This window comes from Caulobacter hibisci (assembly GCF_016135805.1).
GTDB classification, from domain to species: Bacteria; Pseudomonadota; Alphaproteobacteria; order Caulobacterales; family Caulobacteraceae; genus Caulobacter; species Caulobacter hibisci.
Window position 1 is genome coordinate 113,180 of sequence record NZ_JADWOX010000004.1, and the last position, 186,587, is coordinate 299,766.

At 69.3% G+C, this 186,587-nt stretch carries 149 protein-coding genes and 2 pseudogenes (1 of these 151 cut by a window edge); 71 read left to right on the forward strand and 80 right to left on the reverse strand.

Features of this window, described 5'->3' with window-relative positions:
• The 6 genes from I4Q42_RS08215 to I4Q42_RS08240 form a co-directional block, all read right to left on the reverse strand.
• Window positions 1-323, reverse strand: partial view of an acetyl-CoA C-acetyltransferase gene (locus I4Q42_RS08215; protein ID WP_198575585.1) — the beginning only. The gene continues 964 nt to the left of window position 1, outside the view; the window shows 323 of its 1,287 coding nt (coding positions 1-323); its start codon is at window positions 321-323; the stop codon falls past the left edge of the window.
• Window positions 317-1,180, reverse strand: a complete 864-nt coding sequence (locus tag I4Q42_RS08220) for a MaoC family dehydratase (RefSeq protein WP_198575586.1) — start codon at window positions 1,178-1,180, stop codon at window positions 317-319. The genes I4Q42_RS08215 and I4Q42_RS08220 overlap by 7 nt, the downstream gene beginning before the upstream one ends.
• A 3-nt stretch (window positions 1,181-1,183) precedes the next feature.
• Entirely contained in the window at window positions 1,184-2,512 is a 1,329-nt protein-coding gene (locus tag I4Q42_RS08225) for a 3-oxoacyl-ACP reductase (RefSeq protein WP_198575587.1), read from the reverse strand.
• Window positions 2,512-5,004 (reverse strand): acyl-CoA dehydrogenase, encoded by a 2,493-nt coding sequence (locus tag I4Q42_RS08230; RefSeq protein WP_198575588.1) that lies wholly within the window; start codon window positions 5,002-5,004, stop codon window positions 2,512-2,514. Before I4Q42_RS08230 ends, I4Q42_RS08225 begins: the two co-directional genes overlap by 1 nt.
• Window positions 5,005-5,085: 81 nt before the next feature.
• The gene (locus I4Q42_RS08235) at window positions 5,086-5,508 is read right to left on the reverse strand and encodes a DUF2147 domain-containing protein (RefSeq protein ID WP_198575589.1); all 423 of its coding nucleotides are present in this window, start codon (window positions 5,506-5,508) and stop codon (window positions 5,086-5,088) included.
• Window positions 5,505-6,296, reverse strand: a complete 792-nt coding sequence (locus I4Q42_RS08240) for a Coq4 family protein (RefSeq protein ID WP_332873045.1) — start codon at window positions 6,294-6,296, stop codon at window positions 5,505-5,507. Before I4Q42_RS08240 ends, I4Q42_RS08235 begins: the two co-directional genes overlap by 4 nt.
• Before the next feature lie 63 nt (window positions 6,297-6,359).
• Between I4Q42_RS08240 and I4Q42_RS08245 the strand changes: the two genes are divergently transcribed.
• From I4Q42_RS08245 to I4Q42_RS08260, 4 genes are all read left to right on the forward strand, one after another.
• Window positions 6,360-6,980: a TetR/AcrR family transcriptional regulator gene (locus tag I4Q42_RS08245; RefSeq protein ID WP_198575590.1), complete on the forward strand. Its 621-nt coding sequence runs from the start codon at window positions 6,360-6,362 to the stop codon at window positions 6,978-6,980.
• Window positions 6,981-7,067: 87 nt separating this feature from the next.
• Entirely contained in the window at window positions 7,068-7,442 is a 375-nt protein-coding gene (locus I4Q42_RS08250; protein WP_198575591.1) for a YciI family protein, read from the forward strand.
• A 57-nt stretch (window positions 7,443-7,499) separates the two neighbouring features.
• A complete protein-coding gene (locus I4Q42_RS08255) occupies window positions 7,500-7,829 on the forward strand; it encodes a hypothetical protein (RefSeq protein WP_198575592.1) in 330 nt (109 codons plus the stop codon).
• Between the two features lie 108 nt (window positions 7,830-7,937).
• Window positions 7,938-8,375 carry a hypothetical protein gene (locus I4Q42_RS08260; RefSeq protein ID WP_198575593.1) on the forward strand — a complete coding sequence of 146 codons (438 nt, stop codon included), beginning with the start codon at window positions 7,938-7,940 and terminating at the stop codon, window positions 8,373-8,375.
• Window positions 8,376-8,391: 16 nt separating this feature from the next.
• On the opposite strand, the gene I4Q42_RS08265 is transcribed toward I4Q42_RS08260, so the two are convergent.
• From I4Q42_RS08265 to I4Q42_RS08275, 3 genes are all read right to left on the reverse strand, one after another.
• Window positions 8,392-9,120 (reverse strand): SDR family oxidoreductase, encoded by a 729-nt coding sequence (locus tag I4Q42_RS08265; RefSeq protein WP_198575594.1) that lies wholly within the window; start codon window positions 9,118-9,120, stop codon window positions 8,392-8,394.
• 56 nt (window positions 9,121-9,176) lie between these two features.
• Entirely contained in the window at window positions 9,177-11,621 is a 2,445-nt protein-coding gene (locus tag I4Q42_RS08270) for a TonB-dependent receptor (protein WP_198575595.1), read from the reverse strand.
• 96 nt (window positions 11,622-11,717) lie between these two features.
• A complete protein-coding gene (locus I4Q42_RS08275) occupies window positions 11,718-12,890 on the reverse strand; it encodes an acyl-CoA dehydrogenase family protein (RefSeq protein WP_198575596.1) in 1,173 nt (390 codons plus the stop codon).
• A 94-nt stretch (window positions 12,891-12,984) separates the two neighbouring features.
• Here I4Q42_RS08275 and I4Q42_RS08280 point away from each other — a divergent pair, with 94 nt between their 5' ends.
• The 5 genes from I4Q42_RS08280 (at window position 12,985) to I4Q42_RS08300 (ending at window position 17,162) form a co-directional block, all read left to right on the forward strand.
• A complete protein-coding gene (locus tag I4Q42_RS08280; RefSeq protein WP_198575597.1) occupies window positions 12,985-13,737 on the forward strand; it encodes a helix-turn-helix transcriptional regulator in 753 nt (250 codons plus the stop codon).
• 166 nt (window positions 13,738-13,903) lie between these two features.
• Entirely contained in the window at window positions 13,904-14,551 is a 648-nt protein-coding gene (locus I4Q42_RS08285; protein ID WP_198575598.1) for a hypothetical protein, read from the forward strand.
• Between the two features lie 27 nt (window positions 14,552-14,578).
• Entirely contained in the window at window positions 14,579-14,884 is a 306-nt protein-coding gene (locus I4Q42_RS08290; protein ID WP_198575599.1) for a hypothetical protein, read from the forward strand.
• A 188-nt stretch (window positions 14,885-15,072) separates the two neighbouring features.
• Window positions 15,073-15,843 (forward strand): response regulator, encoded by a 771-nt coding sequence (locus I4Q42_RS08295; RefSeq protein ID WP_232792973.1) that lies wholly within the window; start codon window positions 15,073-15,075, stop codon window positions 15,841-15,843.
• The gene (locus I4Q42_RS08300; RefSeq protein WP_198575600.1) at window positions 15,840-17,162 is read left to right on the forward strand and encodes an ATP-binding protein; all 1,323 of its coding nucleotides are present in this window, start codon (window positions 15,840-15,842) and stop codon (window positions 17,160-17,162) included. Before I4Q42_RS08295 ends, I4Q42_RS08300 begins: the two co-directional genes overlap by 4 nt.
• Before the next feature lie 7 nt (window positions 17,163-17,169).
• Here I4Q42_RS08300 and I4Q42_RS25935 read toward each other — a convergent pair.
• Window positions 17,170-17,259 (reverse strand): annotated as a pseudogene (locus I4Q42_RS25935) (hypothetical protein); the annotation flags it as partial.
• Between the two features lie 897 nt (window positions 17,260-18,156).
• Between I4Q42_RS25935 and I4Q42_RS08305 the strand changes: the two are divergent.
• From I4Q42_RS08305 to I4Q42_RS08315, 3 genes are all read left to right on the forward strand, one after another.
• Window positions 18,157-18,852 (forward strand): carbonic anhydrase, encoded by a 696-nt coding sequence (locus I4Q42_RS08305; RefSeq protein ID WP_198575601.1) that lies wholly within the window; start codon window positions 18,157-18,159, stop codon window positions 18,850-18,852.
• Window positions 18,849-20,399, forward strand: coding sequence for a SulP family inorganic anion transporter (locus tag I4Q42_RS08310; RefSeq protein WP_198575602.1), 1,551 nt, complete (start codon window positions 18,849-18,851; stop codon window positions 20,397-20,399). Before I4Q42_RS08305 ends, I4Q42_RS08310 begins: the two co-directional genes overlap by 4 nt.
• A 76-nt stretch (window positions 20,400-20,475) precedes the next feature.
• Window positions 20,476-20,865 (forward strand): MucR family transcriptional regulator, encoded by a 390-nt coding sequence (locus tag I4Q42_RS08315; RefSeq protein ID WP_198575603.1) that lies wholly within the window; start codon window positions 20,476-20,478, stop codon window positions 20,863-20,865.
• Between the two features lie 43 nt (window positions 20,866-20,908).
• Here I4Q42_RS08315 and I4Q42_RS08320 read toward each other — a convergent pair whose 3' ends face one another.
• Genes I4Q42_RS08320 through I4Q42_RS08330 form a run of 3 tightly spaced genes read right to left on the reverse strand, consistent with a single transcriptional unit; the run spans window position 20,909 to window position 24,060 of the window.
• On the reverse strand, window positions 20,909-21,346 hold the full coding sequence (locus I4Q42_RS08320) for a VOC family protein (RefSeq protein WP_198575604.1): 438 nt from the start codon (window positions 21,344-21,346) through the stop codon (window positions 20,909-20,911).
• Window positions 21,347-21,388: 42 nt separating this feature from the next.
• On the reverse strand, window positions 21,389-23,188 hold the full coding sequence (locus I4Q42_RS08325) for an ABCB family ABC transporter ATP-binding protein/permease (protein WP_408611060.1): 1,800 nt from the start codon (window positions 23,186-23,188) through the stop codon (window positions 21,389-21,391).
• A 50-nt stretch (window positions 23,189-23,238) separates the two neighbouring features.
• Window positions 23,239-24,060: a hypothetical protein gene (locus I4Q42_RS08330; RefSeq protein ID WP_198575605.1), complete on the reverse strand. Its 822-nt coding sequence runs from the start codon at window positions 24,058-24,060 to the stop codon at window positions 23,239-23,241.
• Window positions 24,061-24,166: 106 nt separating this feature from the next.
• Here I4Q42_RS08330 and I4Q42_RS08335 point away from each other — a divergent pair, with 106 nt between their 5' ends.
• Window positions 24,167-24,772 (forward strand): TIGR00730 family Rossman fold protein, encoded by a 606-nt coding sequence (locus I4Q42_RS08335; protein ID WP_198575606.1) that lies wholly within the window; start codon window positions 24,167-24,169, stop codon window positions 24,770-24,772.
• 68 nt (window positions 24,773-24,840) lie between these two features.
• The gene (locus I4Q42_RS08340; RefSeq protein ID WP_198575607.1) at window positions 24,841-25,146 is read left to right on the forward strand and encodes a CC_3452 family protein; all 306 of its coding nucleotides are present in this window, start codon (window positions 24,841-24,843) and stop codon (window positions 25,144-25,146) included.
• A 78-nt stretch (window positions 25,147-25,224) separates the two neighbouring features.
• Here I4Q42_RS08340 and I4Q42_RS08345 read toward each other — a convergent pair whose 3' ends face one another.
• The 6 genes from I4Q42_RS08345 to I4Q42_RS08370 all read right to left on the reverse strand — a co-directional run bounded on the left by I4Q42_RS08345 (window position 25,225) and on the right by I4Q42_RS08370 (window position 30,083).
• A complete protein-coding gene (locus tag I4Q42_RS08345) occupies window positions 25,225-25,350 on the reverse strand; it encodes a hypothetical protein (RefSeq protein WP_198575608.1) in 126 nt (41 codons plus the stop codon).
• A 264-nt stretch (window positions 25,351-25,614) separates the two neighbouring features.
• Window positions 25,615-26,013, reverse strand: a complete 399-nt coding sequence (locus I4Q42_RS08350) for a hypothetical protein (protein WP_198575609.1) — start codon at window positions 26,011-26,013, stop codon at window positions 25,615-25,617.
• A 157-nt stretch (window positions 26,014-26,170) separates the two neighbouring features.
• The gene (locus I4Q42_RS08355) at window positions 26,171-27,316 is read right to left on the reverse strand and encodes an acyl-CoA dehydrogenase family protein (RefSeq protein WP_198575610.1); all 1,146 of its coding nucleotides are present in this window, start codon (window positions 27,314-27,316) and stop codon (window positions 26,171-26,173) included.
• A 110-nt stretch (window positions 27,317-27,426) separates the two neighbouring features.
• On the reverse strand, window positions 27,427-28,641 hold the full coding sequence (locus tag I4Q42_RS08360; protein ID WP_198575611.1) for an acyl-CoA dehydrogenase family protein: 1,215 nt from the start codon (window positions 28,639-28,641) through the stop codon (window positions 27,427-27,429).
• Between the two features lie 135 nt (window positions 28,642-28,776).
• Entirely contained in the window at window positions 28,777-29,667 is an 891-nt protein-coding gene (locus I4Q42_RS08365) for a nicotinate-nucleotide--dimethylbenzimidazole phosphoribosyltransferase (RefSeq protein ID WP_198575612.1), read from the reverse strand.
• Window positions 29,668-29,753: 86 nt separating this feature from the next.
• The gene (locus I4Q42_RS08370; protein WP_198575613.1) at window positions 29,754-30,083 is read right to left on the reverse strand and encodes a hypothetical protein; all 330 of its coding nucleotides are present in this window, start codon (window positions 30,081-30,083) and stop codon (window positions 29,754-29,756) included.
• A 91-nt stretch (window positions 30,084-30,174) separates the two neighbouring features.
• On the opposite strand from I4Q42_RS08370, the gene I4Q42_RS08375 reads away from it, so the two are divergent.
• The 3 genes from I4Q42_RS08375 to I4Q42_RS08385 all read left to right on the forward strand — a co-directional run bounded on the left by I4Q42_RS08375 (window position 30,175) and on the right by I4Q42_RS08385 (window position 32,255).
• A complete protein-coding gene (locus I4Q42_RS08375; protein ID WP_198575614.1) occupies window positions 30,175-30,402 on the forward strand; it encodes a DUF1289 domain-containing protein in 228 nt (75 codons plus the stop codon).
• A gap of 289 nt (window positions 30,403-30,691) precedes the next feature.
• Window positions 30,692-31,210, forward strand: coding sequence for a TIGR02281 family clan AA aspartic protease (locus I4Q42_RS08380; protein WP_198575615.1), 519 nt, complete (start codon window positions 30,692-30,694; stop codon window positions 31,208-31,210).
• Window positions 31,211-31,322: 112 nt separating this feature from the next.
• Window positions 31,323-32,255, forward strand: coding sequence for an AraC family transcriptional regulator (locus I4Q42_RS08385; RefSeq protein ID WP_198575616.1), 933 nt, complete (start codon window positions 31,323-31,325; stop codon window positions 32,253-32,255).
• Here I4Q42_RS08385 and I4Q42_RS08390 read toward each other — a convergent pair.
• On the reverse strand, window positions 32,242-33,585 hold the full coding sequence (locus tag I4Q42_RS08390) for a dicarboxylate/amino acid:cation symporter (protein ID WP_198575617.1): 1,344 nt from the start codon (window positions 33,583-33,585) through the stop codon (window positions 32,242-32,244). The two genes, I4Q42_RS08385 and I4Q42_RS08390, sit on opposite strands and share 14 nt — an antisense overlap.
• Window positions 33,586-34,130: 545 nt before the next feature.
• On the opposite strand from I4Q42_RS08390, the gene I4Q42_RS08395 reads away from it, so the two are divergent.
• Window positions 34,131-34,388 carry a GlsB/YeaQ/YmgE family stress response membrane protein gene (locus I4Q42_RS08395; protein WP_101713103.1) on the forward strand — a complete coding sequence of 86 codons (258 nt, stop codon included), beginning with the start codon at window positions 34,131-34,133 and terminating at the stop codon, window positions 34,386-34,388.
• Between the two features lie 120 nt (window positions 34,389-34,508).
• Here the strand turns inward: I4Q42_RS08395 and I4Q42_RS08400 are convergent, their stop codons facing one another.
• Entirely contained in the window at window positions 34,509-35,048 is a 540-nt protein-coding gene (locus I4Q42_RS08400) for a hemerythrin domain-containing protein (RefSeq protein WP_198575618.1), read from the reverse strand.
• 182 nt (window positions 35,049-35,230) lie between these two features.
• On the opposite strand from I4Q42_RS08400, the gene I4Q42_RS08405 reads away from it, so the two are divergent.
• On the forward strand, window positions 35,231-36,217 hold the full coding sequence (locus I4Q42_RS08405) for a pectinesterase family protein (RefSeq protein ID WP_198575619.1): 987 nt from the start codon (window positions 35,231-35,233) through the stop codon (window positions 36,215-36,217).
• A gap of 1 nt (window position 36,218) precedes the next feature.
• On the opposite strand, the gene I4Q42_RS08410 is transcribed toward I4Q42_RS08405, so the two are convergent.
• Both I4Q42_RS08410 and I4Q42_RS08415 read right to left on the reverse strand, forming a co-directional pair.
• Window positions 36,219-37,538, reverse strand: a complete 1,320-nt coding sequence (locus I4Q42_RS08410; RefSeq protein ID WP_198575620.1) for a sugar MFS transporter — start codon at window positions 37,536-37,538, stop codon at window positions 36,219-36,221.
• A 1,088-nt stretch (window positions 37,539-38,626) separates the two neighbouring features.
• Window positions 38,627-39,859, reverse strand: a complete 1,233-nt coding sequence (locus I4Q42_RS08415; protein WP_198575621.1) for an FAD-dependent oxidoreductase — start codon at window positions 39,857-39,859, stop codon at window positions 38,627-38,629.
• Between the two features lie 316 nt (window positions 39,860-40,175).
• Between I4Q42_RS08415 and I4Q42_RS08420 the strand changes: the two genes are divergently transcribed.
• The 7 genes from I4Q42_RS08420 (at window position 40,176) to I4Q42_RS08450 (ending at window position 46,584) form a co-directional block, all read left to right on the forward strand.
• The gene (locus tag I4Q42_RS08420; protein WP_198575622.1) at window positions 40,176-40,820 is read left to right on the forward strand and encodes a DUF47 domain-containing protein; all 645 of its coding nucleotides are present in this window, start codon (window positions 40,176-40,178) and stop codon (window positions 40,818-40,820) included.
• A gap of 10 nt (window positions 40,821-40,830) precedes the next feature.
• Entirely contained in the window at window positions 40,831-41,832 is a 1,002-nt protein-coding gene (locus tag I4Q42_RS08425; protein WP_198575623.1) for an inorganic phosphate transporter, read from the forward strand.
• On the forward strand, window positions 41,829-42,398 hold the full coding sequence (locus tag I4Q42_RS08430) for an NUDIX hydrolase (RefSeq protein ID WP_198575624.1): 570 nt from the start codon (window positions 41,829-41,831) through the stop codon (window positions 42,396-42,398). Before I4Q42_RS08425 ends, I4Q42_RS08430 begins: the two co-directional genes overlap by 4 nt.
• A 60-nt stretch (window positions 42,399-42,458) precedes the next feature.
• Window positions 42,459-43,181, forward strand: a complete 723-nt coding sequence (locus I4Q42_RS08435) for an endonuclease III domain-containing protein (protein WP_198575625.1) — start codon at window positions 42,459-42,461, stop codon at window positions 43,179-43,181.
• Window positions 43,182-43,223: 42 nt separating this feature from the next.
• The gene (locus tag I4Q42_RS08440) at window positions 43,224-43,943 is read left to right on the forward strand and encodes a DUF72 domain-containing protein (RefSeq protein WP_198575626.1); all 720 of its coding nucleotides are present in this window, start codon (window positions 43,224-43,226) and stop codon (window positions 43,941-43,943) included.
• A gap of 76 nt (window positions 43,944-44,019) precedes the next feature.
• Complete coding sequence (locus I4Q42_RS08445; RefSeq protein WP_198575627.1) at window positions 44,020-44,448, forward strand: hypothetical protein; 429 nt, start codon at window positions 44,020-44,022, stop codon at window positions 44,446-44,448.
• Window positions 44,449-44,478: 30 nt separating this feature from the next.
• Window positions 44,479-46,584: a hypothetical protein gene (locus I4Q42_RS08450; protein ID WP_198575628.1), complete on the forward strand. Its 2,106-nt coding sequence runs from the start codon at window positions 44,479-44,481 to the stop codon at window positions 46,582-46,584.
• Here I4Q42_RS08450 and I4Q42_RS08455 read toward each other — a convergent pair.
• The 8 genes from I4Q42_RS08455 to I4Q42_RS08490 form a co-directional block, all read right to left on the reverse strand.
• The gene (locus I4Q42_RS08455) at window positions 46,565-48,061 is read right to left on the reverse strand and encodes a CoA-acylating methylmalonate-semialdehyde dehydrogenase (protein WP_198575629.1); all 1,497 of its coding nucleotides are present in this window, start codon (window positions 48,059-48,061) and stop codon (window positions 46,565-46,567) included. The genes I4Q42_RS08450 and I4Q42_RS08455 overlap by 20 nt on opposite strands.
• Window positions 48,062-48,151: 90 nt before the next feature.
• The gene (locus I4Q42_RS08460) at window positions 48,152-48,676 is read right to left on the reverse strand and encodes a flavin reductase family protein (RefSeq protein ID WP_198575630.1); all 525 of its coding nucleotides are present in this window, start codon (window positions 48,674-48,676) and stop codon (window positions 48,152-48,154) included.
• A 214-nt stretch (window positions 48,677-48,890) separates the two neighbouring features.
• Window positions 48,891-51,509, reverse strand: a complete 2,619-nt coding sequence (locus I4Q42_RS08465; RefSeq protein WP_198575631.1) for a TonB-dependent receptor plug domain-containing protein — start codon at window positions 51,507-51,509, stop codon at window positions 48,891-48,893.
• Window positions 51,510-51,912: 403 nt separating this feature from the next.
• A complete protein-coding gene (locus tag I4Q42_RS08470) occupies window positions 51,913-52,830 on the reverse strand; it encodes a hypothetical protein (protein WP_198575632.1) in 918 nt (305 codons plus the stop codon).
• A gap of 10 nt (window positions 52,831-52,840) precedes the next feature.
• Window positions 52,841-53,761 carry a glycosyltransferase family 2 protein gene (locus I4Q42_RS08475; RefSeq protein ID WP_198575633.1) on the reverse strand — a complete coding sequence of 307 codons (921 nt, stop codon included), beginning with the start codon at window positions 53,759-53,761 and terminating at the stop codon, window positions 52,841-52,843.
• Window positions 53,761-54,900: a GNAT family N-acetyltransferase gene (locus I4Q42_RS08480; protein ID WP_198575634.1), complete on the reverse strand. Its 1,140-nt coding sequence runs from the start codon at window positions 54,898-54,900 to the stop codon at window positions 53,761-53,763. The genes I4Q42_RS08475 and I4Q42_RS08480 overlap by 1 nt, the downstream gene beginning before the upstream one ends.
• A 67-nt stretch (window positions 54,901-54,967) precedes the next feature.
• Window positions 54,968-55,465, reverse strand: a complete 498-nt coding sequence (locus tag I4Q42_RS08485; RefSeq protein ID WP_198575635.1) for a GAF domain-containing protein — start codon at window positions 55,463-55,465, stop codon at window positions 54,968-54,970.
• A 103-nt stretch (window positions 55,466-55,568) separates the two neighbouring features.
• Entirely contained in the window at window positions 55,569-57,896 is a 2,328-nt protein-coding gene (locus I4Q42_RS08490) for a methyl-accepting chemotaxis protein (protein ID WP_198575636.1), read from the reverse strand.
• A 171-nt stretch (window positions 57,897-58,067) separates the two neighbouring features.
• Here I4Q42_RS08490 and I4Q42_RS08495 point away from each other — a divergent pair, with 171 nt between their 5' ends.
• Window positions 58,068-58,637, forward strand: a complete 570-nt coding sequence (locus I4Q42_RS08495) for a hypothetical protein (RefSeq protein ID WP_198575637.1) — start codon at window positions 58,068-58,070, stop codon at window positions 58,635-58,637.
• A 27-nt stretch (window positions 58,638-58,664) separates the two neighbouring features.
• On the opposite strand, the gene mfd is transcribed toward I4Q42_RS08495, so the two are convergent.
• The gene (mfd, locus tag I4Q42_RS08500; protein ID WP_198575638.1) at window positions 58,665-62,129 is read right to left on the reverse strand and encodes a transcription-repair coupling factor; all 3,465 of its coding nucleotides are present in this window, start codon (window positions 62,127-62,129) and stop codon (window positions 58,665-58,667) included.
• Between the two features lie 66 nt (window positions 62,130-62,195).
• On the reverse strand, window positions 62,196-62,489 hold the full coding sequence (locus I4Q42_RS08505) for an FAD assembly factor SdhE (RefSeq protein ID WP_198575639.1): 294 nt from the start codon (window positions 62,487-62,489) through the stop codon (window positions 62,196-62,198).
• A gap of 90 nt (window positions 62,490-62,579) precedes the next feature.
• Between I4Q42_RS08505 and I4Q42_RS08510 the strand changes: the two genes are divergently transcribed.
• From I4Q42_RS08510 to mazG, 5 genes are all read left to right on the forward strand, one after another.
• On the forward strand, window positions 62,580-64,040 hold the full coding sequence (locus I4Q42_RS08510) for a cobyric acid synthase (protein ID WP_198575640.1): 1,461 nt from the start codon (window positions 62,580-62,582) through the stop codon (window positions 64,038-64,040).
• A 68-nt stretch (window positions 64,041-64,108) separates the two neighbouring features.
• Window positions 64,109-65,275, forward strand: a complete 1,167-nt coding sequence (gene nhaA, locus I4Q42_RS08515; RefSeq protein ID WP_198575641.1) for a Na+/H+ antiporter NhaA — start codon at window positions 64,109-64,111, stop codon at window positions 65,273-65,275.
• A 22-nt stretch (window positions 65,276-65,297) separates the two neighbouring features.
• A complete protein-coding gene (locus tag I4Q42_RS08520; protein WP_198575642.1) occupies window positions 65,298-65,792 on the forward strand; it encodes a hypothetical protein in 495 nt (164 codons plus the stop codon).
• Between the two features lie 89 nt (window positions 65,793-65,881).
• On the forward strand, window positions 65,882-67,288 hold the full coding sequence (locus tag I4Q42_RS08525) for an MFS transporter (RefSeq protein ID WP_198575643.1): 1,407 nt from the start codon (window positions 65,882-65,884) through the stop codon (window positions 67,286-67,288).
• Window positions 67,242-68,072 carry a nucleoside triphosphate pyrophosphohydrolase gene (mazG, locus tag I4Q42_RS08530; protein ID WP_198575644.1) on the forward strand — a complete coding sequence of 277 codons (831 nt, stop codon included), beginning with the start codon at window positions 67,242-67,244 and terminating at the stop codon, window positions 68,070-68,072. The genes I4Q42_RS08525 and mazG overlap by 47 nt, the downstream gene beginning before the upstream one ends.
• A gap of 153 nt (window positions 68,073-68,225) precedes the next feature.
• Here the strand turns inward: mazG and hflX are convergent, their stop codons facing one another.
• The 8 genes from hflX to dusB form a co-directional block, all read right to left on the reverse strand.
• The gene (hflX, locus tag I4Q42_RS08535; protein WP_198575645.1) at window positions 68,226-69,578 is read right to left on the reverse strand and encodes a GTPase HflX; all 1,353 of its coding nucleotides are present in this window, start codon (window positions 69,576-69,578) and stop codon (window positions 68,226-68,228) included.
• Between the two features lie 13 nt (window positions 69,579-69,591).
• Window positions 69,592-69,840: an RNA chaperone Hfq gene (hfq, locus tag I4Q42_RS08540; RefSeq protein ID WP_058348899.1), complete on the reverse strand. Its 249-nt coding sequence runs from the start codon at window positions 69,838-69,840 to the stop codon at window positions 69,592-69,594.
• Between the two features lie 128 nt (window positions 69,841-69,968).
• Window positions 69,969-70,832 carry a D-amino-acid transaminase gene (locus I4Q42_RS08545; protein WP_198575646.1) on the reverse strand — a complete coding sequence of 288 codons (864 nt, stop codon included), beginning with the start codon at window positions 70,830-70,832 and terminating at the stop codon, window positions 69,969-69,971.
• Window positions 70,833-70,840: 8 nt separating this feature from the next.
• Entirely contained in the window at window positions 70,841-72,229 is a 1,389-nt protein-coding gene (gene ntrX, locus I4Q42_RS08550; protein ID WP_198575647.1) for a nitrogen assimilation response regulator NtrX, read from the reverse strand.
• Window positions 72,226-74,469, reverse strand: coding sequence for a sensor histidine kinase NtrY-like (locus I4Q42_RS08555; RefSeq protein WP_198575648.1), 2,244 nt, complete (start codon window positions 74,467-74,469; stop codon window positions 72,226-72,228). The genes ntrX and I4Q42_RS08555 overlap by 4 nt, the downstream gene beginning before the upstream one ends.
• Window positions 74,470-74,550: 81 nt before the next feature.
• A complete protein-coding gene (locus tag I4Q42_RS08560; protein ID WP_110122062.1) occupies window positions 74,551-75,972 on the reverse strand; it encodes a sigma 54-interacting transcriptional regulator in 1,422 nt (473 codons plus the stop codon).
• A gap of 4 nt (window positions 75,973-75,976) precedes the next feature.
• Window positions 75,977-77,092 (reverse strand): two-component system sensor histidine kinase NtrB, encoded by a 1,116-nt coding sequence (locus I4Q42_RS08565; protein ID WP_198575649.1) that lies wholly within the window; start codon window positions 77,090-77,092, stop codon window positions 75,977-75,979.
• A complete protein-coding gene (gene dusB / locus I4Q42_RS08570) occupies window positions 77,089-78,096 on the reverse strand; it encodes a tRNA dihydrouridine synthase DusB (RefSeq protein WP_198575650.1) in 1,008 nt (335 codons plus the stop codon). Before dusB ends, I4Q42_RS08565 begins: the two co-directional genes overlap by 4 nt.
• 100 nt (window positions 78,097-78,196) lie before the next feature.
• On the opposite strand from dusB, the gene I4Q42_RS08575 reads away from it, so the two are divergent.
• Genes I4Q42_RS08575 through I4Q42_RS08585 form a run of 3 tightly spaced genes read left to right on the forward strand, consistent with a single transcriptional unit; the run spans window position 78,197 to window position 80,976 of the window.
• Window positions 78,197-79,345 (forward strand): bifunctional 2-C-methyl-D-erythritol 4-phosphate cytidylyltransferase/2-C-methyl-D-erythritol 2,4-cyclodiphosphate synthase, encoded by a 1,149-nt coding sequence (locus I4Q42_RS08575; RefSeq protein WP_198575651.1) that lies wholly within the window; start codon window positions 78,197-78,199, stop codon window positions 79,343-79,345.
• A gap of 24 nt (window positions 79,346-79,369) precedes the next feature.
• Window positions 79,370-79,861 (forward strand): CinA family protein, encoded by a 492-nt coding sequence (locus I4Q42_RS08580; protein ID WP_198575652.1) that lies wholly within the window; start codon window positions 79,370-79,372, stop codon window positions 79,859-79,861.
• Window positions 79,861-80,976 (forward strand): FUSC family protein, encoded by a 1,116-nt coding sequence (locus tag I4Q42_RS08585; protein WP_198575653.1) that lies wholly within the window; start codon window positions 79,861-79,863, stop codon window positions 80,974-80,976. Before I4Q42_RS08580 ends, I4Q42_RS08585 begins: the two co-directional genes overlap by 1 nt.
• A gap of 131 nt (window positions 80,977-81,107) precedes the next feature.
• Here the strand turns inward: I4Q42_RS08585 and I4Q42_RS08590 are convergent, their stop codons facing one another.
• A complete protein-coding gene (locus tag I4Q42_RS08590) occupies window positions 81,108-81,560 on the reverse strand; it encodes a type II toxin-antitoxin system RatA family toxin (protein ID WP_198575654.1) in 453 nt (150 codons plus the stop codon).
• Between the two features lie 3 nt (window positions 81,561-81,563).
• Entirely contained in the window at window positions 81,564-82,592 is a 1,029-nt protein-coding gene (gene lipA / locus I4Q42_RS08595; RefSeq protein ID WP_198575655.1) for a lipoyl synthase, read from the reverse strand.
• 31 nt (window positions 82,593-82,623) lie between these two features.
• On the opposite strand from lipA, the gene I4Q42_RS08600 reads away from it, so the two are divergent.
• From I4Q42_RS08600 to I4Q42_RS08610, 3 genes are all read left to right on the forward strand, one after another.
• Entirely contained in the window at window positions 82,624-83,667 is a 1,044-nt protein-coding gene (locus tag I4Q42_RS08600; RefSeq protein WP_198575656.1) for an alpha/beta fold hydrolase, read from the forward strand.
• A 143-nt stretch (window positions 83,668-83,810) separates the two neighbouring features.
• Window positions 83,811-85,364: an AMP-binding protein gene (locus I4Q42_RS08605; RefSeq protein ID WP_198575657.1), complete on the forward strand. Its 1,554-nt coding sequence runs from the start codon at window positions 83,811-83,813 to the stop codon at window positions 85,362-85,364.
• Between the two features lie 118 nt (window positions 85,365-85,482).
• Complete coding sequence (locus I4Q42_RS08610; RefSeq protein ID WP_198575658.1) at window positions 85,483-85,878, forward strand: DoxX family protein; 396 nt, start codon at window positions 85,483-85,485, stop codon at window positions 85,876-85,878.
• Window positions 85,879-86,032: 154 nt separating this feature from the next.
• On the opposite strand, the gene I4Q42_RS08615 is transcribed toward I4Q42_RS08610, so the two are convergent.
• The 7 genes from I4Q42_RS08615 to I4Q42_RS08645 form a co-directional block, all read right to left on the reverse strand.
• The gene (locus I4Q42_RS08615; RefSeq protein WP_332873047.1) at window positions 86,033-87,433 is read right to left on the reverse strand and encodes an OprO/OprP family phosphate-selective porin; all 1,401 of its coding nucleotides are present in this window, start codon (window positions 87,431-87,433) and stop codon (window positions 86,033-86,035) included.
• A 158-nt stretch (window positions 87,434-87,591) separates the two neighbouring features.
• Window positions 87,592-88,992, reverse strand: coding sequence for a dihydrolipoyl dehydrogenase (gene lpdA / locus I4Q42_RS08620; RefSeq protein ID WP_198575660.1), 1,401 nt, complete (start codon window positions 88,990-88,992; stop codon window positions 87,592-87,594).
• A 79-nt stretch (window positions 88,993-89,071) separates the two neighbouring features.
• The gene (locus I4Q42_RS08625) at window positions 89,072-89,548 is read right to left on the reverse strand and encodes a glutathione peroxidase (protein WP_198575661.1); all 477 of its coding nucleotides are present in this window, start codon (window positions 89,546-89,548) and stop codon (window positions 89,072-89,074) included.
• Window positions 89,549-89,665: 117 nt separating this feature from the next.
• A complete protein-coding gene (locus tag I4Q42_RS08630) occupies window positions 89,666-90,970 on the reverse strand; it encodes a pyruvate dehydrogenase complex dihydrolipoamide acetyltransferase (protein ID WP_198575662.1) in 1,305 nt (434 codons plus the stop codon).
• Window positions 90,971-91,115: 145 nt separating this feature from the next.
• Complete coding sequence (locus tag I4Q42_RS08635) at window positions 91,116-92,474, reverse strand: pyruvate dehydrogenase complex E1 component subunit beta (protein ID WP_198575663.1); 1,359 nt, start codon at window positions 92,472-92,474, stop codon at window positions 91,116-91,118.
• Entirely contained in the window at window positions 92,471-93,502 is a 1,032-nt protein-coding gene (gene pdhA / locus I4Q42_RS08640; RefSeq protein ID WP_198575664.1) for a pyruvate dehydrogenase (acetyl-transferring) E1 component subunit alpha, read from the reverse strand. The genes I4Q42_RS08635 and pdhA overlap by 4 nt, the downstream gene beginning before the upstream one ends.
• Window positions 93,503-93,677: 175 nt before the next feature.
• Window positions 93,678-93,974: an FtsB family cell division protein gene (locus I4Q42_RS08645; RefSeq protein WP_058348879.1), complete on the reverse strand. Its 297-nt coding sequence runs from the start codon at window positions 93,972-93,974 to the stop codon at window positions 93,678-93,680.
• Window positions 93,975-94,360: 386 nt separating this feature from the next.
• Between I4Q42_RS08645 and I4Q42_RS08650 the strand changes: the two genes are divergently transcribed.
• The gene (locus tag I4Q42_RS08650; protein WP_198575665.1) at window positions 94,361-94,942 is read left to right on the forward strand and encodes a hypothetical protein; all 582 of its coding nucleotides are present in this window, start codon (window positions 94,361-94,363) and stop codon (window positions 94,940-94,942) included.
• Here the strand turns inward: I4Q42_RS08650 and I4Q42_RS08655 are convergent.
• From I4Q42_RS08655 to secG, 6 genes are all read right to left on the reverse strand, one after another.
• The gene (locus I4Q42_RS08655; RefSeq protein ID WP_198575666.1) at window positions 94,939-95,499 is read right to left on the reverse strand and encodes a cysteine hydrolase family protein; all 561 of its coding nucleotides are present in this window, start codon (window positions 95,497-95,499) and stop codon (window positions 94,939-94,941) included. The genes I4Q42_RS08650 and I4Q42_RS08655 overlap by 4 nt on opposite strands.
• Entirely contained in the window at window positions 95,496-96,776 is a 1,281-nt protein-coding gene (gene eno / locus I4Q42_RS08660) for a phosphopyruvate hydratase (RefSeq protein WP_110122082.1), read from the reverse strand. Before eno ends, I4Q42_RS08655 begins: the two co-directional genes overlap by 4 nt.
• A gap of 95 nt (window positions 96,777-96,871) precedes the next feature.
• The gene (locus I4Q42_RS08665; protein WP_198575667.1) at window positions 96,872-97,864 is read right to left on the reverse strand and encodes a retroviral-like aspartic protease family protein; all 993 of its coding nucleotides are present in this window, start codon (window positions 97,862-97,864) and stop codon (window positions 96,872-96,874) included.
• Between the two features lie 258 nt (window positions 97,865-98,122).
• Window positions 98,123-98,305 carry a 50S ribosomal protein L32 gene (rpmF, locus tag I4Q42_RS08670; protein ID WP_110122084.1) on the reverse strand — a complete coding sequence of 61 codons (183 nt, stop codon included), beginning with the start codon at window positions 98,303-98,305 and terminating at the stop codon, window positions 98,123-98,125.
• 115 nt (window positions 98,306-98,420) lie between these two features.
• Window positions 98,421-100,073, reverse strand: coding sequence for a CTP synthase (locus tag I4Q42_RS08675; protein WP_198575668.1), 1,653 nt, complete (start codon window positions 100,071-100,073; stop codon window positions 98,421-98,423).
• A 132-nt stretch (window positions 100,074-100,205) separates the two neighbouring features.
• The gene (gene secG, locus I4Q42_RS08680) at window positions 100,206-100,622 is read right to left on the reverse strand and encodes a preprotein translocase subunit SecG (protein ID WP_198575669.1); all 417 of its coding nucleotides are present in this window, start codon (window positions 100,620-100,622) and stop codon (window positions 100,206-100,208) included.
• Between the two features lie 143 nt (window positions 100,623-100,765).
• Here secG and I4Q42_RS08685 point away from each other — a divergent pair, with 143 nt between their 5' ends.
• On the forward strand, window positions 100,766-101,281 hold the full coding sequence (locus tag I4Q42_RS08685) for a GNAT family N-acetyltransferase (RefSeq protein ID WP_198575670.1): 516 nt from the start codon (window positions 100,766-100,768) through the stop codon (window positions 101,279-101,281).
• Between the two features lie 64 nt (window positions 101,282-101,345).
• Here the strand turns inward: I4Q42_RS08685 and I4Q42_RS08690 are convergent, their stop codons facing one another.
• A complete protein-coding gene (locus tag I4Q42_RS08690) occupies window positions 101,346-102,422 on the reverse strand; it encodes an ISAs1 family transposase (protein WP_198575671.1) in 1,077 nt (358 codons plus the stop codon).
• 914 nt (window positions 102,423-103,336) lie between these two features.
• Window positions 103,337-104,098, reverse strand: coding sequence for a triose-phosphate isomerase (tpiA, locus tag I4Q42_RS08695; RefSeq protein WP_198575672.1), 762 nt, complete (start codon window positions 104,096-104,098; stop codon window positions 103,337-103,339).
• A 152-nt stretch (window positions 104,099-104,250) separates the two neighbouring features.
• Here tpiA and I4Q42_RS08700 point away from each other — a divergent pair, with 152 nt between their 5' ends.
• Window positions 104,251-106,215, forward strand: coding sequence for a peptidylprolyl isomerase (locus tag I4Q42_RS08700; protein ID WP_198575673.1), 1,965 nt, complete (start codon window positions 104,251-104,253; stop codon window positions 106,213-106,215).
• Window positions 106,212-107,747 carry an anthranilate synthase component I gene (trpE, locus tag I4Q42_RS08705; protein ID WP_198575674.1) on the forward strand — a complete coding sequence of 512 codons (1,536 nt, stop codon included), beginning with the start codon at window positions 106,212-106,214 and terminating at the stop codon, window positions 107,745-107,747. The genes I4Q42_RS08700 and trpE overlap by 4 nt, the downstream gene beginning before the upstream one ends.
• Before the next feature lie 60 nt (window positions 107,748-107,807).
• Here the strand turns inward: trpE and I4Q42_RS08710 are convergent, their stop codons facing one another.
• From I4Q42_RS08710 to I4Q42_RS08730, 5 genes are all read right to left on the reverse strand, one after another.
• Window positions 107,808-109,370 carry a flavin monoamine oxidase family protein gene (locus I4Q42_RS08710; protein ID WP_198575675.1) on the reverse strand — a complete coding sequence of 521 codons (1,563 nt, stop codon included), beginning with the start codon at window positions 109,368-109,370 and terminating at the stop codon, window positions 107,808-107,810.
• Window positions 109,371-109,488: 118 nt separating this feature from the next.
• Entirely contained in the window at window positions 109,489-109,695 is a 207-nt protein-coding gene (locus I4Q42_RS08715) for a hypothetical protein (protein ID WP_198575676.1), read from the reverse strand.
• Between the two features lie 38 nt (window positions 109,696-109,733).
• Window positions 109,734-110,183 (reverse strand): DUF488 domain-containing protein, encoded by a 450-nt coding sequence (locus I4Q42_RS08720; protein ID WP_198575677.1) that lies wholly within the window; start codon window positions 110,181-110,183, stop codon window positions 109,734-109,736.
• A complete protein-coding gene (locus I4Q42_RS08725; protein ID WP_198575678.1) occupies window positions 110,180-110,809 on the reverse strand; it encodes a DUF488 domain-containing protein in 630 nt (209 codons plus the stop codon). Before I4Q42_RS08725 ends, I4Q42_RS08720 begins: the two co-directional genes overlap by 4 nt.
• Window positions 110,790-111,461 (reverse strand): hypothetical protein, encoded by a 672-nt coding sequence (locus I4Q42_RS08730; protein WP_198575679.1) that lies wholly within the window; start codon window positions 111,459-111,461, stop codon window positions 110,790-110,792. The genes I4Q42_RS08725 and I4Q42_RS08730 overlap by 20 nt, the downstream gene beginning before the upstream one ends.
• A 125-nt stretch (window positions 111,462-111,586) precedes the next feature.
• On the opposite strand from I4Q42_RS08730, the gene I4Q42_RS08735 reads away from it, so the two are divergent.
• The 6 genes from I4Q42_RS08735 (at window position 111,587) to I4Q42_RS08760 (ending at window position 116,980) form a co-directional block, all read left to right on the forward strand.
• A complete protein-coding gene (locus tag I4Q42_RS08735) occupies window positions 111,587-112,183 on the forward strand; it encodes an anthranilate synthase component II (RefSeq protein ID WP_198575680.1) in 597 nt (198 codons plus the stop codon).
• Between the two features lie 15 nt (window positions 112,184-112,198).
• Window positions 112,199-113,227, forward strand: a complete 1,029-nt coding sequence (trpD, locus tag I4Q42_RS08740) for an anthranilate phosphoribosyltransferase (protein WP_198575681.1) — start codon at window positions 112,199-112,201, stop codon at window positions 113,225-113,227.
• A complete protein-coding gene (gene trpC, locus I4Q42_RS08745) occupies window positions 113,224-114,012 on the forward strand; it encodes an indole-3-glycerol phosphate synthase TrpC (protein ID WP_198575682.1) in 789 nt (262 codons plus the stop codon). The genes trpD and trpC overlap by 4 nt, the downstream gene beginning before the upstream one ends.
• Window positions 114,013-114,095: 83 nt before the next feature.
• Window positions 114,096-114,875 (forward strand): signal peptidase I, encoded by a 780-nt coding sequence (gene lepB / locus I4Q42_RS08750; protein WP_198575683.1) that lies wholly within the window; start codon window positions 114,096-114,098, stop codon window positions 114,873-114,875.
• A 305-nt stretch (window positions 114,876-115,180) separates the two neighbouring features.
• A complete protein-coding gene (gene lexA / locus I4Q42_RS08755; protein WP_198575684.1) occupies window positions 115,181-115,888 on the forward strand; it encodes a transcriptional repressor LexA in 708 nt (235 codons plus the stop codon).
• 171 nt (window positions 115,889-116,059) lie between these two features.
• Window positions 116,060-116,980 carry a bifunctional helix-turn-helix transcriptional regulator/GNAT family N-acetyltransferase gene (locus I4Q42_RS08760; protein ID WP_198575685.1) on the forward strand — a complete coding sequence of 307 codons (921 nt, stop codon included), beginning with the start codon at window positions 116,060-116,062 and terminating at the stop codon, window positions 116,978-116,980.
• Here I4Q42_RS08760 and I4Q42_RS08765 read toward each other — a convergent pair.
• Together I4Q42_RS08765 and I4Q42_RS08770 are read right to left on the reverse strand one after the other, a co-directional pair.
• The gene (locus tag I4Q42_RS08765) at window positions 116,977-117,720 is read right to left on the reverse strand and encodes an isocitrate lyase/PEP mutase family protein (RefSeq protein WP_198575686.1); all 744 of its coding nucleotides are present in this window, start codon (window positions 117,718-117,720) and stop codon (window positions 116,977-116,979) included. The genes I4Q42_RS08760 and I4Q42_RS08765 overlap by 4 nt on opposite strands.
• A gap of 46 nt (window positions 117,721-117,766) precedes the next feature.
• Window positions 117,767-119,827 (reverse strand): ComEC/Rec2 family competence protein, encoded by a 2,061-nt coding sequence (locus I4Q42_RS08770; RefSeq protein WP_198575687.1) that lies wholly within the window; start codon window positions 119,825-119,827, stop codon window positions 117,767-117,769.
• 178 nt (window positions 119,828-120,005) lie between these two features.
• On the opposite strand from I4Q42_RS08770, the gene gltX reads away from it, so the two are divergent.
• The 3 genes from gltX (at window position 120,006) to I4Q42_RS08785 (ending at window position 123,262) form a co-directional block, all read left to right on the forward strand.
• Window positions 120,006-121,427: a glutamate--tRNA ligase gene (gltX, locus tag I4Q42_RS08775; RefSeq protein WP_198575688.1), complete on the forward strand. Its 1,422-nt coding sequence runs from the start codon at window positions 120,006-120,008 to the stop codon at window positions 121,425-121,427.
• A gap of 67 nt (window positions 121,428-121,494) precedes the next feature.
• Window positions 121,495-122,775, forward strand: coding sequence for a citrate synthase (gene gltA, locus I4Q42_RS08780; protein ID WP_198575689.1), 1,281 nt, complete (start codon window positions 121,495-121,497; stop codon window positions 122,773-122,775).
• Between the two features lie 133 nt (window positions 122,776-122,908).
• Window positions 122,909-123,262, forward strand: coding sequence for a hypothetical protein (locus I4Q42_RS08785; protein ID WP_198575690.1), 354 nt, complete (start codon window positions 122,909-122,911; stop codon window positions 123,260-123,262).
• Window positions 123,263-123,266: 4 nt separating this feature from the next.
• Here I4Q42_RS08785 and I4Q42_RS08790 read toward each other — a convergent pair whose 3' ends face one another.
• Genes I4Q42_RS08790 through I4Q42_RS08800 form a run of 3 tightly spaced genes read right to left on the reverse strand, consistent with a single transcriptional unit; the run spans window position 123,267 to window position 127,322 of the window.
• Complete coding sequence (locus I4Q42_RS08790; RefSeq protein ID WP_198575691.1) at window positions 123,267-124,721, reverse strand: efflux transporter outer membrane subunit; 1,455 nt, start codon at window positions 124,719-124,721, stop codon at window positions 123,267-123,269.
• Window positions 124,705-126,246, reverse strand: coding sequence for an MDR family MFS transporter (locus tag I4Q42_RS08795; RefSeq protein ID WP_198575692.1), 1,542 nt, complete (start codon window positions 126,244-126,246; stop codon window positions 124,705-124,707). Before I4Q42_RS08795 ends, I4Q42_RS08790 begins: the two co-directional genes overlap by 17 nt.
• Window positions 126,243-127,322 (reverse strand): HlyD family secretion protein, encoded by a 1,080-nt coding sequence (locus I4Q42_RS08800; RefSeq protein ID WP_198575693.1) that lies wholly within the window; start codon window positions 127,320-127,322, stop codon window positions 126,243-126,245. The genes I4Q42_RS08795 and I4Q42_RS08800 overlap by 4 nt, the downstream gene beginning before the upstream one ends.
• A gap of 121 nt (window positions 127,323-127,443) precedes the next feature.
• Here I4Q42_RS08800 and I4Q42_RS08805 point away from each other — a divergent pair, with 121 nt between their 5' ends.
• From I4Q42_RS08805 to atzF, 5 genes are all read left to right on the forward strand, one after another.
• On the forward strand, window positions 127,444-128,403 hold the full coding sequence (locus I4Q42_RS08805; protein ID WP_198575694.1) for a LysR family transcriptional regulator: 960 nt from the start codon (window positions 127,444-127,446) through the stop codon (window positions 128,401-128,403).
• 107 nt (window positions 128,404-128,510) lie between these two features.
• Window positions 128,511-129,149 (forward strand): cysteine hydrolase family protein, encoded by a 639-nt coding sequence (locus I4Q42_RS08810; RefSeq protein ID WP_198575695.1) that lies wholly within the window; start codon window positions 128,511-128,513, stop codon window positions 129,147-129,149.
• A complete protein-coding gene (locus tag I4Q42_RS08815; RefSeq protein WP_232792977.1) occupies window positions 129,146-129,967 on the forward strand; it encodes an urea amidolyase associated protein UAAP1 in 822 nt (273 codons plus the stop codon). The genes I4Q42_RS08810 and I4Q42_RS08815 overlap by 4 nt, the downstream gene beginning before the upstream one ends.
• A 9-nt stretch (window positions 129,968-129,976) precedes the next feature.
• Window positions 129,977-130,597 carry an urea amidolyase associated protein UAAP2 gene (locus tag I4Q42_RS08820; RefSeq protein ID WP_198575696.1) on the forward strand — a complete coding sequence of 207 codons (621 nt, stop codon included), beginning with the start codon at window positions 129,977-129,979 and terminating at the stop codon, window positions 130,595-130,597.
• Window positions 130,594-132,342, forward strand: a complete 1,749-nt coding sequence (gene atzF, locus I4Q42_RS08825) for an allophanate hydrolase (RefSeq protein WP_198575697.1) — start codon at window positions 130,594-130,596, stop codon at window positions 132,340-132,342. Before I4Q42_RS08820 ends, atzF begins: the two co-directional genes overlap by 4 nt.
• Window positions 132,343-132,521: 179 nt before the next feature.
• On the opposite strand, the gene I4Q42_RS08830 is transcribed toward atzF, so the two are convergent.
• Window positions 132,522-133,757 carry a lipase family protein gene (locus I4Q42_RS08830; RefSeq protein WP_198575698.1) on the reverse strand — a complete coding sequence of 412 codons (1,236 nt, stop codon included), beginning with the start codon at window positions 133,755-133,757 and terminating at the stop codon, window positions 132,522-132,524.
• Between the two features lie 401 nt (window positions 133,758-134,158).
• On the opposite strand from I4Q42_RS08830, the gene I4Q42_RS08835 reads away from it, so the two are divergent.
• Window positions 134,159-135,094, forward strand: coding sequence for a LysR family transcriptional regulator (locus I4Q42_RS08835; RefSeq protein WP_198575699.1), 936 nt, complete (start codon window positions 134,159-134,161; stop codon window positions 135,092-135,094).
• A 200-nt stretch (window positions 135,095-135,294) separates the two neighbouring features.
• Here the strand turns inward: I4Q42_RS08835 and I4Q42_RS08840 are convergent, their stop codons facing one another.
• Window positions 135,295-137,610 (reverse strand): TonB-dependent receptor, encoded by a 2,316-nt coding sequence (locus I4Q42_RS08840; RefSeq protein WP_198575700.1) that lies wholly within the window; start codon window positions 137,608-137,610, stop codon window positions 135,295-135,297.
• A gap of 332 nt (window positions 137,611-137,942) precedes the next feature.
• Here I4Q42_RS08840 and I4Q42_RS08845 point away from each other — a divergent pair, with 332 nt between their 5' ends.
• From I4Q42_RS08845 to I4Q42_RS08870, 6 genes are all read left to right on the forward strand, one after another.
• Window positions 137,943-139,238 (forward strand): spinster family MFS transporter, encoded by a 1,296-nt coding sequence (locus I4Q42_RS08845; RefSeq protein ID WP_198575701.1) that lies wholly within the window; start codon window positions 137,943-137,945, stop codon window positions 139,236-139,238.
• 322 nt (window positions 139,239-139,560) lie between these two features.
• The gene (locus I4Q42_RS08850; protein ID WP_198575702.1) at window positions 139,561-142,995 is read left to right on the forward strand and encodes a response regulator; all 3,435 of its coding nucleotides are present in this window, start codon (window positions 139,561-139,563) and stop codon (window positions 142,993-142,995) included.
• A gap of 5 nt (window positions 142,996-143,000) precedes the next feature.
• Window positions 143,001-143,825: a CheR family methyltransferase gene (locus tag I4Q42_RS08855; protein ID WP_198575703.1), complete on the forward strand. Its 825-nt coding sequence runs from the start codon at window positions 143,001-143,003 to the stop codon at window positions 143,823-143,825.
• A complete protein-coding gene (locus I4Q42_RS08860; RefSeq protein WP_198575704.1) occupies window positions 143,822-144,412 on the forward strand; it encodes a chemotaxis protein CheB in 591 nt (196 codons plus the stop codon). Before I4Q42_RS08855 ends, I4Q42_RS08860 begins: the two co-directional genes overlap by 4 nt.
• Window positions 144,409-145,566 carry a hybrid sensor histidine kinase/response regulator gene (locus I4Q42_RS08865; protein WP_198575705.1) on the forward strand — a complete coding sequence of 386 codons (1,158 nt, stop codon included), beginning with the start codon at window positions 144,409-144,411 and terminating at the stop codon, window positions 145,564-145,566. The genes I4Q42_RS08860 and I4Q42_RS08865 overlap by 4 nt, the downstream gene beginning before the upstream one ends.
• Window positions 145,567-145,769: 203 nt before the next feature.
• Entirely contained in the window at window positions 145,770-148,487 is a 2,718-nt protein-coding gene (locus tag I4Q42_RS08870; protein WP_232792978.1) for a TonB-dependent receptor, read from the forward strand.
• Window positions 148,488-148,676: 189 nt separating this feature from the next.
• On the opposite strand, the gene I4Q42_RS08875 is transcribed toward I4Q42_RS08870, so the two are convergent.
• The 4 genes from I4Q42_RS08875 to I4Q42_RS08890 form a co-directional block, all read right to left on the reverse strand.
• Window positions 148,677-150,194, reverse strand: a complete 1,518-nt coding sequence (locus tag I4Q42_RS08875; RefSeq protein WP_198575707.1) for a glycoside hydrolase family 27 protein — start codon at window positions 150,192-150,194, stop codon at window positions 148,677-148,679.
• A 130-nt stretch (window positions 150,195-150,324) separates the two neighbouring features.
• Window positions 150,325-151,896: a family 43 glycosylhydrolase gene (locus tag I4Q42_RS08880; RefSeq protein WP_198575708.1), complete on the reverse strand. Its 1,572-nt coding sequence runs from the start codon at window positions 151,894-151,896 to the stop codon at window positions 150,325-150,327.
• On the reverse strand, window positions 151,886-153,643 hold the full coding sequence (locus I4Q42_RS08885) for a DUF885 domain-containing protein (protein ID WP_232792979.1): 1,758 nt from the start codon (window positions 153,641-153,643) through the stop codon (window positions 151,886-151,888). The genes I4Q42_RS08880 and I4Q42_RS08885 overlap by 11 nt, the downstream gene beginning before the upstream one ends.
• Window positions 153,640-156,015, reverse strand: a complete 2,376-nt coding sequence (locus I4Q42_RS08890; RefSeq protein ID WP_198575709.1) for a beta-L-arabinofuranosidase domain-containing protein — start codon at window positions 156,013-156,015, stop codon at window positions 153,640-153,642. The genes I4Q42_RS08885 and I4Q42_RS08890 overlap by 4 nt, the downstream gene beginning before the upstream one ends.
• A 420-nt stretch (window positions 156,016-156,435) precedes the next feature.
• Between I4Q42_RS08890 and I4Q42_RS08895 the strand changes: the two genes are divergently transcribed.
• Together I4Q42_RS08895 and I4Q42_RS08900 are read left to right on the forward strand one after the other, a co-directional pair.
• The gene (locus I4Q42_RS08895; protein WP_198575710.1) at window positions 156,436-158,763 is read left to right on the forward strand and encodes a S9 family peptidase; all 2,328 of its coding nucleotides are present in this window, start codon (window positions 156,436-156,438) and stop codon (window positions 158,761-158,763) included.
• Between the two features lie 8 nt (window positions 158,764-158,771).
• A complete protein-coding gene (locus tag I4Q42_RS08900) occupies window positions 158,772-161,531 on the forward strand; it encodes a DUF5695 domain-containing protein (protein WP_198575711.1) in 2,760 nt (919 codons plus the stop codon).
• A 279-nt stretch (window positions 161,532-161,810) separates the two neighbouring features.
• On the opposite strand, the gene I4Q42_RS08905 is transcribed toward I4Q42_RS08900, so the two are convergent.
• The 3 genes from I4Q42_RS08905 to I4Q42_RS08915 all read right to left on the reverse strand — a co-directional run bounded on the left by I4Q42_RS08905 (window position 161,811) and on the right by I4Q42_RS08915 (window position 165,808).
• Window positions 161,811-163,250 (reverse strand): amino acid permease, encoded by a 1,440-nt coding sequence (locus tag I4Q42_RS08905; RefSeq protein WP_198575712.1) that lies wholly within the window; start codon window positions 163,248-163,250, stop codon window positions 161,811-161,813.
• An 87-nt stretch (window positions 163,251-163,337) separates the two neighbouring features.
• Window positions 163,338-164,546 carry a M24 family metallopeptidase gene (locus I4Q42_RS08910; protein ID WP_198575713.1) on the reverse strand — a complete coding sequence of 403 codons (1,209 nt, stop codon included), beginning with the start codon at window positions 164,544-164,546 and terminating at the stop codon, window positions 163,338-163,340.
• Window positions 164,543-165,808, reverse strand: a complete 1,266-nt coding sequence (locus I4Q42_RS08915) for an NAD(P)/FAD-dependent oxidoreductase (protein WP_198575714.1) — start codon at window positions 165,806-165,808, stop codon at window positions 164,543-164,545. Before I4Q42_RS08915 ends, I4Q42_RS08910 begins: the two co-directional genes overlap by 4 nt.
• 66 nt (window positions 165,809-165,874) lie before the next feature.
• On the opposite strand from I4Q42_RS08915, the gene I4Q42_RS08920 reads away from it, so the two are divergent.
• The 3 genes from I4Q42_RS08920 (at window position 165,875) to I4Q42_RS08930 (ending at window position 168,617) form a co-directional block, all read left to right on the forward strand.
• Entirely contained in the window at window positions 165,875-166,792 is a 918-nt protein-coding gene (locus I4Q42_RS08920; RefSeq protein WP_198575715.1) for a dihydrodipicolinate synthase family protein, read from the forward strand.
• 96 nt (window positions 166,793-166,888) lie between these two features.
• Window positions 166,889-167,887, forward strand: a complete 999-nt coding sequence (locus I4Q42_RS08925; protein WP_198575716.1) for a 4-hydroxyproline epimerase — start codon at window positions 166,889-166,891, stop codon at window positions 167,885-167,887.
• An 88-nt stretch (window positions 167,888-167,975) separates the two neighbouring features.
• Window positions 167,976-168,617 (forward strand): GntR family transcriptional regulator, encoded by a 642-nt coding sequence (locus tag I4Q42_RS08930; RefSeq protein WP_198575717.1) that lies wholly within the window; start codon window positions 167,976-167,978, stop codon window positions 168,615-168,617.
• 15 nt (window positions 168,618-168,632) lie between these two features.
• On the opposite strand, the gene I4Q42_RS08935 is transcribed toward I4Q42_RS08930, so the two are convergent.
• Window positions 168,633-169,316 carry a TetR/AcrR family transcriptional regulator gene (locus tag I4Q42_RS08935; protein WP_198575718.1) on the reverse strand — a complete coding sequence of 228 codons (684 nt, stop codon included), beginning with the start codon at window positions 169,314-169,316 and terminating at the stop codon, window positions 168,633-168,635.
• A 101-nt stretch (window positions 169,317-169,417) separates the two neighbouring features.
• Here I4Q42_RS08935 and I4Q42_RS08940 point away from each other — a divergent pair, with 101 nt between their 5' ends.
• Genes I4Q42_RS08940 through I4Q42_RS08950 form a run of 3 tightly spaced genes read left to right on the forward strand, consistent with a single transcriptional unit; the run spans window position 169,418 to window position 173,510 of the window.
• Window positions 169,418-170,512 carry an HlyD family secretion protein gene (locus I4Q42_RS08940; RefSeq protein ID WP_198575719.1) on the forward strand — a complete coding sequence of 365 codons (1,095 nt, stop codon included), beginning with the start codon at window positions 169,418-169,420 and terminating at the stop codon, window positions 170,510-170,512.
• Complete coding sequence (locus I4Q42_RS08945) at window positions 170,509-172,107, forward strand: DHA2 family efflux MFS transporter permease subunit (protein ID WP_198575720.1); 1,599 nt, start codon at window positions 170,509-170,511, stop codon at window positions 172,105-172,107. Before I4Q42_RS08940 ends, I4Q42_RS08945 begins: the two co-directional genes overlap by 4 nt.
• Window positions 172,104-173,510, forward strand: a complete 1,407-nt coding sequence (locus I4Q42_RS08950) for an efflux transporter outer membrane subunit (protein WP_198575721.1) — start codon at window positions 172,104-172,106, stop codon at window positions 173,508-173,510. The genes I4Q42_RS08945 and I4Q42_RS08950 overlap by 4 nt, the downstream gene beginning before the upstream one ends.
• Before the next feature lie 47 nt (window positions 173,511-173,557).
• Here the strand turns inward: I4Q42_RS08950 and I4Q42_RS08955 are convergent, their stop codons facing one another.
• Window positions 173,558-185,779, reverse strand: a complete 12,222-nt coding sequence (locus I4Q42_RS08955; protein ID WP_198575722.1) for an autotransporter outer membrane beta-barrel domain-containing protein — start codon at window positions 185,777-185,779, stop codon at window positions 173,558-173,560.
• Between the two features lie 221 nt (window positions 185,780-186,000).
• Window positions 186,001-186,587: pseudogene (locus tag I4Q42_RS08960) on the reverse strand (hypothetical protein); the annotation flags it as partial.

Sequence of the window (186,587 nt, forward strand, 5' to 3'; positions counted from 1 at the left end):
ATCTTGTTGGCCACCAGGATCGCCGCCTCCAGCCCCGTGCCGCAGGCCTGGCTGACGTCATAGGCGGGGGTGTCGTGGCCGAGGGTCGTCGACAGCAGGCTTTCCCGCGTCAGGGCGATGTCGCGCGAGTGCTTCAGCACCGCCCCTGCCGCAACCTCGCCCAAGCGCAGGCCGTGCAGGTCGAAACGGTCGGCCAGGCCCTGGAGGGCGGCGGTCAGCATCTCCTGGTTGGAGGCGTCGGCATAGGCGGTGTTGGAGCGCGCGAAGGGTATGCGGCAGCCGCCGATCACGGCGACGCGCCGGGGCGCGGGCAAGGTCAGCATGGAGAAGGATCCTGGAGTTGGGGCGACAGCGTCAGCCGCCCGCGCAGATGGGTTCGGCGGCCCGCGCCGTCCGTCAGTTCGAAGGCGCCGTCCGGCCCGCCGGCCAGCCGGGCCTCGCCGGGCAGCAGCAGCGGCGCGCGGAAGGCCGTCTCGACCTCGATGGCCTCGACCGCCCGTCCCCGGGTCAGGGCCGCCACGGCCCGCGCCTTGGCCCACATGCCGTGGGCGATCGGCCGCTTGAAGCCGAACAATCGCGCGCCCAGGGCCCAGGTGTGGATCGGATTGGCGTCGCCCGACACCCGGGCGTAGCGGCGGCCGATGTCGGCCGGCACCTTCCATGTCTCGATTGGCGCCTCGGCCGTCTCGCCGTCGAGCTTGGGCGCCGGCGCGCCGTGGCCGGCCTTGCCCAGGCGCAGATAGACGCTCTCGCCCCGCCAGATCGTCTCGCCGCCGCGCAGCACCTTGGCGACCAGCGAGAAGGCCTGGCCCCTGTCGTGGGCCAGCAGCCGCCCGGTCCGCGCCGTCACGGTCACCGCCTCGCCGATCCGCAGGGGCGCCGATTGGCGGATGTGGTTGTGGATATGCACCAGGCCGACGGCCGGGAACGGAAAGTCCGCCGCCAGCAGGATCCGCATCTGCAACGGAAAGGCCAGGATGTGGGCGTAGGTCGGCGGGACGCCGTGCTCGGGAGCGAAGCCGCACAGTTCCGCATAGGCCATGACGGCCTCGGCCCGGATCCAGACCTGGTCGGCCCGCAGGGCGGTCGGCGGCAGGTCGCGGTCTTGGCGTCCGCGCAGCAGGCCGCGCGCCGCGCCCCAGGCCAGGCCCAGGGGCGACAGAGGCTCGGCGTCGCCCATGGTTCAGGCCCCCAGCAGGCTCTGGCCGCAGACGCGGACCACCTGGCCATTGACGCCGCCGCTGGCCGGATGCGCCAGCCAGGCGATGGTCTCGGCCACGTCGACCGGGCTGCCGCCCTGCCCCATGCTGTTCATCCGCCGCCCGGCCTCGCGGACGGCGAAGGGGATGGCCGCGGTCATCCGGGTCTCGATGAAGCCGGGAGCCACGGCGTTGACCGTGATCCCGTGCGTCAGGCCGTCGCGCGCCAGCCGGTCGACCGCCCCTATCCAGCCGGCCTTGGATAGGGCGTAGTTGGTCTGGCCCATGTTGCCGGCCACGCCGCTCAGCGACGAGACCGCCACGATCCGGCCGTTGCGGCGCACGAGCCCGGCCTCCAGCAGCACCCGGGTCAGGGCCAGGGGCGCGCCGAGATTGACGGCCATCACGCTGTCCCACTCCCGGGCGTCCATCCGGCCCAGGGTGCGATCGCGGGTGATGCCGGCGTTGTGCACCACCACGTCGAAGCCGCCCCGCGCCCGCGCCGTCTGCAACAGCACGCCGGCCGCCTCGGGCGCGGTGATGTCCAGCGCCAGGGGGTCCGCGCCGATCTCGCGGGCCAGGGCCTGGAGCTCGTCGTGGGCGCTGGGCACGTCCAGCGCCGTGACCCGCGCGCCCTCGGCGGCGAACAGCCGGACGATGGCCTCGCCGATGCCCCGCGCCGCGCCTGTGACCAGCACGTGCCGGCCGGCGTGGCCGAGGCTTGGATCGGCCGCCACGCCCGCCGCCTCGACCCGGATCACCTGGCCCGAGACATAGGCCGAGCGCGGCGACAACAGGAAAGCCAGGGTGCTCTGCGCGGCGTCCTCGCGGCCGGGCGCCACATAGAGCAGTTGCACAGCGATGCTGCGCCGCGCCTCCTTGGCCAGCGACCGCACGAAGCCTTCCAGCCCGCGCTGGATCGCCTCGCCCTCGGCGGTCCGCGCCGTCTGCGGCGGCGCGCCGACCACGACGATTCGGCCGTGCTCGGCGACAGAACGGATCGCCTGGTGGAAGAAGCGGTAGAGCCCCTGCGTCGCGGCCACGCTCAGGCAGTCCGAGGCGTCATATACCAGCGCGCCGTAGCGCACGTCCGGCGTCCACTCGGCGTGGACCGCCACGCCCGAGGCCGCCGTCACCCGTCCCACGACGTCCGCCATCCGCCCGTCGGCCGACGGTCCCAGCAGCAGCGGCAAGGCTGGCCCAGCGTCCGCCTCGGCCCGGCGCAACAGCGGCGCGGGCTTGGGCAGGCCCAGGGCCTCGACCACCCAGCCGCCCAGGCCGCTGCTGGCGAACTCCAGATAGCGGTCGGCCATCAGGCGGCCCTCCCCTTGCGGGCGACCGGCTTGGCCTTCGAGGCCTCCTCGCGCCGCGCCAGACCCTCGGCGAGACCGAAGTCCTGCGGGAAGTCGTCGACCTGGATCGCCTGGTCGGCCAGCTCTGCGAAGCGGGCAATCAGGGCGCGCTCGGCGGCGTCGATCAGGCCCAGGCCTTCCGCATCGGCCGCCCAGGCGTCCAGCAGGGTCAGGTTCTGCGGGGCGCGGGGGATCGTTCCGGCGACGATGGCCGGCTTCAGGCGGCGCTCGATGGCCTCGACCTGCGGATGGAGATCGAAGGCCACGGCGGTGGCGGCGATCGGATCGACCTCGATGCGCGGCGTCCACGATCCGGCCAGCAGGCGGTCGCGGGCCGGGCCATGGCGCTGGATCAGGCCGGCCACGGCGGCGGCGAGACGATCGTCCGGACCGGCGCGGCCGACGCCCGCCCCGACCAGGCCCAGCAGGCCGGCGACGACGCGGCTGGGATGGTTGGCCAGCAGCGCTCGCCAGGCCTCGCTGGCCCGGGCCAAGGCGTCCTGCGCCGCCCAGTGGACCAGCGGCAGGTCCTCGGCCGCCCGTCCCTCGTCCTCGAAGCGCTTGAGCACGCTCGACAGGATCAGCAGTTGCGACAGCAGGTCGCCCAGCCGCCCGGTCAGCGCGCCCTTGCGCTTGAGCGCGCCGCCCACCGTCGCCATCGACAGGTCCGAGGCCAGGGCCAGCAGGGTCGAGAACCGGGTCGCGGCGCGATAGTAGCGGGCCAGCTGCGGCGCGGCGCCGGCCGGGGCCGGGATCAGCGCCCCGCCGGTCAGGGCGAAGGCGGCCGCGCGGGCCAGGTTCCTGAACAGGAAGCCGACATAGCCGAACAGCGCCGCGTCGAAGGCCTTCAGCTCGCGCCCCTGTGTCGTCCGCATCAAGGTCAGGACATAGGGGTGGCAGCGGATCGCGCCCTGGCCGTAGATGATCAGGGTGCGGGTCATGATGTTGGCCCCCTCCACCGTGATGGCGATGGGGATCTGCTGGTAGGCGCGGGCCAGGAAGTTGCCGGGGCCCATGCACACGCCCTTGCCGCCGACCACGTCCATGGCGTCGTTGACGACGATCCGGGCCCGCTCGGTGACGTGATACTTGGCGATGGCCGAGACCACCGAGGGCTTCTCGCCCTGGTCCAGGGCCGCCGCCGCCAGCCGCCGCACGCTGTCGGCCGCGTAGAGGTGGCCGGCCATCCTGGCCAGCGGTTCCTGCACGCCCTCGAAGGCCCCGATCGGCATGTTGAACTGCCGGCGGATGGCGACATAGGCCCCGACCATGCCGACCGCCAGCTTGGACATGCCGACATTGGACGACGGCAGCGAGATCGCCCGCCCCGCCGCCAGGCACTCCATCAGCATCCGCCAGCCGGCCCCGACCTGGGCCTGGCCGCCGATCACCATCTCCATCGGCACGAAGACGTCGTCGCCGCGGATCGGGCCGTTCTGGAACACCGCGTTCAGCGGCCAGTGGCGTCGGCCGATCTCGACCCCCGGATGCTCGCGCGGGATCAGCACGCAGGTGATGCCGGGCTCGGCCCCCTGCCCCAGCAGCCCGTCGGGATCGACGGCGCGGAAGGCCAGGCCGATCACCGTCGCGATCGGGGCCAGGGTGATGTAGCGCTTTCGCCAGCTGATCCGGAAACCCAGGGTCTCGCGGCCCTGCCAGGTCCCCCGGCAGACCACGCCGGTGTCGGTGATCGAGGCCGCGTCCGAGCCGGCATAGGGGTTGGTCAGGGCGAAGCACGGGATCTCGACGCCCCGCGCCAGGCGCGGCAGGTAGTGATCCTTCTGCGCGTCGGTCCCGTAGTGCAGCAGCAGCTCGGCCGGGCCCAGCGAGTTGGGCACCATCACCGACACCGCCGCCGCCGAGCAGCGGGTCGACAGCTTCTGCACCACTTGGCTGTGGGCGTAGGCCGAGAATCCCAGGCCCCCGTATTGCTTGGGAATGATCATCCCCAGGAAGCCCTTGTCGCGGGCATAGGCCCAGGCGGCCGGCGGCAGGTCCTGCCAGACGGCGGTGCTTTCCCAGTCGTTGGACAGGTCGGCCAGGTGCTCGGTCTCGACGTCGAGGAAGCGTTGCTCCTCGGGGCTGAGCCTGGGCGCGGGCGTCGCCAGCAGCTTCTTCCAGTCGGGCCGGCCGGCGAACAGTTCGGCGTCCCACCAGACGTTGCCGGCCTCGACGGCGGCCTGCTCGGTCGGGCTCATCCTGGGCATGATCGCGCCGAACGCCTTCATGGCCGGCGCCGACAGGATCGCGGCCCGCAGCGGCCGCACGGCCAGCAGCAGGGTCGAGACCGCCACCACGGCCGCCAAGGCGAGTGCGACGCCCTGTCCCACCACGCCAAGCGCCAGTCCCGCCGCGATCCAGGCGGCGAAGGCGGCGCTCCAGACCAGCGCCCGGGCCTGGACGAAGGCCAGCAGGAAAACCACAGGCGCCAGGGCGCCGATCCAGATCAGCATGGTCGCAATCCCCCGTCCGGCGCGCGCCTGGGCGGCCGGTGTCTAGAAAGCCTCGAATGCACTAAGGGCCGCGCCCGATACTCAGCGCGCGCGTTTCCAGGTCTGGGTCCGGCAAAGCAGCGGCGCGATGCAGCCCTTCACCGCCAGGGTGTCGTCGTCGACCAGGGTCAGGGTTCCGGTCGCCGCCCGGTCGCCGCTGTCGGGGTCGTAGAGCGGCCCGCCCTTCCAGGCCGTCGGGCCGCCGGTGAAGTTCTCGAGCACCAGCAGGTTCTTCACCCGCCGCGTCCGCAGGGCGGCCTTCCTGTTGTGGATGTCGCGCTGGTCGGGATCGGCGCGCAGCGGCGCGGCGTCCAGCACCCGCCCGCACAGAACCGCGCCGCAGCGCTCGATGCCGACGACGCCGTCGCGGGCCGAGGTGCGCCAGCGACCGACCAAGGGCTCGTCCTGGGCGAGAGCCGGGCCAGCCGCCAGCAGCGCCAGGACCACCGGCAAGGCCGGGTTCACCCCGGGGCTCCCTGATAGGCGTTGCGCACGGCGGGCGGCACGGCGTCGTAGACGGTCGGCCGCGCGATCTTCAGACGAAGACGGGCCGCCTCCAGCGGCTGCGCCATCAGCGCCTCGTAGTCCTGACCCGGCAGCCAGGCGGCGCGGCGGCCGCTGCGCCAGGCCTGCAACACCGCGCGGCCGCAGGGATGGCCCGTCCGGGCGCGCATGAACTGCACCGCCGCGCCCGCCGCGATCAGGCCGAAGCCGGCGCTGCGGGTCTGGGGCAGCGAGAAGGCCACCACGCAGGCCTCGCCCAGCGCGTCGGTCTGGTAGCCGGTCAGAACGTGCCAGATGTCGTGCACGTCGCGGATCCGTCGCGCGTACCAGGCGCGGGGGTGAGCGGCCTCGATCTCGCTGTCGGCGACCTTGCGGCTCTCGTCGGCCAGGCCGTAGGCCGACAGGCTGCGGGCGTCGATGAAGTCGCGATAGGCCGCGCCCACCGTCCCGGCCACGAACCCGTCCAGCCAGGCCCGGTCCTGCAGGCGGTCCGACAGCTCGACCTGGCCATAGGCCTGGGCGCCGCCCTCCGGCGTCTGCAGAAGCCGCTGATAGCCCCAGTCGATCGACCGCCCCGCCAGGGCGTTCATGATCTCGAACACCTGGCGGGTGTCTTCCTTGTCGGCCACCAGCCGACCGAAGGCGCGGGCCGCGCGGACGGGCTGCACCCGGCGCGGCGCGGTCAGCGACGGCCGTCGCTCATGGCTCTGAAGCGGGCGCAACACGGGCGTCGAAGGCGCAGCTTGCACTTGCGGTTCCCCTTGTCTGGGCCTAAGGATTTGGCCTTATCTACATGAATGTCATTTACATCGATGTCAATTGAAAAGACCGCCCCGCGTCGGCGCCGACGCCTGCCCGAGGAGGCGCGCCGCGAAGCGCTGACCTCGGCGCGCGCCCTGCTGCTGTCGGGCGGTCCCGACGCGGTGACGCTGTCGGCGGTCGCCGGCGAGATCGGCGTCACCCACGCCAACCTGATCCACCACTTCGGATCGGCCGCCGGCCTGCAATCGGCCCTGATGGCCTCGATGGTCGCCGACCTGACCCAGGCCCTGGACGTTGCCGTCGCCCGCCTGCGCACCGACGAGGGCGCGCCGCTGGAGCTGGTCAATGCGGTGTTCGACGCCTTCTCCACCGGCGGCGCCGGCCGTCTGGCCGCCTGGATAGCGCTGTCGGGCGATCTCTCGCACCTCGAGCCCGTCCGCGCGGCGGTGCAGAACCTGGTCGAGGCGATCAGCGACAAGATGGGCGTGCAGGACGACCAGGCCCGCCAGGGCATGGGGGCGGCGGTGCTGTTCATCGCGCTCAGCGCTTTCGGCGAGGCCCTGATCGGCCCGCCCCTGCGCGACATGCTCGACCAGCCCGACGACGCCGCCCGCCGCGTCGTCGCCAGCCTGCTGCCGCGGTTCCTGATCACCAAGCCGGCGGCTGGCTGAAATCGCGAGGTCGGGTGTCGGCGACCGAGCGCTCCGTTCGTCGTTCCGATGCTAGGCCGGCAAGCGGCTCGATCGAGGAGACAGGCGATGCGCGTGATGGTGCTGGTCAAGGCGACCGAGGACAGCGAGCGGGGCTTCGATCCCACGCCCGAGACCATGGCCATGATGGAGGCGATGGGCCGGTTCAACGACGAGCTGGAAAATGCCGGCGTGCTGGTCATGGCCGACGGCCTACAGCCTTCGTCGGCGGCCCGACGCGTGGCCTTCGACGGCCCCGACCGGACGGTGATCGACGGGCCCTTCCCTCACCCTCGCGAGCTGGTCGCCGGCTTCTGGCTGTGGGAGGTCAAGGACATGGACGAGGCCGTCGCCTGGGTGAAGCGCTGCCCCAACCCCATGCCCGGCCCCAGCGAGATCGAGATCCGGCCGGTGTACGCGCTGTCCGATCTGACGCCCGACTGACCCCTCCGGTCACGGATGGGGTGGCGAGGACGCGCCTGACAGGCTAACTCCCCTGGAATGGCACGCACCAAGCTGAACCCTGAATTCGATATCGAGGTCGACGGAGACCCCTATGCCTGGCGGCTGCATCGTCAGCCCCAGTGGTCCCGCGACCCCGCCGAGCGGCACGGCATGGCCATCGCCGTGCGCCACAAGGAAGGGCAGCGCGAGGCCGTGGTCGAGTTCCCGCCGGGGCCTCAGCCCAAATACGGCGCGCCGATGCTGAAGCCCTCGCATATCGCGCCGGCCCTGGTGGCCAAGGCCATCACCTCCGCCATCGCGGCGGGGTGGGAGCCCCTGTCGCGCGGCAAGACCGTCGCGATCATGGTGGACGCCACCGGCGCCTGACGCCCGCCCCCTGCGGGAATAAGGGCTTGCCCCTTGATATTGTCAGCGACTTGAAATTCTCGCCAAGGTAGCGTTCCGACGCTTGGAGCGGCAAAGGGGAGCGTGATCATGAGTGGAGGCGTCGACGCGGAGACGCACGAACTGCAGTGCGTCGCCGACTGCGGCATCGTCATGCCGCTGCCCATCGAAGCCTATGCGTCGATCCCCCTGCTCGCCCTGGTCATCGCCGTCGCCTGGATCGCGCTGCGCCGGCTGGCCCGCCGCAAGCGGGCGCCTTCGAAGGCTGATCGAACCGGCCGGAACAGCCGATCCCCGCCCGCTGGCGTCTCGCGCAACTACTGGCGGGTCGACGAGCCGGGAAAGCTCCACGTCTATCTCAATGCCGAAGAGGCCGAGGTCCGGGAATATTGCGAGGGGACCGACAGAACCTTCGCGCGCCTGTCCGAGGAGAAGGTTCGGGAGATCGGCGAGGAGTGGCTGTACGACCGGCTGTCGCGGTCCCTGCGCCGGCAGCCGGACGGATCGCTGAAGGCCGTTCCGGGCTAGCGGGTCGCGCGCCTGTTCAGCGGCCGCCGCCGACGTCGAGCGTCGCGCCGGTGACGTAGGAGGCCGCATCGCTCAGAAGCCAGACGATGGCCTCGCCGACTTCCTCGGGAAGGCCGGCCCGCCCCATCGGGGTCTGGACGCCCAGGCGGCGGGCGCGGTCCGGATGGCCGCCGCTCGCATAGATCTCGGTTTCGATCAGCCCCGGACGCACCGAATTCACCCGCACGCCGTCCGGCGCCAGCTCCTTGGCGAGGCCGACCGCGAGGGCGTCGAGCGCGGCCTTCGAGCCGGCATAGTCGACATATTCGCCGGGCGAGCCCAGCCGCGCCGCAAGCGACGACACCAGCACGATGGAGCCGCCGGACGTCAGGGTCCGCGCGGCCTCACGCGCCGTCAGATAGGCGCCCAGGACATTGACCTCGAACATCCGCCGCAGCCGATCGGCCGACATCTCCGCCAGGCGCTGCGACGGCCCGACGATCCCGGCGTTGACGACCACGCCCGACAGCGGGCCGAGCGCGGCCGTCGCCGCCTGGAACATCTCGACCACGTCGGCCTCGCGGCTGACGTCGCCGGGGACGAGCACCGCCTCGACGCCGCGCTCGCGCACGGCCGCCGCGGCGGCCTGCGCCGCGTCGCGATCGGTCCTGTAGTTCACGGCCACCGACCAGCCCGCCTCTGCGGCGCGAAGGGCGGCGGCCCGCCCGATTCCTCGACCGGCGCCGGTGATGAGAATGGCCTTCATGCCGCCGCTATAGCGCCGGGATAACGGCGATCAAAGGCTTGTCGCGGCGGCGCGCCCTAGAACTTCCAGCTTAGCGCCGCGCCCCAGGTCCGCGCCTTGCCGGGGAAGCGGACCACGGTGTTGGCGTTGCTGCTGACGGCCGTCCAGTAATATTCGTCCGTCAGGTTGCGGCCCCACAGCGAGACCTCCCAGCCCTTGTCGGGCGACGAGAGGCCCAGGCTGGCGTTCAGCAGGCCATAGCTGTCGATGGCGAACAGCGGATTGCCCTCCAGGTCGGCGCTCGACTTGTCCTGCCAGCGACCGTTCAGGGCGGCCTGAAGCTTCAGGCCGCTGGATAGGTCGTGGTCGAACAGGGCCGTCAGGCCGCCCTGGAACTTGGGGCTGTATAGAAAGGGCCGCCCATCGAAGGTCTGGGCCTGACCGGCGGCGTTGATGCCGGTGTAGCCCTTCACTTCGGTGTGCAGCCAAGTCGCCGAGGCGAGGAAGGTGAGCGACCGCGTGGCCCGCCAGGTGATGTCGCCGTCCAGGCCCCTCGCCTCGCCTTCCGGCACGTTGGCCAGGCGCGACAGGGCCGTATAGATCGGGTCGGCGAAATACACGCTGAGCTGCTTGTCGGTATAGTCGTAGTAGAAGACGCCCAGATTGGCCTGCACCCGCCGCTCCAGCAGCGAGGCCTTCACCCCCAGTTCGTAGGCGGTCAGCAGTTCCTGGCGCGCGGGCGCGTTCTGGGTCGAGATGTTGGCGGCGTTGATCGGCGTGGCCCCGGCCTTGGCCCCGCGCGAGATCGAGCCGTAGACCAGCACGTCGTCCGAAGCCTGCCAGTCCAGCGCCACGCGCCAGGCGAAATTGTCCTCGTCCAGGGTCGAGCGCACGAAGCCGAAGCTGGCCGTGGCCGGGTTGAAGGTGTTGCACGAGCCCTGGGTGATCGGCGCCACCAGGCCATAGACCCCGAAGAACAGCGCCCGGTTCACGACATTGACGTTGGGCAGCATGTTGCCGTTGAAGTCGCGCGAACAGCCGACGTAGTCCTGCTTGTCCTGGCTGTAGCGCAGGCCGACGGTCAGCTTGAGGGCTTCAGTCAGTTGGCGGTCGGCGTTGGCGAAGACGCTGACCGTGTCGGTCTCGATATTGCCGACGTCCTCATAGGTGCGGAACGCCTGGCTCATCTGCAGGGCGGTGTAGCCGCCGCTGTTGAACGGCGTCGCCAGCAGGGTCGAGCCGTAGAACCGGATCAGCCCGACATTGGCGTTCTGGCCCAGGATCGTGCGGTTGCTGTCGAGGATCTTGTCGTGGGCCACATAGGTCCCGATCAGCCACGAGCCCTTCTCGGTGCGCCCCTCCAGCCGCAGCTCCTCGGCCGCCGACTCGATGTCGCCATGAGCCTTCTGGACCAGGATCTCGTAGGGCGCGCCGCTCCAGTCGAACACCGCGTCGCGCTTGAGCTTGTTGTAGCTGGTCAGCGAGATCAGGCTGACGTCGTCCGACAGGTGCCAGGCGAAGCGCAGCTTGGCCGCGTCGAAGCGATCGTCCTCCTGCGCCGGATCGTTGATGCCCAGGCCCGTGCCGGCGTCGACGCCGCGCACCGACAGCGGCGCCCAGTCGGCCTGGGTCGCCTTGGTCGGTTTGTTGTTGGCCACATAGGCGACCAGGCCCGCGGCGTTGAACGGACTGGCCGCCGTGGCCGGGGTGAAGCCGATGGCCTGGGCGGCCACGGTGTCCGACGTGTTGCGCCAGCCGGCGTAGGAGAAGTCCAGATCGACCTTCTCGCTCGGCAGGGCCGCCAGCGACAGCCGCCAGCCCTGGCGATGCACCTCGCCCTGGCGCTCGCCGCGGCTGTTGCTGACCTGCCAGCCCTCGCCGCTGTGCTCGGCGCGGAAGGCCAGACGGGCCTGGACCTTGTCGCCCAGCGGACCGCTGAAATAGCCCTCGATGTTGCGGGTCTGGTAGTTGCCGGCCTCGGCGGTGAGGCCCGCCTCGAACTGCTCGGTCGGCTTGTTGGTCACGAAGTCGACTAGGCCCGCCGTGGTGTTGCGGCCGTACAGCGTGCCCTGCGGGCCTTTCAGCACCTCGACCCGCTCCAGGTCGAACATCGGGCCGGTGTTCATGAACGGATAGGCGTAGGCGACCTCGTCGACATAGGTGCCAACGGTTGAGGTGGCCGACAGGTTGATGGTGTTGAAGCCGATGCCGCGCAGCGTATAGGTCGGCACGCCCTGGTAGCTCTGGCTGACCGTGAAGCTGGGCGCGACGGTCGACAGGTCCTTGGGGTCGGTAACCCGCAACTGCTTCAGGGCGTCGCCGCTGAAGGCCTGGATCGGCATGCCGATGTCATTGGCCGCTTCCTCGCGGCGCTGTGCCGTGACCACGACGGTCTCGATGGCGAAGCTGTCCTTATTGTCCTGGGCGGGCTTGGCCGCCGGGGCCTGGGCCCAGGCCGACGCCGCCATCGTCATAGCCAGCGCGGACACCCCCAGCGTCAGCGCGACACGCAGTCCTCGCATGCGAAACCTCCCTCAGGCCGCGCCTTCATTGGACGCTGGCTCGACTGGAGCGTGCGGTGGCCGGGAGACTCTAACAAGCTATCGGAACTGATAGGGTCAGAGGCCCAGCACCAGCTTGGCGATGATGTCGCGCTGGATCTCGTTGGAGCCGCCATAGATCGAGGCGGCGCGGTTGTTCAGGTAACGGGCCGTCGTGGTCAGGCCGCTCTCGGGGCCGACGAAGGCCGCGTTCGAGCCCGCCTCCCGCGCCGTCGGCTGGTGCACGGCCGCATAGCCGCCCAGGGCGTCGATCGCCAGCTCGTCCTGCCGCTGCAAGGCTTCCGAGCCCTGGGCCTTGAGGATCGACGAGGCCGGCCCGGGATTGGCCCCGCCGGCGATGGCGCTCAGCACCCGCCGCTCGGTGACGTCGATGGCCAGGGCGGCGATCTCCGCCTCCGCCAGCCGTCGGCGCTGATCCTGGTCCTCAGGCTCGACCTGCCCGCGCAGCCGCTCCAGCCCCGCCTCCAGCCCGGCCGCATAGCCCCCGCCCCGCTCGAACTCGAGCAGGTGCTTGGCCACCGTCCACCCCTGGTTCTCCTCGCCCAGCCGATCGGCGCGGGGCGTGCGGACGTCGTCGAAGAACACCTGGTTGACCTCGTGCTCGCCGGCCATCGTGATGATCGGATCGACGCGGATGCCCGGCCGGTCCATCTCGACCAGCAGGAAGGTGATGCCCGCCTGCGGCTTACCCTCGCTCGATGTGCGCACCAGGCAGAACATGTGCGTGGCCCAGTGGGCGTGGGTGGTCCAGATCTTCGAGCCGTTCAGCACGTAGTCGTCGCCGTCGGCGACCGCTTTCATCTGCAGCGAGGCCAGGTCCGACCCCGCCCCGGGCTCCGAATAGCCCTGGCACCAGTAGTCCTGCCCCGACAGGATGCGCGGCAGGTAGCGGGCCTTCTGCTCGGGCGTGCCGAACCGCATGATCGCCGGCGCAACCATCCGCAGGCCCATCGGCGCCAGGCCCGGCGCCCCGGCCCGGGCGCATTCGGCGAAGAACACGTGCCGCTGGATCTCGCTCCAGCCCGGCCCGCCGTGCTCCACCGGCCAGGTCGGGGCGGCCCAGCCCTTCTCGTGCAGGATCCTCTGCCAGGCCAGGCTTTGGGCCTTGTCGCAGAACACGCTGGTCATCCGCCGCCCGGCCTCGCGCAGCCGCGGCGTCAGGTTGGCGTCGATGAAGGCGCGCACCGCGTCGCGGAAGGCCAGGTCCTCGGCCGACAGTTCCAGATCCACGCGCGCCTGCTCCAATCGCCCATCGTCGGGGAAACTTGCGAAACCAGACCCCCGGTGCGCAAGCTATCGGAACCGATAGGGAAAGACCGCCCGCATGACGGCGACCACCGGGGAGGATCGCGAGCGCCTGGCGCGGGTCATGGACCTGGCCTTGCGGGTCCGCGACCTCGGCGCCGAGATCGGCCTGCCCTACATCGCCGCCAGCGCCGACATTTCGAGTCCCGAGCCGATGCTCGGCCCGGATGGGCTGCCCCTGGCCGAGACCACCTTCGAATGGCTGGACGCGGGCCTACGCTACTGGCGCGACCGCTCTTTCGCCCTGCGCGCCCCGTTCATCCTCGCCGCCCGCTACGCCGCCGACCCGTTCTTCTACCACGAGGGCCGGTTTTCCAGCTGGCGGCCCCTGCCCCGGTTGGAGGCCATCGCCGTGCGCGAGGCGGCCGAGGACTTCGGCGTCGCCGCCGCCATCATCGCCCCGGCCTATCTGACGGGCGGGGTGATCGGGGCCGTGGTCTGGGCCTCGGCCAGGCCCTTGCCCGACCTGCCGGTGCTCTACGAGGCTCGCGCCGACCAGCTGCACGGCGCGGCCCTGCGCCTGGTGTCGGCCTATCGCGACGGGATCGGCGACGACGGCCCGCTGGCCCGGCTGACCAAGCGCGAGATTCAGTGCCTGAAATGGGCGGCGGCCGGCAAGACCGACGCCGACATCGGCCAGATCATCGGCATCTCGGGTCCCACCGTGCGCTTCCACGTCCAGAACGCGGCCCTGAAACTGCGCGTCGCCGGCCGCGCCCAGGCGATCCATCGCGCCACGGGCCTTGGCTACATCGGCTCCATGGCCTCCTGAGGCTTTCGGCGAACGCCGTCGCGCCAATCGGCCCCTTGCGACACGCCCCCCCCGGACACGCTTTGTCACGAACGCGATGCAAAGCCGCAAGGCGCTCTCTGCACTTTGAAACCGTTCAGAGCGCCCGCCGAACGAGGGATCGGCGAGCGCCGCTCGGGAGAAGACCATGACCAAGACCCACCTGCTGGCCCTCACCACGATTGCCGGCCTCGCACTCGCCGGCGCCGCCGTCGCCGAAACGGTGAAGCTGCCCGCCAAGCAGACCGCGCTGGGCGTCGACCATTTCCACGCCCAGACCCAGGTGCTGGACGACCCGCTCGACATCGAGACCGTCGTCAGCACCGAGCGCGGCTTCCAGACCGGCAAGGGCATGTTCCGCATGCCCTCCAACGACAACCACCTGCGCGCCGTCGTCGACAAGCGCACGGGCGCCGTCCGCTACGAAGTCCGCCAGACCCTGACCTACCAGGGCTCGCTGCGCGGCTACGGCCAGGGCGCCGTGGCCTACCAGACCAGCGCCTTCCCGGTGCAGGCTCCGGTGACCAAGATCCGCGACAACGAAGGCCAGTGCTTCCTGTTCGAGGCGCCCGAGCTGTGCCGCGAGGAGCTGTCGTTCAGCGTCAGCGAGACCGAGCTGCGCAAGTTGGCCGTCCAGCCCGCGGCCTGGGGCTTCAAGTTCAAGTCCGACAAGGGCTTCGAGCACCGCACGGCCATCACCCCGGCCGAGATCGCGGGCCTGCTGAAGGCCGTCGACGGCTACCGCGCCACCCTGCCGGCCGTCCAGGCCGAGGCCGACACCGCCGCTGGCGGCTGAGTGAAGTATCCGGAGTTGCCTAGTCCCATGAAAGTCTTTGCGTTCCTTGGCCTGGCCGCGTGCCTGGCCGCCGCTCCCGCCATGGCCGGCCCTGCCGGCCATGGCCTGACCCACACCGAAGCCGTCGCCAAGCAGAACCTCGCCAAGCGCACGGTGAAGATCCAGACCACCTGCGCCCAGTCGGCCGCCAGCGCCGCCGCCAGCCGGCAGGGCGTGGCCAAGGCCAAACCCCAGGACGGCCTGGTCCACGTGGTGTTCAACAGCGCCGCCGACGCCGCCGCCCACGAAGGCGCGGTGCGGGCCGCCGTGTCCGAAGCCTGCCGGGCCGCCTAAGGCCCGGCCACAAGACGGCCGCTCCGGCGGCCTGCCCTCGCGCGAGTTCCTCTTCCCCCGAAGTGCGCGCGAGGGCGCCCTACCTTTAAGCGAACGACGAAGGTCCGCCGACCTGCAGTGGAAACGGGTGAAGAATTGCCGCTTTCGACCTTGTCCATGGCCTCGTCGTTCCTAGATAGCCCGGACGCATGGAATCTTCAGGCCACGGAATGATCGCCCTGCAGCGCGAGATCGCTGCCGCCCCCGTCGCGCCGGTCGTGCTGATCGTCGAGGACGATCCGGCCCTGCGCACCCTCTTGATGCGCCTGCTGCGCGAAGAGGGCTTCCAGCCGCTCAGCGCCGCCCACGGCGCCGAAATGGCCCGCGTTCTCGAGACCAACAGCGTCGACATCATCCTGCTCGACGTCATGCTGCCCGGCAGCAACGGCTTTGACCTGTGCCGCAGCGTGCGCCGCGAAAGCGACGTGCCGATCGTCATGCTCAGCGCCCGCGACGACGAGACCGACCGCCTGATCGGGCTGGAGCTCGGCGCCGACGACTATATCGGCAAGCCCTTCAGCCAGAAGGAGCTGATCGCCCGCATCCGCGCCATCCTGCGCCGGGCCCAGGGCGCCACCCAGTCCAGCCAGCCGCGCGGCCACCAGCAGATGGTCTTCGCCGGCTGGAACCTCGATCCCGGCCGCCGCGAGCTGCTGTCGCCCGATGGCGCCTTCGTGGATCTGTCGGGCGCGGAGTTCGACCTGCTGCTGGCCTTCCTGTCCTCGCCCCAGCGGGTGATCGGCCGCGAGCGCCTTCTGGAGATGTCGCGCGCCCGGATCTCCGACGCTTCGGACCGCAGCATCGACGTGCTGGTCAGCCGGCTGCGCCGCAAGCTGGCCGTCAGCGGCCAGGCCGAGGCCCTGCTGCGCACCGTGCGCGGCGTCGGCTACATCTTCACGGCCGCGGTCGAGCGGCGATGAAGCCCTTGCGGCTATGGCCGCAGCGTCTGGTCGGCCAGGTCACCCTGGTCCTGATGCTGGCCGTGGCCCTGGAATTCGTCGGCAGCTCGATCCTGTTCGAGAACAGCCGCATCTACCCCAATCGCGACAACCAGGTCCGGCGCGCCGCCGAGCAACTGGTTGTCGCCGAGGCCATCCTCGAGGCCCAGCCCCAGCATGATCGCGCGGCCCGGGCCGCAGGCCTTGCGGCGCGTCCCGGCGAGATGGGCTGGACCGCCCTGCCCACCCTGGTCGATCGCGAGCGCGCCGCCGAGCGCAAGCTGAAGGACCAGTTCCGCGAGGCCGAACCGAGTCTGGCCCGCCGCGACCTGCGGATGAACGCCGAGATCGACCGCGCCCTGCCCCGTGACACCCACCTGAAGGTGGCGCTGAAGATGCGCGACGGCTCGTGGGTGTGGATGAAGACCCGCATCCGCGCCGCGCCGTGGGCCGTGGTGCTCAGCAGCTTCGGTTCGGCCTTCATCCTGGGCCTGGGCGTCATCGCCGCCGCCGCCCTGGTTCTGCGCAATCTCAGCCGTCCCCTCCGCGCCCTGGCCGAGGCCGCCGACAAGGTCGGCCAGGGCGCCCGTATCCGCGTCGCCGAGACGGGAGCCGGCGACCTCAAGCTCGTCGCCAAGGCCTTCAACGCCATGCAGGACCGCATCGCCGGCCTGTTGCAGACCCGCACCGAAGCCCTGGCCGCCGTCGGCCACGACCTGCGCACCCCCCTGGCCCGGCTGAGTCTCCGCGCCGGCTTCGTCCAGGACCCCGCCGCCCGCGAAGCCTTGGAGGCCGACGTCAACGAGATGACGGCCATGCTCGATTCGCTGCTGGCCTATCTGGGCGGCCAGGAAGACCCCGAGCCGCCGCGCCGCACCGACATCGCCGCCATCGCCATGACCTTGGTCGACGACGCCGTCGACGCCGAGCGCGACGCCGCCTATGACGGCCCCGAACACCTGCCCGTCCACGCCCGCCCCCTATCGCTGAAGCGCGCGATCAGCAACCTGGTCGAAAACGCCCTGCACTATGGCGGCCAGGCCCGGCTGTCCCTGGTTCGCGACGGCCGCACGGTGATCCTGGCCGTGGAGGACGACGGCCCCGGCATCCCCGACGCCGAACTGGCCCACGTCCTTGAACCCTTCCACCGCCTCGACAGCGCCCGCGCCCGCAACACCGCCGGCCTGGGCCTGGGCCTCACCATCGTCCAGCAGATCCTCAAGCGCGAGGGCGGCGAGCTGGTGCTCAAGAACCGCCCCGAGGGCGGATTGCGCGCCGAAGTCAGGCTGGCTGCGCTGTAACTTGCGCCCCTCTCCCAGAGGGAGAGGGAGGGGCCCGCCGCGCAGCGGTGGGAGGGTGAGGGGTTACGCCGTTGGCCGTCGTGCCGGCACGCCGTCTTCAGTCCCTAACCCCTCATCCGGCGCTTCGCGCCACCTTCTCCCTATGGGAGAAGGAAACAAGAGGTCGGAAGGGGATAGAGCACCGTCGATCCCCAGCGAACTCGCAAAAGAGCCCTTCCAAATCAACGCCCTATAACTTTCTCACCCGAACTTATCCGACGCGCCAAAACCACCCCCATACTCAAACCCATCCCAGCCATGGGGAGGGCTCTTGGTACCGGCCCAAGTTGCGGCTGTGATCGCATCGAGCGGGGCCGCTTGGGGCGTTGCGGGAAGGGCGGGTTTGCAGGATCGCTCAGAAGGCGTGATTGGGCCGTCAGCCGTTCCGTGACGCGACAAGCGGGTCGACAGGCCGGGAACGTTCAAACCGGTTCAACAGGATCAGCCGAGGCCGCGCCGGATTACCGCGGGGCTGTCGATCCTGCCCGTCCGAGGGCTAGCCGGGCCAATGGCTGAAATAGCGCCTACGCCCCCGGTCCTTCGAGCCAACGATGCGGCGGAGCGGTCTGACGAAGCCGAAACGCAAACAAACCCTACGGTCTCCGGGCTCCGCCCGGCCGCTCCGCGCCTTCCCATCAGCTTTCGTGACTTTTCACGGGAGTGCGAGAGCCCATGCCTGCGCTAACCCCCTCAGTCGCTCCGCGACAGCTCCCCCAGAGGGGGAGCATTTCGAAGAGCGCCGCGCCGACCAGATCCTCCCCCTCTGGGGGAGGTGGCCCAGAGGGCTGGAGGGGGCCGCCGCCAGGCGGTCCAGACACCCTTTGACACAAACCCGCTGCATCGCAGCAAAGGCCGCAACCCACCTTCCGTATTGCGCGGCGCCGTCCGCCGCGCCGCGCCGCGACGTCCGTTTCCCCCTTTCCCCGGACGTCGCGGCCATCGCACGGAGGTTCCCTTGGAACAGTTTCTCGAACGCGCCGCCCTCTTCCGCGGCCAGGTCTTTCCCGCCCAGAGCGCCCTCTATGAGCGCCTGGCCAGCCACGGCCAGAGCCCCAAGGCCCTGATGATCTCCTGCGCCGACAGCCGCGTCGTGCCCGAGCTGATCACCCAGGCCGCGCCCGGCGACCTCTTCGTCTGCCGCAACGCCGGCAACATCGTCCCGCCGTTCAGCCAGGCCAACGGCGGGGTCTCCTCGGCAGTCGAATACGCCGTCGTGGCGCTGGGCGTGCGCGACATCGTCGTCTGCGGCCACTCCGACTGCGGGGCCATGAAGGCCTTCTCGCATCCGGAAGCCCTGGACAAGATGCCCAACGTCGCCGCCTGGCTGCGCCACGCCCACGCCGCCCACAGCGTCGTCTGCAACGCCTATCACGGCCTCGACGAACACGGTCGCACTCGCGCCCTGTCGCTGGAAAACGTCGTCGTCCAGATCAACCACCTGCGCACCCACCCGTCGGTGGCCTCGGGCCTGGCCAAGGGCGAGCTGACCCTGCACGGCTGGTTCTTCGAGATCGAGACCGGCCAGATCCAGGCCTATAACGGCGACACCGGCCAGTTCGAGCAGGTCTTCGAAGGCGCGCCCCTCCCCGTCGCCCAGCGCCCGAGCCGCCGCATGGTCGCCGCCGACCACCTGGGCATCGCCGCAGAATGACCCGCCCCGCCGTTTCCTCCCCCAACGGCGCGAAGGCGGGTCTGACGGCGTTCCTGTCGCGTGACCTGACCGCTTCGATCGTCGTCTTCCTCGTGGCGATGCCCCTCTGCATGGGCATCGCCGTCGCCTCCGGCGTGCCGGCCGAGCGCGGCCTGATCACCGGCATCATCGGCGGCATCGTCGTCGGCGCCCTGGCCGGCTCGCCCCTGCAGGTCAGCGGCCCCGCCGCCGGCCTCGCCGTCATCGTCTTCGAGATCGTCGCCAAGCACGGCCTGTCGACCCTCGGGCCGATCCTGGTCCTGGCCGGTCTGGTCCAGCTGATCGCCGGCGCCCTCAAGATGGGCCAGTGGTTCCGCGCCATCTCTCCGGCCGTCGTCCACGGCATGCTGGCCGGCATCGGCGTGCTGATCGTCGCGGGCCAGCTGCACGTGCTGTTCGGCGACAAGCCGCGCGCCAACGGGCTTGAGAACCTCCTGGCCATCCCGGGCGCGCTCGGCGGCCTTTCGGCCTCGACCTTCGGCGGCGCGGAAGCGGCCCTGCTGGTCGGCGTCGTCACCATCGGTTCGATCCTGCTGTGGGAAAAGATCCGCCCGGCCAAGCTGAAGCTGGTTCCCGGCGCCCTGCTGGGCGTGCTGGCCGGCACCTTCGTGGCCATGGGCTTTGGCCTCGACGTCCAGAAGATCGCCGTGCCGGAATCGATCGCCGCGGCCATCGCCGTCCCCGGCCTGGGCGACTTCGCCAAGCTGATGGATCCGATGATCGTGCTGACCGCCGTGGCGGTGGCCTTCATCGCCTCGGCCGAGACCCTGCTGTCGGCGGCCGCCGTCGACCGCATGCACGATGGTCCCCGCACCAAGTACAACAAGGAGCTGTTCGCCCAGGGCGTCGGCAACATGATGTGCGGCGCGGTCGGCGCCCTGCCGATGACCGGCGTGATCGTGCGCAGCTCGGCCAACGTCCAGGCCGGCGCGGTCACCCGCCTGTCGGCGATCATGCACGGCGTCTGGATCCTGGCCTTCGTGGCCTTGCTGCCCTTCGTCCTGCGCCAGGTGCCCAGCGCCGCCCTCGCCGGCGTTCTGGTGGTCACCGGCTGGAAGCTGGTCAGCCTCGACCACGTGCGTCACCTGTTTGCCCGCTACGGCCTGCTGCCGGCGCTGATCTGGGCCGCGACCTTCGTCATGGTCGTCGCCACTGATCTGCTCACCGGCGTTCTGGTCGGCATGGCCCTGACCATCGTCGAGCTGCTGCCGAACCTGAAGCGCATGCGCCTCAAGGTCGCCCAGCGCGACCTCGGCGACCAGGACCAGGAGATCCGCCTGGAAGGCGCGGCGACCTTCGTGCAGCTGCCGAAGATCACCAAGGCCCTCGACGCGGCTCCGGACGGCGGCGTCGTCCGCCTCGACACCCGGGCGCTGACCTGCCTCGACCACACCTGCACCGAGGTGCTCAGCGAGTGGGTCAAGAGCAAGGAACGCACCGGATCGAAGGTCGAACTGCCGGCCGCCTGCGTGTTCGGCGAACGCCTGCGCCCCGTCGGCGCCCACTGACACTGCCCCGCCCCCGGGGACGCCGCGAGGCGTCCCCGGGTTCTTTTTTGAACGGAAGACCCCAGAGACACGACCGATGAACAAGGCCCAGGAACGCGCCGCCGACATGGCGGCTCAAGTGCTTTGCGCTTACCTGAACCACAACGCCGTCTCGGCCGACGACCTGCCGGACCTCGCGGCCCGCACCTATGCGGCGCTGGAGGCCGTGCTCTCGACGCCCGCCGCGCCGGTCGAGCGCCCCAGCCCCGAGGCGATCGCCGCCAGCGTCAGCGACGACGCCATCGTCAGCTTCGAGAACGGCCGGCGGTACCGCTCGCTGAAGCGCCACCTCAACAGCCTGGGGCTCTCGGAAGAGGAATATCGCGCCAAGTGGGGCCTGCCCGAAGACTATCCGCTGATCGCCGCCAGCTTCTCGGACCTGCGCTCCACCGCCGCCCGCGCCGCCCGGTTCGGCGCGCGGGGCTGACCCAGTGAAAAAGGCCCGCCGATCTGGCGGGCCTTTTTCGCGTCTACCAGGCGCCGGTGTTGGGCATCGAGGCCCAGGGCTCGGCGGGCGGCAGGCTGCCGTCCTGCAGCAGCTCCACCGAGATGCCGTCGGGCGAGCGGACGAAGGCCATGTGACCGTCGCGCGGCGGACGGTTGATGACCACGCCCAGGTCGGCCAGCCGCTGGCAGGTCTCGTAGATGTCGTCGACCCGGTAGGCCAGGTGACCGAAGTTGCGGCCGCCCTGATAGTCTTCCGGGTCCCAGTTGAAGGTCAGCTCGACCAGCGGCGCCTTGCGCTCCCTGGCCAGTTCCACGTCCTCCGGCGCGGCGAGGAAGACCAGGGTGAACCGGCCCTTGTCGTTCTCCATCCGGTACATTTCCTGAAGGCCCAGGCCTTCGCAGTAGAAGCGCAGCGAGGCGTCGAGATCCCTCACGCGGACCATGGTGTGCAGATAGCGCAAGGGGGCCTCCTGGTGTTGCGAAGCGCCGATATAGCCGATCGACTAAGCCGTCGCGACCTTGCCGCGCGTCTGGCGACGCCACAGGGCCGCGTACTCGCCGTCCGCCGCCAGCAGGGCCGCGTGCGGACCGCGCTCGACCACCTTGCCCCGGCGCAGGACGATGATCTCGTCGGCGTCGGCGATGGTCGACAGCCGGTGGGCCACGACCAGGGTCGTGCGCCCTTCCCGGGCCTTGCGCAGCGTCGCCTGGATCGCCGCCTCGGTGCGGCTGTCCAGGGCGCTGGTGGCCTCGTCGAGGATCAGCACGCGCGGATCGGCCAGCAGCGCCCGGGCGATGCCCACCCGCTGGCGCTCGCCGCCCGACAGCTTCAGGCCCCGCTCGCCGACCTTGGTGGCCATGCCTTCCGGCAGATTGCCGATGAAGTCGCCAAGTTCCGCCCACCGCGCGGCGCCCCAGACCTCGTCCTCGGTCGCATCGGGACGACCGAAGGCGATGTTGGCCGCGATCGTGTCGTTGAACAGAGCCACGTCCTGCGGCACCAGCGCCACCGCCCGCCGCAGCGAGGCCTGGGTCAGGGCCTTCAGGTCATGGCCGTCCAGCGTCACCCGGCCGGCCTGCGGGTCGATCATCCGCAGGGCCAGGCGCACCAGCGTGGTCTTGCCGGCGCCCGACGGGCCGACGATGGCCACGGTCTGGCCGGGCTGGGCCGCGAAACTTACCTCCGCCAGGCCGTCCGAACGCGCGCCGTGACGGAACGAGACGCCTTCGAAGGTCACCGCCCCGCCGCGCCGGTCGCCGGTCGGGGGCAGGTCGAGGGCGTCGGGCGCATCGACCACGTCGCCGCTGTGCTGGCGCAGCTCCATCATCGATTCCATGTCGATGAACGACTGGCGGATCTCGCGATAGGCAAAGCCCAGGAAGTTCAGCGGCTGGTACAGATTGACCAGGATCAGCACCACGGCGGTGATGTCGCCAGGCCCGATGCGGCCGGCAGCGGCCTCCGAGCCGGCCAGCACGGCCATCACCGCCAGGCCCAGGCTCATGATCAGCGACTGGACGACGTTGAGCAGCGACAGCGAGTTGGTCGCCTTGATCTGCGCTGCGCCATAGGTCGTCAGGGCCTGCTCATAGGCGCCGACGGCCCGAGCCTCGGCCCCGAAGGTCTTGACGGTCTCGTAGTTCAGCAGGGCGTCGACGGCGCGGCCGGCGGCTTCCGCGTCGGCCTCGTTCAGCTCGCGGCGATGGCCGATCCGCCAGTTGGAGATCGAGAAGGTCAGCACGCCGTAGATCACGACGGTGACGATCGCCGTCGCCGCGAACCGCCAGTCATAGGCCCGGGCCAGCACGGCGGCCGCCAGAACCAGCTCGACCAGGGTCGGGGCGATGTTGAACACCAGGCCCCGGATCAGGAAGTCCATGGCCCGCGCCCCGCGGTCGATGGTCCGCGACAGAGCGCCCGTACGTTTCGTCTGGTGGAAGTCGATCGACAGCGACAGGGCGTGGGCGAAGGTCTCGGTCGCCGCCCGGTTCTGGGCGGCCTGGGCGACGGGCGTGAACACCGCGTCACGGGCCTGGGGCGCAGCGGCGGCGATGAAGCGCACGCCGGCCCAGCCGAGCGCCAAGGCGCCGAACGACAAGGTCACCTGCGTCGCCGCGCCCTGTCCGGCGGTCAGCCGGTTGACGGCCGCGCCCAGCAGCAGCGGCGCGGCTACACCCAGGGCCTTGCCGACGAAGGTCAGGGTCAGGGCGGCGATCAGGCGCCAGGTCAGGCCCGGGGCCTTGGAGCGCAGGACCAGGCGCAGGAGCTCGGCCAGGGCGGCCCAGCCGGATACCGGCTTCACGGGCTCCGGCGCGGTCCGGGCCTGGTCGCGGCCCGCCGATGAGAAACCCCTCACGAGGCCGCTCCGGGCGCGAACAGCATCGTGGTCTGCAGGCCGCCCCCCGGCGTCATCCAGTCGGCTCGCCAGCCGCCCTCGAAAGGCGCGGCGCGCAAGGGGCCGGCGGTCAGGGCCGGCGGCGGCGACACGTCCAGGCGCACGAGATGCTCGCCGCCCTCCCCCGCCACCTGCACGGTGTGCGAGCCCGCGCCCAGCGGCTGGGTCAGCGACAGGCTGAAGCGTCCCTGGGCGTCGACCTTGCCCTCGGCCTGGGTGGCGCGATCGACACGGACGCCGAAGCCGGCGCCGGGCCGGCCGACGCCGGAAATCACCGCGCCGCCCTCGCGGTCATAGTCGATGGCCAGGACGCGCGGAGAATCGGACGGTCCCGACAGCGGCTCCGAACCGCCTCCGGCCCGCAGCAGGGCGACCGAGCCTTCGGGGGCGACGAACAGGTAGCCCTCGGCCTGGACGGTGCGTCCCTCGCGGGTCATCGACAGGCCAAACAGCCGAGGCTCTGCCGCGCCGGGCACGACGACGCGCCACAGGCCCGCGGCGTCAGCCTCGACGCTGACCGCCTGGCCGGTGGGCGAGCCCAAGCGAACGGAAGCGCCGGGAGCAGCCGAGCCGGACAGGGCCAGGCCGCCGGCCTGGATCGCGGCGGTGACCACCTTGGGCGCCGCCAGATAGGCCGCTTCCGGGTCGCGCGCCGGTTGGGCCGCCGGCGCTTCCTGGCCCCAATTGCGCCGGCCGGCGTCGCCGCAGCCGGCCAGGGTCGCAACGACGGCCAGGGCCAGGGGCCATGCCTTGAAACCAGCCTCGCGAATCCCGATCATGCGCCTTCCAAATCCTGGCGCCGATCGCTACGACCGACGCCTGAAACACGATGGCGCGCCGTTCCCGACGGGAGCCGCGCCTTTTCTTTTGCTGGAGTGGACGACGATGCCCGACCTGTCTAGCCGCCTGGGATCGGTCTGCGTCTATTGCGGCTCTTCCAACGCGGCCGATCCGAGCTATCTGCAGGCCGCCTACGACATCGGCGGCGACTTCGCGCGGGCCGGGCTGAAGCTGGTCTATGGCGGCGGCGGCGTCGGCCTGATGGGCGCGGCCGCCCGTGGCGCGCACGAGGCCGGGGGCAAGGTGCTGGGCATCATCCCGGAATTCCTGCGCGGCCGCGAGCAGCCCTTCGACGACGTCGAGACGGTGATCGTTACCTCGATGCACGAACGCAAGATGCTGATGTTCGAGCGCTCGGACGCCTTCGTCGTGCTGCCCGGCGGCATCGGCACCCTGGAGGAGATCATCGAGCTGCTGTCCTGGCGGCGCCTGGACCTGCACCGCAAGCCGATCGTCTTCCACAACCCGGAAGGCTTCTGGGACCCGCTGTTCGCCCTGCTTCACCACACGATCGAGCGCGGCCTGACGCCTCCGGCTCTGGCCAACGCCTGGGTGTCGGTCGTCGACGCCGCCGACGTCACGCCGGCCTTGCTGGCCTGGGGGTTGGACGTCGATCGCGACCACGAGATCGACGTTCGCCGGTTGACTTAGTTTTCAATCACAACGAACAATGTGATCAGCGTCCACCTACAACTAGGACGCGGGGATAGGAGATGTCCATGCGTATGCTTCTGCTCGGCGGTTTCGCCGCAGCTTCGCTTGTCGGCGCGGCCCAGGCCGCGACTTCGGAAGGCGCCATGCTCGTGCTGAAGGCGCCGCCGGCCAAGGCCGAGGTCATTCAGGACGGCGCCATGTGGCGCTGCACCGGCACGGTCTGCAAGGCGCCGGCGGTCAAGGCCATGCCGGCCGGCCGCAGCTGCCGCAAGATCGTCGCCGAACTGGGGGCCGTGTCGGCCTTCACCTGGCGCGGCGAGGCGCTCGACGCCGCCGGCATCGACGACTGCAACACGGCCGCCAAGCCGTAAGCGTCTTCGACACCGTCGAATTTCACGCCATCCCGGTTCGGCCGGGATGGCGTTTTTCTTGGGATGACGCTGTAAGCGCTACTTCCTGTCCGAGGTCTTGGAGGGCCGCTGGGGCGGCTTGGAGGTTCCGGACCGGGGCCCGACCAGCATCCCGCCCATCAGGGCGAAGGACAGCATGGCGTGGTTCATCTTCGTCACATTCATGGCGGCGTCTCCTTGACCAGCCCGGAGCACCGGAGGGCGCTCCACTTGTTACGGGACCGGTCGGCAGACCGGCCCAGCCAGAAAGAGACGCGCGCGGCTTACAGGGGCTCGCACCCTCCTAGTCGTCAGCGCGTCACGGGCGAGCATGCGCCAGAGCTCGCCCATGACAAGCAAAATATTCCGGGTTCGGATGATATCCGTATGCGGAAAAGCAGCGGGCGGGCCCCTTATCCATGCCTGCGAATATTATCCGCCGACGAATGATTAGTGCAAAGTCGCGCCTTCTCGGTCGGCCATTTCGTGGGTGACGGCTTGGCTCACGGCGTCCGGCTTGCCGGCGGCGGCGATGATGTTGGCCGCGGCCCGCAGCATGACCGGTTCGATGCGGTCGGCCTCGCAGCCGACTAGTTCGGCGGCCAGTTCCGGCAGGTCGGCGCACAGGCGCAACTGGCCCGCGATCCGTTGCAGGGCGTAGTTTTCCTCGAGGCCCGGGTCGTTGGCGACCACGCCGACCAGCAGCGACAGGGCGGTTTCCAGCTTGTCGGCGCGCGCCTTGGCCTCGCGGGCCTGGTCGAGCAGCAGGCGGGCGCTGGAGTCCATGGCCTCCAGCGTGTCGGCCAGCTTTTCCGGGGAGAGACCTTGAAGGGCTTCGGGGCGGAGCATCACATTCACCGTGCAGTCAATCGGGTGTTCTGCTGCGTTGAACGGTCGCACCCTGCCCGACGGGGCGGTGAAAATGGCGGCTTCAGCAAAAAGGCCGCCCGCGTCGGCATGACGCAGGCGGTCTCCTCGGGAAAACCGCGTCGTGCCGTAGGTGGCGTCAGGCCGCCGCGCCGAACGACAGGCCTTCATAGCGGCGCAGGTGATGGTCGACCGAGCCGAACAGCCCCTCGATGATCGTGCCGCGCTTGAAGTAGTGGCCTATGGCCAGCTCGTCGGTCATGCCCATGCCGCCATGGATCTGGATGGCGTTCTGGCCGACGAACTTGAGGGCCCGGCCGATGCGAACCTTGGCGGCCGAGACGGCCTTGGCGCGCTCGGCGTCGCTCTCGTCGAGCTTGATGGTGGCCATGTAGGTCATCGACACCGACTGCTCGAGCTCGATGAACATGTCGACCATGCGGTGCTGCAGCACCTGGAAGTCGGCGATGGCGCGGCCGAACTGCTTGCGTTGCTTGGCGTAGTCCAGCGTGCCCTCGTGCAGCTTGCGCAGCACGCCCACGCCCTCGGCCAGGCTGGCGGCGGTGGCCTCGTCGATCACCTTCTCAACCAGCGGCAGGCCGCCGCCTTCATGGCCGATCAGGGCGTCGGCGGGAATCGAAACGTTCTCGAAATAGACTTCCGAGGCGCGGCCGCCATCGACGGTCGGGTAGTCGCGGGTTACGACGCCCGGCAGGCTCTTGTCGATCAGGAACACCGACACGCCCGAGGCCTCGCGCTGGCTTCCGCCGGTGCGGGCGGTGACGATCAGGTGGCTGGCGAACGGCGCGCCGACCACCACGGCCTTGTGGCCGTTCAGGACCCAGCCCGAACCGTCCTTCTTGGCGGTCGTCTTCAGGTCGCTCCAGGTGTAGCGGCCCTGCGGCTCGGCATAGGCAAAGGCGATGGTCGTGGTTCCGGCCACGATTCCTTCGATTACCGTGGCGGCATTGGCGTGGCCGGAGTGCTTGAGGAAGCCGCCGCCGATCACGACCGTGCCCAGATAGGGCTCGATGACCAGCGCTTTGCCGAACTCTTCCATGATGATCATGTTGTCGATCGCGCCACCGCCCAGGCCGCCCAGCTCTTCGCTGAACGAAGCGCCCAGGATGCCCAGCTCCTCGGCGAAGGCCTGCCAGTAGTCGGCGCGCCAGCCGCTGTCGGAACCGACGATCTTGCGACGGGTCTCGAAGTCATACTTGTCCTGCAGGAAGCTCGCGACCGTGTCGCGGACCATCGACTGCTCTTCGGTGAAGTTGAAATCCATCCCTGAAGTCCCTTGTTCTTAAAGCTCCGAGGCCGCGTTCCGCCGGGCCTGCCAGGAGCGTCGTTGATCGAATTGCGAAGCCCCTCCCCGTTTCCGGGGAGGGAAAGACATCAGAGCCCGAGCACCATCTTGGCGATGATGTTGCGCTGAATCTCGTTGGAGCCGCCATAGATCGAGGTCTTGCGGACGTTGAAATAGGTCGGGGCGGCGCGGTGGGCGAAGTCGGGGCCGATCGGATGGGCGTTGTCGCCGTCCTTCGGGAAGCCGCGGAAGTAAGGCGCGCCATAATGGCCGGCGGCCTCCAGGGCCAGTTCGGTGATCCGTTGCTGGATTTCCGTACCCTTGATCTTGAGCACGCTGGATTCCGGACCCGGACCCTTGCCCGCGGCCTCGCCGGCCAGGGTGCGCAGTTCGGTATATTCCAGCGCCGTCAGGTCGATCTCCAGTTCGGCGATCTTGCGCTTGAACATCGGGTCCTGGATCAGGGCGTCGCCGTCGTCCGACAGCTCGATCGAGGCGATCTGGCGGATGCGTTCGATGCCGCGCTTGGAGCGGGCGACGCCAGCGATGCCGGAGCGCTCGTGCGCCAGCAGGAACTTGGCGCAGGTCCAGCCCTTGTTCTCGTCGAAGATGCGGTTCTCAACCGGCACCTTGACGTTCTCGAGCCAGACCTCGTTGACCTCGTGCTCGCCGCCCAGGGTGATGATCGGGCGCACGGTCACGCCGGGCGACTTCATGTCGATCAGGAGGAACGAGATGCCTTCCTGGATCTTGGCGGTCGGGTCGGTGCGGACCAGGCAGAAGATCCAGTCGCCGTGCTGGGCCAGGGTGGTCCAGGTCTTCTGGCCGTTGACCAGGTAGTATTCCTTGCCGTCGTCGCCGGTGAAGCGCTCGGCCTTGGTCTTCAGGCTGGCCAGGTCGGAACCCGCGCCCGGCTCGCTGTAGCCCTGGGCCCACCAGATCTCGCCCGACAGGGTCGGCGGCAGGAAGCGCTCCTTCTGCTCGGGCGTGGCGAAGGTGTAGATCACCGGGCCGACCATGTTGATGCCGAACGGCAGGATCGGCACGCAGTCGGCGCGGGCGGTCTCTTCCGACCAGATGTAGCGCTGCACCGAGGTCCAGCCGGGGCCGCCGTACTTTTCCGGCCAGGCCGGGGCGACCCAGCCCTTCTTGGCCAGGGTGCGGTGCCAGGAGAGGAAGTCCTCCTTGGCCATCTCCTCGCCCTCTTCCTGGCGAGCGCGCAGGCCCTCCGGGTAATTCTCCGCGATGAAGGCGCGAACCTCGTCGCGGAAGGCCAGGTCTTCAGGCGAAAAGTCGAGGTTCATGGCGGGCTCCCGAACATGGCCGACTGGGGCGGCCTCTTGTTGTTTCGGGAGGATGATAGGAGCCAAACGAGCGTTTGGAAAGATGACGCTTGGGTCAACGTAAACGCGGTTTACCTATCCAGGCCGAAAAGGCGCTTACCTAACCTCGCAGGCCAGTCGCACCAGGGTGAGAGCCGAAGCGCCGCCGACGCCTTCTTCGCCCTCGATCTCCAGGGCCAGCAGCGGCGACTTGCCGAGCTTTTCCAGCAGGCGGGCATGACCTGGGCCGCCGACATGGGCGGCGACGGCGTGGGCGATCAGGTCGGGATCGATGGCGTGCAGCACGGCTGCGGCGGCGGTCGCCGCATAGCCGTCGAGCAGGACCGGGATCTTCTGGACGCGGGCCGCCAGGATCGCGCCGGCGACGGCGGCGGTCTCGCGGCCGCCCAGCTGGCGCAGGACTTCCAGAGGATCGGAAAGGTCGCCCTCGCCGCGCGCGCGTTCGACGGCGGCGGAAACGTCTTCAGCCGCATCGGTCCAGTCCGAAGCCTCGCCGCCGTACAGGGCCAGGGCGATGGCCGCGGCGTCGCGGTGGGCCTCGGCGGCGATGACGCCGGGGATCAGCAAGTCGGGCTGCTTGGCCAGGGCTTCCATGCCGAAAGCCATGGTGGCCGCGCATTCCTTTTCGCTCATCGAGGCCTTCTGGCGCGCGTCGGGCGTCGGGCGGTCGATGGCGAGATCGAAGGCCTCCAGGCCCGCGCCCTGGGCGCCGGCCAGACGGCAGACGGTCGCGCCGCCGGAGGCGACGGCTTCCAGTCGGTCGCGGGCATAGCCGCGCGGACCCACGCCTTGGCGGGCGCCGGCATAGAGGGCGATCACCGGCCGGTTCACAGACGGCGGGTTGCGGCCGGTCCAGGCCGTCAGCCAGGCCGAGATCTCGGCCAGCCGGCCGCCCTCGGCCGGCGCTACGAAGACGCCGGGCGCTGGCAGGTCGGCGGCCAGGCGGCGGATGTCGGCGAAGGGCGAAGCGGCGGTGGAAGCGGTCATGGGCGCGGACTTAAACCCGTCCGCGTCCGATGCAAGCGCATCGCGCCAGATTGTTGGCGCGATGCGAAGAAATCAGCCTGCGGGAATCAGCTTTGCGTCAGCGACTTGCAGGCGCCGTCACGCTCATCGATCAGGGCGGCCTTGGCGTCGCCCTCGGCGCGGGTGGCCTGGCGCTTGGCGTCCGTGCGGGCGTTGTCCGCGCGTTCATCGGTGGAGATGTGGCGTCCCTGGCGCTGGATCTTGATCAGCGACTTGAGCGCGGCGGTGTCGGCCTCGCCCAGGGCCTTGGCCTCGGTCAGGCCCAGGCAGCGGTTGGCGCGGACGAACTGGGCGTCGTTCAGGCGATCGGCGGCCAGGGCCGGAGCCGCGACGGCGGCGAGCGAGGCGGCGGCGAGCAGGATGACGGTGGTGCGCATGGTTCTAGTCCCCAATGGTTTGCGGTCAGGTCGCGCGACCCCGGCGCGTCGAGCGGCTTGCGCGCGACGCCTCGGGCGGCGACATTCAGTCATGACTTCCGAGAACCGCCCTCCCCGTCCGATCGTCACGCCTTGCGTAAAGGTGTGCGCGGTGGACGGCGCCAGCGGGTTTTGCCTCGGTTGCCGGCGGACCCTGCAGGAGATCGCCGGCTGGTCGCGCTACAGCGACGAAGAGCGCGCGGCGATCATGGCCGCCCTGCCCCATCGTCCCGACCCGATGGAAAGCCTGATGGCCGCCCAGACGGGGTCGCGCGGCTGAAGCATCCCCAGGTTCTTGAAAGCATCGCAAGGCTTTGCATCAAGGTTGTTCCCGAAGCGTCGCTTCAACGACGATGAACATGAGCCTTCGAGGCGCGGTTCTGAAGTTAAATCCAATACATGAACTTTATTACATATTGAGCTGAGAATATTACGACGATTTAACTCGTCGCGGCGATGGTGTTTTGTTAACCAAGTAAATTCGCATCCCGATTTACCGCTTGAAAACGCCTTCACCGCTACTGTGCGAGTAAGGGTCGTAGAAACGGCCGCAAAGCCTTCGAGGCGGGGTGCTTTCGATGCTCAAGTTCACGGCGATTGCGATTGTCGGTGCGTTGTCGGCGGTTGGCGCGGCCAAGGCCGTGACGTCGCTGGACAGCACGCTGCGCCAATCGGTTCAGCCGGGCCCCGCCTCCGCGGCGGCCGCCACGCTGGGCGACGCCGGCGCCGCGCAGTTGACCAAGGGGCCCGACGGCCACTTCTGGGCCGAGGCCAAGGTCGATGGCCGCGCCGTGCGCTTCCTCGTCGATACTGGCGCCACCGCCGTCTCGCTCAGCAAGACCGACGCCCAGCGCCTGGGCATCGACGTCGCCAAGCTGAACTACGAATACGACGTCGTCACCGCCGACGGCCGCACCCGCGCGGCGTCAGTGAAGCTGGCCAGCGTGTCGATCGCCGGCGCCCGGGTGACCAATGTCGACGCCCTGGTGATCGAAAGCGGCCTGGAAACCTCGCTGCTGGGCATGAGCTATCTGGGCCGGCTGTCGCGCTTCGAGGCGACCCCGCGATCGCTCATCCTGCACCCCTGATCGCGCATTGCAGAAGCCTCTGGGCGCATGATCGCCCGGATTTCTTGCACGATCCTGCGTAACCGCGCTCGCCGCCATTGGCCTTCGCGTGCAAGCGCGCTAAATTCGTTTCATGCAAACCTCTCCAGCGTCGACGCCCGTCGACCGCCCTCGCCACCCGGCCCTGGCCGAGGCGATTGAACGATCCGTTTCGTCGGACGGCGTGCACCCCACCGTCATCCCGGGCCTATGGCTGGCGCGGATGTCCGAGCCCAGCCAGCCGGTCCATGGCGTGCACGAGGCCGCCGTCTGCATCATCGCCCAGGGCCGCAAGCAGGTCATGCTGGGCGAAGAGGTGTTCATCTACGACCACGCGCGTTTCCTGGTCGTGTCGGTCGACGTGCCCGTGGTCGGCCAGGTGATCGAGGCCAGCCCCGATGAGCCCTATCTGTGCGTGCGGCTCGACATCGACCCGCGACGCCTCAACGAATTGATCCTCGAGATCGACCCCGGCCCGGTGCGCAACGCCCCCGCGCCCGGCCTGTCGCTCAGCCCGACCTCGCCGGAACTGTTCGACGCCACCGTGCGGCTGGTGCGGCTGCTGGAGACGCCGGCCGACATTCCGGTGCTGGCGCCGCTGATCCAGCGCGAGATCCTCTATCGCCTGCTGCGCACCGACCAGGGGCCGCGGCTGCGCGAGATCGCCGCCTGCGAAAGCCGGTTGGGCCAGGTTTCGCGGGCCATCCTGTGGCTGCGGACCAACTATCACCAGCCGTTCCGGATGGAGACCCTGGCGGCCGAGGCGCGGATGAGCGCGTCGGCCCTGCACCAGCATTTCAAGGCGGTCACGGCCATGAGCCCGCTGCAGTACCAGAAGCAGTTGCGCCTTCAGGAAGCGCGGCGGCTGATCCTGGCCCAGGGCCTGGATGCAGCCACGGCCGGGCACAATGTCGGCTACGACAGCCCCTCGCAGTTCAGCCGCGAATACGCCCGGCTGTTCGGCGCCCCGCCGCTGCGCGACGCCACCCGGCTGCGGGCGCGGCCGGAACTGGTCAGGACTGCGTGACAGCGCCTTCCGGAGCGACGCCCGCGGCAGCGTCGTAGGCTGCCTGATCGAGAATGCCTTCCTGCTTGGCCACCAGGGTCGGCACCAGGGCCTGGCCGGCGACGTTCACGGCGGTGCGGCCCATGTCCAGGATCGGGTCGATGGCCAGCAGTAGGCCCGCGCCTTCCAGCGGCAGGCCCAGGGTCGACAGGGTCAGGGTCAGCATCACCGTCGCGCCGGTCAGGCCGGCCGTGGCGGCCGAGCCCAGCACCGAGACGGCGACGATCAGGGCGTAGTCGGCCACGCCCAGCGGCAGGTGGTAGAACTGGGCGATGAAGATCGCCGACAGGGCCGGATAGATGGCCGCGCAGCCGTCCATCTTGGTGGTCGCGCCCAGCGGCACGGCAAAGGCGGCATAGGCGCGCGGCACGCCCAGGCCCGCTTCGGTCACCGTCTCGGTCACCGGCAGAGTGCCGATCGACGAACGAGAGACGAAGGCCAGCTGGATGGCCGGCCAGGCGCTGGCGAAGAACTTCAGCGGATTGAGACCGTGCGCCGTCAGCAGGATCGGATAGACCACGAACAGCACCAGCCCGAGGCCCAGATAGATCGCGCCGGTGAAGGCGCCGAGCTGGCCCAGGGTCGTCCAACCGTACTGCGCCACGGCGTTGCCGAGCAGGCCGACCGTGCCGATCGGGGTCAGGCGGATCACCCAGCCCAGCACCTTGCGCACGACCGCCAGGGCCGAGGCGTTGAAGGCCAGGAAGCCCTCGCCGGCCTGGCCGACCCGCAGGGCGGCGATGCCGGTGGCCAGCGAGATCACCAGGATCTGCAGCACGTTGAACGACAGCGAGGTCGAGGCCCCAACCTCGCCGACCTTGGTCGAGGCGTTGAGGCCCAGGATGTTGGACGGCACCAAGCCGGTCAGGAAGTCGAGCCACGAGCCGTTGGTGCGCGGGGCGGCGGCGGTCGCCGCGTCGAGCGCGGCATGGGCGCCGGGTTGCAGGGTCACGCCGAGAGCGATGCCGATGGCAACAGCGATCAGGGCAGTGATCGCGAACCACAGCAGGGTCTTCCAGACCAGGCGGGCGGCGTTCTGCAGTTCGCGCAGGTTGGCGATGCTGGCGACGATGGCGGTGAAGACCAGCGGCGGCACCAGCACGCGCAGCAGCTGGATGAAGATCGCGCCGACCTGATGCAGGGTCTCGGCCAGGGCGTGGCCGGCCTGGCCTTCCTCGACGCCGAGGCGGCGGGCCAGCAGGCCCAAGGCCAGGCCCGCGACCATGCCGACCAGCACCTGGACGCCGAAGCCGCTGATGAAGCGGCTGGAGGGGGCGGTCGCCTGCGCCATGGGTCGGTTCCTGCTCATAAGGGCCGGCCGAAGCCGCCCCAAAACTCATAAAGCACCGGATGCCGGGCCACGGCTCGCACCGAAGGCCCGAAACTCTGGAATTTTCCTGCTCGCGCATATGAGGCGCGCGGTCGAACCAGTTTTTGTGCGATCCGGCGCCAGCCAAGCTGCAAGGGCTTGCGCAGGGCCATCAAAGCGCCGCGGCGGCGGCGTGTCACATGGTCAACAAGATGCTGGGCGCCTTAGTCTGACGATGCTTCCTCCCCTCAGTCGCTTTCCCGGAGCCGCCATGAGCACCTCCTTCCTGATCGGCGCGATCATCGGCTCGGCCCTGTTCATCGTCCTTGGCCGCGCGCCGGCCGAAAAGCTGCTGGCGGTGATCCAGGCCCGTATCGGCAAGCGCTGAGCCTTTCGCAAGCTTCGCGCCGCCGGCCTCCCGTCTTCGCGGCCCTGACACGCGTTCGTGTCGGAACGAAGTCTTGCTCAGCGCCTTTCCTCTGCATCGGACGCGCTGCTGCGCGCCAGTCAATGTTCAGGAGGCGCTCATGTCCATTCTCGCCTGGATCGTTCTGGGTCTTGTGGCCGGCTTCATCGCCAGCAAGCTCGTAAGCCGCAGCGGCGGCAGTCTGCTCGTGGATCTGGTGCTCGGCATCGTCGGCGCCCTGGTCGGCGGTTTCGTGTTCAACCAGTTCGGCGCTTCGGGCGTCTCGGGCTTCAACCTCTACAGCCTGCTGGTGGCGACCGTCGGCGCGGTGATCGTGCTGGCCATCTACCACCTGCTGGCCGGTCGACGGGCTTTGTAATCCCGACCAGGACATCGAAAGAACCCAAGACGCCCCCGGTCGACGACCGGGGGCGTTTTCTTTGTCTGGCGTGCTCGTGGCCATGGCCGGCCCGAGCGAGGCCGGCCATGAGCTCACGCATCAGTGGGTCTTGTCGCCGCCCAGTTCGGCCATCAGTTCAGCCTTGCGGGCTTCCATCCGCTCGCCCATCGCTTCGAGGTCCTCGTCGCCCTTCTTGGCCTGGGCGAACACGCCGCCGGGCTGCTCCTCTTCCTTGACGTGGTGCTTGATATACTCGCCGAGCACCTTGACCTTGGCGTCGTAGAATTCCTCGCTGGGCGTCATCGCCTCGATTTCGGCGATCAGCTTCTTGGCGCCGTCGTGCTCGACATAGGCCTCGTCGAGCAGGTCGTCCTCGACCTCGCCGCGGCTCTCCGGATAGAGGATCTCCTCCTCGATCTGGGTGTGGACCTTCAGCGCCAGGGCGATCTTGTTGAAGAGGGCCACCTTCTCGGCGTCCTTCTCGAGCTGCTCGTACTCGTCGAACATGGCCTCGACCTCGCGGTGATCGGCCTTCAGCAGGCGGATGGCCAGCGGATCGCGACGGCCGGTGCGACGCGTGCGACGGGCGGAAGCGGACTTGGTCTTGGCTTTCGAGGTGGACTTGGCGGCTGCGGCCATGGTGCGTCTCCCTGAGTGATCTTAAGTTCCCCGACCGGACCTCAAACCCTTCCGCCAACACCGATGTTCCTTGCGAACATCTCTCAATATTATCCGTCGGATAGCCGACGTCGCGTGATCATGCTGGCCAATTGTCTACCGGTGTCATATCCCTGGCGAAAACGCGCCGGGAGGATACGGCCATGACGATCTCCAGCTTCGCCAGGCGCTTGGCCCTGGCGGCCACGGCCCTGACCGCATTGACGGGCGCGGCGCCCTTGCGCCTGACGGTGGCCGTCGAAGGCAAGGCCGATCACCGCACGCTGCAGGCCGCCATCGACGCCCTGCCCGACGCCGGCGGCGAGATCGACATCGCGCCGGGGACCTATCGCGAGAAGCTGGCCATTGCCCGCAACGGCGTGCGCCTGGTCGGCAAGGGCAAGCGTCCGCAGGACGTGGTGCTGGTCTGGGGCGACGCCTCGGCCACCGTCGGCGGGACGCTGAAATCCGCCTCGGTGACGGTGTCGGGCGACGATTTCCTGGCCCGCAACCTGACCATCCAGAACGACTATCACCTGAATAGCGCCCAGCCCTCCCAGGCCGTGGCCCTGGCGCTGATGGGCGACCGGGCCCAGCTCTACAAGGTGCGCCTCCTGGGCGCGCAGGACACGCTGTACGCCGCCAGCCGCAAGGGCAGGCCGCCGAGCCGGCAGTACTTCCGAGACTGCTACGTCGAGGGCCACGTGGACTTCATCTTCGGCGACAGCAAGGCGGTGTTCGACCGCTGCACGATCCACGGCGTCGCCAACGCTACGGTGATGATCACCGCCCAGAGCAAGGACGCACCCGACCAGGACAGCGGCTACGTCTTCGACCGCTGCACCATCACCGCCGACCCGAAGGTGGGCGAGCTGTGGCTGGGCCGGGCCTGGCGGCCCTACGCGACGGTGGTGTTCCTGCGCACCCGGATCGACGCTGATGTGCAGCCCAAGGGCTGGCGGGAATGGACGCCGGGCAAGACCGAGACCTTCAAGACGGCCTACTACGCCGAATACGCCTCGACCGGACGTGGGGCGAACCCGGCGGCGCGGGAGCCCAGCGCTCACGCCCTGGACGCGAAAACGGCGGAGCGCTGGACGCCCCGCCGCTTCCTTGCAGGTCCGGACGGGTGGAAGCCCGGCCAGTTTTAGATCACTCGGCCGGCGCTGCGGCCAGATCGTCCTGGACGAACAGCGCCGGGGCCGGCTTGCGGGCCGACCAGCCGAAGGCGGCGATGACCAGGTAGCAGGCGGCCGGCAGCAGGAAGGCCAGGCCCAGGCCGAAATGGTCGCCCAGGAAGCCGGTGGCCGGCGGGATCAGGGCGCCGCCGACGATGGCCATGCACAGCAGGCCCGAGGCCTGCGGCGTGCGGTGGCCCATGCCCTCGATGCCGAGGGTGAAGATGGTCGGGAACATGATCGAGTTGAAGAAGCCGATGGCGATCAGAGCATAGCCGGCCTGCGGGCCGACGCTGAAGGCCGAGACCAGGATCAGCACGATGGCCGCCAGCGAGGCGACGGTCAGCACCTTGCCCGGCGACACCTTGGCCAGAATGAACGAGCCGAAGAACCGGCCGATGGTGGCGCCGCCCCAGTACCAGGCGACCATGCTGCCGGCCTTGGTCAGGGTCAGGCCCAGGGTGTCGGACTGGGTCAGGTAAGTGGTCATGTAGGTGCCGATCGCCACCTCGGCGCCGACATAGACGAAGATGCAGAGCACGGCGAAGGCCAGGCGCTTGTACTTCAGCATGCCCAGCATCTCGCCGACGCCGACGGCCTTTTCAGCCTGCGGGGCGGCGCTGTTCTTGCGCAGCAGCCAGAACAGCAAGGCCAGGGCCAGCAGCACGCCGGCGATGATCAGGTAAGGGGTCTGGACGGCGTGGGCCTGGGTGTGGCGCAGGGCGGTCAGCTCGGCGGCCGACAGGGTGGCCGCGTCCGGCGCCTTCTCGATGTGGCTGAGGATCAGGGCCGAGCCGACGAAGGGCGCCAGGAAGGTGCCGACCGAGTTCAGGAACTGGGCGAAGGTCAGGCGGGCCGAGGCCGTCTCGCTCTTGCCGAGGATGGCGACCAGCGGATTGGCGGCGACCTGCAGGATGGTGATGCCCGAGGCCAGCACGAACAGGGCGGCCAGGAAGCCGCCATAGACGCCGGCGTTGGCGGCGGGGGCGAACATCAGGCAGCCGACCATCATGACCAGCAGGCCGACGACGACGGTGCGCAGATAGCCGACCTTGGCCAGCAGGAAGCTCGCCGGCAGCGAGACGACGGCATAGCCGATGAAGAAGGCGAACTGGGTCAGGCCGGCTTCGAAGTTAGACAGCGAGAACAGCGACTTCAGCGCCGGCGCCACCAGGTCGACCAGGCAGGTCGAGAAGCCCCAGGCGAAGAAGAGAAGAATCACGAAGGGCAGCAGCGCCGCCCCCTTACCGCTTGCGCCGCCCGTCGTCGGCGTCGCGCCAGCCATGCCTGCCATCTGTTTTCACTCCCCTGTCCGTCTTCGCGGGACGGCGTAGTCGCCCCGAACGTGACAACGTTGTCAAGCATGTGGCCTGATTTCTCCACGTTGGGAACGGTATCAAGCGGGGGCTGGGCGGCTGGAGTGAACCCTTCTCCCCTTGCGGGAGAAGGTGGCGGCCGGTAGCGAGGAACCTCCCCCTGTGGGGGAGGCGATCGCGCAGCAATCGGAGGGGGGAGTTGGTGCGAGATCTGCCGACGCCTCGGAAGCTGAGAACGTCCCCCCACCGGCCTTCGGCCGCCTCCCCACGGGGGGAGGTTCCTTGTCGCTGAACACGCGCTTTCGCGCTCACGCGGAAAACCGCTGAGTTGATTGGAGAGGGCGCGGGGCGTCCGGGCATCGCCCGGATGTGTGAGTTTGAATACCGTTTCGACGAAGCTCTGACGCCCCGCGCGATCGTTGAACCTCAGGCCGGGGCGCGCGGGCCTCTTCCGCCCTGTGCCCCTTCCCCATGCAATGCGCCCCGTTTCTTGGCGGCCAGGCGTGCATGCGGCGCGGACCCTCGGACGGGCGGAAGGCCAATGTCGGCAGCCTCCCGATGGATGGGTTTACGTCCCCCATCCTCATTTAAGCCTGGCCCGGCCCTGCTCACGCAGCTCCGGCGGCCCCGCTCGATCGCATCGCCGTCGCACGCTTCGGGCCGGATCCTTGCGCCCTCTCCCTGCGACGGGACGGGGTCTATTGTGCGGGGGATTTGAGTGCGTCTGATAAGTTCGGGTGAGAAAGTTGCAGGGCGTTGATTTCGCTGGGGTTCGGCTGACGTGCGACGGGGATCGACGGGGCTCTATCCCCGTCAACCACACCCAAAGTTCGCCTTCCTGGGCTTTGTGCCCAGGATCCATCGTTCCGCTGCTCAGACCTTGGCAGGACGGTCGAGGTTTGAGCGGTCGCCGGCTCGCCACGAGGGCGGGGGAGGCGGGAATTTGTTGGCTTGGACGGTGGGGTTTTAGACGCCGTGCCGGCACGCCGGTTGGCGGCGTAACCCCTCACCCTCCCAGGCTTCGCCTAGGCCCCTCCCTCTCCCTTTGGGAGAGGGTCAAACCAACCTAAGCCGCGACGCGGACCGGGGCGGTGACGCGGGCCAGGACGGCGGCGGCGGCGGTGAGGCCGGTGCGGATGGATTGGTCCTCGGCGCTGTCGCCATGGGTTCCGGCGCGGCCGGCCAGGTGCAGGCCGGAAAAGTGCAGGCGCAGGTCCAGGCCGATCATCTTCAGGTGCTCGTCGCAGGCCTCGTCGTGGATCGGGTGGACCTTGCGCTGGCGCACCACCTGGGCGTCGCGGATCGAGCCCGGCGCAACCAGGCCCAGGCGCTGGGCCTCGGCGACGGCCTGCGCCACGAGGGACGCGTCATCGGCGGTCCACAGGGCGTCGCCTTCGAAGCAGTAGTAGTCGAGCGCCAGGGCGCCCTCTTCCAGCGCGCGGGCGCGGGCGGCCTTGATGGCCGGGTCGTGGATCTCGGCCAGGGCGGGCGCGCGGCGGCGGCCCGGCGCGGCGGCGAAGGCCACCGTGACCTGGTCGCGGTACATCAGCTCGCAGGCGTGGAACAGGCTGATCGGCGTGGGCGACAGCGCGCCCATCAGCTCGCGCAGCGGCATGGTCGAGATCACCTGATCGGCGGTGAGGATCTCGACGACGCCGTCCTGGCGTTCGGCGGTCACGGTCCAGACGCCGCTGGCGCGGTCGCGACGCAGGCTGGTCGCTGTCAGGCCAAGGCGCGTCTCGCCGCCGGCGGCATGGATGGCGCGAGCGCAGGCGTCCCACAGCTGGCCCGTGCCCAGGCGCGGACGCCAAGCGGCTTCGGACTGGAAGCTGGGACAGGCCGGCTGGGCCGGGGTCTCGTCGGGGCGCAGGGCCCACAGCTTGTGGGCGTAGTCGCCCAGTCGACGGGCGACGCGGCGACCAAAGCGCCGGGTCAGCCATTCGCCGAGGGTCTTGGAATTGGCGATCGGGCGCAGCCTGGCGCTCAGCAGCGCCCCGATGGCGGCGCCGGGACGGCCGCGCGCGGCGCCCTCCCCCGCCAGGCGCATGGCGCCGGGGGCCTCGACAACGTCGTCGGACAGCAGGGCCGTCCAGAAGGCGCGGATGGCCGGATCGGCCGAGCTCAGCCGGCGGCCGGAGATGTCGAGGGAAAAGCTGTCGAAGCGCACGGTGCGCGCCGCGCCGCCGATCGCTTCGGCTTCGATCACGGTGACCGCGCGGCCGGCGCAGGCCAGGGCGTGGGCGGCCGACAGACCGGCGGGCCCGGCCCCGATCACCAGCGTCTCGACATGTTCGCCCATCTTGGCCTCCCCGAATTCAGGCTTCGAGGATCAGCCGGCAAGGTTAAGAACATCGTTCAGATTTGGGCCGACCAAGGGCTTTGCGGCGGCTTGGGACGCTATGTCGCGGCGCCGACCCTTCACGCCGCGGATGGCCCGCCGACCGATACCCCTCGCGATCGCCGCGCTCGCCAAGGCTCGAACTGTCACAAAACTTTCACAGAAGGACTTGAACGCCGCCCTCTTCCGTGGTTCCGCTCCGGCCAATGGCGCGGATGATCCCGATACGGACGTCCGCGTTTTTCGTTACCGCGCTTCGAACAGAGGATGAAGCGACATGCTGGGTTTGTTCCGGGCGATCATGCCCAAGGAAGACCGCTTCTTCGACCTTTTCGCCCAGCACGCCCAGACCCTGGTGGCGGGCGCCAAGGCGCTGAGCGACCTGATGAGCGGCGCCGACACCATCGAGGCGGCCACCAACCGGGTGAACCAGCATGAGGAAGAGGCCGACGAGATCACCCGCCAGGTGATGCAGGCCGTGCGCCGCAGCTTCATCACGCCCTTCGACCGCAGCGACATCCAGGACCTGACGACGTCGCTGGACGACGCCATCGACCAGATGCGCAAGACCGCCAAGGTGGTCAGCCTGTTCGAGGTCAAGAGCTTCGAGCCGCAGATGAAGGCGATGGCGGAGATCATCGTCCAGGCCGCCGACCTGACGGCCGAGGCCGTGTCGCTGCTGCCGAAGATGCGCCACAACGCCCAGCGCCTGAGCGACCTGGCCGTCAAGATCACCCAGATCGAGGAACAGGCCGACCAGATGTACGACATCGGCCGCAAGGAACTGTTCCTGGCCCACCGCGAGGCCGACCCGATGGCCTTCATCGTCGGCATCGACATCTACAGCCACCTGGAAAAGGTGGTCGACCGCTTCGAGGACGTGGCCAACCGCATCAGCGGCATCGTCGTCGAGCAGGTCTGAGACCCGCGCCGTGGATCCCACGTTCCTCATCCTGGTGTTCCTGGTCGTCGTCGCCCTGGCGTTCGACTTCCTGAACGGCCTGCACGACGCGGCCAACTCGATCGCCACCATCGTCTCCACCCGCGTGCTGTCGGCGAAGTGGGCGGTGATCTGGGCGGCGTTCTTCAACTTCATCGCCTTCCTGTTCTTCGGCCTGCACGTGGCCAAGATGGTCGGCTCGGGGATCGTCGATCCGCACATCATCAGCGACCGGCTGATCTTCGCCGCCCTGATGGGGGCGATCAGCTGGAACCTGCTGACCTGGTGGCTGGGCATTCCGTCGTCGAGCTCGCACGCCCTGATCGGCGGCCTGGTCGGCGCGGCCATCGCCAAGGTCGGGGGCCTCTCCGCCATCCAGTGGGCGGGCCTGGGCAAGACCGCGGCCGGCATCGTGGTGTCGCCGACGGTCGGCTTCGTGCTGGCGCTGGTGCTGGTGCTGATCGTCTCCTGGACGTTCCTGAAGAGCTCGCCGTTCTTCGCCGACCGGGTGTTTCGCAAGCTGCAGTTCGTCTCGGCCGCGATGTACAGCCTGGGCCACGGGGGCAACGACGCCCAGAAGACCATGGGCATCATCGCCGCCCTGCTGTTCGCCCACGGGGCCACAGACGCTCCGGGACACATTCCGTTCTGGGTGGTGATCGCCTGTCAGACGGCCATGGGCCTGGGGACCTTGTTCGGCGGCTGGCGCATCGTCCACACCATGGGCAGCAAGATCACCCGCCTCACGCCTATGCAGGGTTTCTGCGCGGAGACCGGCGGAGCGATCACTTTGTTCCTCGCCACGCATATCGGCGTTCCTGTCTCGACGACTCACACGATCACGGGCGCTATTGTCGGCGTCGGCGCTTCGCGCCGAGTCTCGGCGGTGCGCTGGGGCGTGGCCAAGAACATCGTCGTGGCCTGGGTCGTGACGCTTCCGGCGGCGGCCCTGACGGCGGCGCTGTTCTACTATCTCGGGTTCTGGATGACGTGACGGACGGGACGGTCAAGCAGACTGGCGGCGCGAAGGGCGGCGGCAAGCGTCGCCAGGTCGCCGCCCTGCCCTGGCGCGGCGACGGCGCCGGGCTGGAGATCCTGCTCGTCTCGTCGCGCGAGACCCGCCGCTGGGTGATCCCCAAGGGCTGGCCGATGAAGGACAAGGCCGACCACCAGGCCGCCGCCCAGGAAGCCTATGAAGAGGCGGGCCTCGACGGCAAGATCGTCGAGGCGGCCTTCGGCGAGTACGAATATCTCAAGCGGCTGAAGAGCGGCGCGGCGCGGCTGGTCAAGGTGGACGTCTATCCGCTGAAGGTGACCGGAGAGCATGCGACCTGGCCCGAGAAGGGTCAGCGAACCCTGAAATGGATGTGTCCGGTCGAGGCGGCGCTCGCGGTGCAGGAGCCCGACTTGCGCGACCTGATCGCCCGCTTCGCCGGCATCGCCGTGCCGGTCGAGGAGCGTCCAGCCCCGGACCAGGCGCCGACGCCGGTGCGGGTGGCGTTCCAGCGGCTGCGGCGGCGGGTCACCGCCCTGTGGGGACGGGCGCGGCGACAGCGCTAGATTGTGGACAACCGCGCGATCGGCGCATAATGTTCGCATTATGTTCCAGATGGTCGCGCCATGCAGCTTTCCCTGAACCTCGCCCGCTCGCCGCTCGAAGGCGTGCGCGACGCTTTGCTCGAGGCCTTCGGTCCGCAGCGGCCCAAGGCGCGGATGGATCCGGTGTCGCAGCTGGTGAAGTCGTCGATCAGCCACCGGACTCTGGATGCAACGTCGTGGGCGGCGTTCCTGCGACTGCAATCGGAGTTCCAGACCTGGGAAGACCTGGCGCGGGCCGAGCCGGAAACGGTGCTGGCGCTCATCGCCGACGTCACCCATGCCGAGGACAAGGCGCGGCGGCTGCCGCTAGCCTTGCGGATGGTCGAGGCGCGGGTCGGCTGGCTGTCGCTGAGCCACCTGCGCAACCAGACGGTGGAACAGGCCCGGCACGAGCTGCGCGCCCTGCCCGGCGTCGGCCAGAAGGTGGCCGCCAGCGTGCTCAACTTCAGCACCCTGGCGATGCGTGACCTCGTGGTCGACAGCCATGTGCACCGCACGGCCCAGCGGCTGGGCCTGGTCGGTTCTGGCGATCCGACCCACAGCTATCACGGCTTGATGGCCCTGGTTCCCGACAGCTGGACCGCCGACGACCTGTTCGAGCTGCACTGCCTGATGAAGCACGGCCTGGGCCAGATGCTGTGCCAGCACGACGCGCCGAGATGCGGGGCCTGTCCGCTGAAGGCCCAGTGCCGGCGGGTCGGCGTCGAGGGCGCGCGGGTGCTGGAATGGCGGCCGCGCACCTGAGGCGGGGTTTGAACGGAAGGTCGTTTCGCGCACTGGCCCAGGATGGATATTCGCATCGGCACGGCCGGCTGGAGCTTTCCGCGCGCGCTTGAGGCCTTCCCGAAGGACGGCACGGGCCTGGGGCGCTACGCCGCCGTCTTCGATTGCGTCGAGATCAACTCGTCCTTCTATCGGCCGCATCAGCGCAAGACCTATGAGCGCTGGGCGGCGAGCACGCCGGAGCGGTTCCGGTTCGCGGTGAAGGTCCCGAGGACGATTACCCACGAGCGGCGGCTGGTCGGGGCCGGCGACCTCGTGGCGCGGTTCCTCGACGAGACCGACGGCCTGGGCGGCAAGCGCGGGCCGCTGCTGATCCAGCTGCCGCCCAGCCTGAGGTTCGAGGCGGGCGTGGTGGACAGGTTCCTGGCCGACTGGCGCGAGCGCACCGACGCGCCGACCGTGCTGGAACCGCGCCATGCCGGTTGGTTCGCGGCCGAGCCGGAGGCGCTGCTGGCGTCGTTCGGGATCGCTCGGGTCGCCGCCGATCCGGCCCTGGTTCCGCAGGCGGCCGAGCCTGGCGGCTCGCCCGCCCTCGCCTACCGCCGTTGGCACGGCGCGCCGGTCATCTATGAGAGCGCCTATTCGCCGGAGGCTCTCGACCGCTTGGCCGAACGACTGCGGACCGAGGCCAGCGGGGCCGACACCTGGTGCGTGTTCGACAACACCAAGTTCGGCGCGGCGACCACGGATGCCCTGGGCGTGATGGCGCGGCTGAATCGGTGAGCCCTCGCAGAGTCGCCTCCCCTCAAGCTAAGAGCTGAAGACCACCCCGGTCACGGCCACGAAGGAGAAGCGGTCCATGGACGAGCACACGGAAGCCCGGCGGCCGGGCGCTGCCCTGATGGCCGCCCCGACGGCGCTCGCCAGGTTTCTGGAGACGGCCGACACGCGCCTTCTGGAAGGGATCTTCTCGTCGGGCGACGTCACGATCCTGGAGAACTTCCCGCCTCATGTTTTTCTCGGCCAAGCGGGATTGGCGCGCTGGCGCGAGCTGATGACCGGGCACGTGAGCGCCATAAGCGACCTAGCGCACCGCTTCGGAGCGCCGCAGGACTTCGTGGAAACCGGCGACACCGTCCATTTCACCTTGCCCACCCAGTGGAGCGGCGTGCGGGACGACCATGCCTTCACCGAACAGGGTGGCTGGACATTCGTGCAGACTTGGGAAGACGACGCGTGGCGTATCCGCTCCTATGGCTGGGCGGTGATCCGTTTCGAGCGGACCTGACGGCCGCGTCTCGGCGGATGGGAGGCCAGCTTGGACGGCGGAACCGAAGCTCCCGAAGACAAACCGGCTGGAGCCAAGGGTGATCCGCGCGCCACGACGGCCCAGCTGATCGAGGACGCTCAGCATCGCTTCGAGCAGTCATCGATTCGGATCGCGGAAGTGCTCGCCGCGAGCGATCCGCCCGCGGTGCTGGCGCGCCTGGCGACGCACCTGATCGTACTGTTGAGTGAGGCGGGAGGAGCCACGACGTCCGCGTCCGTCATCCACCACCATCATCTGGAGCTGCTCCAGGCGTTCGCGCTTCGGGGGAGCCGGCGGGGACGCGGAGAGCGCGGCGTCGACGAGACGGCCGTGGCGTTGATCCCGCTATTGCAGGAGAACGCCAAGGCCTTCAACGACCGGTTGGCGGGCGCCCTCGCTGAAACCGAAGACCGGCATCTGGCGCTGGCCCTGCACCAGATCCGAGCCGACACCCAGACGGTGCGCGGTGAATTCCATCCAGCCCAGATGGACCGCTATCTGCGAGCGCTGCTGTCGCGGTTCGACGACAGGTTTCGCGCCGTTCACGGCGTTTCCGGGCTTCACCTCGCCGACGTGCTGACGGCGCTGCTCGACCGTTTCGAGACCAACATCAACACGTGGTCCAGGAGGACCGCCATCCTGTTCCCGGCGGCGAAGCGACCGCTCGTCGAGGTCTATGGCTTCACTGCCGCCGACGTTCGCGACATCTTGCCCGCAGGCGCCGACGAGGCGGCGGTGATGGCGATCCTGGAGCGATGGTCGCTGGGCTATGGCGACCTGTCCGCCCTGCCCGCCCATCGGGTCCTCCTGAACAATCCGGTCTGGACCAAACCTTTCATCCGGGTCGCCGAAGGCGTCTTCGAGTGGCCAAATCCCGGCTCGACGATCGCTTTCTTCCTGGCGATGTTCGAAACGCTGTTCGACGCCGACGCGGCGCTGAAGAAGGCTTATGAGAAGGCTCGCGGCCCCTTCCTGGAAGATGAGCTGGGCCGGCTGCTGAAAGAGCAGTTCGGCGCCGATCGGGTCTTCACCCGGATGAAGTGGCGCGACGATCTCGATGGCGTTGGATACGAAACCGACGCCTTCGTCCTGATCGATGGCGTGGCGATCATCTTCGAGGCCAAGGGCGGCCGCGTTGCCCCCGAAGCCAAGCGCGGCGCCGACGACCGGCTGCAACGCGAGATCGTCAAATTGCTGGAAGAGCCTGCGATCCAATCGGCGCGCCTGGAGGCGCTTCTGACCCGGCGCCGCGAGACGCATTGCTTCTCGGCGCATGAGGGTGCGGTGGAGATCGACAGCCGCGGGATCGACAGGTTCCTGCGCTACAACATCACCCTCAATATCCTGGGTCCCTTGAACACGCACTGGCCGTCACTGGTGAAGGCCGGCCTGATCAGCGCGGAGACACCACACACGCCGACCATGTGCATCGGCGACCTGGATGTCGTCTGCGAGATCCTCGAGGCCCCGGGCGAGATCGTCCATTACCTGCGTCGCCGAGCCGCATTCGAGCGCGAGGTGACCTTCATCGCCGACGAGCACGACCTGCTCGCCGCCTATCTCGATTGCGGCCTCGATATCAATCAGTTCGCGCCGGGCGCCATTCTGCACAGCCTCTACGGCAGGTCGCGCGCTCTCGACTCCTATCTGTCGCTGTCGATGCACCCGGAGGCCAGGCCGGCAAAACCGGGGCGACGGCGAACGGCCTTGTGGCGGCGCATGCTGTCGGACCTCGACGAACGCCGCGTGCCGGAATGGCTGGAGCTTTCGCATCGGCTTCTGAACATCGAGCCCGACCTTCAGGCGATGCTGGCAGCGCGACTTCCCAAGATGCGGCGGCGGATGCTGTGGTCCTGGCGACGCACCAACGCCGAGTGGGTTCTGATCCTGAACTCGAAGGGAGATCCTCGCCCGCCCGCGGTTTTCGTCGCCTACAAGGCAGCGACGCCGGAGGACCGCACCAGGATCATGCGAACCGCCGGAGGCGCGCTTCTGAAGGAAAGCGGCGCCCCCGACGGACTGGTCATAGCGTTTGATGCCCGGCGCAGATCGGGCTCTTGCAGCGAGCTGGCGATCGTAACCGCCGCCCCGCCCCCTACTTCATCGTCGGGATGACGAAGGCGCTGTCCTCGACGTCGCCTTCTGGCCAGCGGGCCGTGACCGTCTTCACCTTAGTGTAGAACTTCACGCCCTCGACGCCGTGCTGGTTGGTGTCGCCGAAGGCGCTGCGCTTCCAGCCGCCGAAGGTGTGATAGGCCACCGGCACCGGGATCGGCACGTTGATGCCGACCATGCCGACGTTCACGCGCGCGGCGAACTCGCGGGCGGCGCGGCCGTTGCGGGTGAAGATGGCGACGCCGTTGCCGTATTGGTGCTCGGACGGCAGGGCCAGGGCTTCTTCGAAGCTCTCGGCGCGGACCATCTGCAGGACCGGGCCGAAGATCTCTTCCTGATAGGTCTTCATACCCTTGGTGACGCCGTCGAACAGCGACGGGCCGATGAAGAAGCCCTTCTCGAAGCCTTGCAGCTGGAAGTCGCGGCCGTCGACCACCAGCTCGGCGCCCTCGTCGACGCCGATCTGGATATAGTCGGCGATCTTGGCGCGGTGCTGGCTGGAGACGACGGGACCGTAGTGGGCGGCGGTGTCGGTGGAGATCCCGACCTGCAAGGTCTCGATCTCGGCGACCAGGCGCTCACGCAGTTCGTCGCCGGTGGCCTTGCCGACCGGGACCACGACCGGCAGGGCCATGCACCGCTCGCCGGCCGAGCCGAAGGCCGCGCCGGACAGGTCCTTCACGACCTGGTCGAGGTCGGCGTCGGGCAGGACGATGCCGTGGTTCTTGGCGCCGCCCATGGCCTGGACGCGTTTTCCGTGCGCCGTACCGGTCTGGTAGACGTAATGGGCGATGTCGGAACTGCCCACGAAGCTGACCGCGCGGATCAGCGGATGGGTCAGGATGGCGTCGACGGCGCTCTTGTCGCCGTGGATGACGTTGAGCACGCCCTCGGGCGCGCCGGCCTCCATCATCAGCTCGGCCAGCTTGACCGGAACCGTGGGATCCTTCTCCGACGGCTTGAGGATGAAGCTGTTGCCCACAGCGATGGCGACGCCGAACATCCACATCGGGATCATGGCCGGGAAGTTGAACGGGGTGATGCCCGCGACCACGCCCAGGGGCTGGCGCATCGAATAGACGTCGATGCCGGGGCCCGCGCCCTCGGTATATTCGCCCTTGAGGATGTGGGGGATGCCGCAGGCGAACTCGATGACCTCGAGGCCGCGCTGGATGTCGCCCTTCGAGTCGGCGATGACCTTGCCGTGCTCGGACGACAGGATCTCGGCCAGCGAATTCATGTCGCGCTCGATCAGGCGCTTGAACTCGAACATCACCCGGGCGCGGCGCTGGGGATTGGTCGCCGCCCAGCCGATCTGGGCCTTGGCGGCCGCCTGCACGGCCGCGTCGACCTCGGCGTCGCTGGCCAGCTGGACGCGGGCCTGGACCTCGCCGGTATTGGGATTGAAGACGTCGCCATAGCGCCCCGAGGCGCCGATAAGGGCTTGGCCGTTCACGAAATGGGCGATGTCTCGCATGATGCACTCCCTAACGCTGTTTTTCGGCGTCAATAGCATCCGAGAAACGGCGCGTATCCTGGAAAATCTAACCTCGCCTATGCGGCCCGGCTATTCGGCGTCGACGTGCACCCGGCGGAACCGGCCCTGCAGATAGACCAGCGGTTCGTGGTCGGGGTCGTAGCGCAGCTTGACCACGCGGCCGACATAGACCCGGTGGTCGCCGGCGTCGAAGACGTGGTGGGTCTCGCACTCGAAATTGGCCATGCAGCCGGGAAGGATCGGCACGCCGGTGCGCCAGGTCTCGGTGTCGATCCCGGCGAAGCGGTCGGTGTCCTTCTGGACGAACTGCTTGGCCAGGGCCTGGTGGTCGGCATGCAGCACGTTGACGGCGAAGCGGCCCGCCGCGTCGAGGGCCGACAGGCTGGACGACTTCAGGTCGACGCAGACCAGGGCCAGCGGCGGGTCCAGCGACACCGAGGTGAAGGAATTGGCGGTCAGGCCGACGCGGCGACCGTCCTCCCCCACCGTGGTGATGACCGTGACCCCCGTGGTGAAACACCCGAAAGCATCGCGCAGGGCGCGGGCGTCATGCGCGCCGCCTTCCCCAAGTTCAATCGTGACTGCCTGACTCATCGTGACCCAGCTGTGAGGCAAAGGCGGGCCTCCGGCAAGGGCGCGATCCCACGCGCAAGACGTCACGACACTCTAATGAAGTTTTTGCTTACTTGCTGATCAGCGCGTCCGCATCCCGGCGAGCGGAGGGTATAAAAGAAGACGGCCAGGAAACTCCTGGCCGCCTCCCCTATCGTCGCCGCCATCCGGTGGAGGCGGCCAGTGCTAGAAGCGCCTAGTATTTCACCTTCAGGCGCGCGTACCAGAACCCGCCGTTCATGCCGAACGGACCGCCAGAGCGCGGATAGATCTGGCCGTCGGCCGTGCTGCCGGTGATGGCGTAGATCGGGTTGGCGACAGTCGGGGCCAGCTTGTCCGGATATTCGTCGAACAGGTTATTGGCCCCGACGGTGACGGTGTACTTCTCCGCGACCGTATAGCTGATGTCGAGATCGGCGGTGACCTTCGCGCCGAACGTCTGGCCCGGATAGTCCTGGTTGGTGCTCCACTTGCTGTAGTAGTTGCCGCGGGCGTTGATCATGAAGCCGGCGATCTCGTAGCTCGCCGAGAGGTTGGCGCGATGCTTGGGCGTGATGTGCTCGATGTCGTAGATCCGATCGGGGCCGATCGCCACTGGGTCGGACTTGGTGACTTCGCTCTTGTTGTAGCTGTAGGCGAGCGTGAGGATCAGCGGGTTGTCCAGCAGCTCGGTGCGATAGCTGGCGACGGCGTCGATGCCCTTGGTCTCGGTATCGAAGCCATTGGTGAAATAGGCTACGGCGCCGCCCTCCCCGACCGCGGCGAGCGCGGGCTGGGCGATGATGTTGGCCGCGGTGACATCGAAGGTGCTGGTGATGCTGATGCGGTCCTTCACCTTGATGAAGTAGCCGTCGACGGTGAGGGTGAGGTTGCTGATCGGATTGAAGATGAACCCGACGCCGTAGTTGGTGGACTCTTCAGGCGTCAGGGTCTTGGCGCCGAAATACTGGGCGATGGCGCTGGTCACCGGATAGGTGCCGGTCTGGACCTGATCACCGCCAGGCGAGAAGGCGGTCGTCAGGATTTCAGTGGCGCTCTGCCCGGGAGACGGGGCGTGGAAGCCGGTGCCGACGGTGCCGCGCACCGAGAACATGTCCGACACCTTGTAGAGAGCGTTCACCTTGCCCACCACGGTGTCGCCGAAGGTGTCGTAGTCCTCGTAGCGTCCGGCGACGCCGACCGTGAAGGCCTCGGTGACGTCGGTCTCGGCGCCCACATAGATGCCGTAGTTGCTCTGAGTGGTCGTCTTCGCCGACGCCGGGCTGGTGCCGCCGTAGCCGCTGGCGCCGGGCGACTGCGACGCCGACTCCGCCACGGGGTTGGCGCCCGTGGTGAGCGAGCGGGTGTAGACGCCGGGCGAGACCTGCACGTACAGCGGCTGTACGGCGTAGGGACCCGCGGCGTAGGACTGCAGGTCGCCAGCGGTCTGCTCGTACTCTTCGTGTCGGAACTCGGCGCCGCCCGAAAGGGTGATCGGGCTCGCGAAACCGACTTCCAGGGGATAGGTCAGGTCGAGGTTCAGGTTGGTTTCACGTTGGATCAGCTTGCCGAACTTGAACGACGTCTGGCTGTTCGGGCCGAAGGACGCGTTGAGCGACTGGGTCATCGCCAGATCGAGCGAGTTCTTGGCCACCGTCGCCGACAGGTCGTAGGTCAGGCCGCTGTCGGCCTTACCCTTGACGCCCATCGTGCCGTAGAACTGTTCGACCTCGCCCTGGAAGCGCGGGGTGAAACCCGCCGGATAGATGGATGTGAAGCTGAAGGTGTTGCCGTCCTTGACGAAGCCGCCCGCGGGGCAGGTGGCGTTGCCGACCGGACAGGGCGTCAGGTAGATCGGGGCGAAGGACCCGTTGCGACCGGGCGAGCCCGTGGCGGGCGTGCCGGTGCCGTTGTCGATCGCCAGCGGCGTGGGGGCCGAGATCGGCGAGCGATAGTTGAAGCTCTGGTCGGCTTCGCGATGCCCGACGTTGGCCGTCAGGTAGATGCTGGTGTTGTCGCTGACGTCGTAGGCGGAGTTGAGGAACAGCTTGTAGCCGTTGGTCGGCGACGAGCCCCAGATCTGCGCCGGGCCGGGATAGTTGGGCAGTTGGTTGGCCAGGGCGGGGTTGTTCGCCGCGAAGACGGCCGCGATGGGCCGGGTGGCGCCGCGGCTGGTCTCGCCGTCGTCGAAATACTCGCCCGACACGTTGACGAAGCCGGAGTCGAACAGCTTGAAGCCGGCGTTGACGGCGAACTGATAGCTCTCGCCGTCGCCGGCATAGGTCTGGCCATAGCGCGCCTGGGCCTCGAAGCCGCTGTCGCTGTCGCGCAGGCCGTAGTTGATGACGCCGCCGATGGCGTCGGAGCCGTATTGGGCGGTGGCGCCGTCACGCAGGATCTGCAGGTTCTTGACGGCGATCGACGGGATCATCGACAGGTCGACGGCCTGGGCGCCCAGCGACAGGGCCGTGTCGCCGCCGGTGACCACCTGGACCAGCGCCGAGCGGTTGTAGCGCTTGCCGTTGATCATCACGAGCACCTGGTCGGCGCCGAGGCCGCGCAGGGACGGCGCGCGCACGAAGGTCGAGGCGTCGGAGATGGTGTTCTGCGGCACGTAGAACGACGGGACGAGGTTCTTGACCACGTCCAGCATGTCGGCGGCCGGCTGGCGGGCGAGTTCTTCACCGCCGAAGACATCGATCGGGGACGGCGAGTCGACCACCGACCGGTCGGTTCTGCGCGTGCCGAGAACGATGACGGTGTCGACCTCGGTCGCGGATGGTTCGGCCGGCGCGGCTGGTGCATCGGCCGCGCTAGCCAGGCTGGCATAGGCCAAGGTCAGAGAAAGAGCTGAGATACCCGAAAGCAAAATAGTCCGTGAGCACTTAGTCATGCATATCCCCTCGTGGCGCTATGCGCGCGCGTTTGCTTTCTCCGTGGTGCTTCCCGGTTTCAGTGTTCTTATTGGGTAATAAAGATCGGGCGATACATTCGAAGAATGTCGCTATTGAAACAGTTCTTCAGACCCGAAACTTCCGCAATAGCCGCGGCCGTCATCGGGGCGTAACGGAGCCCTCAGGCGCGCGGGCGCCCCTTTACACGGCGCCCGCCATGACTTTTTCGCAGAACAATGATCATGATTGCGGCGCCGAAGACGGGCCGAGGCCGAGATGGACTCTCAGCGCAGCCGGACGGGACCGCGAGCGCGGGGCGTCCCGGCGTCGATAGGCCGGTTGGACCTAGGCCTGATCCACCAGCACGCCCGGTCGGGCGGCGTCGAGCCCGAAGGTCACCGGCAGATGGCGCACGTGCGGGGTCTGCAGGTTCAGGGCCTTGGCGCCGCGGGCGATGGCCAGCTTGCCCAGCGCCGTGGGGCCGAAGCCGGCCTGGACCTTGGGATTGGCGCCCAGCCGGCGGCGCAGCACGCCGTTGGCGTAGATGACATTGGCGCGCATCAGGGCAGGCGGGGTCATGAATTCGATTGAGACCGAGACGTTCAGCATCGGGCCGTTCTCGATCCGGTGCGGGGCGTTCTGCTTCCAGGTGACCATGGTCCCCGGCGTCATCTCGACGGCCTGGGCGCCGGCGTCCCACGACGGCTCGAAGGCGAACTGCTCGGCGGTCTCGCGCAGCACGATTTTCTCGAGCGCCAGGTCGCCGACATAGGGATCGGCCACGGGATAGACCCAGACCTTCTTGACGCCGCGGATCTGCCACAGCGACACCAGCGGCACGTCGAGATGGTAGAAGACCTGGGCGTTGGCGCTGCTGATCAGCATGCCCAGATCGCGCTTGAAGGTCTTCAGGCCCGGAACCTCCCTCTCCTTCTCGGCGAAGATCTCGTCGCAGAGGGCGGCGTATTCGGGGACGTGGTCGTTGGTGTGGCGCAGGTTCAGCCAGATGCGGCCGGCCTTGGCGGCTTCCAGCAGTTGGTCGCCCGACAGATTGCCCGGCGAGCCCTTGCGCCAGGTGGTCCAGGCCTTGGGATCCTCGCCCATGGTGAAGACGCCGAGCAGCTCGCGCGGATAGAGGTCGAGCAGACGCGCCAAGCCCTCGTCGTCGAACATCGGCCGCTCATGCAGGCCGTGCTTGAAGACGAGGTTCTCGCGGCCGAAGGCCTTGGCCTTCTCGGGGGTCCAGTCGTGGATGATGGTCATGACGCCAGCCTCACGCCGATTGTCCGTAGAAGTGGATCTTGAAGGGACCCCACCACAGGGTTTTGCCCAGGCCGCGGGCGGCGCGGTCGAGCCATTCGGCCCGGTCGCCGGCGCGGGTTAGCCACTTGAAGCCGGCCACGACCCCGAACAGGGCGGCCTGGACGACGCCGACCGCCATCCAGCGGGCGACCCCTGCCCTGTCCGGCGGCACGGCGGCGGCGCAGTGGGCCGAGGGACCCTGGCCGTAGGCGAAGGCGCGGCGGATCGTGTAGTCGAGGGTCAGGCGCGCGGGCAGCGGGTCTTCCCAGACCCACGCTTGCGGCTCCCAGGCGAAGACCGCGCCGGCCGCCTGCATGTGGCCAAACAGCATGTCGTCCTCGCCGCCGATCTGGTTGCGCTCGGCCGCGAAGGGGGCGAGCGGATCGGGCAGGCTGGCGCGTCGCAGCAGGCTGTCGCCGCAGCCGTAATAGTGGTCGATGACGCCGGCCTCGTCGGGACCGACGCGCGAGAAGAACCGCTCCAGATAGTCGCGGTGCGCGGTGACGCTCTCCGGCGCGCGGCCGCGGACGGGACCGAAGACGACGTCGGCGGCGTAGCGAGCTTGCGCGGCCAGCAGCGCGGCCAGCCAGCCGGCCGGCGCCTCCTCGTCGTCGTCGAGGAAGGCGATGAATTCGCCCGAGGCCTTGGCCATGCCGGCGTTGCGGGCGTTGGCGACCCCGGCGCGGGGCTCGTGCACGTAGTGGACGGGGAACGGCGCATCGGCCGCCAGGGTCTCGGCGACGGGCTTGGCGGAGGGCGACTGGTCGTTGTCGACGATCACGAGCTCGAGCTCGGCGTGATCCACCCCGGCCTGGGCCAGGACCGAGCGGGCCGCGACGGCCAGGCCGCCGAGCCGACGCTGGGTCGGGATCATGATCGTCACGCGGGCCATCAGACCTCCACTATCGCGTTTCGCCGACGGCCCTGGGAGGCGACGGCGTCGACCAGGCCCTTCACCCGTCCGCCCATGGTGAGTTCGGTCGAGGTGATGATGTCCATGCGTCGCCGCAGGCGGGCCACCGGACCTTCGCCATTGGCCCCGGCCAGGGCCCAGACGCCTTCGACCGAATGGGCCACGCGACCGGCCATGCTCGATGCCGTGGCCGCGCCGTCGGCGATCAGGGTCTGGGTCAGGCCGTAGGAGTGCTTGTAGTGGTCCGAGCCAGGCCCCAGGTCGTAGCGCGTCAGACCCAGTCCCGGCATGGCCGCGATGGCCCGCATGAAGAAGATCTGGCCCGGCGACCAGGCCGCGAAGGCCGGATTATTGGAGGCGATCCACGGGTGATAGACCGCGCCCTGGCGCACGCCGAAATGGCCCGCCACCAGCTGGCCGCCGGCATAGAGGTTGATCATCAGGCCACGGAAGTCGCCCTGGCGAGTCTCGAACAGCGACTGGAAAAGGCCGCGCGTCCATTCCGGACGCAGAAAGTCGTGGATGCCGGTGCGCTCGATCTGCTCGCGCTTCCAGGCGATCAGCTGGTCGAAGGCCTCCTGCGAGACGTCGTCGGCGGTCAGCACCAGTTCGCCCATCTCGCGGGCCAGCTTGTTGTCGAGGCGGCGGTAGTTCTTGATCTTCTTGGGGCTGCCCGAGCGGATGGCCTCCAGATAGGCGTCGACGTCGTCGCCGATGTCGATGACGTAGGCCGGAATGGTCGCCTGGGCGGCGAAGGCGTCGGCCGGATCGACGAGGCCGGTGTAGCGGAACACGGCCAGGTCGGCGGCGCGCAGCACCTGGCCCGCGTCGATCTCGACGCCCGGCTTGGCGACAAGGCCGTGATAGTCCGACAGCGGCGCGCCGATCGGCCGGGCGACGCCGCCGGGCCGGCGATGGTGCGGCAGGAAGCCGACGATCTCGCCGCCGCGACGGATCACGGCGACCCGCGCATCCTCGCGCACCTTGCCGACGGCCAGGGTGAAGTCGGGACCCAGCAGCGGGCTGGCCAAGGCCGGATCGGCCTCGGCGAAGGCTCGCCAGAGCGCCAGATCGGCCGGGGCCAGATCGGCGGGTTGCAGGGTCTCGACGTCCAACATGTCCACCTGTCCTAATCCGGCTAGGCTAAGGAATGATGGAAACAATCCTGCAATCTAGAGGCCAGGATCACGCCGCAAAGGTCGCGCCCAAGATGCGTTCCAGCCAGGTCTGGTCGACCTCGTCGAAGGCCGCCGGACGGTCGGAATCCACGTCCAGAACGGCCAGCAGCGCGCCTTCGCGGTCGAATACCGGGACGACGATCTCGCTGGCAGAGCGGCTGTCGCAGGCGATGTGGCCGGGGAAGGCGTGCACGTCCGGGACAAGCTGGGTCTGGCCCGTGGCGGCGGCCACGCCGCAGACCCCGCGCCCGAAGGCGATGCGCAGGCAGCCGAGCGAGCCCTGGTAGGGACCGACGACCAGCTCGCGTTCCTTGGCCGGATCGACGACGTAGAAGCCGGTCCAGAAATAGTGATCGAAGCTGTTGGCCAGCATCGAGGCCACCGTCGCCATGCGGGCGGTCAGGTTGGCCTCGCCGTCGAGCACCGAGGCGATCTCGTCGGCCACCTCGGCGTAGCGGGCGGCCTTGTCGGCGGAGAGGGTCTTGTCGTTGAAAGCTTCAGCCATGGGCCGGATATAGCGCGATCGTGCGCGGAAGCGAGCCCCCGCGCACGACCTTTTGTCCAAGCTTCACCTTATCATTTCGGGCGCGGCCCGAAACGGGACAAGATCAGAATTCTTCCCAGTCGCCCGGACGCGATTGCGGGGCGACCTTCAAGGCGTTGGCGCCCTGGACGTAGCGGTCGCGGAAGGCTTCGCGGCGCGGCGCGGCGGGTTGGCGGGGCGCCTCGCGCGGACGCAGGTCGCGAACCTCGGCGCCGACCTGGAAACGGCCGATGAGGCGTTCGAGCTCGGCGGCCTCGCTGGACAGGGCGTGGCTGGCGGCGGTCGACTGCTCGACCATGGCCGCGTTCTGCTGGGTCACCTGATCCATCTGGTTGACGGCGACATTGACCTCGGCCAGGCCCACGGCCTGCTCCTTGGCCGACGAGGCGATCTCGCCGACCAGGGCGTTGATCTCCGAGACCTGCTCCATGATCTGCTGCAGGGTCTCGCCGGTCTCGCCGACCAGGCGCACGCCCTTGCCGACCTCGTCAGTGGAGGCGCGGATCAGGCCCTTGATTTCCTTGGCGGCGTCGGCGCTGCGCTGGGCGAGCGCGCGAACTTCCTGGGCGACGACCGCGAAACCACGTCCAGCCTCGCCGGCCCGCGCGGCTTCGACGCCGGCATTGAGGGCCAGGAGGTTGGTCTGGAAGGCGATCTCGTCGATGACGCCGATGATCTGGGTGATCGACTGCGACGACTTCTCGATGCCGCCCATGGCCTGGACAGCCTCGCGGACGACGCGGCCGCTCTTCTCGGCGTTGGCCTTGGCGCTTTCGGTGACCTGACGGGCGCGCTCGGCGCCGTCCGAGCTCTTGCGCACGGTGGCGGTGATCTGGTCGAGGGCGGCGGCGGTCTGCTCCAGGCCCGCGGCCTGGCGCTCGGTGCGCTGGGCCAGGTCGTCCGAAGCGTGGCTGATCTCGGCGCAGCCGGTGCGGATGCTCTGGGCGGCCGACAGGATGCCGGCCATGGTCTGCTGCAGGCTCTCGACGGCGGCGTTGAAGTCGCGCGGCATCTTGCGGGCGTCGCCGGCGAAGCCGTCTTCGCGCATGCGCCAGATCAGGTCGCCGTCGGCCAGCTTCTCCATGCCTTCGCCGAGGGTGGCGACGGCGGCGGCCTGGGCCTTGGCGAAGGCCTCGGCCTCTTCGGCGTGGCGCTGGCGCTCGATCTCGGCGGCGGCGCGTTCGGCCTCCTGCTCGGCGCGGCGGCGCTGGCCATCGGCCAGGTCGTGGCGGAAGCCGTCGAGGGCGCGGGCGATGGCGCCGATCTCGTCGCCGCCGGTCACGCCGGGCACTTCCTGGTCGTAACGGCCGGCGCTGAGGGCGTCGACCGACTGGGTCAGACCCGACAGCGGCTTGCGCACCAGGCTGGCGCTGGCGAGGAATAGGGACAGCAGCACGGCGGCGGTGATCACCAGGCCGCCGATGAACAGGATCATGGCCAGGCGATTGGCAGGGCCGGTGATGGCCGAGCGCGGCACGTCCATGACCAGAACCCAGGTGGTGTTGAGCTCCGGCATGGCGATGGGGCGGATCATGCGCTCCATCTCCTCGTCGCCGACCTTGACCCCGCCGAACAGCGCGGCCTCGCCGCCGCTCAGGGCGGCCTTGACCTTGTCGGCGCCGGCGTCGGCATAGGCCGTGGTGCGCTTGTCGGCGTCGGGGTGGGCCACCCACTTGCCGGCCGCCGACAGCAGCATGACGCGGCCGCCGCCCAGAGGCTTCAGTTGTTCGAGGCGCTTGGAGACGCCGTCCAGCGACAGGTCGACGCCGGTCGCGCCGAGGAACTGGCCGCCGACCATGGCCGGATAGACCACCGAGGTCATCAGCTCGGTCTTGCCGGCCACCACGTAGGGATAGGGCTCCAGCAGGGCCGCCTTATGGGTGTCGCGCGGGATCGTGTAGTAGGGCTGGGTGTATTCGTTGCCTTCGTTGAGCGGCTGGAACACCACCTTGCCGTCGGCGTGCACCCAGTACGGGGTGAAGCTGCCGTCGGGGTTGGCGCCCATGTCGGTCTGGCCGGCGAACTCGGCGTCGCGGCCGTCCAGGGCGTTGGGGGCGGCCATGAACCAGCTGCCCATGACGATGGGCGTGGCGTCGGCCTGGGGCCGCAGCATCTCGATATAGGTCTTGCGGTCGCGCAGGCCGGCCTGATGGGCGGCGGCGATCGAGCCGGCGGTCGAGCGCGAGGTCGCCTCGACGCGGCCGATCTCGGTGCGGATCTGCTCGATGGCGTCGTCGGCCACGGCGTCGGCATAGCGGTGCGTCAGGCCCGCGACGATGCCGGAGGTGTGCATCGACACCGCCAAGGCGGCCGCGATCAACAGCAGGCCAATGGCGAGACCCGCCACCGTCACCAGCTTCCACGCGATGGTCAGCCGACCGAACGCCTTCATAAGAGAATCTCCGCAGCCCGAGCCCTAGCTTGGTTGTGGAGGTCGATTCCTAACGGCGCTTTAACCGAGGTTAACCTGCGACAATCTGGCGCCCCGGCGCTTGCATCGCGCACGCGGCCGTGAAAAATCCGGGGTATCTGGAAACCAGCGCCTCAGCCGCGCAATCAAATCATGTGGGACTTCCATAGCCGCCGGGAATGGTGGCGCCGTCACCGATACGACGGGACCCAGCTTTCCAGCTGGACGGGACCTATCAAGCTCGATTTCCGCATCCGCCGCCATTTTGGGATGGCCACCGGGACGACCTACCAGTTCGCGGTCGGCGCATGGCCCGACACGCTAAGCGAGAGTCTGGTCGTCAGCGAAGGCGCCTTCGACTTCCTGGAGCCGCCTTTGCGCCGAGCCTGGCCGCAGATGCATCCTTACGCCCGCTATGGGGCAAGCCTCATACCGGCCGAAGCCCGTGTCGCCTTCATCGAGGCGCTGCGGCGGGAGAAGGCCCGCCTGCGCAGGCTTCGCTACGCGGCCGCTCTCGCGAGCCCTCGTCGCCTGCTGTCGCGGCGGTTCGATACGTTCTCGCCACCGTTCATCAACGGTTCTTGCGGGTATGAAGCCGGCGAGATCAGGCAGGAATTCGCACGCAATCCCCTGCTCTATTTCCAGCTGGCGGACCTCTTCGAAAGCCTGGCGACCTGGCTGGACAGCACGCTCGACCAAGAGGTCAGCCTGCTGGGCATTTGAGCCCTGGGGCGACGCCGATGCGCCGCCCTAGGCCTTCGCCAACTTCACCAGCTGCGCCAGGATCTTCTCGGCCGCGTCGAGACGCTGCGCCGGCTTGTCCCATTCGCCTTTGACGACGACCTTCTGGTCGGGACGGGCCTTCCAGATCAGGCTGTTCTTGCCGATGAACTGCATCAGGGCCAGCGGGTTGGCGAACTCGTCGTTGCGGAAGCTGAGCACCGCGCCCTTGGGGCCGACGTCGATCTTGCCGACATTGGCCTCGCGGCACATGCCCTTGATGCCGACGACCTTGAGCAAGGAGTCGGTTTCGGCCGGCAGCGGGCCGAAGCGGTCGATCATCTCGGCGGCCAGGGCCTCGCGGTCTGCTGCCTTCTCGGCTTCCGACAGGCGGCGGTACAGCGACAGGCGCACATTGAGGTCGGGCACGTAGTCGTCGGGGATCATCACGGCCGCGCCGGTATTGATCTGCGGCGACCAGGCGCGGTCCTCCAGCAGGGCCTCGGCGCCCTGGCGTTCGCGCAGGGCCGCCACGGCGTCCTCCAGCATCTGCTGGTACAGCTCGACGCCGATCTCCTTGATGTGGCCGCTCTGCTCGTCGCCGAGCAGGTTGCCGCCGCCGCGCTGGTCGAGGTCGTGGCTGGCCAGTTGGAAGCCGGCGCCCAGGCTGTCGAGCGATTGCAGCACCTTCAGGCGCTTCTCGGCCGACAGGGTGATCTGCTTCTCGGCCGGCGTCGTCAGATAGGCGTAGGCGCGGGCCTTGGAGCGGCCGACGCGGCCGCGGATCTGGTAGAGCTGGGCCAGGCCGAACATGTCGGCGCGGTGCACGACCAGGGTGTTGGCCGACGGGATATCGAGCCCGCTCTCGACGATCGTCGTGGCGAGCAGCACGTCATACTGCCCCTCGTAGAAGGCGGTCATCACCTCTTCCAGCTGGGTGGCGCTCATCTGGCCGTGGCCGACGACGTACTTGATCTCCGGCGCCTGGGTGCGGAGGAACTTCTCGATGTCCTCAAGGTCCTTCAGGCGCGGCACGACGTAATAGGCCTGGCCGCCGCGATACTTCTCGCGCAGCAGGGCCTCGCGCACGGTGACGGCGTCGAAGGGGGTGATGTAGGTGCGCACCGCCAGGCGATCGACCGGCGGGGTGGCGATGATCGACATCTCCCGGATGCCCGACAGCGCCATTTGCAGAGTGCGCGGGATCGGCGTCGCGGTCAGGGTCAGCATGTGCACGTCGGCGCGAAGCTCCTTGAGCTTCTCCTTGTGCTTGACCCCGAAGTGCTGCTCCTCGTCGACGATCACGAGGCCCAGGTCCTTGAAGGCGACCTGCTTCGACAGCACCGCGTGCGTGCCGACGACGATTTCCAGCTGACCGTTGGCCAGGCCCTCGCGGGTGTCGGCGGCCTCCTTGCCGGTGACCAGTCGCGACAGGCGGGTGACCTTGATCGGCCAGCCCTGGAAGCGCTCCTTGAAGGTCTTGTAGTGCTGGCGGGCCAGCAGGGTCGTCGGGCAGACGATGGCCACCTGCTTGCCGCTCATGGCCACGACGAAGGCGGCCCGCAGGGCGACTTCCGTCTTGCCGAAGCCGACATCGCCGCAGATCAGGCGGTCCATCGGCTTGCCCGACGACAGGTCTTCCAGCACGTCGTGGATGGCGTTGAGCTGGTCGTCCGTCTCCTCGTAGGGGAAGCGGGCGCAGAACTCGTCGAACACGCCCGACGGCGGATCGGTCTCCTCCACCGACTTCAGCGAGCGGGCGGCGGCGATCTGGATCAGGCCCTCGGCCATGATCCGCAGGCGCTCCTTCGCCTTGGCCTTGCGGCCCTGCCAGGCCGCGCCGCCCAGCTTGTCGAGCTGGACGTTCTCGCCGTCGGCGCCGTAGCGGGTGAGCAGGTCGATGTTCTCGACCGGCAGGTAGAGCTTGGCCTCGCCGCCATACATCAGGTCTAGGCAGTCGTGCGGCGCGCCCTGGACGTCGAGGGTCTTCAGGCCTTCGTAGCGGCCGATGCCGTGATCGATGTGAACGACGAGGTCGCCTGGGGTAAGGGCCGAGGCCTCGGCCAGGAAGTTGGCGGCGCGGCGCTTCTTGCGCGGACGGGCCAGGCGATCCCCGAGGATATCGGTCTCGGAGATGACCGCCAGGCTCTCGGTCTCGAAGCCGCTGTCGAGCGGCAGGACGACGCGTTGCGGGACCTTCGGATCGTTGGCCTTGGCCGCCTGCCAGTAGCCGGCGAACGGCACCTTCTTCAGGCCGTGGTCCGACAGCATGGTCCCGAGGCGCTCGGACGAGCCTTCCGACCACGAGGCGAAGAGGACGCGTTTCCCCTCCCCCGCCAGCTTCTTGGCGTGGTCGGCGGTGGCCTCGAACAGGTTGACGCTGTCCTGGGCGCGCTCGGCGGCGAAGGTGCGGCCCAGCTTCGCGCCCATGTCGACGACGTCGAGGCCCTGGGGCTGGAACGGCGTGAACTGGCGGTGCGGACGGTCGGACAGCGCCTCGTCCCACTCCTGGGCCGTCAGGTAGAGGGCGCGCGGCTCCAGCGGGCGATAGGCCGACTTGCGATCGGCGGCGGCGCGGGCGTCGTAGGCGTCGGCGATCATCGCCAGGCGCTCGTCGCGGGCCTCGGCGGCCTGGTGGTCGACGCCGACCAGGGCGCCGGCCGGCAGGTAGTCGAAGATCGTCGCCATCCGCTCGTAGAACAGCGGCAGCCAGTGCTCCATGCCGGCGCGGCGGCCGCCGTCGCTGACCGCCGCGTAGAGCGGATCATCGCCCGGCGCGCCGAACAGGCGAACGTAGGAGCCGCGGAAGCGCGACACGGCGTCGGCGTCGAGCAGGGCCTCGCTGACCGGCAAGAGCTCGATCGACTTCAGCTGCTTGGTCGAGCGCTGGGTCTCAGGATCGAAGGCGCGGATGCTTTCCAGCGTGTCGCCAAACAGGTCCAGCCGCACCGGCTCCTCGGCCGAGGACGGATAGACGTCGATGACGCCGCCGCGGATGGCGAACTCGCCGCGCTCGGAGACGGTGGAGGCGCGGGCGTAGCCGTTGACGGCGAAATAGCGCTCCAGGTCCTTGATATCGACCGATTGGCCGACCTTGGCGCTGTAGCTGGCGCGGAGCAGGACCTCCTTGGTCGGCACGCGCTGCAGCAGGGCCGGCGCAGCGACGACCAGCATGGCCGGCTTGCCCTGGCCCAGGCCATTGGCCAGGCGGTGCAGGGTGCACATGCGGGTGGCGGCGACGCCGGCCGAAGGGCCGATGCGGTCGTAGGGAAGGCAGTCCCACGAGGGCAGCAGCACCGCCTCGATCTCGGGAGCAAAGAACTTCAGGGCGTCGATGAAGGCGCTGGCCCGGGCGGTGTCGCGGGCGACGAACGCCGTCAGGCCGCCGCGGGCGCGGGCGACGTCGGCCATCACCAGGGCGTCGAAGCCCTCCGGGGCCCCGGCCAGGGTCAGGCCGCCGGCGGCCTTGGCGATCTGTTTGGCGTCGTAGGCCATGCTGCTCTTCAACTATGGGCGACGGATAAGTCGCCAGGACGCAATTGGTTCAGGCGCCGTCGCCGCCTAAGCGCCGTCACCGATGGGCCGCGAGTCGCGGGCCTCGAAGCGGAACTTGCGGATCATGGCCATGATCTCGGTCTCGAAAGCCTCGGGCGTGGCCTCCTGGCCGACGATCCAGGCGTAGATCTCGCGATCCGACTGTTCGAGCAGGGCTTCCAGCACGTCGAGCTGGTCGGGGGTCAGGTTCGGGCCATGCGTATCCGCGAACGGCCCCAGAATGAGGTCCGCTTCACGAAAGCCGCGGTGCCAGGCCCGAAACTTCAGCCGCCGGAGGCGGGCGTCGTGATCGATGGTCATGCGGTCGCCGATATAGAGCGCGCCGGGGCCGCGCGCCAGCGCCGCCGCATCGATTGACCGAAGCTGCTGACGGCTTTAGGCGCGGAGACCATGGCTTCCTTGATGATCCAGGGCTGCGGCTCCGACGTCGGCAAATCGACCCTGGTCGCGGGGCTGTGCCGACTTTTCGCCAATCGCGGGCTCGTGGTGCGGCCGTTCAAGCCGCAGAACATGTCCAACAATGCGGCCGTCACCGCCGACGGCGGCGAAATCGGCCGGGCCCAGGCGCTGCAGGCCGTGGCCTGCCGCACGCCGGCCAGCGTCCACATGAACCCGGTGCTGCTGAAGCCGCAGAGCGACATCGGCGCCCAGGTGGTGGTCCAGGGCCGCGTGGTGGGCGCCTACAAGGCCCGGGCGTTCCAGGACCTGAAGCCGGACCTCTTGGCCACGACGCTGGACAGCTATCGCCGCCTGGCCGCCGAGGCCGATCTTGTGCTGATCGAAGGCGCCGGCAGCCCGGCCGAGACCAACCTGCGCAAGGGCGATATCGCAAACATGGGCTTCGCCCATGCCGCCGACGTGCCCGTGGCCCTGGTCGGCGACATCGACCGGGGGCATGTGATCGCGGCCCTGGCTGGCGCCCACCTGGTGCTCGACGAGGCCGATCGGGCGCGGATCAAGGGCTTCATCATCAACAAGTTCCGGGGCGATCCGGCGCTGTTCGACGACGGCCGGCGCGATGTGGTCGAGCGGACCGGCTGGCCGGACCTGGGCCTCGTGCCGTGGCTGCCGCCGGTGCGCTTCCTGCCAGCGGAAGACGCCGTGGTGCTGGAGCGGCCGGCGGCGGCTTCGGAAGGTCGCCGCGCCAAGCTGGTCGTGCCGATGCTGTCGCGGATCGCCAATTTCGACGACTTCGACCCGCTGCGGAACGATCCGGCCATCGATCTGACGTTCTTGCCGCCCGGCGGCGTGCTGCCGGCCGACGCCGACCTGGTGATCCTGCCGGGGACCAAGGCGACGCTGGCGGACCTGGCCTTCCTGCGCGCCCAGGGCTGGGACGTCGATATCCTCGCCCACGCCCGGCGCGGCGGGCGGGTGCTAGGCGTCTGCGGCGGCTACCAGATGCTGGGGCGGACGGTGAGCGATCCGGGCGGCGTCGAGGGCCCGCCGGGTTCGGCGCCGGGCCTTGGCCTGCTCGACGTCGATACGGTGCTGGCCGGCGACAAGACGGTGCGGCCCGTCAACGGGCGACTGGCCGAGGGCGCGGCGTTCGAAGGTTACGAGATCCATGTCGGCCGCACGACCGGCGCCGGCACGCAGCGGCCGTTGCTGACGATCGACGGCCACGGTCCCGACGGCGCCGTATCGGCCGACGGCCGGATCGCCGGCGGCTACGTGCACGGCCTGTTCGACAAGGCTTCGGCGCGAACCGCCCTGCTCGCCCCGCTCGGCGTCGCCGCCGACGGCCAGGACCAGTCGGCGCGGGTCGATGCGGCGCTCGACGAGATCGCGCAGTTCCTGGAGCGGTCGCTCGACATCGCCGCCATCGCCCGCATCGCTGGGCTGCCCTGACCGGTTTCCCTGGCCCCGGCCGTCACCGGCGGCCAGACTGCGCGGGACGAATCCAGCCGGGAGCCGCCATGCCCTCCGTATCCGCCCTGCGCGCCTTCCTTCGCAGCGAAGCCGCCGGCGGGGTGCTGCTGATGATCGCGGCGGCCGCGGCCCTGGTCGTGGCCAACTCGCCGTTGGCCGACGGCTATTTCCACGCCCTGCACGCCTATCTCGGCCCGCTGTCGGTCGAGCACTGGATCAACGACGGCCTGATGGCGGTGTTCTTCCTGCTGGTCGGGCTGGAGATCAAGCGCGAGGTCGTGGCCGGCGAGCTGTCGACCTGGTCTCGCCGCGCCCTGCCCGGCGTCGCGGCCCTAGGCGGGATGATCGTGCCGGCCCTGGTCTACCTGCTGGTCGCCCGCGATGCGCCGGACGTCCGGGCCGGCTGGGCGATCCCGGCGGCGACCGACATCGCCTTCGCCCTGGGAGTGCTGTCGCTGCTGGGCCCGCGCGTGCCGGGGACGCTGAAGATCTTCCTGGCGGCCCTGGCGATCATCGACGACCTGGGCGCCATCCTGATCATCGCCTTCTTCTATACCGACCACCTGACGCTGTGGGCGCTGGGCGGCGCGGCCGTCGTGCTGGCGGCTCTGGTCGCGCTGAACCGACTGAAGGTGACGGCGCTGTGGCCCTACCTGCTGCTGGGCGCTGTGCTGTGGGTGCTGTTCCTGAAGTCCGGGATCCACGCCACCCTGGCCGGGGTGCTGCTGGCCATGACCATTCCGCTGTCGCCCGACCACGGCCGCTCGCCGCTGCACCGGCTGGAGCATGGTCTGAACCCTTGGGTCGCCTATCTGATCGTGCCGGTGTTCGGCTTCGCCAACGCCGGGGTGGCGCTGGGCGGGCTGGACGCCTCCGCGCTGGCAGCGCCGGCGACACTCGGAGCGGCGCTGGGCCTCTTCATCGGCAAGCAGGCGGGCGTCTTCGCCTTCAGCGCGGCGGCCATCGCTCTCGGCCTGGCGCGCAAGCCTTCCGGCGCGACCTGGGCTCACCTCTACGGCGTGGCGGTGCTATGCGGCGTCGGCTTCACCATGAGCCTGTTCATCAACACCCTGGCCTTCGACGCAGAGATCCTACGCGAAGAGACCAAGATCGGCGTGCTGGCGGGCTCTCTGCTATCGGCCCTGCTGGCCTGGCTGGTTTTCGTTCTGGCGCGCCCCAGGACTGGCGCTGGAGTGACGGCGGCTCCACATTAGATCGACGTTCAGGAGCTTCCCCATGCTGCGTCTCGTGTTCGCCGTCGCCGCGCTCGCCCTGCCCGCCGCTGCTTCGGCCGCGCCGCCGACGGTCTCCGTGGTGGAGGTGAGCATCGGCCCGGACCTCGCCGCCAAGGCCGACGTGCTCGGCGCGCGCGAGTTCGACTTCCTGAGCGCCGATCTCAAGCGCACGGTCGAGCGCCGACTGGCGCACAAGGGCGCCCTTGCGGCAGAAGGCGGGCGCCTGACCCTGGTCATCGAAGACGCCGAGCCCAACCGCCCGACCTTCCGTCAACTCGGCGCCAAGCCGGGCCTGTCGCTGGAGAGCTTCGGCGTGGGCGGCGCGCGGATCTCCGGCGACTATGTCGGCCCCGACGGCGTGCGCACGCCGATCCGCTACAGCTGGTATCAGACCGACATCGCCCAATCGGCCGGCAAGGTCACCTGGACCGACGCCCAGATCGCTTTCGCACGCCTGGCCCGCCGCATCGGCGACGGCAGCCTGAGCCGCGACTGACCCGCCGCCCACGCGGCGCCCGGCTTGCCAGATCTCTCGACGCAGCGTCTGATCGCGCAAGCGCCCACAGATGCGCCAGGGGAGTACGCATGACCGCCGAGCCGCGACGATCCAACGCCGTCCTGGCCGCCTATGCGTCGCCGACCTTGCCGCTGGCGGGCCTTGGCCTGCCGCTGGTGGTCTATCTGCCCGAATATTACGTCAGCGAGCTGGGCCTTTCGCTGTCGGTCGTCGGGACCGCCTTCCTGCTGGTGCGGCTGGCCGACATCATCCTGGATCCGATCCTCGGCGGCCTGATGGACCGCACCCGCACCCGCTGGGGCCGCTTCCGCCCCTGGCTGATCGCCAGCGCCCCGCTGCTGATGGCCGCGTCCTACGCCCTGTTCATGGCCAAGCCCGGGATCGGGCCGATCTTCCTGTGGTCGTGGCTGATCGTCGTCTATGTCGGCTACTCGATGGCGGTGCTGGCGCAGACGGCGTGGGGCGCGGTGCTGTCGCCAGACTACCAGCAACGCTCGCGGATCTACGGGTTCTGGAGCGCCGGCAACGTGATCGGCATGATCCTGGTCCTGCTGCTGCCGCCGCTGGTCGCCTTCGCCTTCAAGGGCGACCACGCCGCGGGCATCGCGGCCATGGGCTGGTTCATCATCGTGCTGACGCCGCTGACGGCGCTGCTGGCCAGCGTGGTCGTCGGCGAGCCGGCCGCCCCGCCCCAGCGCCACGAGGCCGGCCTCAAGCAGTATCTGGGCCTGCTCAAGCGCCCGAGCGTGCAGAAGCTGCTGGCGGCCGACCTGCTGATGGGCCTGGCGCCGGGCATCGGCGGGGCGCTGTTCTTCTTCTTCTTCGAGCGGATCAAGGGCATCCCCAAGGATCAGGCCGGGATCCTGCTGCTGATCTATTTCGTCGCCGCCCTGGCCGGCGCGCCGCTCTGGCCGTGGCTGGCCAAGACCCTGGGCAAGCACCGGGCGCTGGCGATCGCCGGGGTCATGTACGCCGTCTTCCAGATGGCCGCGATCCTGACCCCCTCGGGCATGAACCTGTTCGGCGTGGCCGTGCTGGTGCTGGCCGGCCTGCCCTACTCCGCCGCGCCGCTGCTGGTGCGCTCGATGATGGCCGACATTGGCGACGAGGAGCGGCTCAATACCGGTATCGACCGCACCGGCCTGCTCTATGCCGTGGTCAATGGCACGGTGAAGCTGGGCTTCGCCCTGGCCATCGGCGTCTTCCTGGTGCTGGAAAAGCTCGGCTTCGACCCCAAGGTGCCCAGCGCTCAGGGCGATGCGGCGCTGGTGACGCTCTACACCGCGGTGCCGGCCGCGCTGGGGGTGCTGGTCTGCCTGATCATCGTGCGCTATCCGCTGGACGCCAGACGCCACGCCGAGATCCGCGCCCAACTGGACGCGCGCGACGCCGCCGAGGCCGCCAACGCCGCCGCAGACACGAGCTCCCATGACCGCCGCCCCGACGCCCGCCCCGCGCCCTCTCCAGCCGAGTGAGGAGCATCCGCTCTTCACCCTGGTGGAGATCATGGCCCGCCTGCGCGATCCGCTCCACGGCTGCCCGTGGGACGTGGAGCAGACCTTCGCCACCATCGCCCCCTACACGGTCGAGGAAGCCTACGAGGTCGCCGACGCCATCGAGCGGAACGATCTGGCCGACCTGAAGGAAGAGCTGGGCGACCTGCTGCTGCAGGTGGTGTTCCATTCGCGCATGGCCGAAGAGCAAGGTGCCTTCGACCTGGCGAACGTGGCCCAGTCGATCTCCGACAAGATGATCCGCCGCCACCCGCACGTGTTCGGCGACCACGCCTATGACGATCTGGCCGATCAGAAGGCCGGTTGGGAAGAGCTGAAGGCCCAGGAGCGCAAGGCCAAGAAGAAGGGCGGCGTGCTGGACGACGTGCCGGCCGGCCTGCCCGCCCTGACCCGCGCCGTGAAGCTGACCAAGCGCGCCGCGCGCGTCGGCTTCGACTGGCCCTCGACCGACGAGGTGCTGGCCAAGCTGGCCGAGGAAGTCGCCGAACTGCAGGTCGAGATCGAGGCCGGCGACCAGGCCAAGGCCCGCGAGGAGCTGGGCGACATCCTGTTCGTCTGCGCCAACCTGGCCCGCAAGCTCGACGTCGAGCCCGAGGACGCCCTGCGCGCCACCAACGCCAAGTTCGCCCGCCGCTTCGCCTTCATCGAGGCGGAACTGGCCAAGGACGGGCGCACGCCAGATCAGTCGGACCTGGCGGAGATGGACGGGCTTTGGGACGCGGCGAAGGCGGCTGAGCGCAAGTAGCCCTTCTCCCAGAGGGAGAAGGTGGCGCGAAGCGCCGGATGAGGGGTTACGCCGTGAGCCGGCGTGCCGGCACGACGTCGGCTCCGTCACCCCTCACCCTCCCATTGCTTTGCAATGGGCCCCTCCCTCTCCCCTCCGGGAGAGGGACAGGTTCTACTCCCCGATCGGCATCACCCACACCGTCGGGAACTGCCGCTCGAACCGCCCCAGCGCCTGCGGGTCCAGGCGGGCCACGAGGCGGATCTCGCCGTCTTCCTGGTCGATGCGCTCGGTTACCCGGCCGTTGCGGTAGATCCAGGCCAGGGCTTCGCCGTCGGCCGGGGTCAGGCGCAGGGCCATCGGCGGGGTGTCGTCGATCAGGCCGCCGACGCGCTTGAGCAGCTCGGGGCAGCCCTCGCCGGTGACGGCCGAGACCGCCGAGGCGTCGGAACGCTTGGCGCGGCCTTCGAGGATCTCGCGTTCCTCGCCCTCGACCAGGTCGATCTTGTTCCAGACCTCGACGACGGTCTTGCCCTCATCGGCCGTGACCTTCAGCTCGTTCAGCACCGACTGGACGTCGCGGGCCTGAGCATCGGTGTCGGGGTTGGCGACGTCGCGGACGTGCAGCACCACGTCGGCCTCCTGCACTTCCTCGAGGGTGGCGCGGAAGGCCTCGACCAGTTCGTGCGGCAGGTCGGAGATGAAGCCGACGGTGTCGGACAGGATGGCCGGGCGGCCGTCGGGCAGCTTGACCGTCCGCAGGGTCGGGTCGAGCGTGGCGAACAGCATGTCCTGGGCCACGACCTCAGCATTGGTCAGGCGGTTGAACAGGGTCGACTTGCCGGCGTTGGTGTAGCCGACCAGAGCCACCGTCGGGTACGGGACCTTCTTGCGGGCGCTGCGGTGCAGGGTGCGGGTGCGGCGCACCTCGTCGAGCTCGCGCTTGAGCTTGCCGATGGTGCCGGCGATCAGGCGGCGGTCGAGCTCGATCTGGGTTTCGCCGGGGCCGCCGGTGTTACCGGTGCCGCCCCGCTGACGCTCAAGGTGGGTCCAGGTGCGGACGAGGCGCGAGCGCTCGTAGTCGAGCCTCGCCAGCTCGACCTGCAGCTTGCCTTCACGGGTGCGGGCGCGGCGGGCGAAGATCTCGAGAATCAGGCCCGTGCGGTCGACGACCTTGACCCCCAGGCCGCGCTCGAGATTGCGCTGCTGGACGGGGGTGAGCTGGTCGTCGAACACGGCGACGTCGATGTGCTCGACCTCGCAGATGGCCTTGAACTCGGCGATCTTGCCGCTGCCGAACAGGGTGGCGGGCGTGACGGTTCGCAACGGCGCGATGGCCGTTTCGACGACGTCGAGATCGAGCGCGACGGCGAGGCCGACGGCTTCTTCCAGACGTGCTTTCGGGTCACGCGCTTCCAGAGCGGCCTGCCCACGAGCAGGCCGCACCGGGTGGATCACGAACGCCTTCAGGATCGGGTCGGCGTGATCGATAAGTCCATCGGGGGACTTAGATGTGGATTTGGACAAAAGAGCCTTGGACTTAGTCGTCTTGATCGGCGCTGGGCTCATACAGCTGGACAGGCTGAGCCGGCATGATCGTCGAGATGGCGTGCTTGTAGACCAGTTGAGACTGGCCGTCGCGGCGCAGCAGAACGCAGAAGTTGTCGAACCAGCTGACCACGCCCTGCAGCTTCACGCCGTTGACCAGGAAGATGGTGAGCGGCGTCTTGGACTTGCGCACGCTGTTCAGGAAGGTGTCCTGAAGGTTTTGTTTCTTGTCGGCGGACATTGGGGATTCCCCTCATCGTTGATTTCGGAAGGCAACACGCCCTCCACACAAACAAGGTCATGCTAGAGCATTTTTCGCCGTTGGACATGTCCCCCCGGCAAATAAAGCACGCATGGCGGCGACCAGGACTAGATCGCCCCCGCCTTGGCCCGCTCGATATAGGCGCCCCGCAGGCGGCTCGCCACCGGCCCGACCGTTCCGTCGCCGACCTTGACGCCGTCGATCGTGACGATCGGCGTGACCAGGCTGCCGGCCCCGGTGATGAAGGCCTCCTTGGCGGCCTTGGCCTCTTCGACGGTGAAGGGACGTTCTTCGACCGGCAGGCCGGCCTCGGCGATGACGTCCAGCAGGGTCAGCCGGGTGACGCCGCGCAGGATGTTGGCCTGGGTGTCGCGGGTGCGCAGGCGGCCCTCGGCGTCGACGATCCAGGCGTTGGACGAGGCGCCCTCGGTGACCAGGCCCAGCTCGTCGACGAACCAGGCCTCGATGGCGCCGTGCTCGCGAGCGGCCTGCTTGGCCAGGGCGTTGGGCAGCAGGCCGATGGTCTTTATATCGCAGCGGCCCCAGCGGTTCTCGGGCACGGTGACGACGCCCGAGCCCTTGGCGGCCTTGGCCTCGGCGGCGACGCGATCGACCGACCGGGCGGTGATCACCACGGCCGGCGGCACTGCCGGGTTCGGGAAGGCGTGGTCGCGCCGGGCCACGCCGCGGGTGACCTGCAGATAGACCAGCCCCTCGCGCACCTGGTTGCGGCGGATGGCCTCGCGCAGCACGATCGTCAGGGACGCCTCGCTCATCGGATGGGCGATGCGCAGTTCGTCGAGGCTGCGCCACAGGCGGGCGAAGTGGCCGGCGGCGTCGGCCAGCTTGCCGTCGAACACCGCCCAGACTTCATAGACCCCGTCGGCCAGTTGGTAGCCGCGGTCCTCGATGTGGACGGCGGCCTGGCCGTGACGCACGAATCGGCCGTTGACGTAAGCGAAACGCGACATCGGGGTCCTTACTCTTCTTCCTCGCCGCGGCCGCCGGCCACGCCCAGGGACTTCAGCTTGCGGTGCAGGGCCGAGCGCTCCATGCCGATGAAGTTGGCCGTGCGCGAGATGTTGCCGCCGAACCGCAGGATCTGGGCGTTGAGATATTCGCGCTCGAACAGCTCGCGGGCCTCGCGCAGCGGCAAAGCGATGATCCGCTCGGCGCCGATCGCGCCCGAACCGCCGCTGGCCGGCTGCTCCGAAGCGTTCAGCATCTCGGCGGTGATCAGGTCGCCCGGCTCGCCGGCCGCCAGGATCAGCATGCGCTCGACGTTGTTGCGCAGCTGGCGGACGTTGCCGGGCCAGGCTTGGACCTGAAGGGTCGCCAGGGCGTCCTCGCCCAGGCGGCGGCGCTGCATGCCGGTGGCCTCGGCGATGCGTTCGACGAAATAGGAGATCAGCTCGGGGATGTCCTCGCGCCGCTCGGCCAGGCCCGGCACGCGCACCGGCACCACGTTGAGGCGGTGGAACAGGTCCTCGCGGAAGCGGCCGGCGGCGATCTCCTCGCGGAGATCCCGGGACGTGGACGAGATCACCCGCACGTCGACCTGGACGTCGTTGTCGCCGCCGACGCGGCGGAAGCGCTGCTCGACCAGCACCCGCAGGATGCGGCTCTGGGTCTCGCGCGGCATGTCGGCCACTTCGTCGAGATAGAGGGTGCCGCCGTGGGCCCGCTCGAACACGCCGATCTTGCGCGGACGGCCGTTCTCGCCCTCCTCGCCGAACAGCTCGACGTCGAGGCGCTCGGGGGCCATGCCAGCGGCGCTGACGGCCACGAACTCGGCCTTGGTGCGGGCGCTGGCGCCGTGGATCAGGCGGGCGACCAGTTCCTTGCCCGAGCCGGGCGGGCCGGCGACCAGCACGCGGCTGTTGGCCGGGGCGACCTTGGCGATCATCTGGCGCAGGGCCTGGGCGGCCTGCGACTTGCCCATCAGGCCGTCGGAGGCGAAGCTCTGGGCTCGCAGCCGGCGGTTCTCGCGCTTGAGATTGGCCGCCTCCAGGGCGCGCTCGACGATCAGCAGCAGCCGGTCGGACTTGAACGGCTTCTCCAGGAACTCGTAGGCGCCGCGCTTGATGGCGCTGACGGCGGTCTCGATGTTGCCGTGGCCCGAGATCATGATCACCGGCAGGTCGGGATCCAGGCTCTTGACCATGTCGAGCAATTCGAGCCCGTCCATGCCGCCGCCCTGCATCCAGATGTCGAGGACCAGCAGGGCCGGCTTGCGGGCGCGGATGGCCGCCAGGGCCTGGTCGGAATCGGCGGCCGTACGCACGGCGTAGCCCTCATCCTCCAGGATCCCGGCGACCAGATCGCGGATGTCGACCTCGTCGTCGACCACCAGCACGTCGGCGCTCATGTCATCTCCTCTACGCCGTGGACGGAAGGCGCGGCGGCGAGCCGCGCCGACGCCGGGAACTTCAGGACGACGCGCGCGCCGGCGTGGCCGTGTGCGTCGGTGAGGACCAACTCGCCGCCATGGTCCTCCATGATCCGCTTGACGATGGCCAGGCCGAGGCCCGTGCCCTTCTCGCGGGTGGTCACATAGGGTTCGGCCAGCCGGTCGCGATCCTTGGCCGGCAGGCCCACCCCGTTGTCCTCGACGACGATGCAAAGCGACTCGTCGTCGGCGACCAGGGTCGCGTCGATGCGGCCGCGGGGCTCGGGCGAGGCCAGGCGGCGCGCGCCGACCGCTTCGCCGGCGTTCTTGAGGATGTTGGTCAGGGCCTGGCCGACCATGCGGATGTCGCAATTGACCCACACCGCCCCGCCCGGCTCGTCGATGACGACGTCGGTGTCGGCGTCGACCACGCGCTGGGCGAAGACGCCGGCCCGCAGCAGCTCGGCCAGGTCGGCCGGGGCGAAGCGCGGCGCGGGCATGCGGGCGAAGGCCGAGAACTCGTCGACCATCCGGCCGATGTCGCCGACCTGGCGGATGATGGTGTCGGTGCAGCGGTCGAAGGTCTCGAGGTCGCCGGTGATGTCCTTGCGGTACTTGCGGCGGATGCGCTCGGCCGACAGCTGGATCGGGGTCAGCGGGTTCTTGATCTCGTGGGCGATGCGGCGGGCGACGTCCTTCCAGGCGGCGTTGCGCTGAGCGGCCATCAGGCGGGTGACGTCGTCGAAGGTCAGGACCTGGCCCTCGGCGGCGTGGCCGGCGGCCCGCACCCGCAGGCGCAGGGTCTCGCCGCCGCGCACGACGTCGATCTCGACCTCGGCGTTGGGACGGCCCTGGCCGATCTCTTCCAGCACTTCGGCAAATTCCGGCGCGGCCTCGACCAGATCCTGGCCGACCGCGGCGTCGTCGAGCGCCAGCAGTTCGCCGGCCCGGCGGTTGAGGGCCGAGATCCGCCCCGCCCCGTCCAGGCTGATGACGCCGGCGCTCACGCCCGAGAGCACCGTCTCGATGAACTGGCGGCGGGCCTCGGCGTCCAGGTTGGCGGTCTTCAGGGCCGCCTGCTGAGTCTGAAGATCGGCGGTCATCATGTTGAAGGCGTTGGACAAGGCCCGGATTTCCTCAGGCCCCAGCTCGGCGTCGACCCGCGCGTCGAGGTCGCCGGCCGAGACTCGGCCCGCCGCCTGGACCAGGCCCGAGACGGGCGCGGCGATCGAATTGGCGGCGGCGATGCCGACCCAGACGGCCGCGACCAGCACCAGCAGCGCCGTCTCGGCATAGCTGAGACCGAAGATCGCCTGGATCCGCGCCCGGTTCTCGGCGGCGTCGCGATAGGAGATCAGCGACTCCTCGGACTCGATCAGGTGAGCCAGGATGCCCTTGTCGATCGGCCGGGCGACGTAGAGATAGCCATCCGGAAAGCCCTTCAGCTTGTAGAGCGCCCGAAACAGGTCTTCGGAGACGAAGCGCTGCGAGGTGATCTCGCCGGTGTCGGTCCAGCGGAAGCTGGAGGGCGGCGGGGCCAGGAACGGCGGGGCGTCCTGCGACTCGGCGCGGGCCAGGATGCGGCCGTCGCGGTCGAGCACATAGGCCGACGAGAAGCCGTTGTCCTCGGCCAGGGTCTTCAGGAAGTGGCCGAAGGCGACCGGCGACTCGGCCATGGCCGGCGCAGCGCTGTTCAGCACCGTCGCCATCGGGCCCATGTGCTGGCTGATGTAGTTGGTCTGCTCGGACACGTAGGAGCGGGCAACGGTGGCCGAGTTCTCGACCACGGTCGTCACCCGCTTGCTGAACCAGCCGTCGACGCCGCGATTGACCAGCACGCCGAAGAACAGGGCGACGATGACGGCCGGGGCGACAGCGGCCACCGAGAACAGGCCCACGAACCGCAGGTGCAGGCGGGCGCCGGCGTCGCTGGAGCGGGCGTCGATCAGGTCGAGCAGCCGCCAGCCGACGATGGCGGCGATGCAGAGGATCAGGGCGAGGTTGAAGCCCAGCACCACCAGGATCACGGTGCTGGCGGGGCCGATCGGTCCGGTGGTGGGTGGCGACGACGCCAGGCCGACGCCGGTGGCCGTCAGTATGGCCGCGAGGATATAGCCGCCGCCGAGGACGTAGCGTGACCTCAAAAGCTCACGCCACCACAGCCGACTGAACCGGCGGGGGCGGTCTTCCGATTCCGAAACTGGCGGGATCGACGTCATTGGCGTGAGTTTAGGGCGGGGTGTGCCCTAAACTCAACACCGATGTGCCGAAAAAGCGTCAGCAGAAAAACCGTTGATCGCCTATCGGCGGCCGCGGCTCATCTCGACGCCCAGGTCCTGGATCTTCTTGCGCAGGGTGTTGCGGTTCAGGCCGAGGATTTCGGCCGCCCGCACCTGGTTTCCGCGCGTCGCCGACAGGGTCAGCTGGATCAGCGGACGCTCGACCTCCTGCAGGACGCGGTCGTAGAGACCGGCGGCCGGCACGCCGTCGGGCTGTTCGGCGAAGTGCGAGGCCAGGTGGCGCTCGACCAGGGCCGCCAGGGTCACCGGGCCTTCGTCGGCGCGGGGCGCGGGCGAATGGTCCTGTAGCTCGCGATCGACGATGCGGGCGGTGATCAGCTCCTCGGCATAGAGGGCGCACATCCGCCGGATCAGGTTCTCCAGCTCGCGCACGTTGCCGGGCCAGGAGTGGCTCTTCATGCGATCGAGCGCGCTCTGGTCGATGGTCTTGGCCGGCAGACCTTCGCGGTTGGCGCGCAGCAGGAAGGTGCGGGCCAGGTCCGGAATGTCTTCCGAACGGTCGCGCAGCGGCGGCAGGCGCACGGGCGCGACGTTGAGGCGGAAGAACAGGTCCTCGCGGAACAGGCCCTGCTGGATCAGGCCGCGCAGGTCACGGTTGGTGGCCGCGATGATCCGCACGTTGGGGCGACGGCCAGTCTTGGGGTTCACGACCGGCTCGGTGCCGTCGATCACCCGCAGCAGGCGCGTCTGGGCGTCGAGCGGCATGTCGCCGATCTCGTCGAGGAACAGCGTGCCGCCGTCGGCTTCGACGAGGCGGCCGAGGTCCCCTTCCCCGCGGCCGAACAGTTCGGTCTCGACCCGCTCGCGCGGCACGGCCGCCAGGTTCAGGACCACGAACTTGCCGTCGCGGCGACGACCCAGGTCGTGCAGGGCGCGGGCGACCAGCTCCTTGCCGGTGCCGCTTTCGCCGAGGATCAGCACGGTCAGGTCCGCGCCGACCAGGCGGGCGATGGTGCGATAGACCTCCTGCATCGGCGCCGAACGGCCGATCAGCGGCAGGCGCTCGTCACGCATGGCGCGGGCCTGGGCCTTGGAAGCCTCGGCGTCGGCCGGGCGCGACAGGGCGCGGCGGGCGGCGGCGGTGACATCGTCGAGGTCGAAGGGCTTGGAGACGTACTCGAAGGCCCCGGCGTCGGCGGCGTTGACCGCCGTCAGCAGGGTGTTCTGCGCGCTCATCACGATGATCGGCAGCTTCGGGCGCTCCTTGCGGATGCGCGGCAGCACGTCGAACACGTTCTCGTCGGGCATCATCACGTCGGTGACGACCAGATCGCCCTCGCCGTCGCTGACCCACTTCAGCAGGGTGGTGGCGTTGCCGGTGGCCCGGACCTGGTAGCCCAGGCGGGTGAAGGCCTGGCTGAGGACGAGACGCACCGAGGAATCGTCGTCCGCGATGAGAATCTTCTTGTTGGCGGCGTTCATCTACTCACGCGTCTCCCAAGGAAGGTTCGGGCGCCACTGGCAACAGCACACGGAACACGGTGCGGCCGGGCTCGGATTCGAAATCGATCAGCCCCCCATGGGCCGTCACGAGCTTGGTGACCAACGCCAGGCCAAGGCCCGTGCCGTTGGCCTTGGTGGTCACGAAGGGCTGGAACAGGTGGTCGCGCAGGCTCTGCGGAACGCCCGGACCGTTGTCCTGCACGCGGATCTCGATCGGCGCGCTGGAAGCCGGCTTGCCGTCCACGCCGCGCACCCGCACGCCGGGGCGCCAGGCGGTGTGGATGACCAGCTCGCCACGGCCGTCGCCGCGCATGTGGGCGGCTTCGGAGGCGTTCTTCACCAGGTTCAGGAAGATCTGGATCAGGTGGTCCTCGTCGCCCCAGACCGGCGGCAGCGAGGGATCGAACTGCTCGCGGAAGCGCAGGCCGTCGGCGACGCCGTTGACGACCAGGGCGCGCACGCGATCCAGCACCTGGTGGATGTTGACCGCCTCGCGCGGGGTCGGGGCCTGGTCGGAGAAGGCTTCCATACGATCGACGAGGCGACGGATGCGGTCGGTCTCGTCGACGATCAGCTGGGCCAGCGGCTGGTCGGCCGCGCTGGCGCCGGTCTTCAGCAGTTGGGCCGCGCCACGGATGCCGGCCAGCGGGTTCTTGATCTCGTGGGCCAGCATACGGCCAAGGCCCACCACCGAGCGCAGGCCGGCGGCTTCGCCAGCGCGCTCGACGCTGAGCGCGCCCTTCACGTGCAGGGTCAGCAGCACCGAGCCGTCGCCCAGCGGCGAGGCGGCGCCGTCGGCCTCGAACGGCGGCTGGCCGAAGAGATTGACCTCGACCCCGTGCTCGCGGACCAGAGCGCCTTCGAACACGGCGCGATCCATCAGCGAGACCAGAACCGAGCCCGGCGGCAGGGCGGCGCGGAAACGGCCCCGGGCCAGCAGCGACAGGCCGTGGCCGAACAGGGCCTCGGCGGCTTCGTTGACGGCCACCAGGGCGCCGTCCCGATCGACCACCAGGGCCGGTTCGGGGCTGAGCTCGAAGGCCGCGGCCTTCAGGGCGTCCAGCGCTGGGCCGGTAATGGCTCGGGCGCGATCGGTCATGCGGCCATCCTCCCGCCGGCCAGCCAGAGGTCGGCGAGCGCGACCTCCAGGACGGCCGGATCTTCGATGCGACAAAGGCTGGCGCGCGCCTGGCGGCGGGCCTCGGCGCTTTCGGGCCAAGGCGCGGCTTCGATGTAGGACGCCAGGTGCTTGCGGAACATCTTCAGCCCCAGGCGCTCGCCGTAGAAGGCCAAGCTGCGACGGAAATGGGTCAGGACGATCGCCAGGCGCTCGTCGGCCTCGGGCTCGATGAAGTCGCGCCCGTCGAGGGCGGCCTCGATGGCCTGGGCGATCCAGGGGCGGCCGTAGACGCCGCGGCCGATCATGACGCCGTCGGCGCCCGACTGTTCGAGCGCCCGGCGAGCGCTGTCAGCGTCGGTGATGTCGCCATTGACCAGCACCGGCACGGAGACGGCGTTCTTGACCGCGGCGACGGCGGACCAGTCGGCCTCGCCCTTGTAGAACTGGCAGCGGGTGCGGCCGTGGACGGTGATGGCGCGGGCCCCGACGGCTTCGGCGCGGGCGGCGATATCTGGCGCGTTGCGGCTGGCGTCGTCCCAACCCAGGCGCATCTTGACAGTGACGGGCACGTCGACGGCCTGGACGGCGGCGGCGACCAGGGCTTCGGCCAGGTCGGGCTCGCGCATCAGAGCCGAGCCCGACGCGGCGCCGGCGGTGACTTCCTTGGCGGGGCAGCCAAAGTTCAGGTCGATGATCTCGGCCCCGGCTTCAGCCGCCAGGCGGGCGCCGTGCGCCATATGCTCCGGATCGCGGCCGACAAGCTGTACGACCATAAGCGGCAGGCCCTCGCCGACCGCCGCACGGCGGACCACGTCAGGGCGACCGCGCGCGAATTCGGCACAGGCGACCATTTCGGTGGCCACATAGGATGCGCCTAAGCGCGTGGCCGTTTCTCTGAACGGAAGGTCGGAAACGCCTGTCATAGGCGCAATCCACACCCGTCCGGGCACCGTGACGGCGCCGACTTCGAGCTGCTTGCTCATTTTATGATCATCCCCACCGCTGTCTTTTTAGGCACATTGTGCAGCGCAGTAAAGCCCTCCGTTCGCTGGACATGCGCGACGACAACGTTAGACACGGGCCATGACCTTCTCAGCCGTCGTCGTCGCCGCAGGTAGCGGCACCCGTGCCGGACCCGGCCAGGCCAAGCAGTGGCGGGATCTGGCGGGCAAGCCGGTCCTGCGCTGGTCGGTCGAGGCCTTGCTGGCGGCGGGCGCCGCCGATCTCGCAATCGTTACCGATCCCACGATGCAGGATGTCCTGGGCGAAACCTTGGCCGGCCTCGACGGCTGGCGGTTCGCCCCGGGCGGCGCGACTCGCGCCCTGTCGGTGCGGTCGGGCCTGGCCGCCCTCGCCCATCGCCCGGCCGACGAGCCGGTGCTGGTGCACGACGCGGCCCGTCCGTTCCTCAGCAAGGCCGTCGTCGACGGTGTGCTGACGGCCCTGGAAGACGCCGACGGCGTGGTTCCCGCCCTGCCCGTGGCCGACACCCTCAAGCGGGCTGGCGATGCCGGCGCGACCACCACCTCGCGTGACGGTCTCTGGCGGGCCCAGACCCCGCAGGCGTTCCGCCGCGACCGCCTGCTGGCCGCCTACGCCGCCTGGAGCGGCGAGGCCGAGCCCACTGACGACGCCCAGGTGGTCGAGGCCGACGGCGGCAAGGTCGCCATTTCGGCTGGAGACCCGCTGCTGACCAAACTGACCTATCCGGAGGACTTCGCCATGGCCGAACGGCTGGCGGGCGGCGCCCGCATCACCCGCATCGGCCAGGGGTTCGACGCACATCGCTGGGGTCCCGGCGAGTCGGTCTGGCTGTGCGGCGTCGAGATCGCCCACGACGAGACCCTGATCGGCCATTCCGACGCCGACGCCGGCCTGCACGCCCTGACCGACGCCATCCTCGGCGCGATCGGCGACGGCGACATCGGCGACCACTTCCCGCCGACCGACCCACAATGGAGGGGCGCGGCTTCCGACAAATTCCTGATCCACGCCGCCGACCTGGTGCGCCAGCGTGGCGGGCGGCTGATCAATGTCGATGTGACGCTGATCTGCGAGCGGCCGAAGATCAAGCCGCACCGCGAGGCGATGCGGGCGCGCTTGGCCGAGATCCTCGACCTGCCGCTCGACCGGGTGAGCGTCAAGGCGACCACCACCGAGAAGATGGGCTTCACCGGCCGTGGCGAGGGCCTGGCGGCCCAGGCGGTGGCGACGGTGGAAACGCCGCTCTAGACTGGCGCTCAAAGGAGTCGCGGCATGTTTCCCATCGAGATCGAAACCCTGGCCCGACTGCTGATCGACGAGGCGCGCGAGAAGAAGCTGCGTCTGACCGCGGTCGAGAGCTGCACCGGCGGGCTGGTGGCGGGCGCGATCTGCGCCATCTCCGGCGCCTCGGACGTCTTCGAGCGCGGCTTCGTCACCTACACCAACCGCGCCAAGAGCGAGATGGTCGGCGTGCCGGGCGACCTGATCGCCGACCACGGCGCGGTGTCGGAGCCTGTGGCGCGGATGATGGCCGAAGGGGGTCTCGCCAACAGCAACGCCCATGTGGCCGTGGCCATCACCGGCATCGCCGGTCCCGGCGGCGGCACGCCGATGAAGCCGGTCGGCACCGTCCATTTCGCGATCGCCCGCGCCAACCGTTCGGTCGTCCATCGGCACGAGCATTTCGACGGCGAGACGCGCGAGGCGGTGCAGCTGGCGGCGATCCGCACGGCGCTGGAAATGCTGCGCGAGGCCGTGGCCTGATGCCCGACAGCGCGCCCTCCGACTGGCGGCGGTTCGTCGGGGCGGGCTTTTCGCGCTCGGCCCTGGCCGCGGCGGCCAAGCGCAAGAGCGAGCTGCGCCACGCGGTGCGGGTGTCGGCGGCGGTCGTGGCGGCCTACGCCCTGGCCACCTTGCTGCGCCTGCCGCAAGGCTATTGGGCGGTGTTCACCGCCGTCATCGTCGTGCAGTCGAGCCTGGGCGCGACCATCACCGCCTCGATCGAGCGGTTCATGGGCACGGTGGTCGGAGCCGCCGCTGGCGCGCTGGCCGCCTGGCTGCACATGCGCCACCCCGAGTGGGGCGGGCTGATCCTGGCGGTCACCGCCGCCGCTCTCGCTTTCCTGGCCGCCGTGCGCCCAGCGTTCAAGGTCGCGCCGATCACCGCCGTGATCATGCTGATCGGCACCACCACGCACATGGACCCGCTGACGGCGGCGTTCCTGCGGGTGGCCGAGATCACCGTCGGCAGCCTGGTCGGCGTGGCCGCCACCCTGCTGATCTTCCCGGCCCGAGCGCACCAGTCGGTGGTGTCGAGCGGCCAGAAGGCGGCGGGGCTGCTGGCCGACCTGCTGTCGCACTACGCCGCCAAACTGGAGGGCGCGCCGACCGAACTCGACCCCCGCGCCCACTACGACGAGACGCTGAAGGCGCTCGCCAAGCTGCAGACGGCGATGACCGAGGCCGACCGCGAGACGGCCAGCAAGCTGTCCGACCGCTCGGTGTCGGACGCCCTGCCCCGCACGCTGTGGAGGCTGCGCAACGACTGCGTGATGATCGGCCGGGCGCTGCGCGAGGCCCTGCCCGCCCCGACGCTGGCGCCGCCCACCGCGGCCATGCTGGCGGCGTCGTCAGCCTATCTGCGCGGCGTGGCCCAGAGCCTGTCGGGCTCACCCAGGCCCGACCGCATCGCCTTCGCCGCCGGCCACCAGACCTTTCAGGACGCCGTCGAGGGCATGCGCGACGTCGGCGCGACCCGGGAACTGGGCTTCGACGACGCGGCGCGGACCTTCGGCCTGGTGTTCGCGGTGGAGAACCTGTTCGCGAATCTGGGCGACTTCGCCGATCGCGTGGAAGAGGCGGCGGGGAAGCGGGATTAGCGTCCGCCCTGCCCACTCCCCCTTAGGAGGTCATCGCCCGGCTTGTCCGGGCGACCCAAGCAGCGTGTCAGGATGTGGCCAAATCGGCTTGGGTCGCCCGCATAAAGCGGGCGATGACTTTTGTTTGGGAGCTACCCCTTCGCCCCGTAGAGCTGCGCCGCGCGCGCTTCGAAGCAGGCGATCAACTTGTCGACCGCCCGGTCCATGTTGGCCGCCAGCAGGGCGTCGAGCATCCGCGACTTGAAGGCGAAGTCGATGACGAAGTCGATGGTCGTCCCGTCCGGGTGGGGCGAGAACCGCCACTGGTTCGATAGCCGCTTGAACGGGCCGTACAGCAGGCTGACGACCACCGTCAGGTCCGACCGGTCGCGGCGGACGCGGGTGGCGAACTTCTCGCGCAGGAACGAGAAACCGACCTGGGCCTCGGCGTCGACCGAGCTGACCTCGCCGGTCTCGCTGGCGTTCCAGGTGCGCATGGCCGTGATCCACGGCACGAACGCCGGATAGGCCTCGACGTCGCCGACCAGCGTGAAGAGTTGCTCGGGCGCGTAGGGCAGCACCCGGGTGACGGCATGGCGGTGCAAGTTTCAGCCAGCCTTGGCGTCGAGCGCGCGGCGGGCCGCCTGCAGCTTGGCGAAGTCTTCGCCCGCATGGTGCGACGAGCGCGTCAGCGGGCTGGACGACACCATCAGGAAGCCCTTGGCGCGCGCGATGGCCTCATAAGCCTTGAACTCGTCGGGCGTAACGAAGCGATCGATGGCGGCGTGCTTGCGGGTCGGCTGCAGGTATTGGCCGATGGTGATGAAATCGACGCCGGCCGAGCGCATGTCGTCCATCACCTGCATGACCTCCTCCTTGGTCTCGCCCAGGCCGACCATAAGGCCGGACTTGGTGAACTGGGAGGGATCGCGCTCCTTGACCCGCTCAAGCAGGCGCAGGGAGTGGTAGTAGCGGGCGCCGGGGCGGATCTTCAGATAGAGCCGCGGCACGGTCTCGAGGTTGTGGTTGAAGACGTCCGGACGGGCGTCGATGACCACGTTCTCGGCCCGGTCCTTGCGCAGGAAGTCGGGGGTCAGGATCTCGATGGTCGTGCCCGGCGCGGCGGCGCGGATCGAGGTCACGACCTCGGCGAAGTGGGCTGCGCCCCCGTCGGCCAGGTCGTCGCGGTCGACCGAGGTGATGACCACGTGCTTGAGGCCCATCTTGGCGACGGCCTCGGCCACGCGGCGCGGCTCGTCGGCGTCCAGGGCGTTCGGCATGCCGGTGGTGACGTTGCAGAAGGCGCAGGCGCGGGTGCAGATCTCGCCCATGATCATCATGGTCGCGTGCTTCTGGCTCCAGCACTCGCCGATGTTCGGGCAGGCCGCCTCTTCGCAGACCGTGGTCAGCTTGTGCTCGCGCACGATGCCCTTGGTCTCGTTGTACTGCCCCGAGCCCGGCGCGCGCACGCGCAGCCAGTCGGGTTTACGCAGGACCGGAGAGTCCGGGCGATTCTGCTTTTCGGGGTGGCGGACGGCGCGTTCCTCGGGACCGCGAGCCTTCAGCGTGTCGATCAACGTGACCATTTGGCCTAGATCGGCCTTCTTGGCCTCCGGATCAAGCTCTCGATCTTGCATGCGGCGCAAAGGCGCGAAATGAGTGGCCTATATGCGTCGCTTCGCCCTGGCTCTGCTGCTCGTCGCCCCCCTTTTCGCCTGCGGCGAGCAAGGATCGCGCGCGCCGTTCGCCGACAGCCGCGCCCCGCCGGGACTCGAACGCCGGTTCCTGCCGCCGGGCGGCTGGGCATGGGGCTATGTCCAGGTGGGCGAGAACGCGGTGCAGCGCTACGGCGTCTCGGCTCCCAGCGGCGCCCCGACCCGCCAGGTGCTGATCCTGACCGACTATGGCGAGAGCGCCGAGACGTGGTTCGAGACGGCGCGCGACCTCAACGCCAAGGGCGTGGTGGTCTGGATTCTCGAACGCCAAGGCCAGGGCGGCTCCGAACGGCTGGCCGGCCGGCGCGATCGCGGACACGTCGAGAGCTTCGCGCCCGACGTCACGGCGACCAAGGCCATGGTCAAGGTGGTAATCCGCCCGGACGGCCGCCTGCCGCTGACCGTGCTCGGCCAGGGCCAGGGCGGGCTGGTGGCCCTGCGCGCCGTCGAGGAAGGGCTGATGGCCGACGCCCTGGTGCTGTCGGCGCCGAGTTTCGAGCTGTCGCGCCTGCCCCGCCCCAAAACCCAGTTGGTGGACGCCGCCCGCTGGGCCCGGCGATTGAAGCTGTCGTTCCTGGCCTGGCCCGGCGCGCCCGGCTGGCGGCGCGACGGCCCCGACGACCGGGCCGAGGGCCTGACCGCCGATCCGGTGCGCGGCGCGGTGACCCTGGCCTGGCAGACCGCCAATCCGGACCTGCGGATGGGCGGGCCGAGCCTGGGCTGGTACGCGGCCTATTACGACGTGCTCGACGCCACGGCCCATGACCTCGCCGGCGTGAAGACCCCGACGGTGCTGCTGGCCGGCGACGCCGATACCGTCACCCCGGCCTTCGCCCAGGCCAGCGTCTGCAAGGCCCTGGCGAACTGCCGCGAAACCCGCTTGCCGGGCGGACGCCACGCCCTGCACCTGGAACGGGATTCGGTGCGGGGACCCTGGCTGGCGGCGGTGATCGAGGCGATCGGCCAGACCGGCCGTCAAAACGCGCCCAGGCCTTGAGCCGCAAGGCTTCGCGCCCCACCTGAAGAACGCGGTTCGATCACGAAGCGTGACCGAACTTTGCAAAGCTCGCCAGGATCGCTAGGCTCCCGGCTCAATCGAACGAGGGCGGAACTGACGCCTTTGTGGGAGGTTTCGCCGGCATGCCGGTAGTTTTTAAAGCCGAAGACGGCCACAAGGCGCTCTTCGACGCCCTGATCGACGCCAAGGACAAGTTCGGGGCCAAGAAGCCGATCCTGGAAGACCAGGACCGTAACCCGCTTTCCTATACCGACCTGATCCGGGCGAGCTTCGCCCTGGGCCGCAAGATCGCGGCCATGACCAAGCCTGGCGAGCATGTCGGGGTGCTGCTGCCGTCCGGCTCGGGCGCGGTCGTGACCTTCTTCGCCCTGCACGCCTTCGGCCGCGTGCCCACCATGCTGAACTTCACGGCGGGCCTGCGGAACATCAAGGCGGCGGTGAAGCTCGCCCAGATCAAGACCGTGCTGACGGCCCACAAGTTCATCGAACTGGGCAAGCTGCACGACGTGGTCGACGCCATCGACGACCTGGCCAAGGTCGTCTACCTGGAAGACGTCCGCAAGACGATCGGCCTGACCGACAAGCTGTTCGCCGCCGCCGCCGGCGCCTTCCCGCGCCAGTTTCGCAGCCCAGCCAAGCCCGACGACAAGGGCGTGGTGCTGTTCACCTCCGGCAGCTTCGGCGCGCCGCGCGGGGTGGTGCTGAGCCAGGCCAACCTGGTCTCCAACGCCGCCCAGATCGCCGCCCACATTCCGCTGGATCCGGCTTGGGTGATGTTCAACCCGCTGCCGGTGTTCCACTGCTTTGGCCTGACCGCCGGCGTGATCCTGCCGCTGCTGCAAGGCATGAAGGCGTTCGAATACCCCTCGCCGCTGCATACCAAGCAGATCCCGCCGCTGATCAAGGACTGCGGGGCCTCGCTGCTGCTGGCCACCGACACCTTCGTCAACCAGTACGCCCGGGCCTCCGAGACAGACGAGCTGGGCGCGCTGAAGTTCATCGTCTGCGGCGCCGAGAAGGTGCGCGACGAGACCCATGCCCTGATCAAGGACCGCTTCGGCGACGTGCCGGTGCTGGAAGGCTATGGCGCGACCGAGGCCTCGCCAGTCATCGCGGTCAACAAACCGACCGACAACCGCGCCGGCACGGTCGGCGGCCTGCTGCCGGGCATCGAGACGCGCCTGGAGCCCGTCGAGGGCATCGCCGAGGGCGGCCGTTTCTACGTGCGCGGTCCCAACATCATGTCGGGCTACCTGCGCGAGGACGGCGGCATCGACGCCCCCGAGGGCGGCTGGCACGACACCGGCGACGTCGTCACCATGACCGACGATCAGTGGATCACCATCAAGGGCCGGGTGAAGCGCTTCGCCAAGATCGGCGGCGAGATGGTGTCTCTGACCGCGGCCGAGGACCTGGCCGTGGCCGTGTGGCCCAACGGCCGCCACGCGGTGATCTCGATGCCCGACAAGAAGAAGGGCGAGAAGCTGATCCTGGTCACCGACTGCCAGAACGCCACCGCCGCGCCGCTGGTGGCTCACGCCCAGGCCATCGGCGCGCCGGAACTGGCCGTGCCGCGCAAGATCCTCAAGGTCACCCAGGTGCCGGTGCTGGGCAGCGGCAAGACCGACTATGTCGCCATCCAGCGCATGGCCGAGACGGACAGCCACGCGGCCTGATCCGCGCCTGAAGAACCTTCGCCTCTCCCCGGGCGTTTCAGTAGAGCTTGCGGCCGTCGCCCCCTTTCGGAGACGACGGCCGACCATGTGAACCGAAGCGACGGAACGGGAGAACGCCTTGGAACGACTGCACGTGTGGACCCCGCGGGTGCTGAGCCTGCTGCGCATCATCGCCGCCCTGCTGTTCATGGAGCATGGCCTGATGAAGCTGTTCCACTTCCCCGCCGCCCAGCCCGGCGCGCCCGATCCCCTGCCGCCGCTGCTGCTGGCCGCGGCCGTGCTGGAGGTAGTCGGCGGGGCCTTGCTGGTGCTGGGCCTGTTCACCCGGTCCATGGCCTTCCTGCTGTCGGGCCAGATGGCCGTGGCCTATTTCCTGGCCCATGCCGGCAAGAGCTTTTGGCCTGCGCTGAACGGCGGCGAGGCGGCGATCCTGTTCAGCTTCGTGTTCCTCTACCTGGTGTTCACGGGGCCGGGGGAATGGAGCGTCGATGCGCAGGTGCGGAAGCGGCCTTAGTTTTTCTTCCTTCTCCCAGAGGGAGAAGGTGGCGGCGTAGCCGTCGGATGAGGGGTTAGGGACTGAAGACGGCGTGCCGGCACGCCGGTTGGCGGCGTAACCCCTCACCCTCCCACGCTTCGCGCGGGCCCCTCCCTCTCCCTCTGGGAGAGGGTCAGAAGTCAAGCTCCATCCGCGCGCCGGTGACGTGCACCCCATAATCCCGATCTCCATCGGCCAGGGGCGTGGCGTCCCTATACGCCAGGTAGGCGTGGTTGAGGTTGAAGCGCAGATATTCGACCGGCTGCCAGATCAGGGCGGCGATCAGCGCGTCCTGCCGGCCGCCGACGATCGGGCCGTCGTTGAGGTCGAGATGGTCGTAGCGGGCGTTGACCTGCAGCGCGCCGATCCCGCCGCCGCCCAAGGGCTTCCTGGGTTTGGCGCGGTCGAAGATGCCGGACTTGTAGCCGCGGGTGTCGTCGGTCAGGAACCAGCCCAGTTCGGCATAGGCGCCGAAGAACCGCGCGTCCGGGCTGGTCGCCAGGTCGCTCTCCAGCCAGTGGGTTTCGGCCGCGCCGTGCAGGCGGCCGCGCACGAAGGCGGCTTCCAGGCCGTAGTGGGCCTCGTCCCTGACAGCGAGCGTCGAGGTGCCGATCAGGCGGGTGTTGCTGGTGTGGACGTAAGGGCGCTGGCGATAGCGCGTGCCGGCGTCGCCGACCCGCTTGAGGTCACGCCAATGGGCCGAGCCGCCCAGGTGCAGCTGGGTCTTGCCGAGCTTGGGCGCGTAGACCAGGCGGCCGTCGAGGCCGTAGCTGTTGTTCTCGTCGCCGCCGCTCGCACCGTCGCTGTCGTTGGAGAGGGCGGTGATGTCGTCGGAGAACAGGCCGGCCTGCAGCAGCCAGGCGGCCTTCTCGTATTGCGCGGCGAGGCCCAGCCGGCGTTCGAAGCTGAAGGCGTCGGTGAAGGCCGCACGCTCCATGACCGAGCCGGAGGTGTCGCCGGTCAGTTCATCCAGGGACTGGAACTGGTTCTGGTTGCCTAGCGCGAACTGCCAGGGGCCGGTCTTGTAGGTGACGAAGGTGTCGACCAGGTCGACGCCGTTGTCGGAGAGCTCCAGCTCCAGCTTGTAGCCGATGCCGGCGCCCAGGCTCCCCTCCCCGCCCAGGCGGATGCGGCGCATCTCGGCGGCGTAGCCGAGGCCGCGATCGGTCGAGCCGTCGGGGCGGCCGACATAGCCGACATCGGTCTGGATGCGGCCCTTGGCCTTGAAGCTGCGCCCGCCGCTGGCGGTGAACTGCGGCGAGCCCTTCCAGGCGATCTCGGTCTGGGGCGCGGGCTTGGCGGCCGCGACCGTGGCGGGAGGCGTGGTGGGCGGGGCCGTGCGCTGCGGCGCGCCGGTCGCGCCGTCGAGGCGCTGCTCCATACGCAGGAGTTGGGCCTTAAGGGTGGCGATTTCGGCTCGCAAGGCGGCCGCCTCGTTGGCGCTCAGCGACCCGTCCTGGGCCTGGGCGGTAGACGCGGCGAGGCAAAGCCCGGCGACGCCGGTCGCCAGCGGAAGCAGGATGGAGGCGCGCAAAGTCGTCACCCGGAATGCAGAAGGCCCGCCCGGCGGAGCGCCGGACGGGCCTTCTCTGAGCGACCGGGCCTTTGCTGTCCCGTGACAAAGTATGTCTGGGACAGCCCCAAGGACTGGAGTTCATCCGTGTTCGGACGAACTCCAAAAGCCTCGCCGGATCAGATGTGCAGGACGCGGCCGTAGGCGTCGAGCGAGGCTTCGTGCATGGCTTCCGACATGGTCGGGTGAGCGTAGACGATGCCGTGAAGGTCTTCCTCGGTGGCTTCCAGCGTGATGGCCGTGACGAAGCCCTGGATCATCTCGGTCACTTCGTGGCCGATCATGTGAGCGCCGATCAGGGCGCCGGTCTTGGCGTCGAACACGGTCTTGACGAAGCCCTCGGTCTCGCCGGCGGCCACGGCCTTGCCGTTGACCTTGAACGGGAAACGACCGGCCTTGACCTCGAGGCCCGCGGCCTTGGCGCCGGCTTCGGTGTAGCCCACCGAGGCGACCTGCGGGTTGGCGTAGGTGCAGCCCGGGATCGGCGAGTGGACGTTGGGGGTCTTGTAGCCGGCGATGTGCTCGGCGGCGTGGATACCCTCGTGGCTGGCCTTGTGGGCGAGCCAGGGCGCGCCGGCGACGTCGCCGATGGCGTAGAGGCCGGGCACGTTGGTCTCGCCGTGCTTGCCGGTGACCACGTGGCCGCGGTCGAGCGTCAGGCCGACGGCTTCCGTGCCTTCCGTGTTCGGAACGATGCCGATGGCGACGATGCACTTCTCGGCGGTCAGTTGCTCGGCCTTGCCGCCAACCTCGACCGACACCGACACGCCCGAGGCGGTCTTGTCGATCTTGGTGACCTTGGCGCCGATGCGGAACTTGATGCCGCGCTTCTCGAAGGCCTTCTGGGCGGCCTTGGAGACCTCGGCGTCCTCGACCGGCATGATGCGGTCGACGGCCTCGACGACGGTCACCTCAGCGCCGAGGGCGCGGTAGAAGCTGGCGAACTCGATGCCGATGGCGCCCGAACCGATGACCACCAGCGACTTGGGCATCGACTTCGGGGCCAGGGCGTCGCGGTAGGTCCAGACCTTGTCGCCGTCTGAAACGGCGCCGATGGCCGGGATGTTGCGGGCTCGGGCGCCGCTGGCCAGGATGACGTTCTTGGCCTGGACCGTGCGGCTGCCGCCGGCCTTCAGGGCGATCACGACCTTCGGAGCGGGGCTGCCCTTCTCGAGCTTGGCCTCGCCCTCGATGACCTCGACCTTGTGCTTCTTCATCAGGAAGGCGATGCCCCCCGACATGGTCTTGGCCACGCCGCGCGAGCGCTCGATGATCTTGGTGAAGTCGAACGAGGGCTTCTCGACGGCCAAGCCGTAGCTGTCGAGATGCGACAGCTGTTCGAAGATCTCGCCGGACTTCAGCAGCGCCTTGGTGGGGATACAGCCCCAGTTCAGGCAGATGCCGCCCAGGTTCTCGCGCTCGACGATCGCCGTCTTCAGGCCCAGCTGGCTGGCGCGGATGGCGGCGACGTAGCCGCCCGGACCGGCGCCGATGACGACGACATCGAATTCCGTGGACATGGTAGTCTAACCCTAGCTTGGACGCCGCACGGGGGAGCGGCGGCGTCGAACGACCGGCCCGCGGGCCGGCCTGGGAAATCTATAACAGCGCCTCGACGGCCGCCTGGAGCTCTTCAGGCTTGGTGGTCGGGGCGAAGCGCTCGACGACATTGCCGTCGCGGTCGATCAGGAACTTGGTGAAGTTCCACTTGATGCCTTCGGTGCCCAGCACGCCCTTCTGCTGCTTCTTCAGATAGGCGTAGAGCGGGTGGGCCTGCGGGCCGTTGACGTCGATCTTGGCCATCATCGGGAAGGTCACGTCGTAGGTCAGCGAGCAGAAGCTGCCGATCTCCTCGGCCGTGCCCGGCTCCTGCGCGCCGAACTGGTTGCAGGGAAAGCCCAGGATGGTCAGGCCGCGATCCTTGCTAGCCTTGTAGAGCGCTTCCAGGCCTTCGTATTGCGGGGTCAGGCCGCACTTGCTGGCGGTGTTGACGATCAGCAGCACCTGGCCGCGGTAGTCCGCCAGGCTGACGTCCTTGCCTTCAAGCGTCTTGGCCGAGAATTCATAGACCGACATCGCGTGTTCTCCCCGGGGCCGTCCCCGTCCTGAAAAGCCCAGGATGGGGCCCCGTCGCGCCGCTTTCGAAATCCCCGCCCCGCGTTTGATCGCGAGGCGAGGATTTATCGAGCGCCCTTAGACGATCAGGGTCAGGGGCTCTTCGATCAGCGGCTTGAAGGCCGCCAGGAACTTGGCGCCGACCGCTCCGTCGACCACGCGGTGATCGCAGGTCAGGGTCACGGTCATCACCGTGGCCACGGCCAGCTGGCCGTTCTTGACGACCGGGCGCTGCTCACCGGCCCCGACGCTCATGATCGCGCCCTGCGGCTCGTTGATGATCGACGAGAAGGCCTTGATGCCGAACATGCCGAGGTTGGAGACCGAGAAGGTGCCGCCCTGGAATTCCTCGGGCTTCAGCTTCTTGGCCTTGGCGCGGGCGGCCAGGTCCTTCATCTCGGCCGAGATCTGGGCCAGGCCCTTGGTCTCGGCGGCGCGGATGATCGGGGTGATCAGGCCACCGTCGATGGCCACGGCCACGGCGATGTCGGCATGCTTATGCATGGCGATGCCTTCGGGCGTGTAGGAGGCGTTGGCCTCCGGCACGCGCTTCAGCGCCACGGCGGCGGCCTTGATGACGATGTCGTTGACCGACACCTTCACGCCCTGGCCTTCCAGCAGGCTGTTGATCTTCGAACGAGCGGCCAGCAGGCCGTCCAGCTCGATGTCGATCGTCAGCGGGAAGTGCGGCACGTCGCGGAAGCTTTCCGTCAGGCGGCGCGCGATGGTCTTGCGCATGCCGTCCAGCGGGACGAGGTCGTACGAGCCGGCGGGGATGCCCATCTGCTCCAGCGACTGCACCTTGCGCGGCTCGGCGGCCGGGGCCGAAGCGGCGGCGGGGGCGGCAGCCGGCGCAGCCTTGGCGGCAGGCGCGCCGCCCGACTTGGCGGCTTCGACGTCCGACTTGACCACGCGGCCGTGCGGACCCGAGCCCTTGATGGACTTCAGGTCGAGGCTGACGGCGGCGGCCAGGCGGCGAGCCAGCGGCGAAGCGAAGACGCGCGAGCCGTCGGCGGCGACCGGAGCGGCCGGAGCCGGCGCGGCCGGGGCGGCGGCGGGAGCCGGAGCAGCGGCAGCCTTCGGGGCCTCGGCGACGGCGGCGGCGGGCGCTTCGGCCTTGGGCGCCGGCGCGGGGCTGTCGCCCTCGCCCGCCAGCTTTGCGATCAGCGCGTTGACCTTGACGTTTTCCGTGCCGGCGTCGACCAGGATGGCTTCGATCACGCCTTCATCGACGGCTTCGACTTCCATGGTCGCCTTGTCGGTCTCGATCTCGGCGATGACGTCGCCGGCCTTGACGGTGTCGCCGACCTTGACGTGCCACTTGGCGAGGGTGCCCTCTTCCATGGTGGGCGACAGGGCGGGCATCAGGATGTCGATCGACATTGAGCTTTTTCCTCAATCGTTCGGGACGGTGTCGGCCCCGATGGTGTGCTGGGCCGTCGTCCGCGATACCCCGTTTGAGACGGGATGAATTCGTTGGCCAAGACGATGCGGCCCCCGCCCGTCAGGGGCGAGGGCCGCGCCGGTCTCAGCGGTAGCAGACCGCCTTGGCCGCCTTGACGATCTTGTCGACCGAAGGCAGCGACAGGGCTTCCAGGTTGGCCGCATAGGGCAGCGGCACGTCTTCCTGGTGCACCCGCAGCGGCGGGGCGTCCAGATAGTCGAAGCCGAACTCCGTGATGCGGGCGACGATCTCGGCGCCGACGCCCATCGGGCCCCAGCCTTCCTCGACCGTGACCAGGCGGTTGGTCTTCTTGACGCTTTCCAGGACCGTGGCGTGGTCCATCGGACGGATGGTCCGCAGGTCGACGACCTCGGCCAAGATGCCTTCGGCGGCGAGCGCTTCAGCGGCTTGCAGGGCGAAGCCCACCATGCGGCTGTAGGCCACCAGGGTCACGTCCGTGCCCTGACGGCGGACCTTGGCCTTGCCGATCGGCACGACGTAGTCCTCGACGTCCGGGATGTCGAACTCGTGCCCGTACATCATCTCGTGCTCGAGGAAGACGATCGGGTTCGGGTCGCGGATGGCGGCCTTCAGCAGGCCCTTGGCGTCGGCCGCGTCGTACGGCGCGATGACCTTCAGGCCCGGGATGTTGCCGTACCAGGCCGCGTAGTCCTGGCTGTGCTGGGCGCCGACGCGCGAGGCCGCGCCGTTGGGGCCGCGGAACACGATCGACGACTTGATCTGGCCGCCCGACATATACAGCGTCTTGGCCGCCGAGTTGATGATGTGGTCGATCGCCTGCATGGCGAAGTTCCAGGTCATGAACTCGACGATGGGCTTCAGGCCCGCCATCGCCGCGCCGACGCCCATGCCGGCAAAGCCGTGCTCGGTGATCGGGGTGTCGATGACGCGCTTGTCGCCGAACTCCTGCAGGAGCTCGCGGCTGACCTTGTAGGCGCCCTGGTACTGAGCGACTTCCTCGCCCATCAGGAACACGCGGTCGTCGCGGCGCATCTCTTCGGCCATGGCGTCGCGCAGGGCGTCGCGCACGGTGATCTTCTTGGTCGGCGTGCCTTCCGGCAGTTCCGGATCCGCGAAGGCCGAGGCGGCGATCGGGGCCGGAGCAGCAGCGGCGACCGGCGCAGCCGCCGGAGCGGCTTCAGCGGCAGGCGCAGCGGCGGCCGGAGCCGACGCCGAGGCGCCGTCTTCGCCGGCCAGCTTGGCGATCAGCGTGTTGACCTTGACGTTCTCCGAGCCGGCGGGAACGAGGATGGCCTCGATCACGCCCTCGTCGACGGCTTCGACTTCCATCGTCGCCTTGTCGGTCTCGATCTCGGCGATGACGTCGCCGGCCTTGATGGTGTCGCCTTCCTTGACCAGCCACTTGGCCAGGGTGCCTTCCTCCATCGTGGGGGAAAGCGCGGGCATCAGGATGTCCGTCACTCGGCGGCCTCCAGGTATACGTCGGTGTAGAGTTCGGAGGGGTCCGGCTCGGGGCTGGTGCGGGCGAACTCGGCCGCTTCGGCCACGATGCGCTTCACTTCGCCGTCGACGGTCTTCAGATCGTCCTCGGTGACGCCGGCCGCGGCCAGACGTTCCTTGATGTGGTCGATCGGGTCGCGGGTCGTCTTGACCTCGTCGACCTCTTCCTTGGTGCGGTACTTGGCCGGGTCGGACATCGAGTGACCGCGGTAGCGGTAGGTCTTCATCTCGAGGATGTAGGGACCCTGGCCGCTGCGGGCGTGCTCGCTGGCGCGGGCGCCAGCTTCACGCACGGCCACCACGTCCATGCCGTCGACTTCCTCGCCCGGGATCCGGAACGACACGCCGCGCTTGTGGAAGGCGGTTTCCGACGCCGAACGCTCGACGCTGGTGCCCATGGCGTACTGGTTGTTCTCGATTACGTACACGACCGGCAGCTTCCACAGCTGGGCCATGTTGAAGCTCTCGTAGACCTGGCCCTGGTTGGCCGCGCCGTCGCCGAAATAGGCGTAGGAGACGTTGCCGTTGCCCTTGTAGTGGTTGGCCAGCGCCAGGCCGGTGCCGAGCGCCACCTGGGCGCCGACGATGCCGTGGCCGCCGTAGAAGCCAGTCTCGATGTCGAACATGTGCATCGAGCCGCCCTTGCCGCGCGACGAACCGCCCGCGCGGCCGGTCAGCTCGGCCATGACTTCCTTGGGGTCCATGCCGGCGGCCAGCATGTGGCCGTGGTCACGGTAGCCCGTGATGATCTGGTCGCCCTTGTGCTGGATCGACTGCATGCCGACCGCGATGGCTTCCTGACCGATGTAAAGGTGGCAGAACCCGCCGATCAGGCCCATGCCGTAAAGCTGGCCGGCGCGCTCCTCGAAGCGGCGGATCAGCAGCATGTCCTGATAGAATTTGAGAAGCTCTTCCTTGCCGACGAAGGCGTTGACACCGGTGTCGGCGCCCTTCTCCGTCGGAGCTTCACCCTTGCGCGTTCGCGCCATTAAACTCTCCCTGGCCAATCGTCATAACGGCCTTCATCTCAGAGGCATCCATCGCCGCCGCTAGGCGGCTTTGGGCGCTGGAATGCGCTCGTGTCGACGCTCAGGACCGCCCTCCAGGCTGCAACCTGGAGTGTGGTCTACAAGGCGGCCTGGGACTGGCGAGAACCGTCCGAGCTCAACGCTTGGTGCGGATCACGTAGTCCTTGGGGTCGGCGTATCCAAGGAGGGAACGCGCACGTTCCTCCAGGAGATCGGCCGACAGGCTGCCGCTGCGTAATAGACGAGCCCGGGCCTCCAGGTCCATCCTCTCAGCGCGGATCTTCTTAAGTTCCATCGTCTTGGCGGCCAAGTCCGCGTTGCGTTGAGACGAGGAAAGCAGGCCTCTCTCGCCCGTCAGGGCGTGAAAGACGAAGTAGGTGATCAGCAGGAGGAGCGCCGCGGTCGGCAGGTAGGGTTGCAGTCGAGCGAACATCGGCGAATCCCGGACAGGGAGCTTCAGGCTGCCAGAACGTGCTTAACACGGTCTAAATCCCCAACCCTGCAAAGGGCTTGCAAATAGCATCCGATCGGCCGCAAAATACTTTCAAATGAGACCGTTTCAGGGGCATCGAGATACCGCATCGCGGCATTTCGTTCGCACACGCGAGAACAGTCGAAACCTCTGTTTTTCTAAAGTCGGCAGAGCTTTTAGAAAAAATGTGGTCGATCTTTTTTGGTCGAACACCGGTCACGCCTTTTTTCAGGGCGCCGTCGCCTCAGAATCGCCGCCGTCCAGCGGCTCAGCTGCATTCTCAAGGTTGAGTTTGTGCAGCCAAGGCGTGCACGATGGCGCCGATCGAGCGTCTCGGGGAGGACGACATGCTTCGTAGAGAGACCCTGTTCGGTTTGGCCGGCGCGGCCTTCGCGCTTCCGGCGGCCGCCCGCCAACCCAGCGAGACCGGCGTCGTGAAGGGCCGCAAGGGCGGTCCGAACATGATCAAGGGCGACCCGCCCAGGCTCGACTTCGGCGGCGGGCTGGTGATCCCCATGAACGCCTCGATCTTCAAGACCCTCTGGGAGGGCGAGGACCGCTGGGTGACCTACGGCCGCTCGGTGGCGCGCATCGAGGCGCGGGCCATGCTGCAGGCCGAGACCGCCGCCACGGGCACGATGAAGCTGATGCTGCTGACCCAGGCCTTCGCGCCCGAACGGCTGGTGCGGTTCGAGACCTGCGGCTGGCGCGGCAGGACGAACGACGCCAAGGACCTGGTGCTGGGCGAGATCGCCCTCCCCGGCCGCCCGGTCATGCCCACCACCGACCGCGTCAACGGCGGCGCAACGGGCGCGGAGACCGACGGCCAGGGCGAAGACGCCTGGCACGCGGTGACCGGCTACATGGTCATGAAGAAGGACGTCACCCTGGCCGACGTGAAGGCCCGGGCGCAGCTGGTGCAGGGCTAGAGGCCCAGCCGCTCCGTCAGGGCGGCGCTGTCGACCACGTCGCAGTATTCGCCGTCGAGATTGGCCAGCGACATCGCGTGGACCTCTTCGGCCGATCGCAGAACGCCGCTCCAGTCGCGGCGAGCGAAAGTGAAGCAGGCCTCGTGGGCCAGCAGCACCTGAAAGCCCAGGTCGCCGGCGTGACGCACCGTGGCTTCGACCGAATTGTTGGTGATGACCCCGGCGATAACCAGGGTGTCGATCCCAGCCACACGCAGGCGGCTTTCGAGATCCGTGCCGACGAAGGCGCTGTGGGCGGACTTGCCGATCACAGGCTCGCCGGGAAGCGGCTGGGCCTCGGGCTTGAAGGCTGCGCCCGGGCCATCGGAGGCGTAGGTGGAGTTCGGATTCGTGGAGAGATGCCGGACATGGAAGACCGGCCAGTCCCGGCCGCGCCAGAGCCGCAGAAGATCGGCGACCCTGGCCTCGGCTTCGGGATGGTTCCTGGGACCTGCGGCGCGCCAGACGGGATAGTCGATGGCGCGCTGCAGGTCGATCAGGACCAGGGCGGGGTTCAACGGCCCTTGAGGGCCGCGCGGCCGGCGTAGACGCCCTGGTCTTCCAGCTGCTGCTCGATGCGCAGGAGCTGGTTGTACTTGGCCAGCCGGTCCGAACGGGCCAGCGAGCCGGTCTTGATCTGACCGCAGTTCAGGGCCACGGCCAGGTCGGCGATGGTGCTGTCCTCGGTCTCGCCCGAGCGGTGGCTCATGACGCTGGTGTAGCCGTGGCGGTGGGCCAGATCGACGGCGTCGATGGTTTCCGACAGCGTGCCGATCTGGTTGACCTTCACGAGGATCGAGTTGGCCAGGCCCTGGTCGAGGCCGATCTGCAGGCGCTTGGGGTTGGTGACGAACAGGTCGTCGCCGACCAACTGGACCTTCTTGCCCAGGGTGTCGGTCAGCAGCTTCCAGCCGGCGAAGTCGTCTTCGGCCATGCCGTCCTCGATCGAGGCGATCGGGAACTTGGAGACGAGGTCGGCCAGGTAGTCGACCATCTGCGACGGGTCGAGCGACTTGCCCTCGCCTTCCAGCTCGTACTTGCCGTTCTTGAAGAACTCGGTCGAGGCGACGTCCAGGCCCAGCAGGAAGTCGTCGCCGGCCTTGTAGCCCGCGGCTTCACCGGCCTTGACGATGAAGTCGAGCGCAGCTTCGGCCGAGGCGAGGTTCGGGGCGAAGCCGCCTTCGTCGCCGACGTTGGTGTTGTGACCGGCGTCCTTCAGGGCCTTCTTCAGGCCGTGGAAGATCTCGGCGCCCATGCGCAGGGCTTCGGAGAAGCTGGCCGCGCCGGTCGGCAGGATCATGAATTCCTGGATGTCGATCGGGTTGTCGGCGTGGGCGCCGCCGTTGATGATGTTCATCATCGGGGTCGGCAGGACGCGGGCGTTCACGCCGCCGATATAGCGGTGCAGCGGCAGGCCGGCCGACTCGGCGGCGGCCTTGGCCACGGCCAGCGAGACGCCGAGGATGGCGTTGGCGCCCAGGCGGGCCTTGTTCGGCGTGCCGTCCAGGCCGATCAGCAGGCTGTCGATGCGGCGCTGGTCTTCGGCGTCGACGCCCGACAGGGCGTCGAAGATCTCGCCGTTGACGGCTTCCACGGCCTGGCGGACGCCCTTGCCAAGGTAGCGCGACTTGTCGCCGTCACGCTTTTCGACGGCTTCGTGGGCGCCCGTCGAGGCGCCCGACGGCACCGCGGCGCGACCGAAGGCGCCGTCCTCGAGGACGACGTCGACCTCGACCGTCGGATTGCCGCGGCTGTCGAGGATTTCGCGGGCGATGATGTCGACGATCTCGGTCATGGGAGCTCCCGAAAGAAAAGGCGGGTTCCCCTTAGCCGCGCCGCCGCGTCGCCGCAACCAAGACCGGCGTTCGACGATATCGAAGTTCCGTTCCGTCAGGCCTGGAGGGTCGGCCGACCGGCGCCCAGGCGGAACAGCAGCTGCTCGGATCCGAAGTCCAGCTCGACGCGGGCGAACAGCTTCAGGACGTCGACGCCGAGCAGGATCGCCGGCTTGTCGCTGATCTTCCAGTGCTCGAAGATGTGCAGGTCGGCGAAGACCACGGCCAGATTGGTCATCCGCAGATCGCCCATGTTCATCGACCGCAGGACCCGGTACTCGCCGATCGTCTCGCCGCCGGCCACGCCCAGCAGGCGCACGGCCAGGGCCGGGTCGGCGCCGCGCCGCTGGCGGGCCTGGATGGCTCGCGACAGGGCCATGTTGCCGATCGAAGAGCCCGCCCCGGAATCGATGAAGGCCAGGGTGCGGATGTTGTTGACCCGACAGTTGACCACGGTCAGCCGGCCGAAGCGCTCGTCGCCCATCACCTGCACCTCCTGCGGCCGGCGGGCGTGGCGGTATTCGGGCGTGCTGTGGCGGACCTCCAGGCGCTTCTTCTTGAAGTCCATGACCACGGCGCGGTCCTGGAGGATGTCGACGCCCAGCAGGCCGTCGCCGCCGACGCGCCCAATCTCCAGGATCGGCAGTTCGACACCGGCCAGCCGCGCCTCCCCGGTCGCCAGATGATCGATGCGCGCGGTCGGGGTGATGGCCGAACCGCCGATGCCGTGGACCATGACGTCTCGTCCCCGCGGCAGTTGCAGCTGGGCGGCCAGGGGCTCGGAGATCACCGAACGGTCGGCACCCGAATCGACGACGAAGCGGTACGGCCCTTGACCGTTGATCGTGGTCTCGACCGTCATCCGTTCGGAATCGTCGAGGGACGTGTCGATGACGTAGAGCGGCAGGGTCGGCAGCACCGGAGGCGGCGACGCTTCGGCCGGCGATACGGTCGGCGGGACCTGGCCGGGCGAGAGCGCGTGGGCCGCCAACGGCGACGCGGCGAGGGACGCTCCCAGGCCGCAGGCAAGGGTGCGACGCGTGAACATGGCGAACCTCCCAGGCCGCCGGAGTCTCGATCGCGCCCGGAGTCCTTTCGGGGCTCCAACTCAGATACTCGGGCGCTGACCGCGCTCCTGGCTTTGTTGGGACCGTCCCAATGGCGGTCCGGAAGCCATCCTAGCACCGCTTGGGGCCATAAACGACGAAAAGCGCCGCCCGGGCGAGCCGGGCGGCGCTTTCGAAGCGTCAGACGCTAGATCCTGCCGAAGCGCCTCCGGGAGGAGGCCGCGCCGGGAAGAAAGACCTTAGTCTTCCTTCGGGGTCAGGATCTGCTTGCCGTTGTACAGGCCGGTCTTCAGATCGACGTGGTGCGGACGACGCAGCTCGCCGGTGTCCTTGTCCTCGATGAACGAGTTAGCGCCCAGGGCGTGGTGCGACCGGCGCATGTTCCGGCGAGAAGGCGAAGTTTTTCTTTTGGGAACGGCCATCGAAGTGACTCTGCTCGCTGAGCGTGAAAATCGGAAGCGGCGACTCGGGAAAGCCCAGGTCGCCGCGTGAGGGCGCGCTTATGCCTGAATCTCTCCAGACATGCAACTCGCCAGTTTAGACCAGTCGTCCGTGCTCCTTGGCCGCCGCGATGAAGCTGGCGAACAGGGGGTGCGGGGCGAACGGACGGCTCTTCAGTTCCGGGTGGAACTGCACGCCGATGAACCACGGATGGTCCTCGCGCTCGACGATCTCGGGCAGCACGCCGTCCGGAGAGCGGCCGGTGAGCTTGAGACCCGCCTCCTCCATCTTGTGGCTGTAGCCGATATTGACCTCGTAGCGGTGACGGTGGCGCTCGACGATGTCGGTCTCACCATAGATCTGCGCGACCTTGGAGCCCTGCTGCAGGACGGCGTCGTAGGCCCCCAGGCGCATGGTGCCGCCCAGGTCGTCGCCGGCCTTGCGGGAGACCATCTCGTTGCCCTTGATCCACTCGGTCATCAGGCCGACGACCGGGCGTTCGGTGGGGCCGAACTCGCTGGAGCTGGCGTCGGTGATGCCGGCGACGTTGCGCAGGGTCTCGATGACGGCCATCTGCATGCCGAAGCAGATGCCGAAATACGGCACCTTGCGCTCGCGGGCGAACTGGGCCGCGCGGATCTTGCCTTCCGCGCCGCGCTCGCCGAAGCCGCCGGGCACCATGATGGCGTGGGCGTTCTCGAGGCGGGCCGCGGCCGCGTTCTCGTCGCCCTCGAAGGTCTCGCTCTCGACCCAGTCCAGGTTGACCTTGACCTTGTTGGCCAGGCCGCCGTGGTGCAGGGCCTCGATCAGGGACTTATAGGCGTCCTTGAGCACGGTATATTTGCCGACGACGGCGATCGTCACTTCCCCATCGGGATGCTGGACGGTCTGGTCGATGGCTTCCCAGCGCGACAGGTCGGGCTTGGGCGCGTCGTGCATGCCGAAGACGTCGAGCACTTCGGCGTCGAGGCCTTCCTTGTGATAGTCGATCGGCACCGCGTAGATCGAGGCGCTGTCCATGGCCTGGATCACGGCGCTGGGGCGCACGTTGCAGAACTGGGCGATCTTGCGCTTTTCCTCGACCGGGATGTCCTGCTCGCAGCGGCAGAGCAGGATGTCCGGCTGGATGCCGATCGAGCGCAGTTCCTTGACCGAGTGCTGGGTCGGCTTGGTCTTCATCTCGCCGGCCGTCTTGATGAACGGCAGCAAGGTCAGGTGCACGTAGCAGCTCTGGCCGCGCGGCAGGTCCTGGCGCAGCTGGCGGATGGCCTCGAAGAAAGGCAGACCCTCGATGTCGCCGACCGTGCCGCCGATCTCGACCAGCACGAAGTCGACGGCCTTCTGGCCCGTCTCGTCCATGGCGGGCGAGAGGACGAAGTCCTTGATCTCGTTGGTGACGTGCGGAATCACCTGGACGGTCGCGCCCAGATAGTCGCCGCGGCGCTCCTTCTCGATGATCGTCTTGTAGATCTGGCCGGTGGTGATGTTGTCGGCCTTCTTGGCCGACACCCCGGTGAAGCGCTCGTAGTGCCCCAGATCCAGGTCGGTCTCGGCCCCGTCGTCGGTGACGAACACCTCGCCGTGCTGATACGGGCTCATGGTGCCCGGATCGACGTTCAGATAGGGGTCGAGCTTGCGCAGGCGGACGGAGTAACCGCGAGCCTGCAGGAGAGCGCCGAGCGCTGCGGAGGCGAGGCCTTTTCCAAGCGAGGAAACCACGCCGCCGGTGATGAAGATGTACCGCGTCATGGGCGCTCAGATTACCTGCGATTCGGCCGTCGCGGCGAAAAGACCGCCGTTCATCAACACAAAGATTCCGCCCCTACCGGGCGGGGGACCGGGATTCCGCCCCTAAGGGGGCGGAGACCAGGGATTTGGCCCTTACTGGGCGGGCGTCTGGGCCGGAGCCGTCGCCGGAGCCGGAACGGTCGGCGCGCCGAGCTGCGGGGTCGGGGCCTGGATCGGGGCGGGCGTGGTCGGCGCCGGAACGGCCGGAGTCGCGGGGGCGTTCAGGGTCTTGGTGTCGAGATTGTCGATCTTCAGCTTGTCGACCACCGAATCGCTGCCGCCCAGGCGGCCCGTCAGCACGGTCAGGATCAGGCTGACGACGATGAACACCGAGAACAGGATCCAGGTCATCCGGGTCATGAAGTCGCCGGCGCCGCGGGCGGTCATGAAATTGCCGGCTCCGCCGCCGCCCATGCCGAGCGCCCCGCCCTCCGAGCGCTGAAGCAGCACGAAGCCGATCAGCACGACGCAGACGATGATGTTGATGGTCAGCAGGATGCCGATGAGCATGACGAAACAGTTCTCGATCCGGGCAGGCGAATGGCCGACTGCGAAAAACGAAGCGGCCCCTCTACCACTAGCGGCGCGCGCACGCCATAGCTGGGGCGACGGCCGGCCAACTCAAGTCCCCCAACTCAATTCCTAGGGCGCGCATGATTCTCGAGACCGAACGCCTCACCCTGAAGCCCCTGGTCGCCGAAGACGCCCCGCTCATCTATCCGTTCCTCAGCGACCCGGAGCTGATGGCCCACTGGGACCGCGCCCCGCTGGAGGATCCCGACGAGGTCGCCGCCTGCGTCGTCGGCCAGGTCGAGGACATGCAGGCGGGCACGGCGCTGTACTGGACCATCCGCCTGAGCGCGACGGGCGCCTTCGTCGGGGCCTGCGAGTTCGTCGAGATCGACGAGCGCCGCCACCGGGCCGAACTGCGCTTCATCGTGGCCCGCGGCAGCTGGGGCAACGGCTACGCCCACGAAGCCGTCAGCGCCCTCCTCGCCCACGCCGCCGCCAGCGACCTCAAGCACGTGGTCGCCCGCACCCAGGTCGGCGACGCCCGGGCCGAGAAACTGCTGGAACGCCTGGGCTTCAAGAGCTCCGGCTACCTGAAGGGCCAGGTCGACCGCGATGGCGAGCGGCGGGATGGGCGGCTCTACGGGGTGGAATTGTAAGGTCCTTCTCCCCTTGCGGGAGAAGGTGGCGACCGGTCGCAAGGACCCCCCCTGTGGGGCAGGGCTATCGCATATGGCCCAGGAGAGAGAAGAGGAAGGCGTCGTCCCATCCGGCGCGCTTGATCTTGCCCTTGATGGAGCCCTTGTCGGGGTGAAGACGCAGGGTGTTGAGGGCGAGCTTTCGGATGAGGGCGAGGTTCTGGGGGGCGTTGTCCTTTCGGCTTCGGCAGGCGTCTTCGTCGAAGGCGACGTCGAGAACCCAGTGGAGCTGGTTTTCGGCGCCCCAGTGGGATCTTGCGACCTGCAGCATGCGCTGGGGCGACAGCGGCGTGGAGAGCAGGAAGAAGCGGACATTGGTGTCCGAAGGCTGGTCGGCGGGTTTGCGGTCGGCCTGGACGCAGGCGACGGCGGCCAGGCCTGGGAAGTCGACGCCGTGGGCGGGAACGACGACGGCCGAGCGGCCCTCGACACGGTCGTGAGCACGCCTTGGCCCTTCGGCCACGCCGGTGGCGGGATCTTCGGCCTCGATCAGGGCCCGGACCTGGGCCAGCAGCTTGGGCTGGTTGGCCTTCAGCGCCAGGGCGTAGTCGGCGCCGGCGTCGAGGATGACCTGGGCGGTGTCCCTTCGGCAGTGCAGGGCGTCGGCGGTGACGATGCAGCCTTGAAGGTCCAGCAAGGCCAGGGCCTGCTGGACGCCCAGCACCTCGTTGCGGCCTGGGGCCAGGCGCTGGCCGATCGCCAGCCGCGCCTCGACGGCCCAGACATTGACCAGATGCAGCGGCGTGGCCTCAGCCCCGCGCTCGTAGGCTCCGCGCAAGGCCTTGCCGTCGATCGCCACCACGCCCTTCAGCGCCCCGGCGAAGGCGGCGGTGAACTTGGCGAAGGCGGCCTCGAACGGCTCGGGCTCGAGCAGGCGAAACATCCGGCTGAAGGTGTCGTGGCTGGGCGCTCCGTGCTCGAGCTTCAGCACCTGGCGCAGGCAATCGAGCTTGGCCCGCGCGAACAGGGCCATGTCGGTGCAGTCTTCCGCCCCGCACATCACCGCCGCCAGCGACACGAACATCAATTCCAGAAGATCGTGCCGGGCGTTCTTGGCGCGCGGATCGGCGATCCCCGAGAAATAGCTCGAAAACGTCTCCATCACCCCGTCTCCCCGCATCAGGCGAGACCTTCAGAATCCGCTTCGCCCTAAGAAATCGACTCCAGATCCATATGCGATAGCCCTGCCCTGTGGGGGAGGCGATCGCGAAGCGATCGGAGGGGGGAGTTGGTGCGAGATTGGCCGACGCCTCGAAAGCTGAGAACGTCCCCCCACCGGCCTTCGGCCGCCTCCCCCACGGGGGGAGGTTCCTTGTCGCTGAGCACGGCTTCGCGTTCTCACGCGGAAAACCGCTGAGTTGATTGGAGAGGGCGCGGGGCGTCCGGGCTGCGCCCGGATGTGTGAGTTTTGAATACCGTTTCGACGAAGCTCTGACGCCCCGCGCGATCGTTGAACCTCAGGCCGGGGCGCGCGGGCCTCTTCCGCCCTGTGCCCCTTCCCCATGCAATGCGCCCCGTTTCTTGGCGGCCAGGCGTGCATGCGGCGCGGACCCTCGGACGGGCGGAAGGCCAATGTCGGCAGCCTCCCGATGGATGGGTTTACGTCCCCCATCCTCATTTAAGCCTTCAGGCCCTGCTCACGCAGCTCCGTCAGCCCCGCTCGATCGCATCGCCGTCGCACGCTTCGGGCCGGATCCTTGCGCCCTCTCCCTGCGACGGGACGAGGTCTATTGTGCGGGGGATTTGGACGCGTCTGATAAGTTCGGGTGAGAAAGTTGTAGGGCGTTGATTTTGCTGGGCTCGGCAGGTTCTGCGACGGGCATGGACGACGCTGTATCCCCGTCCGACGCAGGTTTTCCTTCTCCCATAGGGAGAAGGTGGCGCGAAGCGACGGATGAGGGGTTAGGGACCGGAGACGACGTGCCGGCACGCCCGTTGGCGGCGTAACCCCTCACCCTCCCAGGCTTCGCCTGGGCCCCTCCCTCTCCCTCTGGGAGAGGGTCTCTGAGAGCGCGCTCAAGCCGCGTTGATGATCGCCAGGAAGTCCTTGGCCTTCAGCGAGGCGCCGCCGACCAGGGCGCCGCCGACGTCTTCGGTGGCCAGGATTTCGGCGGCGTTTTCGGGCTTCACCGAGCCGCCGTAGAGAATCGGCACGCTCGCGCCGTGGTCGCCGAACCGTTCGACCAGGATGGCGCGGATGGCCTTGTGGATGGCGGCGATGTCGGCCGTGGTCGGGGTCAGGCCGGTGCCGATGGCCCAGATCGGCTCGTAGGCGACGGCGAAGGCCTGGCCCGCAAGGCTGGCCGGCAGCGAGTTGCGGATCTGGCCGGTGACGATCGCCTCGGCCTGCCCGGCCTCGCGCTGAGCCAGGCTTTCGCCGCAGCAGATGATCGGCTCCAGGCCCGCGGCCAGGGCGGCCTCGACCTTGGAGGCGACCAATTCGCAGCTTTCGCCATAGCCGCCGCGCCGCTCGGAGTGGCCGAGAATCACCAGCCGCGCGCCGGCGTCGACCAGCATGGCGGCCGAGATGTCGCCGGTGTAGGCGCCCTGGGCGGCCGGATGGCAGTCCTGGCCGCCGACCAGCACGGGCTCGCCCGACAGGGTCTCGGCCAGGCGATGCAGCAGGGTGGCGGGCGGGCAGATGGCGACCCGGGCGGCCGGAGGCGCTTCGGACACCGCCGCGGCCACGGCTCGCGCCTCGTCCAGCGAGGCCTCGAGGCCGAACATCTTCCAGTTCCCGGCGATCAACGGCCGGGGCGTCGTCAGAGAAACGGTCATGAGTTTGGCTTTGGGGACGCGCTCCCTTGGTAAGTCAAGTCCGCTTCGGCTTGCTCCCGCATATCGGCCTCTACTATACCGCCTTGCTCGCATCGAGTGCGTCGCCCTTCGGCGGCCACAGGGCGAAATCGAAGAAGGTAGTTCCAAACGTCATGCTCGCCGGCTTTCGCTCTTTCGCCAAATCGCCCTTCGCGGTCATCCTCTTCGGCCTGCTGATCGTCAGCTTCGCCGTGTTCGGGATCAGCGACGTCTTCAAGCAGACCCCGAGCTCGAAGGTCATCGTGGTCGGCTCGCGCTCGGTCACGCCCGAGGACTTCAAGGGCCGCTTTGACACCTATCGCCGCCAGATGGAGGCCCAGGGCCAGGCCCTGACGCCCGACGACGCGGTGGCCCGCGGCATCGACCGCCAGATGGTGCAGGAGCTTTCCCTGCAGGAATCGATGGCCGAGCTGATCGGCAAGATGGGCGTGCGCCCGTCCGAGGCCCTGGTCGCCGAGACCCTGCACAAGCAGATGAGCCAGCTGCCCGCCGGCCAGCGTCCGTTCGACCCGGTGACCGGCAAGTTCGACAAGGACGCCTATCAGCGCCTGCTGGCCGAGAACAACCTGACCCCGACCCGCTTCGAGGCCTCGCTGCGCGACGACATCGCCCAGTCGCAGTTCTACGCCAGCGTCGCCAACGGCCTGCGCACCCCGCGCATCTATTCGGCCCTGCAGGCGGTCTACGGCCTGGAAGGCCGCGACCTGGCCGCCTTCGCCATCAACCCCGCCAGCGTGGCCCAGCCGGCCCCGCCGACCGACGCCCAGCTGCAGGCGTTCATGACCGAGAACGCCGCCCGCCTGACCCGTCCGGAGACGCGCGTCCTGCAGGTGGTGCGCTTCAGCGCCAAGGCCCTGGAGCCGACGGTGACCGTCGATCCGGCCGAGGTGCAGAAGACCTTCGACTTCCGCAAGGACACCCTGGCCCAGCCGGAAACCCGCTCGGTCGTGCAGATCGTCGCGCCTGACGCCAAGGCCGGCGCCGCCATCGCCGAGCGCCTGCGCAAGGGCGAGGACGCCGCCGCCGTCGCCAAGGCCTATGGCAAGACCCCGGTCGCCATCGTCGACAAGCCCAAGACCGCCCTGCCCGACCGCAAGGTCGCCGACGCCGCCTTCGCCCTGGCCGAGGGCCAGGTCAGCGCGCCGATCGCCGGCGAGCTGGGCCTGTCGGTGGTCAAGGTGCTGAAGGTGACCCCGGCCAAGGCCGCCTCGCTGGAGACCGCCCGTCCGCAGATCCTGGCCGACCTGCGCGCCCAGAACGCCCAGGCCAAGGCCTATGACCAGACCCAGACCTACCAGGACGCCCGCGACGCCGGCGCCAGCATCCCCGCCGCCGCCGCCAAGGCCGGCGCGGTGATCGTCACCAGCGCCCCGATCACCGCCCAGGGCGCCGACCTGGCCGGCCAGCCGGCCGCGGGCCTGACGCCCGACGTGCTGAAGACCGCCTTCGCCCTGCCGGCCGGCGGCGAGAGCGACCTGATCGAGGCGGGCAAGGGCGAGTACTACGCCGTGCGCGTCGAGAAGGTGATCGCCGCCGCCCTGCCCCCGCTGGCCGAGATCAAGGTCCCGCTCAGCCAGCAGTGGATGCTGAACGAGATGGTCAAGCGCCTGAAGGCCAAGGCCGACGAGTTGGCCGCGCGCGTCCGCAAGGGCGAGTCGCTGGACAGCGTCGCGGCCGCCGCCGGTTCAAAGGTGCAGAAGATCGCCGGCCTGTCGCGCGAGAACGCCCAGCAGTACCAAGGCCTGGGCCGCGACCTGCTGGTCGCCTCGTTCAACGCCAAGCCGGGCGAGGTCTTCACCGCCCGCGCCCCGCAGGTCGGCTACGTGGTCGCCCGCATCGAGGCCGTGCACGCCGGCCAGCCGGTCGACATCGCCCGCGCCACCGAGAGCCTGCGCCCGCAGACCAGCATGGCCTATATGCGCGACATCGGTCAGGCCAGCCGCGAGGCCGCCTTCGACAAGCTGAAGCCGAAGACCAACCTGACCCTGGCCCGCCAGGCCCTCGGCGTCGACACCGACGCCCTGGCCAAGACGACCAAGGGCGCGGCGGCGCCGGCCAAGTCGGGCTCGGCTCAATGAGCCTTGAGCCCGGCTTCGACGCCTTCGCGGCCGGCTACGACGCCGGCCTCCCCCAGCTGGTCTGGACGCGGCTGATCGACGACCTGGAGACCCCGGTCTCGGCCTATCTGAAGATCGGCCACGGCCGCCCCTACGCCTTCCTGTTCGAAAGCGTCGAGGGCGGCGCCTGGCGCGGCCGCTATTCGATCGTGGCCATGAAGCCGGACGTGGTGTGGCGCTGCCGCGGCGACCAGGCCGAGATCGCCCGCGACGGCGACATCGCCGCCGGCCGCTTTTCGCCGCTGCAAGGCGGGGCGCTGGACAGCCTGCGCGACCTGATCGCCCAGTCGAAGATGGAGCTTCCGGCCGGCCTGCCGCCGATGGCGGCGGGGATCTTCGGCGCGCTGGGCTACGACACCGTGCGCCTGGTCGAGAAGCTGCCCGACATCAATCCCGACAGCCTGGGCCTGCCCGACGGCATCATGACCCGGCCCTCGATCGTGGCCGTGTTCGACGCCATCGCCCAGGAGATCGTCCTGACCACGACCGCGCGGCCGACGCCGGGCGTGTCGGCCAAGGACGCCTATGCGGCGGCCCGCGAGCGGATCGAGACGGTGATGGCCGACCTGCGCCGTCCGCTGGCCCACGACGCCCCGCGCGTTCCGCAGGGGCCGATGGAATTCACCACCCCGGTCAGCCGCGAGGACTATCGGGAGGTCGTCGAGAAGGCCAAGGACTACATCCGGGCCGGCGACATCTTCCAGGTGGTGCCCAGCCACCGCTTCCGCGCGCCCTTCGGCCTGGACGCCTTCGCCCTCTACCGCTCGCTGCGGCGGACCAACCCGTCGCCGTTCCTGTTCTTCCTGGACCTGGACGGCTTCAACCTGGTCGGCTCCAGCCCCGAGATCCTGGTGCGGCTGCGCGACGGCAAGATCACCATCCGCCCGATCGCCGGCACCCGTCCGCGCGGCGCGACGCCGGAAGAGGACCTGCGGCTCGAGCAGGAACTGCTGGCCGATCCGAAGGAACGGTCCGAGCACCTGATGCTGCTGGACCTGGGCCGCAACGACGTCGGCCGCGTGGCCATGCTCGGCCAGGCCGGCAGCAACAGCGGAGCCAAGGCCGGCAAGGGCGCTAATGTCCGAGTCACCGACAGCTTCACGATCGAGCGCTATAGCCACGTGATGCACATCGTCTCGAACGTCGAGGGCAATGCGCCCGAGAACGTCGATCCGGTCGACGTGCTGATGGCCGCCCTGCCCGCCGGCACCCTGTCGGGCGCGCCCAAGGTGCGGGCGATGGAGATCATCGACGAGCTGGAGGTCGAGAAGCGCGGCATCGGCTACGCCGGCGCCGTGGGCTATATCGGCGCCGACGGCTCGGTGGACACCTGCATCGTGCTGCGCACGGCCCTGGTCAAGGACGGCATGATGTACGTCCAGGCCGGCGGCGGGGTGGTGGCCGACAGCGACGCCGACGCCGAATACGACGAGACCCTGCACAAGTCCCGCGCCCTCAAGCGGGCCGCCGAGGAAGCCTGGCGCTTCGCCTGAGGCTTCGGTCGGATCGAAAAGCGAGGCGGCGGCTCCCGGCGGAGCCGCCGCCTTTTTCGTTCAGGTCGCGACGGTCTTGGCGTGGATGCGGCGCACGGTCTCCTGGGCCGACAGGGCCGCGCCCTCCTGCCAGGCGTTGATGTAGCTCATGTGCTCGCCGGCGAAGTGGAACGGACCGTCGGGCTTGCACAGCACGGCGTAGTCGGTGGCTCGCTGCTCGTCGCGCCAGCCGACGGCGACGCCCTCGTTGAACGGGGTCTGCATCCACGACACCGTCACCGGCTTGGCCAGCTCCGCGCCCTTGCCGGGGTGGAACTTGTCGATGACCCGTCGCGAGACCGCGAACCGCTCGTCGAACGACAGGGCGGCGTATTTGGGCGGGGCGTCGGGTCCCGAAAAGCCGATCGAATAGGCCCCGACCAGCACGCCGGTCTTTTCGCCAAAGCCCCCGCTGGGATACCAGACCAGCTCGCTGCTCTCGTCCGTCCAGCCCAGCCCCCCGTACTGGAAGTCGTCCTGCTCCCAGAACCGGCGGGTCTCCCAGGCGACCTTGGTGCCGTGGTGGTATTCGGCGGCGGCGATGGCCTGCTTCACGCGCGGCGAGAAGTCGGACGGGATCTTGGCCAGCACCGGCAGCGGCAGGGTGCAGACGCAGTGGTCGGCCTCGACGGCCTTCTCGCCGAAGGCGTCGGCATAGACGATGCGCACGCCCTTGGTGGTCCGCTTGATGGCCTTGACCTGGGCGCCCAGCACCACCGACGCCTTCACCTTCTCGAACAGGGCATAGGGGATCCGGTCCATGCCGCCGATCGGCTGCAGCATGGTGGCCTGCATGTCGATGATCTCTTCGAAGACCAGGCTCGCGCCCCAGAAGCGGGCGTTCATCATGTCGGCCATGCGCAGCGGAGCGCCGGCCTTGGGCGGGGCGTCGTAGCCGCCCGGCGGCGAGGAAAAGCCGGCGCGGGTCGAGCCGGTATAGGCCCCGTCCTTGCCCAGATCACCGTAGGCCGAGAGGTAGCCGAGCAGCATTTCCTTGTCGACGCCGGTCAGTTCCTGGTCGAGCGCGCGCTTGCTGACCGCCTTGGACAGCAGTTCGGTGAAGGCGCCGCGGGTGTCGTCGACGGCCTGGCGCTCGCTGACCACCTTGCCGCCGAAGTCGAGCTTGGCCCCCCGGTTGGCGTTGACCATCACCTCCAGCGGCACGCCCAGCTCCTGGCAGTAGCCGAGCACGGCGTGGTGCCATTGCGGGATGCGGGCGGGACCGGCGTTGAAATAGGCGTGGCGGCCGGGCGCCCAGTCGCAGACCTGGTCGGGCCGGCCGTTCTGGACGATGCGGTCGCCGCCGCGGATCGACCAGACCCGACCGCCCGGCCGCTCGCGCGCCTCCAGGACGACGACGTCGTAGCCGCCCTTGCGCAGTTCGTAGGCGGCGACCAGGCCGGCGATCCCGCCGCCCAGCACCACCACCTTGCTGCCCTTGCCCGCGCCGGCCGGCAGGTTCGGCGGTCCGGCATAGGCCCGCGGCGCGGCCAACAGGCCAAGGCCCATCATCGTCGTGTAGAGCGCGCCATAGCCGCCGGCGGCGCCGACCGCCGTCAGGAACCTGCGTCGAGAAACAGCCACTTCACACCCCTTCGATGACCGAAGCAGGCATGTCAGACCCGGCCGGGCGGAGCCGGCAAGCAACGAGGCGCGAATAGAAGAAGTTTGTCGAACGGCGCCCCGCGAACGCGCGACGGGCTCAGTCGCCCAGGCGTTCCTTCGGCAGGTGCTGGGTGATCGCCGGCGGGGCCAGCACCATCACGGCCGCGAAACTGACCGCGGCGCTGGCGGCGAAGGCGGCGGCCATCAGCACCGGCATCATTTTCTGACGGCGGATCGGCGTGCGCAGCAGCGCCCGGGCATAGGCCAAGGCGGCGTTGTCGAGGGTGGAATCAGCGACGGACATGAAGCGCAGTGTCGTTCAGATCAGACGTTCGCGCGAGGTCACAGATGTCGCACCTTCAATGCCCCGCCCCACTTGCCGTTGAGGTACTCGCAGACGAGCCGCCGGTGGCAGTTGTGAGGCGTCGCCTCCGAGCAGAGCAGGCAACTCCCGTCGAAAAGGCCGGGCTTGAGCCGATCTTCCACACATCGCTCTGCCATCAACGCCAGGAAGCTGGTCTCGAAGACACGCCAGTCGCCCTTGTCCTTCTTGAAGGCCTTGAGGATCGCGTCGGTCGGCGCCAGTAGCGGCTCGTGGCGATAGCTCATCCCGCCGATGGCCTTCAAGAAGTAGGACAGGTCGTCTGACTTGGCGAAGCCCGCCAGCTGCGAGGTGTTGTGCAGCCGCACATCGATGACCGATCTGACGCCAGCGGCCTTCAGTCGGCCGAAGAAACCCTCGGCGCTGGTCTGGGTGAAGCCGATGGTGGACAGGCTGGCGGCGTCGGTCATTCGGCCGCCGTCGACGCCTCGACTTCGGCGACCGCCTCGGCATAGGCGACCTTTCGCGCCCTCTGGACATAGGCGCGGGCCAGTCGGCTTTCGCGGCCTTCGAAAATGTCCTCGTGTTCGAGACCTTCGCAGACCAGAAGTCTGTGCTCGGTCGTCTCGTGGGGCTCGACCGCCCCATCGGGATGAATGTGCGCCACTGCCAGCCCGCGCTCTTGCAGCCGCCGCGAAACCAGCAGGCAGCGATGGCAGTCGAGCGGCTCTTTCTCAGAACACATCAAGGCGACCAGGTGGGTCTTGGCGCCCTTTACGACGCGGTCCAGGCCTTCGCGGAACCGAGGTTCAATCGCCATCGCCTCGTAATCGGCGACGCCCTGGTCGAAGAGATGCGCGCCTTCGGGCCGACCGCCCAGTTCGGCGCCGAGAAAGACGTAGGCCACGCCTTCGCTCTTCAGGCGGGCCGCCAGGGTCTCGCGATTGAACTGCGGCGTATGCCTGGACCAGGGGCTTGTGCGCACGTCGGCCACGGCCGTCACGCCGGCGCCGCGCAGCAGTTCGGAGAACCGGTCCCAACCATGGTTGGAATGACCGATCGTCAGGACGCGGGCTTCAGAGCGCATGGATTCCATTGACCTGAAGATAGCATCGGTCGGGCGCGGCGTCGAAGGGACGAGCCAGACCCAGGCGAACCTGGCAAAGTCCTCGCTCGGGCAGCAAAGCCTTGGCGTCGTCGAGGCCTTCCTTCTGGAACGCCTGCTTCAGGTCCTTCGCGCCGACCGGCAGGAGGAGCTTGTGGCCTCGTAGCTCGATATCCAGCTTCAGCCGGCGCTCATCGCCAAAGACCAGTTCCGACAGGCCTAGACGTTCGACCAAGGCCGTTTCGCAAGCCAGCGATCCGCAAGGGCTGTCCGCTGGCGCGTAGGCCTTTGCCCCTTCAAAGACCAGGTGCGGGCCAAACGCGGCCTCGACGGAGATATCGGCGGCTCGGGCCAGGACCGTCTTGAACTCGACCGCGCTCAGGACCCCAGATCGATAGGGGTTTCCCGTAACGACCACGTCCTCGGTCCGGTGAGGCATCGCCGTATCGGGCGTTTCTCCGCGAAACCGGACGACATGACCTGGATGAAAAGTCGTGTTGGGTCCGCAGACGATGGCTGGCCAGAACCCGCCAGCAACCGGCTCAGGTCGCACCATGCGTCCGAGCCGCCTGTCGAACCCGGCCACGCAACGCAGTTTCGGTCCGTACAGCGTCACTTCCGTGACGACGATCTCATGCCACATACGCTGCCTCAACGCGCACCAGCAACAATACTCACGTTAAACGGAAGTGAGCCGCCTCGGCAACCATTCCCTGGCTTGGCGCGGCCGGCGGTTGGCCCTAGAAGCGAGGCTCGAAAGGCGGCGTCATGATCCTGGTCATCGATAACTACGACAGCTTTACCTACAACCTCGTGCACTACCTGAACGAGTTGGGGGCCGAGACGCTCGTTCATCGCAACGACGACCTGACGGTGCAGGAGGCCCTGGGCCTGAAGCCGCAGGCGGTGCTGCTGTCGCCGGGCCCCAAGGCGCCGGACCAGGCCGGCATCTGCCTGCCGCTACTGCGCGGCGCGCCCGACGACCTGGCGATCCTGGGCGTGTGCCTGGGCCACCAGGCCATTGGCCAGGCCTATGGCGGCGAGGTGATCCGCGCCAAGGAGGTCATGCACGGCAAGACCAGCCCGATCCGCCACGCCAACAAGGGCATCTTCAAGGACCTGCCCGACCCGTTCACCGCCACCCGCTATCACAGCCTGGCGGTGCGCCGCGAAGACCTGCCCGAAGAGCTGGAAGTCACCGCCTGGACCGCCGACGGCGAGATCATGGGCGTGCAGCACAAGACCCGCCCGGTGCACGGCGTGCAGTTCCACCCCGAATCCATCGCCACCGAGGGCGGCCACCAGCTGCTGGCCAACTTCCTCGACCTGGCCGGCGTGCGTCGCGACGCGGCGATCTGGGTCTAGGACGGGACTTCAGACATGTCCGACGCCTTCAAGCCCCTGCTGGCCAAGCTGGCCGACGGCCAGACCCTTTCGGAAGACGACGCCGAAGTCTTCTTCAGCGCTTGCCTGCGCGGCGAGCCGACGCCGGCCCAGGTGGCCGCGGCGGTGACCGCCATGCGCCTGCGCGGCGAGACCGTCGGCGAGATCGCCGCCTGCGCCCGGGCCATGCGCCGCGCGGCCGTGCACCTGGAGCATCCCTATGACGTCGTCGACGTCTGCGGCACCGGGGGCGACGGCCTGCACACCCTGAACATCTCCACCGCCGTGGGCTTCGTGGCCGCCGGCGGGGGCCTGAAGGTCGCCAAGCACGGCAACCGCGCGGTGACGTCGAAGTCGGGCACCGCCGACGTGCTGGCGGCCCTGGGCGTCAATATCGACGCGACGCTTACCCAGCAGCGCGCCGCGCTGGACAGCGCCGGCATCTGCTTCCTGTTCGCCCAGTCGCACCACGGGGCGATGAAGCACGTCGCCCCGATCCGCCAGCAACTAGGCTTCCGAACCATCTTCAACCTGCTGGGCCCGCTGACCAATCCGGCCGGCGCCAAGCGCCAGGTGGTCGGCGTCTCGGCCCCGCGCTTCGTGGAGCCGATCGCCCGCGCCCTCGGAGCCCTGGGCGCCGAGCGCGCTTGGTCGGTGCACGGCGGCGGCATGGACGAGCTGACCATCACCGGCGAGACCGAGGTGGCCGAATGGCGCGAGGGGGCGATCCGCCTCTTCACCATCACGCCTGAGGCCGTGGGCCTGCAGCGCGCCTCGCTGGCCGAGATCACCGGCGGGGATCCCGCCTTCAACGCCGCCGCCCTGACCCGCCTGCTCGACGGCGAGACCGGCGCCTATCGCGACATCGTGCTGCTCAACGCCGCCGCCGCCTTCCTGGTGGCCGACAAGGTCGAGACCCTGCGCGAAGGCGTCGAGCTGGCCGGCGCCGTGCTCGACGACGGCCGCGCCAAGGCCGCCCTCGCCGGCCTCGTGGCCGCCACCAACGCCCAGACAGTGACCGCATGACCGACATCCTGGCCAAGATCGCCGACTACAAGCGCGAGGACGTCGCCAGCCGCAAGGCCGTGCGCTCGCAGAGCGACGTTGATGCCGCCGCCAAGACCGCTTCGGCGCCGCGCGGCTTCAAGACCGCGCTGGAGGCCAAGCACGCGCCCGGCAAGCTGTCGCTGATCGCCGAGATCAAGAAGGCCTCGCCGTCCAAGGGCCTGATCCGCGCCGACTTCGATCCGCCGGCGCTGGCCAAGGCCTATGAGGACGGCGGCGCGGCCTGTCTCTCTGTGTTGACGGACGGCCCCAGCTTCCAGGGCGCAGACGACTACCTCGTGGCCGCCCGCGCGGCGACCGCCCTGCCCTGCATCCGCAAGGACTTCCTGGTCGATCCCTGGCAGGTGGCCGAGAGCCGCGCCCTGGGCGCCGACGCCATCCTGGTGATCCTGGCGATGATCGACGACCATCTTGCCGCCGAGCTGATGGCCGAGGCCGCGCGCCTGGGGATGGACGCCCTGGTCGAGGTGCACGACGAGGCCGAGACCGCGCGCGCCGGCCAGTTGGGCGCGACGCTGTTCGGGGTCAACAACCGCGACCTCAAGAGCTTCGTCGTCGACCTGGCCGTGACCGAGCGTCTGGCGACGCTGGCCCCGGCCGGTTCGCTGCTGGTCACCGAGAGCGGTCTCTTCACCCATGCCGACGTGGTGCGGATGGAGGCGGCCGGCGCCACCGCCATGCTGGTGGGCGAGAGCCTGATGCGCCAGGCCGACGTGACGGCGGCGACGCGCGAGCTGATCGGCTGATCACAGAACAACGCTCGGCCACGTTTCGGCCAAGCTGCTGGATCTGAATGCCCCTCGATGTTCGCCATCGAGGGGCTTTTCACATGACCAGGGCTTCGCTGCGTTCCAGCGTGATCGACTGGGCCAAGACCCTGGCGGTGACGGCGGCCATCGTCTTCGTGCCGCGCACGGTGCTGTGCCAGCCGTTCACGATCCCCTCGGGCTCGATGGAGCCGACCCTGCTGGTCGGCGACTACATCCTGGTCAACAAGTTCGCCTATGGCTGGAGCCGCCATTCGGCCCCGCTGAGCCCGGCGCTGGGTCATGGACGGCTGATGGGACGCGAGCCCGCGCGCGGCGACGTGGTGGTGTTCAAGAAGCCGGGAGACGGCCGCACCGACGTCATCAAGCGGCTGGTCGGTCTGCCCGGAGACGAGCTGCAGGTCGTGGATGGGTTGCTGCGCATCAACGGCGCGCCGGTGGAGCAGCGGCCGATGGGCACGCGGCTGGAAGAGACGCCGTTCGGCGTGCGGCCGGCCGAGCGCTTCGCCGAGACCCTGCCGGGCGGCAGGACGCACCTTATCAACAGCTACGGTCCGCGCACGCCGGCCGGCAACACGGCCGCCTATCGCGTGCCGGAGGGCTGCTACTTCATGATGGGCGACAATCGCGACAACTCGCTCGACAGCCGCTTCGATCCCGGCCCGATCCCGGCCGGCGAGGCGCGCTGCGCCTGGAACCCGGCGCTGTCGGCCAACCTGCCGGCGCAGACGGGCATGGGCTTCGTGCCTTTCGAGAACCTGGTGGGTCGCGCCGAGATGGTGCTGTTCTCGTGGGAGGCCGGCGCCGGCCTGCGGGAGAATCGGGCGTTCCAGCGGCTGTGAATCAGCCGCCTCCGGGGAAGGAATCACCGTCTCGGCGGGCGGATTTCGGCCGCGGGTGACGCCTTTCGTTCCTGCGGTTGACGGAAAATCTCCGCCCGCCTTGCGTGAGCGACGATGCGGTCGCGGATGAGAATGGCGCGCCCATCCGACATTAAATCAGATACTTAGCGCCAAGCTTCTGAAGCGATGGAAGCTCGCCCATTCACAGAACGCCGGTCGCCGTAATTCACTTGACCTTAACCAAGAACACCTAGAGAACATTCGAAAGGTTTGCGGTTTGTTCCGCGACGACTTGCGAGGCCGTCATGCTCACCCGCAAGCAGCACGAGCTGCTGATGTTCATCCACGAACGGATCAAGGAGACCGGCGTCTCCCCCTCCTTCGACGAGATGAAGGAGGCCCTGGATCTGGCGTCGAAGTCGGGCATCCACCGGCTGATCACCGCCCTGGAGGAGCGCGGCTTCATCCGTCGCCTAGCCCACCGGGCCCGGGCGCTGGAGGTGGTGAAGCTGCCGCAGCAGGCGACCACGGCCGCCCCGCCCAAGGGCCGCGGCGCGTTCCGTCCGCAAGTGCTGGAAGGCGGCGGCCTGGCGCCGTCGACGCCCGCCCCCGCCCCGCAGGTCGCCAATGACAGCCGCGAGCTGCCGATCCTGGGCCGCATCGCCGCCGGCACGCCGATCGACGCCATCCAGCACGAGCGCGAGCGCCTGCCGGTGCCCGAGAGCATGCTGGGCGGCGGCGAACACTATGTGCTCCAGGTGCAGGGCGACTCGATGATCGAGGCCGGCATCCTCGACGGCGACTACGTCATCATCAAGAAGGGCGACACCGCCAACAGCGGCGAGATCGTCGTCGCCCTGGTCGGCGAGGAAGCCACGCTGAAGCGCCTGCGCAAGAAGGGCGGCTCGATCGCCCTGGAAGCGGCCAACCCCAAGTACGAGACCCGTATCTTCGGTCCCGATCAGGTCGAGGTGCAGGGCAAGCTGGTGGGTCTGATCCGCCGCTATCACTGAGCGCGCCTCAGGCAGGAATTTCGAAGGGCGCGATCGCAAGGTCGCGCCCTTTTCCGTTGTGAGGCGCTGGGCCTTGGCGGCCGGCCGGCGTCGCGCCTCGAGACAGCGCACGACCAATGTTGACTTGATCAACATATTCCCAATAGTGATGGAGTCAAGACTGGAGACCGCATGACCGCTGCTCACGACCAGGACGTCGCCACCCTACGCGCCTTCAACCGCGTCTATACCAGCCGCCTGGGCCTGCTGGACGCCAGCTATGACGGCAGCCCCTTCACGCTGAGCGAGGCGCGGATCCTCTACGAACTGGCGACGCGGACCGACCCGACGGCGGCCGAGATCGCCCGCGCCCTGAGGCTGGACCCGGCCCAGGTCAGCCGGACCCTCAAGCGCTTCTCCGAACGCGGCCTAGTCACGGCGCGCGAGAACCCCGCCCACGGCCGTCACCAGTGGCTAGGCCTGACCGACGACGGCCGCGCCGCATTCGCCGCCCTGGAGGCCAATACCCGCGCCAGCGTCGGGAGCCTGATCGAAGGCCTGCATCCGCTGCACCGCGCCCGCCTGCTCGACGCCGCCGCCGCGATCAACGAGGTGTTCGAGGGCGACGCGCCCGAGGTCGTCTTGCGCGGGCTACAGCCCGGGGACCTGGGGCTGGTGACCGCCCGCCAGGCGATGCTCTACGCTGGCGAATACGGTTGGAACGGCGACTATGAGGCCCTGGTGGCCGGCATCGTCGCCGACTTCCATCGCAACGTCGATCCCAGCCAGGACGACGCCTGGATCGCCGAGGCCGGCGGCCGGATGGTCGGCTCGATCTTCCTGGTGCGCGGCGACGCGCCGGGCGTGGCCAAGCTGCGCCTGCTCTATGTGGAGGCGGAGGCCCGCGGCCTGGGCGTCGGCCGGCAACTGGTCGAGGCCTGTATCGCGCGGGCGCGGGCGCTGGGCTACCAGCGGCTGGATCTGTGGACGGTCAGCGTCCTGACTGCGGCCCGCCGGCTATACGAACGGGCCGGCTTCGTGCTGACCCGGGAGACGCCCAGCCGCCAGTTCGGCCACGACCTAGTCGACCAGGTCTGGTCGCTGGACCTCTAGATCGCCAGATCCTTCGCCGCCACATCGAACCCCGCCCACGCCGCCGCGGCCAGGGCCGCGCCGGTGCTGGCGCGGCGCACGCCGAGGCCCGCGAGGTCCGCGACCTTCATGTCCGGGCCCCACAGCAGCACATTGACGGGCTTGGGCGCGACGGCCGCCACGATGACGGCGATGTCGTCGTACTTCGTCACGACCGGGGCGTAGAGGCAGTCCGCACCGGCTTCGGCGTATGCCACGAGGCGCTCGATGGTCGGGGCGAGGTCGTCGCGGCCGATCAGGAAGCCTTCGGTTCGACCGATCAGCATGACGTCCTGGCCCGAGGCGTCGATGGCGGCGCGGGCGGCGGCGATCCGCGCGACGGCTTCGGGCAGGTCATAGAGCTCCTTGCCGATGCGGTCCTCGATCGAGAGGCCGGCGACGCCGGTCTCGACGGCCAGGGCGACGTTTGCGCCGACGCCTTCGGGCGTGTCGGCGAAACCGGCCTCGAAGTCGGCATTGACCGGCAGATCGGTGGCGGCGACCAGCAGACGCAGGTGCTCCAGCACCTCGTCGACCGTGACCTCGCCGTCGGCGCGGCCCCAGGACCAGGCCATGCCGGCGCTGGTCGAGGCCAGGGCCTTGAAGCCGAGCTTTTGCAGGCGAACCGCGCTGCCCGCGTCCCAGGGATTGGGCAGGACGAAGAAGCCGTCCTGGTGCAGGGCGCGGAATGCGGCGCGGCGGGCAATGAAGGCGTTGGTCATGGATCATCTCCGAAGCTCTTTGGACCGCTACACCGGCCGGCGTGGATCATCCGCCCGGATCTTGCGCATTCCTGTCAGCAGTCGTCACCCAGGGGCGCGCGCCCCGCCCCGGCTGGGCCCAGACGATCCACCAGCCGTCCGGTCGGCGCCAGAGTTCGGCCGCGCCGCCGGCCACGAAGTCCTCGCCCGCCAGCACGACGGCGTCACGGCAGGCGGCCGGCAGGACGGCCGGGCGAGGACCTCGCAGGACCACGACCTCGGCGCCCATGCAGAGCGGCTCCAGGGCCTCGAACGCGGGGGCACGGCGGGTCCAGGACAGGCTGACGGCGACCGGTGCGGACGAGGTCGGGCGACACGAGACGCGATCGCAGGCGAAGGCCTTGCCGGCCACGGGCGCCAAGCCTCGGCGGCGGGCCCAGAGCTCGGCCCCGAAACGGCGGGCGTCGGGGCGCAGCAGGACGGCGTCATGGCCGCTGCGGACGGCGGCGGTGGCGCCGTCGGCGGCGATCCACAGGTCGGGCGGCGTCGGTCGCGGCCACAGGGCCACCGCGCAGGCCAGCGGGATCCCCAGCCAGCGCAGGCGGCCCTTCCACAGGCACAGCAGCATGATCCCTAGGAACGACAGGGCCAGGGTGAAGGGCGGACCGCTGGCCACGACCTGCTGGGCGCCGTGGGCGCTCGCGAACCAGCGGGCGACGGCGGTCATGGCGTCGATGCCCCAGCCGGCGATGGCCAGAAACGGTCCGCCGATCCCCAGGGGTTCCAGCACCGCGCCAACGGCCAGGAACGGCATGATCACGAAGGACGACAGCGGCGAGACCACCAGATTGGCCGGCAGGCCCCAGACGGCGACGCGGTTGAAGTGCTGCATGGCGAAGGGCCCGGTCGCCAGGCCGGCCACGAAGCTGGCGCCGACGCTGATCGCCAGCCAGCCCATGGCGGCCTGGGCGAAGCGGATCGGCCAGGGCACCGAGATTTCGCGGGCCGGACGCGGCCAGGCTTCGGCCAGGGCGACAAGCGCTGCGGTGGCGGCGAACGACATCTGGAAGCCCGGCGCGCCCGCCGACTCGGGCTGGGCGACCAGGATGATCAGGGCCGCCAGGGCCAAGCCGTGCAAGCTGACGGCCTGGCGGTCGGCGAGGATCGCCAGGAAGGCCACGCCCGCCGTGATCGCCGCCCGCAGGGCCGGCGGCGGCGCGCCGGAGATGACCAGATAGGCCAAGACCGCCAGCAGACCGGCCACGGCGGCGATCTTCTTGCCCGAGACCCGCAGGGCGACCCAGGGCCAGGCGGCTACAGCCAAGCGCACGGCGGCGAACACGAAGCCGCCGACGATGGCCATGTGCAGGCCGGAGATCGAGAGAATGTGCGCCAGGCCCGATGCGCGCATGGCCTCGGTCTGCTCCGGCGTCACCCAGGCCTCGTGGCCGGTGACCATGGCCGCGGCGATGCCACCGCTGTCTGGTCCCAGTCGGGCGACGATGCGGGAGGCCAGATCCCAGCGCACGGCGTTGACCGCCATGGCCAGGCGCAGCCGCCAGGGCGGCGGGTCGAGCTCGGCCTCCTCGATCTGGCCGACGATGAAGCCGACGCCGCCGACGCCGTTGAACCAGGCGTCGCGGGCGAAGTCGTAGGCCCCGGGCGCGGCGGGCGGCGGCGGAGCCGACAGCATGGCCCGCAGCCGCAGGGCCGAGCCGGGCGGCGGGGCGACCTCGCCTTCCGCCAGGCTGACCCGGATCCGGGTCGGCGTCGTAGCGGGCGACATCCGCGAAATCGATACCGGCGCGACCAGCAGGCGCGGACCGGCCGCGCCGGGCGAGACCACGTCGACGACGAAGCCGTCGATCACGTGGACGGCGCGTTCGACCGGCATGACCGGCGCGGCGACGCGGTCGCAGCGGATCTTGCCGGCCAGGGCGCCACTAGCGGCGAAAGCAGCCAGGGTAAGGGGAATCGCCAAGCCGCTCCAGCGCGGCCAGCCGCGGCTCCAGACCGCGAGCACGGACAGGGCGAGCGCCACCAGGGCCAGCAGCGACCAGGAGGGCTCGACCTTCAGCTCCAGATAGCCGGCCGCGCCGAGGCCGAAGGCCACCGGCGCCCACAGCATCCAGCGGCCGGCGTTGAGCCTTGCCTCGTCGATCGCCTGTGAAGCGAGGGTCGCGGGACTAGGACAGCTTCGAACGGCCGTGCTAAGACGCGCCGCCCAGCGGCCGGCGCCTGCGTCGCGCGCAGCCGCCGAGCCTCCCGCCGCCCCCGCGGCCTCCAGACCGTCAGCTTCGAAGCCTATGTCCAGTTCCTCCCCCGCCCCCAGCGGCGTCGTCACCCGCTTCGCCCCGTCGCCGACCGGCTTCCTGCATATCGGCGGCGCCCGCACGGCGCTGTTCAACTGGTTATATGCACGCCATACGGGAGGGAAGTTCCTTATTCGCGTCGAGGACACCGACCGCGAGCGCTCGACCGAGGCGGCCGTGGCCGCGATCTTCGAGGGCCTCGACTGGCTGGGCATGAAGTCCGACGAGGAAGTCGTCTTCCAGTACAGCCGCGCCGACCGCCATCGGGCCGTCGTCGAGGAGATGCTGGCGGCCGGCCGCGCCTATCGCTGCTGGATGACCGTCGAGGAACTGGCCGCCGCGCGCGAGCTGGCCCGAGCCGGCGGCCCGGCCCTGCGCTCGCCCTGGCGCGACGCCCCGCCGCCCAGCGATCCCAGCCTGCCGCACGTCATCCGCTTCAAGGGCCCGACGGAAGGCACGACGCTGGTCGACGACCAGGTCAAGGGCCCGGTGACCTTCAACAACGCCGACCTGGACGACCTGGTCCTGCTGCGCGCGGACGGCGCCCCGACCTACAACCTGGCCGTGGTGGTCGACGACCACGACATGGGCGTGACCCACGTGATCCGCGGCGACGACCACCTGAACAACGCCGCCCGCCAAACCCTGATCTATCAGGCCAACGGCTGGACCGTGCCGGCCTTCGGCCACATCCCGCTGATCCACGGCCCCGACGGCGCCAAGCTGAGCAAGCGCCATGGCGCCCAGGCCGTCGGCGAGTTCGCCGACATGGGCTACATCCCCGAGGGCATGCGCAACTACCTGGCGCGCCTGGGCTGGGGCCACGGCGACGACGAGGTGTTCAACGACGAGCAGGCGATCAGCTGGTTCGACGTCAAGGACGTGGTCAAGGCCCCTGCCCGCCTGGACTGGGCCAAGCTGAACTTCATCAACGGCCAGCACCTGCGCCAGGCCGACGACGCGCGCCTGACCGCCCTGACGCTGAAGGCCCTGACCGCCGCGGGCGCCGACCTGCCGACCGATGCGGAAGCCCGGATCGCCGGCGCCGTACCGCAGGTCAAGGAAGGCGCCAAGACCATCCTGGAGTTGGGCGAGCACGTGGCGTTCGCGCTGAAGGTGCGCCCGCTGAGCCTTGAGGAAAAGACCGCCAAGCAACTTTCCGAGGAAACCCTCGCGCGTCTCGCACGTCTTCGTGACCAGTTGGCCGCCGCTCCGGTCTGGGGCGTTTCCGAGCTGGAGACGTTGTTGAAATCGTTCGCTGAATCGGAGGCCGTGGGCTTTGGCAAGTTCGGCCCGCCGCTGCGCGGAATCCTGACCGGCGGCGCCCAGGCGCCCGACCTGAACAAGATCATGACGGCCCTCGGACGAGACGAGTCTCTCGGCCGGCTTGACGACGCCCTGGCGTCGCGCGCATGAGGCGCTATAACGCAACCGCGAAATACAAAACTGGACTGACCGTTCCATCATTGAAGGGGTCTCTCGCATGACCGAAAAAGCCACGCTGACGATCGGCGAAAAGAGCTACGACCTGCCGATCCTCAAGGGCAGCACGGGTCCGGACGTTCTGGACATCCGCAAGGTCTACGCTGAAAGCGACCACTTCACCTTCGATCCGGGCTTCACCTCGACCGCATCTTGCGAGAGCAAGATCACCTATATCGACGGCGACGCGGGCGTTTTGCTGCACCGCGGCTATCCCATCGACCAGCTGGCCGAGAAGTCGTCGTTCCTCGAAGTTTGCCACCTGCTGCTGAACGGCGAACTGCCGACGGCGGACGAGTTCGCGAAGTTCGAGAACAACATCACCTACCACACGATGCTGCACGCGCAGTTCGACCGGTTCTTCGAAGGCTTCCGCCGCGACGCCCACCCGATGGCCGTCATGACCGGCGCCGTCGGCGCCCTGTCGGCCTTCTACGCCGACAGCATGAACGTCGACGACGCCCGCGAGCGTGAGATCAGCGCCCATCGCCTGATCGCCAAGATGCCGACGATCGCCGCCCGCGCCTACAAGTACACGATCGGCCAGCCGTTCGTGACGCCGCGCAACGACCTGTCGTACTCGGAAAACTTCCTGCGCATGTGCTTCTCGGTGCCGGCCGAGGACTGGGTTCCCAACCCCGTCCTGACCCGCGCCATGGACCGCATCTTCATCCTGCACGCCGACCACGAGCAGAACGCCTCGACCTCGACCGTCCGCCTGGCCGGTTCGTCGGGCGCTCACCCGTTCGCCTGCATCGCCGCCGGCATCGCCTGCCTGTGGGGCCCATCGCACGGCGGCGCCAACCAGGAAGCCCTGGAGATGCTCGAGCAGATCGGCTCGGTCGACAAGATCCCCGAGTTCATCGAGGGGGTGAAGGCGCGCAAGTACAAGCTGATGGGCTTCGGCCACCGCGTGTACAAGAACTTCGACCCGCGCGCGAAGGTCATGCAGAAGACCTGCCACGAGGTTCTCGGCCAGCTGGGCATCAACGACCCGCTGCTGGAAGTGGCCATGGAGCTGGAAAAGATCGCGCTCAGCGATCCGTTCTTCATCGACCGCAAGCTGTACCCGAACATCGACTTCTATTCGGGCATCACCCTGCGCGCGATGGGCTTCCCGACCAACATGTTCACCGTGCTGTTCGCCCTGGCCCGCACCGTCGGCTGGATCAGCCAGTGGAAGGAAATGTTCGAGGACCCGACCCGCAAGATCGGCCGTCCGCGTCAGCTCTACACGGGCTCGACCCAGCGCGACTACATCGACGTCGAAGACCGCGGCTAAGCGCTCTTCTGCGTACGAAAACGGCAAAGGCCCCGCGAGAGCGGGGCCTTTTTCTTTGGCCGTGTGGGGTGCTGGAACGCGCGTGCGGAGCCGGCGTTGAGGCCTTGTAGGGTTGCGATCAGGCAGGGCGGCGATGAAGTTCGGCGATGCATTGCCGGTATTGGCGGCGGGGGTCCTGGCGACCATGGCCTCGGCCGCGGTCGCCTGCGCCGCGCCGACGCCCAAGGGCGACTTCTCGGGCCCGATCCTCGATGTTCCGGAAGCCGGCGTGATCTGCGTGGCCCTGGGGCCGACGCCCGACCGCTGGGTCAGGGTGCGGCTGGCGCAGCCGCTGGAGCGGCGCGCCCTGATGGCCGCCGGCTTTTCCAAGCGCGTCACCTGCCGGCTCGACGCGGCCGGCGAGGGCCGCTGTCAGCTCGGCGAGCAGGACCTGCTGGCCCTGGCGACCTCGACGCCCAACCGCGCCCAGGCCGTCAGCTGGCGGTAGGCCCCTAGCTCACCCGCCAATCGGCGCCCGTGGCTGCGAACAGCCGGATGGCGTCGGCCAGCTTGCGGCCCTCGGCGCGGGCGCGGGTCGCGCGGGCGGCGTTGAGCGCCCGCTGGGCGTCGACCACCTCCAACAGCGTGCCGCCGCCCCGGCTGAAGGCCAGGCGGGAAAGGCGCAGGCGCTCGGCGGCCTGGGCCTCCACACGGTCCTGGGCCGCCAGGGCGCTCTCGTCGGCCGACAGGGCCGACAGGGCGTCGGCGACCTGGCCGAAGGCGGTCAGCACGGTCTGCTGGTAGCGGGCCGAGGCCGCGCGGGCGGCCGCCCTCGCCTGCTCGCGCCGGGCCTTCAGCGTTCCGCCGTCGAACAGCGGCGCTGTGAGCCCCGCCCCGATGTCCCAGCCGCTGGCGTCGTAGCTGAACAGGTCCTTGGGCTTCAGAGCGCCCTGGGTCAGGCCGGCGGACAGCTTGAGGTTCGGATAGAGGTCGGCGGTGGCCACGCCAATGTCCGCGGTCGCCACGTGCAGCTCGGCCTCGGCGGCCAGGATGTCGGGGCGCTTGCGGACCAGGGCCGACGGCAGGACCACCGGCACGGGGGCCGACAGCTTCAGGGTGTCGAGGGTGAAGGCCGGGGCGCGCCAGTCGGCGGGGGCCTTGCCGACCAGCAGGGCCAGGGCGTGGCGGGCGGCGGCCAGTTCGCCCTGCAGCGGCGGCAGCTGGGCGCGGTCCTGCTCCAGCTGGGCCTGGGCCGAGACGCCGGCCAGGCGGGTCGTCCCGCCCAGGGCGTCGGCCTTGCGGACGAGGTCGATATTGGCCTGGTCGTCGGCGATCATCCGCTCGACGGCGGCGATCTGGCCTTGCAGCGCGGCTATGGTCGCCGCCTGCAGGGCGATATTGGCGGTCAGGCTGAGATAGGCCGCCTCGGCCCGGCGGCCCTGCGCTTGGGCCTGAGCCGTGGCGCTCTCGATGCGGCGCTTCTGGCCGCCCCAGAGGTCGAGGTCGTAGCCGACCGTCCCGCCCACCGAATAGAGGCTGAAGGTCGGGTTGCTCAGGGTGATGTCGCCAAAGCTGGTGAAGCCGAACGACTGCAGGTTGGCGCGCTCGCGGTCGACGCCCGCGCTGACGCCGGCCTGCGGGCCGGCCGCGCCGCGCGCCGCCGCCAGGGCCGAACGGGCCTGGGCCAAGGTCGCGTCGGCCTCGGCCAGGGACGGATTGCCGGCCAGGGCCTGGCGGATGGTCGCGTCGAGCTCGGGCGAGCCCAGGGCCGTCCACCAGGGGCCGACACCAGCCTGGTCGAGCGTGGCGGCAGACGCCGGCAGGGCCTCGTCCTGGCTGATATAGGCGGTCGTCTGCGGGGTCTCGGGGGCCTGGAAGTTCGGGCCGACCGTGGTGCAGGCGGCCAGGGCGGAGAGGCTGATCGCGCTCAGCAGGGTTACGAGGCGGGTCTTAGTGGTCGGCGACATGAACGGTCTCGCCCCCTTTGGCTTTCGGGGTTCGCATGAGCAGGATGAGCGGTGAGCAGGCCACGGTGATGACCAGCATCAGGCGGAAGTCGTCGAGATAGGCCAGCATCGAGGCCTGGCGATTGATGACGCCGTTGAAGGCGGCCATGGCGTTCTGGGTCAGGAAAACGCTTTGGGCGTAGGCCTGGTACAGCGGGTTGTCGGGCCGGGCATGCTCGACCAGCACGGCGTGGTGCTTCTCGATGCCGCTGACGAACAGGGCCTGCATGATCGAGATGCCGGCCGCCGAGCCGATGTTGCGCACCAGGGTGAAGAGCCCGGCGCCCTCGGCCCGCAGCTCGGGCTTGACGGTCGCGAAGGCGATGGTGCTGAGCGGAACGAAGATCAGGCCCGTCCCCGCCCCCGACAGAAAGCCGGAGATGATGATCAGGTGGGTGTCCATGCCCAAGCTGAAATGGCTCATCTGCCACAGCGAGACGATGCTGACGGCCATGCCGATGGCCAGGATCAGCTTGATGTTCATCCGCCCGACCAGCTGGCCGACGGCGAACATGGCGATGAAGGAGCCCAGGCCCCGGGGCATGGAGACCAGGCCCGTAAAGGCCACCGGGTAGCCCAGCAGGGTCTGCATCATCGGCGGCAGCAGGGCCAGGGTGCTGTAGAGCAGGATGCCGATGAAGAAGCCGAAGAAGCAGCAGGTCAGGAAGTTGCCGTCGGCCAGCAGGGCGCGCGAGACGAACGGCTTCTCGGCCGTCGCCAGCTGCACGCCGAACACCCACAGGGCGATGACGCAGACGATCACATAGGTCCAGATCTCGGCCGAGCCCAGCCAGTCCTGGCCGGGACCGCGGTCGAGCATCAGCTGGAAGGCGCCGATGGCGATGGCCAGGCTGGCGAAGCCCAGGATGTCGAAGCGCTTCTTCTCAGTTCCCTTCTTCTCGGACAGGAAGAAGAACACCCCGCAGAAGGCCAGGACGCCGACCGGCAGGTTGATGAAGAACACCCAGCGCCAGTCGAGATTGTCGGTCAGCCAGCCGCCCAGGGCCGGGCCCAGGATCGGACCCAGCACCGCGCCGGCGCCCCAGACGGCCATGGCCTGGCCGTGGCGGTGGGGCGGGTTGATGTCGAGCAGCACCGCCTGCGACAGCGGGATCAGGGCCGCGCCGAACAGGCCTTGCAGCAGGCGGAACAGCACGATCTCAACCAGGCTGTTGGCGATCCCGCACAGCATCGAGGCGACCGTGAAGCCGACGATGCAGACATTGAGCACCATCTTGCGGCCCAGGCGCTCGGTCATGAAGCCGGTCAGCGGCGTCATGATCGTGGCGGCGACGATGTAGGAGGTCAGCACCCAGGTGATCTGGTCGGCCGAGGCCGAGACGCTGCCCTGAATGTGCGGCAGGGCGACGTTGGCGATCGTCGTGTCCAGCGAGATCATGATCGTCGCCAGCATCACCGACACCGTGATCGGCGTGCGGTTGGCGACGTCGCGCTCGTGGCCGGACAGGGTCCGGGCGGGGCTCATCCCTGGCGGCCCGAGCGCACGTCGACCGTGACCTTGGCAGACAGGCCGGCCCCCAGGTTGGCGGGCGGCGCCTCGTCGAGCACCAGGCGCACTGGCACGCGCTGGACGACCTTGACCCAGTTGCCGCTGGCGTTCTCGGCCGGCAGCAGGGCGAAGCTGGAGCCGGTGCCGGGGCTGAAGCTGGCCACATGGGCCTTCAGTGGCTTGTCGTAGGCGTCGAGCTTGACGGTGGCCGGCTGGCCGACGCGCATGTGGGCCAGCTGGTCTTCCTTGAAGTTGGCCTCGATCCAGGGCTTGCCCGAGACCAGCCAGAACACCGGCTGCGAGGCGGTGACGCGGGCGCCGACCTGCAGCTGCTCGACCTTGGCGGCGACGCCGTCGGCGGGGGCCAGGACGGCGGCGTAGGAGCGATCGAGCTTGGCGCGCTCCAGCCTGGCCTGTGCTTCCAGCACCTTGGGCTGGCGGGCGTCGGGCGCGCCGGCCTCGCCGCCGAGGTCGGCCAGGGCGGTGGCGATCTGCTGGCGGACGACGGTGATCTGCCGCTGGGCCTGGTCGGCGGCGTGACGGGCCTGGTCGGCCTGGGCCTGGGTGGCGACGCCGGCGGCGGCGAGATCCCGCTGGCGGGCGGCCTCGCGCTTGGCATAGGCGGCGGTCTCTTCGGCGGCGGCCAGGTCGGCCAGGCGCTCGTCATAGACCGCGCGGCGGCCCTGGACGTCGAAGCGGGCCTGGGCCAGGGCGGCCTCGGCTTCCGACACGGCGACGTCGTAGTCGGCGGCGTCCAGACGGAACAGCACCTGCCCCTTTCTGACGGCCTGGTTCTCGTGGACGTCGATCTCGGTGACCCGGCCGCCGATGCTGGCGCTGATGGCCGTGCGGCTGGCCTGAATATAGGCGTTGTCGGTGGCCTGCGACTTGCCGCCGGTCAGCAGCACGACGCCGACCCCGGCCAGGATGACCAGCGGCACGCCGGCCATCAGCGGCCAGCGCAGCCGCTGGCCCAGGGTCTTTTGCGGCCGCCTGCGGGCCGCGCCGACTTCGGCCTCGGCGATGGCGTCGTAACCTTCAGCGTCGCTCACGCGCTGCTCCACGTCTCTTCGAATTGTGCGGGGAATCCCAGGGTCCGTCGGATCGCGAACCTTGAGCGGCGAAATAGGACTCCGCCGGTCATGAGAGAAATGATATCTCTTCACGGCAGCCATGAACGCCATCAATTTCAGAACCGCCGACCTCAACCTCTTCCGGGTGTTCGTCATCCTGCTGGAGGAGAACAACGCCACGCGGGCGGGCGAACGCCTGGGCCTGTCGCAGTCGGCGGTCAGCCACGCCCTGCGCCGCCTGCGCGAGCTTGTCGGCGACGACCTGTTCGTGCGCGGCCAGACCGGCCTTCGGCCGACGCCGCGCGCCCTGGAGATCGCCGACACCGCCCGCACGGCCCTGAAGCTGCTAGAGACCGCCGTCTCGGCCCCGCGCTTCGACCCGGCCGTCGACCCGCACGCCTTCAACATCGCCGCCGGCACCTATGTGACCTACGTCCTGGGCCCGCTGATCGCCGAGCGGGTGATGGCGGCCGCGCCCAACGTCCAGATCCACTTCCGCAATCCCTATGCGGGCATGACCGAGGATCTCGACACTGGGCGGCTCGACATGGTGATCGGCTGTTTCGAGGTGATCCCGGGCCGCTTCACCTACACCCAGCTGTTCGACGAGACCGGCGTCTGGGTGATGCGCGCCGACCATCCGGCGGCCTCCCAATCCATAAAGACGGGCCCCATGGACTACGAGGCCCTGGCCCGCCTGCCGCGTCTGGGCGTCACCGGCGGCGACGAGGATCCCGACCGCACTTCGTCCGGCCACCTGGGCCTGCGCCGGGTGACCTCGTGGGGCGAGCGCTACGCCCTGGGCGATGATCCGTACCAGCCGTTCTCGGTGCAGGATTCGTTCAGCGCCCTGAACATGGTCAGCCGCTCGGACATGATCTGCCTGCTGCCCCGGCGCCTCGCCCAGACGGCGGCCGACCGCGGCAAGGTGCGGGCCATCGAGCCGCCCAACGCCCCACCGCCGACGCCGTTCGGGGCGGTGCTGCGGGCCAGCGACGACGCGGCCTCGCCCAACGGCTGGCTGCTGGACCTCTGCCGCGAGGCGGCCGCCCGCCTCTAGAGCCGCTTCACTTGCCGCCAGCCGCAACCAACTTTTCCGGCGGCGTCATTTCTCTATGCGCCGCGCGCTGGTCTTGGTGATCTCCAGAGACACCAGGGAATCCAGCCTTGACCTACACCCCCGACAACGCCCGCCCGATGATCGTCGGCCAGCCCGTCCTCGTGGTCATCGACGTCCAGAAGGGCTCGTTCATGGACTGGCCGGCGTCGGAACGCCTGCCGCTGCTGCCTGACCGCGTCGAGCGCATGCACCGCGTGCGCACCCTGGTCGACGCCGCCCGCGAAGCCGACATCCCGGTGGTGTTCTTCAAGGAAGTGCACCGCCCCAATATGATCGACTTCGGCCGCGAGTTGGACGGCCGTGAGGACGTGCACTGCATCGAGACCTCGCCGGGCACCGAGTTCGCCATCGAGGAGCTGGGCATCGTCGAGGGCGACTACCTGCTGGCCAAGCGCCGCTACTCCTGCTTCTACGGCACCGAGCTGGAGATCCTGCTGAAGGGGCTGAAGGCCGAGACCCTGATCCTCTGCGGCGGCTTCACCGACGTCTGCGTGCACTACACCTTCGTCGACGGCCATCAGGGCGACTACTACTGCCGCGTGGTCGAGGACTGCGTGACGGCTTCGTCGCAGCCGGCCCATGACGCGGCGCTGAACGCCATGGAATACATGCAGACGGGCGCCCGCCGGATGTCGGACGAGATCGTCGAGGGCTTCCAGACCTACGCCGCGAAGGCCGCTGCATGAGCACGGCCGATCCCTACGGCGCCCAGGCCCATGCCCGCGCCCAGGGCGGCGCGGTGGTCGAGGCCATGCCCACCCTGCCCGCCTCGGCCGCGACCGACATCCCCGAGGGCGTGTCGCCCGACGACATGGTCTGGGCCGAGACGATCGCGGCCGGCGGCTATGCCTCAAAGCAGATCGCCCGCGGGACCCGCCTGCGGCTGACCGACCTGGCCGGCGACGGCTGCGTGTCGATGCTGCTGTTCAACGCCGAGCGCCCGGTCGAGCGGCTGAACGTGGCCGACACGCTGAAGATCCAGTGGAACGGCTACCTCGGCGCCGGGCGCTTCCTGCTGTCGGACATGGGCCGGGTGCTGATGAGCATTCTGGAGGACGAGGCCGGCGCGCACGACGCCTTCTGCGGCCCATCCACGCCCTGGAGCATCGCGGCCAGGTACGGCCAGGCCGGCAACTACGGTCCGCATCCGTCGAGCCGCGAGCGGTTCGGCCTGGCGGTCGGCAAGTACGGCTTGGGCCGCAAGGACATCCATCCCTGCATCACCTGGTTCAAGGGCGCCAAGGTCGAGGCCGACGGGGCGATCACGCCCCAGGTCGGGCCGTTCGCGCCGGGCCGCAGCCTGCTGCTGCGGGCCGAGATGGACCTGATCGTGGTGCTGGCCAACACCCCGCACGTGCTGGATCCGCGTCCCGACTACACGGTCACTCCCGTGCGGGCCCAGGCCTGGCGCGGTCCCGTCGCGGCCGCCGACGACGCAATCCGCACCGGCACGCCGGAGGGCCTGCGCGCCTTCCTCAACGTCGAAGACTACTACGCCCGCTAGGAGGGTCCGATGCGCGAAGACCTCAACACCGCGATCCTCCACGACGAGGTCGTGCCCGCCCGCGCCCCGTGGATGCACGACCTGAAGGCGGGCCAGACGCTGGAGATCGTCGACCTGGAGGGCAACCAGGCGGTCGACTTCCTGATGTACGCCACCGCCGACGACGCCGAACGCTACAGCGCCCAGGACACCATCGCCGCCCAGGGCAACCTGTTCTTGCGCGACGGGGCGGTGCTGCTGTCGAACGAGGGTCGGCCGATGATGCGGATCGTGGCCACCAACGTCGCCTATCACGACACCATCGGCGGGGCCTGCTCGTGCGAGAGCAACACCCTGCGCTATGGCCACCACACCAAGGACCAGCACGCCTGCGTCGACAACTTCCTCGACGCCAACGGCCGGGCCGGCCGCAACAAGCGCGACATGGTCAGCAACATCAACTGGTTCATGAACGTGCCCGTCGAGGCCGACGGCGCGCTGGGCATCGTCGACGGCATCTCCGCGCCGGGCCTGTCGGTGACCTTGCTGGCCGAGATGGACGTCACGGTGGTGGTCTCCAACTGCCCGCAGATCAACAACCCCTGCAACGGCTTCGACCCGACGCCGGTGCGCATGGTGGTGCGGGCGTGAGCGCGCGGGCGCTCGCGGCGGCCGTCGCCGCCGGCGAGATCACCGCGCTGGAGGCGGCCGAGGCCGCCCTGGCCCGCATCGCCGCCTATGACGCTGTCCAACCGCAGGTGTGGATCGAGCGGCTGAGCCCCGAGGCGGTGCGCGCCTACGCCCGCGCCGTCGATGCGCGGATCGCGGCCGGCGAGGTCCTGCCGCTGGCCGGCGCGACCTTTGCCATCAAGGACAATATCGATCTGGTCGGCCTGCCCACGACAGCCGGCTGTCCGGACTTCGCCTATGCGCCGGACGCCTCGGCGTTCGTTGTCCAGCGGTTGATCGCGGCCGGGGCCATTCCGGTCGGCAAGACCAATCTCGACCAGTTCGCCACCGGCCTGAACGGCACCCGCAGCCCGCACGGCGCGCCGCACTGCGTGTTCAACCGCGCCTTCGTCAGCGGCGGGTCGAGCTCGGGATCGGCGGTCGCCGTGGCGGCGGGCCTGGTCAGCTTCGCCCTGGGCACCGACACCGCCGGATCGGGCCGCGTCCCGGCCGCCTTCAACAACCTGGTGGGCTTCAAGCCGACCAAGGGCCGCTGGAGCACCACGGGCCTTGTGCCGGCCTGCCGGTCGCTGGACTGCATCAGCGTCTTTACCCGCGATCTCGACGACGCGGCTCTGGTCGACGCGGTCGCCGCCGGTTTCGACGCCGCCGACCCGTTTTCGCGCCCGCTGGAGGACCGTCCCCGCGACGCGAGGCGCCTGGGCGCGCCCCTTCCCCATCAGCGCAACTTCCTGGGCGATGCGGCCGCCGCCCATCTCTACGAGCAGGCGCTGGAGCGGTTCGCCGCCGAGGGCGCGGAGATCGTGCCGATCGACATCGACTTCCTCAGCGAGGCCGCCCAGCTGCTCTATGGCGGCCCATGGGTGGCCGAGCGGACGGCGGCGCTGAAGACGGTGCTGGCCGACAATCCGGACGCCATCGATCCGACGGTGCGGACCATCGTCGAGGCCGGCCTCGACATCACCGCCGTCGAGCTGTTCGAAGGCGAATATCGGCTGAAGGCCCTGGCCCGACGGGCCGAGGCGCTGTGGGACGAGATCGACCTCTTGATCCTGCCCACGGCCCCGACCGCCTTCCGCATCGCCGAGCTGCGGGCCGAGCCTATCCGGCTGAACGCGGCGCTGGGGCTCTATACCAACTTCGTCAACCTGCTCGACATGAGCGCCCTGGCCGTGCCGGCCGGCTTCCGGGGCGGCGAGGTCGGGTTCGGCGTCACCCTCATCGGTCCGGCCCATGCCGACCGCGCCCTGATCGAGGCCGCCCGCCCCTATCTGGCGCGGCTGGACGCTCCTGCCCCCGTTCTCGACCTTGGAGACAAGATGGAAACCATCACCCTCGCCGTCGTCGGCGCCCACCTGCAAGGCATGCCGCTGCACTGGCAGCTGACCTCGCGCAACGCCCGCTTCCTGGGCGAGGCGAAGACGGCGCAGAGCTATCGCCTCTACGCCATCGCCAACTCGACCCCGCCCAAGCCGGCGCTCGTGCATGCCGAAGGTGGCGCGCCGATCGCCGTGGAGCTGTACGAACTGGACCTGGCGAGCTTCGGCAGCTTCACCGCCGAGGTGCCCGCGCCGCTGGCCATCGGCTCGGTGACCCTGGACGACGGCCGCACGGTGAAGGGCTTCGTGGCCGAGCCCCGCGCGCTGGACGGCGCGGCGGAGATCACCGGCTTTGGCGGGTGGCGGGCCTATATCGCCAGCCTTTGAGCTGGCCTCTTTTCCTTGCAAACCGAGAATCCCCGCGAAGGCGGGGATCCAAGCTGAATCGGCGGGCCTATCCTCGGACGGCGCCATGACCCGAGAGTCGGCTTGGATCCCCGCCTTCGCGGGGATTTTTCGGTTTTGGGTGGGTGGTCCCCATTACTGCATGGGGACCCTTGTCCCCCTCAGTCCTCCGGATCCTGCAAAGGCCCCGGCGGAACCAGGCTCGGGCACAGGTTGGCCACCGGCTTGTCGTGCAGCACCTTCTCGACGAAGGCCGGCGAGTCCGCGCGCGAGCGCATCACGGCGCTGGCGTGGGTGGCGCGGGGGTAATAGCGCCACTCGACGGTGTTTCCCGCCGCGCACATGGCCGAGACGAAGTTGTACTGGCTGACCGTCTGGGCGTCGGAATCGGCCAGGCCCGTGCCGACGAACACCGGGGTCGGGATCTTCACGTCCGGGAAGTCGCTGAGCGCGTCGGCCTTGGCTTCCAGAGCGTCGATCGGGCGCTTGTAGAGCTTGTCGACCGGCAGGGCGATATCGCGGGCGAAGGCGCGCAGGCCACCCATGCAGGTGGTCTGGGCCTTTTCCAGCAGCGGCCAGCCGGCCTCCGAGATGTAGTCCTCGGCGCGGACGCCCTTCGGGTCGACCGAGCGGGCCGTGCCCAGGAAATAGAGGATCTCGTAGGCGGCGTTCCCGCCGGCGTCGCGGTCGGTATAGAGGCTGGGGATAGCCTCCTGCGGCGCGCCGCCAGTGTTGTTGGTGTGGGCCACCAGGCCCGTGGCCACGGTGCCCTTGATCTTCAGTTCCGGGGCATAGGTCGGGGCCAGCCAGGCCGCCGCGATCGCCGCGCCCGAGCCCTGCGACTGGCCCATGGTCACCACCTTGTTGGCCAGCAGGCCCGGATAGGCCTTGAGCACCGCGCGCACGCTGTCGAGCACGGCGATGCCTTCCGAGCGCGATTGCAGGTACGGGTGCGGACCGGGCGCGCCGAGGCCCGCATAGTCGGTGGCGACGACGGCGTAGCCGGCCTCCAGCCAGGCCGACAGATACTGCTGGTCGCGCAGTGAGCGCGGATTGAACGACGGGGCGCAGACGTCCGCCACGCCCGTCGTGCCGTGGGCCCAGGCGATCACCGGCCAGCCGCCGACCGGCGGCGCGCCCTTGGGGAAGAACACCGCGCCCGAGACCGTCTCGATCGCCCTGGCGTCCAGCCAGTTGGTGGCGCTGTAGAGGATGCGCTCGGCCCGGCCGGCGCCGGCCAACGACAACTCGGCCGGCAGGGTCTCGGTGCGCAGCATCATGCCCGGCAGCGAGGGCGCGGCGCCGGTCCAGCGGTAGAACGGGGTCACCCCGCCGTCGCCCGCCCAGAGGTCGGCGCCGCGCGGGACGGGCTGGGCCAGCACGGGTTGGGCGACCATGGCCGCGGCCGCGAGAAGGCAGGAAAGGCGGGTTCGGAGCATCGGCGGCGGCGTCCTGGCTGGCGCGAAAAAGGGTCGTGCGGCCGGACCCGACCCATCGCCTTAGTTGCCGAAAGCGGAAAGCTCGCCTTTGCGGGTGAACCGGGCACGGATCGCGCAACGGTCGCCGAACGACGAGTTTTCGCAAACGCCGCGAGCCGCGCAAATTTCAGGCGCCGGCCATCAGCTTTTCAGCAAACCCCAGGGATATCCGGTTTCTAGCCGACGGCGATCCCGGCCCGCTTCCCGCCGGTGCTATGCCGGACGGGCGTCACGCCCCGATCGCGATCCTCAGATTGCGTCGCCTAGAGGCAAATCGGGAATGGCGCCTTGGGCAATGATTGTTGTCGGGCGAGCCAAGTATGGAACTGGGTCTGAAGCGTTTCACGGGCAAGGTCAGCGACAATGACCTGCGGCTGCTGCGCACCTTCGCCACAGTGGTCAAGCACGGGGGCTTCGTGGCCGCCGAGTCCGAGTTGCAGATCGGCCTGCCGTCGATCAGCCGCTACATCAAGGACCTGGAAATCCGCCTGGGCGCGCGGCTGTGCGAGCGCGGCCGACGCGGCTTCACCCTGACCGCCGAGGGTGCCCGGGTGCACGAGGCCTGCGAGAAGCTGTTCGACGAGCTCGACCTGTTCGAATCCCGTGTGCGCGACATCCACGCCAGCCCGGCCGGCGCCATCCGCATCGGCATGGTCGACGCCCTGGTCGGCGATCCCAACTTCCGCCTGCCCGAGGTGTTCGACGGCTACAAGGCCGCCTATCCGAACGTGCACTTCAACATCTCGACCACGACCTCGAACCTGATCGAGCAGGCGGTGATCGAGAACAATCTCGACATCGGCGTGGTGTTCGACCGCCGGCCGATGGACCAGCTGCGCTACCACTTCCTCTATGAGGAGATCAGCTTCCTCTACTGCAGCGAGGACCACCCGGCCTGGCGGCTGCGCCAGCACGACGACCGTGTCTGCGCCGACGACATCGCCTCCTACGACTTCGTCGGCTATCCGTTCGAGCACGAGATGGAGCGGCTGGGGGTCAGCGGCCTGCTCAAGCGCACGGCCACGGTCACCCACATGGAGTCGATCGCCATGATGATCGCCTCGGGCCGGTATCTGGGTTTCCTGACCGAGCACCAGGTGGCGGCGATGGGCGGCGGCAAGCGCTTCCACAAGATCGCGCCGGAGGCCTTCTCCTACGCCAGCAAGATCTCGGTGATCACCCGCCAGGGCCAGACCCCGCCGCTGGTGGCGGCCTTCATCGAGCAGGTCGAGGCGGCGCGGGCCCGGGTGAACTGACCCGGGTGAATTGAAAAAGGGGCGCGGCTATCCACGGCGCCTCCCAAAACCGCATGTCCCCGCGAAGGCGGGGACCCAAGCCGAGTCAGCGGACAACCCACGGCCGTGGACCATCTCGAGAGCCAGCTTGGATCCCCGCGTTCGCGGGGATGCTCGGATAAGGGGGCCGACAACCGGTGTCGGCCCTCCTCCGCTTCGTCCTAGAACTTCGCCTTCACATTCAGGCCCACCGTGCGCGGACGCAGGGCCAGGCCCTGGGTGACGAACAGCACCGAGGGCTTCTGGATGATGGTGTCCTCGTTCAGCAGGTTCTTGGCGAACAGCGACAGTTCCAGCTTGTCGAAGGTCACGCCCAGGCTGGCGTCCACCAGGTCGTAGGACGGCCGGCGGTAGTCCTTGCTGGTCGTCGTGTAGGAACCGTAGCTTTCGCCCGTGTGCGACCAGTTCACGCTGGCGAAGCCGTCGATGCGGTTGGTGATCGGACGGTCATAGTCGAAGCCCACCGAGAAGGTGTTCTCCGGCGTGCCCAGCAGCTTGGAGCCGTCGACCGCGCCGGTGCCTTTCGCCGCCTCGGTGATCTTGGCGTCGGTGACGGCGCCCGACAGGTTGAGGGTCAGGTTGTCGGTCAGCAGGGCGCGCAGTTCGAACTCGCCGCCCTGGCTGCGGGCGTCGCCGGCGTTGCCGGTGATCACCGAGCCGCAGGTCGACAGACGCACCGACTGCTGGACGTTCTTCCAGTCGATGTAGAAGGCCGAGGCGTTGAAGGTCACGCGGCCGTCGAACAGGCGGGTCTTGGCGCCGCCCTCGTAGCTCCACAGGCTGTCGGGACGATAGCTCTTGGCGTCGGAGAGGCCGAGGCTGCGCACGTCGGCCGCGCAGAACGAGGTCAGGGCGTTGTTCTGGCCGCCCAGGCGGAAGCCCTTGGCGGCGTTGGCGTACAGCGACACCGACTTGGAAGCCTCAAAGGTCACCGCGACCTTCGGGGTCAGCGGGGCCGAGCGGGTGGAGGCGTCGTCGTGGGCCGGGGCCCCGTCGGCGAGCCAGCCGCCCTCTTCCAGCGCGTACTGGCTGGACGCCTTGACCTGGCGCAGGCCGATAGTGGCTTTGAGCTTGTCGGTGACCTTGAACGAGCCTTCGGCGAACAGGGCCGTCTGGTTGTTGCGGCGCACCGAGTTGAAGTAGCCGATCAGGCCGCCCGGCGTGGCGTAGCCGAGCGCGGCCTGGGTCGTGGTTCCCAGTTCGGACGCGACGGCGGCGTCGAGGCCCAGCACGTATTCGTGGTCGAGGCTGGTGATTTTCTGCTTGGCGAAATAGGCGCCGACCTGCCACTCGTAGCGCTTGCCGCTCTCGGCCAGCGACGGCGAGGCCAGGCGGAATTCCTGGCTGTAGGTGGCCACCGCGTCCTTGTTGCGCATGACCCCCGGTAGGGCGGCGAGCGTCTCGTAGGTGTCGCCGTAGCTGTCGTCGAGGACGCTGGCGACATACTCGCTGTCATAGATCGAGCCGTCGAACTGGCGGTCGAAGCGGCGGTAGGCGTAGCCGCTGATGGAGGTGAAGGTCAGGTCGCCGAAGCGCTTCTCGACCGTCACGCTGGGCGCGAACAGGGTGTCCTCGCTGGGCTCGCGCACCGGGCGGTTTTCCTGGAACTTGCCGAGCGACAGCTTGGTGATGCCGGTGTCGTCGGAATCGGTCTGCTGCCACTGCACCGTGGAGCTGACCTTCAGGTCGTCGGTCGGCTCCCACAGGAAGCTGGCGCGCAGGGCCGTGGTGCGCTCGGCGTCGACGTTCTTGTTGTCGACCACGCCGGCAGCGTTCACGTGGTCGATGAAGCCGCTCTGGTATTCGCGCTGGACAGCCAGGCGCAGGGCCGCGTTCTCGCCGATCGGGGCGTTGACCACGCCGCCGAACAGATAGTTCACGCCGCCCTCGTCGGTGCTGGAAACCTCGCCCTGGGCGCTGCTTTCGAAGCCGCCCAGCGTCGGGGCCTTGGTGATGAAGCGCAGGGTGCCGCCCAGCGAGCTGTCGCCGTAGAGCGTGCCTTGCGGGCCGCGCAGCACTTCGACGTGGTCGAGGTCGAACAGGCGCGGCAGGGTCACGCCGGTGAAGAACTGGTTGGGGATCGTCAGCGAGACGTCGTTCAGATAGACGCCGACCGTCGCCGAACCTTGCGACGAGCTGATGCCGCGCAGGCTGATGCGCGACAGGCCGCTGGAGCCGGTGTTGCTGAACGACAGGCCCGGCGTGCTGCGGGCCAGATCGGCGTAGTTGGCCACGTGCTGCTTGGCCAGCTGGTCGCCGGTCAGGACGCTGATGCTGAGCGGCACGTCACGGACGTTTTCCGAGCGCTTCTGGGCGGTGACGACCAACTCGGGGACGATGTTGTCGTCGGCCGCAGGCGCGGCGTCGGTCTGGGCCCAGGCCAGGGCCGGCGCCACGGCGGCCAGCATGCCGGCGACCATCAGGCTCGCCTTGAGGCCGCGTCCCCGTCGACGGACCGTCACGAAATCCGAATACATCTCGATTATCCCCTTAAGCTTGAAAGCCGTGCGACGGGCTTGCCTCTTGATCGAGGGTGATGGCGGTCGCGGGTTCTGACGCTTTCCTCCTCCCGGAAAGGCCGCCCACGGCTCGCTCAAGCCGGTCTGATGCGAGGATTTGGCAGGAGCCCGCCAGCGAGAATGTCGCGTTGCACAATGATGGTTGCGCGAATTTCGAAGTGAACGGCGACGCTTCCCAACGCGGCCTGGGCTTCGTTACGCAACACGCCAAGCATGGTTGCGAAGATCGCCATCTACCCGGGACGTGGGCCGTGGTTGTTCGGCGGGGTCAGAGACTCCCAGGATCGATCATGGCCGACGCCGCTATCGCCGACGCAACCCCCGCCCCGGCCGCCTCGAAGGTGTCGAGCCGGGCCTGGGTGGTGCTGGCCATGCTGACCCTGGTCTACACCTTCAGCTGGATCGACCGCTTCCTGCTGATCATCCTGGTCGACCCGATCAGCCGTGACCTGAAGGTCTCCAACACCGAGATCGGCCTTCTGACCGGCTTCGGCTCGTCCCTGCTCTATTCGCTGGCGGGCTTTCCGATCGCTCGGCTGGCCGACAAGGGCTCGCGCCGGGCGATCATCGCCGCGGCCATCGGCACCTGGAGCACGCTGACGGTGATCAGCGGCTTCGTGGGCAACTTCATGGGCCTGGCCCTGGCGCGGTTCGGCATCGCCGTCTCGTCGGCCGGCTGCTCGCCGGCCGCCTATTCACTGATCTCGGACTATTTCCCGCAGGCCCGGCGCGGGGCGGCGATCGCCGTCTACAGCCTGGGCATCTCGATCGGCATGTGGGCGGGCCTGACCTTCGGCGGCGTGCTGGAGGACCATTTCGGCTGGCGCAGCGCCTTCCTGATCGTCGGCTTCCCGGGGATGATCGTCGCGGCCCTGTTCTTCCTGATCGTGCGCGAGCCGCCGCGCGGGACCTTCGACGCCGCCACGGAAGAGAACGCCCGCCAGTACTCGCTGAAGGAAGCCGCCGGCCACATCATCACCCACCCCAGCTTCCTGCCGATCGCCCTGGGTTTCGCCTTGATCTCGGCCTCGGCCAGCGCCTTCGAAAACTGGGTGCCGACCTACATGATCCGCGTGCAGCACCTGTCGTCGACCGAGGTCGGCTCGGTCAGCGGCCTGCTGCAAGGCGTCACCGGTTTCGTGGGAACCCTCATTTTCGGCTTCGCCGCCGACCGTCTCGGCAACCGCGACCAGCGTTGGTACCTGTGGTTGCCGATGATCGGCATCGCCGTGATGGGCCCGGCCATCCTGCTGTTCTTCAAGACCAGCGGCCCGACCGCCTATCTCTGCTACTTCGTGGCCGAACTGGCCGGCTCGGCCTTCTCCGCCCCGCTGTTCGCGGCTGGCCAGATGCTGCTGCCGCCGCGCCTGCGGGCCGTGGGCATGGCCAGCATGCTGTTCGTGCTCAACGTCATCGGCATGGGCGTGGGCCCGTTCCTGACCGGCTGGCTCAGCGACTTTTTCGCCGCCCGCGGCGCGGCCGAGGGCCTAGCCCCGGCCATCTCGCTGATGCAGCTCAACGCCGTGGGCGGCGGGATCTGCCTGCTTTACGCCGCCGCGCGGCTTGGACGCCCGGCCCGCGCCTAGGACCCGGCGCGGGGCCGTCATCGGCCCAACTTCAGGACCAACCCGCTCGCCCATTCGTTCGGCGATCAGCGGTAACCAACCGAAATCGCACGCGCGATCCGGAACCTTTGCCTTGCCGCCGCATTCACGGAACCTACGCGTAGGGCCGCGAGTGGGGGAACGAGTGACTTCAGAGCATTGCACAGGCTGGCCGCATCCAGCCAAAGCCGCGCGTCCGCACGCGACGGCGCACAGCCGCTAGCGCCCTGCTCCACACCCCACATATCGCCATATCCCAACTGGCCTCCGCCTAGCCAAGGCGGGTTTTCCTGTTCGAGTTCCCATGTCGCCGACCTCTTCCCGCCACACCGTCTCCCGCACCAACGTCGATCTCTGGACGACCCTGGGGCTCGTGCTGGTGCTGGCCTTCTTCGTCGTCAGCGGGACGATCGCCTACCGCAACATCCAGGTGCTGCGGACCAACAACCAGATGATCATGCACTCGCATAAGGTGCTGATCGCGCTGGACGAGCTGCTGTCCACCGCGCAGGACGCCGAGACGGGACAGCGCGGCTACCTGCTGACCGGCAACGACCGCTATCTCGAGCCCTACCAGAGCGCGGTGACCGCCGCGGCGACGCGGTTCGAAGCCGTCACGACCCTGATCCAGGACAATCCCGAACAGCAGGCCAACGCCCGCCAGCTGAAGAAGCACATCGACGCCAAGCTGGCCGAGCTGGACGAGACGATCTCGACGCGCCGCACCCAGGGCGCCCAGGCCGCCCTGGCCATCGTGTCCACCGATCGCGGCAAGACCGAGATGGACGCCATCCGCAGCCAGCTCGGCGTGATGAGCCAGGAAGAGAACCGGCTTCGCAGCCTGCGCATCGCCGAGATGCAGGAGGCCTACAAGACCGCCACGATCAGCGGCGTGCTGTCGGGCCTGCTGGGCGCCTTGCTGACCGTGGCGGTGTTCGTGCTGGTTCGCCGCGCCGCCAGCAGCCGGGCGCGCGAAGAGTGGCTGCAGTCGGGTCAGGTCGGCCTGTCCAACGCCATGATGGGCGACAAGTCGGTCGAGGAGCTGTCCGAGGCGATCCTGTCGTTCCTGGCCGACTATCTCGGCTTCCAGGCCGGCGCCCTGTTCAAGGGCGAGAACGGCCACTTCTATCGCGCCGCGGCCCTGGGCATTCCCGGCGACGCCAACGTGCCGCAACGCTTCAACCTGAAGGAAGGCCTGCTGGGCAAGGTAGCCGCCGACGGCAAGCCGACCATCGTCCGCGACGTGCCCGACGGCTACATGGCGATCGGTTCGGGCCTGGGCCAGGACAAGCCGCGCCACCTGGTGCTCGTGCCCACCCACGCCGACGACACGGTCAACGCCGTCATCGAGCTGGGCTTCCTGCATCTGGTCGGCGACCAGGTCGTGACCCTGCTCGACCAGTCCGCCGCGGCCATCGGCATCGCCCTGCGCTCGGCGCGCTATCGCTCGGAACTGCAGAACGCCCTTGAAGAGACCCAGCGCCAGTCCGAAGAGCTGCAGGTGCAGAGCGAGGAGCTGCGGGTCTCCAACGAGGAGTTGGAGGAACAGGGTCGCGCCCTGAAGGAATCCCAGACCCGGCTGGAGCAGCAGCAGGTCGAGCTGGAGCAGACCAACAGCCAGCTGGAAGAGCAGGCCCAGACCCTGGAGACCCAGCGCGACGAGTTGGAGCGCACCGGCGCGGCGATTGCTCTGAAGGCCCGCGAGCTGGAGCAGGCCAGCCAGTACAAGTCCGACTTCCTGGCAAACATGAGCCACGAGCTGCGCACGCCGCTGAACTCGCTGCTGATCCTGTCCAAGCTGCTCAGCGACAATCCCGACGGCAACCTCTCGACCGACCAGGTGAAGTTCGCCCAGACCATCGCATCGTCGGGCAACGACCTGCTGACCCTGATCAACGACATCCTCGACCTGTCGAAGATCGAGGCCGGCCACATCGAGATCCGGCCCGAAACCCTGACCTTGCAGCGCCTGACCAGCGACCTGCGCCAGCTGTTCCAGCCGGTCGCCGACGAGCGCAAGCTGGCCTTCGAGATCCAGGTCGCCGAGGGCTGCCCGGCCGCCATCGAGACCGATCGCCAGCGCCTGGAGCAGGTGCTCAAGAACCTGCTGTCCAACGCCTTCAAGTTCACCGAGAAGGGCGGCGTCACCCTGACCATCGCGCCGGACGGCCTGGGCGGCCTGTCGCTGGCGGTGAAGGATACCGGCATCGGCATTTCCCGCGAACAGCAGGAAAGTGTCTTCGAGGCCTTCCGCCAGGCCGACGGCACGATCAGCCGTCGCTACGGCGGCACCGGCCTTGGCCTGTCGATCTCGCGCGAGCTGGCGCGCCTGCTGGGCGGCATCATCACGCTGGAGAGCCGGCCCGGCGAAGGCAGCACCTTCAAGGTGACGATCCCGCTGGCCTACGATCCGACCGGCGTCGCGCCGCGCGAGCCGAGCCTCCGCGCGCCCTCTCCCCTGCCCTCAGCGCCCCAAGCCCTTCCGCAGGCGCCGCGTCCCGCGCCGCTGGCCCAGGCCGTCGAGGACGACCGCGACCAGTTGGCCGGCGCGCGCCGGGTGCTGCTGGTGATCGAGGATGACGAGGTGTTCGCCGCCATCGTCCGCGACCTGTCGCGCGAGATCGGCTTCCAGTGCCTGGTGGCCGGCACCGCCGAGGAGGCGCTGAAGCTGGCCCGCCAGTTCAAGCCGAGCGCCGTGGTGCTGGACGTCGGCCTGCCCGACGAGTCCGGCCTGATGGTGCTGGACCGCCTGAAGCGCGACGACGCCACCCGCCACATCCCGATCCATGTGGTCTCGGCCAGCGACCACGCCCAGACGGCCCTGTCGCTGGGCGCCATCGGCTACATGGTCAAGCCCGTGAAGCGCGACGAACTGGCCGAGGTGCTGCAAGCGCTGGAGTCCAAGCTGACCAGCACCGTGCGGCGCATCCTGATCGTCGAGGACGACCCGGTGCAGCGCGAGGCCGTCGGCCGGTTGCTGGCCTCGGGCGACGTCGAGACCGTCGCCGTCGGCACCGCGGCCGAGTGCCTGGAGGCGCTGCAGCACCAGACCTTCGACTGCATGGTGCTGGACCTGTCGCTGCCCGACGCCTCGGGCTACTCGCTGCTGGAAACCCTGAGCCAGGACGGCGAGCGCGCCTTCCCGCCGGTCATCGTCTATACCGGCCACGACCTGTCGGCCGACGACGAGCAGAAGCTGCGCCGCTATTCCAGCTCGATCATCATCAAGGGCGCCAAGTCGCCCGAGCGGCTGATCGACGAGGTGTCGCTGTTCCTGCACCAGGTGGTGTCGGAGTTGCCGCCCGAGCAGCAGAAGATGATCCAGAAGGCCCGCAACCGCGACGCCGTGCTGGAAGGCCGCCGGATCCTCATCGTCGAGGACGACATCCGCAACGTCTACTCGCTGACCAACGTGCTGGAGCCGCGCGGCGCGATCGTCGAGATCGCCCGCAACGGCCAGGAGGCGATCGACGCCCTGGCCCGCTCGTCCGAAGATCCCGCGCGGACCGTCGACCTGGTGCTGATGGACGTGATGATGCCGGTGATGGACGGCCTGACCGCCACCCGCCAGATCCGCGACGACGCACGCTGGGGCAAACTGCCGATCCTGATGCTGACCGCCAAGGCCATGCCCGACGACCAGGAACGCTGCATCGCCGCCGGGGCCAACGACTACATGGCCAAACCCATCGACGTGGACAAGCTGCTCTCGCTGGTCCGGGTCTGGATGCCGAGGTAGGCGCCATGCCCGAAGCCGTCGTCGACCTCGAAATTCAGCTGCTGCTGGAGGCGCTGTACCAGCGCTACCACTACGACTTCCGCCACTACGCCCGCGCGTCGATCAAGCGTCGCCTGGTGCAGGCCCGCGACCAGCTGGGCTACGCCACCATCTCGGCGATGCAGGACCGCGTGCTGCACGACGCCTCGATGCTGCCGCGCCTGCTCGACTATCTGACCGTCCAGGTCAGCGAGATGTTCCGCGACCCTACCTACTTCCGGGCGCTGCGCGAGAAGGTGCTGCCGCACCTGAAGACCTATCCGTCGCTGAAGGTCTGGATCGCGGGGTCCAGCACCGGCGAGGAGGTCTATTCGCTGGCCATCCTGTTCAAGGAGGAAGGCCTCTACGACCGCACCCTGTTCTATGCGACCGACATCAATCCCGAGGCTTTGGCGGCGGCCGAAGCTGGCGTCTACGCGCTCGACCGGATCCGCAAGTTCACCGAGAACCATCAGAAGTCCGGCGGCCGCTCGTCGCTGTCGGACTACTACACCGCCGCCTATGGGCGCGCCGTATTCGACAAGAGCCTGCGCGAGCGGGTGGTGTTTTCCGACCACAGCCTGGTCACCGACGCGGTGTTTGCCGAGATGCACCTGATCTCGTGCCGCAACGTGATGATCTATTTCGACCGCCCCTTACAGGACCGGGCCATCGGCCTGTTCCGCGACTCCCTGGCCCGCAAGGGCTTCCTGGGGCTGGGCTCGAAGGAGAGCCTGCGGTTCTCGGCCCATGCCGGAGGCTTCTCGGACTTCGTGCCCGGCGAGAAGATCTACCAGAGGCGCGAACCGTGAGCGGCGCTTCGCCCCAGTCGCCCGCCCAAGCCATCGTGATCGGGGCCTCAGCCGGCGCGGTGCAGGCGCTGCTGGCCATCCTGCCCGCCCTGCCCGCCAGCTTTCCCCTGCCCGTCCTGGTGGTCGTGCACGTGCCGCCGGACCGCGACAACGTGATGGTGCCGCTGCTGCAGACCAAGTGCCGGCTGATCGTAAAGGAAGCCGAGGACAAGGAGCCCGTCGTCGGCGGCACGATCTATTTCGCGCCGTCTGACTATCACCTGCTGGTCGAGGCCGACGGCAGCCTGTCGCTGTCCACCGACGAGCCGGTGAACTATTCGCGGCCGTCGATCGACGTGCTGTTCGAGAGCGCCGCCGATGCGTTCGGCGAGGGCCTGGTCGGGGCGATCCTGACCGGGGCCAACCACGACGGCGCGGCCGGCCTGAAGGCCCTGGCCGAGGCCGGCGGCGTGGCCATCGTCGAGGACCCGGCGGCAGCCCATTCGCAAGCCATGCCGCTGTCCGCCCTGGAGGCGTGCCCCACCGCCGCCGTCATGACCCTGGATGCGATCGCATCCTACCTGTCGAGTTTGGGAACCGCCCGATGATCGCCGAAAAGCCGATCAACTTCCTCCTGGTCGACGACCTGGAAGAGAACCTGCTGGCCCTGGAGGCCCTGCTCCAGCGCGAAGGCCTGACCTGCCTGAAGGCCCGCTCGGGCGAGGAGGCGCTGGAACTGCTCTTAATGCACGAGGTGGCCCTGGCCCTGCTCGACGTGCAGATGCCCGGCATGGACGGCTTCGAGCTGGCCGAGTTCATGCGCGGCAGCGAACGCGCGCGGCACATTCCGATCATCTTCGTCACGGCGGGCGCGGCCAACCTGCAACGCCGCTTCCGGGGCTACGAGGCCGGGGCCGTGGACTTCATCCAGAAGCCGATCGAGCCGACGGTGCTGCGCAGCAAGGCCGCCGTGTTCTTCGACCTGCACCAGCAGCGCCAGCAGATCGAGCGCCAGCGCGACGAGCTGGAGGCCGCGACCCAGGCCCTGCGGCGCGCCGACCGCCACAAGGACAGCTTCCTGGCCGTTCTGGCCCATGAACTGCGCAATCCGGTCGCCGCGCTCAGCGGCGGCCTGCACCTGCTCAACAAGGACATCCCGCCCGAGCGCGCCAGCGACATCCGCACACGTATGGACCGGATGCTGTCGCACCTCTCGCACCTGGTCGACGACCTGCTGGACGTGTCGCGGGTCAGCCAGGGCAAGATCTCGCTACGCACCGAGCGGATCGAGCTCGCCGGCGCGCTGGACTCGGCGATCGAGGCCAGCCAGCACAATATCGACGCCGGCGGCCACCGGTTCGTCACCGACCTACCCGCCGAGACGGTCTGGCTCGACGCCGACCCCACGCGGCTGGCCCAGATCGTCGCCAACCTGCTCAACAACGCCGCCAAGTACACGCCGCACGGCGGGACCATCACCCTGTCGGCGCACGCGGCGAACGGCCAGGTCGAGATCAGCGTCGAGGACACCGGGGTCGGCGTGCCGCCCGAGATGCAGTCGAAGATCTTCGAGATCTTCGCCCAGGTCGAAGACCACCTGACGAAGGCCCAGGGCGGCCTCGGCATCGGGCTGGCGCTGGTCAAGCAACTGGTCACGCTGCACGGCGGGTCCATCGAGGTGAAGAGCGCGGGCGAAAACCTCGGCAGCACCTTCACCATCCGGCTGCCGACCGCCGTCGAGGACGCCCAGGCCGGCGCCTGAGGGCGAGCACTTCCGACATCAGACGGCCGCCACGACCGGCCGCCCCGCGGGGCGGCCGCGATGCCGCGTGGGTCAATTCCGCCCTGGCCGGCGCCTCGCAATCGGCAGCCCCGAATGGTAGGCCATATATCGTATAATTTATTTTGACGTTGTCTGAGTTATATGCGTTCCTCCTGTCACGAATTTGTCAGGGGAGAGGACAGATGGTGATCCGTTGTAAGGATTGGTTGTTAGCGGCGGCGAGCGTGTCGGCGGTCTTGGTATGGTGCCCAGCGAACGCCCAGCCGGCGGCAGCGGATACGAGCGCGACGAGCGAAAAGTCGGACAAAAAGGCGGAGGATGACCCCAACGTCGTCGATACCGTCATCGTCAAGGGCATCCGGGGCAGCCTGAACGCCGCGGCCGAGAAGAAGCGCAAGTCGGCGCAGATCGTGGAATCGATCGAATCCGAAGACGTCGGCAAGCTGCCCGACAACAACGTTCCCGAGGCTCTGTCGCGCATCACCGGCGTGCAGATCGAGCGGGTCCACGGCGAAGGCTCGAACGTGACGATCCGCGGCATGTCCGGGATCTCGACCACCATCAACGGCAACAGCAACAGCGTCGGCGAGGCCCGCTCGACCAACCTGGCCGACATCCCGGCCGAACTGCTGAAGTCGGTCCAGGTCTACAAGACCCGCACCGCCGACCAGGTCGAAGGCGGCATCGCCGGCACGGTCAATGTCGAACTGCGCCGGCCGCTGGACCTGCGCAACGGCTACACGATCGCCGGCAGCATCAAGAACGTCTACGGCAGCACCGGCGACACCAAGAGCCCCTATGCCAGCCTGCTTGTCGGCAACCACTTCGACACCGCCATCGGCGAGATGGGCTTCCTGATCAACGGTTCCTACACGCGCAACAACTACGAAGAAGACTTCGTCGAGAGCGAGTCCCCGGCGAAGTTCAACGGCACGGCTCTCGCCTCCCTGCCCGCCAACCAGCAGAACATCATTTCCCCCTACGCCGTGAACTACGGCGTGGAACAGGGCAAGATCACCCGTCCTTCGATCAGCCTGGTCGGCCAGTGGCGCTACAACGAGCACCTCGATTTCGTACTCGAGGGCTCCTACTTCGGCAGCGCCGAAAAGCGCGCCCGCGATCGACTGCACGCCACGATCCGCGATGATCGCCACACCGTCTCCAACGTGGTGCTGGGATCGGACGGCCGCACCGTCCAGTCACTGACCGTCAGCCGCGACGAGGGCGTCGACGCCAGCGCGCAGTCCTATTACGAGGAAGTCGACTCCGACAACTACACCACAAATGCAGAGATACACTGGCGGGGCGACCGGCTACAGGTCAACGGCTCGACCCAGTACAACTGGAGCTCGACCGAGTACTACGGCATTCTGACTATAGCACGTCTTCTGGACTCGACTGGCGGCCTGATCAAATCGATCAACGTCGACCTGAATTCGAACAAGGTGCCCGGCCGAGGCGCCTTCATCACCTTCCCGACCACGGACCTGTCGAACGTCGCCAACTACCAGCTGTCCCAAACGCACGACGAGCAGACCTACGCCAAGAGCCACGAGTTCGTCATCGCCACCGACGCCACCTATCGCGTCAGCGAGGACAAGCTGCTGCGGAGCATCATGGTCGGCCTGCGCTACAACGACCGCCACACCACGCGCGACTACGGCTATCGCGACACCTTCCTGACCCACAGCCTGACAGGCTTCGCCCAGGGCGTCGGCGTCGTGACCTCCCAGGCGGACGTCGGCGGCTTCTCCCCGACCTGGTACCACCTGTCGGGCAAGGACATCATGGCCAACCTGCCGGCGTTCCGCGCGGCCTCAAGCTGGACCACTGAAAAGCCGCCCGGCAACCTCGGCCAGAGCTATGTCGATGACGAAAAGTCGCTGGCCGGGTTCGTCAACCTGAACTACGCGGTCAAGGGCCGCTTCCCAATCGACGGCGTCGCCGGCGTGCGGGTCGTGCGCACCGAAGGCATGATCGACAGCGCCAAGTACACCGTCGTGCCTGGGAAGCCTGACGACATCGTCGAGACATCGGGTGGCGGCGATTATGTCGACGTCCTGCCCAGCATCAACGCCGTGGTTCACTTCACGCCGAAGCTTCAACTGCGCTTGGCCTACACCTACAATGTGCAGCGGCCCAGCTTCCTGGACACGTCGTCGTGGCAGACGATCATCACTGACGCCAAGCTGATCTTCTCGGGCAACCCGGACCTGAAGCCGAACCGCTCGACAAACTACGACGCCTCGCTCGAATACTATTTCGGCCGTGGCGGTATCGTTTCAGCCGGTGTCTTCCTGAAAAAGCCCGATGGCTACATCTACTACGACTACGCCACCGAGAAGCACCCGGAGCTCGGCACCGAGCAAGCCGACTGGACCGTCTACAAGAACCGCAACGCCGGTCCCGGCGAGTTCCTGGGCTATGAGTTCAACGCCAGCGGCTTCTTCGACTTCCTGCCCGGCAAGCTGCGCAACTTCGGCGCCAGCGCGAACTTCACCTACATGGACAAGTTCGAGATCCGCTATCCGTTCAAGGAAGCGGCCCAGCGCGCCATCCCCGGCGTCTACGACGCCGACAGCACTTCGAAGTACACCTACAACCTGGCGCTCTATTACGACACGCCGCAGTTCAGCGCCCGCGTCGCCTACAATTACCGGGCCCGCTACAAGGTCTGGGTCTGGCCGGAATTCCCCGAATACTCGCCGTACAACGACGCGACCTCGCGCCTGGACGCGGCGGTCAACTGGACTCCGATCAAGCAGCTGACCCTCAGCCTCGAGGGCTCCAACCTGCTGAAGGAAAACAACAACGTCTATTGGGGGCAGGATCGCATGCTGCCGCTCGGCGTGCGCGTGCAGGCCCGCACCCTGCAGGTCAGCGCCCGCTTCCGCTACTGACCCGCGATGTTTCGACGCTCGGCTCCGCCGAGCGTCGCCTGGGCGGCGCCCTCCCGGCTCGCTCTTGTTGGGGAGGGACCTTCGGGTCCCTCCCCTTTTTTGTGTCCGCCCGCCCGTGACTGGGCGCATGAAAAAGGGGCGCTGACCGACCGGCCAGCGCCCCTCGCCTCTTCGGCGTGAAAGGGAGGCTCAGCCCCCCTTCACCCTGACCATAACCACGCCGCGCGCCGGCACGTCGAAAGCCTGCTCGCCGGCCGGCAGGTCGACGCCGCGCCACAGATCGCGCACGCCGGCCAGGCCGGAAGCGCCGGCGTCGGCCGCCTTCAGCTCCATCCGCGCGGCCTTGTCGCCGCGATTGAACAGGGCCACCGCGACCGAGCCGTCGGCCAGCGGCTTGTTCCAGACCTCGGTCGCGCCGTCCTTGCGCACGGCCTTGCCCTGCACGCCCCTGGCGTCCTGGTCGACGGCGATGACCTCGCGATTTTCGAGGATCTTCAGCACCTCGACGCCGGTGTCGCGCAGGTCGTGACCCATCATCAGCGGCGCGGCCGACATCGCCCACAGGCTCATGTGGGTCAGGTACTCGTCCTTGGTCATGCCGCCATTGCCGACCTCCAGCATGTCCGGATCGTTCCAGCCGCCGGGACCGGCCAGCTCGGCCTTGCCGTTCTTGTCGAAGCCGATCCTGGCCATGGTCGGATAGTCGTCGGTGATGTCGCCGGTGGTGCGCCACAGGTGGCCGCCGACCTGGCGGCCCCAGGCCCCGACGTCGAAGCGGCCGTACTGGCAAAGCGAATAGACGATCGGCCGGCCGGTGGCCCGCAGCGCCGCCCCCATCTCGTAATAGGTGCGCTGGACGGTGTCGGCGTCGGCATAGAACCACTCGCCCGAGCACAGGTCGTATTTCAGGTAGTCGACGCCCCATTCGGCGAAGGTCTTTGCGTCCTGGGCCACGTGGCCGTAGCTGCCGGCGTAGCCCGCGCAGGTCTTGGGGCCGGGCGAGCTGTAGATGCCCAGCTTCAGGCCCTTGGAATGGACATAGTCGGCCAGGGCCTTCATGTCCGGGAACTTGGCGTTGGGGCGCAACACGCCGTCGGCGCCGCGCTCGCCCTGCCAGCCGTCGTCGATATTGACGTAAACATAGCCGGCGTCGCGCAGGCCGAAGGCGACGATGGCGTCGGCCATGGCGCGGACGGTCTTGTCGTCGATCTCGGCGCCGAACTTGTTCCAGCTGCTCCAGCCCATCGGCGGCTTGGCGGCCAGGCCGTCGGTGGCCAGTTGCCCCATCGGCGGCAGGCTGGTGGTGGTGAAGGCGCGGGCCTTGGCGTCGGCGGCCGTGCCGGGGCGGCCCTGCTGCTCGACATGAGCGTACCAGATGTCGCCGACGAGCGAGACGCCGCCGTCCTTCACCGTCGCCGTCCACTGGCGGGTCGGCCGGTCCTTGTCGTTGAGATTGCGCAGCTCGAAGGTGGCGACCCCGTCCTTCACGACGAGGTTCTGCATATCCATCGCGCCGTACCAGGCGGTCGTCACGGTTCCGGTCGGCTTGCCGGCCTTGTTCTCGATCTTCATCAGGGTGACGCCCGGATAGGACGGCGCGCTGTCGAAGGCCCAGACCCCCGCCAGCTTCGGCTGGGCGGCGGGCGCGGCTATGGCCGCGTGCGAAGCGACGAGCCCGAGGGCGAGCGGGGTTAGCAGGCGGCGCATGCGATCTCCTGTGGGGGCGCTGCGGACAAGGCGCAGCAATGGGGTGGTCCCCGGCGCGACGCCAGAGCCTCGAAATGGGTCAAAGACGATCCGCGCGCCCGGCCCGGCGCGCGGATCGTCCAAAGTCGGCTCAGCGCGCGGCCTCGCAGGGCGGCGCATGGCCTGAGCCGGACTGGGGAAGCGCCGGGCTGGGGGCCAGCACTTCCCATTCCTGAACGGCGACGGCGGCGTGGGTTCCGCCCGCCGAAGAGGCGTCGAACACCGCCCGCAGGCAGCGGGTGGTCACGGGGGCGAAGCTGGCGTCCTGGAAGGCGCCGACCTCGGTCCCGAAGCCCTTAGGACCGACCACCGGCTTCCAGCCGCCGTCCCAGTATTCCATCCGCCAGGTATTGGGCGGGGCGACGCCGATGCCCGAACCGGCCGGCTGGTCGCCCCAGAACCAGATACGGGCGCCGTCGACGGTCACCGGCGCGTCGAAGCGGTACTCGACCCACTGGCGCGGCGGATTGTTCGGCGACCAGGTGCCCCAGGTATCGGGCGGCAAGGGCGATGCCTTGGTAATCCCGTCGTTCAGGGCCTTGATCCAGTACTGGACCGGGATCGGCTCGTTGGACGCCCCGGCGGTGGCCTGGCCGGCGATGTTGCGGGTCGCAGTCGGCGCGGGTTGCGACCGGCGGGTCGGAATCAGCTTGCGGATGGCGGGCGGGCTGACGCTGTCGTCCCACTCGATCGGGTCCACCGCCACGCTGCGCCGGAAGTGACCGCCGCCCGCCGCGTCGGCGGTGTGGTAGGCCATGTACCAGCGGCCCTTGAACTCCACCGCGCCCGCGTGCGAGGTCGTCGACGACACCGGCCCCAGCATCACGCCGCGATAGGTCCACGGTCCCAGCGGCGAAGTCGCCGTGCCGTAGGCGATGCAGGCGTGATAGACGGCCGGCGTGCAGTCCGACTTCGGACCGGCGCGGTTGCCGGCATAGAGCATGTAGTAGACGCCCTTGCGCTTCATCAGCCATGGCGCTTCGAAGAAGCCGGTCAGCCCCTCGACCTTCACCTCGGCCCCCTTGGGCGTGACCATGTCGGCGGCCAATTCCATGCCGCGCAGCTGCCCGAAGGTGCCCCAGTAGATGTAGACCTTGCCGTCGTCGTCGATCAGCACGGTGGGGTCGATGTTCTGGATGTCGTTGGCGACAGGGGTGGTCTGCGAGATGATCGGGCCGGACGGATGGGCGTCGATCCACGGGCCGGTCATGCTGTCGGACACCGCCACGCCGATGGCGAAGCGGTCCCTGGCGTTTCCACCGGCCTGCAGCACGGGCGCGTAGAGATAGAACCTGCCGTCGCGCCCCTTGACGATCTGGCCGGCATAGGCGCGGCCCTCTTCGGCCCACTTGAACACCGCCTGCGGCTTGGCGATGGCCGGATAGTGCAGCCAGTCGCCCGACGCCGGGTCCTTGGTGGCCAGCAGCTGCCACTCGTTCATGATGAAGTCGTTGACGTCGGCGGGCGCCTCGTCGCGACCGGCCAGGATCCACAGCGTATCGCCGTCGACCACCGGGGCAGGATCGGTCGAATAGTAGCGGCCGTCGGCCAGGATCGGATTGCCCGGGGCGTGGATGGCTTCGGGGCCGGCCGCGCAGGCCGCGACGGGCGACAGCAACAGGGCCGCGCCCGCAGCCAGGGCGCGCTTCAACTCATTCCTCATCGGGATAGGGCCCCTTGCCGCCGTCGGCGATCAGCTGGTCGACGCGGGCCTGGATCACCGGGATCGGCGCCGAGCCGATCTCGAGCACGGCGTCGTGGAAGGCCCGTATGTTGAACTTCGGCCCCAGAGCCTTCTCGGCGCGGGCCCGGCCTTCCTGGAAGGCCAGCATGCCCATGTAGTAGGACAGGGCCTGGCCCGGCCAGGCGATGTAGCGATCGACCTCGGTGCCGATCTCGTGGTCGCCCATGGCGGTGTTGTCGTGCAGGTACTGGCGGGCCTGCTCGCGGGTCCAGCCCTTAGCGTGGATGCCGGTGTCGACCGCCAGCCGCGCGGCGCGCCACATCTGGTAGCTGAGCATGCCGAAGCGGTCGTAGGGCGTTTCGTACATGCCCATGTCCTCGCCCAGCGTCTCGCAATAGAGCGCCCAGCCCTCGCCATAGACCGACAGGTAGGTGTCGCGGCGGAAGGCCGGCAGGTCCTTGTTCTCGGCGGCCAGCGGCATCTGGAAGGCGTGGCCCGGCGCGCTCTCGTGCAGGGTCAGGGCGACCTGCGAATAGAGCGGGCGCGAGGGCAGGTCGTAGGTGTTGACCAGGTAGATGCCCGGCCCGCCGCGGCCGCCGGTGTAGAACGGCGCGATCTCGTCGGGCACCGGCTTGATGGCGAAGCGGCTGCGCGGCAGGCGGCCGAACCACTGGCTGGCCTTGCCGTCGAAGGTCTTGGCGACCCAGGCGGCGCGGTTGAGCAGTTCCTGCGGGGTCTTGGCGTAGAACTTCGGATCGGTGCGCAGATAGGTCAGGAAGGCCGGCAGGTCGCCCTGGAAGCCGACCTCCTTGATCACCGCCAGCATCCGGCCGCGGATCTTGGCGACTTCCGACAGGCCGATGGCGTGGATCTCGTCGGGCGTGTGCTCGGTGGTGGTGAACTCGACGATCTTGGACTGGTAATAGGCCTTGCCGTCCGGCAGGTCGTAGGCCGCCAGCGAGGTGCGGGCGCCGGGGATGTAGTCGTTGCGCAGGAAGGCCAGCAGGCCGGCATGGGCCGGCGTCACGTCCTTGGTGATGGCGTCCGCCGCCTGGCCGCGCAGCTCGGCCTGGACCGTGGCCGGGATCACCGCCGGCATGGTCTTGAACGGCGCGTAGAACGGCGAATCCTGCGGGGTCTTGGCCTCGGCGGCCAGCACCACGCCCGCCTCGCGGCCTTGCAGGGTGATCTTGGCCGCCGTGAAGCCGCGCTTCAGCCCGCTGCGCATGTTGACGATCTGCTGGCCGTAGTAGCGCGGGATCTCGCGCAGCATGGCGATGTAGTTGCGGTAGTCGTCCTCGGTGCGGAACGACCCGCGCGACCATTCGGCGACATCGCCCCAGAAGCTGGTGTCGGCGCTCAGCGGCTTTTCGTACTCGCGGTACTTCTGCTCGGCCAGCAGGGCGTCGATCTGGCCCTTGTAGACGGCGAAGTTGATCTTGTTGGCGACCGACAGCTCGGCGACCGGGAAGCCGGCCAGCTGGCGCGAGACCTCGGTCCAGCGCTTCAGGCGCTCGGCCTGGACGGCGGGGCCGACGTCGGGCAGGCGCTTGGGCGCGTTGGGATTGTCCTCGTCGGGCGCCGACTGGCTGACCCGCCAGTCGTACTCGGCGGTGTAGATCGCCTCGAACCGCTTGTCGGCCGAACCGGCGGACGCCGCCCAGGCCGGCGCGGCGGCGAGGCCGAGGACGGCCACGCCGGAGAACATCAGACTGCGACGGTTCATGCCGTGGCTCCAGCCTTCGCGCTGAACACCCGCACGCCGAACACCGGACCGGCGCTCGACCGCTCCTTGGGAACGAAGCGCACCTTGACGCTGGTCTTGCCCTTGGTCAGGGCCTCGGCCAGTGGGTATTCGACGTCGAAGAACTTGCCCGCGCGGTCGTTGTCGAGAACCTGCGTGGCGACCTTGGTCCCGTCGACCAGGATGTCGAAGGTGCGCGAGCGCTCCCCACCCCAGTAGGTCGCCTGAAGGATCAGCGCCCCGGCCCGCACCTTCATGTCGAACTCGAAGAAGCCGCCGGAGCGGGCGTCGCGGCCGTTACGGCCGCGATAGCTGACCGGATAGGAGATGTCCGAGGTCAGGTTGTGGTCGCGCTCGGGCTGCATCTCGCCCAGGTGCATGACGTCCACCGAGCGGGCGGCGATGTCGCGGGCCTTGGCCTGGTCGGCCAGGAAGGCGGCCTCCTCGGTCTTCCACGAGGCCTCGGTGAAACGCTTGAAGTAGACGGCGCTGCGGCGCTCGTACTGGCTGTAGAACGGCGCGAAGGCCAGGGCGCCCGGCCGAGACACGCCGTCGACGGCGTAGAGCGCCTTCTTGACCTCGACCGGCTTGAAGCCGGCCAGCAGGTCGTCGCCGACCATGGCGGGATCGGCGCTGTTCCACTCGCTCTCGGCGGCGCCGAGATCGGCGGCCAGCACCATCGGGCCGCGCAGGAAGGCGACGGTGTTGGGATCGCCGGGCGTCGCCTCGACCCGCAGCTCCAGCGGCAGGGCGATGGAGACCACGTCGCCGGCCTTCCACTGGCGCTCGACCAGGGCGTAGCCGCCCGACAGCACCGGCGTCACCGCCGAGTCGTTGACGCTGACCACGGCCTTGCCCGCGGCCCAGGCGGGCACGCGCAGGGCGATGGTGAAGCGGCCGGGCTTGGCCAGCTTGCTCAGCGTCAGGCGGCTCTCGGGTTCGAACGGGTAGAGGCTTTCGAGCTTGAGCGCCGCGCCGCGCGCCTTCCACTGGGCGTCGGCCGGGATGTAGAGATTGACCAGCAGGGTCCCCTCGCCTTCCCAGAAGATCGACTCGCCGTGCTTGGCGTGGCTCTCCATGCCGCTGCCGACGCAGCACCAGAAGGCGTCGTCGTCGGTGGTCGAGAAGCCCCGCGTCGAGCCGGTCATCAGCGGCGTCATGTAGGTGAAGCCGCCGGTCTTGGGGTTCTGCGCCGCCATCACGTGGTTGAGGTGCGCCCGTTCGTAATAGTCAAACAGCGCGCCGTCCGGCTTCCAGCTGTAGAGCTGCCGGGTCAGCTTGAGCATGTTGTAGGTGTTGCAGTGCTCGCAGGTCTGCTCGGTGATGTGGTCGGCGATGCTGTCGGGCGAGGAGAAATACTCGCGGTCGGCGTTGCCGCCGATGACGTAGCTGTGGTGCTGGGTCACGGTCTGCCAGAAGAACCGCGCGGCCGTGGCGTCCTTCTCCTTGCCGGTCAGCTCGTAGAGCCGGCCCAGGCCGATCAGCTTGGGTACCTGGGTGTTGGCGTGGAAATTGGCCAGCTTGTCCTCTTGCGCGGCCAGCGGATCGAGGACCTTGCGGTCGTAGATGCGCTCGGCGACGACCAGCCAGCGGGCATCTTTGGTGCGGGCGTAGAGCTCGGCGTAGCTCTCGTTGAGGCCGCCATATTCGCAGCCCAGCAGGGTCTGCATCTGGGCGTCGTCGAGGGCGGCGAACACCTTCTCGAAATAGGCGCCCAGGCCGGTCACGACTTGCAGAGCCTGGGGATTGCCCCAGGCGCCGTTGACGTCCAGCAGGCCGGCGAACAGCTTGTGCACCGTATAGAGCGGCGACCAGGAGCCGTTGAGGTCGAAGCCGCCGGAGCGGATGTCGCCCTTCATCACCTCGCCGAAGATCTCCTCGCCGTCGACGACCGTGCCGTCCTTGCGCTTGCGCTGCAGGGCGCCGACGTAGCCGGTGCCGCGCTTGGCCTGAGCACGGGCCAGTTCGGAGACGATGTAGTCAGCGCGGCGGCGGCATTCCTCGTCGCCGGTCTGCTGCCAGGTCAGGACCAGGGCAGTCAGGTAATGGCCCAGGGTGTGGCCGGCGATGGTGTCCGATTCCCAGCCGCCATAGATCTCGCCCTTGGCCGGCAGGCCGGCGAAGATCATGAAGTTGTGCAGCAGGCGATCGGGGCTCAGGCGCAGCAGATAGGCGTGGTTGACCTCGACGGCCGTGGCGAAGTCCGAGGGGCGCAGGCGCACGTCGTTCAGCGGCAGCGGCTTGGCCTTGGCCGGGACCACGGGGCCCTTGCCGGCGGCGAGCGCGCGCAGGGGCTGGGCGGTCGCCATGACGGCGGCGGTGGCGAGCAGCAAGTCGCGGCGGCTGGCGGACATCAAGGAGACCCCTACAAAATACAGTATACGAAATTAGTCAGACATATTTTGGAAGGTCAATCATCCGATTGGCCGGAAGGTCGAAAGCGGCGCCGAAAGACGCTCCCTGTTCAGGACGGCATGCACCGTCCGAGCAGGCGGCGATCGATATTCAGGCAGTGAGATCAGCGGTTTGCCGACCCAGGCTGGACCGGATCAGTGATGACCGATGGCGTCGAACAGGCTTGCCGATAAGGCGAAACATCCGCTGCCCGAGGCAGACCGCCTAGCACCGTTCGCGACGAGCAGTCGGGAAAAAGTCTGATCATATATCGTATAATTTCCTTGACGACGCATCGGCGACCGGCGTTTCTGCACGCAGCGAAACGGGGGTGAGCCTTGCGGACCAATACGCGCATGTCGCGAAAAGCGGCCTTGTGGATGACGGCGGGCGCCGTGTTGGCGCTGTCGGTTCCGGCGGTGGCCGCCTCGACGACCAAGCCGGTCGCGACGGCGAACGCGCCATCCTCCCAGCCGCCGATCGCCGAGCGCTACCGCAAGGCCGACGCCTTCCTGCGCCAGAACCTGGCCAAGCTGATCGTCGACGCCGATCTCCAGCCGGCCTTCACAGACGACGGCAAGGGCCTGCTCTACTTGAAGGGCAAGGCCGGCCAGCGCGCGGTGCGCTTCATTGATCTTGCGACCCGCCAGGATCGTGTCCTGACCGACGACGCCGCCCTGGCCGCCAAGCTGTCGGCGGCCTTGGGCAAGCCCGTCGCGGCCGACGGCCTGTGGCTGAACCGCCTGGGCTTCGACACGGCCGGCGACGTGCTGTCGTTCGACGCCCAGGGCAAGCGCTGGAGCCTGTCGGCCAAGGGCGAGCTGTCCGAGACGCACGAGGCCGAGTGGAACCCGGCCCTGTCGCCCGACGGCCGCTTCGAGATCGTCGCCCGCGACTTCAACCTCTATGCTCGCGAGTTGAAGACCAGCCGCGAAGTCGCCCTCACCACCGATGGTGCACGCGAGCAGCCCTATGGTCGCGGCATCCCGCAACTGGCCGACATCCTGAAGGCCGGCAAGGAAGAGCCGGACATGCCGGTCTCCGTGCGCTGGTCGCCCGACGGCTCCAAGATCCTGACCTGGCGGCTCGACACCCGGGGTGTCGAGCGCCTGTCGATCACCCAGCAGAACCCCGGCGGCCTCTATCCGCGCAGCTTCGCCTATGTCTATCCGCTGGCCGGCGCGAAAGTGCTGCCGCAGGCCACGCGCTTGGTGATCGACGTCGAGCAGGCCTTCAAGGACGGCAAGGCCAAGCCGGTCGCCCTGCAGATACCCAGCGAGTCGCTGCTCTATCCGGCCGATCCGGACCTGGGCTGGATCGGCGACCGCGTCCGCGTGCAGTGGACTGAGCGCGGCTATGGCCAGCTGGTCGTCTATTCGGCCGATCCGAAGACTGGCGCGGCGACCATCGTGGCGCGCGAGGCGGTCAAGCCGATCGTCACCGTGACCTCCACCCAGATCCAGCCGCAGCCGGAACTCGGCGGCGAACTGGTGATCTCCGAGCGCTCGGGCTGGGCCCAGCTCTATCTGGTCAAGCCCGACGCCCCCGACGGCGGCGCGGCCCTGACCAGCGGCCGCTGGGAAGTGCTGTCGATCGAGCACATCGACCCGGCGGCCAAGAGCCTGGTGTTGACCGGCGTCGGACGCGAGACCGACCGTAACCCCTACGACCGCGCCCTCTATCGCACCGGCCTCGACGGCGCCACGCCACGCCTGCTGACGCCCGAGCCGCTGGACCACGACACCCGGGTGTCGCCGGACGGCCGCTGGTTCGTCGACGCCATGTCGAGCCCGACGCAGCCGACCCGCACCGTGCTGCGCGACGCCGCCGACGGAAAGATCGTCGCCGAGCTGGGGCGCGCCGACGCCAGCGCCCTGCTGGCCGCCGGTTTCACCCCGCCCGAGCCGTTCCAGGGCCTGGCCGCCGACGGCAAGACGCCGCTCTACGGCATGATCTTCCGTCCGGCCGGCTATGACCCCAAGCGGCGCTATCCGGTGATCGACAACGTCTATACCGGCCCGACCACCACCCAGGTCCCGACCGAGTGGAGCGAAAGCGTCCTGGCCGGCGGCAACAGCGTCGCCCAGATCGGCGCGATCGTGGTGATGATCGACGGCCGCGGCACCTCGCGGCGCGGCCAGGCCTTCCGCCTGCCGGCCTACCAGAACCTCGGCGAGGTCGGCGTCGACGACCACATCGCCATGATCAAGCAGATGGCGGAAAAGCATCCGGAAATGGATGCGACCCGCGTGGGTGTCTACGGCGGCTCGGCCGGCGGCTACGACGCCGCCCGCTTTGTGCTGCGCCGGCCGGAGTTCTTCAAGGTCGCCGTCGCCTCGTCGGGCAATCACGACCTGCGCCTGGACAAGGCTTGGTGGCCGGAAGTCTCGATGGGCCTGGCCGACGAGGCCACCTGGGAGCGCAACTCCAACATGTCGGTGGCGGCCAACCTGCAGGGCAAGCTGCTGCTGGTGCACGGCGACATCGACGACAACGTGCCGGTCACCGAGAGCCTTCGCCTGGCCCAGGCCCTGATCAAGGCCGGCCGCGACGTCGACCTGGTGATCCTGCCCAACACCACCCACGCCGTCGGTCAGCCCTTCTTCCACAAGAAGCTGCGCGACTACTTCACCCGCAACCTGCTCGACGAAGCCCCGCCGCCGCTGACGACGGCGACGGCTCCCGTTTCGGCTCCGGTCTCGCGATGAGGCATAAGATGAAAACCGCACGCCCCCTCTCCCTGGCCCTGCTGCTGCTCGCCGGCGCCTCCGCAGCCCTGCCCGTCCCGGCGACGGCCTTCGCCCAGGAGCCGCCCAAGGCCGAGAAGAAGGTCTTTCCGCCGATCGCCAAGACGGCCTATCGCACCAAGCAGTTCCAGCTGGACCTGCGGAGCGACACCCAGACCCTGGCGCGCCTGTCCCCCCTGGGCGAAGCGGCCTTCGACTTCACGCCCGGCGCCCGCGAGGCCGAGCGCGCAGCGGACGGCTATGTCCATATCGGCGACATCCACCTGCGGGCGCGTGAAGCCGGCGGAGCCTGGCGCGACTTCAGCTCGGCCCACACCCGCAAGCCGATCCGCCCGCTGAAGGCCGGCGGCGCGGTGCTGGCCGCGGCCGACATCACCGCCTCGCTGGGCGAAAACGCGCCGGTGCGGATCGAGCGCCGCTGGGTCAACGACAACGGCGTGCTGGCCCTGCGCTTCACCCTGGTCAACACCGGCAAGGCGCCGCTGGAGATCGGGGCCCTGGGCCTGCCGATGGTGTTCGACAACATCATCACCGACCGCTCGCTGGAAGAGGCCCACGCCCAGGCCAGCTTCGTCGATCCCTATATCGGCCGCGACGCCGGCTACCTGCAGGTGACCCGCCTGAACGGCAAGGGCCCGGCCCTGCTGGTGCTGCCCGAGACCGGCACGCCGCTGGAGGCCTATCGCCCGATCCGCGAGGCCCGCGCCACGCGCGGCGACGGCGACATCTTCACCGACCGCACCGACCGCGGCCAGACCGCCGAGGGCTTCTACGACTGGACGATCGCCAGCCTCGGCTTCGCCGAGAAGGAGTGGAAGACCGCCGGCCAGCAGTGGAACGTCCCAACCAGCTTCGTCCTGAAACCGGGCGAGACCCGGGTCATCGGCGTGCGCTTCGTGGCCTCGCCGTCGATCCGCGCCATCGAGGACACCCTGGTCGCCAACAAGCGGCCAGTGGCCGTGGGCGTGCCCGGCTACGTGCTGCCCACCGACCAGCAGGGCGCGCTGTTCCTGAAGTCGCCCTCGAAGGTGGCCAGGATCGAGAGCTTCCCGGCCGGCGCCCTGACCGCCACGGCGGCGGGCTCGGGCAAGGGCTGGGCGCGCTATGACGTCAAGGCCTCGGGCTGGGGCCGCTCGACCCTGTCGATCACCTATGCCGACGGCCAGGTGCAGACGGTCAGCTACTTCGTCACCAAGCCGCTTGAACAGACCATGGCCGATCTGGGCCGCTTCACCACCGACAAGCAGTGGTTCGACGACAAGGCCGACCCGTTCGGCCGCTCGCCGGCGATCCTCAGCTACGACCGCGAGACCGACAAGATCGTCAGCCAGGACTCGCGGGTCTGGGTCGCGGGCATGAGCGACGAAGGCGGCGCCGGCGCCTGGGTGGCGGCGATGATGAAGCAGCTCGACAATCCCGACGCGGGCGAGGTCGCCAAGCTCGAACGTCTGGTCGACGAGACCGTGGTCGGCGAACTGCAGGTCGCCGACGGCCCGCAGGCAGGGGCGGTCAAGAAGAGCCTGTTCTACTACCAGCCCGACGAACTGCCGGGCTACTACGACCCCAAGATCGACTGGCGCTCCTGGACCTCGTGGTCGAAGAAGGACGCGGGTGATCTGGGCCGCTCGTACAACTATCCGCACGTGGCCATCGGCCACTGGGTGCTCTACCGCCTGGCCCGCAACCACCAGGGCCTGATCACCCTCCATGACTGGCGCTGGTATCTGGACCACGCGCGGATCACCGCCGTGGCGATGATGCGAGACGCCCCCTACTACGCCCAGTTCGGCCAGATGGAAGGCGACGTCTTCGTCGACATCCTCAAGGACCTGAAGCGCGAGGGCATGACCGCCGAGGCGACCGAGTACGAGGCCCTGATGAAGGGCCGCGCCGACCACTGGAAGACCCTGCCCTATCCGTTCGGCAGCGAGATGGCCTGGGATTCCACGGGCCAGCCCGAGGTCTATGCCTGGATGCGCTATTTCGGCTACCAGCCGCAGGCTGACGAGACCCGCGAGGTGATCCTCGCCTACGACCCGACCATCCCCAGCTGGGGCTATAACGGCAACGCCCGCCGCTACTGGGACTTCCTCTACGGCGGCAAATACTCGCGCATCGAGCGGCAGATCCACCACTACGGTTCGGCCCTCAACGCCGTGCCGCTGTTCGACGCCTTCCGCGCCAATCCGGCCGACCTCCACCTGCTGCGCGTCGCCTACGGCGGCATGATGGGCGGCGTGACCAATATCGACCAGGACGGCTTCGGCTCGGCCGCCTTCCACTCCTATCCCGACATGATGAAGTGGGATCCGCTCAGCGGCGACTACGGCATGGGCTTCTTCGGCCACGCCTATGCGGCGGCGACCTATGCGGTGAAGGATCCGACCTTCGGCTGGCTGGGCTTCGGCGGCGACGTCAACGAGACCGGCGGCGTGGTGCGGATCGTTCCCAAGGACGGCGCCCGCGCCCGCCTGTTCGTCGCGCCGGTCGGCGCCTGGCTGACGCTGGAGGCCGGCAAGATCGAGGCGGCGACCTATGTCCCGGCGACCGGCGAGATCACCCTGACCCTGGCGGCCGCCGACACGTCCACCCCGGCCGCCCGCCTGCTGGTGGAGGCCACCACGGCCGGCGCCAAGCCCTACGCTCCGGCTGAAGGCACCTTCGAACGCGGAGCCTACACCCTGGCGCTGGGCGACAAGGCCAAGACGATCGTCCTGCGTCCGAAATAGCTTTCCCCCGCTGGCTGCCCCCCGCCAGCCAACGCCGCCGCTTCCCCAAGCGGCGGCGTTATTTTTTTGGACGATAGCGCATGAAAAAGCCCCGCCGGACGGACCGGCGGGGCTTCTGCTTTCTTGAGTATCCCTGCCCCTCCTCCGAGCATCCCCGCGAAGGCGGGGATCCAAGCCGAGGCCGCAGTTTTTGGCGCGGAACGCGCTCGATCCTGAAAGCCAGCTTGGGTCCCCGCCTTCGCGGGGACACACGGCTAGAAGGTACGGGCGAGAACGCTTCTAGATCGCCGCGTCACTGACCGGCGGGACGTCGACGCCCTTGGCCAGCAGGCTCGTGCGGCGGCTGTAGAGCAGGTAGACGACCAGGCCGATGGCGTTCCAACCCACGAAGCGCAGCAGGGTGCCCATCGGCAGGCTGATCATGAAGTAGAGGCAGCCGACCACGGCCAGCGGCGCGACGATCCACACCGCCGGGCAGCGGAACAGGCGCGGCAGGTCGGGCCGCGTCACCCGCAGCACCATCACGCAGACGGCGACGCAGATGAAGGCCAGCAGGGTGCCGGCGTTGGACAGCTCGGCGATCTGGTCCAGCGGCAGGAAACCGCCGACCAGGGCCACGACCACGCCGGTGATCAGGGTCAGGCGCACCGGCGCGTGGCTGGCGCTGAGCTTGCCCAGAGCCTTGGGCAGCAGCCCGTCGCGGGCCATGACGAAGAACACACGGGTCTGGCCGTACATCATCACAAGGATGACGCTCGGCAGGGCCAGGATGGCGGCCACAGCGATGGCCACGGCGGCGACCGGATGCTGCAGCGAGCGCAGGATGAAGGCCAGGGGCTCGCTCGAACGGGCGAACTCGGCATAGGGCCAGGCGCCGACGGCGCAGGCGGCCACGATCATGTAGATCACCGTGCAGATCAGCATCGAGCCGATGATGCCGATGGTCAGGTCCCGCTTGGGGTTCTTGACCTCCTCGGCCGAGGTCGAGACCGCGTCGAAGCCGAAGAAGGCGAAGAACACGATGGCCGCGGCCGCCATCACCCCGCGCGGATGGCCGCCCTCGGTGTGGGAGGCGAAGCCGTAGGGCATGAAGGGGTGGAAGTTGGCGGCCTTGATCGCGCCGATGGTCAGGGTCACGAACACCGCCAGGGCGACGATCTTGATGATCACCAGCACGATGTTGACCGTGGCGCTCTCGCGCGCGCCCTTGGCCAGCAGGGCCGTCACCGCCACGGTGATCAGCACCGCCGGCAGGTTGATGATCCCGCCCGCGTGCGGACCGGCCAGCAGCTCGGGCGGCAGGGCGATCCCGACGCTCTTCAACAGGCCCACCATGTAGCCCGACCAGCCAACGGCCACGGCCGCGCAGGTCACGGCGTATTCCAGCACCAGGCTCCAGCCGACGATCCAGGCCAGGCCCTCGCCCAGCACCGAATAGGCGTAGGTGTAGGCGCTGCCGGCCGCGGGGATCAGGGTGGCGACCTCGGCATAGGCCAGGGCGGCGAACACGCAGAGCACGCCGCAGGCGGCGAAGGCCAGGATCACGGCCGGTCCGGCGCGCTCGGCCCCGATGCCGGTCAGGGTGTAGATCCCCGTGCCGATGATGGCGCCGATGCCCAGCGCCAGAAGGTGCGGCCAGCTGAGCGTGGGCTTGAGCCTGTGGCCGGCGTCCACCGCCACGATCGCGTCGAGCGCCTTGCGGCGCGTCCAGAAGCTCATTCGATCCCCCTTCAAGGAAACTCCGCGCCGCACTCCTCCCGGCGCCGCGGAGACATTGGCCAAATCAGAACTCGATGCGTCCCACGATCAGCGTCCCAGGCCGAACGGGTCGTCGATTGACGGCGAAGGCGGCGTGAACCACGCCGCGCCGTCCTCGGTGACGTGAAAATGATCTTCCAGCCGGATCCCGAACCGGCCGGGAATCACGATCATCGGCTCGTTCGAGAAGCACATGCCCGGCGCCAGCGGCGTGGAATCGCCGCGCACCAGATAGGGACCCTCGTGGATCGACAGGCCGATGCCGTGGCCAGTGCGGTGCGGCAGGCCCGGCAGGGCGTAGTCGGGGCCCAGGCCATAGCGCTCCAGCACGGCGCGGGCCGTCTGGTCGATGATCTCGCACGGCAGGCCCGGCTTCACGGCGGCGAAGGCGGCGGCCTGGGCCGCGTGCTCGATGTTCCAGATCCGGCGATGCTCGTCGCCCGGCTGGCCGAACACATAGGTGCGGGTGATATCGGCCTGGTAGCCCTCGACCTGGCAGCCGGTGTCGATCAGCACGAGGTCGCCCTGCGCCAGTTCCTGGTCACCGGGCAGGCCGTGCGGATAGGCCGTGGCCTCGCCGAACTGCACGGCGCAGAAGGTCGAGCCGGTCGTGCCCGCCGCCCTGTGGGCCTCGTCGATGAAGCGCTTGATCTCGCTGGCCCGCACGCCGGGCGCCAGCACCGCGCCGGCGCGGCGATGGACGTCGAGGGTAATGGCCTTGGCGTAGCGCATGAGGGCCAGTTCGGCCGGCGACTTCACGCCCCGGCAGCCGTCGATGATCGGGGTCGCGTCCTTGACCGACAGCGACGGCGCGGCAGCCTTCAGCGATGAATAGAGCAGGAACGGCGCGGCCGGATCGAGGGCCAGCGTATCCGCGCCCAGCTCGGCCAGGGTCCGGCCGACCAGGCCGGCGGGGCTTTCGTGCTCCTGCCAGAGGCGGATTTCGACCTCGATCTTCAGGTCGGCCTGCAGTGAGCCCAGCTCGAAGGCCGGGCAGATCATCAGCGGCGCGCCGGTCACGGGCAGCAGCAGGGCGACCAGCCGCTCGGTCGCTCCCCACGGCACACCGGTGAAATAGCGCAGCGACGCCCCGGCCCCGATCAGCAGGGCGTCGGCGCCCAGGGCGCGGGTCAGCCCCCTCGCCTTCTCCAGCCGCGCCTCGTACTCGGCGGCGGTGATCGCCGGCGGGCGGCCGGCGCGCGGGGAAAGGCTCGCCAGTTCGGCGGCCATGGTTGATCCGCCAACGCCCAGGGTCATGCGGCAGTCCTCGTCTTGCCCCGCCCGGAGGCGAAGCGGTCTATGTCGAAAGCGGAAAGGTCGGGCGCCTCGCCGGCCATTAGTCGGGCGACGATCTCGCCGGTGGTCGCTGCTAGGGTTAGGCCCAGATGCTGGTGCCCGAAGGCGTAGTAGAGGTTGTCGGCCCGCGTGCTGGCGCCGATGGCCGGCAGGTAGTCCGGCAGGGTCGGGCGCGCGCCGGACCATTGCGCCACTTGACCGCCGAGCACTATGCCCAGCGCCGACAGATGGCCGCGCAGGCGGTCCCACTTCATCGAATCGGGCGACGAGCCCTCGCGGCAGAACTCCACGAAGCTGGCGGCCCGCAGGCGATCGCCGAACCGGGTCAGGATCAGCGAGCGGTCCTCGAACACCACCGGCGGCAGGTTGTCCCAATCCCCCGCCAGGCCTTCCAGGTGATAGCCGCGCTCAGCGATGATCGGGGCGACGTGGCCAAGGCCGCGCATCAGCGCGCCCGAACCGACGCCGCCGGTGACCAGGATCCGGCCGGCCAGCACGCGCTCGCCGCCCTCCAGCACGATATCGGCGCCCGCGCCGCGCGGCGCCAGGCGCGAGACGCTGGCCGTCAGCCGCCGGCCGCCGGCCGCTTCGAAGGCTTCGCCGAGCAGCTTAAGCGCCTGGCCAGGATCGCTGACCTGGGCCGAGCCCTCGAACCGCGCGCCATCCGCCACGGGCGTCGAGACCCGTCGGGCGATGCGGCGCAGGGTCGGCTCGTCCAGCGACGACAGCCTGGCCTGGCCGATGTCGGCCGCGCTCCAGGCGGCCATGCCCTTGCGGGCGCTGTCCTGGCTTTCCCAGACCACGACATGGCCTTGCTCGATGATCAGGTCCGGCCGCGCGACAGAGGCCGCCAGCCGCTTCCAGGCCGGAAGGGCGTCGGACAGCAGGCCGCCCAGCGCGACCCGGCCGCGCGCCGCGCTCTCGGGCGTGCAGGCGCGAATGTAACGGGCCGCCCAGGGCATCCAGGTCGCGGCGTCGGCGAGTCGGAAATCCAGCGCGCCGCCCAGGGCGAACAGGCGTCGCGGCGCCGAGGCCAGAGCAGCCGGCGAGGCCAGGGGCTCGACCTGCTCGACGGCGATGTGACCGGCGTTGCCATAGGAGGCCGGCGGCGGGTCACGACGCGGATCGATCAGCAGCACGTCCTCACCCGCGCGTCGCAGCGCAAGCGCACAGACCGTGCCTACGATCCCGCCACCAATCACCGCCGTTCCAGCCGCTTTCATCGTCGGGCTTTACCCTCGCACTTAATATCGTATACGGTAGACAAATCAGCAGGAGGCGCAAGCACTATGAGTTCCATGCGTTGGTCGGGCGTGTTTCCCGCCGCTACCACTCAATTCAACCCCGATCTCTCGATCGATTACGACGCCAGCCAGAAGGTTCTGGATAACCTTGTCCGCGACGGGGTTCACGGCCTCGTGGTGCTGGGCACCTGCGGCGAGAACAACTCGTTGGAGGCCGACGACAAGCGCAGCCTGCTCAAGGCCGCCGTCGAGGTCGTGGCCGGCCGCGTGCCGATCATCGTCGGCTGCTCGGAGCTGACCACGCCCCGCGCCGCCGCCTTCGCCAAGGACGCCGAAGCCATCGGCGCCAACGCCCTGATGGCCCTGCCGGCCATGGTCTACGTGCCGACCGAAGCCGAGCTGGAAGCCCACTTCCGCACCGTCGCCCAGGCCTCCGGCCTGCCGATCATGCTCTACAACAACCCGCCGGCCTATCGCGCCGCCATCAGCCTGGGCGTTCTGGAACGCCTGGCCGACGAGCCGACCATCGTGGCCGTCAAGGAAAGCGCGCCCGACACCCGTCGCTTCACCGATCTGGCCCGCGCTTTCGGCGACCGTTTCATCCTGATGGCCGGTCTCGACGACGTGGCCCTGGAAGGCCTGCTGTTGGGCGCCAGGGGTTGGGTTTCGGGCCTGACCAGCGCCTTCCCGCAGGAATCGGTGGCCCTGGTCGCGGCTGTCGACGCCGGCGACCTGGAGACGGCGCGCCGCATCTACCAGTGGTTCATGCCGCTGCTGCACCTCGACGCCGAGCACGACCTCGTCCAGTCGATCAAGCTGGCCGAGGAGATCATGGGCCGCGGTTCCGAGCGCGTGCGCATGCCCCGCCTGCCCCTGGCCGGCGCCCGCCGCGCCCAGGTGGTCGCCATGGTCGAGGAAGCCGCCGCCACCCGGCCGGTGCTGACCAAGGCCGAAGCGGCCTGATTCAGACTGCCCGTCATCCCGGCCGCCTCGGCGCGCCGGGATGACAACCCCGCTCCAAACCGATTGGATCGGCGCTTCTCGAGTCTTGAGGAAGTCATGCGTCACACGTTCTTCTGCATCGACGGCCACACCGCCGGAAATCCCGTGCGGCTAGTCGCCGGCGGCGCGCCGCTGCTGAGCGGTGCCAGCATGAGCGAACGACGCCAGGACTTCCTCGCCCGCTTCGACTGGATCCGCACCGGCCTAATGTTCGAGCCGCGCGGCCACGACATGATGTCGGGCGGCTTCCTCTATCCGCCCACCCTGCCCGACTGCGACGCGGGCATCCTGTTCATCGAGACCAGCGGCTGCCTGCCGATGTGCGGCCACGGCACGATCGGCATGGTCACCTTCGCGCTGGAGAACGGCCTGATCACCCCGCGCGAGCCGGGCAAGCTGCGGCTGGAAGTGCCGGCCGGCGTCATCGACATCGCCTACGAGACGCAAGGGTCGAAAGTCACCTCGGTGAAGATCCGCAACGTCGCCAGCTACCTGGCCGAGACCGGCGTCGAGATCGAGGTCCCGGACTTCGGCCCGCTGACCGTCGACGTCTCCTACGGCGGCAACTTCTACGCCATCGTCGAGCCGCAAGGCGCCTATAAGGGCGTCGACGCCCTCGGCGCGGCCGAGATCCTGCGCCTCAGCCCGATCATCCGCACGCTGGTGCGCGAGAAGGTCGAGCCGGTGCATCCGCTGGATTCCACCATTCGCGGCGTCAGCCATGTGCTATGGGCCGACGTTCCCGCCAGCGACGGCGCCGACGGCCGCAACGCGGTGTTCTACGGCGACCGCGCCATCGACCGCAGCCCGTGCGGCACCGGCACCTCGGCGCGGCTGGCCCACCTGCACGCCAAGGGCCGGTTGAAGGTCGGCGACGCCTTCGTGCACGAGAGCTACATCAAGAGCCGCTTCACCGGACGGGTCGAGGCCGAGACCACGCTGGGCGATCGCAAGGCGATCATCCCCTCGGTCCAGGGCTCGGCGATCTCCACGGGCTTCAACACGATCTGGATCGATCGCGCCGATCCGTTCTGGGCGGGCTTTCAGGTGGTCTGACGCCGCCAACTCTTCTTAAATCCCCGCGAGAATATGGTATACGCAACTAGCGGGCACGATGTCCGCGGGGGATTCAAGTCCAAGTTTCATGAGCATCGTCGTCCGAACTCTCTCCGACCAGACCTACGAGATCGTGCGTCGGCGGATCCTCACCGGCGCCATGTCGCCCGGGACGGCGGTGCGGCAGGACAGCATCGCCGGCGAACTGGGGGTCTCCAAGATCCCGCTGCGCGAGGCGCTCAGCCGCCTCGAACAGGACGGTCTGCTGCAGTCCTATCCCAACCGCGGCTATGTGGTGCGGCCGGCTTCCACCGACGAGGCCGCCGAGGTCTTCGCCCTGCGCCTGAAGCTGGAGCCCGCCGCCGCGGCCGATGCGGCCGTGAAGGCCAGCCCGGAAGATCACGCCCTGGCCGAAACCGCCCTGTCGGCGCTGGAGGAGGAGATGGGCAAGCCCGAGGGCGACCACATCACTCGCAACCGCGCCTTCCACATGGCTCTGGTTCGCCCCGGCGGCCACGTCACCGGCCAGCTGGTCGAGCGGCTGCAGATCCTGTCGGAGCGCTATGTGCGCATCCATCTGGAGCCCTTCGGCCGCAACGAACGCGCCAGCCGCGAGCACCGCGAGATCCTCGACGCCTGGAAGGCCGGCGACGCCGCCACGGTCGAGGCCCTGCTGGTCGAGCATATCCAGGGCACCCTGGCCGACCTGGAACAGCAGCTCTCGACCTGACGGCTCCCTGGCCGGTCAGTCCCGGGCCGTCAGCCGGCGGACGTTGTCGACAAGGATCCTGTTGACCGTCGCCTGAGCGGCCTCGTCGAACTCGCTCCAGCCCATGACGTCCAGCGTGCGCTGGCGGCGGGCGGTGACGACCGAAACCTGGCCCATCAGCAGCATGGCCCGCAGCCGGGCCTCCTCGCTCTCGGGCGGAAGATCCAGGGCGCGGGCGACCAGCAGCAGCGCCGCGCGCATGATCGGCTGAGCGACGCCGGCCTCGACGATGGCGCGGGCCGGACCGTCGGTGTCGGCGTCGGCGCGAGCCATGAACAGCTTCCACTCGGCCATGTTGACGCGGCCCATGCCGGCGCTGCTGAGCGTGGTCATCAGCTCACAGAGCACCTCTACGGCGGTCTCGGCGTCCCGGGCTTGGCGGGTCCGTTCCAGAACCGGCGCCAACCGACCCATGACCTGGGCGACCAGATAGTCGCCGCAGGCCCGGTGCAGGCCTTCCTTGCTGTCGAAGTGGTACTGCAGCACGGGCGGCGTCACCCCGGCCTCGGCGGCGATCCGCCGGGTCGAGGCCTTTTCGAAGCCGTCGTCGGCGAACACCCGCAGCGCCGCCAGGATCATCTTTTCGCGCGTCTCGTCAGCCTTGGCGTAGCCGCCGGCGGGACGGCGACGACGGGGGGGAGGCGTTTGGGCGTCGGTCATGGGACCTCTTCTAGCGTCAATTTCTTCCAATTGACAAACTTCTTCCATTTGGCAGATATCTCGCCGCCGGCCCCTCCTCGCCGGCTTCGGGGATTGAGTAGATGGCGGCCGAAGACCAGACATCACAGAACAACGCGGCCCAGGACGCCGCGAAGACGCGGCGCATCAAGCGGGGCCTCCTTGGCGTCGTCTCGGTGGCGGCGGTGATCGGCGCGGTGTTCGGCGTTCAATGGTGGCTGCATGGCCGCTTCGTAGAGGAAACCAACGACGCCTATCTGCGCGCCGACCAGGTGACGGTGTCGCCCAAGGTCTCCGGCTATGTGAAGGCGGTCTATGTCGCCGACAACCAGGCGGTCGTCGCCGGCCAACCGCTGCTGAAGATCGACGCGGTCAACTACGAGGCCAGCCTGGCGGCCCAGGCGGCGACGATCGAGGCCCGGCAGGCCGACCTCGAGACCGCCCGGCGCCAGATCGAACAGCAGCAGCCCGCGGTGACCCAGGCCGAAGCCCAGCTGAAGGGCGCCCAGGACGCCGCCGCCTTCGCCGGCCGCGAGGCCGAGCGCTACAGGCTGCTGTCGGAGCAAGGCGCCGAGACCGCCCAGCGCTACGCCCAAGCGCTCAACGATCGCGACCAGGCCCGCGCCAAGCTGAGCGCCGCCCTGGCCTCGCAGGAGCAGGCCCGCCGCCAGACCGCCACCCTGTCAGCCCAGGCCGACCAGGCCCGCGCCCAGTTGAAGAGCGCCCAGGCCCAGGCCCGCTCGGCCCAGATCAATGTCGACGACACCGTGCTGCGCGCGGCGATCGCCGGGCGGGTCGGCGACCGTTCGGTGCGGCTGGGCCAGTTCGTGCAGCCGGGCGGACGGCTGATGTCGATCGTGCCGGTCAGCCAGACCTATCTGGTCGCCAACTTCAAGGAGACCCAGATCGGCCGCATGCGCGTGGGCCAGCACGCCAAGGTCAAGCTCGACGCCTTCAGCAGCCGCGAGATCGACGCGGTGATCGACAGCTTCGCCCCCGGCACCGGCGCCCAGTTCGCCCTGCTGCCGGCCGAGAACGCCACCGGCAACTTCACCAAGATCGTCCAGCGCGTGCCGGTGCGCTTCCGCGTTCTGGCGCCGGCCGACCTGCGCGAGCGACTGCTGCCGGGCCTGTCGGCCAGCATCAGCATCGACACCAGCAAGGCGCCGGGCCGGTGAGCGGCGCCGCCGCCACCAACGCGGCGTCCGGCGCGGCCCAGCGCGCCCCGAACGCCAGCCTGACCGACTGGATCGCGGTGATCGCCGGCGCCCTGGGCGCCCTGATCGCCTCGCTCGACATCTCGATCGTCAATTCCGCCCTGCCCCAGATCCAGGGCGAGATCGGCGCCAGCGGCACCGAGGGCACCTGGATCGGCACCGGCTACCTGGTCAGCGAGGTCGTGATGATCCCGCTGTCGGCGTGGCTGAGCCGGGTCTTCGGCCTGCGCACCCTGCTGCTGCTGTGCGGCGGCCTCTTCACCCTGTTCTCGATGGTCTGCGGCGGCGCCCACGACCTGCCGACCCTGATCATCGGCCGGGTGGGCCAGGGCTTCTTCGGCGGGGCGCTGATCCCGACCGCCCAGACCATCGTCCGCACCCGCCTGCCCCAGCACCAGATGCCGATCGGCATGACCATCTTCGGCCTGATCGTGCTGCTGGGCCCGTTGCTGGGCCCGCTGATCGGCGGCTGGATGACCGACACGATGAGCTGGCGCTGGTGCTTCTTCATCAACGTGCCGGTGGCCGCGGCTCTCTTCACCCTGCTGCTTTTCGGCCTGCCCCATCAGAAGAGCCGGCTGGACCAGCTGATCCGCGCCGACTGGCTGGGCATAGCCGGCATGACCCTGGGCCTGTCGTGCCTGACCGTGGTGCTCGAGGAAGGCCAGCGCGACCACTGGTTCGAGTCGTCGAGCATCGTGGTCATGACCATCGTCTCGATCGCCGGCTTCATCATGCTGGGCGTGGCCCAGGCCACGGCCAAGCAGCCGTTCATCAAGCTGCGGCTGATGCTCAACAAGTCCTACGCCAGCGTCATCCTGCTGGTCGTGGTCACCGGCATGGTGCTGTACGGCATCCTCTACGTGTTGCCGCAGTTCCTGGCCCAGATCGCCGGCTACAACGCCAGCCAGTCGGGACGCATCCTGGCCGTCTCCGGCGTGCCGGCGATCCTGATGATGCCGCTGCTGCCGTTGATCCTGGGCAAGGCGCCGCTGAAACCGATGGTGCTGCTGGGGCTGTTCTGCTTTGCGGCCAGCTGCTTCGTCGACATCAGCCTGACGGCCAACACCTCCGGCGACCAGTTCGTGCTGTCGCAGCTGTTGCGGGGCCTCGGGCAGATCCTGGCGATGATGCCGCTGAACCAGGCTTCGGTCGGGTCGGTGTCGCGCGAGGACACCGCCGACGCAGCGGGCCTGTTCAACATGGCGCGCAATCTGGGCGGCTCGCTGGGGCTGGCCTTGCTGGGCGTCTTTATCGATCGGCGGGCGGCGACCCATTTCGGCGTCATCAGCCAGAGCGTCACCCAGAACTCGGACCTGGCCCAGTCGCGCATCGCCGCCCAGGCGGCCCAGTTCGCGCAGGGCGGAGATCTCGCCGCCGGCCAGACCCAGGCCCTGATGTCGCTGACGCGCACCATCCACCAGCAGGCGATGATCATGACCTATTCCGAGTGCTTCCTCGTGCTGGGCGTGGCGCTGCTGGCCCTGTCTCCCCTCGTTTTCATCCTCCGGCCACCGCCCAAGGGCGGCGCGGCCAGCTCGGAGATGGCCCATTGACCCGCTCCCTTTCCTTCCTGGCGCTGCTCGCCGCCGCGCCGATCGTGGCCGGCTGCGTCGTCGGTCCCGACTATGAAAAGCCCGCCGCCCCGCTCGCGGCGCAGCAGCCGGCCTTCCACCGCGCCGAGACCCTGTCGGCCGAGGCGCCAGCCGGACAGTGGTGGCGCGCCCTGGGCGATCCCCTGCTCGACCGGCTGGTCGAGGCGGCTCTCGCCTCCAGCCCCGACGTCGAGATCGCCCGGGCCCGCGTCATCCAGGCCCGCTCGGGCCTGAAGAAGGCCCGCGCCGACCGCCTGCCCAACACCGGAACCAGCGCCGGCTATGTGCGCATCGGCGGGCTGGGCGAGGTGCTGGGCGAGGACGGCGGCGGGGCGCTGGAGCTCTACACCGCCAGCTTCGACGCCACCTGGGAGCTCGACCTGTTCGGCGGCAAGGCCCGCGCGACCGAGGCCGCCGGCGCCAAGGTCCAGGCCCAGCAGGCCGCTATGGACGGCGCCCTGGTCAGCCTGGAGGCCGAGGTCGCCCAGGCCTATGTCCAGCTGCGCCAGCTCCAGCAGCGCCAAGTCCTGTCGCGCAAGACGGCCGAGATCCAGGCCCGCCAAGTCGAGCTGGCCAAGCAGCGTCAGGCCGGCGGCACGGCCTCGCAGCTCGATGTCGAGCGGCTGAACAACCAGTTGCAGTCGACCCGCGCCGACCTCGTGCCCCTGTCCGCCCAGATCGACGAGCAGATGGACCGTCTGGCCGTGCTGACCGGCCGCGAGCCGGGCGCTCTGGACGCCGACCTGGCCGCCCCGGCCCCGATCCCCGCCCCGCCCGCCGTGGTGACGGTCGGCGATCCGGCCGGGATGCTGCGCCGCCGTCCCGACGTGCGCCAGGCCGAGCGAGCCCTGGCCCAGTCCAACGCCGTCATCGGCCAGCGCACGGCCGACCAGTTCCCGAAGGTGTCGCTGATCGGCCTGCTGGGCTATTCGGCGACCGACGCGGCGAACCTGTTCGACGCCACGCCGAGCCAGATCCTGATGCCGATGCTGCAATGGACGCCATTCGACTTCGGTCGCGCCAAGGCCAAGATCGGCGAGGCGGAGGGCGCCCGCGACGAGGCGCTGGCCCAGTACCGCAAGACGGTGCTGTCGGCCTTGCAGGACGCCGAGACCGCCCTGTCGCGCTATGGCCGCCAGCGCGAAAGCCTGGCCAGCCTGCGCACAGTTCAGGCCTCGGCCGATCGTGCCGCGGCCTTGCAGGCCCAGCGTCAGGCCGGCGGCACGGCCAGCACGCTGGACGTCCTCGACACCGAGCGCCAGCGGGTGCAGGCGCAAATCGCCGTCAGCGACGCCAACGCCGCCCTGACCCGCAACTTCATCGCCCTGCAGAAGAGCCTGGGCCTGGGCTGGGAGCCCGCCTGAGCGGCGGCGGGCGTGTCCGTCACGAACACGCCCGCCGAATACCCGTCCTAGAAGCGGACCCGAAGGTTCAGGCCGGCCGACTGGCTCTGGGTGCGATCGCCGAACTCGCCGGTGTAGTTGAACCGCACGGCCACCTTGTCGTCGCCGATCAGGTGGACGTCCGCGCCGACCCGATAGGCCGTCTTGTCCATCACCGTGCCGATCTTGGCCGGATCCGAAGCCGGATTGGCGCCGGCCAGGCGGAACGGCATCTCGAGCCGGTCGGTCGAGTTGGCCACTACGCCGAGCGTCAGCGACACCGCGCCCTGGCTCTTCTGGGTTTCCTTGAACACGAAGCCCAGGGTGACCTCGGGATTGATCCCGGCCAGGACCTGGGTGTGCGAGACGCCGTTGACGCCCAAGCCTTCGACCCCGGTCTCGGAGAAGCGCTGCTGGTGCAGGCCCGTCGCCCAGACGTTGACGGCCGGCCGCACGAACAGGCGGCCGTTCTCGATCACATAGGCGAAGCGGCCGTCGGCGCGGACATAGCCGCTTTCCGGTTCGGCCTCGCCGCGGCCCGAGGTGAAGACGTCCACGCTGCGCGCGGTCTCCATCCACTGCCAGCCGCCCGACAGCGAGAAGGCCATCTCGGCGCCGGTGTCGGAGCGCCGCTTGACGCCAGCGCCGGCGGTGAAGCCCTGGCCGCTGGAACGGGCCCGCATGCCGTCGACCAGCACGCTGTCCAGTCGCTCGAAGCCGACACCGGCCGCCAGCGACCAGTCGCCCGCCAGGGGCTGCTCGAAACCGCCGCTGAGACGACCGCCCTCTGACTTCGTGCCGAACACCTCGGCGTCGGCCTTGCCCTTGGTCGAGGCCGTCTCGATCGAGGCCCACGAGCACTTGCCGTCCAGACTGCGGGTCGGCTGGGCGCAGCTGAACAGCTTCTGCGAGAAGCTGTTCGAGGTGGCCAGCTGGCTGCGCAGCGGCGCCAGGTAGGGCTCGGGGCTGAGGTTGCGGAAGATCGTGGCGTACGCCGCCTCCTGGCCGGTCTGCAGGTTGCCGATCAGCGCCATCAGGCGGCCGATGCCGCTGGAGTCGCCCAGCGAGATGGCCGAGTTCATGTGCTTGCCCAGCGCCTGGCCGTTCCGATTCAGGAAGCCCTGGTCGAAGTGGCTGGTGAAGGCCAGCTGGACCGCCGTCGGGGTGGTCTCGATCCGGTAGTCCATCGCCAGGGTGTCGGTGATCTTCAGCCCGGCGTCGGTGGCCTTGCCGCCGGTGGCGAACAGGGTCACCGGCTTGCTGTTCTCCAGCCAGGTCAGAACCACGTCGCCCGTGCCGGCCACGGTCGCATCGCCGGTGACGTTGACCCGATCCGAAGCATAGGGACCGTAGGCGACGTCGAAGGCCAGGTGGCCGGTCGCGGTCTGCTCGAAGTGACCGTCCAGGGCCACGGTGTTGATTACCCGCGCGCCGTACAGCGGATTGGTCGCCGGATCGCTCGCGGCGTCCAGATTGCCGAACGCTTCGCCCTTGAGCAGGTCGATCGGCACGCGCGAGGCGCTGAGCCCCATCTGGAAGTCCCCGCTGTTGGTGAAGGTCGCGGCCGAGCCCGCGGCGGCCGTCGAGACGCCCTGGGCCGAGACCATGACCTCGTCGTCCGACAGGCCGTGGACGCCCGTCGCATCGCGCAGGTCGATCGTGTGATAGGCCACGAAGGTCGCGCCGGCGTTGTTGGCGAAGCTGTTGGTCCCGAAGCCCAGATCGATGTCGCCGATGACGACGCCGCTGTTGCGCACGGTCTCGTCGCCGTCAGTGGCGTCGATGGCCTTGCCCGAGATCGCCGAGATCAGGCCTGAGGTGGTGACCAGGTTCTTGGCCCCGCCGTCGATCTTCAGGCCGACGCCGGTTTCCGAGCCGCCGCGCACCGCGCCGTCGAGCACCACGCGGATGTCGCCTGCCCCGTCCTTGCCCAGGCCCACATCTCCCAAACTTTGGGCGAAGATCGCCGAAGCGTCCTTGCCGAGCGCCAGGATCGCGTCGGACAGGTTGAGGGTGATCGCCCCGCCGCTGCCGGCGCCGCCGGCCGAGCCGGCGAAGACGCCGTCGACCCAGCCGCCGCCGCCGCCCAGGGTCTGGGCCACGACGCCGTTCGCGCCCTCGCCCTTGGTCAGCAGACCGCCGGACTGGGTGAAGCTGATGTCGCCGCCGTCGCCGGTGTTGGCCTTGGACAGGGTCACGCCGCTGGCGCCGGACGCGCCGAACACCGCGCCGCCGCCGCCGCCGATCGATTGCAGGAACACGCCGTGGGCGCTCTTGCCCGTGGTCGCGACCGCGCCGTCGTGACTCAGCAGGATGTCGCCGCCGGCACCCTTGGCGCCGCCGGTTCCACCCAGGGCCAGGGTGCTGGAGACCACGCCCGACAGGGTCGTGATCCCGCCGCCCGCGCCGACCGACTGCGCGACCAGGCCCGAGGCGTAGTCGCCATAGGTGGCCACCTCGCCGATGAAGCCGGCCTTGACGATCCCGCCGTCCAGGCCCGAACCGCCGACCGAACCGAGGCTGATCGCCGGCTTGGTGGTCGCCGCGCCCTGCCCCGTCAGGTCCAGCGAGCCGAGGCCGCCGCCTCCGCCCAGACTTTGCAGGATCGCGCCCGCCGCCATCTGGCCGGTGGTGGCGATCGACCCGGTCTGGGTACGGTTCACCGCCCCGCCGATCTCGTCAACGCCACTCGAGCCGCTCAGCGCCAGTTCCACAGCGCCGACGCTGGCGCCGCCCGGCGTGCCCAGGTCGATGATGGCTCGACCGCCGCCGCCGCCGACCGACTGGTCCAGCACGCCGGGGGTATTGTTGCCATTGGTCAGGACGTCGCCGACCAGGGTGCTGGTCAACGTTCCACCAGCGTTGCCGACGCCGTCCTGTCCGCCCAGCGCAACATCGACATGCATCGGCGCATCATCGGTCTCGGCCGCGGCCTCATCGCCCGCGAAGCCCAGATCGATGCGCATCACGCCGCCGCCGCCGCCGATCGCCTGGTTGAAGGCGCCGACGCCGTTGTCGCCGGCCACGCCCACGGCGCCGGTGGTGATGATCTCTACGGCCGCGGCGTTCATGTCCTTGACGCCCTGGGCGCCGGCCCGCGCGGCCAGGCGCGGATCGGTCGTGACCTTGCCGGTCTTGTCGAGATAGGGGATGCCGATCTTGCCGCGCAGGCTCGACATGTCCAGCTTCAGCGTGCCGCCGCCGCCGTTGATGCTCTGGCCGACAACGGCCTGGGAGCCCTCGCCCAGCACGGTGATGTCGCCCGACTGGATGACGGTGACCTTGCCGCCCTGGCCGCCCGTGCCGCCGCCGACCGCGCCCATCAAAAGGTTCAGGGCGCCGGTGACCAGCAGGCTCTTCCTGTCGCCGACCAGCGACAGGGCGACGCCCGCATTGCCGCCGCCGCCGCCGATCGACTGAGCCAGGATGCCGTTGGCGTTGGCGCCGCGAGTGACGATCGAGCCGATGTTCTCGACCCGCACCGTGCCGCCGTCGCCGCCGTCGCCGCCCGCCCCGCCGACCGAGATCAGGGGCTTGGTGGTGTCCTGGGCCATCGAGACCAGGGCCGCCAGCACCACGCCGCCGTTGCCGCCGCCGCCGCCGATCGACTGGGCCAGGACGCCGTGGGCGCCGTCGCCGCTGGTGTCGATCAGGCCGTGGTTCTCGACCGTGACCGCGCCGCCGATATTGCCCGTGCCGCCCGCGCCGCCGACGTTGAGGGCCGCCACGGTGCTGCCGTCGCCAGACTTGACCGTCGAGATCGAGCGGATCGACGTGCCGTTGCCGCCGCCGCCGCCGATCGACTGGGCGAAGACGCCGTAGGAATCGACGCCCTCGGTGACGATCCTGCCGCTGTTGGCGACGCCCGAGACCGGGCGGTTGATCACCAGGACATCGCCGCCCTTGCCGCCGTCCCCGCCGAGGCCGCCGACGTTGAGGGTGGCGCGGAAGGTCGTGTTCTCCTTGGTGTCGACCGTCAGGGTGTTGGTGATGACGCCAGCGTTGCCGCCGCCGCCGCCGATGCTGTTGGCCGAGACGCCCGAGGCGTAGTCGCCCTGGGTCCAGATATAGCCTTCGTTGGTGACGGTGACCGCGCCGCCCAGCGCGCCCGTGCCGCCCGAGCCGCCCACATTGATCGCCGCGGCCGTCTTGTCGCTGCCCGCGTCGCTGCTGGAGGTGACCACGGCGCCGCCGACCCCGCCGCCGCCGCCGATCGACTGGGCCAGCACGCCGTTGGAATAGTCGCCCGCGGTGACGATCGTGCCGCTGTTGGCGACAGTCACGACGCCGCCCCAGGCGGCGTCGCCGCCGCTGCCGCCGACGCCGATCGCCAGGGTCGCGGACACCGCGCCCTCGTCTTCCTTGGCCACCTTGGTCTTGGACTTGATGATGGCCGCGCCGCCGGAGCCGCCGCCGCCGCCGACCGACTGGGCGAAGATGCCGTCGGAGCGGTCGCCGCCGGTAACGATCAGGCCCGACTGGGTGACCGTCACCTCGCCGCCCTTGGCGCCCGTGCCGCCGTCGCCGCCCAGCAGCAGCTTGGCCGCCGAGGTGGTGTCGATATTGGTGGCCACCATGCCGCCGGCGCCGCCGCCGCCGCCGATCGACTGGGCGAAGACCCCGCGCGACTCATCGCCGGTCGTGACGATAGCCGCGTCGCTGGTGACCGTGACCTTGCCGCCGGTCGCGCCGGAGCCACCCTTCAGGCCGACCGACAGGCTGGCGTTGTAGGTGCGCTCTTCCTTGTCGCCGCCGGTGCGGGTCTGGGCCCCGATCGACCGCGTGCCGCTCTTGCCGCCGCCGCCGCCGATCGACTGGGCGAAGACGCCGTTGGAGCTGTCGCCCGTGGTGCTCAGCAGGCCGCTGACGTCGACGATGACCTCGCCGCCCGCGCCGCCGGAGCCACCCTCCTGGCCAATGCCCACGGTGACCTTGTTGCTGGCGCCCAGCGCGAAGACCGAATTCATCGCGGTGTTGCCGCCGCCGCCGCCGATCGACTGGGCGACGATGGCGTCGGAATCCTCGCCCTTGGTGACGATCACGCCGTTCTGGCGCACGTCGACCTTGCCGCCGGTCCCGCCCGAGGTGGGATCGCCGCCGATCGCCAGGCCCACGGCCGTGGTCTTCTCGACCTTGCCGAGGCCGACATTGAAATTGGCGTTGCCGCCGCCGCCGCCGATCGACTGGGCCACCAAGCCGTCGGAATCCGCGCCGTCGGTGCGGATGTCGCCGTTGTTGATGACCTTGACCGTGTCGCCGATGCCCGCCGAGCCGCCGTTGCCGCCGACCGCGAAGACCGCCGCCACGCTGGGAACCGAGGCGTCCTCTTCCTTGGCGCCCGACTTGGCGTAGACCAGGGTGGCGTTGATGCCGGCGTTGCCGCCGCCGCCGCCGATCGACTGGGCCACCAGGCCGTCGGAGTCGTCGCCGAAGGTCCAGACGGTTCCGGCATAGACGTCCGGATCCAGGGCGTCGCCGCGGACCACGGTGACCAGGCCGCCATCGCCGCCGGCTCCGCCCGTGCCGCCGACCCCGGCCCCCAGCGGGCTGCCGGCCTTGGCCGCCACCGCCGTGACGTTGATCCCGCCCGAGCCACCGCCGCCGCCGATCGACTGGACCAGCACGCCGGTCGCACCGCCGGTGTATTGGACGGACTCCAGGATCGTCTGGCCCTGGGCGTTGGTCCCGACCTGGCCGTTGACGACGATCTCGCCGTTGCTGGTCAGCTTGACGTCGCCCGCGTCGGCGCCGGTCCCGCCCAGGCCGCCGATGCCGATGGCCATCGAGTAGCCGCGGTCGTTTGTGCTGCCGTTGCTGGCCGCGGCCGCGACGTTCAGCCCGCCGTCGCCGCCGCCGCCGGCGATCGACTGGACCAGCACGCCGATGGCCTCGACGCCCTCGACCAGCACCTGGCCGGTCTGGACGACCGTGACGTCATTGCTGATGTTGCCCGCGCCGCCGAAGCCGCCCAGGCCGAAGGCCAGGGCCGGCTCCTTGGTGGTTGAGGCGCCCTTGATACCGGCCGCGATGTTAATGCCGCCAGACCCGCCGCCGCCGCCGATCGACTGGACCGAAAGCCCGCGCGAACGATCGCCGTTGGCGTAGAGGTCGGCGTCGACATCGGCCAGCACCACGCCGCCCATGCCGCCGTCGGCGCCGAAGCCGCCGATGCCGACCGTGGCCGAGCCGTTCATGGCCAGGCCGCCGGCGATATTGATGCCGCCAGAGCCGCCGCCGCCGCCCACGCTCTGGATCAGGACAGCGGTCTCGCCGTCGCCGGCCGCGACCATCTGCGCCCGATCGGCGCTGAGGCCGTTGCTGATCGACACCGTGACGTCGCCCGCGTCGCCGCCGCCGCCGCCGAAGCCGCCGATGCCGAAGGTGGCCTGCCGGCTCTTGCCCGCAGACGAGCTGACCGCGATGTCGCCCGAGACGTTGATGCCGCCGTCGCCGCCGCCGCCGCCGACCGACTGGACGATGACGCCGCTGGCGCCGCCTTCCCGCTTGACGCCGACCTGCACGCCGCCCTCGTCGTAGACAGCGGTCGTGACCACGTCGCCGCGCGCCACGACGCTGCCTTCGATAGTGGCGTTGACCGCGCCGGCCTTCTGGCCAGTGCCGCCCTTGCCGCCGATGCCCACGGCCACGCCCAGGGCGCTGCCGCCGGTGCTGCCCGAGATCGTGCCCGAGACGTTGATGCCGCCCACGCCGCCGCCGCCGCCGATCGACTGGACGACGATGCCGTCCGAATTGGCGCCGCTGGTATAGGTGTCGCCTTTGCGCACCAGGGTCACGGACTCCGCCGTGCCGCCGCCGCCACCCGAACCGCCCAGCCCGACGCTGACGCCCAGCGTGCCTTCGGACGACAGCGCGACCGCGCCCGAAATGTTCATGCCGCCGCTGCCGCCGCCGCCGCCGACCGACTGGATCAGCAGGCCGATGGCGTCGTCGCCGTCGGTGCTGACCTCGCCGGTGACGCTGGCCTCGACCACCCCGGCCGCGCCGCCCAGGCCGCCGGCCCCGCCGACGCCCACGGCGACCGCGCCCGACGAGCCGCCCTTGCCCAGGCTCAGGCCGCCGCTGATGTTGAAGCCGCCCGAACCGCCGCCGCCGCCGATGCTCTGGACGACGATCGCGCCGGACTTGTCGCCCTGGGTGGAGACGTCGCTGACGATGGTGGCGGTCACGCCGCCGGCCACGGCTCCGCCGCCGCCACCGCCGCCCGCGCCGCCGACGCCGACCATGGTCACGCCGGAGCTGCTGCTGCCCGAGAGGCCGCCGCTGACGTTGAAGCCGCCGGTGCCGCCGCCGCCACCGACGCTTTGCAGCAGGATGGCCTCGGACTCGTCGCCGTAGGTGGCGACGCCGCCGGTGATGGTGGCGTCGACCTTGCCGGCCGCGCCGCCGCCGCCGCCCGAGCCGCCGACGCCGACGCTGACCACGCCGGAGATGTTGCTAGCGGCCGAAATGCCGCCGCTGACGTTGAAGGCCCCGTTGCCGCCGCCGCCGCCGATGCTCTGGGCGACGACGCCGCGCGAGCTGTCCTTGGTGGTGATCGCCAGGAAGATGTTGCCGCTGGTTCCCGCGGCCGCGCCGCTGGCGGCGTTGAGGGTGACCTTGTCGGACTGGCTGCCGCCGCCGCCCGAGCCGCCCACGCCGACGCTGACCGCGCCCGCGCCCTTGCCGGCCAGGGCGATGCTGCCGGAGACGTTGAAGCCGCCGTCGCCGCCGCCGCCGCCCAGGCTCTGGGCGACGATGGCGTCGCTGTCATAGCCGGCCGCGATGATCTCGCCGATGACGTCGAGGCTCACCGCCCCGGACGCGCCGCCTGTGCCGCCCGCCCCGCCGACCCCGACGCTGACCGCGCCGGAGCCCGTGCCGGAAGCCGCCAGGGTTCCGGAGATGTTGAAGCCGCCGCTGCCGCCGCCGCCGCCGATCGACTGGGCGACCACGGCGTCGGACTTGACGCCGTCGGTGGCGACGTCGCCGATCACAGTCGCGCCGACGCGTCGGCCGATACCGCCCGTGCCGCCGGCCCCGCCGACGCCGACGCTGACCGCGCCGCCGCCCGTGCCGGCCAGGGTCACGGCGCCGGAGATGTTGACGCCGCCCGAACCGCCGCCACCGCCCACGCTCTGGGCCAGGAAGCCGCCCGACTGGTCGCCGCGCGTGGTGATGTCATGCGCCAGGGCGTCGACCTCGCTGGCGTTGCCGCCGCCGCCGCCCGAACCGCCGACCCCGACGCTGATCGCGCCCGCGCCGGTATTGGCCAGGGCGACCGCGCCCGAGACGTTGAAGCCGCCGGAGCCGCCGCCGCCGCCGATCGACTGGGCGACCACGCCGGCCGAGCCGTCGCCCCAGGTGTCGACCGAGCCGTTGACGGTCGCGTCGACGGTCTCGCCCAGCAGCGGATCGCCGGCGTTGCCGCCCAGGCCGCCCGCGCCGCCGACGCCCACGGCGATCGCGCCCGAGCCCGTGCCGGCCGCCGACAAGGCGCCGGAAATGTTGAAACCGCCGCTGCCGCCGCCGCCGCCGACCGACTGGGCCAGGAAGCCCGTCGATTGGTCGCCCACGGTGAGGATGCTCTGCGCCTCGGCGGTGACGCCCTTGGCGTGGCCGCCGCCGCCGCCCGAACCGCCCACGCCGACGGCGATCGCGCCGCTGCCCGTGCCGCCCAGGCCGATCGCGCCCGAGACGCTGAAGCCGCCGCTGCCGCCACCGCCGCCGATCGACTGAACGGTCACACCGTTCGACTGGTCCTGCAGGGTGACGACGCTGGAGCCGGCCTTGCCGGTGACGTTGCCGGCGTCGCCGCCGCCGCCGCCCGAACCGCCCACGCCGACGCTGATCGCGCCCGCGCCGGTGCTGCCCGCGCCGATCCCGCCGGCGATGGTGAAGCCGCCAGAACCGCCCCCGCCGCCGACGCTCTGCACCAGCAGGCCGCCCGACTGCACGCCGTCGGTCAGGATCGCGCCGTCGGCCGTGCCCTTGACCGTGTTCGCATCGCCGCCGCCGCCGCCGGAACCGCCGACGCCGACGCCGACGGCCAGGGCGCCGGTCCCCATCGCCAGGGAGCCGGCCACCGAAAAGCCGCCCGAGCCGCCGCCGCCGCCCAGGGACTGGATCGTCACCGCGGTCGAACGGTCACCATAGGTGGTCACCGGACCGCCGACGTAGCCGGTGACCTGGCCGCCGTCGCCGCCGTCGCCGCCATTGCCGCCGACGCCCGCACTCAAAGCCCCGCCGACGCCCGCCGAGGCCGCCAGCGCGCCAGCGATGGCGAAACCGCCGCCGCCGCCGCCGCCGCCCACCGACTGGATCAGCGCGCCGCCGGAATCGTCCTGCTTGGTGAGGATCGAGCCGTCGAAGCTGGTATCGACCAGCAGGCCGTCGCCGCCCTTGCCGCCCGAGCCGCCGATGCCGACCGAGGCCGAAGCCGAAGCCGCGCCGGCCGCTGCGCCGGCGAAGGTCAGGGCGAAGCCGCCCGTGCCGCCGCCGCCGCCCACCGACTGGGCCACGAGGCCGGTCGAGAACCGGCCGTCGGTCTGGATGGAGCCGCCGGAATCGATGTCGACCACGCCGCCGTCGCCGCCGGCCCCGCCCGTGCCGCCGATGCCGATGGCGAAGGCGGCCGCGGCGGTCTCGCCGGCCGCGAAGCTGAAGGACATGGCGAAGCCGCCGGCCCCGCCGCCGCCGCCCACCGACTGGGCGAAGATCCCTTCGGCGCTTTCGCCGCTGGTGATGATATCGACGTCGCCGTCGATGGTGACCAGGCCGCTGGCGCCGCCGGCCGCGCCGTCGCCGCCCAGGGCGATGCTGGCGCCGACGCCATAGCCGACGCTGGTCTGGGCCGCGAAGCCGCCCGCGCCGCCGCCGCCGCCCACCGACTGGGCGAAGATCCCGCGCGCGCGGTCGCCACCGGTCTTGATCAGCGGATTGACGGTAACGGTCTGGCCGTTCTGGACCACCGTGGTCGGGGTAAGGTTGACGGTGACGTCGCCGCCGGTCCCGCCGCTGTCGCCCTGGCCGCCGATGGCCACGCCGGCGAACAGGCTGACCGAGGTGGCCGAGCCGCCGCTGCCGCCGCCGCCGCCAACCGACTGGGCGAAGATGCCGTGCGAGTCGTTGCCAGTGGTCTCGATGCGGCCGCCGTGGGTGACCGTGACCAGGCCGGAATCGCCGCCGGTCTTGCCGTCGCCGCCGATGGTCAGGAAGACGCCGCCGGACGAGCCACCGTCGCCGCCGCCGCCGCCCACGCTCTGGGCCTGGATGCCGCTGGCCTTGGCCCCGTGGGTGGTGATGTCGCCGGTGTTGATCACCGTCACGGCCTTGCCGTCGCTGGCCGCGCCGCCCTTGCCGCCGATCGCCGCCAGGGCCCCGGCGTCGCCGCCCGTGCCGCCGCCGCCGCCCACCGACTGGGCGAAGATCCCGCGCGCCAGGTCGGCGCCGGTCTCGATCGATCCGGCGTTCTCGACCCAGACCACCCCGCCGTCGCCGCCCGAACCGCCGCCGGAGCCGAGAGCCACCAACCCGGCGGCCGAGCCGCCGACGCCGCCGCCGCCGCCGATCGACTGGGCCAGGATGCCGCTGGCGCCCTTGCCCAGGGTGACGATCCTGGAGCCTTGCTTGGCCTTCACCGTCACGGCGCCGCCGTTGCCGCCCGAGCCGCCGTTGGCGGTGCCCAGACTGACCAGCGACCCGGTCGAACCGGACGCCCCACCCGAACCGCCGACCGACTGGGCGAAGATGCCGTAGGCGTCGACGCCTTCGGTGCCGATGGAGCCGCTGTTCTCGACCCAGACCAGGCCGCCGTCGCCGCCAACGCTGCCCGCGCCGGGATCGGCCACGATGCCGTAGCTGGAACCGCCGCCGCCGGCGCCGCCGCCCAGGCTCTGGGCCTGGATGCCGGCCGACTTCTCGCCCTTCGTGTAGATGTCGCCACTGTTATAGACATAGACCGCGCCGGCCTGGGCCGCCGCGCCGCCAGCCCCGCCGCCCGAGGCGATATAGCCCTTGCCCCCGGCGCCGCCGGTTCCGGCCCGGCTTTGGGCGAAGATGCCCTGGGCTTCCTTACCCGAGGTCGAGATCTCGACGTCGGTGTGGAGGATGACCGTGCCGCCCTTGCCGGCCATACCGCCCGAAGCGCCGGGGACGTTGACGCCCCAGCCATCGCCGCCCTTGCCGCCATTGCCGCCGTAGCTGGAGGCGACGATGCCGGGCAGGCCGTCGGAGACGCTGGTGATCGGGCCCTTGCTGGCGTCGATGGTCTCGTTGATGTCCGGCCCATTCTGGCCGTTGCCGCCGGAGCCGGCGTTCTTGCCGACGGTCAGGCAGCCCAGGAAGCCGAAGCAGATGCGGACGCCGCCGCCGGCGCTGCCGCCCTTGCCGCTATCGCCGACCTTTACGTAGGACAGCGTCCGGACGTCATCGACGGCCGGGGTGTAGCTCAGTCCGCCACCGGCCACCAAGCCGCCCGAGGAGTCCGCGGCCTTGTCCGAGGCCGAGGTGACCAGGTTCAGCGTGTATTCGACGTTGGTGGCGGTGTCCTTGACCTTCACGCTGGTGATCGGGCCGGACGACGGGATGACGGCGCTGACCTTGTAGGTCTTGTTGGCGGCGGGCGCCGGATCCGGATCGCTGGGATCGGCCTTCACCGTCTCGGTGACACCGAAGTCGCCGGCCTGGAAGGTGTCGCCGACCGTGGTGGCGATGACGATCAGGTGGCCTTCCTTGGTGCGGACGACACCGCCGTTGACGATCGCCTCCACGGTTTCGGTGGCGCCGGTCTGGGGATTGGTGATCGAACCGCCGACGCTGTAGGTCGGGATCGCCGCGCGGACCGGGCCAGGCGACATGACGGCCGTCGACAGGGTGGCCGCGGCGGCGACCATAGCGGCCACGCGCCGCAAATCGCGGGTCAGGCGGCGGCCCTCGGCAGTGCGGACCTTGTCGGCCTTGCGCGCGCGTCGCGACACGGGGCCGGGCGTGGAAACCAGCGGTTCGGCGACGGACGGCGCCTCGTCGACGGGCGAGGCCACCTGGGCGTCGAGACGGGCGGCGAGCTGGCGGAAGGCCAGCACCAGGGCCAGGGCCGTGGAATCATTCCGCGGCGACAGCAGGTCGGCGATCTCGGCGATCTGGATGCGAAGGGAGGCGCGGTCGGCACGCGACAGCGAACCATCGCCCGCGCTGGCCTCCAGGCGCACCAACAGCGTCGCGATATGCGCGTAAAGAGCCTTGCCGCTCGCCATTGAAGTTCCCCCAAACCCCGGCGCTGGACATGGTTCACAACCACATGCCAGCCCCGCCATCATAGCGCAGCTATCCCTAGAGTTACATTTTATTGCCGAACAGCGCATTCACCCTGTCGGTGATATTTCACCATGATTGCGCAGGACTTGCGAAAGACACGCGACGCAGGAGTTTGAGCGCCGTTTTCGCCTGCCAAGTCTGCGGCGCCTGGCGCGGCGCGCTATCCGATGTTGCGGCCGTCGAGGATCGCCGGCGCGGGGATACGCTCGGCGTCCGGCCTCGCGAGCGTCTCGATCAGGCGGCGCGCCGCTTGCAGGTCGGCCGTGGCGAATCCTTCGGTGAAGGCGTCGCAGAGGGTCGCCAGCTCGGCGGCGATCTCGAGGCGACGATCGGCCTCCAAGAGCAGTCGCGCCAGAGCGGTGACGGCCCGCAGTTCCCAGGCCCGCGCCCCTTGTCGCCGGCTCCAGTCGACGGCGTCGCGCAGCAGCGCCTCGAGCTCGCCGACGTCGCCGCCCAGGGCGAGACGGGCCGCCGCCTTGATGCGCAGCAATTCGGGCATGAACAGCAGCTCGCCATCGCGGCGGCACTGGTCGATGGCCGCGTCCAGCAGGTCCAGGGCTTCGCTCGCGCGCCCGTCGAGAAGCAGGCCTTCGGCCAGGGCGGTAGAGAACGGCGTCGTCAGCAGCTCGTAGCGAGCGGCATGCAGCCGGGCCAGGCTCTCCTCGATCCAGGCGAGGGCCTCCCCGCCCTGCCCACGGGCGATGGCCAGCTCCCCGCGAAAACCGCCCGAGGCGGCGACATAGGGAC

Excerpts from the sequence above, each read along its gene's own strand:
- I4Q42_RS08220 (WP_198575586.1), bottom strand. The coding sequence starts at position 1,180 with ATGGGCGACGCCGAGCCTCTGTCGCCCCTGGGCCTGGCCTGGGGCGCG.
- I4Q42_RS08225 (WP_198575587.1), bottom strand. The coding sequence starts at position 2,512 with ATGGCCGACCGCTATCTGGAGTTCGCCAGCAGCGGCCTGGGCGGCTGG.
- I4Q42_RS08230 (WP_198575588.1), bottom strand. The coding sequence starts at position 5,004 with ATGCTGATCTGGATCGGCGCCCTGGCGCCTGTGGTTTTCCTGCTGGCC.
- I4Q42_RS08245 (WP_198575590.1), top strand. The coding sequence starts at position 6,360 with ATGTCAATTGAAAAGACCGCCCCGCGTCGGCGCCGACGCCTGCCCGAG.
- I4Q42_RS08250 (WP_198575591.1), top strand. The coding sequence starts at position 7,068 with ATGCGCGTGATGGTGCTGGTCAAGGCGACCGAGGACAGCGAGCGGGGC.
- I4Q42_RS08255 (WP_198575592.1), top strand. The coding sequence starts at position 7,500 with ATGGCACGCACCAAGCTGAACCCTGAATTCGATATCGAGGTCGACGGA.
- I4Q42_RS08260 (WP_198575593.1), top strand. The coding sequence starts at position 7,938 with ATGAGTGGAGGCGTCGACGCGGAGACGCACGAACTGCAGTGCGTCGCC.
- I4Q42_RS08265 (WP_198575594.1), bottom strand. The coding sequence starts at position 9,120 with ATGAAGGCCATTCTCATCACCGGCGCCGGTCGAGGAATCGGGCGGGCC.
- I4Q42_RS08270 (WP_198575595.1), bottom strand. The coding sequence starts at position 11,621 with ATGCGAGGACTGCGTGTCGCGCTGACGCTGGGGGTGTCCGCGCTGGCT.
- I4Q42_RS08280 (WP_198575597.1), top strand. The coding sequence starts at position 12,985 with ATGACGGCGACCACCGGGGAGGATCGCGAGCGCCTGGCGCGGGTCATG.
- I4Q42_RS08285 (WP_198575598.1), top strand. The coding sequence starts at position 13,904 with ATGACCAAGACCCACCTGCTGGCCCTCACCACGATTGCCGGCCTCGCA.
- I4Q42_RS08290 (WP_198575599.1), top strand. The coding sequence starts at position 14,579 with ATGAAAGTCTTTGCGTTCCTTGGCCTGGCCGCGTGCCTGGCCGCCGCT.
- I4Q42_RS08295 (WP_232792973.1), top strand. The coding sequence starts at position 15,073 with ATGGAATCTTCAGGCCACGGAATGATCGCCCTGCAGCGCGAGATCGCT.
- I4Q42_RS08300 (WP_198575600.1), top strand. The coding sequence starts at position 15,840 with ATGAAGCCCTTGCGGCTATGGCCGCAGCGTCTGGTCGGCCAGGTCACC.
- I4Q42_RS08310 (WP_198575602.1), top strand. The coding sequence starts at position 18,849 with ATGACCCGCCCCGCCGTTTCCTCCCCCAACGGCGCGAAGGCGGGTCTG.
- I4Q42_RS08315 (WP_198575603.1), top strand. The coding sequence starts at position 20,476 with ATGAACAAGGCCCAGGAACGCGCCGCCGACATGGCGGCTCAAGTGCTT.
- I4Q42_RS08330 (WP_198575605.1), bottom strand. The coding sequence starts at position 24,060 with ATGATCGGGATTCGCGAGGCTGGTTTCAAGGCATGGCCCCTGGCCCTG.
- I4Q42_RS08335 (WP_198575606.1), top strand. The coding sequence starts at position 24,167 with ATGCCCGACCTGTCTAGCCGCCTGGGATCGGTCTGCGTCTATTGCGGC.
- I4Q42_RS08340 (WP_198575607.1), top strand. The coding sequence starts at position 24,841 with ATGCGTATGCTTCTGCTCGGCGGTTTCGCCGCAGCTTCGCTTGTCGGC.
- I4Q42_RS08345 (WP_198575608.1), bottom strand. The coding sequence starts at position 25,350 with ATGAATGTGACGAAGATGAACCACGCCATGCTGTCCTTCGCCCTGATG.
- I4Q42_RS08350 (WP_198575609.1), bottom strand. The coding sequence starts at position 26,013 with ATGCTCCGCCCCGAAGCCCTTCAAGGTCTCTCCCCGGAAAAGCTGGCC.
- I4Q42_RS08355 (WP_198575610.1), bottom strand. The coding sequence starts at position 27,316 with ATGGATTTCAACTTCACCGAAGAGCAGTCGATGGTCCGCGACACGGTC.
- I4Q42_RS08360 (WP_198575611.1), bottom strand. The coding sequence starts at position 28,641 with ATGAACCTCGACTTTTCGCCTGAAGACCTGGCCTTCCGCGACGAGGTT.
- I4Q42_RS08365 (WP_198575612.1), bottom strand. The coding sequence starts at position 29,667 with ATGACCGCTTCCACCGCCGCTTCGCCCTTCGCCGACATCCGCCGCCTG.
- I4Q42_RS08370 (WP_198575613.1), bottom strand. The coding sequence starts at position 30,083 with ATGCGCACCACCGTCATCCTGCTCGCCGCCGCCTCGCTCGCCGCCGTC.
- I4Q42_RS08375 (WP_198575614.1), top strand. The coding sequence starts at position 30,175 with ATGACTTCCGAGAACCGCCCTCCCCGTCCGATCGTCACGCCTTGCGTA.
- I4Q42_RS08385 (WP_198575616.1), top strand. The coding sequence starts at position 31,323 with ATGCAAACCTCTCCAGCGTCGACGCCCGTCGACCGCCCTCGCCACCCG.
- I4Q42_RS08390 (WP_198575617.1), bottom strand. The coding sequence starts at position 33,585 with ATGGCGCAGGCGACCGCCCCCTCCAGCCGCTTCATCAGCGGCTTCGGC.
- I4Q42_RS08395 (WP_101713103.1), top strand. The coding sequence starts at position 34,131 with ATGTCCATTCTCGCCTGGATCGTTCTGGGTCTTGTGGCCGGCTTCATC.
- I4Q42_RS08400 (WP_198575618.1), bottom strand. The coding sequence starts at position 35,048 with ATGGCCGCAGCCGCCAAGTCCACCTCGAAAGCCAAGACCAAGTCCGCT.
- I4Q42_RS08405 (WP_198575619.1), top strand. The coding sequence starts at position 35,231 with ATGACGATCTCCAGCTTCGCCAGGCGCTTGGCCCTGGCGGCCACGGCC.
- I4Q42_RS08410 (WP_198575620.1), bottom strand. The coding sequence starts at position 37,538 with ATGGCAGGCATGGCTGGCGCGACGCCGACGACGGGCGGCGCAAGCGGT.
- I4Q42_RS08415 (WP_198575621.1), bottom strand. The coding sequence starts at position 39,859 with ATGGGCGAACATGTCGAGACGCTGGTGATCGGGGCCGGGCCCGCCGGT.
- I4Q42_RS08420 (WP_198575622.1), top strand. The coding sequence starts at position 40,176 with ATGCTGGGTTTGTTCCGGGCGATCATGCCCAAGGAAGACCGCTTCTTC.
- I4Q42_RS08435 (WP_198575625.1), top strand. The coding sequence starts at position 42,459 with ATGCAGCTTTCCCTGAACCTCGCCCGCTCGCCGCTCGAAGGCGTGCGC.
- I4Q42_RS08440 (WP_198575626.1), top strand. The coding sequence starts at position 43,224 with ATGGATATTCGCATCGGCACGGCCGGCTGGAGCTTTCCGCGCGCGCTT.
- I4Q42_RS08445 (WP_198575627.1), top strand. The coding sequence starts at position 44,020 with ATGGACGAGCACACGGAAGCCCGGCGGCCGGGCGCTGCCCTGATGGCC.
- I4Q42_RS08455 (WP_198575629.1), bottom strand. The coding sequence starts at position 48,061 with ATGCGAGACATCGCCCATTTCGTGAACGGCCAAGCCCTTATCGGCGCC.
- I4Q42_RS08460 (WP_198575630.1), bottom strand. The coding sequence starts at position 48,676 with ATGAGTCAGGCAGTCACGATTGAACTTGGGGAAGGCGGCGCGCATGAC.
- I4Q42_RS08470 (WP_198575632.1), bottom strand. The coding sequence starts at position 52,830 with ATGACCATCATCCACGACTGGACCCCCGAGAAGGCCAAGGCCTTCGGC.
- I4Q42_RS08475 (WP_198575633.1), bottom strand. The coding sequence starts at position 53,761 with ATGGCCCGCGTGACGATCATGATCCCGACCCAGCGTCGGCTCGGCGGC.
- I4Q42_RS08480 (WP_198575634.1), bottom strand. The coding sequence starts at position 54,900 with ATGTTGGACGTCGAGACCCTGCAACCCGCCGATCTGGCCCCGGCCGAT.
- I4Q42_RS08485 (WP_198575635.1), bottom strand. The coding sequence starts at position 55,465 with ATGGCTGAAGCTTTCAACGACAAGACCCTCTCCGCCGACAAGGCCGCC.
- I4Q42_RS08490 (WP_198575636.1), bottom strand. The coding sequence starts at position 57,896 with ATGAAGGCGTTCGGTCGGCTGACCATCGCGTGGAAGCTGGTGACGGTG.
- I4Q42_RS08495 (WP_198575637.1), top strand. The coding sequence starts at position 58,068 with ATGTGGGACTTCCATAGCCGCCGGGAATGGTGGCGCCGTCACCGATAC.
- mfd (WP_198575638.1), bottom strand. The coding sequence starts at position 62,129 with ATGGCCTACGACGCCAAACAGATCGCCAAGGCCGCCGGCGGCCTGACC.
- I4Q42_RS08505 (WP_198575639.1), bottom strand. The coding sequence starts at position 62,489 with ATGACCATCGATCACGACGCCCGCCTCCGGCGGCTGAAGTTTCGGGCC.
- I4Q42_RS08510 (WP_198575640.1), top strand. The coding sequence starts at position 62,580 with ATGGCTTCCTTGATGATCCAGGGCTGCGGCTCCGACGTCGGCAAATCG.
- nhaA (WP_198575641.1), top strand. The coding sequence starts at position 64,109 with ATGCCCTCCGTATCCGCCCTGCGCGCCTTCCTTCGCAGCGAAGCCGCC.
- I4Q42_RS08520 (WP_198575642.1), top strand. The coding sequence starts at position 65,298 with ATGCTGCGTCTCGTGTTCGCCGTCGCCGCGCTCGCCCTGCCCGCCGCT.
- I4Q42_RS08525 (WP_198575643.1), top strand. The coding sequence starts at position 65,882 with ATGACCGCCGAGCCGCGACGATCCAACGCCGTCCTGGCCGCCTATGCG.
- mazG (WP_198575644.1), top strand. The coding sequence starts at position 67,242 with ATGACCGCCGCCCCGACGCCCGCCCCGCGCCCTCTCCAGCCGAGTGAG.
- hfq (WP_058348899.1), bottom strand. The coding sequence starts at position 69,840 with ATGTCCGCCGACAAGAAACAAAACCTTCAGGACACCTTCCTGAACAGC.
- I4Q42_RS08545 (WP_198575646.1), bottom strand. The coding sequence starts at position 70,832 with ATGTCGCGTTTCGCTTACGTCAACGGCCGATTCGTGCGTCACGGCCAG.
- ntrX (WP_198575647.1), bottom strand. The coding sequence starts at position 72,229 with ATGAGCGCCGACGTGCTGGTGGTCGACGACGAGGTCGACATCCGCGAT.
- I4Q42_RS08555 (WP_198575648.1), bottom strand. The coding sequence starts at position 74,469 with ATGACGTCGATCCCGCCAGTTTCGGAATCGGAAGACCGCCCCCGCCGG.
- I4Q42_RS08560 (WP_110122062.1), bottom strand. The coding sequence starts at position 75,972 with ATGAACGCCGCCAACAAGAAGATTCTCATCGCGGACGACGATTCCTCG.
- I4Q42_RS08565 (WP_198575649.1), bottom strand. The coding sequence starts at position 77,092 with ATGACCGATCGCGCCCGAGCCATTACCGGCCCAGCGCTGGACGCCCTG.
- dusB (WP_198575650.1), bottom strand. The coding sequence starts at position 78,096 with ATGAGCAAGCAGCTCGAAGTCGGCGCCGTCACGGTGCCCGGACGGGTG.
- I4Q42_RS08575 (WP_198575651.1), top strand. The coding sequence starts at position 78,197 with ATGACCTTCTCAGCCGTCGTCGTCGCCGCAGGTAGCGGCACCCGTGCC.
- I4Q42_RS08580 (WP_198575652.1), top strand. The coding sequence starts at position 79,370 with ATGTTTCCCATCGAGATCGAAACCCTGGCCCGACTGCTGATCGACGAG.
- I4Q42_RS08585 (WP_198575653.1), top strand. The coding sequence starts at position 79,861 with ATGCCCGACAGCGCGCCCTCCGACTGGCGGCGGTTCGTCGGGGCGGGC.
- lipA (WP_198575655.1), bottom strand. The coding sequence starts at position 82,592 with ATGCAAGATCGAGAGCTTGATCCGGAGGCCAAGAAGGCCGATCTAGGC.
- I4Q42_RS08600 (WP_198575656.1), top strand. The coding sequence starts at position 82,624 with ATGCGTCGCTTCGCCCTGGCTCTGCTGCTCGTCGCCCCCCTTTTCGCC.
- I4Q42_RS08605 (WP_198575657.1), top strand. The coding sequence starts at position 83,811 with ATGCCGGTAGTTTTTAAAGCCGAAGACGGCCACAAGGCGCTCTTCGAC.
- lpdA (WP_198575660.1), bottom strand. The coding sequence starts at position 88,992 with ATGTCCACGGAATTCGATGTCGTCGTCATCGGCGCCGGTCCGGGCGGC.
- I4Q42_RS08625 (WP_198575661.1), bottom strand. The coding sequence starts at position 89,548 with ATGTCGGTCTATGAATTCTCGGCCAAGACGCTTGAAGGCAAGGACGTC.
- I4Q42_RS08630 (WP_198575662.1), bottom strand. The coding sequence starts at position 90,970 with ATGTCGATCGACATCCTGATGCCCGCCCTGTCGCCCACCATGGAAGAG.
- pdhA (WP_198575664.1), bottom strand. The coding sequence starts at position 93,502 with ATGGCGCGAACGCGCAAGGGTGAAGCTCCGACGGAGAAGGGCGCCGAC.
- I4Q42_RS08645 (WP_058348879.1), bottom strand. The coding sequence starts at position 93,974 with ATGTTCGCTCGACTGCAACCCTACCTGCCGACCGCGGCGCTCCTCCTG.
- I4Q42_RS08650 (WP_198575665.1), top strand. The coding sequence starts at position 94,361 with ATGCTTCGTAGAGAGACCCTGTTCGGTTTGGCCGGCGCGGCCTTCGCG.
- eno (WP_110122082.1), bottom strand. The coding sequence starts at position 96,776 with ATGACCGAGATCGTCGACATCATCGCCCGCGAAATCCTCGACAGCCGC.
- I4Q42_RS08665 (WP_198575667.1), bottom strand. The coding sequence starts at position 97,864 with ATGTTCACGCGTCGCACCCTTGCCTGCGGCCTGGGAGCGTCCCTCGCC.
- rpmF (WP_110122084.1), bottom strand. The coding sequence starts at position 98,305 with ATGGCCGTTCCCAAAAGAAAAACTTCGCCTTCTCGCCGGAACATGCGC.
- I4Q42_RS08675 (WP_198575668.1), bottom strand. The coding sequence starts at position 100,073 with ATGACGCGGTACATCTTCATCACCGGCGGCGTGGTTTCCTCGCTTGGA.
- secG (WP_198575669.1), bottom strand. The coding sequence starts at position 100,622 with ATGCTCATCGGCATCCTGCTGACCATCAACATCATCGTCTGCGTCGTG.
- I4Q42_RS08685 (WP_198575670.1), top strand. The coding sequence starts at position 100,766 with ATGATTCTCGAGACCGAACGCCTCACCCTGAAGCCCCTGGTCGCCGAA.
- I4Q42_RS08690 (WP_198575671.1), bottom strand. The coding sequence starts at position 102,422 with ATGGAGACGTTTTCGAGCTATTTCTCGGGGATCGCCGATCCGCGCGCC.
- tpiA (WP_198575672.1), bottom strand. The coding sequence starts at position 104,098 with ATGACCGTTTCTCTGACGACGCCCCGGCCGTTGATCGCCGGGAACTGG.
- I4Q42_RS08700 (WP_198575673.1), top strand. The coding sequence starts at position 104,251 with ATGCTCGCCGGCTTTCGCTCTTTCGCCAAATCGCCCTTCGCGGTCATC.
- trpE (WP_198575674.1), top strand. The coding sequence starts at position 106,212 with ATGAGCCTTGAGCCCGGCTTCGACGCCTTCGCGGCCGGCTACGACGCC.
- I4Q42_RS08715 (WP_198575676.1), bottom strand. The coding sequence starts at position 109,695 with ATGTCCGTCGCTGATTCCACCCTCGACAACGCCGCCTTGGCCTATGCC.
- I4Q42_RS08720 (WP_198575677.1), bottom strand. The coding sequence starts at position 110,183 with ATGACCGACGCCGCCAGCCTGTCCACCATCGGCTTCACCCAGACCAGC.
- I4Q42_RS08725 (WP_198575678.1), bottom strand. The coding sequence starts at position 110,809 with ATGGAATCCATGCGCTCTGAAGCCCGCGTCCTGACGATCGGTCATTCC.
- I4Q42_RS08730 (WP_198575679.1), bottom strand. The coding sequence starts at position 111,461 with ATGTGGCATGAGATCGTCGTCACGGAAGTGACGCTGTACGGACCGAAA.
- I4Q42_RS08735 (WP_198575680.1), top strand. The coding sequence starts at position 111,587 with ATGATCCTGGTCATCGATAACTACGACAGCTTTACCTACAACCTCGTG.
- trpD (WP_198575681.1), top strand. The coding sequence starts at position 112,199 with ATGTCCGACGCCTTCAAGCCCCTGCTGGCCAAGCTGGCCGACGGCCAG.
- trpC (WP_198575682.1), top strand. The coding sequence starts at position 113,224 with ATGACCGACATCCTGGCCAAGATCGCCGACTACAAGCGCGAGGACGTC.
- lepB (WP_198575683.1), top strand. The coding sequence starts at position 114,096 with ATGACCAGGGCTTCGCTGCGTTCCAGCGTGATCGACTGGGCCAAGACC.
- lexA (WP_198575684.1), top strand. The coding sequence starts at position 115,181 with ATGCTCACCCGCAAGCAGCACGAGCTGCTGATGTTCATCCACGAACGG.
- I4Q42_RS08760 (WP_198575685.1), top strand. The coding sequence starts at position 116,060 with ATGACCGCTGCTCACGACCAGGACGTCGCCACCCTACGCGCCTTCAAC.
- I4Q42_RS08765 (WP_198575686.1), bottom strand. The coding sequence starts at position 117,720 with ATGACCAACGCCTTCATTGCCCGCCGCGCCGCATTCCGCGCCCTGCAC.
- I4Q42_RS08770 (WP_198575687.1), bottom strand. The coding sequence starts at position 119,827 with ATGCTGTGGGCGCCGGTGGCCTTCGGCCTCGGCGCGGCCGGCTATCTG.
- gltX (WP_198575688.1), top strand. The coding sequence starts at position 120,006 with ATGTCCAGTTCCTCCCCCGCCCCCAGCGGCGTCGTCACCCGCTTCGCC.
- gltA (WP_198575689.1), top strand. The coding sequence starts at position 121,495 with ATGACCGAAAAAGCCACGCTGACGATCGGCGAAAAGAGCTACGACCTG.
- I4Q42_RS08785 (WP_198575690.1), top strand. The coding sequence starts at position 122,909 with ATGAAGTTCGGCGATGCATTGCCGGTATTGGCGGCGGGGGTCCTGGCG.
- I4Q42_RS08790 (WP_198575691.1), bottom strand. The coding sequence starts at position 124,721 with ATGTCGCCGACCACTAAGACCCGCCTCGTAACCCTGCTGAGCGCGATC.
- I4Q42_RS08795 (WP_198575692.1), bottom strand. The coding sequence starts at position 126,246 with ATGAGCCCCGCCCGGACCCTGTCCGGCCACGAGCGCGACGTCGCCAAC.
- I4Q42_RS08805 (WP_198575694.1), top strand. The coding sequence starts at position 127,444 with ATGAACGCCATCAATTTCAGAACCGCCGACCTCAACCTCTTCCGGGTG.
- I4Q42_RS08815 (WP_232792977.1), top strand. The coding sequence starts at position 129,146 with ATGAGCACGGCCGATCCCTACGGCGCCCAGGCCCATGCCCGCGCCCAG.
- I4Q42_RS08820 (WP_198575696.1), top strand. The coding sequence starts at position 129,977 with ATGCGCGAAGACCTCAACACCGCGATCCTCCACGACGAGGTCGTGCCC.
- I4Q42_RS08830 (WP_198575698.1), bottom strand. The coding sequence starts at position 133,757 with ATGGTCGCCCAACCCGTGCTGGCCCAGCCCGTCCCGCGCGGCGCCGAC.
- I4Q42_RS08835 (WP_198575699.1), top strand. The coding sequence starts at position 134,159 with ATGGAACTGGGTCTGAAGCGTTTCACGGGCAAGGTCAGCGACAATGAC.
- I4Q42_RS08840 (WP_198575700.1), bottom strand. The coding sequence starts at position 137,610 with ATGTATTCGGATTTCGTGACGGTCCGTCGACGGGGACGCGGCCTCAAG.
- I4Q42_RS08845 (WP_198575701.1), top strand. The coding sequence starts at position 137,943 with ATGGCCGACGCCGCTATCGCCGACGCAACCCCCGCCCCGGCCGCCTCG.
- I4Q42_RS08850 (WP_198575702.1), top strand. The coding sequence starts at position 139,561 with ATGTCGCCGACCTCTTCCCGCCACACCGTCTCCCGCACCAACGTCGAT.
- I4Q42_RS08855 (WP_198575703.1), top strand. The coding sequence starts at position 143,001 with ATGCCCGAAGCCGTCGTCGACCTCGAAATTCAGCTGCTGCTGGAGGCG.
- I4Q42_RS08865 (WP_198575705.1), top strand. The coding sequence starts at position 144,409 with ATGATCGCCGAAAAGCCGATCAACTTCCTCCTGGTCGACGACCTGGAA.
- I4Q42_RS08870 (WP_232792978.1), top strand. The coding sequence starts at position 145,770 with ATGGTGATCCGTTGTAAGGATTGGTTGTTAGCGGCGGCGAGCGTGTCG.
- I4Q42_RS08875 (WP_198575707.1), bottom strand. The coding sequence starts at position 150,194 with ATGCGCCGCCTGCTAACCCCGCTCGCCCTCGGGCTCGTCGCTTCGCAC.
- I4Q42_RS08880 (WP_198575708.1), bottom strand. The coding sequence starts at position 151,896 with ATGAGGAATGAGTTGAAGCGCGCCCTGGCTGCGGGCGCGGCCCTGTTG.
- I4Q42_RS08885 (WP_232792979.1), bottom strand. The coding sequence starts at position 153,643 with ATGAACCGTCGCAGTCTGATGTTCTCCGGCGTGGCCGTCCTCGGCCTC.
- I4Q42_RS08890 (WP_198575709.1), bottom strand. The coding sequence starts at position 156,015 with ATGTCCGCCAGCCGCCGCGACTTGCTGCTCGCCACCGCCGCCGTCATG.
- I4Q42_RS08895 (WP_198575710.1), top strand. The coding sequence starts at position 156,436 with ATGACGGCGGGCGCCGTGTTGGCGCTGTCGGTTCCGGCGGTGGCCGCC.
- I4Q42_RS08900 (WP_198575711.1), top strand. The coding sequence starts at position 158,772 with ATGAAAACCGCACGCCCCCTCTCCCTGGCCCTGCTGCTGCTCGCCGGC.
- I4Q42_RS08905 (WP_198575712.1), bottom strand. The coding sequence starts at position 163,250 with ATGAGCTTCTGGACGCGCCGCAAGGCGCTCGACGCGATCGTGGCGGTG.
- I4Q42_RS08910 (WP_198575713.1), bottom strand. The coding sequence starts at position 164,546 with ATGACCCTGGGCGTTGGCGGATCAACCATGGCCGCCGAACTGGCGAGC.
- I4Q42_RS08915 (WP_198575714.1), bottom strand. The coding sequence starts at position 165,808 with ATGAAAGCGGCTGGAACGGCGGTGATTGGTGGCGGGATCGTAGGCACG.
- I4Q42_RS08920 (WP_198575715.1), top strand. The coding sequence starts at position 165,875 with ATGAGTTCCATGCGTTGGTCGGGCGTGTTTCCCGCCGCTACCACTCAA.
- I4Q42_RS08925 (WP_198575716.1), top strand. The coding sequence starts at position 166,889 with ATGCGTCACACGTTCTTCTGCATCGACGGCCACACCGCCGGAAATCCC.
- I4Q42_RS08930 (WP_198575717.1), top strand. The coding sequence starts at position 167,976 with ATGAGCATCGTCGTCCGAACTCTCTCCGACCAGACCTACGAGATCGTG.
- I4Q42_RS08935 (WP_198575718.1), bottom strand. The coding sequence starts at position 169,316 with ATGACCGACGCCCAAACGCCTCCCCCCCGTCGTCGCCGTCCCGCCGGC.
- I4Q42_RS08940 (WP_198575719.1), top strand. The coding sequence starts at position 169,418 with ATGGCGGCCGAAGACCAGACATCACAGAACAACGCGGCCCAGGACGCC.
- I4Q42_RS08955 (WP_198575722.1), bottom strand. The coding sequence starts at position 185,779 with ATGGCGAGCGGCAAGGCTCTTTACGCGCATATCGCGACGCTGTTGGTG.